The sequence below is a fragment of the Bacillus sp. FSL M7-0003 genome, from assembly GCF_038628485.1.
Taxonomy (GTDB): Bacteria; Bacillota; Bacilli; order Bacillales; family Bacillaceae; genus Bacillus; species Bacillus safensis.
This window is the reverse complement of sequence record NZ_CP152024.1, coordinates 2,301,331-2,532,016: the sequence shown is the minus strand read 5'-3', so window position 1 is coordinate 2,532,016 and position 230,686 is coordinate 2,301,331. Positions and strand designations below refer to the sequence as shown.

243 protein-coding genes, 1 tRNA gene, 1 other RNA gene, 1 pseudogene, 2 riboswitches and 6 other annotated features (2 of these 254 running past the window's edge) are annotated in these 230,686 nt (G+C 41.8%); of the genes and pseudogenes, 205 read left to right on the top strand and 41 right to left on the bottom strand.

Features of this window, described 5'->3' with window-relative positions; genetic code table 11:
* Both uvrC and MHI23_RS13000 read left to right on the top strand, forming a co-directional pair.
* Positions 1-758: the 3' portion of an excinuclease ABC subunit UvrC gene (gene uvrC, locus MHI23_RS13005; RefSeq protein WP_025092459.1), read on the top strand. 1,015 nt of this gene lie to the left of the window's left edge; 758 of the gene's 1,773 nt are visible here — the last part of the coding sequence; its start codon lies beyond the left edge, outside the window; the stop codon is at positions 756-758.
* Positions 759-819: 61 nt separating this feature from the next.
* A riboswitch (Lysine riboswitch) is annotated at positions 820-997 on the top strand.
* A gap of 132 nt (positions 998-1,129) precedes the next feature.
* Positions 1,130-2,365: an aspartate kinase gene (locus tag MHI23_RS13000; RefSeq protein ID WP_125587585.1), complete on the top strand. Its 1,236-nt coding sequence runs from the start codon at positions 1,130-1,132 to the stop codon at positions 2,363-2,365.
* Between the two features lie 154 nt (positions 2,366-2,519).
* Here MHI23_RS13000 and MHI23_RS12995 read toward each other — a convergent pair whose 3' ends face one another.
* Positions 2,520-2,963 (bottom strand): YslB family protein, encoded by a 444-nt coding sequence (locus MHI23_RS12995; protein WP_024423214.1) that lies wholly within the window; start codon positions 2,961-2,963, stop codon positions 2,520-2,522.
* Between the two features lie 283 nt (positions 2,964-3,246).
* Between MHI23_RS12995 and MHI23_RS12990 the strand changes: the two genes are divergently transcribed.
* From MHI23_RS12990 to MHI23_RS12970, 5 genes are all read left to right on the top strand, one after another.
* A complete protein-coding gene (locus MHI23_RS12990) occupies positions 3,247-3,855 on the top strand; it encodes a succinate dehydrogenase cytochrome b558 subunit (protein WP_024423213.1) in 609 nt (202 codons plus the stop codon).
* Positions 3,856-3,892: 37 nt separating this feature from the next.
* Positions 3,893-5,653, top strand: coding sequence for a succinate dehydrogenase flavoprotein subunit (gene sdhA / locus MHI23_RS12985; protein ID WP_024423212.1), 1,761 nt, complete (start codon positions 3,893-3,895; stop codon positions 5,651-5,653).
* 1 nt (position 5,654) lies between these two features.
* Positions 5,655-6,419 carry a succinate dehydrogenase iron-sulfur subunit gene (sdhB, locus tag MHI23_RS12980; protein ID WP_111292405.1) on the top strand — a complete coding sequence of 255 codons (765 nt, stop codon included), beginning with the start codon at positions 5,655-5,657 and terminating at the stop codon, positions 6,417-6,419.
* A gap of 121 nt (positions 6,420-6,540) precedes the next feature.
* Positions 6,541-7,002, top strand: coding sequence for a thioesterase family protein (locus MHI23_RS12975; protein ID WP_024423210.1), 462 nt, complete (start codon positions 6,541-6,543; stop codon positions 7,000-7,002).
* 77 nt (positions 7,003-7,079) lie between these two features.
* Positions 7,080-7,799: a biotin--[acetyl-CoA-carboxylase] ligase gene (locus MHI23_RS12970; RefSeq protein WP_024427167.1), complete on the top strand. Its 720-nt coding sequence runs from the start codon at positions 7,080-7,082 to the stop codon at positions 7,797-7,799.
* 223 nt (positions 7,800-8,022) lie between these two features.
* Here the strand turns inward: MHI23_RS12970 and MHI23_RS12965 are convergent, their stop codons facing one another.
* Positions 8,023-9,153 carry a PrpF domain-containing protein gene (locus tag MHI23_RS12965; protein WP_025092461.1) on the bottom strand — a complete coding sequence of 377 codons (1,131 nt, stop codon included), beginning with the start codon at positions 9,151-9,153 and terminating at the stop codon, positions 8,023-8,025.
* Between the two features lie 135 nt (positions 9,154-9,288).
* On the opposite strand from MHI23_RS12965, the gene MHI23_RS12960 reads away from it, so the two are divergent.
* The 10 genes from MHI23_RS12960 (at position 9,289) to MHI23_RS12915 (ending at position 16,855) form a co-directional block, all read left to right on the top strand.
* Entirely contained in the window at positions 9,289-10,149 is an 861-nt protein-coding gene (locus tag MHI23_RS12960) for a LysR family transcriptional regulator (RefSeq protein WP_024423208.1), read from the top strand.
* Between the two features lie 153 nt (positions 10,150-10,302).
* Positions 10,303-11,619, top strand: a complete 1,317-nt coding sequence (locus tag MHI23_RS12955; protein ID WP_024423207.1) for a citrate:proton symporter — start codon at positions 10,303-10,305, stop codon at positions 11,617-11,619.
* Positions 11,620-11,824: 205 nt separating this feature from the next.
* Positions 11,825-12,049 (top strand): spore germination transcription factor GerE, encoded by a 225-nt coding sequence (gene gerE / locus MHI23_RS12950; protein ID WP_003184172.1) that lies wholly within the window; start codon positions 11,825-11,827, stop codon positions 12,047-12,049.
* A 149-nt stretch (positions 12,050-12,198) separates the two neighbouring features.
* Positions 12,199-12,639 (top strand): MarR family transcriptional regulator, encoded by a 441-nt coding sequence (locus MHI23_RS12945; protein WP_034279763.1) that lies wholly within the window; start codon positions 12,199-12,201, stop codon positions 12,637-12,639.
* A gap of 10 nt (positions 12,640-12,649) precedes the next feature.
* Positions 12,650-13,465: a glutamate racemase gene (gene racE, locus MHI23_RS12940; RefSeq protein ID WP_326349529.1), complete on the top strand. Its 816-nt coding sequence runs from the start codon at positions 12,650-12,652 to the stop codon at positions 13,463-13,465.
* A gap of 102 nt (positions 13,466-13,567) precedes the next feature.
* Positions 13,568-14,629 (top strand): GerMN domain-containing protein, encoded by a 1,062-nt coding sequence (locus MHI23_RS12935; protein ID WP_041107157.1) that lies wholly within the window; start codon positions 13,568-13,570, stop codon positions 14,627-14,629.
* Between the two features lie 151 nt (positions 14,630-14,780).
* A complete protein-coding gene (gene rph, locus MHI23_RS12930; RefSeq protein WP_076840328.1) occupies positions 14,781-15,509 on the top strand; it encodes a ribonuclease PH in 729 nt (242 codons plus the stop codon).
* Positions 15,510-15,519: 10 nt separating this feature from the next.
* A complete protein-coding gene (locus tag MHI23_RS12925; protein WP_162860205.1) occupies positions 15,520-16,122 on the top strand; it encodes an XTP/dITP diphosphatase in 603 nt (200 codons plus the stop codon).
* Between the two features lie 14 nt (positions 16,123-16,136).
* On the top strand, positions 16,137-16,661 hold the full coding sequence (locus MHI23_RS12920) for a metallophosphoesterase (protein ID WP_076840329.1): 525 nt from the start codon (positions 16,137-16,139) through the stop codon (positions 16,659-16,661).
* A 120-nt stretch (positions 16,662-16,781) separates the two neighbouring features.
* Positions 16,782-16,855 (top strand) — tRNA-Arg (locus MHI23_RS12915).
* A gap of 204 nt (positions 16,856-17,059) precedes the next feature.
* Here the strand turns inward: MHI23_RS12915 and MHI23_RS12910 are convergent.
* The 5 genes from MHI23_RS12910 to MHI23_RS12890 all read right to left on the bottom strand — a co-directional run bounded on the left by MHI23_RS12910 (position 17,060) and on the right by MHI23_RS12890 (position 21,027).
* Complete coding sequence (locus tag MHI23_RS12910) at positions 17,060-17,224, bottom strand: hypothetical protein (RefSeq protein WP_196769440.1); 165 nt, start codon at positions 17,222-17,224, stop codon at positions 17,060-17,062.
* A gap of 18 nt (positions 17,225-17,242) precedes the next feature.
* Positions 17,243-18,223 (bottom strand): SDR family oxidoreductase, encoded by a 981-nt coding sequence (locus MHI23_RS12905; RefSeq protein ID WP_342492001.1) that lies wholly within the window; start codon positions 18,221-18,223, stop codon positions 17,243-17,245.
* A gap of 610 nt (positions 18,224-18,833) precedes the next feature.
* Entirely contained in the window at positions 18,834-19,172 is a 339-nt protein-coding gene (locus tag MHI23_RS12900) for a hypothetical protein (protein ID WP_056768056.1), read from the bottom strand.
* Between the two features lie 21 nt (positions 19,173-19,193).
* The gene (locus tag MHI23_RS12895; RefSeq protein WP_327831393.1) at positions 19,194-20,744 is read right to left on the bottom strand and encodes a T7SS effector LXG polymorphic toxin; all 1,551 of its coding nucleotides are present in this window, start codon (positions 20,742-20,744) and stop codon (positions 19,194-19,196) included.
* Positions 20,745-20,838: 94 nt separating this feature from the next.
* Positions 20,839-21,027 carry a hypothetical protein gene (locus MHI23_RS12890; protein ID WP_024423197.1) on the bottom strand — a complete coding sequence of 63 codons (189 nt, stop codon included), beginning with the start codon at positions 21,025-21,027 and terminating at the stop codon, positions 20,839-20,841.
* Between the two features lie 198 nt (positions 21,028-21,225).
* Here MHI23_RS12890 and MHI23_RS12885 point away from each other — a divergent pair, with 198 nt between their 5' ends.
* Positions 21,226-21,387 (top strand): hypothetical protein, encoded by a 162-nt coding sequence (locus tag MHI23_RS12885; protein WP_176364997.1) that lies wholly within the window; start codon positions 21,226-21,228, stop codon positions 21,385-21,387.
* 229 nt (positions 21,388-21,616) lie between these two features.
* Here MHI23_RS12885 and MHI23_RS12880 read toward each other — a convergent pair whose 3' ends face one another.
* Positions 21,617-22,012, bottom strand: a complete 396-nt coding sequence (locus MHI23_RS12880) for a VOC family protein (protein ID WP_342492000.1) — start codon at positions 22,010-22,012, stop codon at positions 21,617-21,619.
* A 332-nt stretch (positions 22,013-22,344) separates the two neighbouring features.
* Between MHI23_RS12880 and MHI23_RS12875 the strand changes: the two genes are divergently transcribed.
* The 6 genes from MHI23_RS12875 to MHI23_RS12850 all read left to right on the top strand — a co-directional run bounded on the left by MHI23_RS12875 (position 22,345) and on the right by MHI23_RS12850 (position 27,134).
* Positions 22,345-22,494, top strand: coding sequence for a teichoic acid D-Ala incorporation-associated protein DltX (locus MHI23_RS12875; RefSeq protein WP_024427820.1), 150 nt, complete (start codon positions 22,345-22,347; stop codon positions 22,492-22,494).
* A gap of 14 nt (positions 22,495-22,508) precedes the next feature.
* Positions 22,509-24,014, top strand: coding sequence for a D-alanine--poly(phosphoribitol) ligase subunit DltA (gene dltA, locus MHI23_RS12870; protein ID WP_342491999.1), 1,506 nt, complete (start codon positions 22,509-22,511; stop codon positions 24,012-24,014).
* Positions 24,011-25,195: a D-alanyl-lipoteichoic acid biosynthesis protein DltB gene (dltB, locus tag MHI23_RS12865; protein WP_326349532.1), complete on the top strand. Its 1,185-nt coding sequence runs from the start codon at positions 24,011-24,013 to the stop codon at positions 25,193-25,195. Before dltA ends, dltB begins: the two co-directional genes overlap by 4 nt.
* Positions 25,196-25,216: 21 nt before the next feature.
* Positions 25,217-25,453: a D-alanine--poly(phosphoribitol) ligase subunit 2 gene (dltC, locus tag MHI23_RS12860; protein ID WP_024423191.1), complete on the top strand. Its 237-nt coding sequence runs from the start codon at positions 25,217-25,219 to the stop codon at positions 25,451-25,453.
* Positions 25,453-26,619 (top strand): D-alanyl-lipoteichoic acid biosynthesis protein DltD, encoded by a 1,167-nt coding sequence (gene dltD / locus MHI23_RS12855; RefSeq protein ID WP_025092477.1) that lies wholly within the window; start codon positions 25,453-25,455, stop codon positions 26,617-26,619. Before dltC ends, dltD begins: the two co-directional genes overlap by 1 nt.
* A 95-nt stretch (positions 26,620-26,714) precedes the next feature.
* Positions 26,715-27,134: a YkvA family protein gene (locus MHI23_RS12850; RefSeq protein WP_342491998.1), complete on the top strand. Its 420-nt coding sequence runs from the start codon at positions 26,715-26,717 to the stop codon at positions 27,132-27,134.
* Between the two features lie 32 nt (positions 27,135-27,166).
* Here MHI23_RS12850 and MHI23_RS12845 read toward each other — a convergent pair whose 3' ends face one another.
* Positions 27,167-28,210 (bottom strand): lactonase family protein, encoded by a 1,044-nt coding sequence (locus MHI23_RS12845; RefSeq protein WP_034621158.1) that lies wholly within the window; start codon positions 28,208-28,210, stop codon positions 27,167-27,169.
* Between the two features lie 433 nt (positions 28,211-28,643).
* On the opposite strand from MHI23_RS12845, the gene ilvE reads away from it, so the two are divergent.
* The 14 genes from ilvE to yihA all read left to right on the top strand — a co-directional run bounded on the left by ilvE (position 28,644) and on the right by yihA (position 46,990).
* Positions 28,644-29,558, top strand: a complete 915-nt coding sequence (gene ilvE, locus MHI23_RS12840; protein WP_039180440.1) for a branched-chain-amino-acid transaminase — start codon at positions 28,644-28,646, stop codon at positions 29,556-29,558.
* A gap of 8 nt (positions 29,559-29,566) precedes the next feature.
* Positions 29,567-29,814: a binding site (T-box leader), on the top strand.
* A gap of 122 nt (positions 29,815-29,936) precedes the next feature.
* Positions 29,937-31,661 carry an acetolactate synthase large subunit gene (gene ilvB, locus MHI23_RS12835; RefSeq protein WP_041107118.1) on the top strand — a complete coding sequence of 575 codons (1,725 nt, stop codon included), beginning with the start codon at positions 29,937-29,939 and terminating at the stop codon, positions 31,659-31,661.
* Positions 31,658-32,176 carry an acetolactate synthase small subunit gene (gene ilvN / locus MHI23_RS12830; RefSeq protein ID WP_041107116.1) on the top strand — a complete coding sequence of 173 codons (519 nt, stop codon included), beginning with the start codon at positions 31,658-31,660 and terminating at the stop codon, positions 32,174-32,176. The genes ilvB and ilvN overlap by 4 nt, the downstream gene beginning before the upstream one ends.
* An 18-nt stretch (positions 32,177-32,194) precedes the next feature.
* Positions 32,195-33,223, top strand: a complete 1,029-nt coding sequence (gene ilvC / locus MHI23_RS12825) for a ketol-acid reductoisomerase (protein WP_024423187.1) — start codon at positions 32,195-32,197, stop codon at positions 33,221-33,223.
* A complete protein-coding gene (locus tag MHI23_RS12820; protein WP_024423186.1) occupies positions 33,210-34,763 on the top strand; it encodes a 2-isopropylmalate synthase in 1,554 nt (517 codons plus the stop codon). Before ilvC ends, MHI23_RS12820 begins: the two co-directional genes overlap by 14 nt.
* Positions 34,764-34,781: 18 nt before the next feature.
* Positions 34,782-35,882 (top strand): 3-isopropylmalate dehydrogenase, encoded by a 1,101-nt coding sequence (gene leuB / locus MHI23_RS12815; protein ID WP_041107114.1) that lies wholly within the window; start codon positions 34,782-34,784, stop codon positions 35,880-35,882.
* 36 nt (positions 35,883-35,918) lie between these two features.
* Positions 35,919-37,334 (top strand): 3-isopropylmalate dehydratase large subunit, encoded by a 1,416-nt coding sequence (leuC, locus tag MHI23_RS12810; protein WP_041107112.1) that lies wholly within the window; start codon positions 35,919-35,921, stop codon positions 37,332-37,334.
* Between the two features lie 13 nt (positions 37,335-37,347).
* The gene (gene leuD / locus MHI23_RS12805; RefSeq protein ID WP_024423183.1) at positions 37,348-37,947 is read left to right on the top strand and encodes a 3-isopropylmalate dehydratase small subunit; all 600 of its coding nucleotides are present in this window, start codon (positions 37,348-37,350) and stop codon (positions 37,945-37,947) included.
* A gap of 125 nt (positions 37,948-38,072) precedes the next feature.
* Entirely contained in the window at positions 38,073-39,080 is a 1,008-nt protein-coding gene (gene ddcA / locus MHI23_RS12800; protein ID WP_342491997.1) for a DNA damage checkpoint antagonist DdcA, read from the top strand.
* Between the two features lie 240 nt (positions 39,081-39,320).
* Entirely contained in the window at positions 39,321-40,595 is a 1,275-nt protein-coding gene (gene tig, locus MHI23_RS12795) for a trigger factor (protein ID WP_202738764.1), read from the top strand.
* Positions 40,596-40,846: 251 nt separating this feature from the next.
* Entirely contained in the window at positions 40,847-42,112 is a 1,266-nt protein-coding gene (gene clpX / locus MHI23_RS12790; protein ID WP_024423180.1) for an ATP-dependent protease ATP-binding subunit ClpX, read from the top strand.
* Between the two features lie 136 nt (positions 42,113-42,248).
* The gene (gene lonB, locus MHI23_RS12785) at positions 42,249-43,910 is read left to right on the top strand and encodes an ATP-dependent protease LonB (protein WP_041107108.1); all 1,662 of its coding nucleotides are present in this window, start codon (positions 42,249-42,251) and stop codon (positions 43,908-43,910) included.
* A 171-nt stretch (positions 43,911-44,081) separates the two neighbouring features.
* Positions 44,082-46,406, top strand: coding sequence for an endopeptidase La (gene lon, locus MHI23_RS12780; protein WP_024423178.1), 2,325 nt, complete (start codon positions 44,082-44,084; stop codon positions 46,404-46,406).
* Positions 46,403-46,990 (top strand): ribosome biogenesis GTP-binding protein YihA/YsxC, encoded by a 588-nt coding sequence (gene yihA, locus MHI23_RS12775; RefSeq protein WP_285709152.1) that lies wholly within the window; start codon positions 46,403-46,405, stop codon positions 46,988-46,990. Before lon ends, yihA begins: the two co-directional genes overlap by 4 nt.
* A 210-nt stretch (positions 46,991-47,200) precedes the next feature.
* Here yihA and MHI23_RS12770 read toward each other — a convergent pair whose 3' ends face one another.
* Entirely contained in the window at positions 47,201-47,686 is a 486-nt protein-coding gene (locus MHI23_RS12770) for a hypothetical protein (protein WP_034279808.1), read from the bottom strand.
* A gap of 242 nt (positions 47,687-47,928) precedes the next feature.
* Here MHI23_RS12770 and hemA point away from each other — a divergent pair, with 242 nt between their 5' ends.
* The 8 genes from hemA to ysxE all read left to right on the top strand — a co-directional run bounded on the left by hemA (position 47,929) and on the right by ysxE (position 56,717).
* Positions 47,929-49,296, top strand: coding sequence for a glutamyl-tRNA reductase (gene hemA / locus MHI23_RS12765; protein ID WP_135032660.1), 1,368 nt, complete (start codon positions 47,929-47,931; stop codon positions 49,294-49,296).
* Between the two features lie 7 nt (positions 49,297-49,303).
* Positions 49,304-50,134: a cytochrome c biogenesis protein gene (locus MHI23_RS12760; protein ID WP_025092450.1), complete on the top strand. Its 831-nt coding sequence runs from the start codon at positions 49,304-49,306 to the stop codon at positions 50,132-50,134.
* Between the two features lie 37 nt (positions 50,135-50,171).
* Positions 50,172-51,104, top strand: a complete 933-nt coding sequence (gene hemC / locus MHI23_RS12755) for a hydroxymethylbilane synthase (protein WP_025092449.1) — start codon at positions 50,172-50,174, stop codon at positions 51,102-51,104.
* A complete protein-coding gene (locus MHI23_RS12750) occupies positions 51,101-51,892 on the top strand; it encodes a uroporphyrinogen-III synthase (RefSeq protein WP_133744262.1) in 792 nt (263 codons plus the stop codon). The genes hemC and MHI23_RS12750 overlap by 4 nt, the downstream gene beginning before the upstream one ends.
* On the top strand, positions 51,892-52,860 hold the full coding sequence (gene hemB, locus MHI23_RS12745) for a porphobilinogen synthase (protein WP_029706177.1): 969 nt from the start codon (positions 51,892-51,894) through the stop codon (positions 52,858-52,860). The genes MHI23_RS12750 and hemB overlap by 1 nt, the downstream gene beginning before the upstream one ends.
* A 27-nt stretch (positions 52,861-52,887) precedes the next feature.
* The gene (gene hemL, locus MHI23_RS12740) at positions 52,888-54,180 is read left to right on the top strand and encodes a glutamate-1-semialdehyde 2,1-aminomutase (protein WP_262090029.1); all 1,293 of its coding nucleotides are present in this window, start codon (positions 52,888-52,890) and stop codon (positions 54,178-54,180) included.
* Positions 54,181-54,316: 136 nt separating this feature from the next.
* Positions 54,317-55,648, top strand: coding sequence for a LysM peptidoglycan-binding domain-containing protein (locus MHI23_RS12735; protein WP_342491996.1), 1,332 nt, complete (start codon positions 54,317-54,319; stop codon positions 55,646-55,648).
* 37 nt (positions 55,649-55,685) lie between these two features.
* On the top strand, positions 55,686-56,717 hold the full coding sequence (gene ysxE, locus MHI23_RS12730) for a spore coat protein YsxE (RefSeq protein WP_034621137.1): 1,032 nt from the start codon (positions 55,686-55,688) through the stop codon (positions 56,715-56,717).
* Between the two features lie 51 nt (positions 56,718-56,768).
* Here the strand turns inward: ysxE and MHI23_RS12725 are convergent, their stop codons facing one another.
* A complete protein-coding gene (locus MHI23_RS12725; RefSeq protein WP_003216497.1) occupies positions 56,769-56,957 on the bottom strand; it encodes a hypothetical protein in 189 nt (62 codons plus the stop codon).
* A 168-nt stretch (positions 56,958-57,125) separates the two neighbouring features.
* Positions 57,126-57,355: a binding site (T-box leader), on the top strand.
* 58 nt (positions 57,356-57,413) lie between these two features.
* Between MHI23_RS12725 and MHI23_RS12720 the strand changes: the two genes are divergently transcribed.
* From MHI23_RS12720 to pheA, 20 genes are all read left to right on the top strand, one after another.
* Complete coding sequence (locus MHI23_RS12720) at positions 57,414-60,056, top strand: valine--tRNA ligase (protein WP_073206700.1); 2,643 nt, start codon at positions 57,414-57,416, stop codon at positions 60,054-60,056.
* Between the two features lie 66 nt (positions 60,057-60,122).
* Positions 60,123-61,427, top strand: coding sequence for a folylpolyglutamate synthase/dihydrofolate synthase family protein (locus MHI23_RS12715; protein ID WP_342491995.1), 1,305 nt, complete (start codon positions 60,123-60,125; stop codon positions 61,425-61,427).
* Positions 61,428-61,574: 147 nt separating this feature from the next.
* Positions 61,575-62,306, top strand: coding sequence for a prepilin peptidase (locus MHI23_RS12710; RefSeq protein WP_342491994.1), 732 nt, complete (start codon positions 61,575-61,577; stop codon positions 62,304-62,306).
* 157 nt (positions 62,307-62,463) lie between these two features.
* The gene (locus MHI23_RS12705; protein WP_241218561.1) at positions 62,464-63,480 is read left to right on the top strand and encodes an SPOR domain-containing protein; all 1,017 of its coding nucleotides are present in this window, start codon (positions 62,464-62,466) and stop codon (positions 63,478-63,480) included.
* A gap of 177 nt (positions 63,481-63,657) precedes the next feature.
* Entirely contained in the window at positions 63,658-64,227 is a 570-nt protein-coding gene (locus MHI23_RS12700) for a Maf family protein (RefSeq protein WP_024423165.1), read from the top strand.
* Between the two features lie 47 nt (positions 64,228-64,274).
* Positions 64,275-64,949 carry a DNA repair protein RadC gene (gene radC, locus MHI23_RS12695; RefSeq protein ID WP_029706175.1) on the top strand — a complete coding sequence of 225 codons (675 nt, stop codon included), beginning with the start codon at positions 64,275-64,277 and terminating at the stop codon, positions 64,947-64,949.
* A gap of 89 nt (positions 64,950-65,038) precedes the next feature.
* Positions 65,039-66,058 carry a rod shape-determining protein gene (locus tag MHI23_RS12690; protein WP_007501538.1) on the top strand — a complete coding sequence of 340 codons (1,020 nt, stop codon included), beginning with the start codon at positions 65,039-65,041 and terminating at the stop codon, positions 66,056-66,058.
* Between the two features lie 27 nt (positions 66,059-66,085).
* Complete coding sequence (gene mreC / locus MHI23_RS12685; protein ID WP_024423163.1) at positions 66,086-66,985, top strand: rod shape-determining protein MreC; 900 nt, start codon at positions 66,086-66,088, stop codon at positions 66,983-66,985.
* Complete coding sequence (gene mreD / locus MHI23_RS12680; protein WP_280149394.1) at positions 66,982-67,500, top strand: rod shape-determining protein MreD; 519 nt, start codon at positions 66,982-66,984, stop codon at positions 67,498-67,500. The genes mreC and mreD overlap by 4 nt, the downstream gene beginning before the upstream one ends.
* Before the next feature lie 54 nt (positions 67,501-67,554).
* Positions 67,555-68,238 (top strand): septum site-determining protein MinC, encoded by a 684-nt coding sequence (minC, locus tag MHI23_RS12675; protein WP_024423161.1) that lies wholly within the window; start codon positions 67,555-67,557, stop codon positions 68,236-68,238.
* Between the two features lie 2 nt (positions 68,239-68,240).
* Positions 68,241-69,044: a septum site-determining protein MinD gene (gene minD / locus MHI23_RS12670; protein WP_017358134.1), complete on the top strand. Its 804-nt coding sequence runs from the start codon at positions 68,241-68,243 to the stop codon at positions 69,042-69,044.
* Between the two features lie 219 nt (positions 69,045-69,263).
* On the top strand, positions 69,264-70,055 hold the full coding sequence (locus tag MHI23_RS12665; protein ID WP_034621125.1) for a M23 family metallopeptidase: 792 nt from the start codon (positions 69,264-69,266) through the stop codon (positions 70,053-70,055).
* Positions 70,048-70,917, top strand: a complete 870-nt coding sequence (locus MHI23_RS12660; protein WP_120208301.1) for a M50 family metallopeptidase — start codon at positions 70,048-70,050, stop codon at positions 70,915-70,917. The genes MHI23_RS12665 and MHI23_RS12660 overlap by 8 nt, the downstream gene beginning before the upstream one ends.
* 66 nt (positions 70,918-70,983) lie before the next feature.
* Positions 70,984-71,056: a sequence feature (ribosomal protein L21 leader region), on the top strand.
* 12 nt (positions 71,057-71,068) lie between these two features.
* Positions 71,069-71,377, top strand: a complete 309-nt coding sequence (rplU, locus tag MHI23_RS12655; protein ID WP_003216781.1) for a 50S ribosomal protein L21 — start codon at positions 71,069-71,071, stop codon at positions 71,375-71,377.
* Between the two features lie 14 nt (positions 71,378-71,391).
* On the top strand, positions 71,392-71,730 hold the full coding sequence (locus tag MHI23_RS12650) for a ribosomal-processing cysteine protease Prp (protein ID WP_034621123.1): 339 nt from the start codon (positions 71,392-71,394) through the stop codon (positions 71,728-71,730).
* Positions 71,731-71,742: 12 nt separating this feature from the next.
* The gene (gene rpmA, locus MHI23_RS12645; protein WP_003216586.1) at positions 71,743-72,027 is read left to right on the top strand and encodes a 50S ribosomal protein L27; all 285 of its coding nucleotides are present in this window, start codon (positions 71,743-71,745) and stop codon (positions 72,025-72,027) included.
* A 256-nt stretch (positions 72,028-72,283) separates the two neighbouring features.
* Complete coding sequence (locus tag MHI23_RS12640) at positions 72,284-72,877, top strand: sporulation initiation phosphotransferase B (RefSeq protein ID WP_120208300.1); 594 nt, start codon at positions 72,284-72,286, stop codon at positions 72,875-72,877.
* A 21-nt stretch (positions 72,878-72,898) separates the two neighbouring features.
* Positions 72,899-74,185, top strand: coding sequence for a GTPase ObgE (gene obgE, locus MHI23_RS12635; protein WP_024423156.1), 1,287 nt, complete (start codon positions 72,899-72,901; stop codon positions 74,183-74,185).
* A 55-nt stretch (positions 74,186-74,240) separates the two neighbouring features.
* The gene (locus tag MHI23_RS12630; protein WP_008342790.1) at positions 74,241-74,684 is read left to right on the top strand and encodes an ACT domain-containing protein; all 444 of its coding nucleotides are present in this window, start codon (positions 74,241-74,243) and stop codon (positions 74,682-74,684) included.
* 18 nt (positions 74,685-74,702) lie between these two features.
* Positions 74,703-75,581 carry a prephenate dehydratase gene (gene pheA, locus MHI23_RS12625; protein ID WP_024423155.1) on the top strand — a complete coding sequence of 293 codons (879 nt, stop codon included), beginning with the start codon at positions 74,703-74,705 and terminating at the stop codon, positions 75,579-75,581.
* A 23-nt stretch (positions 75,582-75,604) separates the two neighbouring features.
* Here the strand turns inward: pheA and MHI23_RS12620 are convergent, their stop codons facing one another.
* Together MHI23_RS12620 and MHI23_RS12615 are read right to left on the bottom strand one after the other, a co-directional pair.
* On the bottom strand, positions 75,605-76,147 hold the full coding sequence (locus MHI23_RS12620; protein WP_024423154.1) for a transcription repressor NadR: 543 nt from the start codon (positions 76,145-76,147) through the stop codon (positions 75,605-75,607).
* A gap of 3 nt (positions 76,148-76,150) precedes the next feature.
* The gene (locus tag MHI23_RS12615; protein WP_342491993.1) at positions 76,151-77,302 is read right to left on the bottom strand and encodes an IscS subfamily cysteine desulfurase; all 1,152 of its coding nucleotides are present in this window, start codon (positions 77,300-77,302) and stop codon (positions 76,151-76,153) included.
* Positions 77,303-77,387: 85 nt separating this feature from the next.
* Between MHI23_RS12615 and nadB the strand changes: the two genes are divergently transcribed.
* From nadB to MHI23_RS12590, 5 genes are all read left to right on the top strand, one after another.
* A complete protein-coding gene (gene nadB, locus MHI23_RS12610; protein ID WP_342491992.1) occupies positions 77,388-78,962 on the top strand; it encodes an L-aspartate oxidase in 1,575 nt (524 codons plus the stop codon).
* Entirely contained in the window at positions 78,944-79,807 is an 864-nt protein-coding gene (gene nadC / locus MHI23_RS12605; RefSeq protein ID WP_034621107.1) for a carboxylating nicotinate-nucleotide diphosphorylase, read from the top strand. The genes nadB and nadC overlap by 19 nt, the downstream gene beginning before the upstream one ends.
* Positions 79,794-80,903 (top strand): quinolinate synthase NadA, encoded by a 1,110-nt coding sequence (gene nadA, locus MHI23_RS12600; RefSeq protein WP_135032973.1) that lies wholly within the window; start codon positions 79,794-79,796, stop codon positions 80,901-80,903. Before nadC ends, nadA begins: the two co-directional genes overlap by 14 nt.
* A gap of 131 nt (positions 80,904-81,034) precedes the next feature.
* Positions 81,035-82,306, top strand: a complete 1,272-nt coding sequence (safA, locus tag MHI23_RS12595) for a SafA/ExsA family spore coat assembly protein (RefSeq protein ID WP_342491991.1) — start codon at positions 81,035-81,037, stop codon at positions 82,304-82,306.
* Between the two features lie 330 nt (positions 82,307-82,636).
* Positions 82,637-83,254, top strand: coding sequence for a YhcN/YlaJ family sporulation lipoprotein (locus MHI23_RS12590; RefSeq protein ID WP_024423149.1), 618 nt, complete (start codon positions 82,637-82,639; stop codon positions 83,252-83,254).
* Positions 83,255-83,299: 45 nt separating this feature from the next.
* Here the strand turns inward: MHI23_RS12590 and MHI23_RS12585 are convergent, their stop codons facing one another.
* Positions 83,300-83,932 carry a LysE family transporter gene (locus tag MHI23_RS12585; RefSeq protein ID WP_024423148.1) on the bottom strand — a complete coding sequence of 211 codons (633 nt, stop codon included), beginning with the start codon at positions 83,930-83,932 and terminating at the stop codon, positions 83,300-83,302.
* Positions 83,933-84,167: 235 nt separating this feature from the next.
* Positions 84,168-84,276, top strand: a riboswitch (TPP riboswitch).
* Between the two features lie 125 nt (positions 84,277-84,401).
* Here MHI23_RS12585 and thiC point away from each other — a divergent pair.
* Positions 84,402-86,162 carry a phosphomethylpyrimidine synthase ThiC gene (gene thiC, locus MHI23_RS12580; RefSeq protein ID WP_034622399.1) on the top strand — a complete coding sequence of 587 codons (1,761 nt, stop codon included), beginning with the start codon at positions 84,402-84,404 and terminating at the stop codon, positions 86,160-86,162.
* A gap of 35 nt (positions 86,163-86,197) precedes the next feature.
* On the opposite strand, the gene MHI23_RS12575 is transcribed toward thiC, so the two are convergent.
* The gene (locus MHI23_RS12575; protein WP_164512168.1) at positions 86,198-86,344 is read right to left on the bottom strand and encodes a hypothetical protein; all 147 of its coding nucleotides are present in this window, start codon (positions 86,342-86,344) and stop codon (positions 86,198-86,200) included.
* 190 nt (positions 86,345-86,534) lie between these two features.
* Here MHI23_RS12575 and MHI23_RS12570 point away from each other — a divergent pair, with 190 nt between their 5' ends.
* A complete protein-coding gene (locus tag MHI23_RS12570; RefSeq protein ID WP_008342761.1) occupies positions 86,535-86,717 on the top strand; it encodes a hypothetical protein in 183 nt (60 codons plus the stop codon).
* A 32-nt stretch (positions 86,718-86,749) separates the two neighbouring features.
* On the opposite strand, the gene MHI23_RS12565 is transcribed toward MHI23_RS12570, so the two are convergent.
* Positions 86,750-87,394 carry a serine/threonine protein kinase gene (locus tag MHI23_RS12565; RefSeq protein ID WP_024427853.1) on the bottom strand — a complete coding sequence of 215 codons (645 nt, stop codon included), beginning with the start codon at positions 87,392-87,394 and terminating at the stop codon, positions 86,750-86,752.
* Between the two features lie 239 nt (positions 87,395-87,633).
* Here MHI23_RS12565 and MHI23_RS12560 point away from each other — a divergent pair, with 239 nt between their 5' ends.
* The 7 genes from MHI23_RS12560 (at position 87,634) to yajC (ending at position 92,651) form a co-directional block, all read left to right on the top strand.
* Positions 87,634-88,134: an intercompartmental signaling factor BofC gene (locus tag MHI23_RS12560; RefSeq protein WP_073979823.1), complete on the top strand. Its 501-nt coding sequence runs from the start codon at positions 87,634-87,636 to the stop codon at positions 88,132-88,134.
* Between the two features lie 148 nt (positions 88,135-88,282).
* Positions 88,283-88,888, top strand: coding sequence for a Holliday junction branch migration protein RuvA (gene ruvA, locus MHI23_RS12555; RefSeq protein WP_024423144.1), 606 nt, complete (start codon positions 88,283-88,285; stop codon positions 88,886-88,888).
* An 11-nt stretch (positions 88,889-88,899) separates the two neighbouring features.
* Positions 88,900-89,904: a Holliday junction branch migration DNA helicase RuvB gene (gene ruvB / locus MHI23_RS12550; protein WP_024423143.1), complete on the top strand. Its 1,005-nt coding sequence runs from the start codon at positions 88,900-88,902 to the stop codon at positions 89,902-89,904.
* Positions 89,897-90,097 (top strand): DUF2905 domain-containing protein, encoded by a 201-nt coding sequence (locus MHI23_RS12545; RefSeq protein WP_012010741.1) that lies wholly within the window; start codon positions 89,897-89,899, stop codon positions 90,095-90,097. Before ruvB ends, MHI23_RS12545 begins: the two co-directional genes overlap by 8 nt.
* 34 nt (positions 90,098-90,131) lie before the next feature.
* On the top strand, positions 90,132-91,160 hold the full coding sequence (gene queA, locus MHI23_RS12540; RefSeq protein WP_024423142.1) for a tRNA preQ1(34) S-adenosylmethionine ribosyltransferase-isomerase QueA: 1,029 nt from the start codon (positions 90,132-90,134) through the stop codon (positions 91,158-91,160).
* Positions 91,161-91,191: 31 nt separating this feature from the next.
* Entirely contained in the window at positions 91,192-92,337 is a 1,146-nt protein-coding gene (gene tgt / locus MHI23_RS12535) for a tRNA guanosine(34) transglycosylase Tgt (RefSeq protein WP_024423141.1), read from the top strand.
* 47 nt (positions 92,338-92,384) lie between these two features.
* Positions 92,385-92,651 carry a preprotein translocase subunit YajC gene (gene yajC / locus MHI23_RS12530; RefSeq protein WP_008360993.1) on the top strand — a complete coding sequence of 89 codons (267 nt, stop codon included), beginning with the start codon at positions 92,385-92,387 and terminating at the stop codon, positions 92,649-92,651.
* 48 nt (positions 92,652-92,699) lie between these two features.
* Here the strand turns inward: yajC and MHI23_RS12525 are convergent, their stop codons facing one another.
* Entirely contained in the window at positions 92,700-93,077 is a 378-nt protein-coding gene (locus tag MHI23_RS12525) for a TIGR04086 family membrane protein (protein WP_075622125.1), read from the bottom strand.
* Between the two features lie 152 nt (positions 93,078-93,229).
* Between MHI23_RS12525 and MHI23_RS12520 the strand changes: the two genes are divergently transcribed.
* On the top strand, positions 93,230-93,892 hold the full coding sequence (locus MHI23_RS12520) for a DUF421 domain-containing protein (protein WP_076840397.1): 663 nt from the start codon (positions 93,230-93,232) through the stop codon (positions 93,890-93,892).
* A gap of 1 nt (position 93,893) precedes the next feature.
* On the opposite strand, the gene spoVB is transcribed toward MHI23_RS12520, so the two are convergent.
* Positions 93,894-95,444: a stage V sporulation protein B gene (gene spoVB / locus MHI23_RS12515; RefSeq protein WP_056767987.1), complete on the bottom strand. Its 1,551-nt coding sequence runs from the start codon at positions 95,442-95,444 to the stop codon at positions 93,894-93,896.
* Between the two features lie 116 nt (positions 95,445-95,560).
* Here spoVB and MHI23_RS12510 point away from each other — a divergent pair, with 116 nt between their 5' ends.
* The 8 genes from MHI23_RS12510 (at position 95,561) to dtd (ending at position 105,207) form a co-directional block, all read left to right on the top strand.
* A complete protein-coding gene (locus MHI23_RS12510; protein ID WP_003216788.1) occupies positions 95,561-95,857 on the top strand; it encodes a post-transcriptional regulator in 297 nt (98 codons plus the stop codon).
* 41 nt (positions 95,858-95,898) lie between these two features.
* On the top strand, positions 95,899-98,127 hold the full coding sequence (gene secDF / locus MHI23_RS12505) for a protein translocase subunit SecDF (RefSeq protein ID WP_024423137.1): 2,229 nt from the start codon (positions 95,899-95,901) through the stop codon (positions 98,125-98,127).
* A 382-nt stretch (positions 98,128-98,509) separates the two neighbouring features.
* The gene (locus MHI23_RS12500) at positions 98,510-98,998 is read left to right on the top strand and encodes a cation:proton antiporter regulatory subunit (protein WP_024423136.1); all 489 of its coding nucleotides are present in this window, start codon (positions 98,510-98,512) and stop codon (positions 98,996-98,998) included.
* A gap of 101 nt (positions 98,999-99,099) precedes the next feature.
* On the top strand, positions 99,100-99,450 hold the full coding sequence (locus MHI23_RS12495; RefSeq protein ID WP_024423135.1) for a lipopolysaccharide assembly protein LapA domain-containing protein: 351 nt from the start codon (positions 99,100-99,102) through the stop codon (positions 99,448-99,450).
* Positions 99,451-99,531: 81 nt separating this feature from the next.
* Positions 99,532-101,856 carry a single-stranded-DNA-specific exonuclease RecJ gene (recJ, locus tag MHI23_RS12490; protein ID WP_342491990.1) on the top strand — a complete coding sequence of 775 codons (2,325 nt, stop codon included), beginning with the start codon at positions 99,532-99,534 and terminating at the stop codon, positions 101,854-101,856.
* Positions 101,857-101,879: 23 nt separating this feature from the next.
* Positions 101,880-102,392 (top strand): adenine phosphoribosyltransferase, encoded by a 513-nt coding sequence (locus tag MHI23_RS12485; protein ID WP_024423133.1) that lies wholly within the window; start codon positions 101,880-101,882, stop codon positions 102,390-102,392.
* A gap of 142 nt (positions 102,393-102,534) precedes the next feature.
* On the top strand, positions 102,535-104,745 hold the full coding sequence (locus MHI23_RS12480; protein WP_024427858.1) for a bifunctional (p)ppGpp synthetase/guanosine-3',5'-bis(diphosphate) 3'-pyrophosphohydrolase: 2,211 nt from the start codon (positions 102,535-102,537) through the stop codon (positions 104,743-104,745).
* 18 nt (positions 104,746-104,763) lie between these two features.
* Complete coding sequence (dtd, locus tag MHI23_RS12475) at positions 104,764-105,207, top strand: D-aminoacyl-tRNA deacylase (RefSeq protein ID WP_024427859.1); 444 nt, start codon at positions 104,764-104,766, stop codon at positions 105,205-105,207.
* A 97-nt stretch (positions 105,208-105,304) separates the two neighbouring features.
* On the opposite strand, the gene MHI23_RS12470 is transcribed toward dtd, so the two are convergent.
* Positions 105,305-106,885, bottom strand: a complete 1,581-nt coding sequence (locus MHI23_RS12470; protein ID WP_342491989.1) for an SH3 domain-containing protein — start codon at positions 106,883-106,885, stop codon at positions 105,305-105,307.
* A gap of 137 nt (positions 106,886-107,022) precedes the next feature.
* Here MHI23_RS12470 and MHI23_RS12465 point away from each other — a divergent pair, with 137 nt between their 5' ends.
* The 5 genes from MHI23_RS12465 (at position 107,023) to MHI23_RS12445 (ending at position 111,750) form a co-directional block, all read left to right on the top strand.
* Positions 107,023-107,193 (top strand): YrzK family protein, encoded by a 171-nt coding sequence (locus tag MHI23_RS12465; protein ID WP_003216250.1) that lies wholly within the window; start codon positions 107,023-107,025, stop codon positions 107,191-107,193.
* Positions 107,194-107,251: 58 nt separating this feature from the next.
* Positions 107,252-107,490, top strand: a binding site (T-box leader).
* Positions 107,491-107,563: 73 nt separating this feature from the next.
* The gene (gene hisS, locus MHI23_RS12460) at positions 107,564-108,838 is read left to right on the top strand and encodes a histidine--tRNA ligase (RefSeq protein WP_125586666.1); all 1,275 of its coding nucleotides are present in this window, start codon (positions 107,564-107,566) and stop codon (positions 108,836-108,838) included.
* Positions 108,839-108,856: 18 nt separating this feature from the next.
* A complete protein-coding gene (gene aspS, locus MHI23_RS12455) occupies positions 108,857-110,635 on the top strand; it encodes an aspartate--tRNA ligase (RefSeq protein WP_125586664.1) in 1,779 nt (592 codons plus the stop codon).
* 77 nt (positions 110,636-110,712) lie between these two features.
* Positions 110,713-110,893: non-coding RNA, 6S RNA (gene ssrS, locus MHI23_RS12450), on the top strand.
* A 92-nt stretch (positions 110,894-110,985) separates the two neighbouring features.
* Complete coding sequence (locus MHI23_RS12445; protein WP_024423127.1) at positions 110,986-111,750, top strand: tRNA threonylcarbamoyladenosine dehydratase; 765 nt, start codon at positions 110,986-110,988, stop codon at positions 111,748-111,750.
* Positions 111,751-111,783: 33 nt separating this feature from the next.
* On the opposite strand, the gene MHI23_RS12440 is transcribed toward MHI23_RS12445, so the two are convergent.
* Positions 111,784-113,049, bottom strand: coding sequence for a replication-associated recombination protein A (locus tag MHI23_RS12440; RefSeq protein ID WP_025092426.1), 1,266 nt, complete (start codon positions 113,047-113,049; stop codon positions 111,784-111,786).
* A gap of 208 nt (positions 113,050-113,257) precedes the next feature.
* Between MHI23_RS12440 and MHI23_RS12435 the strand changes: the two genes are divergently transcribed.
* The 8 genes from MHI23_RS12435 to MHI23_RS12400 all read left to right on the top strand — a co-directional run bounded on the left by MHI23_RS12435 (position 113,258) and on the right by MHI23_RS12400 (position 120,154).
* Positions 113,258-113,677, top strand: coding sequence for an Rrf2 family transcriptional regulator (locus MHI23_RS12435; RefSeq protein ID WP_024423125.1), 420 nt, complete (start codon positions 113,258-113,260; stop codon positions 113,675-113,677).
* An 18-nt stretch (positions 113,678-113,695) separates the two neighbouring features.
* A complete protein-coding gene (locus MHI23_RS12430; RefSeq protein ID WP_041086402.1) occupies positions 113,696-114,838 on the top strand; it encodes a cysteine desulfurase family protein in 1,143 nt (380 codons plus the stop codon).
* 94 nt (positions 114,839-114,932) lie between these two features.
* Positions 114,933-116,051 (top strand): tRNA 2-thiouridine(34) synthase MnmA, encoded by a 1,119-nt coding sequence (gene mnmA / locus MHI23_RS12425; protein ID WP_024423123.1) that lies wholly within the window; start codon positions 114,933-114,935, stop codon positions 116,049-116,051.
* A gap of 59 nt (positions 116,052-116,110) precedes the next feature.
* A complete protein-coding gene (locus tag MHI23_RS12420) occupies positions 116,111-116,764 on the top strand; it encodes a tetratricopeptide repeat protein (RefSeq protein ID WP_342491988.1) in 654 nt (217 codons plus the stop codon).
* Positions 116,765-116,783: 19 nt separating this feature from the next.
* Positions 116,784-119,168: an ATP-dependent RecD-like DNA helicase gene (locus tag MHI23_RS12415; RefSeq protein WP_024423121.1), complete on the top strand. Its 2,385-nt coding sequence runs from the start codon at positions 116,784-116,786 to the stop codon at positions 119,166-119,168.
* 110 nt (positions 119,169-119,278) lie between these two features.
* Positions 119,279-119,797 carry a PRC-barrel domain-containing protein gene (locus MHI23_RS12410; protein ID WP_051582016.1) on the top strand — a complete coding sequence of 173 codons (519 nt, stop codon included), beginning with the start codon at positions 119,279-119,281 and terminating at the stop codon, positions 119,795-119,797.
* Between the two features lie 13 nt (positions 119,798-119,810).
* A complete protein-coding gene (locus MHI23_RS12405) occupies positions 119,811-120,002 on the top strand; it encodes a hypothetical protein (protein ID WP_003216308.1) in 192 nt (63 codons plus the stop codon).
* A 20-nt stretch (positions 120,003-120,022) separates the two neighbouring features.
* A complete protein-coding gene (locus tag MHI23_RS12400) occupies positions 120,023-120,154 on the top strand; it encodes a YrzQ family protein (RefSeq protein ID WP_003216198.1) in 132 nt (43 codons plus the stop codon).
* A gap of 96 nt (positions 120,155-120,250) precedes the next feature.
* Here MHI23_RS12400 and MHI23_RS12395 read toward each other — a convergent pair whose 3' ends face one another.
* From MHI23_RS12395 to MHI23_RS12380, 4 genes are all read right to left on the bottom strand, one after another.
* Positions 120,251-120,901 (bottom strand): amino acid ABC transporter permease, encoded by a 651-nt coding sequence (locus MHI23_RS12395; RefSeq protein WP_024427867.1) that lies wholly within the window; start codon positions 120,899-120,901, stop codon positions 120,251-120,253.
* Between the two features lie 15 nt (positions 120,902-120,916).
* Positions 120,917-121,570: an amino acid ABC transporter permease gene (locus tag MHI23_RS12390; RefSeq protein ID WP_024427868.1), complete on the bottom strand. Its 654-nt coding sequence runs from the start codon at positions 121,568-121,570 to the stop codon at positions 120,917-120,919.
* Positions 121,571-121,647: 77 nt separating this feature from the next.
* A complete protein-coding gene (locus tag MHI23_RS12385; protein ID WP_025092422.1) occupies positions 121,648-122,457 on the bottom strand; it encodes a transporter substrate-binding domain-containing protein in 810 nt (269 codons plus the stop codon).
* Positions 122,458-122,470: 13 nt separating this feature from the next.
* Complete coding sequence (locus tag MHI23_RS12380) at positions 122,471-123,199, bottom strand: amino acid ABC transporter ATP-binding protein (RefSeq protein WP_024423116.1); 729 nt, start codon at positions 123,197-123,199, stop codon at positions 122,471-122,473.
* 230 nt (positions 123,200-123,429) lie between these two features.
* Between MHI23_RS12380 and MHI23_RS12375 the strand changes: the two genes are divergently transcribed.
* The 13 genes from MHI23_RS12375 (at position 123,430) to udk (ending at position 136,681) form a co-directional block, all read left to right on the top strand.
* Positions 123,430-124,494, top strand: coding sequence for an AI-2E family transporter (locus tag MHI23_RS12375; protein ID WP_024423115.1), 1,065 nt, complete (start codon positions 123,430-123,432; stop codon positions 124,492-124,494).
* Between the two features lie 44 nt (positions 124,495-124,538).
* Positions 124,539-124,746, top strand: a binding site (T-box leader).
* Between the two features lie 80 nt (positions 124,747-124,826).
* The gene (gene alaS / locus MHI23_RS12370) at positions 124,827-127,463 is read left to right on the top strand and encodes an alanine--tRNA ligase (RefSeq protein WP_125586662.1); all 2,637 of its coding nucleotides are present in this window, start codon (positions 124,827-124,829) and stop codon (positions 127,461-127,463) included.
* Between the two features lie 89 nt (positions 127,464-127,552).
* Positions 127,553-127,819, top strand: a complete 267-nt coding sequence (locus MHI23_RS12365; RefSeq protein WP_008358522.1) for an IreB family regulatory phosphoprotein — start codon at positions 127,553-127,555, stop codon at positions 127,817-127,819.
* Between the two features lie 3 nt (positions 127,820-127,822).
* The gene (gene ruvX / locus MHI23_RS12360) at positions 127,823-128,239 is read left to right on the top strand and encodes a Holliday junction resolvase RuvX (RefSeq protein ID WP_025092420.1); all 417 of its coding nucleotides are present in this window, start codon (positions 127,823-127,825) and stop codon (positions 128,237-128,239) included.
* Positions 128,240-128,254: 15 nt separating this feature from the next.
* Positions 128,255-128,536 carry a DUF1292 domain-containing protein gene (locus tag MHI23_RS12355; RefSeq protein ID WP_024423112.1) on the top strand — a complete coding sequence of 94 codons (282 nt, stop codon included), beginning with the start codon at positions 128,255-128,257 and terminating at the stop codon, positions 128,534-128,536.
* A 154-nt stretch (positions 128,537-128,690) separates the two neighbouring features.
* Positions 128,691-129,257 carry a biotin transporter BioY gene (locus tag MHI23_RS12350; protein ID WP_041107025.1) on the top strand — a complete coding sequence of 189 codons (567 nt, stop codon included), beginning with the start codon at positions 128,691-128,693 and terminating at the stop codon, positions 129,255-129,257.
* The gene (locus MHI23_RS12345; RefSeq protein WP_342492475.1) at positions 129,257-130,717 is read left to right on the top strand and encodes an acyl-CoA synthetase; all 1,461 of its coding nucleotides are present in this window, start codon (positions 129,257-129,259) and stop codon (positions 130,715-130,717) included. The genes MHI23_RS12350 and MHI23_RS12345 overlap by 1 nt, the downstream gene beginning before the upstream one ends.
* Positions 130,705-131,793, top strand: coding sequence for an acetyl-CoA C-acyltransferase (locus MHI23_RS12340; RefSeq protein WP_125586656.1), 1,089 nt, complete (start codon positions 130,705-130,707; stop codon positions 131,791-131,793). The genes MHI23_RS12345 and MHI23_RS12340 overlap by 13 nt, the downstream gene beginning before the upstream one ends.
* Positions 131,794-131,866: 73 nt before the next feature.
* Entirely contained in the window at positions 131,867-132,949 is a 1,083-nt protein-coding gene (mltG, locus tag MHI23_RS12335) for an endolytic transglycosylase MltG (protein WP_125586654.1), read from the top strand.
* 211 nt (positions 132,950-133,160) lie between these two features.
* Complete coding sequence (locus MHI23_RS12330; protein ID WP_342491987.1) at positions 133,161-133,826, top strand: O-methyltransferase; 666 nt, start codon at positions 133,161-133,163, stop codon at positions 133,824-133,826.
* The gene (locus MHI23_RS12325; RefSeq protein WP_342491986.1) at positions 133,823-134,752 is read left to right on the top strand and encodes a peptidase U32 family protein; all 930 of its coding nucleotides are present in this window, start codon (positions 133,823-133,825) and stop codon (positions 134,750-134,752) included. Before MHI23_RS12330 ends, MHI23_RS12325 begins: the two co-directional genes overlap by 4 nt.
* Positions 134,753-134,772: 20 nt before the next feature.
* The gene (locus tag MHI23_RS12320) at positions 134,773-136,041 is read left to right on the top strand and encodes a U32 family peptidase (RefSeq protein ID WP_024427877.1); all 1,269 of its coding nucleotides are present in this window, start codon (positions 134,773-134,775) and stop codon (positions 136,039-136,041) included.
* A gap of 7 nt (positions 136,042-136,048) precedes the next feature.
* A complete protein-coding gene (udk, locus tag MHI23_RS12315) occupies positions 136,049-136,681 on the top strand; it encodes a uridine kinase (protein ID WP_024423106.1) in 633 nt (210 codons plus the stop codon).
* A 52-nt stretch (positions 136,682-136,733) separates the two neighbouring features.
* On the opposite strand, the gene MHI23_RS12310 is transcribed toward udk, so the two are convergent.
* Entirely contained in the window at positions 136,734-137,090 is a 357-nt protein-coding gene (locus MHI23_RS12310) for an Ig-like domain-containing protein (protein WP_056767947.1), read from the bottom strand.
* 623 nt (positions 137,091-137,713) lie between these two features.
* Here MHI23_RS12310 and greA point away from each other — a divergent pair.
* The 3 genes from greA (at position 137,714) to MHI23_RS12295 (ending at position 140,713) form a co-directional block, all read left to right on the top strand.
* A complete protein-coding gene (gene greA, locus MHI23_RS12305; protein WP_008358505.1) occupies positions 137,714-138,187 on the top strand; it encodes a transcription elongation factor GreA in 474 nt (157 codons plus the stop codon).
* A gap of 50 nt (positions 138,188-138,237) precedes the next feature.
* Positions 138,238-139,980, top strand: coding sequence for a penicillin-binding protein 2 (locus MHI23_RS12300; RefSeq protein WP_342491985.1), 1,743 nt, complete (start codon positions 138,238-138,240; stop codon positions 139,978-139,980).
* A 67-nt stretch (positions 139,981-140,047) separates the two neighbouring features.
* Positions 140,048-140,713 (top strand): YrrS family protein, encoded by a 666-nt coding sequence (locus MHI23_RS12295; protein WP_025092411.1) that lies wholly within the window; start codon positions 140,048-140,050, stop codon positions 140,711-140,713.
* Positions 140,714-140,931: 218 nt separating this feature from the next.
* On the opposite strand, the gene MHI23_RS12290 is transcribed toward MHI23_RS12295, so the two are convergent.
* Positions 140,932-141,135: a YrzA family protein gene (locus MHI23_RS12290; RefSeq protein ID WP_024423103.1), complete on the bottom strand. Its 204-nt coding sequence runs from the start codon at positions 141,133-141,135 to the stop codon at positions 140,932-140,934.
* A gap of 186 nt (positions 141,136-141,321) precedes the next feature.
* Between MHI23_RS12290 and MHI23_RS12285 the strand changes: the two genes are divergently transcribed.
* The 7 genes from MHI23_RS12285 to MHI23_RS12255 all read left to right on the top strand — a co-directional run bounded on the left by MHI23_RS12285 (position 141,322) and on the right by MHI23_RS12255 (position 146,000).
* Positions 141,322-141,963, top strand: a complete 642-nt coding sequence (locus tag MHI23_RS12285) for a class I SAM-dependent methyltransferase (protein ID WP_025092834.1) — start codon at positions 141,322-141,324, stop codon at positions 141,961-141,963.
* 15 nt (positions 141,964-141,978) lie between these two features.
* The gene (gene mtnN / locus MHI23_RS12280) at positions 141,979-142,674 is read left to right on the top strand and encodes a 5'-methylthioadenosine/S-adenosylhomocysteine nucleosidase (protein WP_024423101.1); all 696 of its coding nucleotides are present in this window, start codon (positions 141,979-141,981) and stop codon (positions 142,672-142,674) included.
* A 45-nt stretch (positions 142,675-142,719) separates the two neighbouring features.
* Positions 142,720-143,643 (top strand): cysteine synthase family protein, encoded by a 924-nt coding sequence (locus MHI23_RS12275; protein WP_025092835.1) that lies wholly within the window; start codon positions 142,720-142,722, stop codon positions 143,641-143,643.
* A 1-nt stretch (position 143,644) separates the two neighbouring features.
* A complete protein-coding gene (locus MHI23_RS12270; RefSeq protein WP_024423100.1) occupies positions 143,645-144,793 on the top strand; it encodes a bifunctional cystathionine gamma-lyase/homocysteine desulfhydrase in 1,149 nt (382 codons plus the stop codon).
* A 72-nt stretch (positions 144,794-144,865) separates the two neighbouring features.
* Positions 144,866-145,096: a YrhC family protein gene (locus MHI23_RS12265; protein ID WP_034279976.1), complete on the top strand. Its 231-nt coding sequence runs from the start codon at positions 144,866-144,868 to the stop codon at positions 145,094-145,096.
* Between the two features lie 448 nt (positions 145,097-145,544).
* Positions 145,545-145,679 carry a YrzI family small protein gene (locus MHI23_RS12260; protein WP_065214597.1) on the top strand — a complete coding sequence of 45 codons (135 nt, stop codon included), beginning with the start codon at positions 145,545-145,547 and terminating at the stop codon, positions 145,677-145,679.
* Positions 145,680-145,844: 165 nt separating this feature from the next.
* On the top strand, positions 145,845-146,000 hold the full coding sequence (locus tag MHI23_RS12255) for a hypothetical protein (protein ID WP_223251019.1): 156 nt from the start codon (positions 145,845-145,847) through the stop codon (positions 145,998-146,000).
* Positions 146,001-146,043: 43 nt separating this feature from the next.
* Here the strand turns inward: MHI23_RS12255 and MHI23_RS12250 are convergent.
* Positions 146,044-146,118, bottom strand: a pseudogene (locus MHI23_RS12250) (YjcZ family sporulation protein); the annotation flags it as partial.
* Positions 146,119-146,437: 319 nt separating this feature from the next.
* Between MHI23_RS12250 and MHI23_RS12245 the strand changes: the two are divergent.
* From MHI23_RS12245 to MHI23_RS12200, 10 genes are all read left to right on the top strand, one after another.
* Positions 146,438-147,040 carry a methyltransferase domain-containing protein gene (locus MHI23_RS12245; protein WP_024427897.1) on the top strand — a complete coding sequence of 201 codons (603 nt, stop codon included), beginning with the start codon at positions 146,438-146,440 and terminating at the stop codon, positions 147,038-147,040.
* Positions 147,041-147,441: 401 nt separating this feature from the next.
* Positions 147,442-148,656 carry a formaldehyde dehydrogenase, glutathione-independent gene (gene fdhA, locus MHI23_RS12240; RefSeq protein WP_024423097.1) on the top strand — a complete coding sequence of 405 codons (1,215 nt, stop codon included), beginning with the start codon at positions 147,442-147,444 and terminating at the stop codon, positions 148,654-148,656.
* A 98-nt stretch (positions 148,657-148,754) separates the two neighbouring features.
* The gene (locus MHI23_RS12235; RefSeq protein ID WP_056767935.1) at positions 148,755-149,528 is read left to right on the top strand and encodes a class I SAM-dependent methyltransferase; all 774 of its coding nucleotides are present in this window, start codon (positions 148,755-148,757) and stop codon (positions 149,526-149,528) included.
* 330 nt (positions 149,529-149,858) lie between these two features.
* Positions 149,859-150,803 (top strand): ABC transporter ATP-binding protein, encoded by a 945-nt coding sequence (locus MHI23_RS12230; protein WP_342491984.1) that lies wholly within the window; start codon positions 149,859-149,861, stop codon positions 150,801-150,803.
* 19 nt (positions 150,804-150,822) lie between these two features.
* Positions 150,823-151,989: an ABC transporter permease gene (locus tag MHI23_RS12225; RefSeq protein WP_056767931.1), complete on the top strand. Its 1,167-nt coding sequence runs from the start codon at positions 150,823-150,825 to the stop codon at positions 151,987-151,989.
* Positions 151,982-153,103: an ABC transporter permease gene (locus MHI23_RS12220; protein WP_056767927.1), complete on the top strand. Its 1,122-nt coding sequence runs from the start codon at positions 151,982-151,984 to the stop codon at positions 153,101-153,103. The genes MHI23_RS12225 and MHI23_RS12220 overlap by 8 nt, the downstream gene beginning before the upstream one ends.
* Positions 153,104-153,244: 141 nt before the next feature.
* Positions 153,245-153,994, top strand: a complete 750-nt coding sequence (locus MHI23_RS12215; RefSeq protein WP_056768094.1) for an SDR family oxidoreductase — start codon at positions 153,245-153,247, stop codon at positions 153,992-153,994.
* 78 nt (positions 153,995-154,072) lie between these two features.
* Positions 154,073-154,313 (top strand) — a binding site (T-box leader).
* 52 nt (positions 154,314-154,365) lie between these two features.
* Positions 154,366-155,586, top strand: a complete 1,221-nt coding sequence (locus tag MHI23_RS12210; protein WP_056767924.1) for an MFS transporter — start codon at positions 154,366-154,368, stop codon at positions 155,584-155,586.
* 70 nt (positions 155,587-155,656) lie between these two features.
* Positions 155,657-156,697 carry a 2,3-butanediol dehydrogenase gene (locus tag MHI23_RS12205; RefSeq protein WP_017358082.1) on the top strand — a complete coding sequence of 347 codons (1,041 nt, stop codon included), beginning with the start codon at positions 155,657-155,659 and terminating at the stop codon, positions 156,695-156,697.
* A 125-nt stretch (positions 156,698-156,822) separates the two neighbouring features.
* Positions 156,823-157,653: a manganese catalase family protein gene (locus MHI23_RS12200; protein ID WP_025092842.1), complete on the top strand. Its 831-nt coding sequence runs from the start codon at positions 156,823-156,825 to the stop codon at positions 157,651-157,653.
* A 35-nt stretch (positions 157,654-157,688) separates the two neighbouring features.
* Here MHI23_RS12200 and MHI23_RS12195 read toward each other — a convergent pair whose 3' ends face one another.
* The 4 genes from MHI23_RS12195 to MHI23_RS12180 are packed head-to-tail and all read right to left on the bottom strand — an operon-like array spanning position 157,689 to position 160,731.
* Positions 157,689-158,402 carry an amino acid ABC transporter permease gene (locus MHI23_RS12195; protein ID WP_342491983.1) on the bottom strand — a complete coding sequence of 238 codons (714 nt, stop codon included), beginning with the start codon at positions 158,400-158,402 and terminating at the stop codon, positions 157,689-157,691.
* 12 nt (positions 158,403-158,414) lie between these two features.
* The gene (locus tag MHI23_RS12190; RefSeq protein WP_056767918.1) at positions 158,415-159,113 is read right to left on the bottom strand and encodes an amino acid ABC transporter permease; all 699 of its coding nucleotides are present in this window, start codon (positions 159,111-159,113) and stop codon (positions 158,415-158,417) included.
* Entirely contained in the window at positions 159,110-159,970 is an 861-nt protein-coding gene (locus MHI23_RS12185) for an amino acid ABC transporter substrate-binding protein (RefSeq protein WP_056767915.1), read from the bottom strand. The genes MHI23_RS12190 and MHI23_RS12185 overlap by 4 nt, the downstream gene beginning before the upstream one ends.
* Positions 159,967-160,731 carry an amino acid ABC transporter ATP-binding protein gene (locus MHI23_RS12180; RefSeq protein WP_024423086.1) on the bottom strand — a complete coding sequence of 255 codons (765 nt, stop codon included), beginning with the start codon at positions 160,729-160,731 and terminating at the stop codon, positions 159,967-159,969. Before MHI23_RS12180 ends, MHI23_RS12185 begins: the two co-directional genes overlap by 4 nt.
* Positions 160,732-160,875: 144 nt before the next feature.
* On the opposite strand from MHI23_RS12180, the gene MHI23_RS12175 reads away from it, so the two are divergent.
* Together MHI23_RS12175 and blaBPU are read left to right on the top strand one after the other, a co-directional pair.
* A complete protein-coding gene (locus MHI23_RS12175; RefSeq protein WP_234107249.1) occupies positions 160,876-162,039 on the top strand; it encodes an acyl-CoA dehydrogenase family protein in 1,164 nt (387 codons plus the stop codon).
* A 125-nt stretch (positions 162,040-162,164) separates the two neighbouring features.
* Complete coding sequence (gene blaBPU / locus MHI23_RS12170) at positions 162,165-162,953, top strand: BPU family class D beta-lactamase (protein ID WP_073208370.1); 789 nt, start codon at positions 162,165-162,167, stop codon at positions 162,951-162,953.
* 20 nt (positions 162,954-162,973) lie between these two features.
* Here blaBPU and cyoE read toward each other — a convergent pair whose 3' ends face one another.
* A complete protein-coding gene (cyoE, locus tag MHI23_RS12165; protein ID WP_103131916.1) occupies positions 162,974-163,879 on the bottom strand; it encodes a heme o synthase in 906 nt (301 codons plus the stop codon).
* 129 nt (positions 163,880-164,008) lie between these two features.
* On the opposite strand from cyoE, the gene MHI23_RS12160 reads away from it, so the two are divergent.
* From MHI23_RS12160 to MHI23_RS12120, 9 genes are all read left to right on the top strand, one after another.
* The gene (locus MHI23_RS12160; RefSeq protein ID WP_185853707.1) at positions 164,009-164,611 is read left to right on the top strand and encodes a TetR/AcrR family transcriptional regulator; all 603 of its coding nucleotides are present in this window, start codon (positions 164,009-164,011) and stop codon (positions 164,609-164,611) included.
* Positions 164,612-164,675: 64 nt separating this feature from the next.
* The gene (locus MHI23_RS12155) at positions 164,676-165,020 is read left to right on the top strand and encodes a hypothetical protein (RefSeq protein WP_241258034.1); all 345 of its coding nucleotides are present in this window, start codon (positions 164,676-164,678) and stop codon (positions 165,018-165,020) included.
* A 20-nt stretch (positions 165,021-165,040) separates the two neighbouring features.
* Positions 165,041-165,328 (top strand): hypothetical protein, encoded by a 288-nt coding sequence (locus MHI23_RS12150; RefSeq protein WP_240503393.1) that lies wholly within the window; start codon positions 165,041-165,043, stop codon positions 165,326-165,328.
* A gap of 527 nt (positions 165,329-165,855) precedes the next feature.
* Positions 165,856-166,218 carry a YxiJ family protein gene (locus MHI23_RS12145; protein ID WP_339240014.1) on the top strand — a complete coding sequence of 121 codons (363 nt, stop codon included), beginning with the start codon at positions 165,856-165,858 and terminating at the stop codon, positions 166,216-166,218.
* 214 nt (positions 166,219-166,432) lie between these two features.
* Complete coding sequence (locus MHI23_RS12140; RefSeq protein ID WP_061109391.1) at positions 166,433-167,302, top strand: alpha/beta hydrolase; 870 nt, start codon at positions 166,433-166,435, stop codon at positions 167,300-167,302.
* Positions 167,303-167,374: 72 nt separating this feature from the next.
* Positions 167,375-167,731, top strand: coding sequence for a winged helix-turn-helix transcriptional regulator (locus MHI23_RS12135; protein ID WP_029708013.1), 357 nt, complete (start codon positions 167,375-167,377; stop codon positions 167,729-167,731).
* A 239-nt stretch (positions 167,732-167,970) separates the two neighbouring features.
* Positions 167,971-168,603 (top strand): 3-hexulose-6-phosphate synthase, encoded by a 633-nt coding sequence (hxlA, locus tag MHI23_RS12130; protein WP_024423080.1) that lies wholly within the window; start codon positions 167,971-167,973, stop codon positions 168,601-168,603.
* Positions 168,600-169,157, top strand: a complete 558-nt coding sequence (hxlB, locus tag MHI23_RS12125; protein ID WP_024423079.1) for a 6-phospho-3-hexuloisomerase — start codon at positions 168,600-168,602, stop codon at positions 169,155-169,157. The genes hxlA and hxlB overlap by 4 nt, the downstream gene beginning before the upstream one ends.
* A 137-nt stretch (positions 169,158-169,294) precedes the next feature.
* The gene (locus MHI23_RS12120) at positions 169,295-170,020 is read left to right on the top strand and encodes a DsbA family oxidoreductase (RefSeq protein WP_073206406.1); all 726 of its coding nucleotides are present in this window, start codon (positions 169,295-169,297) and stop codon (positions 170,018-170,020) included.
* A 146-nt stretch (positions 170,021-170,166) separates the two neighbouring features.
* Here the strand turns inward: MHI23_RS12120 and MHI23_RS12115 are convergent, their stop codons facing one another.
* On the bottom strand, positions 170,167-171,255 hold the full coding sequence (locus tag MHI23_RS12115) for a GntR family transcriptional regulator (RefSeq protein WP_024423077.1): 1,089 nt from the start codon (positions 171,253-171,255) through the stop codon (positions 170,167-170,169).
* Positions 171,256-171,529: 274 nt separating this feature from the next.
* Here MHI23_RS12115 and MHI23_RS12110 point away from each other — a divergent pair, with 274 nt between their 5' ends.
* From MHI23_RS12110 to MHI23_RS12095, 4 genes are all read left to right on the top strand, one after another.
* The gene (locus tag MHI23_RS12110) at positions 171,530-173,155 is read left to right on the top strand and encodes an FGGY-family carbohydrate kinase (RefSeq protein WP_257802651.1); all 1,626 of its coding nucleotides are present in this window, start codon (positions 171,530-171,532) and stop codon (positions 173,153-173,155) included.
* Positions 173,149-173,853, top strand: coding sequence for an L-ribulose-5-phosphate 4-epimerase (locus MHI23_RS12105; RefSeq protein WP_122631122.1), 705 nt, complete (start codon positions 173,149-173,151; stop codon positions 173,851-173,853). The genes MHI23_RS12110 and MHI23_RS12105 overlap by 7 nt, the downstream gene beginning before the upstream one ends.
* A 17-nt stretch (positions 173,854-173,870) precedes the next feature.
* On the top strand, positions 173,871-175,292 hold the full coding sequence (araA, locus tag MHI23_RS12100; protein WP_339240006.1) for an L-arabinose isomerase: 1,422 nt from the start codon (positions 173,871-173,873) through the stop codon (positions 175,290-175,292).
* 84 nt (positions 175,293-175,376) lie between these two features.
* Complete coding sequence (locus MHI23_RS12095) at positions 175,377-176,717, top strand: sugar porter family MFS transporter (protein ID WP_024423073.1); 1,341 nt, start codon at positions 175,377-175,379, stop codon at positions 176,715-176,717.
* Between the two features lie 39 nt (positions 176,718-176,756).
* Here MHI23_RS12095 and MHI23_RS12090 read toward each other — a convergent pair whose 3' ends face one another.
* On the bottom strand, positions 176,757-176,969 hold the full coding sequence (locus MHI23_RS12090; RefSeq protein WP_024423072.1) for a hypothetical protein: 213 nt from the start codon (positions 176,967-176,969) through the stop codon (positions 176,757-176,759).
* A gap of 251 nt (positions 176,970-177,220) precedes the next feature.
* Here MHI23_RS12090 and MHI23_RS12085 point away from each other — a divergent pair, with 251 nt between their 5' ends.
* The 8 genes from MHI23_RS12085 to MHI23_RS12050 all read left to right on the top strand — a co-directional run bounded on the left by MHI23_RS12085 (position 177,221) and on the right by MHI23_RS12050 (position 181,984).
* Entirely contained in the window at positions 177,221-177,514 is a 294-nt protein-coding gene (locus tag MHI23_RS12085; RefSeq protein WP_024423071.1) for a spore coat protein, read from the top strand.
* A 51-nt stretch (positions 177,515-177,565) separates the two neighbouring features.
* The gene (locus MHI23_RS12080) at positions 177,566-178,132 is read left to right on the top strand and encodes a GNAT family N-acetyltransferase (RefSeq protein WP_311164191.1); all 567 of its coding nucleotides are present in this window, start codon (positions 177,566-177,568) and stop codon (positions 178,130-178,132) included.
* Positions 178,133-178,148: 16 nt separating this feature from the next.
* Entirely contained in the window at positions 178,149-178,703 is a 555-nt protein-coding gene (locus MHI23_RS12075) for a hypothetical protein (protein WP_024427928.1), read from the top strand.
* 159 nt (positions 178,704-178,862) lie between these two features.
* On the top strand, positions 178,863-180,266 hold the full coding sequence (locus MHI23_RS12070; RefSeq protein ID WP_149126461.1) for a polysaccharide deacetylase family protein: 1,404 nt from the start codon (positions 178,863-178,865) through the stop codon (positions 180,264-180,266).
* A 107-nt stretch (positions 180,267-180,373) separates the two neighbouring features.
* Positions 180,374-180,559, top strand: a complete 186-nt coding sequence (locus tag MHI23_RS12065) for a hypothetical protein (RefSeq protein ID WP_044332168.1) — start codon at positions 180,374-180,376, stop codon at positions 180,557-180,559.
* A 242-nt stretch (positions 180,560-180,801) separates the two neighbouring features.
* On the top strand, positions 180,802-181,227 hold the full coding sequence (locus tag MHI23_RS12060) for an NUDIX hydrolase (protein WP_149126462.1): 426 nt from the start codon (positions 180,802-180,804) through the stop codon (positions 181,225-181,227).
* 35 nt (positions 181,228-181,262) lie between these two features.
* Entirely contained in the window at positions 181,263-181,679 is a 417-nt protein-coding gene (locus tag MHI23_RS12055) for a hypothetical protein (protein WP_149126463.1), read from the top strand.
* A gap of 14 nt (positions 181,680-181,693) precedes the next feature.
* On the top strand, positions 181,694-181,984 hold the full coding sequence (locus MHI23_RS12050) for a DUF3986 family protein (RefSeq protein WP_244948481.1): 291 nt from the start codon (positions 181,694-181,696) through the stop codon (positions 181,982-181,984).
* Between the two features lie 22 nt (positions 181,985-182,006).
* Here MHI23_RS12050 and MHI23_RS12045 read toward each other — a convergent pair whose 3' ends face one another.
* Both MHI23_RS12045 and sigK read right to left on the bottom strand, forming a co-directional pair.
* The gene (locus tag MHI23_RS12045; protein ID WP_034622771.1) at positions 182,007-182,489 is read right to left on the bottom strand and encodes a DinB family protein; all 483 of its coding nucleotides are present in this window, start codon (positions 182,487-182,489) and stop codon (positions 182,007-182,009) included.
* A 577-nt stretch (positions 182,490-183,066) separates the two neighbouring features.
* A complete protein-coding gene (gene sigK / locus MHI23_RS12040) occupies positions 183,067-183,795 on the bottom strand; it encodes an RNA polymerase sporulation sigma factor SigK (RefSeq protein WP_034738387.1) in 729 nt (242 codons plus the stop codon).
* A gap of 218 nt (positions 183,796-184,013) precedes the next feature.
* Between sigK and MHI23_RS12035 the strand changes: the two genes are divergently transcribed.
* The 4 genes from MHI23_RS12035 to MHI23_RS12020 all read left to right on the top strand — a co-directional run bounded on the left by MHI23_RS12035 (position 184,014) and on the right by MHI23_RS12020 (position 187,085).
* Positions 184,014-185,135, top strand: a complete 1,122-nt coding sequence (locus MHI23_RS12035) for a tetratricopeptide repeat protein (protein WP_024427938.1) — start codon at positions 184,014-184,016, stop codon at positions 185,133-185,135.
* A 168-nt stretch (positions 185,136-185,303) separates the two neighbouring features.
* A complete protein-coding gene (locus tag MHI23_RS12030) occupies positions 185,304-186,044 on the top strand; it encodes a polysaccharide deacetylase family protein (RefSeq protein WP_342491982.1) in 741 nt (246 codons plus the stop codon).
* Positions 186,045-186,128: 84 nt separating this feature from the next.
* A complete protein-coding gene (locus tag MHI23_RS12025) occupies positions 186,129-186,857 on the top strand; it encodes a GDSL-type esterase/lipase family protein (RefSeq protein WP_024423053.1) in 729 nt (242 codons plus the stop codon).
* Between the two features lie 78 nt (positions 186,858-186,935).
* Positions 186,936-187,085: a hypothetical protein gene (locus MHI23_RS12020; protein WP_342491981.1), complete on the top strand. Its 150-nt coding sequence runs from the start codon at positions 186,936-186,938 to the stop codon at positions 187,083-187,085.
* A 135-nt stretch (positions 187,086-187,220) separates the two neighbouring features.
* Here MHI23_RS12020 and MHI23_RS12015 read toward each other — a convergent pair whose 3' ends face one another.
* Positions 187,221-187,361 carry a sporulation histidine kinase inhibitor Sda gene (locus tag MHI23_RS12015; RefSeq protein ID WP_003217327.1) on the bottom strand — a complete coding sequence of 47 codons (141 nt, stop codon included), beginning with the start codon at positions 187,359-187,361 and terminating at the stop codon, positions 187,221-187,223.
* A 361-nt stretch (positions 187,362-187,722) separates the two neighbouring features.
* Between MHI23_RS12015 and MHI23_RS12010 the strand changes: the two genes are divergently transcribed.
* The 8 genes from MHI23_RS12010 to MHI23_RS11975 are packed head-to-tail and all read left to right on the top strand — an operon-like array spanning position 187,723 to position 192,741.
* Positions 187,723-188,244, top strand: a complete 522-nt coding sequence (locus MHI23_RS12010) for a YqeG family HAD IIIA-type phosphatase (protein ID WP_008356191.1) — start codon at positions 187,723-187,725, stop codon at positions 188,242-188,244.
* Positions 188,245-188,246: 2 nt separating this feature from the next.
* Positions 188,247-189,347, top strand: coding sequence for a ribosome biogenesis GTPase YqeH (gene yqeH / locus MHI23_RS12005; protein WP_025092936.1), 1,101 nt, complete (start codon positions 188,247-188,249; stop codon positions 189,345-189,347).
* A 21-nt stretch (positions 189,348-189,368) separates the two neighbouring features.
* On the top strand, positions 189,369-190,211 hold the full coding sequence (aroE, locus tag MHI23_RS12000) for a shikimate dehydrogenase (protein WP_025092937.1): 843 nt from the start codon (positions 189,369-189,371) through the stop codon (positions 190,209-190,211).
* Positions 190,205-190,495, top strand: coding sequence for a ribosome assembly RNA-binding protein YhbY (yhbY, locus tag MHI23_RS11995; RefSeq protein WP_008342507.1), 291 nt, complete (start codon positions 190,205-190,207; stop codon positions 190,493-190,495). Before aroE ends, yhbY begins: the two co-directional genes overlap by 7 nt.
* Before the next feature lie 13 nt (positions 190,496-190,508).
* Positions 190,509-191,078: a nicotinate-nucleotide adenylyltransferase gene (locus MHI23_RS11990; RefSeq protein ID WP_342491980.1), complete on the top strand. Its 570-nt coding sequence runs from the start codon at positions 190,509-190,511 to the stop codon at positions 191,076-191,078.
* Positions 191,068-191,631: a bis(5'-nucleosyl)-tetraphosphatase (symmetrical) YqeK gene (gene yqeK, locus MHI23_RS11985; RefSeq protein WP_024427944.1), complete on the top strand. Its 564-nt coding sequence runs from the start codon at positions 191,068-191,070 to the stop codon at positions 191,629-191,631. Before MHI23_RS11990 ends, yqeK begins: the two co-directional genes overlap by 11 nt.
* Positions 191,632-191,644: 13 nt before the next feature.
* On the top strand, positions 191,645-192,001 hold the full coding sequence (rsfS, locus tag MHI23_RS11980; protein WP_003217467.1) for a ribosome silencing factor: 357 nt from the start codon (positions 191,645-191,647) through the stop codon (positions 191,999-192,001).
* On the top strand, positions 191,998-192,741 hold the full coding sequence (locus MHI23_RS11975; RefSeq protein ID WP_342491979.1) for a class I SAM-dependent methyltransferase: 744 nt from the start codon (positions 191,998-192,000) through the stop codon (positions 192,739-192,741). The genes rsfS and MHI23_RS11975 overlap by 4 nt, the downstream gene beginning before the upstream one ends.
* 48 nt (positions 192,742-192,789) lie before the next feature.
* Here MHI23_RS11975 and comER read toward each other — a convergent pair whose 3' ends face one another.
* Positions 192,790-193,638, bottom strand: a complete 849-nt coding sequence (gene comER, locus MHI23_RS11970) for a late competence protein ComER (RefSeq protein WP_024423047.1) — start codon at positions 193,636-193,638, stop codon at positions 192,790-192,792.
* A gap of 90 nt (positions 193,639-193,728) precedes the next feature.
* Between comER and MHI23_RS11965 the strand changes: the two genes are divergently transcribed.
* The 3 genes from MHI23_RS11965 to MHI23_RS11955 all read left to right on the top strand — a co-directional run bounded on the left by MHI23_RS11965 (position 193,729) and on the right by MHI23_RS11955 (position 197,313).
* A complete protein-coding gene (locus tag MHI23_RS11965) occupies positions 193,729-194,358 on the top strand; it encodes a helix-hairpin-helix domain-containing protein (RefSeq protein ID WP_342491978.1) in 630 nt (209 codons plus the stop codon).
* Positions 194,359-194,423: 65 nt separating this feature from the next.
* Entirely contained in the window at positions 194,424-194,993 is a 570-nt protein-coding gene (locus MHI23_RS11960) for a ComE operon protein 2 (protein WP_024423045.1), read from the top strand.
* A complete protein-coding gene (locus MHI23_RS11955; protein WP_342492474.1) occupies positions 194,986-197,313 on the top strand; it encodes a DNA internalization-related competence protein ComEC/Rec2 in 2,328 nt (775 codons plus the stop codon). The genes MHI23_RS11960 and MHI23_RS11955 overlap by 8 nt, the downstream gene beginning before the upstream one ends.
* Positions 197,314-197,352: 39 nt before the next feature.
* On the opposite strand, the gene MHI23_RS11950 is transcribed toward MHI23_RS11955, so the two are convergent.
* Positions 197,353-197,487, bottom strand: coding sequence for a YqzM family protein (locus MHI23_RS11950; RefSeq protein ID WP_012010638.1), 135 nt, complete (start codon positions 197,485-197,487; stop codon positions 197,353-197,355).
* Between the two features lie 236 nt (positions 197,488-197,723).
* Here MHI23_RS11950 and holA point away from each other — a divergent pair, with 236 nt between their 5' ends.
* A complete protein-coding gene (gene holA / locus MHI23_RS11945; protein WP_046311824.1) occupies positions 197,724-198,743 on the top strand; it encodes a DNA polymerase III subunit delta in 1,020 nt (339 codons plus the stop codon).
* Positions 198,744-198,877: 134 nt separating this feature from the next.
* On the opposite strand, the gene rpsT is transcribed toward holA, so the two are convergent.
* Positions 198,878-199,144 carry a 30S ribosomal protein S20 gene (rpsT, locus tag MHI23_RS11940; RefSeq protein ID WP_024423042.1) on the bottom strand — a complete coding sequence of 89 codons (267 nt, stop codon included), beginning with the start codon at positions 199,142-199,144 and terminating at the stop codon, positions 198,878-198,880.
* A 198-nt stretch (positions 199,145-199,342) separates the two neighbouring features.
* Here rpsT and gpr point away from each other — a divergent pair, with 198 nt between their 5' ends.
* From gpr to mtaB, 12 genes are all read left to right on the top strand, one after another.
* A complete protein-coding gene (gpr, locus tag MHI23_RS11935; protein WP_125586606.1) occupies positions 199,343-200,458 on the top strand; it encodes a GPR endopeptidase in 1,116 nt (371 codons plus the stop codon).
* 66 nt (positions 200,459-200,524) lie between these two features.
* Positions 200,525-201,733, top strand: a complete 1,209-nt coding sequence (locus MHI23_RS11930; protein ID WP_326483974.1) for a stage II sporulation protein P — start codon at positions 200,525-200,527, stop codon at positions 201,731-201,733.
* Positions 201,734-201,746: 13 nt separating this feature from the next.
* Positions 201,747-202,079, top strand: a complete 333-nt coding sequence (locus MHI23_RS11925; protein WP_034622832.1) for a YqxA family protein — start codon at positions 201,747-201,749, stop codon at positions 202,077-202,079.
* A 141-nt stretch (positions 202,080-202,220) separates the two neighbouring features.
* Positions 202,221-204,059: a translation elongation factor 4 gene (lepA, locus tag MHI23_RS11920; RefSeq protein WP_024423038.1), complete on the top strand. Its 1,839-nt coding sequence runs from the start codon at positions 202,221-202,223 to the stop codon at positions 204,057-204,059.
* A gap of 114 nt (positions 204,060-204,173) precedes the next feature.
* Positions 204,174-205,313, top strand: coding sequence for a radical SAM family heme chaperone HemW (gene hemW / locus MHI23_RS11915; RefSeq protein WP_024423037.1), 1,140 nt, complete (start codon positions 204,174-204,176; stop codon positions 205,311-205,313).
* Between the two features lie 81 nt (positions 205,314-205,394).
* Entirely contained in the window at positions 205,395-206,426 is a 1,032-nt protein-coding gene (gene hrcA / locus MHI23_RS11910) for a heat-inducible transcriptional repressor HrcA (protein WP_003217350.1), read from the top strand.
* A gap of 63 nt (positions 206,427-206,489) precedes the next feature.
* Positions 206,490-207,047, top strand: coding sequence for a nucleotide exchange factor GrpE (gene grpE, locus MHI23_RS11905; RefSeq protein ID WP_024423035.1), 558 nt, complete (start codon positions 206,490-206,492; stop codon positions 207,045-207,047).
* Positions 207,048-207,071: 24 nt separating this feature from the next.
* Positions 207,072-208,910 (top strand): molecular chaperone DnaK, encoded by a 1,839-nt coding sequence (gene dnaK, locus MHI23_RS11900; protein ID WP_024423034.1) that lies wholly within the window; start codon positions 207,072-207,074, stop codon positions 208,908-208,910.
* Positions 208,911-209,075: 165 nt separating this feature from the next.
* Entirely contained in the window at positions 209,076-210,209 is a 1,134-nt protein-coding gene (gene dnaJ / locus MHI23_RS11895; protein ID WP_024423033.1) for a molecular chaperone DnaJ, read from the top strand.
* A gap of 22 nt (positions 210,210-210,231) precedes the next feature.
* Positions 210,232-211,167, top strand: coding sequence for a 50S ribosomal protein L11 methyltransferase (gene prmA, locus MHI23_RS11890; protein WP_191097531.1), 936 nt, complete (start codon positions 210,232-210,234; stop codon positions 211,165-211,167).
* A 23-nt stretch (positions 211,168-211,190) separates the two neighbouring features.
* Positions 211,191-211,961 (top strand): 16S rRNA (uracil(1498)-N(3))-methyltransferase, encoded by a 771-nt coding sequence (locus tag MHI23_RS11885; protein WP_224426893.1) that lies wholly within the window; start codon positions 211,191-211,193, stop codon positions 211,959-211,961.
* Complete coding sequence (gene mtaB / locus MHI23_RS11880) at positions 211,961-213,319, top strand: tRNA (N(6)-L-threonylcarbamoyladenosine(37)-C(2))-methylthiotransferase MtaB (protein ID WP_024423030.1); 1,359 nt, start codon at positions 211,961-211,963, stop codon at positions 213,317-213,319. Before MHI23_RS11885 ends, mtaB begins: the two co-directional genes overlap by 1 nt.
* 41 nt (positions 213,320-213,360) lie before the next feature.
* Here mtaB and MHI23_RS11875 read toward each other — a convergent pair whose 3' ends face one another.
* Positions 213,361-214,290, bottom strand: a complete 930-nt coding sequence (locus tag MHI23_RS11875) for a Na/Pi symporter (protein ID WP_024423029.1) — start codon at positions 214,288-214,290, stop codon at positions 213,361-213,363.
* 182 nt (positions 214,291-214,472) lie between these two features.
* Between MHI23_RS11875 and rpsU the strand changes: the two genes are divergently transcribed.
* From rpsU to MHI23_RS11780, 19 genes are all read left to right on the top strand, one after another.
* Positions 214,473-214,646 (top strand): 30S ribosomal protein S21, encoded by a 174-nt coding sequence (gene rpsU / locus MHI23_RS11870; protein WP_003152957.1) that lies wholly within the window; start codon positions 214,473-214,475, stop codon positions 214,644-214,646.
* Between the two features lie 14 nt (positions 214,647-214,660).
* Positions 214,661-215,110, top strand: a complete 450-nt coding sequence (locus tag MHI23_RS11865) for a GatB/YqeY domain-containing protein (RefSeq protein ID WP_024423028.1) — start codon at positions 214,661-214,663, stop codon at positions 215,108-215,110.
* Positions 215,111-215,251: 141 nt separating this feature from the next.
* On the top strand, positions 215,252-216,565 hold the full coding sequence (locus MHI23_RS11860) for a nodulation protein NfeD (RefSeq protein WP_039180060.1): 1,314 nt from the start codon (positions 215,252-215,254) through the stop codon (positions 216,563-216,565).
* 27 nt (positions 216,566-216,592) lie between these two features.
* Positions 216,593-217,585 carry a flotillin-like protein FloA gene (floA, locus tag MHI23_RS11855; protein ID WP_024423026.1) on the top strand — a complete coding sequence of 331 codons (993 nt, stop codon included), beginning with the start codon at positions 216,593-216,595 and terminating at the stop codon, positions 217,583-217,585.
* 31 nt (positions 217,586-217,616) lie between these two features.
* A complete protein-coding gene (locus MHI23_RS11850; RefSeq protein ID WP_342491977.1) occupies positions 217,617-218,114 on the top strand; it encodes a hypothetical protein in 498 nt (165 codons plus the stop codon).
* A gap of 205 nt (positions 218,115-218,319) precedes the next feature.
* Positions 218,320-218,601: a sporulation protein YqfC gene (gene yqfC / locus MHI23_RS11845; RefSeq protein WP_012010618.1), complete on the top strand. Its 282-nt coding sequence runs from the start codon at positions 218,320-218,322 to the stop codon at positions 218,599-218,601.
* A gap of 18 nt (positions 218,602-218,619) precedes the next feature.
* Positions 218,620-219,810 carry a sporulation protein YqfD gene (gene yqfD, locus MHI23_RS11840; protein WP_024427959.1) on the top strand — a complete coding sequence of 397 codons (1,191 nt, stop codon included), beginning with the start codon at positions 218,620-218,622 and terminating at the stop codon, positions 219,808-219,810.
* A 3-nt stretch (positions 219,811-219,813) separates the two neighbouring features.
* Entirely contained in the window at positions 219,814-220,773 is a 960-nt protein-coding gene (locus MHI23_RS11835) for a PhoH family protein (RefSeq protein WP_024423023.1), read from the top strand.
* Between the two features lie 111 nt (positions 220,774-220,884).
* Positions 220,885-222,999 (top strand): HD family phosphohydrolase, encoded by a 2,115-nt coding sequence (locus MHI23_RS11830; protein ID WP_342492473.1) that lies wholly within the window; start codon positions 220,885-220,887, stop codon positions 222,997-222,999.
* The gene (ybeY, locus tag MHI23_RS11825) at positions 223,000-223,479 is read left to right on the top strand and encodes an rRNA maturation RNase YbeY (RefSeq protein ID WP_342491976.1); all 480 of its coding nucleotides are present in this window, start codon (positions 223,000-223,002) and stop codon (positions 223,477-223,479) included.
* Positions 223,457-223,843: a diacylglycerol kinase family protein gene (locus tag MHI23_RS11820; RefSeq protein ID WP_024423020.1), complete on the top strand. Its 387-nt coding sequence runs from the start codon at positions 223,457-223,459 to the stop codon at positions 223,841-223,843. Before ybeY ends, MHI23_RS11820 begins: the two co-directional genes overlap by 23 nt.
* A gap of 113 nt (positions 223,844-223,956) precedes the next feature.
* The gene (locus MHI23_RS11815) at positions 223,957-224,355 is read left to right on the top strand and encodes a cytidine deaminase (RefSeq protein ID WP_008356263.1); all 399 of its coding nucleotides are present in this window, start codon (positions 223,957-223,959) and stop codon (positions 224,353-224,355) included.
* On the top strand, positions 224,348-225,253 hold the full coding sequence (gene era, locus MHI23_RS11810; protein WP_007501305.1) for a GTPase Era: 906 nt from the start codon (positions 224,348-224,350) through the stop codon (positions 225,251-225,253). Before MHI23_RS11815 ends, era begins: the two co-directional genes overlap by 8 nt.
* Before the next feature lie 148 nt (positions 225,254-225,401).
* Positions 225,402-225,545: a YqzL family protein gene (locus MHI23_RS11805; RefSeq protein ID WP_003217288.1), complete on the top strand. Its 144-nt coding sequence runs from the start codon at positions 225,402-225,404 to the stop codon at positions 225,543-225,545.
* Between the two features lie 35 nt (positions 225,546-225,580).
* Entirely contained in the window at positions 225,581-226,351 is a 771-nt protein-coding gene (gene recO, locus MHI23_RS11800) for a DNA repair protein RecO (RefSeq protein ID WP_024423019.1), read from the top strand.
* A 329-nt stretch (positions 226,352-226,680) separates the two neighbouring features.
* Complete coding sequence (glyQ, locus tag MHI23_RS11795; RefSeq protein WP_012010611.1) at positions 226,681-227,568, top strand: glycine--tRNA ligase subunit alpha; 888 nt, start codon at positions 226,681-226,683, stop codon at positions 227,566-227,568.
* Positions 227,561-229,606, top strand: a complete 2,046-nt coding sequence (gene glyS, locus MHI23_RS11790; protein WP_342491975.1) for a glycine--tRNA ligase subunit beta — start codon at positions 227,561-227,563, stop codon at positions 229,604-229,606. Before glyQ ends, glyS begins: the two co-directional genes overlap by 8 nt.
* A gap of 167 nt (positions 229,607-229,773) precedes the next feature.
* Entirely contained in the window at positions 229,774-230,412 is a 639-nt protein-coding gene (locus tag MHI23_RS11785) for a helix-turn-helix transcriptional regulator (RefSeq protein ID WP_024423017.1), read from the top strand.
* Positions 230,413-230,437: 25 nt separating this feature from the next.
* Positions 230,438-230,686, top strand: partial view of a pyruvate, water dikinase regulatory protein gene (locus MHI23_RS11780; RefSeq protein ID WP_008342399.1) — the 5' portion only. The gene runs 573 nt beyond the window's last position; only the first 249 of its 822 coding nucleotides appear in the window; the start codon lies at positions 230,438-230,440; its stop codon lies off the right edge, out of view.

Sequence of the window (230,686 nt, the reverse complement as noted above, 5' to 3'; positions counted from 1 at the left end):
TTGCGCATCAAAATGCCAAAATCGCCTTAAAAGAAAAATTTTCGCTCATTGAGCGTGATGAAGAGCGGACAATTGGTGCGGTGAAGCAGCTCGGGGATGCGCTTAATATTTATATGCCATACAGAATCGAGGCATTTGATAACTCAAATATTCAAGGAGCAGACCCGGTTTCTGCCATGGTCGTCTTTCAGGACGGGAAGCCCTATAAAAAGGAATACCGAAAATACAAAATAAAAACCGTCTCAGGGCCAGATGATTATGCATCCATGCGTGAAGTCATTAGAAGACGATATACCCGTGTGTTAAAGGATGAACTGCCGCTGCCAGATTTAATTTTAATTGACGGAGGAAAAGGACAGATCAACGCAGCCATCGATGTGCTTGAAAATGAATTGAATCTGTCTGTCCCAGTCGCAGGTCTTGTAAAAGATGAAAAACACCGGACATCGAATCTCATGATAGGAGATACACTTGAAATTGTTGCGCTGGAGCGGAATAGCCAGGCCTTTTACTTATTGCAGCGCATTCAAGATGAAGTGCACCGCTTCGCTATTAGCTTTCACAGGCAGCTCCGCGGAAAAAATGCATTCCAGTCTATTTTAGACGATGTACCAGGTATCGGAGAAAAGCGTAAAAAGCAGCTCCTCAAACATTTTGGCTCTGTGAAAAAAATGAAAGAAGCCTCTATCCAAGACTTTCAGGAGGCTGGCATTCCGAAACAGACGGCTGAACTTTTAATGGAAGCATTAAAAAAATAGATTGTACTTTTATTAAAAGTCTGTTAAGATGTGACTAATTTAATAAATGAACGTGTTGTTTGTTGAAGATAGAGGTGCGAACTTCAAGAGTAAGCCTTCGGAGATCGATGGGATCTAAGAAGAGGGCTGAAAGGGGAGCGTCGCCGAAGTGAATAAAATCCACTCATTTTATTCGCTGGCTGTACATTGAAGAAATGTAGGGCTGTCAAGAATTCATTTCTTGGAGGGCTATCTCATTGTTTGCATCGTTTAATGATGATTTTAAAGCAATGGGAGATTTGTTCTCTCATTGCTTTTTTATTTGCAGTGAGCGGACAGTCTCCAAGCTGCCTCTTCTCTCACACGTGAACTTTTGAAAAAGGGTGGTAGACATGGGACTAATTGTACAAAAATTTGGCGGAACTTCCGTTGGGTCGACAGAAAAAATTCGCAATGCCGCAGAGAGAGTGATCGCTGAACGCGAGGCAGGACATGATGTGGTTGTGGTTGTATCAGCGATGGGCAAATCAACGGATGTTCTAGTAGACCTAGCGAAAGAACTCACAGACGATCCAAGCAAAAGAGAAATGGATATGCTGCTCGCAACTGGTGAGCAGGTGACCATTTCATTATTATCGATGGCGCTACAAGCAAGAGGTTATGATGCCATTTCCTTTACAGGCTGGCAGGCTGGTATGAAAACAGAGCATGTACACGGAAATGCAAGAATCGTGGACATTGATGAATCAAGAATAAAAGAGGAATTAAGTGCGGGGAAAGTCGTTGTTGTGGCAGGCTTCCAAGGAATTGCAGATAACTTACATATCACAACTCTTGGCCGCGGCGGATCAGATACAACAGCTGTGGCACTGGCTGCCGCACTAAAAGCTGATAAATGTGATATATACACAGATGTACCAGGAGTGTTTACGACAGATCCGCGTTATGTATCATCTGCGCGGAAACTTGCAGGCATTTCATACGATGAGATGCTTGAGCTGGCTAATTTAGGAGCTGGGGTTCTGCATCCAAGAGCTGTTGAATTTGCGAAAAATTATCAAGTCCCACTAGAAGTCCGTTCTAGTATTGAAAATGAATCGGGTACGTTAATTGAGGAGGAATCATCCATGGAACAAAACTTAGTCGTCAGAGGCATTGCATTTGAAGATCAGATTACACGTGTGACAGTGTGCGGGCTTTCAAGTGGTTTAACAACATTATCGACCATTTTTACGACGCTTGCGAAACAGAATATCAATGTCGATATCATCATTCAGTCTGTCACAAGCACCAATCAGACGTCGATTTCTTTCTCTGTCAAAACGGATGATTTGTCCAAAACAGTTGAAGTATTAGAAGAATATAAAGGGGCGCTTGGCTACGAACAGATTGAGACAGAAAGCAAATTAGCGAAAGTATCCATCGTGGGATCTGGAATGGTCTCAAATCCAGGGGTAGCTGCTGAAATGTTTGCTGTGTTAGCGCAAAAAGACATTCAAGTGAAAATGGTCAGTACGTCTGAAATCAAAGTCTCAACGGTCGTTGGCCGTGATGATATGGTCAAAGCGGTTGAAGCGCTGCATGACGCGTTTGATTTATCAAAGGTGAGCGCCGCTGCTCACTCTTAAAAAGGTAAAGAGGTGATCTCACGAAAGAGGGTCGCCTCTTTTTTCTATATGGAAACGGCTGAAACGGGCGTAAACCCATTCATTAAGTATGCTATGATAGATGTAGACATATAAAAAAGGCGTGACCTGAAGTCCGCGCCTTTTATCAAGAGTATTAGCTAGGGTCTCTTAAATCCCATTTAACAGTTAAAATGACTTTCTCAGCACGCTTTTTCACTTGTTCGTAGGATTCAGCCACGTGCTCATTCAGAAGCTGAATTTGTTCAGCAATAAAACCCGCTTCCATCTGAAAGCATGGCTCCTTTTGATAGGTGAGACGATTGGATACTAGTGGACCTTCGAGCTCAAACTCAATTTCCTGTTTTTTCGAATGGACCATCGTGAGAGTCCCCCATCCGGCATCATGGAAAAATTCGGGGATCTTTTCCCATGACTCTTGAGGAAATTTACGAGCAAGCAGTTTACCCGCAAAATACATCATAGATGAATGGTCCTGACCAAGAATATCAGGCAGCAGAACTTCGCGTATCAGCTCGTAGGCAAATCCATTGACTTCAATTTCTTTTAGCTGTTCTAAGTTAGATTCGAATTTATTCATTGTACGGCTCCCCTCTTTCAACAATTTATTATAGCTTATGTGGGCATATGATGACAGAGTTTTCCCTGAAGTCTAAGAAATTCTTATTGTAGTAAAACGAATTTTGATTTAAAACTTTTAAATTTCGGAAAATTTTAATTTATGTACGCGGTTTCTTGACGCTTTTTTGACATAGGAGTAAAATGAAATTGTCAATAAATTTGAATAAAGTGCTTACAATTGAAAGAAGCGGGGGTAAGACAATTTTCAAGCAATTGCACTTTTTTTACTAGGGGGTAAAGTAATGTCGGGGAACAAAGAATTTTTTTATCGGAGATTGCATTCTTTGCTTGGCGTCATTCCGGTCGGTCTATTTTTAATACAGCACTTAGTGGTTAACCACTTTGCGACAAATGGACCAGAGGCGTTTAACAAAGCTGCACACTTTATGGAACAGCTTCCTTTCAGATATGCACTTGAGCTGTTCGTGATTTTCTTACCACTGATCTATCATGCTGTTTATGGGGTGTACATAGCCTTTACGGCACAAAACAACACGTCTCGCTTCAGTTACTTAAGAAACTGGCTGTTCAGATTGCAAAGGATTTCAGGTATTATCACATTGATTTTTGTCTCTTGGCACGTATGGGAAACACGAATTCAAGCTCAGCTTGGAGCTGAAGTCAACTATGACATGATGGCGAATATTTTAAGCTCTCCATTTATGCTAGGCTTCTATATTGTCGGCGTTTTATCTACTATTTTCCACTTTGCTAATGGCTTGTGGTCATTTGCTGTCAGCTGGGGAATTACCGTTTCACCACGCTCACAACGAATCTCCACATATGTGACATTAGGTATATTTATAGCGCTTTCATATGTAGGGCTAAGAGCAATTTTCGCTTTTGTTTAAGAGGAAATAGATTAGTAGAAGAGGGAGAGGGGCTACAATGAGTAATTCTAGCATCATCGTTGTCGGAGGCGGCTTAGCTGGTCTCATGGCAACTATTAAAGCAGCAGAAGCGGGAACAGCTGTTCAACTATTTTCAATCGTACCTGTGAAACGTTCGCATTCTGTATGTGCACAGGGCGGAATCAACGGAGCGGTTAATACAAAAGGTGAAGGGGATTCACCTTATGAGCATTTTGATGACACGGTATACGGCGGAGATTTCTTAGCCAACCAGCCGCCAGTAAAGGCAATGTGTGAAGCAGCGCCGTCCATTATCCACTTACTTGATCGTATGGGTGTTATGTTTAATAGAACACCAGAGGGATTATTGGACTTCCGCCGCTTCGGGGGAACACAGCACCACCGTACAGCGTTTGCTGGAGCTACAACAGGCCAGCAGCTATTATACGCACTGGATGAGCAGGTTCGCCGCTATGAAGTAGCAGGACTTGTCACGAAATATGAAGGCTGGGAATTCCTTGGCGCTGTTTTAGATGACGAGGAAGTATGCCGCGGGATTGTCGCGCAAAACTTGACGACAATGGAAATTGAATCCTTCCGATCAGATGCAGTTATCATGGCAACAGGCGGTCCTGGAATCGTGTTCGGTAAATCAACAAACTCTATGATTAACACTGGATCTGCAGCATCTATCGTCTATCAGCAAGGTGCGCATTATGCAAATGGAGAATTCATTCAAATTCACCCGACAGCGATCCCAGGAGATGACAAGCTTCGTCTTATGAGTGAATCAGCTCGTGGTGAGGGCGGACGTGTTTGGACATATAAAGACGGGAAGCCTTGGTACTTCCTTGAAGAAAAATACCCAGCATACGGGAACCTTGTACCACGTGACATTGCAACGCGTGAAATCTTTGACGTATGTGTCGAGCAAAAGCTTGGCATCAACGGAGAGAACATGGTATATCTTGATCTTTCTCACAAAGATCCAAAAGAGCTTGATATTAAGCTTGGCGGAATCATTGAAATCTATGAAAAATTCATGGGTGACGACCCGCGTAAGCTGCCGATGAAAATCTTCCCGGCTGTTCATTACTCTATGGGCGGATTATGGGTCGATTATGATCAAATGACGAATATCAAAGGTCTATTCGCTGCCGGAGAATGTGATTACTCAATGCACGGCGGAAACAGACTTGGTGCAAACTCACTTCTTTCTGCGATTTACGGCGGAATGGTCGCTGGACCAAATGCGGTGAAGTACATTAACGGTCTTGAAAAATCTGCGGAAGACCTTTCTTCTGCACTATTTGACAGCGCCGTGAAGAAAGAGCAGGAGAAATGGGACAACATCCTCAGCATGGATGGTACTGAAAATGCGTACGTGCTTCATAAAGAGCTTGGAGAATGGATGACGGATAACGTTACAGTGGTTCGTTACAATGACAAACTCTTAAAAACAGATCAGAAGATCGAAGAACTAATGGAGCGCTACAAGAAGATCAACATCAATGATACCGCATCATGGAGCAACCAAGGCGCTGCCTTCACACGTCAGCTTGACAACATGCTTCAACTGGCAAGAGTCATTACGATTGGGGCATATAACCGGAATGAAAGCCGAGGCGCACACTATAAACCGGAATTCCCAGAAAGAAACGATGAAGAATTCCTTAAAACAACGATGGCTACGTTCAAAGGGAAAAATCAAAAGCCTGCATTCCACTATGAGGACGTCGATGTATCGTTAATTGCACCTCGTAAACGAGATTACTCGAAGAAAAAGGTGGAGAAATAAGATGAGTGAAAAAAACACAATTCATTTCATAATCACACGTCAAGATACAGCAGATGGAAAGTCTTATGATGAGGAATTTGAAATCCCTTACCGTCCGAATATGAACGTCATTTCTGCACTCATGGAAATTAGACGTAACCCGGTCAATAAACAAGGTGAAAAAACAACAGCGATCAACTGGGACATGAACTGTCTTGAAGAGGTGTGCGGAGCTTGTTCCATGGTTATTAATGGAACACCGCGCCAGTCATGTACAGCACTAATTGATCAGTTAGATCAGCCGATTCGTCTCCAGCCGATGAAGACATTCCCGGTCGTGAGAGACTTGCAGGTTGATAGAAGCCGCATGTTCAACTCCTTGAAAAAAGTAAAAGCATGGGTGCCGATCGATGGCACATATGATCTTGGACCTGGACCAAGAATGCCTGAGAAAAAACGTCAATGGGCGTATGAGCTTTCTAAATGTATGACATGTGGTGTCTGCCTTGAAGCTTGTCCAAACGTAAATGATAAGTCTTCCTTTATGGGCCCTGCTCCGCTTTCGCAAGTTCGTCTATTTAACGCACATCCGACAGGTGCGATGAATAAGTCTGACCGTCTAGAAGAAATTATGGGAGACGGCGGTCTTGCGAACTGCGGGAACTCTCAAAACTGTGTGCAGGCTTGTCCGAAAGGAATCCCGCTGACAACGTCAATTGCAGCACTTAACCGAGATACAACATTACAAGCTTTCCGTAACTTCTTCGGAAGCGATCACGCAGAATAACATCACATTCAGTCCTCTTTGCCAATCATGATGAGTGTTTACAAGAGGCTGGATGGAACACAAAATAAACGCCTCTTCCAATATGGGAGAGGCGTTTATTGATGAATAAGGAGATGATGAAGTGAGACTTCCATCATATATTGAGGAACCATTTGAAGAATGGAGAGCATCCTTTCGATTTTATGTCGAAACGACTGTCCGTTTTTCAGAAACGGATATGTTCGGCCATATGAACAATGTCACCCCTTTTGTGTATTTTGAAGAAGCACGGATTGCCTTTTTTCAAAAAACAGGAATTGTGGATAAACGAATGAAACGTGTGAAAGAGACGATTACAGTCGTGGCAAACCTGCAATGTGATTACATCAAACAGGTGGAGATTGGGGAGCGGCTTCGTGTGTATGTAAAGCCGGAAAAAGTCGGATCAAGCTCACTTATCCTTCATTATTTAGGAGAAAACGAGCAGCAGGAACCATGCTTTACAGGCTCAGTCACCATGGTGCAAATTAATAAAGAAACAGGCGCATCTGTCCCATTTACAGAGGAAGAAAAAGAGACATTTCAAGCTCAGCGAAATGGGTAGCATGCAGCCTCAGCAACGTGTAAGCTTCATTTTGTTATAATAAAAAGACCATATTAAGAAGAACAAAAGGAGAACACATGAAGATTTTTCAATATGACACCATTGATAGTACAAATAATGAAGCGAAAAGGCTCATTCAGCAAGGAGAAAAACCTTCATTTGCTGTCTATGCACATCAGCAGACTGAAGGAAGAGGCAGGCTAGGCAGGCCGTGGGAAACGCCTGCAGGGAATGTCGCTTTGACCATGACGGTTTTGCCGCCAGAAGAACTCTCCACCCAGTCAACGATTGCTCCGCTGACGGCACTAGCGATCTACGATGTACTCAAACCTCTCATAAGGGCTGAGGATCAGCTGGCGATCAAATGGCCAAATGATATTCTCATCAATGAAGCAAAGGTATCAGGCACATTGATTGAAGCGGACCGTACCGCCATTTATATCGGGGTTGGCATCAATGTGAAGACAAAGCCGGAGCACGTTCCGTACAAAACCATTTGCCTATCAGAGCTTACAGAGGTAAAAGCTGATCAGCTTGTGAAGGAACTTGCCGCCGCTTTTGAAAAATATCATACACGCTGGAAGAATGAAGGGTTTGAAGCACTCACTTCCCTCTATAACAAACGGTTATATCGTCTTCATAAACCGCTGCGGATCTCGTTAGACCGTGAAAAACAAACATGGGAAGAGGGCATTTGCTGCGGAGTCAACCGCTACGGTCATCTCCAGCTCAAAGATGAGAAAGGGCAAATAAAAGCTCATTCTGCCGGAGATATCGATGCACCGCTTCAGCATTAAAAAAAGCAGACGATATTCTCGTCTGCTCAGCGTGTAGACAAACCCTCGCATTCGTTGTCAGGTCTGCGCTCCGGTGCTCACGAATGTCACATTCGCTCCGCTCCTGTGCTCGTCCTTCCTAGACTTCAAAGGTTTTCTATCACGCTGAATAGAAGACAAAGGGCTAAAAGAAAACCCTTTTAGCCCTTTGTCAACAATCTGAGCAGACGATATTCTCGTCTGCTTAAGCTTCTCTTTTAATATGAGGCTGAATCACATAGTCTTGTTTTGTGAAAACAACTCCGTCTAGAATTTCTCTTGCAGTTCGAATGACTTTGACTCTGTTTTGAGAGATGTCAATTTCCGTTTGCATAATCCCGGCAGGATGCCCAATACGAAGGGTGTCATCTTGACCTTGGAACAGCTGAGAAGGAAGCGTTTCATCCAAGAAACAGCTGGCCGTCACACAGACAGAACCGGTAATGGCAAGTGCTTGGTGTGGCCTTTGCATCGATAGCATACGAACGATGATGTCCATATCTTCTGCTCGTCTCAAGATTCCATTTGTATCTACATAATCAGCAGGCTCGCTGATGAGCGCAAGCTTTGGAACAGCTGGAGACTGTAATGTGGCCATTTCTTTTGGTGCAAAGTGACACATTTCAGCAGCGAGGGAACGAATTTCTTCTAAATCATCCAGTAATTCGTCTGTAAACTCTTCAGGTAATTCAGTTCCTTTTAATTGAATATCTTTCGCGCGAATAAAGGCAATTGGATTTGCAATGTCAACGATCGAGATTGGAATCTCCCCAAACTTTGTTTGAATCGTATCAATTTTGTTTCCAGTCGGATAGGTTTTACCTGTGACAGCTCCTTCAGGTTTCTCAAAGGATAAATAAATGGGAGAACCAGTTCCTTTTACGCCTGGAATTTCTGCCTGTCCTTCAAATTTTACTTCCCCATTTTCAACTTCGACCTCTGCCGTAATGACTTTATTTGTATTGGTATTGAGGATACGTACAGTCGTAATGGGCTCAACTGCTTCAACAAGTCCTTTAATGATCGCATATGGTCCAACGGCTGATGAGATGTTCCCGCAGTTTCCTTTAAAGTCGACATATCTCTCATTAATACTGACCTGTGCAAATGTATAGTTCACATCCACATCCGGGCGTGTGGCTTTATCGATAATGGCCACTTTACTTGTTAAAGAATTACCGCCGCCGATCCCATCGACCTGCAGCCGGTCAGGACTGCCCATAATGTCTAATAGAAATGCCTCGAGCTCATCGTGTTCATATGGTGCATTGTCAGCGTGAATGAATACTCCTTTGCTTGTACCGCCTCGCATGATTGTGATTGGAACTTTTCTCATGACTCTCACCCTCAATTTTTAATTAACTGTTTATCTAACCAAAATGGTAAAGTATAATAAGAAATAAGTTAAATACATTATTTTAAGAGAAATCAATAAAAATATTTTATAATTAGTAAAAAAGGAGGGCATACAATGGATGAAAAAGATTGGCGGTTTTTAAAGGTACTTTATGAAGAAAAGAACATCACAAAAGCGGCAGAAAAATTATTTGTCTCTCAGCCTGCCTTAAGCTATCGATTGAAACAGCTTGAAGAGGAGTTTGATATGAAACTTTTCTTTAAAAGAAAACGAGGAATTGAATTTACATCAGAGGGCGAATACTTGGCTAAATACGCAAATGACATGCTCAAACAGCTGCAGCAAACGAAAGATGGCATGCTCAATATGCAAAAAAAGGTCAAAGGAACGATCCGGTTAGGGGTCTCAAGTAACTTTGCCCAGTATAAACTGCCAGAAATATTAAAAGAATTTTCTAAGCAGTATCCACATGTTCAATTTATGGTCAACACAGGCTGGAGCACAAAGGTAATGGATTTATTAGGAACATCAAGTGTGCATTTAGGGATTTTAAGAGGCGATTATGACTGGAATGGAGAGCGTTTTTTGCTTGATAAAGAGCGTCTTTGCATTATTTCAAAATCAGAAATTCAGCTAAAGGATCTCCCGAATCTGCCGCTCATTGACTATCATACAGACAGTTCATTAAAACGGCTGATTAACAGATGGTGGCAGGAAACATTCACAATGCCTCCGCTTGTCACGATGGAGACAGACCGTCAGGATACATCAAAAGAGATGGTGAAGCATGGTTTAGGCTATGCCATTGTCCCAGAAATTTGCCTCAGACCAAGTGATGAGTTATTTGTAAAAGGACTTTCGTATAAAGATGGACAGCCTGTTTTAAGAGATACATGGCTCATGTACCAGCCAGACTCACTTCATTTGTCTGTGGTGAAAGCGTTCATTGAGTTTTTAAGAAATCAGCAAGGTTGATTATAAAAGAAATTTATTGAATATACGAAAAAATCGATATTTTCATTATAAAAAAAGCTATTATATCCTTGAAATAGAAAGCGCTAACATATAGATCGCAAGTGCAAGGGGGCGCTTGCAGATCATGTAAAGAAGAGGATGGAGGGATATAAAGTGCTAGCTATTTTAGGGATCTTGATGGTCTTGACATTTACATTTCTCATTATGACAAAACGTATGCATCCGGTGGTGGCTCTAACCGTTGTACCTATCATATTTGCATTGATCGGCGGCTTTAACAAAGGGTTAGGGGACATGATGCTTGATGGACTGAAAACTGTTGCACCATCAGCTGCTTTATTGTTATTTGCGATTTTATTCTTCGGTGTCATGCTGGATGCTGGATTGTTTGATCCTCTGATTAAACTCATTCTACGTATTGTAAAAGGTGATCCTGTCAAAATTGCTTTTGGGGTAGCGATTTTGTCTATGCTTGTTGCATTAGATGGTGATGGAACAACAACGTACATGATTACCGTATCAGCTATGCTGCCACTTTTCTTAAGAATTGGGATGAACCCATTAATTTTAGGAACAATTTCATTATTATCATTAGGAATTATGAGCGGAATGACGCCATGGGGCGGTCCAGCTACTCGTGCAATCGCGGCGCTTGGATTAGATGCAGGCGAATTTTTCATTCCATTACTCCCAACGATGGTTGGAGGCGGTCTTTTTATACTTTTTACTGCTTATGTACTTGGGAAAAAAGAAAGAAAACGGATTGGGATTGCAGAGATTCAGTACAAAGAAGAGCCGTCCATCTCTCCTGAATTGGCTGCGTCAATTGAAGATGGAGTAGCCGATATCAAGAGACCGAATCTGATTTGGATTAACTTCTTCCTTACAGTTGCTGTCATGGTCACACTCGTCATGGATATCATACCAATTCCTGTACTCTTCTTAATTGGATTTGTCATCGCTCTGATGATCAACTATCCAAAGGTTGAAGATCAGCGCGAGCGAATTTTATCTCATGCAGGAAACGCATTAACGGTTATCACACTTGTATTTGCAGCAGGGATTTTCACAGGGATTTTTTCTGGAACAAAAATGGTTGAGTCCATTGCCAATTTGGTCATTTACATGATTCCGGATTCCTACAGCTCATTTTTCCCGCTGATTGTTGCTTTGACGAGTATGCCATTTACATTTGTGCTCTCAAACGATGCTTACTATTTCGGAGTACTGCCAATCCTGGCTGAAGCCGGCGCAGCTTACGGGATTGATCCGGTGGAAATTGCACGTGCCTCTATCATAGGGCAGCCTGTTCACTTACTGAGTCCGCTTGTAGCTTCAACATTGCTGCTTGTCAGTATGCTGAACAAAGATATTGGTGATTTGCAAAAATATGCACTGCTATGGACCGTGTTAACTGCCCTTTTTACAACACTTATTGCATTGTTAACAGGCGCCATTTCAATCTTTTAAATACCACGCAAAAAAGGACGATGTCTCGGGGAAGAGACTCGTCCTTTTTTGCGTGGAGGAAAGCGCATAAATTGGACGCTGATATGCGGGATTTCTTGATTTTAACGTCACCTACCTCAGGCACCCGGCATATGATATCTCGACTATACAGAATCCCATTCTATAGAGACTAGAGCTCTCACCTTAGCAAGGAGGGTTACAATACTTGAAGGAGAAAGAGTTTCAATCCAAGCCGCTATTAACCAAAAGAGAAAGAGAAGTATTCGAATTGCTCGTCCAAGATAAAACAACAAAAGAAATTGCAAGCGAGCTTTTTATTAGCGAAAAGACTGTTCGAAATCATATTTCGAATGCCATGCAAAAGCTAGGAGTCAAAGGCCGTTCACAGGCCGTAGTCGAGCTTCTGCGTATGGGTGAGCTAGAGCTCTAAAGTCAGCCGGTTTTCCTTCCATATTGGGGAGGAACCGGTTATTTCTATATGGTTTCCATGAGTCTCTTCTTGCATTTTCTTTAAAAAACGAGGAAAATAGACATATACGTTTTAATCAAAGTGAGATGCTATAGTGAGGTATCAATAAAATGGAAACGAATGAATCAGGCCATGTTGCAGAGATTGAAAAATCATTACGCCACATTGCCGCAATTATTAAGCAAAAAGGCAGAGAAATCCTCAATCAATATACGATTACACCTCCACAATTCATTGGGCTTCAGTGGCTTTATGAATTTGGAGATATGACCATAGGCGAGCTGTCACAAAAGATGTACTTGGCTTGCAGTACAACCACTGATTTAATTGATAGAATGGAAAAAAGTGAACTTGTCGAACGGGTGAAAGATCCATCTGACCGCCGCGTGGTTCGCATTCATTTATTGCCTGAAGGCGAGAGGATCATTCAAGAAGTGATTGCTAAACGCCAAGAATACGTCAGTGAACTTCTAGAGGCTTTCTCAGAAGAAGAAGCCATCGTTTTCAACCAATCCTTAACGAAACTACAGCAGCAAATGAAAAGAAAATGAGGCGATTTTGTTGGATCAACCAATCGGCGTCATTGATTCCGGCGTCGGCGGTTTAACCGTTGCAAAGGAAATCATGAGACAACTGCCAAAAGAAAAAATCATTTATGTAGGCGATACAAAACGATGTCCATATGGCCCGCGGAAAGAAGAAGAAGTTCTTCAATATACGTGGGAAATGGCGCACTACTTATTAAAACACCACCATATTAAAATGCTCGTCATTGCATGCAACACAGCAACGGCGATCGCACTGGATGAAATTAAAGCAACGCTTGATATTCCGGTTATTGGCGTCATTCAGCCTGGCGCCCGTACAGCGATCAAGGTGACAAACAATCAGCATATCGGCGTTATTGGCACAGTCAATACGATCAAAAGCGAGGCATACAAAGAAGCGCTGCTGTCATTAAAAGCAGGTCTAACAGTTCAAAGTCTGGCGTGTCCACTCCTTGTCCCATTTGTGGAAAGCGGTACGTTTTTAGATCAGACAGCAGAGGCAGTGGTGAAAGACTCCCTTGAACCGATGAAAGAAACAGGAATTGACACACTTATTCTTGGCTGCACACACTATCCAATTTTAAAAGAGCCGATTCAGCGCTTTATGGGCAGTGATGTCAGCATCATTTCATCAGGGGATGAGACAGCGAGAGAAGCGAGTACGATTCTTTCATATAAAGGGCTGTTAAATACCTCTAAAGAAGCACCTGTCCATACATTTTACACAACAGGGCAGCAGCAAAATTTTCAAAACATCGCTCGTGACTGGTTTGGCTACCTGCCAGGGAAGGTCGAAACCGTGTCACTTGAACACATCTTTCAGCAATAACCCCCTTCTATTTTGAAGTGGGTTATTTTTTTATGAAAAGGGTCTAATCCTCTGGGGGAGCTCGTATACATAGTAGTACAAACTACTAGAGGAGGGTGAAGTATGCTGAAAAAAGGATCTACAGCAGCTGTTACGTGTATCGCGTCAGCCATGCTTTTGTCAGGATGCGGATTGTTTCAAACAGACCAAGCGAAAACAGAGATTGATCCACCACAAAACGTCACATATGTGAAAGAAAATAAAGAAGATAAACAAACAGCCAAAGAAGGAAAAGAAGAGAAGCAGGCAGATACGGTGATGAGAGAATTATATTTAATTGATAAAAACGGGTATGTCGTATCTCAATCTATTCCGCTGCCGAAAAATGAAGGAAGTGCCAAACAAACCCTTGAATATCTCGTGGATGGGGGACCCATTTCTAACTTAATGCCGAATGGCTTCAGAGCAGTGCTGCCAGCGGACACGAGGGTATCTGTTGATATTAAAGACGGAACGGCGGTTGTCGATTTTTCAAATGAATTTAAAAACTATAAAAAAGAAGACGAGCAGCGCATTTTGCAATCTGTCACTTGGACGTTAACTCAGTTTGATTCCATAGCCAAAGTCAAATTGAAGATGAATGGACATGAACTAAAAGAAATGCCAGTGAACGGTACACCTATCTCAGATGATTTAAGCAGAGAAGACGGTATTAATATCCAGCACGAGGCTGCTGCTGATATGACAGCGACAAAGCCAGTGACGGTTTACTATTTAGCTGAATCTGATGAACAGACGTACTACGTTCCGGTGACCACAAGAGCGCCAAAAGACGAGGATGATCCGATTACAGCAGCGATTGATGAGCTCGTCTCTGGACCAAGCAAAAAAAGCCATCTGCTTACAGACTTCGATCAAGATGTGAAGCTGAATGATGTACCAAAAGTAAAAGATGGCCATGTGACACTTGATTTCAACGAATCTATTTTTGGCAGTGCGGATGAAAAGAAAAAGGTCATTTCACAAAAAGTTCTTGATAGCATTGTGCTCACATTAACCGAGCTGCCGGACGTCAAAAGCGTATCTGTCAAGGTGAACGGCAAGGCTGAGCTTGTGAACGAAAAAGGAGCAGAGCTCACAAAGCCGGTTTCACGACCAGAACAAGTGAATACAGGTAGTTTTTAACGTCACACATTGATATAATGGAGAAAAAGAGGCATGCATATTCGCTGCCTCTTTTTTATTCCAAGCGATTAGAACGAGCTGAGGTTGTCAAAGTTAGTAGGAGAACCCCGCTGGCACTCGCGAGGAATGTATATCGTAACGGAGGTAAAACATGAGATTAGATGAAAGACAATATGACGAATTGAGAAAAATTGAAATAGAGGCAGGCTACATCACGCATCCAGAAGGCTCTGTCTTAATCTCAGCGGGAAATACGAAGGTGATTTGTAACGCATCGATCGAAGACCGCGTACCTCCTTTTTTAAGAGGAGAAGGAAAAGGCTGGATCACAGCAGAATATAGCATGCTTCCAAGAGCAACTGCACAAAGAACGATAAGAGAATCATCTAAAGGAAAAGTCACAGGACGTACAATGGAGATTCAGCGTTTAATTGGACGAGCACTCCGAGCAGTCGTTGACTTAGAAAAGCTTGGCGAACGCACCATTTGGATTGATTGTGATGTCATTCAAGCAGACGGCGGCACACGCACAGCATCCATCACAGGTGCTTTTGTTGCCATGACACTTGCGATTCAAAAGCTAAGAGCTGAAGGAGTCATCAAAGAAAACCCGATTACTGATTATTTAGCGGCGATATCCGTCGGAATTGATTCTCAGCAAGGACTTCTGTTAGATTTAAACTATGAAGAAGATTCTTCTGCTGAAGTAGATATGAATGTCATTATGACAGGCGCTGGTCGCTTTGTTGAACTTCAAGGCACAGGCGAAGAAGCGACATTCTCAAGAGAACAGCTAAACGGACTGCTTGATTTAGCCGAAAAGGGCATCAAAGAATTAATTGAAAAGCAAAAAGCAGTAACAGGAAAAGTGATCGAATAAAGAGAAGGGTTTGATCAGGATGAAAACAGCCATCATTGCAACGCACAATGCGGGCAAAGCGAAAGAATTCAAAGCCATTCTTGAGCCAAAAGGATTCACGGTCAAAACACTAGCAGACATTGGCTTTACTGAAGAAATTGAAGAAACAGGACAAACCTTCGAAGAAAATGCCATCATCAAAGCCGAGGCCATTCAAGCCAAAGCAGGTGAAATGGTCATTGCAGACGATTCCGGTCTGTCCATTGATTATCTGGGCGGAAAACCTGGCGTGTATTCAGCGAGATACGCTGGTGAGCATAAAGACGATGCGGAGAATGTGGAAAAAGTGCTGAGCGAACTTCAAGGCATTGAAAAAGAAGACCGCACAGCCAGATTTAGATGTGCCCTTGCTGTCAGCATACCGGGAAAAGAAACAAAGACGGTAGAAGGATCAGTAGAAGGCTTCATCGCAGAAAAACCAATCGGCGAAAACGGCTTCGGATACGACCCAATTTTCATCGTCAAAGACAAAGACCAGACGATGGCCGAGTTATCACCAGAGGAGAAAAACAAGATCAGCCATCGAGCGGTCGCGCTTCAAAAGCTTTCATCACTGCTAGACGCAAATGAATAAGGGGGAATGAAGCCATGAAGATACTCATCATTAGTGACAGTCATGGACTCACAGACGAACTTCAAACCATTGCCAACCGGCATGCGGCTGAAGTTGACATGATGATTCACTGCGGAGATTCAGAACTCGAAACGAACCACCCAGCACTCGAAGGATACAAAGTCGTCAAAGGAAATTGTGACTTTATGGGCGATTTTGAAGAAGAGCTCCTGCTCCCACTTGATGGAGGCGGAAAACTATTTCTCACTCACGGACATCTGCATGGCATCAAACAATCCTTACTTCAAGTCTACTACCGTGCAGAAGAGCTGGGCGCAGACATTATCTGCTTTGGCCACTCGCACATTCCAGGCAGTGAACTGCTCAGAGGAAAACTGCTCATTAATCCAGGCAGCGTGCACTTGCCAAGAGTGCGAAAAGAGCGCAGCTATGCTATACTGACACTAGATGGAAGCGAAGCAAACGTACAGTTTTTCACGGACGAAGGTCTTGCCATACAAGACCTCGAAAACACTGTCACATTGGAAGGTATTTCATAAGGGTGCAGCATTTGCCCCTTATGAAAAAACTTTCGAAAAACCGTTGACTTTAAAGAACAATAGTAATATAATAAATCTTGTCGCTGAGGTAATACACCACAGCACACTACATAACAACATGTCCCAGTAGCTCAGCAGGATAGAGCAACGGCCTTCTAAGCCGTCGGTCGGGAGTTCGAATCTCTCCTGGGACGTACTAAATTAAAAGCCTGAAACCCTTTGTTATCAAGGATTTCAGGCTTTTTTGTTCTTTAGAACTTAAATTCGTAACTCGCTTCAAAACAGGGTTTTGAGAGCGGGATTATTTTTAAGTATTTCCGTTCCCTGTTTTTGTATCAAAGAAGCGTAAATTGACATAGTTGTATCCATTTTTGTATGCCTGCATAACTGCGATTTATTTAAATGATTGGATCATTCAGTTCGTAATTTGGGTAGCAATAATAAGGCGGTCTACGTCCAATTTCAGGCATTAGCCATGAATGCTCCATATAAACCATAGTGACTTTTTCCATTGAATGATTCACAAGTAATAACTCTACTTCTGGATTAAATTCATATCTCAATCCAATGACCTCCTTATATTAGGAATGTGTGGATTCCCCGCCGTCAACATGCAGCACTTGACCTGTAACAAAACGTGAATCATCAGAAGCTAGATAAACAAATGTTGGTGCGAGTTCAAATGGATGCGCAACTCGTTCCATTGGATTAAATGCTCCATATACAGCCACTTGGTCTGACGAGAAGCTTGCTGCAATGAGCGGCGTCCAGATTCGACCTGGGGCAACGGCGTTTACACGAATTCCTTGTTTTACAACATTTTTAGCCAAAGCACGTGTCCAACCAACAATTGCACCTTTTGTGGCTGTATAATCAATCATTTGTTGCTCCCCTACATACGTTACGACTGAAGAAGTACCGATAATAGAACTGCCTGGTTTTAAGTATGGAAGCGCTGCTCTGGTTGTGTAAAAATGTGAGTATATGTTGACTTTAAAGGTGTCATCGAATTGTTCGTCTGTAATGTCAAGAAGGCTTGGTTGTTGAAATTGGATACCAACGTGGTTACATAGAACATCTAGACGTCCGAAGGTTTTTACTGTTTTCTCTACAATGGTGATACATTGCCTTTTATCTCGCAAGTCTCCTGGCATCAATAAGCAACGGTGCCCGAGTTCTTCGATTCTTGCTTTTGTTCTATTAGCATCTTCGTGTTCATCTAAGTATGCAATCGCAACGTCAGCACTTTCCTTTGCGAAGGCAATGGCTACGGCTGCACCAATACCGCTATCTCCTCCTGTAATAAGAGCAACTTTTCTCGCTAACTTACCACTCCCTTTGTAATTTGTATTTTCAATAATTGGAAGTGGGGCCATTAAACCTTCTACACCAGGATGACGAAGTTGACGTTGTTCAGGTAAATTAATTGGGATTTCTTCATAGCGTGTGATTTTTCCGTAATTAGGGTACATGGGATAAGGTTGAGTTTTCATTTTCTCTAAAAACATCTGTTGCATTTGTTTTATTTGTTGCAACTTACGCTCATCAGAATCTTGTGCCATTTAATTCCCTCCAAACGTACTTATTCCCTTTTAATATCTATGTTGTTTACTGCTAATCCAAGTATTAATAATGAATAAACTTGTGAGGGAGTTATTTGAAGGGTTGCAGTAAGCTTTTATGAGTAGGTTGGAATTTATAGGTGTTTAAACACGCGTCAGCAATCTGAACGTAATAACAAAAAAGCCTGAAACCCTTTACTATAAAGGATTTCAGGCTTTTTTGTTTGTTGGAACTTAAGTGGCTGAACTATCGTAGTAGAAATTCCGTCTCATTCCAATCTATATAAGCTTGTACAATGAGACGGTAATAAGTTTAATTTATTACGTAGCAGCAATCTTGGTACATAACTTCACATTTATATGGACATCGGCATTCCTCTAATTGAAATGTTTCCTAATAAAGATAAATATCAGCTGTTTAAATAATGCCTTTAAAGAAATGGGTTGAATGTATTATTTTGTCGAATTGGAAAAAGTCTACTAGTTAGACATATTTCAAGCATAAGTCCAAGACGCAGAGCAGAAATAAAGGCGCCAGATGACAAGTGAAAGCTTACCAAAAGACTTATATTGAAGTAAAGCCCTTCCGACATGGAGGGGCTTTTCTTAGTTATTCATCACTGGCCAATTCCCATATTTTTTGACCGTCTGCCATATAAACTGCACTTGGTGTATCTTCATAAAGAGAGATCTCAAACAAAGTGTTTCCCTCAATTAACCAAGTATATAAACTGTCTTTTTCATTATTAAGGGGAGGCGATAAAATTTTATTTACTTGAAAGACTGTAGCGTAATATTCTTTATAATTGATGTCATCATCTTCTAGACCGTTATCAGTTTCAAAAAATGTATCAGTTCTACCGATTAGCCTTAATCCATTTTCATATTCCAATGTAAGGTCTCTATTTTTGTATTTTGATAATGTTTTAAATAAAGAATCAGGTTCCATGTCAATCCTCTTTTCTCATATTTATGATGGTTGTGAAGGCACGATGTGAGCGCCGTTTTTACTATAATGTATAATGCCTCTTGTAGTCTCTTCATACTTATTGGTCTCTGTATTGTAATGTTTTCCTATGACTTGACCAAAATCCACTCTTTCTTTATTTTTTGTTTTTAACATATCACCAGTACCTGCATGTTTATCAAGCAATTTTTGTGCTTTTTTATTATCTCCAAAGAAGATACTCTTTGTTTTACCATTAGCTATCTCCTGTTTATAGTTAGGTGCATCAGGAATATGTTTTTCTTGAGCGCCTGGTTTTACTTTTGCAGGGAAACCATTTACTTCACGATATGGACCTTTTGGTACGGAGTGTTTGCCGAAGGAAGGTGTTTTGACAATCTTCTTGGCTACTTTCTCTCCTTTCATTATTTTAAATACGTATTTTCCAACTTTAGCGATTTTAGCTCCGGGTATCATGTACAAGCTTGATACTAGTCGGTCCATGTCAGCGACTTTGTCACCTGTTACAGGGTCTCTTCCTGTGATGACTCGAATGGCATCATTTATTCCTGTAAACTCAACCGCTGTATTTAAGATGTTTGAGGTTTGTTCCCCCGTTTTCAAGTCGGAAATCTTTGTGATGCTTTCAATATTCACTTTGTTTTGCTCCGATATTCGTAACCGATATAGCATTCCGTCTCGAATAACTTCAACTGTTTTGGCATTTGCAAAGTCAATCTTTTCATTTGTATTATATACTTTTCCATTTACGAACACGGCGTTTTGATTGATTTTATTAGACGGTTTCTTCTTCACAAGAGTATCCACATTCGATTGCTCTTTATCATTCAGCTTGTTCAGCATGATCATCATTGGGTTTTCTTTAGGGTTGTCTATTTTTTCATTCAATCCGCTGATGTTGCTGCTGATTTTTTCTTCTTTTCCACCTTTGAAAATAGAGCCCTTTTGATAACTGGTAATCTCAATTTTCGGGCTAGTGAACATCGTGCTTAAGGTGTCCAAATATTGTTTCATTGTATGAAGCGAACTTTTTGTTTCATTTAGAGCACTTGTTTGTTCTCTGTCAAATGCATGAAGTAGTCCAATGGTTTTGGACGTCTCAAGCCAGGCTTTTTGATAGCTTTGTTGAAAAGCAGATTCATCTACATGAGGCAAATGAGCAATATGGCTGACCCTGCTGAGGGCTTGATTCACATCGGATACAATATCAGAAATAGTCCGTTCGGCTTTTTTTAACCCTTGGTCAAGCTCGTGTTCAATGAATGATTGAGAGATAAAACCATTCGGGTTTGATTCAAAAGCATGAAGTGCCTGTTTTGTCTTTTTTAGTGCACCACTGTATTCTTCAATGACGATCTGGTGCAAGAAAGGAATGTGACACTCGATATAAAAATCTTTTATCGCTTGTCCAGCGTCTCCCTTTAATGCGCCGTCTAAGGAGATGATTTGATTGATTTGTTTTTCTAGGGACTTCACATTCTGTGTTTGCTGCTTCAACTTGTTCAGCGTTTGGTCAATTCCATTTTTCAACTCAAAGACATCAAGGGTTTTCATTCTGTTCTCCTTTACTTTCTGTTAGTACTCGTAGCAATTAAGCGTCCACATAAAGAAAGGGAGCTGCATAAACGACAGCTCCCAAGTTGAGGAGTTAATTTTTCTTTTTTCTGTAGTCTTTTACTAAGCTTGAAACAACTAAACCCATCACACTAAAAGCCACAAGATAAAATAAAACATTTGTAACAGGTGTATCAATTTTCCCTAAGATCATCACAAGGGCAATCATAGCGCTGGGTAAAGTAATTAATAACATTTTGGATGGCGTGCTTTGCTGTGACACTTAATGACCTCCTGATTGATCCATTAAATAGATATTTTAGTTGATTTTAACATATGGAGATTATGCGAACAACATAAGGGGGATAGCAATCTACTTTAAGAGCGGACAAATGAAACTTACTGATTTTATGGAAATCATTTCAATTAAACCTTTTGTGTAATAAAATGTATATGATTTATACAAAGGGGTGAGTTGGCGGTGAAGCATCTTTTAACGGCAATCGTAGTGGGGATCATTGTATATGTTGCAGATAATCGTTTAAGCATGTTTCCGTTGATGCTGATTTTAGCGGTTGCGATCTATATCGTAAGCAGGATTAGCGAATCATTGATTAAGAAATACTTAAAAGAAAATAGTTAATAGCACCGCCCTCCATTGGAAGGGCATTTTTAAATTAACCTCCCTAATGAAAAAGGCATTGTAAAGCGGTAAATATGCAAAAGAGAGAATATTCTTTCTCCAACTAAAAAAAGTAAGGTGTATAAAATCAAAACGGAGAACCCGCTTGCCTTGTGACGGATTTTCTTATCATGCAATGACGAGAAACCCATGAAATTATGGGTTCTTTTATTTCTCTAGTCAAACTAAATTAAGGTGCCACCAATTCAACTTTCATTCTATCAGGATCTTCGAAATAAACTGCGTAATGTTTATCGCCGCCTGCGAAGGGGTGTGTATTGGCATAAAGAATTTTAACCCCCATGCTTTTTAATTTTTCAGTCATATCATCTACTTGCTGCCGGGAACTGGCATGAAAAGCCAGGTGGTTTAGACCTGCCCTGCGTCTATGATAGGGTATGTCCATAAATCGTTCCTCCGTTTGTACGAAAACGATATAAGTTTCTCCCAATTTCCAACTTCGACCGCTTTCCCAGGTTTGATAAGGCTCGTAGCCTAACTCCTCTAAAAACCACCCCCAAAAAATAATCGAATTCTTTAAATTCGAAACATTTAGTTCAATATGATGAATAAGTCCTTTTGACAATAGAAGAACCCCCATTTAGAAGATTAATTATTATATGACTTAATGTAACTTAATTCAGATGAATATGGAACTCTATTTAATGGTTTAACTGTTAATGAATAAATCTAAAGAAGAATATGCTGCTTCTCGACAGCTTTCAGCAATTTTAAGGCAAATTTAAGATCGGATTTCATTTCAAATGTATTAAATCTTTGTTACAATAAGACAGCTTTGCTCAAATGAGACGTTCCAAGGTTCGACATTTTTTTAGTATTTCTTAAAAATTTTATGGTTTGATATGAAACTCTTTGATTGAGTCATGCGTCTCTATAAGTGTCAAAAGAAAAGAGGTTATCAATATGCTATTCAAAAAGCTATCAGAAAATAAGTCTGTAAAATGGATAGGATATACAAGCTTTTACTTACTTATTTTGCTATTATTGTTCTTTATTTACGGATTCCACACAGCAAATACGGGATCATTCATTTACAACGATTTTTAATTGGAGATTAAATTATGAAACTATTACAAACGATTCATGAATACCAGCAAACGAAACCAACACAGCCAGCATTTGTTTCTCAACATGCGTCGATCACATATGATGAGCTTTGGCATTTATCAGACCAAATGGCTGGTGCGATCGATGCAGTCGCAGCTGGCAGTGAACCTGTCATTGTATACGGTCATATGGAGCCAGAGATGCTGATTTCTTTCTTAGGCAGTGTGAAATCAGGCAGACCGTATATTCCGGTCGATATCTCAATACCTGTCGAGCGCATCGTCTCAATTATTGAAAGCTCAAAAGCCAGTCTATTGATTTGTGCAAATGAGCAGAATGTATTAGATGTAGAAGAGCACATTGAAGTGAAGAGTGCGGCATCGCTTTTAGCACTTGAAAAAGAAGCACCGCCATCCACGCAGTGGGTTCAACAAGATGATGTTTTTTACATCATTTATACGTCTGGCAGTACCGGAAAACCGAAAGGCGTTCAGGTAACAGCCAATAATTTAGAAAGCTTTACAGAGTGGATGTGCCGCGACTTCCCAATTGGTGAGGGACGTACTTTCTTAAATCAAGCACCATTTTCTTTTGACTTATCAGTGATGGATCTCTATCCAGCGCTTCAATCAGGCGGCACGCTTTACTGTTTAGTGAAAAATCTTGTGAATAAGCCAAAGGATATGTTTGCAGCACTTGGTCAATCTGACGTTGAAGTGTGGACATCAACACCTTCTTTTGTGCAAATGTGCTTAATGGATCCTTCCTTTACAGGGGAGCTTTTACCTGAGCTGAAAGTTTTCTTGTTCTGCGGTGAGGCGCTTCCTGTAGCTGTAGCAAGTGCACTTCTGGAGCGTTTTCCAAAGGCGCAGGTCTTTAATACGTATGGTCCGACTGAAGCAACTGTTGCGATCACATCAATTGAAGTCACGCAGGCGATTCTTGATCAGCACGATTCTTTACCAGTCGGCTATGCCAAACCTGATACAGACATCGTCATTTTAGATGAAGAAGGCAAGAGTCTTCCTGATGGTGAAAAAGGGGAAATTGTCATCGTGGGGCCAAGCGTCAGCAATGGCTACTTAGGTGAACAAGCCTTGACAGATAAAGTGTTCTTTGAATACGAAGGACGTCCTGCTTACCGTACAGGTGACGCAGGTGTGGCGCAGGATGGATTAATTACGTGCCATGGTCGTCTCGACTATCAAATTAAGCTTCATGGATACCGGATGGAGCTTGAAGAAATTGAATATCATGTAAGCGAGACAACCTATGTCAATGCTTGTGTGATTGTGCCATTCCAGCCAAACGGTCATGTCGAGTACTTGATTGCAGCGATTGTTCCAGCAGCTCATTCATTTGAAAAAGAGTATCAGCTGACAAGTGCGATTAAGAAAGAAATGGCGGATTCACTGCCAGCGTACATGATTCCAAGAAAGTTTGTGTATCTTGAGCAGCTGTACATGACGCCAAACGGGAAGGTTGACCGTAAGAGAATCGCGAAAGAGGTTCTTCTATGATTCCGTTTAGTTCATTCTTTTTCTTCATTCTAATTGGTATTCTTCTTTTGCCGACGATCATCCTTGGTCTTCGCGGCAAAAGAATGCAGGGCTACAACATGTTTGCAACGGTTGTGGCGCTGGCGCTTATTTTCTCAAAGGATGCCCATGGCGCGCTGCTGCTCTTCTTGTTCACGGTGTGGCAAGTCATCATCATCCGCCTGTACCTTGCATACCGGTTAAAGGCGAATCAGGCATCCGTTTTCTATACAGCAGTGGTGGCATCTATTTTACCGCTTGTGCTGTCAAAGATTTTACCGTTCTTTTTAACTCATCAGCCGCACCAGCCGCCGCCAATGAACTGGCTGAGCTTTTTGGGGATCTCGTACTTAACATTTAAAGGTGTTCAGTTAATTATCGAGACAAGAGACGGCTTGATTAAGAAGAAAATTCCGGTTCACCGTTTGGTCTATTTCATTGTCTTTTTCCCGACGATTTCATCAGGTCCGATTGACCGTTACCGCCGATTTGAAAAGGATATGGATACGCCGCCTGAAAAGGAAGCATACAGTGATCTTCTATATGCCGGTATTCATAAAATTTTTATTGGCTTCTTATATAAGTTCATTATTGGGTATCTAATTCACACATATATTCTGATGAATATCCATCATATTAGCAGCAGTCACTTTGTTCAGCAGTTAACGTATATGTATGCTTACAGCATGTATTTGTTCTTTGACTTTGCTGGATATACAATGTTTGCTGTAGGTGTGAGTTATATTATGGGTATTAAATCGCCAGAGAACTTTAATAAACCGTTTATCAGCCGAAATATTAAAGACTTCTGGAATCGCTGGCACATGTCCCTGTCCTTCTGGTTCAGAGACTACGTGTTTATGAGATTTGTGTTCTTTATGACCAAAAAGAAGTGGATTAAGAACCGTATGGCTGTATCAAATATCGGGTACTTTGTCCTCTTTCTATTGATGGGTGCTTGGCATGGTCTTGCCCTTCAATATATTATTTACGGACTATATCATGCAGTTGTCATGTCCGGTTACAATTTATTTGAGAAATGGAATAAAAAGCACAAGTGGTGGCCGGATAATAAGGTCACAATGGTTGTGTCAATCATTATTACATTCCATGTGATTTGTTTCGGATTTTATATTTTTTCAGGAAAACCATTTCATCATTAATGATTAAGGGAGTAGAAAATTATGGAATTTAAAAATCAAGTATACGGTATTATTGCAGAGGTTTGTCAGGATGACGTTGTGAAAGAAAATCCAGAGATTGCGATTTTTGAAGAAGGTCTTCTTGATTCATTTGGTACAGTAGAACTGCTTATGGCAATTGAAAGTCAACTCGGAATCACTGTTCCGATTACAGAATTCGATCGTGATGTGTGGGATACGCCGAATCATATTGCTGAGCAGCTGGCAGAGATGAAGTAATGAAAAAGCGTTTTTTTGGGCCGCTTATTTTAGCGGCTGTTCTATTCATTGGTGTTCTTCTTGTACCAAATGCATGGCTCTCACACCTGATCCCAAAAGACAAATTACAAAAGTCAGCTACAGAATTAGATCCAGGGATGTTTCAAGGGCTTTATTTACAAGATGAAATGCTAAAAGATCCAACTTATTTGCCGATCTATGGATCTTCTGAACTATCACGTTTTGATCCATATCACCCTTCGAATTTCTTTCATGAGAATCCTCAAGGGTTTACACCTTATCTTATTGGAAAAGGTGGATCGCAATCATTAATTCATGCGATGAACTTCGCAGCGCATATGGATGAATTAAAAGGGAAGAAGCTTGTATTTATCGTGTCCCCGCAGTGGTTTGTGAAATGGGGATCTGACGAGAATCACTTTGCACCTAACTATTCAGCGCTTCAAGCACTTAATCTCGCCTATAATAAAGAAATTGATCCAACTGTGAAAAAAGAGCTCATCAAAAGAATCATGAAGTTTAAAGCAGTCAAAAATGACATGGTGATTACAGAGCTTTTTAAAGCAGAGCTATCTGGGAACAAGTTCGCTTATGGCGCGATTTCTCCTATTGCGAAAATGTACTATGGCATGCTTCAAAAGAAAGACATGTACTATACGATTGGATCGGGGCATGAGCGCAAGCTTCAACCGTCTCCTTCAGTCAAAGGAAAAACATGGGCTGAGCTTGAAAAAGAAGCGAGCATTTTTGGTGCGAAAAGAGCAGGGGACAACCCGTTTTATATTAACCAAAAACTGTTTGACCACAAGCTGAAACCGATCATGAAAAAGATGAAGGATTCCCGTGAAGGTCATTCTTATGCGGAATCACCAGAATACAAAGATTTTCAAATCATGCTGGATATTTTAAAACAGGCAGGGGCGAAGCCTTTGTTTGTGACGATTCCTGTCAACGGAAAGTGGTATGATTACACAGGTTTTCCGAAAGAAGGCCGTACAGGTTATTATGAAAAAATCAATCGTCAAATTCGAGATAATGGGTATGAAGTCGCGGATTTGACTAAGCATGAGTATGATCCATATTTCTTTAAAGATACGATTCATGTGTCTTATAAAGGATGGGTGTACATCGATAAGGCAATTGAAAAGTTTTACAAAGAGCAGTAGAATGCAGCAGCTTTCTGCTGCTTTTTGTTTGTCGAATCAGCGGATATCTTGTATAACTAAGGGAAAAGGGCTATGCTGTAGATGGAGGCGATATGATGAATCGTTCTGAGAAAAAAGAACTATTAAAGCGTTCGAAGAAGCATTTTAATGATCATGCCTTTTGGGAAAAGCTAAAAAAGACGGCCCAAAAAGCTGGTGTCTCTCTTGTCTATGCTGTGCTATTACTTTACTATACATTGCAAAAAACCGAAGTGCCGGTTAAAGCAAAGACCCTGATTATTGGAGCACTCGGCTATTTTATCCTTCCACTTGATCTCATTCCGGATACATTGGTTGGTGTCGGCTATACAGATGATTTAGGAGCCATTACATTTGCTTTGCTTCAAGTAGCAATGTACATTGATGATAATGTGAAAGGGAAAGCAAAAGACAGGCTGTCAAAATGGTTCGGCGAAAAAACCGATACGTCTTTGATTGATCAAAAGCTTGAGGATGGCGGTATGCCGTCTGTATAAAGAAAAGCCTCCGTTATTGGAGGCTTTTTTCTTTACCCTAAAAATTTCACGCAAACTGGATGAGGGACGGTAATGTCTGATTGTAAGACAGTGAGTCGTCCTGTTTCTTTGTCGCGTTTGTATAACACGAGATTGCTAGATTCTTGGTTTGAACCGACGAGGAATTCTTCTGTTGGATCAAGCACAAAATCTCTAGGCCAGTTACCTTCAGAAGAAGCAATCTCGACAAGACTTAATTGACCGTCAGCGTCTGTTTTAAAAATCGCAATGCTGTCATGACCGCGATTTCCTGCATAAACAAATTGTCCGTCTGAAGAGACATGAATGGCACTGCCTTGATTGTTCTCTGTAAAATCGCTTGGAATGGTCGCGATTGTTTGGATCTCTTCAAAATGACCATCTTCAAAGTAACGAAGCACAATGACCTCGGAGCTTAGTTCTGTCATTACATATGCCACAGGTTTCGTTGGGTGGAATGTGATATGACGAGGTCCGCTGCCTGGCTTTGTTTCAAATGTATGAGCAAGCTCAAGTTTGCCGTCTTCTTTCTTATACGTATAAATTCCATCTGTTCCAAGGTCAACAGCCACTGCAAATTGTTCATCTGGCGTGAGACCCATAAAGTGAGTGTGCGGTTTTTCCTGACGATCTTCGTTAGGGCCAGTTCCTTCATGCTGCGCCTGTGAGAGCGTGCGGATCACTGAGCCATTTTCAGCATCGATTTCATACATCTCTGCTGTCCCTTTATGATAATTCGCTGTATACGCTGTTTTCGTTTGACTGTCCACGCTGACGTGGCAAGGAGAAGCTCCATCGGCAAGCTCTTGGTTGATGAAGTGAAGTCTGCCTGTTGTCGAATCAATTTGATACGCAGCAAGGCCGCCCTGTGATCCTTTTTTCACAACAGCATAAACAAACTTTTGATCCTCTGACACGGTTAAATATGTAGGATTTTCAAGTTCAGCAGCGACTTCTACTTGCTCAATCTGCTGCTTGTCCGTATTTAATGTAAACGTATAAACGCCTTTACTGTCTCCCTTAGTATACGTACCGATATAACCTCTGATGTTAGCCATGTATTGCCCTCCTTCTATTAGATGCTCTCATTCTATCATAAATTCATAGGAAAACGCTTTAGAAAGGCATGCCAAAAGAAAAAACAAAGTCAATGAAATCTCACAATATTCATCAAAAATGTTGTGAAAAAATATCACAAAAGTTTTCTCAAAAGAAAACCGTTCATGTAAAGTAAATAAATTGAAGAAAAAATACAAAAAATTTTAAGTTTTTTCATTCCTTGTCTAGCAAAGGTGTAAGCGTATACATTTAATTTTGATTAGTCTAAATTGTCTAATAATTTTAAAAATGCTGTTGACACTGTATGGAAAGCGGCGTAAGATGGGTTCAACAAAAGCTAAACAAACACGCAGTGCAAGCGAGAGACACTTCAATATAAAGTGTCTGAAAATTCAACTACTTTTTGTTTGAAAGAGAGGGTGCTCACTGAAAATGGAAGACCAAAAGGAACAGTGGATCTTTTTAAACGATGAACTCGTGAAAAAAGAGGATGCGAAAATTTCAGTTTACGATCATGGCTTCTTATATGGCGACGGTGTTTTCGAAGGGATTCGCGTGTATAACGGAAATATCTTTCGAATGAAAGAACATTTAGACCGCCTGTATGATTCCGCTAGATCCATTATGCTGAACATTCCATATTCACTTGAGGAACTCACGGAAAAAATGATTCATACAGTTGAAAGGAACGGCTTAAAGGACGCCTATATCCGCCTTGTCGTCTCAAGAGGAGCAGGTGATCTTGGATTAGATCCTAACAACTGCGGGAGAGCCAATACAGTGATCATTGTAGAGCCGCTGGCCATTTTTCCAAAGCACCTATATGAAACGGGTATTGATATTGTGACGGTTCCAACAAGACGAAATCGTCCAGATGTCCTTAGCCCAAAAGTGAAATCATTAAACTATTTGAATAACATTCTTGTCCGAATCGAAGCCCATATGGCCGGTGTGAGTGAAGCGCTGATGCTGAACGATCAAGGGTACGTGGCGGAAGGTTCTGCAGACAACGTGTTTATTTATAAAAAAGGCAAGCTTTATACACCGCCAGGTTATATCGGCGCACTTGAAGGCATTACAAGAAATGCCATCATGGAGATTGCAGAAGACTTAGGCTACGAAGTGAAAGAAGAACCATTCACAAGACATGATGTGTATACAGCTGAAGAAGTATTTCTAACAGGAACCGCAGCCGAAGTCATCGCCGTTGTAAAAGTTGACGGCCGTACAATCGGTGAAGGAAAACCTGGGTTCCACACAAACAAACTTCTTGAACAATTCCGCAAGCGAGTAGTTGAAGAAGGAGAAAAAGTCGTTTTTACAGATGAAAACATTCATGCAAGTTAAATAGATATCGATAAACGTTGAAGAGGACTAGTAGCTTTAGAGTCAGTATCTACAGAGAGCCGGTGCTAGCTGGAAACCGGTGTTACTTTCTAAAGTGAACTCACCTCTGAGTGTCTGCTTGAAATGATAGTAGGGCAGACCGAGTGACATTGCTCACTCGTTACCAAAATGGACGAAAGATGTCCATGAGACGGCAGCAGGATATGCCGTGAACAAGGGTGGTACCGCGAAAAAACAAAGCTTTTTCGCCCCTTTGACCTAGTGAAAAGTAGTGTCATTGTGGGGTGAGAAGGCTTTTTTATATGGTCTCATATCTCTATCTTGAATAGAAAAGGGTGAAAGGACTTGACTGAAGCAAGACAAAGAGGAGGAAATCAAATGGGGACAAATGTACAAATGGAGACGGAAAAATCAAAAGCGCCACAAACGATGAACGGTGCACTCATGTTAATTGAAGCACTCAAAAGAGAAAAAGTAGAAGTCATTTTCGGCTATCCAGGCGGAGCAGTTTTACCAATCTACGATAAAATTTACGATTCTGGTTTATTTCATGTCCTGCCAAGACATGAGCAGGGAGCGATTCACGCAGCAGAAGGATACGCAAGAGTATCTGGTAAACCAGGTGTTGTCATTGCAACATCAGGGCCGGGAGCGACAAACCTTGTGACAGGGATTGCAGATGCAATGATTGATTCACTTCCCCTTGTTGTATTCACAGGGCAGGTGGCAACGTCAGTCATTGGATCGGATGCTTTCCAAGAAGCTGATGTACTCGGCATCACAATGCCAATTACAAAGCACAGCTACCAAGTAAGAAATCCAGAGGAATTACCGGGTGTCATTAAAGAGGCATTCCATATCGCAACAACAGGCAGACCTGGTCCAGTTTTGATTGATATTCCAAAAGATGTCGCAGGCATTGAAGGAACGTTTGAATATGATCAGCCAATTGATTTACCTGGTTATCAGCCAAAAGTAGAGCCGAACTATTTGCAAATTCGCAAATTGGTAGAAGCTGTCAGCAGAGCGAAAAAACCAGTCATTCTAGCAGGAGCCGGCGTACTTCATGGCAAAGCATCTGAAGAATTAAGACAGTATGTAGAGCAGCAGCAAATCCCAGTCGCTCATACACTGCTTGGACTTGGCGGATTCCCGGCAAAGCATCCTCTTTTCCTAGGGATGGCCGGTATGCATGGCACATATGCAGCGAACATGGCTCTTCATCAATGTGACCTGCTCATTTCAATCGGAGCAAGATTTGATGACAGGGTAACAGGCAACCTTAATCATTTTGCGAAACATGCGAAGGTGGCTCATATTGACATCGACCCAGCGGAAATCGGCAAGAACATTCATACCCATATCCCGGTTGTTGGAGACAGTAAGCTCGTTCTTAAAGAGCTGATCAAGCAGGACGGGAAGCAAGGGGAATCAGACGAATGGAAAAATCAATTAGATCAGTGGAAGGAAGAATATCCACTCTGGTACGTTGAAAACGAAGCAGAAGGCTTTAAGCCTCAAAAGCTGATTGAATACATTCATCAATTCACAAAAGGTGAAGCCATTGTCGCAACTGATGTCGGACAGCATCAAATGTGGGCGGCACAGTTCTATCCATTTGAAAATGCAGATAAGTGGGTCACATCTGGAGGTCTTGGCACAATGGGCTTTGGATTACCAGCAGCCATCGGCGCTCAGCTGGCTGATCAAGAGGCAACTGTTGTGGCAATTTTAGGAGACGGAGGTTTCCAAATGACCCTGCAAGAACTTGCCGTTATCCGTGAGCTGAACCTTCCAGTCAAAGTGATTGTACTCAATAATCACAGCCTTGGAATGGTAAGACAATGGCAAGAAATTTTCTACGAAGAACGCTACTCACATTCTAAATTTTCAGAGCAGCCAGACTTCGTCAAATTATCTGAAGCTTATGGCATTAAAGGAATCAGAATCTCATCAGACGAAGAGGCGAAAGAAAAGCTTGAAGAAGCCTTAACCTCTAGAGAGCCTGTTTTCATCGATGTCAATGTAGCGAGAGATGAAAAAGTATTCCCGATGGTAGCACCGGGGAAAGGACTTCATGAGATGGTGGGGGTGAAACCTTGAAAAGAATTATTGTGTTGACTGTATTAAATCGATCAGGCGTACTGAACAGAATCACAGGCCTCTTTACTAAAAGACACTACAACATTGAAAGCATTACGGTCGGCCATTCTGAGATTCAAGATGTATCACGCATCACGTTCGTCGTCCATGTAGACCAGGAGAAAGACATCGAGCAGCTGACAAAACAGCTGAACAAACAAATCGATGTTCTGAAGGTAACAGACATTACAAACCAATCAATCGTTCAGCGAGAGCTGGCTTTGATAAAAGTCGTATCTGCACCAGCATCTAGAATGGAGATCACGGGGGTCATTGAACCGTTTAGAGCTTCTATTGTAGATGTGAGCAGAGAGAGTGTCGTCATTCAGGTGACAGGTGAGTCTTCAAAAATTGAAGCACTCATTGAATTACTTAAGCCATACGGCATTAAAGAAGTCGCCAGAACTGGCACTACGGCCTTTGCGAGAGATAATCAGCAAAAGCTGCAAACAAATAAAACAATTTCAATTGTCTAAACAAAAGGAGAGAGTCAAATGGTAAAAGTATATTATAACGGTGATATTCAAGAAAACGTATTAAATGGTCAAAAGGTAGCAATCATTGGTTACGGTTCACAAGGTCATGCACATGCATTGAACTTAAAAGAAAGCGGCGTAGATGTGATCGTCGGCGTAAGAAAAGGTGGATCTTATACAAAAGCACAAGAAGACGGCCATCAAGTATTCACAGTAAAAGAAGCAGCAGCACAAGCAGACGTCGTGATGGTACTACTTCCAGATGAGCAGCAAAAGAAAGTATATGATGAAGAAATCAAAGATCAATTAGAAGCTGGCAACTCACTTGTATTCGCACACGGATTCAACGTTCACTTTCATCAAATTGTTCCTCCAAGTGACGTAGACGTGTATCTTGTAGCTCCAAAAGGTCCAGGACATCTTGTGAGAAGAACATATGAGCAAGGCGCTGGTGTACCTGCCCTATTTGCTATCTATCAAGACGTATCTGGCCAAGCAAAAGACAAAGCACTTGCTTATGCAAAAGCGATCGGCGGAGCAAGAGCGGGCGTTCTTGAAACAACATTTAAAGAAGAAACAGAAACGGATCTTTTTGGTGAGCAGGCAGTTCTTTGTGGAGGTCTTACTTCACTAGTAAAAGCAGGATTCGAAACGTTAACAGAAGCTGGTTATCAGCCAGAGCTCGCATACTTCGAGTGTCTGCATGAACTAAAATTGATCGTTGACCTTATGTATGAAGAAGGATTAGAAGGCATGAGATATTCAATCTCTGATACAGCACAATGGGGTGACTTCGTATCAGGACCACGTGTTGTGGATGCAAAAGTAAAAGAATCAATGAAAGCTGTTTTGACTGATATCCAAAACGGTACATTTGCAAAAGAATGGATTGTTGAAAACCAAGTGAATCGTCCACGTTTCAATGCGATCAATGCAAATGAAAATGAGCACCAAATTGAAATCGTTGGTAGAAAGCTTCGTGAAATGATGCCTTTCGTTAAACAAGGAAAGAAAAAGGAAGCGGTGAGCGTCGGTGCGGAAAATTAATTTTTTTGACACAACACTTCGAGATGGAGAGCAATCACCAGGAGTGAACTTAAATGCACAAGAAAAGCTAATCATTGCAAAGCAGCTTGAGCGCCTTGGGGTTAATATCATCGAAGCGGGTTTTCCCGCTTCATCCCGAGGGGATTTCTTAGGCGTACAAGAAATTGCAAGAACGATTAAAAACTGTTCTGTTGCTGGTCTTGCACGATGTGTGAAAGGTGACATTGATGCTGCATGGGAAGCATTAAAAGATGGAGTGGAGCCAAGGCTTCATGTCTTTATTGCCACTTCTGACATTCACCTGAAGCATAAACTAAAGAAAACACGTGAAGAAGTCGTAGAACAGGCAGTCGCAATGGTGAAATATGCGAAAGAACGTTTTCCAGTTGTCCAATGGTCAGCAGAAGATGCGTGCCGTACAGATCTTGCTTTCTTGGCAGAAATTGTAGAAAAGGTCATTGACGCTGGGGCGAGTGTCATTAACTTGCCAGATACAGTTGGATACCTAGCGCCAAAAGAGTACGGTAATATTTTTAAATATATGAAGGAACACGTTCCAAATATCGACCGCGTCAACTTGTCCGCTCACTGTCACGATGATCTAGGAATGGCTGTGGCAAACTCACTTGCTGCCATTGAAAATGGAGCAGATCAAATTGAAACGGCTGTCAACGGAATTGGCGAGCGCGCTGGAAATGCCGCGTTAGAAGAAATTGCAGTAGCTCTTCATATTCGAAAAGATTTTTACCAGGTGGAATCAACGATTCAATTGAATGAAATTAAGCGTACAAGTGATGTAGTGAGCAAATACTCAGGAATGATTGTGCCGCGTAATAAAGCAGTCGTTGGAAACAACGCATTTGCACATGAATCAGGTATTCACCAAGATGGTTTCCTCAAAGAAAAAACAACCTATGAAATTATTTCTCCAGAGCTTGTCGGCGTGACAACAGATGTGCTTGTCCTTGGAAAACACTCCGGAAGACACGCGTTTAAAGACCGCATGAAAACACTAGGCTTTAAACTAACGGAAGACGAAATCAATAAATTCTTTGAGACTTTCAAGAACTTGACAGAGAAGAAGAAAGAAATTACAGATGATGACTTGATCTCTATTATATTAGAAGAAAAAGTAGCAGATCGAAAAATCGGCTACGAATTTGAAAGTCTGCAAGTACACTATGGAACAGAACAAATGCCAACAGCAACAGTTTCTCTGAAAAATCAAGAAACACAGGAAGTCATTCAAGAAGCAGCTACAGGTGCAGGCAGTGTAGAGGCTGTGTACAACACGCTTGAGCGCTGTATGGAAGAAAGAATTCATTTGCTGGACTACCGCATTCAATCAAATGGAAAAGGCAGAGATGCACTAGCAGAAGTATATGTCACTGTTTCAATAGAAGGAAAAGAAACAGCAGGACGCGGTGTAGCGCAAGATGTGCTTGAAGCATCGGCGAAAGCTTACGTCAATGCGGTGAACAGGCATTTAATCTTCAAATCAAATCTGATTGAAATTGAGAAACATCACGCGATCTCATAGGAAAGGAGGAAGGTTCTCATGAAAAAGAAAATTGCACTTTTGCCCGGCGATGGAATCGGACCGGAAGTCGTGACATCTGCAGTCGCAGTCCTTCAAGAGACAGCGGCTCAATTTAGGCACGAATTCGAATTTGAAACTGCGCTTATTGGCGGTATCGCAATAGATGAAAAAAACAACCCGCTTCCAAAGGAAACAGTAGATGTATGCAAAAACGCTGATGCGATTTTATTAGGAGCAGTCGGCGGACCAAAGTGGGATCAAAACCCGCCAGAGCTCCGTCCAGAAAAAGGCCTGCTCGCCATTCGTAAACAGCTGGACTTATTTGCCAACATTCGCCCTGTAAAGGTGTTCGATAGCTTAAGCGAGGCATCTCCGTTAAAACAGGATCACATTAACGGAGTTGATTTCGTCATCGTTCGTGAATTAACAGGTGGTCTCTATTTTGGTGAACCAAGCGAACGCTATACGGATGATGAAGGAAAAGAAGCTGCCGTTGACACGCTCTTTTATACAAAGGAAGAAATTGTCCGCGTATTAAAAGAAGCGTTCGACATGGCCTTAACAAGACGGAAAAAAGTGACGTCTGTGGATAAAGCGAATGTTCTTGCTTCTAGTAAACTATGGCGGGATGCAGTAGAAGAAGTTGCTGCTCAATATCCAGAAGTTGAATTTGAGCATATGCTCGTCGACAATGCTGCCATGCAGCTGATTTACAAACCCGCTCAATTTGATGTCATTGTGACGGAGAATATGTTCGGTGATATTTTAAGTGACGAAGCTTCTATGATTACTGGATCACTCGGCATGCTGCCATCTGCTAGTTTATCAAGCACAGGCCTTCATTTATATGAGCCAATTCATGGTTCAGCACCCGATATTGCGGGGCAAAACGTTGCAAACCCTCTGGCAACCATTTTATCAGCAGCAAGCTTGCTTAGAACTTCCTTTGCATTAGAAGACGAAGCGGCTGCAATAGAAGAAGCTGTGGAAACTGTTCTTGCCTCTGGCAAACGAACAAAAGATTTAGCAGCAAAAGAGGGAACTTATCAAACGACTGAAGAAATCACTAATGCGGTTGTAGACGCACTCAAGCAGCGCGTGCAAACCATTGTAAAATAGAATCTTGTGGAATTAGATAGAGGGAGGAAAAGGGTTATGCCTCGAACAATCATCGAAAAAATATGGGATCAGCATGTAGTCAAAAGCGGCGAGGGGAAACCAGACCTTTTATATATTGATCTGCACTTGGTGCATGAAGTGACATCACCTCAAGCATTTGAAGGATTAAGACAAAAAGGGCGCAAGGTGAGAAGACCTCAAAACACGTTTGCGACGATGGATCACAACATCCCAACTGTGAATCGATTTGTGATCAAAGATGAGATTGCTAAAAAGCAAGTGAGTGCTTTAGAGCGCAACTGTGCGGAATTTGGCGTTCGTCTTGCTGACCTTCACAGTGTTGACCAAGGAATCGTCCATGTCGTTGGACCTGAGCTTGGATTGACACTTCCGGGGAAAACAATCGTTTGTGGAGATAGTCATACATCAACTCACGGCGCGTTTGGTGCACTTGCCTTTGGGATCGGTACAAGTGAGGTTGAACATGTACTTTCTACACAAACACTTTGGCAGCAGCGTCCGAAAACGCTAGAAATTAGAGTAGACGGAAAGCTTCAAAAAGGGGTAACCGCCAAAGATGTCATTTTAGCCGTCATTGGTGCGCACGGCGTGAAGTTCGGCTCAGGTTATGTCATTGAATACACTGGGGAAGTATTCAGAAACATGACAATGGATGAGCGGATGACCGTTTGTAATATGTCAATTGAAGCAGGCGCAAGAGCAGGATTGATTGCACCTGATGAAATCACCTTCGAATATTGCCGCGGCCGCAAATATGCACCGCAGGGCGAAGACTTCGAAGCAGCTATTAAAGAATGGGAAGAACTTAGAACAGATCCAGGTGCAACCTACGATAAAACCATTGTGTTAGATGGAAATAAGATTTCACCAATGGTTACGTGGGGAATTAATCCAGGAATGGTACTGCCTGTGGATGCATCGATCCCAGGACCTGAGGACTTTGCACAAGAAGATGATCAAAAAGAAGCGATTCGTGCTTATGAATACATGGGTGTCCATCCGCATCAGCGTATAGAAGATATTACGATTGAGCATGTCTTTATCGGCTCATGTACGAACTCAAGAATGACTGATTTACGCCAAGCCGCTTCTATGATTGAAGGACAAAAAGTAGCAGATCATGTCAGAGCGATTGTGGTGCCAGGCTCTCAAAGTGTCAAATTGCAAGCAGAAAAAGAAGGTCTTCATGAAATCTTCCTTGAAGCAGGATTTGAATGGAGAGAATCAGGCTGCAGTATGTGCCTTAGTATGAATAACGATGTGGTACCGGAGGGCGAACGCTGCGCGTCCACATCAAACCGTAACTTTGAAGGGCGTCAAGGGAAGGGTGCGAGAACGCATCTTGTCAGCCCGGCAATGGCTGCAATGGCTGCGATACATGGCCGATTTGTCGATGTCAGGAAGTTTAATCAAGAGAAAACAGTCGTGTAAGGAGTTGTCATAGATGGAGCCTTTAGTCACTCATAAAGGAAAAGCCGCTGTGCTTAACCGAATCAATGTAGATACAGATCAAATTATTCCGAAGCAATTTTTAAAAAGAATCGAACGAACAGGATATGGCCGCTTTGCCTTTTTCGACTGGCGTTATTTAGCCGATGGCAGCCCAAATCCAGATTTCGAACTGAATCAGCCAATCTATGAAGGAGCATCCATTTTGATCGCAGGGGAGAACTTTGGCTGCGGATCATCTAGGGAACATGCTCCTTGGGCGCTTGATGATTATGGCTTTAAAATTGTCATCGCACCATCATTCGCAGATATATTTCATCAAAACTGCTTTAAAAATGGGATGCTTCCGATTCGCCTTGATTATGATGTGTGGAAAACCTTCGCTGCGTCATATGAGAACAAAGGGTATGAGATGACGGTTGATCTTGAAAAACAGCAGATAGAAGATCACGAAGGGAATATCACCCCTTTTCAAGTCGACCCTCACTGGAGAGAAATGCTCCTAAATGGTTATGATGAGATTTCATTAACATTACTACTAGAAGATGACATTCAAGCATTTGAAGAAAAGCGCAGCAGCTGGCTGCGCGCTTAAGCAACGAGAAGCTGTCCGCCCGAGGTGTGACGGCTTCTTTTTTGCATGAAAACCTCTCGTTACTTGTGTTTACTAATCTTCGTTGGTAAACTGATAAAAAATATGCGCCCGAAAGGAACGTAAGCATGAAGCATGACAAGAAGAAAGATAATGTCATTTTGTTTCCTGGTCTGAAAGAAAGACTGATTGAAAAAGGAATGGCAGCATTAAAAGATAAACAGTATCAAGAGGCGCTTCACTTGTTTTCAGAAGCTAAATCGTACGATGACGATGAAGAATCCGATATTCACCTCGGAATGGCCATTTGTTTTCTGGAGCTGGGTGAGCTGCAGGATGCAAAGCGTGTTTGTGAAAAAATGCTGCATGAAGGATATGGCCACTATTTCACTGTGCTCCAAGTGTATATGACGATCCTCATTCAGCTGAAAGAATATGAAGAAGTCAAACAGACGATTGAGGCTGTGCTTGAGGAAAACCACCTTCCGGCAGAAAGTGCGGAGCATTTTTACAAGCTGCTCGAATTTAGCAGAAAAATGATTGAATCACCTGAAGAGATTTTAGATGAAGATGAGGACGCCGGAAGTGAGGTCAACATAGATGATATGCTGAAGCGGCCGGAAGAACAGGTCCAGTTCATCCATTCATTGAAAGACCGGAATATTACACCGCACATGGGTCTATTAAATACCATCTTACAAAACCCTGATGGGAACCCTTTGGTCAAATCAATGATCCTGCAGCTTCTGGCAGATCATGATGTGGCAAAGCCGGTTCATGTGACAAAATTCGGTGATTCATTAACACTTATTCCTTCTGAGGCAGTAAAGCCAGAGCAGATGCCACTTCTTCAGCAAGTCCTTCGTATGCTTGATCACACGCTTGGCAATGAGAATCCGACCCTTTACCAAGGCGTGGAAGAGTTATGGCGCCGGCACTTATTTGTGCTGTATCCATTTCTTCCTAAATACACAGATCCAAGTCTTTGGGCAGCGGCACTTCATAAAGTCGGCTATGAAATGCATGGGATTGAGATTGAACTCCAAGAATTGCATTTATTGTATGAATTTAACGAACGAGAGCTGAGAGAAGCTTGCACAATGCTGAAAGATATTGAAGAAATTTCTTATTTGTAATTTGTCGATTTAGTTGAAAGACGGACTTGTTATGTTATAATATAATGGTTGTATTTGTGCATATATAGTGCAGTTGTCAGATTCCAACGGTTGAAAGACGATATGTATAATCAAGTCAAATGTTGTATACATAATGCAAGCTTCTTAGCGGAGTGCGTGGTTTTTGATTGGACGAAGTCTTTATGATGCTTTAGAATGGAGCAACGCACAATCTGAATAGATTTTTGGAGGGAAACACACATGTCAGTAAAATGGGAAAAACAAGAAGGTAACGAAGGCGTACTAACTGTAGAAGTTGACGCTGAAACATTTAACAAAGCACTTGATGATGCATTTAAGAAAGTGGTTAAGCAAGTATCGATCCCTGGATTCCGTAAAGGGAAAGTACCACGTGGTCTTTTCGAGCAGCGTTTTGGTGTAGAATCTCTTTATCAAGATGCATTAGATATTCTTCTTCCGGTTGAATATCCAAAAGCAATCGACGAAGCTGGTATCGAGCCAGTTGACCGCCCTGAAATCGATGTTGAGAAAATCGAAAAAGGCGAAAACTTAATCTTCACTGCAAAAGTAACAGTGAAGCCTGAAGTAAAACTTGGTGACTACAAAGGTCTTAACGTAGAAAAAGACGACACAGCTGTCACTGATGAAGATGTACAAGAAGAGCTAAAAGGCATGCAAAACCGTCAAGCTGAGCTTGTTGTCAAAGAAGAAGGCGCAATCGAAAACGGCGATACAGTTGTTCTTGATTTCGAAGGATTCGTTGATGGAGAAGCATTCGAAGGCGGAAAAGCTGAGAACTACTCTCTTGAAGTAGGTTCTGGTTCATTCATCCCTGGTTTCGAAGAGCAATTAGTTGGTCTTGAAGCTGGCGCTGAAAAAGACGTAGAAGTTACATTCCCAGAAGAATACCATGCTGAAGACCTTGCAGGTAAACCAGCTGTATTCAAAGTGAAAATTCATGAAATCAAAGCAAAAGAACTTCCAGCACTTGACGATGAGTTCGCTAAAGATGTTGATGAAGAAGTAGAAACGCTTGCTGAGTTAACTGAAAAAACGAAGAAACGTCTTGAAGAAGCAAAAGAAAACGAAGCAGAAGGAAAACTTCGTGAAGAGCTAGTTGCGAAAGCTTCTGAAAATGCGGAAGTTGACATCCCACAAGCGATGGTTGACACTGAGCTAGACCGCATGATGAAAGAATTTGAACAACGTCTTCAAATGCAAGGAATGAACCTTGAGCTTTACTTCCAATTCTCTGGACAAGATGAAGATGCGCTGAAAGAACAAATGAAAGAAGATGCTGCTAAACGCGTAAAATCTAACCTAACACTTGAAGCAATTGCTGCTGCAGAAAACTTACAAGTGTCTGACGAAGAAGTGGAAGAAGAACTTTCAAAAATGGCTGAAGCATACAACATGCCACTTGAAAATATCAAACAAGCGATCGGATCTACTGAAGCAATGAAAGAAGATCTAAAAGTTCGTAAAGCAATTGATTTTCTTGTAGAAAACCGTTAATATGGTGCATAATAATAAAACAGGGCGCGAGTGACTCGTGCCTTGTTTTGTACAATTTTTGACTTATCATCGCTTCTTTTGGAAACGATAGTGTAAGTCGCATCTTTCTGTCATACATATCTCAATGTGCAGTGTTAGAAACACATCGTTACCGTCTTTTAGGAAAGTATGGTAAAATGCATACATACTGGACCCAGAAAGGTAGCTGACTGTTAGCTACAGGCAAGTGAAGAAGAATAAGGGGTGAAAGAATGTTTAAATTCAACGAGGAAAAAGGTCAATTAAAATGCTCGTTTTGCGGAAAAACGCAAGATCAAGTGCGTAAACTGGTCGCAGGACCTGGCGTATATATATGTGATGAATGTATCGAGCTTTGCACGGAAATAGTTGAAGAAGAGCTCGGCACAGAGGAAGAAGTTGAATTCAAGGATGTTCCGAAGCCTCATGAAATTCGGGAGATTCTTGATGAATATGTCATCGGACAAGACAATGCGAAAAAATCCTTAGCTGTAGCGGTGTATAACCACTACAAACGGATCAATTCCAACAGCAAGATTGATGATGTTGAGCTTTCGAAAAGTAATATTTCTATGATTGGACCAACAGGAAGCGGTAAAACATTACTTGCTCAAACACTTGCTCGTATTTTAAATGTTCCATTTGCGATCGCAGATGCAACATCATTAACTGAAGCAGGTTATGTTGGTGAAGACGTAGAGAATATTTTACTAAAGCTGATTCAGGCAGCGGATTATGATGTAGAAAAAGCGGAAAAAGGCATTATCTACATCGATGAGATCGATAAAGTAGCAAGAAAATCAGAAAACCCTTCTATCACTCGCGATGTATCTGGGGAAGGTGTCCAGCAAGCCCTTTTGAAAATTCTTGAAGGAACAGTCGCTAGTGTACCGCCTCAAGGTGGACGTAAGCATCCGCATCAAGAATTCATTCAAATTGATACGACGAACATCCTCTTCATTTGTGGAGGAGCCTTTGACGGGATTGAGCAAATCATCAAACGCCGCTTAGGTCAAAAAGTCATTGGATTCGGTGCGGAAAATAAAGTCGAAGATCTTGAAAAAGAAGTCCTTCTATCAAAAGTACTGCCAGAAGACTTGCTTCGCTTCGGTTTAATTCCAGAATTCATCGGCCGCCTGCCGGTTATTGCAAGCCTAGAGCCGTTAGATGAAAAAGCACTTGTAGAAATCTTGACGAAGCCTAAAAATGCGCTTGTTAAGCAATATACAAAAATGCTTGAGCTTGACGATGTAGAGCTTGAATTTGAAGAAGATGCTCTTAGCGAAATTGCGAAAAAGGCAATTGAGCGTAAAACAGGGGCTCGTGGTCTTCGCTCAATCATTGAAGGCATCATGCTTGATGTCATGTTTGACCTTCCATCTCGTGATGATATTGAAAAATGTGTCATCACTGGTGCAACGGTTGCTGACGGTGAGCCGCCGCGTCTTGTGTTAAAGGATGGCACAGTCGTCAATAAAGATACAAAAACATCTGCATAAGAGAAGTCTCACTCCTGAATCATTTTGATTCAGGAGTTTTTTATTTATCGCAGAAGACGTGTTTATTCCGTCCAGCTCTAGGAAATACTAGCAGACAGAAACCAATACATACGATAGATGAAGGAGGGAGCACCGATTGAGCTGGACAGGAATCGTATTATTTATACAGCTGTTCTTTGGTATCGTCATCGGGCTGTACTTTTGGAACTTACTGCGAAATCAGCGCACACAAAAGGTGACGATAGACAAAGAATCAAAGAAAGAAATGGAAGCACTCAGAAAGATGCGGTCAATCAAGCTGAGTGAGCCTTTATCAGAGAGAGTCCGGCCAAAGGGATTTCAAGATATTGTAGGGCAGGAAGACGGCATTCGTGCTCTAAAAGCAGCGCTGTGCGGACCGAATCCTCAGCATGTCATTGTCTACGGACCACCGGGGGTTGGAAAAACAGCCGCTGCCCGTCTTGTCATGGAAGAAGCGAAACGTCATGCTGATTCACCGTTTAAGAAAGATGCGGTATTTGTGGAGCTCGATGCAACAACCGCAAGATTCGATGAACGGGGCATCGCAGACCCGCTCATTGGTTCCGTGCATGACCCGATTTACCAAGGGGCGGGAGCGATGGGACAGGCAGGCATTCCGCAGCCAAAACAAGGAGCCGTTACGCATGCACATGGCGGGGTTCTGTTTATCGATGAAATTGGGGAACTGCATCCGATTCAAATGAACAAAATGCTGAAAGTCCTTGAAGATCGGAAAGTATTTTTAGATAGTGCCTACTACAGCGAGGAAAACACCCAAATTCCGAATCACATTCATGACATTTTTCAAAATGGGCTTCCGGCTGATTTTCGATTGATTGGTGCTACGACAAGAACACCTGAAGAAATTCCACCAGCGATTCGATCGAGGTGTTTGGAAATTTTCTTTAAGGACCTTGACCAGCATGAACTGAAAATTGTTGCTGCTAAGGCTGTCAAGAAAATCCAAAAGGAATTATGTGATGAAGGGCTGAACCTGTTAACCTCTTATGTGAAAAATGGCCGTGAAGCAGTCAATATGGTGCAGATTGCCGCTGGAATGGCCGTCACGGAAAACAGAAAAGACATCACGATCGCCGATGTCGAGTGGGTCATTCACTCAAGCCAGCTGACACCAAGATATGAACAAAAAGTACCGGAAAAGCCAAAAGTCGGTGTAGTGAATGGTCTGGCAGTCTACGGACCAAACAGCGGTGCCTTGCTCGAGATTGAAGTGAATATATGTAAGGCACTCGAAAAAGGAAGTATCAACATTACAGGCATTGCAGAAGAAGAAAGTATTGGCAGTCAGTCTAAATCTATTCGACGAAAAAGTATGGCAAAAGGATCTGTTGAAAATGTATTAACAGTGCTGAGAAACTTGGGCATACGGACAAATGAATATGACATCCATATTAATTTTCCAGGCGGTGCCCCTATTGATGGACCGTCTGCTGGGATTGCCATGGCGGCGGCGATTTTCTCTGCCATTCATCAAATCCCGATTGATCATCTGACAGCGATGACAGGTGAAATCGGGTTGCAGGGTCAGGTGAAGCCGATCGGCGGTGTGATACCGAAGATTAAGGCGGCGAAACAAGCTGGTGCCACAACCGTGATTATTCCTTATGACAACCAGCAGTCGATCTTAAAAGAGATTGAAGGCGTCACCATTGTGCCTGTGAAGCACTTCCAAGAGGTGCTGGATCAGTGTTTGGTCAACCCGCCAGACGAGAAGAAAGATGGACTAGAAGAGGAAATGAAAAGAAAATCTGTTTAATCCCCATCACATATGGGGATTTTTTAGTGAAATAGATCTTTTTTTCTTTTTCAAGATAAAAAGAAAGGGTATACTACGGTAAGATCATCATTTCTCAAGTCTTTTACATTGTACAAGACTGAAACAGGTATATTATAATGATTCATACTAGTGACGGAGGTGTCAATCAACATGGCAGATGAAATCAAAAAGAATGTTCCGCTCCTCCCATTGCGAGGCTTGCTTGTTTATCCAACAATGGTCTTGCATTTGGACGTTGGACGCGAGAAGTCTGTTCAAGCTTTAGAACAGGCGATGATGAACGATCATATGATTTTTCTAGCAACACAGCGGGAAATTTCAATAGATGAACCAGGTGAAGAGGAAATTTTCAAAGTCGGCACCTACACAAAAATCAAACAAATGCTGAAGCTGCCGAATGGAACGATTCGTGTACTCGTTGAAGGCTTAAATCGAGCGCAGATCGAGTCATATGTGGAGCTTGAGGACTATACGTCCGTCGATATTAAAGAATTGGCAGAAGAAGAGTTAAAGGACGCAGAAGCAGAAGCACTCATGCGCACTTTGTTAGATCATTTTGATCAGTACATAAAAATTTCAAAAAAAATCTCAGCTGAAACATATGCAACGGTGACGGATATTGAGGAACCGGGGAGAATGGCAGATATCGTTGCTTCTCACCTGCCGCTCAAATTAAAGGACAAACAAGAAGTACTGGAAACAGTGGATGTCAAAAAACGTCTGAATCGTGTCATCAGCTTAATCCACAATGAAAAAGAAGTGCTGGAAATTGAAAAGAAAATTGGCCAGCGCGTCAAACGTTCAATGGAACGAACGCAAAAAGAATATTATTTGCGTGAACAAATGAAAGCCATTCAAAAGGAGCTTGGAGACAAGGAAGGAAAAACAGGCGAAGTCAGTTCATTAATGTCTAAAATCGAAGAGTCCAGCATGCCTGAGTCTGTTCGTGAAACGGCGTTAAAAGAATTGAACCGTTATGAAAAAATTCCTTCAAGCTCTGCGGAGAGCTCTGTCATTCGAAATTATATTGATTGGCTGATCAATCTTCCATGGGGCATCTATACAGAAGATCGTCTAGATTTAAAGCTTGCAAGTGAAATTTTAGATGATGAGCATCATGGGCTGGAAAAAGTCAAGGAACGTGTGCTTGAATACCTTGCTGTACAGAAGCTGACCAATTCATTAAAAGGACCGATTCTTTGCTTAGCAGGACCTCCTGGGGTAGGGAAAACGTCACTTGCCAAATCGATTGCTAAATCACTTGATCGAAAGTTTATCCGTATCTCTCTTGGCGGGGTGCGTGATGAATCTGAAATTCGCGGACATAGAAGAACATATGTAGGGGCGATGCCAGGCCGTATCATTCGCGGGATGAGTAAGGCAGGCACAATGAATCCAGTGTTTCTTTTAGATGAAATCGATAAGATGTCCTCTGATTTTAGAGGTGATCCGTCTTCTGCGATGCTTGAAGTGCTGGATCCAGAGCAAAATCACAACTTTAGCGATCACTATATTGAAGAGACATTTGATTTATCGCAGGTGTTATTTATTGCCACTGCCAACAATTTAGCAACCATTCCAGGTCCACTTCGTGATAGAATGGAGATTATCACGATTGCAGGGTATACAGAGGTTGAAAAAGCAGAGATTGTGAAAGATCATCTTCTGCCGAAGCAGCTAAAGGAGCACGGATTAAAGAAAGGGAACTTGCAGCTTCGTGAAGCAGCGATTTATGATATGATTCGCTATTACACAAGAGAAGCAGGAGTTCGTGGATTAGAGCGTCAGCTTGCGGCCATTTGCCGAAAAGCGGCAAGAGCGATTGTGGCTGAAGACCGCAAGCGCATCACAGTGACGGAAAAGAACTTATCTGAATTTCTCGGAAAAAGACTTTACCGTTATGGTCAGGCTGAAACGACAGACCAAGTCGGGGTTGTCACAGGACTTGCGTATACGACTGTTGGCGGAGACACCTTATCAATTGAGGTATCGCTTTCTCCTGGTAAAGGCAAGCTCTTGTTAACAGGTAAGCTTGGTGATGTCATGAGAGAATCTGCACAGGCGGCATTCAGTTATATTCGATCCAAAGCAGATGAACTGAACATTGATCCTAATTTTAATGAAAAGCACGATATTCATATCCATGTTCCAGAGGGTGCGGTTCCAAAGGACGGGCCATCAGCTGGTATCACCATTGCGACGGCTCTTGTATCAGCACTCACAGGACGTCCTGTGTCAAAAGAGGTTGGTATGACAGGAGAGATAACGTTAAGAGGAAGAGTGCTTCCGATTGGCGGACTAAAAGAAAAAGCATTAGGCGCACATCGTGCAGGATTGAAAACCATTATTCTTCCAAAGGACAATGAGAAGGATATTGATGATATTCCTGAAAGTGTGAGAGAAGGACTAACCTTTATTCCGGTCTCACATTTAGATGAGGTGCTTGAGAAAGCGTTGGTAGGAGAGGGAAGATGAAAGTAACAAAATCAGATATCGTCATTAGTGCGGTGAAACCAGAGCAGTACCCGAGCGGCGGACTGCCTGAAATTGCGCTTGCTGGACGATCAAATGTTGGAAAGTCCTCGTTCATCAACTCATTGATTAATCGTAAAAATTTAGCGCGTACGTCTTCTAAACCAGGTAAGACCCAGACGCTTAATTTCTACATTATTAATGATATGCTCCATTTTGTGGACGTTCCGGGCTACGGTTTTGCCAAAGTATCAAAAACAGAGCGCGAAGCCTGGGGTAGAATGATCGAAACGTATATTACAATGCGTGAAGAATTAAAAGCAGTCGTCCAAATTGTGGATCTGCGCCATAAGCCATCAGTAGATGATGTGAACATGTATGAGTTCCTTAAATATTACGGAGTTCCAGTGATCGTCATCGCAACAAAAGCGGATAAAATTCCAAAAGGCAAATGGGAAAAACATGCGAAAGTCGTCAAAAAGACGCTCGACATTGACCCATCAGATGAACTCATCTTATTCTCTTCTGAAACAAAAAAGGGAAAAGATGAAGCCTGGAATGCGATCCTTGCGAAGGTAAACGGCTAAAAAAAGCATCTGCGATGAGCAGATGCTTTTTTATCTTTGTCTTCTTTTCAGTGTGATAAGAAAACTCTTGAAGTCTAGAAAGGACGAGTACTGGCGCGGAGCGAATTTGTTATTCGTGAGCACCAGCACGCAGGACTGACACCGAATGCGAGGGTTTGTCTTTACGCTGAAGGCATCTGCCATGAGCAGATGCCTTTTTTATTGTATAAGTTATTTCCTTTTTAAAAATAATAAGAGGAGACTGACAGCAATCAGTACATAAGGCCAGTACAATTCAAAGCCGGAAGTAGGGATCGAAAGGGAACTTAGCTGTTTTGTAATTTGCTGAAAGAAATAAAGGAACAAACCGAGTGCGATCAGCACAACACTTTCAATTCGATATTCTTTTTTCTGAGATGATTTCACAAAGAGTGCAAGTCCTACGATGAACACAATCATTGTAAATGTGTCAGGCCAGTGGTCCAATTTAGGCTGTAGAATAAAGTGTAGCGAAAGGCCTGTCATGAGCATACCGATAAACACATGAGCGCTTTCTTGCTCCTTTTTTCCTTGATATAAGAACGCGAGGCCAAAAAGCAGTACAAGTGTATACCATTTCTCTTGATCCTTCCAAATGTCAAATTGACCTCCTGAGAGAATGGCATATAGCGCTACAGCCAATAAAGTGAGCGGCAGCAAAATGGATTTCTTCTTCAAAGATGTCACCTTCTTTTAAGCAGATCATTTGTCCGCACGCGCCAAATCTGGTAAATTGCTTGAAGTGATGATATGGCATAATTGGTGTCGAACATTTTTCTACTATATCACAACATTTTTGAAATCTGTTCACAATTTTTATCCAGTTAAAAATGAATATATGTTATAATCATTATAAATAATAAATTCTATATTGTAATTATTATAAATTAGACAGGGCGTTGGGGGTGCAAGCTGAAGTTATGCATATTCTTGTTGTGGGTTTAGATTATAAAACAGCCCCTGTTGAGATACGGGAACAGCTGAGCTTTGAACCGAGTGAGCTCGGAACAGCGATGTCCAAGCTTAAAGAAGAAAAAAGCATTCTAGAGAATATCGTCATCTCAACATGTAATCGAACAGAGATCTACGCAGTAGTAGATCAGCTTCATACTGGACGGTTTTATATAAAAAGATTTTTAGCCGATTGGTTCGGTTTAGAAAAGGAAGATGTCTCTCCATATTTGAAGTTTTATGAAAACGATGGAGCGGTTGAGCATTTATTCCGTGTGGCTTGTGGACTTGATTCCATGGTCATTGGTGAAACGCAAATACTCGGTCAAGTACGTTCCAGCTTTAAAGTAGCTCAAGAGGAGAAGACCATTGGTACCGTTTTCAATTATTTATTTAAACAGGCGGTAACCGTTGCAAAGCGCTCTCATGCGGAAACGGATATTGCGTCTAATGCCGTATCTGTCAGCTATGCAGCTGTTGAGCTTGCCAAAAAAATCTTTGGACGTCTTTCTGATAAGCATGTCCTGATTCTTGGTGCGGGCAAAATGGGCGAACTGGCGGCTCAAAACCTTCAAGGTCAAGGAATTGGCCAAGTAACGGTCATCAACCGAACGTTTGAGAAGGCAAAGGAATTGGCCGGTCGTTTTTCAGGAGAGCCTAAGAGCTTAAACCAATTAGAAAAAACATTATCCGAAGCGGACATTTTAATCAGCTCAACAGGAGCGAAACAATTTGTCATTACAAAAGAAATGGTCGAAGGTGCGAATAAAAAGCGGAAGGGCAGACCTCTATTTATGGTGGATATTGCTGTACCCCGTGATTTAGATCCAGCTATTTCTGAAGTAGAAGGTGCTTTTTTGTATGACATTGATGACCTTGAAGGCATCGTGGCTGCCAACTTAAAAGAGCGCCGTGCAGTGGCTGAGCAGGTTGAGCTTCTGATTGAAGCAGAAATTGTGGAATTTAAGCAATGGCTGAATACGTTAGGTGTTGTTCCGGTCATTTCTGCACTTAGAGAAAAAGCACTCACGATTCAAGCCGATACGATGCAGAGTATTGAGCGGAAGCTTCCAAACCTCACAAACCGTGAAATGAAGCTGTTAAATAAACATACGAAAAGCATCATCAACCAAATGCTGAAAGATCCTATCTTAAAGGCAAAAGAAATTGCCGCGGAGCCGAATGCAGAGGAAAAGCTTTTACTCTTTAAAGAAATCTTTGATTTACAGGTTGAAGATGAAGAGCAAAAGGTCGAGCCGATGCAGGTGGAGCAAGGATCATTTCAGCTGTTCAAACCAAATATGGCGCAAGGCTTTGCTACAGTTGCCAGTGAGTGATTAAGCGATGATGGAATCCATTGTAGCGAGACTCAATGAAGCAACGATCTTAATCTATGCACTAAGTGTCTTGTTCTATTTCATAGATTTTCTTCAACACAACCGGAAGGCTGGAAAAATGGCTTTCTGGTTGCTTTCTATTGTCTGGCTGCTGCAAACAGTCTACATGTTCTATATTATGATGGAAACAGACCGATTCCCTGTGTTGAATGTAGCAGAGGGGTTATATTTTTATACGTGGGTGCTTGTGACACTGTCTCTTGTGCTCACAAAGGTATTGCGCGTTGAATTTATTGTCTTTTTTACAAATGTGATCGGTTTTTCCATGATGGCGATTCACACCTTTACACCATCTGATCTCCATTCAGCAGAACTAACGGGGAAGCTGACGAGTGAACTGCTCGTGATTCATATTACGATGGCGATTTTATCCTACGGTGCCTTTTCACTTTCATTTGCGTTTTCACTGCTTTATCTCTTTCAATATCGTTTGCTGAAAAAGAAAAAATGGGGAAAATGGCTTCTGAGAATTGAAGACTTATCAAAGCTGGATCATATGGCGTACGTATTAAACATTATTGGTGTGCCTATGCTCTTGCTTAGTTTAATTCTTGGCATCATATGGGCATATATTTCGTATGATACGTTGTACTGGACAGATGCAAAGGTGCTTGGTTCGTTTATTATGCTGTTTTTATATGGCTTTTACTTATATATCAGATTGGTGAGAAATATGCAGGGCAAAATCGTGGCATTTTGGAATGTCGCTTCATTTCTTGTGCTGATGATCAATTATTTTCTGCTTGGTAGCTTATCAACCTTTCATTGGTTTCAATAATGATGAGTCTTAAAGGCATTGTCGGGAGGAAGACGTATTGCGTACAATTAAAGTAGGTTCTAGACGAAGTAAGCTGGCAATTACACAAACAAAATGGGTCATTCAAAAGCTGTCTGAACTAAACCCTTCTTATTCTTTTGAAATAAAAGAAATTGTGACAAAGGGTGATCAAATTTTAGATGTGACTTTATCTAAGGTTGGCGGAAAAGGACTGTTTGTTAAAGAGATCGAGCAGGCGATGCTGAATCATGATATCGATATGGCGGTGCACAGCATGAAGGATATGCCGGCTGCTCTTCCAGAAGGTTTAGTTATTGGCTGTATTCCTGAGCGTGAAGATGTGCGGGATGCACTTATTTCGAAGGATCATCTAAGTCTCAGCGAACTGCCTAAGGGCGCAATTGTAGGAACAAGCAGCTTACGGCGCAGCGCCCAGCTTCTTCAGGAAAGACCAGATCTTGAGATTAAATGGATTCGAGGAAACATTGATACGAGATTGGAAAAGCTGAAAAATGAAGAGTATGATGCCATTATTCTAGCGGCTGCCGGTCTGTCCAGAATGGGATGGAGCAAAGAGGTCGTGTCGGAATTTTTATCTCCTGAGACTTGCCTTCCTGCCGTTGGACAAGGCGCGCTATCGATTGAGTGCCGCGGGGATGATGAAGAACTGCTTAAGCTTCTTGCTCAATTTACGAATGAATATACGAAGAAAACGGTCCTTGCAGAAAGAGCTTTCCTCAAACAAATGGATGGAAGCTGTCAGGTGCCGATCGCTGGCTATGCAACGATGAATGAGCATCATGAAATTGAACTAACAGGTCTTGTTGCATCTGCTGATGGCCACACGATTATTCGAGAAACCGTCACAGGTACTGACCCTGAAGCCATTGGAACAGCGTGTGCGAAGCAGATGGCCGATAAGGGAGCAAAGGATTTGATCGACAAGGTGAAAAAGGATCTGTCTCAATGAGCATAGGCAAATCGCTTCACGGACAGACGGTGCTTGTCACTCGAAATGAACGTCAAGCGGGCGTGTTTCAGCAAAAGATCGAAGCGCTGAACGGTCATGCGGTTTTAACCTCTCTTATTCGGTTTGAGCCTACGCTCACAAAAGAAAAAGCGCAGGCCTTTTTAAAGGACTTACAAAATAGCCACTGGCTTGTTTTCACGAGTGTGAATGGTGCGTCTTTTTTTCTGAATTACATAAAAGACCATCATTTACATAAGAGCTTAACCCATTTGAAAGTGGCTGCTGTAGGAGAGAAAACCTCTGCCTATCTTGAGCAGCACGGCTTGAAGGTGGATGTGGTGCCAGAACGATTTATAGCGGAGGAACTGGCAGATGCATTACTTGACCATGTACGCCCAGGAGAGCGTGTGTTTGTAGCAAAAGGGCATCTGTCACGAGATGTGGTGAAAGAGACCCTCATTCCGCTCGGCATAGAGGTAAAAGAATGGATTTTATATGAAACAGTCAAGGATGAGGAAGGAATTGCTGCTCTTAAATCGGCAATGACGAAGCAATCATTTGATTTTATTACATTTACGAGCTCTTCCACTGTTCATTCTTTTATGCATGTGATGGAACAAGACGCAGCAAAGCTTGCTGCATCTGACACCTGTTTTGTGACGATCGGTCCTCTGACAAAAGAGGCACTGCTTCAATACGGGATTTCTTCTGAAACCCCAGATACTTATACGATAGACGGAATGCTTGATTTAATGTGCCGTTTATCTGAAAGGAAGTTGAACCATTGATGAAATTTAATAGACACCGCAGATTGCGGACAAGCGCAGGAATGAGAGAATTAGTCAGAGAAACCTTTTTAAGACCATCTGATTTCATTTACCCGATCTTTTTTGTAGAGGGAGAAAATGTCCGAAAAGAAGTCTCTTCAATGCCTGGTGTATATCACATTTCTGTAGACCTCGTGAAAGAAGAAGTCCAAGAGCTTGTTGATCTTGGCATTAAATCGATCATTGTATTTGGTGTGCCGGATCATAAAGATCATGTAGGCAGTGAGGCGTATCACGATCATGGCATTGTTCAAAGAGCAACGCTTGAAATCAAAAAGCATTTCCCAGAGCTCGTGGTCATTGCAGACACTTGCTTATGCCAATATACAGATCACGGACATTGCGGAATCGTTGAAGATGGAGAAATTTTAAATGATGAATCTCTTCAGCTATTAGCGAAAACGGCTGTCAGCCAAGCGCGTGCAGGTGCAGATATCATCGCGCCTTCAAATATGATGGACGGATTTGTTGTTGCCATTCGTGAGGCACTTGATGAAGCAGGCTTTATTCATGTACCTGTCATGTCATATGCGGTGAAATATGCAAGTGCTTTTTACGGTCCGTTTCGTGATGCGGCACATAGTACACCGCAGTTTGGAGATCGTAAAACATATCAAATGGACCCTGCAAACCGTTTAGAGGCACTAAGAGAAGCGCAATCTGATGTAGAAGAGGGAGCTGACTTCTTGATTGTCAAACCATCTCTTTCTTACTTAGACATTATGCGTGATGTGAAAAATGAATTTACACTCCCTGTTGTTGCTTATAATGTGAGCGGAGAGTATGCGATGGTGAAAGCCGCCGCTCAAAATGGCTGGATTTCTGAAAAAGAGCTTGTTCTTGAAATGCTGACAAGTATGAAACGTGCAGGAGCAGAACTCATCATTACGTATCATGCAAAAGATGCAGCAAAATGGCTCTCAGAATAAAGAACGGATAGACAGGAGGACGTTGAAATGGGACGTAGCTATGAAAAATCAAAGCAAGCATTTGAAGAAGCACAGCATTTAATGCCTGGTGGTGTCAACAGCCCTGTGCGTGCATTTAAATCAGTCAACACAGACCCGATTTTTATGGAACGGGGCAAAGGCGCCAAGATCTATGATATTGATGGAAATGAATACATCGATTATGTCTTATCATGGGGACCGCTTATTTTAGGACATACGAATGACCGTGTCGTTGAAAGCATTCAGCGAGTAGCGGAAAATGGGACAAGCTTCGGTGCTTCTACGTTAGTTGAAAATGAATTAGCTAAACTTGTATCAGAACGGGTTCCTTCCATCGAAGTTATTCGCATGGTCAGCTCTGGTACAGAGGCGACGATGAGTGCACTTCGTCTAGCTCGTGGTTTTACAGGCAGAAATAAAATTGTGAAATTTGAAGGCTGCTATCATGGCCACGGTGATTCTTTGCTCATTAAAGCGGGTTCTGGAGTAGCAACGCTTGGACTGCCGGATAGTCCTGGTGTTCCTGAAGGGACTGCAAGTAACACAATCACAGTACCGTACAATGATTTAGAAAGTATTCAAGTTGCTTTTCAAGAATTTGGAGATGATATCGCTGGTGTTATTGTAGAGCCGGTTGCAGGAAATATGGGGGTTGTCCCTCCGCAAGAAGGTTTCTTGCAAGGACTAAGAGACATCACGGAGCAATATGGATCATTGCTTATTTTTGATGAGGTCATGACAGGCTTCCGTGTGGATTATCACTGCGCGCAAGGCTATTTTGGCATCACACCTGATCTGACGTGCCTTGGTAAAGTGATTGGAGGCGGTCTTCCGGTCGGTGCTTATGGCGGAAGAGCGGATATTATGAGACAAATTGCGCCAAGTGGTCCAATATACCAAGCAGGAACGTTATCTGGTAACCCTCTTGCGATGACAGCAGGCTTAGAAACCCTAAAACAGCTGACACCTGAGTCTTATGAAGAATTTAAACGAAAAGGTGACCGTTTAGAAGAAGGCATTTCGAAAGCGGCAAAAGTATACGGAATTCCATTAACGTTTAACCGGGCGGGTTCCATGATCGGATTCTTCTTTACAAATGAAGAAGTGATCAATTATGACAAAGCGAAAACAGCTGATCTTGCTTTATTCGCTGAATTTTACAAGGAAATGGCCGATCACGGCATCTTCCTTCCGCCTTCTCAATTTGAAGGACTATTCCTGTCAACAGCTCATACAGATGAAGACATCGAATATACGATTGAGACAGTGGAAAAGGTTTTTCAAAAACTACGTCGATAAAACAAAAGGCCGATATGGAGACATATCGGCTTTTTTGCATTAGAGAAAACCAATCATATTTTCACTACCTCCTTCATACAACTGTATTGACATCTAATTTTATTTTTTAAGGATTAGATGAAAGGAGGACACCGACTTGTCTCAAAACAATCGATTACAGTTTTCGGTAGAAGAATCCATTTATTTCAAAAGCGGACAGGAAGTCAGTGAGCTGCTGTCAATTTCTCTCGACCCTGACATTCTCGTTCAAGAAGTGAATGATTATGTTTCTATTAGAGGTTCACTCGAGCTAACAGGAGAATACAACATAAATCAAGAGGAGCTATTGGGTGAATTGAGTTCCTTTCCAACATACAGGGAAGCAGATGAGGTAAAGGTCAGAGAAGACGGAACGGCGGAGCTTCTGCATCAATTTCCAGTCGATATCACCATTCCGAAGAACAAAATTAGTCATTTAAATGATGTGTTTGTGTTTATTGATGCGTTTGATTACCAGCTGACAGAGAATCGTTTGCTCACCATTCAGGCTGATTTAGCCATTGAGGGCTTGTTAGACGAGGAAACGGCTCAAGCGCCTGTAGAGGAGCCGTATGAATTTGTTCATCGTCCTGAAGTGGATTTTGGCGATATGGCCTACGATTATCAATTGCAGCCGGAACAAGAAGAACAAGAAGAGCTGCAAGACGAAGAACGTGAGCATGATGAGAATCAGCCTGTATTCCAACATGACACGCGCGCGGAGCAAGAGGAACAGGAAGTGCAGGAAGTACAAGAAGAAGAGGAAGAAGAAATTAAGATAGAATTGGTGAACAGGGAAGTAGAGGAAGCGTCCGACGAACCTGAAGAATTAGAAGAACCTGAAGAGCCAGAACAGCCAGAACAGCCAGAACAGCCGAATAATCAAGAAGAAGCTGTGGCGCTTGGTTATCGATCCATCCCTGAAGCTCAGGTGCAGGAACCGCCATTTTTTGAACCGCCAAAGCTATTAGAAGAAGAGGAGCGGGAAGAGCCGTTCTTTGAAGTGGAAGTAAGAAAGGATCCGGAAGCTGCTGAAGAGCAGGAAGAAACGGTACAGTCGTATCCGGCTTTTGAATCACCTGCTGATCAAGTGGAGCCTGAGCTTGAGGCGCACGATGATGAATATCAGCTCGGGCGGTTATATGAACGGGAAGCACCTAAAATATATGAGTCAGCTCAAGAAGAAGAGGAGCTTGAAGAAGACGTGAGAGAAACGTCTGGCAGTGAGAATTCTCTTTATTTAACAAAGCTGTTCGCTAAGCAGGAGGAGGAAGATTTTTCCCGCATGAAAATATGTATAGTTCAGCAAGAAGATACGGTCGATCGTATTTGTGAGAGATATCAGTTGAATGTGCAGCAGCTTCTTCGCACAAACTCATTATCGATTGATGCGGAGCTTGAGGAAGGGCAGATTCTTTATATTCCTGAATATCAAAAAAGCAATGCATAGCAAGCGATGACTGACCGAGAAAATGTGGTGAGTGAACGTGGATGAAATCCAATCTGTCTTATACGAATACGGACTTGAGGCTGAATATATTGAACCTGTCAGTCCTGCTGTCATCAAGGTATATACAAAGCAGGGTGTATTTGCTCTAAAGCGAGTAAAAGCCAGCCGGCATATGCAATTTACAGAACAAATGCTTGAACTGGAATCAAAGGGCTATCGCTCCTTTGTGCCGATTTATCGGACGACGAGCGGTTCCTTTTTCTCAAGTCATCGGGAAAGCCAGTATGCATACTATCTGATGCCGTGGCTGACGAATGAAAAGAGAGAAGAGCAGGACGATAAGCACGAATATTTATTTCAAGAGATTGCAAGACTTCATAAGCGGACTGAAGTCATGATGGATATCACAGAGCAAGAGATAGAAGCACATTACACACAAATCAAGACCAAATGGGAAACAGAGAAAGACATGTATGAACGATTCATAGAGCGGGCAGAACAAACGTGGTATATGTCGCCATTTGAGCTGGCCGCTGCTATGTATTTTTCAGAGGCGATGTCTGCCAGTGAATTTGCGCTTGAACGTTTAGAAGATTGGCATGAAGAAATGAAAGACAAAGAGACAACGCGTGTTGTGCTAAATCATGGGCAGCTATCGATCCATCACTTTTTGTATAATGATGTAGGGACAGGACATTTCACCAATTTCGAGCGGTCTAAAAAAGCCTCCCCCATTTATGATCTTCTGACCTTTTACTTTCGGACTTTCAAAACCTATCCTACGTCTTGTCCTGAATGTACTTCTTTGTTTTATACGTATCAAAAAGGAAACCCTCTTCGGGAGGAAGAACTGCATTTGTTCCTAAGCTACCTCGCTTATCCGCAAGGGCTGTTTGATACAGTAAAAGCCTATGAAGCAGGCGGGCAGGATGAAATGGAAAGCTGCCAGCAGCTGTTAAGAGCGTATTGGCAGATGAAAAATTCTGAGCCGACCGTCATGAAAATTCACGAAATTGAGCAGGCTAGACGGCTTGAAGAAGAACAAAGTGCCTCGTCATCGGCGGAATGACGAGGTTATACTGCGTTGGCTTTATATGGGCAGGTACATAATGATGAGTTTTTAAAACCAATCAAGATGAAAGGCACAGGCGAGAAAAATAAGAATACCTAGAATGAGGACGTCAAATGTCGTAGGGAAAATGATCGTACGAAATCCTTGAAATATAGCAATCGGGAGAACGACTTGGGAAGCAACTGCCCGAATTTGTCTCAGCCAGGGGGGAAGTGTGTAAGGATTGATCTTCTTCAAATCAAACGCCCTCCTTCTTCATTTTGTTATTATCATATGGGCAAAAGGGCGAAGGGTGCCTGCCCAATTTGTATAAAGAAGAAGAAAAGCGGAAAAGATGATTGACGAAAACAAAAGGCATTTAGTAATATTAATAAAAGATGAGTATGTGCTGATGAACGTGATATATCGTAAGCGTGGATCAGGAAGAGTACGAGCAAGACCCTAAAGAGAGGGAAGCCAAGAGCTGAAAGGTTTCCTAGGATGTACTTGTTTGGAAGGTCGCCTGTGAGCTTAATTTCTTGAATGAACAAGTAGAGAAATTCGGGAGAACCCCGTTATCCTTTAGAGTGTATGGGACACGTGTATGTGTCTCGTGAAAAAAGGTGGTACCGCGAAAAAGCTTTTTCGTCCTTTTATAAGGATGGAAAGGCTTTTTTATGTTTCATCAGCCGAAAAAATGTGGAGGTTACACAAATGGGAACAAATAATCAAGAAATGCCAACAAAGTACGATCCAAATGCGATTGAAAAAGACCGCTATACGTACTGGCTTGAAGGGAAATTCTTCGAAGCACAAAATGACAAAACGAAAGATCCATATACAGTCGTCATTCCTCCACCAAACGTGACAGGAAAACTGCACCTTGGGCATGCATGGGATTCTACACTCCAAGACATCGTGACACGTATGAAACGGATGCAGGGCTATGACGTTCTTTGGCTTCCAGGTATGGACCATGCCGGTATTGCGACTCAAGCAAAAGTCGAGGCAAAGCTTCGCGAAGAAGGTGTAAGCCGATATGACCTTGGCAGGGAGAAATTTGTGGAAGAAACGTGGAAGTGGAAAGAAGAATATGCAGATTTTATTCGCAGCCAGTGGGCGAAAATGGGACTTGGCCTCGATTACTCCCGTGAACGTTTTACTTTAGATGAAGGTCTGAATAAAGCCGTTCGCCAAGTGTTTGTTCAATTGTATGAAAAAGGGCTTATTTATCGCGGAGAGTACATCATTAACTGGGATCCAGCAACGAAAACGGCACTTTCTGATATTGAAGTGATTTATAAGGATGTTCAAGGTGCATTTTATCACTTGAGATATCCGCTTTCAGATGGAACAGGTTCAATTGAAATTGCGACAACAAGACCTGAAACTATGCTGGGAGATACAGCCGTAGCCGTACACCCTGATGACGAACGCTATCAGCATTTGATTGGAAAAACAGTGGTTTTACCAATCACAGGCCGTGAAATCCCAATCGTCGGTGATGATTATGTCGATATGGAGTTTGGCTCAGGTGCTGTGAAAATTACACCTGCTCATGACCCGAATGACTTTGAGCTTGGAAACCGCCACGGGCTAGAGCGTATTCTTGTCATGAATGAAGATGGCACAATGAATGCGAATGCCCTGAAATACAAAGGAATGGACCGTTTCGAATGCCGCAAACAGCTTGTGAAGGATTTACAAGAGGAAGGCATTTTGTTCAAAATTGAAGACCACATGCATTCAGTTGGTCATAGTGAGCGAAGTGGAGCTGTCGTTGAACCGTATTTATCGACACAATGGTTTGTGAAAATGCAGCCGCTGGCAGACGAAGCCATTCATCTGCAAAAAGGAGACGACCAAGTTCAATTTGTTCCAGACCGATTTGAAAAGACATATTTACATTGGATGGAAAATATCCGTGACTGGTGTATTTCTCGTCAGCTATGGTGGGGACACCGCATTCCGGCTTGGTATCATAAAGAAACGAAAGAAGTATACGTTGGACTTGAAGCGCCAGAAGATATTGAGAACTGGGAACAGGATAACGATGTACTTGATACATGGTTTAGTTCAGCGCTGTGGCCGTTTTCTACAATGGGCTGGCCAGATGCAGACAGTGAAGACTTCAAGCGCTACTACCCAACCAATCTGCTTGTAACAGGCTATGACATCATTTTCTTCTGGGTATCCCGCATGATCTTCCAAGGTCTTGAATTCACAGGAGAAAAACCGTTTAAAGATGTCCTCATTCATGGGCTCATCCGCGACGAACAAGGACGTAAAATGAGTAAGTCGCTTGGCAACGGAATTGATCCAATGGAGGTCATCGACAAATACGGTGCGGATTCATTAAGATATTTCTTAGCGACTGGAAGCTCACCAGGTCAGGATCTTCGTTTTAGCTTTGAAAAGGTTGAATCCACTTGGAACTTTGCGAACAAAATTTGGAACGCATCCCGTTTTGCTTTAATGAATATGGATGGTTTAACGTATGATGAGCTTGATTTATCAGGAGAAAAATCAGTTGCTGATCAATGGATTTTAACACGCTTAAATGAAACAATTGAAAGTGTCACACAGCTTGCTGACAAGTATGAATTCGGTGAAGTGGGCAGACATTTATACAACTTCATTTGGGATGATTTCTGTGATTGGTACATTGAAATGGCGAAGCTTCCGCTTTATGGTGAAGACGAAGCAGCAAAGAAAACGACTCGTTCGATCCTTGCGTATGTATTAGATCAAACAATGAGACTTTTACATCCGTTTATGCCGTTCTTAACAGAAGAAATCTGGCAGCATCTACCGCATGAAGGTGAGTCTATTACTGTAGCGGCATGGCCTGAAGTGAAGCCGGAGCTTTCCAACGAACAAGCTTCTGCTGATATGAAGCTGCTTGTTGAACTCATTCGTTCTGTTCGTAACATTCGCAGTGAAGTGAACACGCCAATGAGCAAACAAGTTGAGCTTTACATTAAAGCATCTACGTCTGATGTTCAGGAACGTTTAGAGAAAAATCGTTCATATATTGAGCGATTCACGAACCCAAGTGTTCTTGAAATTGGCACAGATGTCCCAGCTAGTGATAAAGCGATGACGGCTGTCATTTCTGGAGCAGAACTCATTCTGCCGCTTGAAGGCTTAATCAACTTAGATGAAGAAATTGCTCGTCTGCAAAAAGAGCTTGATAAACTGACAAAAGAAGTGGAACGAGTTCAGAAAAAGCTTGGCAATGAAGGCTTTATGAAAAAAGCGCCTGAAAGTGTCGTAGAAGAAGAGCGTGCGAAAGAACGTGATTATGTCGCAAAACGCGAAGCTGTTCAAAAGCGTATTGAAGAGCTGAAAGCATAAGAGTGAAAAAGACGGCTCCTAATGAAATGGAGTCGTCTTTTTTGAAAATTTCGTATGAAATGAGAGATGACATTGTTTACAAACTACCATGAAGCAATTGAGTGGATTCACAGCAGACTGGCCTTTGGCGTAAAACCGGGTCTTGAACGAATGAAATGGCTGATGAACAGACTAGGAAATCCGGAACAAAGCATAAAAGCAGTACATGTTGCAGGTACAAATGGCAAAGGATCAACCATTGCGTTTACACGTTCTGTTTTACAGGAAGCCGGCTATTCAGTCGGAACCTTCACCTCTCCGTTTATACTAACGTTCAATGAAAGAATCAGCGTGAACGGAGCGCCTATAGAGGATGAAGAATGGCTGAGTTTGGTGAATGAAATCAAGCCTCTTGTTGATGAATTAGATCAAACAGAGCTTGGCGCAGCAACAGAATTTGAAATCATTACAGCATGTGCATTTGCTTATTTTGCTCATGTGCATCAAGTAGACTTTGTCCTCTTGGAAACAGGGCTTGGCGGAAGGCTTGATTCTACAAATATTGCTGTGCCAATCTTAACAGCGATTACGTCGATTGGTCATGATCATATGGCCATTTTAGGTGACACACTTGAACAGATTGCAGCTGAAAAAGCGGGTATTATCAAAGAGGGTATTCCAATGATTACGGCAGTCCACCAGCCAGAAGCTCTTGCTGTCATTCAAAACACAGCAAAAGAAAAGAATGCCGAATGTATTTCCTTGCATGATACTTGCAGCTTTGATGAGCAGCAGCCGACAGAAACAGGTGAACGTTTCACGTTACGCACATCAAAAAGGCAGTATCCTCAGCTTGAAACAGGATTAATTGGAACGCATCAAAGGCAAAATGCTTCCCTTGCTGTTTTACTCATTGAATGGCTGGAGCAAGAAGACTATATTAGCGTGACAGAAGAGCAAATATATGAAGGCATTCGGCAGGCAGTTTGGGCTGGGAGGTTTGAAAAGGTCAAAGATCATCCTCCAGTGTATTTAGACGGCGCACATAATGAAGAAGGGATCGACCGTTTAATTGAAACCGTACAAGCTCATTTTTCTAGTAAACAGGTGCATATTTGTTTTAGTGCTTTAAAAGATAAGCCGTACAAGAAAATGATTCAAAAGCTTGAAGCTGTAAGTTCTTCTATCCATTTTGTTTCATTTGATTTTCCAAGAGCCGAATCAGCTGAAAAGCTTTATGTATGCAGTCATTTAGACGCAAAGTCGTATGATGATGACCCTCGTACAGTGCTTGAGTTCATTCAGAAAAAAAGTGATGATCCTTCAGCGGTGATTCTTGTGACTGGCTCTCTTTATTTTATTTCAGATATAAGAAATCGTATGATCGGATAACAAAAAAACGCAAATGGCTTCAATGCCTCTTGCGTTTTTTTATTTTGATACGCAGAAGAGAAGTAAAATCATATTCTTGCTATGTGCACAATGAATACGGTCATGGTAAAATCCGGTCTATCTTATTCTCGGAAGGGGTCACGATATATGATAGGCATTTTTGTGTTTCTTGCGGGCGTCACCATGGGGTCATTCTTTCATCTAGTCGGTGAAAGGCTGCCACTGAAGCGGTCTATTCTTTTTCCTCGTTCTCACTGCACAGACTGTAAACAGCCGCTTTCCTTGCGCGAGATGATTCCGCTAGTTTCGTATGCATTATTGAGGGGGACTTGTAAACATTGCGGCACTCGGCTGCCAATGCTATATCCACTGATTGAGCTGCTGTCAGGCAGTCTTTTTTTGCTCATGTATAGAATCGCTGGTATTTCGTTTGAAGGTCTTTTTCTTGTAATTCTTTGTAGTTTATTTGTGATTGCTGTCGTGAGCGATCTCCTTTATATGAGGGTGCCAAACGAGCTGTTTCTCTTCTTTTTCCCTCTTTTCGTCATATACCGCACGCTTGAACCTCTTCTTATTTGGTGGGAAGGAGCGGCTTCGCTTCTTTTTTGCTTTCTCTTGTTTTATAGTTTAGATCGTTTCAAGCCAAATAGCATGGGTGGAGCTGATATGAAGCTGTTCGGTGTGCTTGCATTTTGCTTAGGATTCAAGCCATTCCTTCTCATTCTTTTCCTCTCGTGTATCGCTGGAATCGTCTATGCGAAGGTTTTTTCTTTTCGATTAGATGAGCCATTTCCCTTTGTTCCTGCGATCTCTTTTTCTTTTTGGCTGTATCTCTATGGAGCTCATGTCATGCTCCCGTTCGCCGGGTCGATCGGTTGAAAAAATTGGCGAACACTTTTTTTCCGTGCCGACAAAAGTCTTGTTCTTTTTTTTATCCGCTATGTTAAAGTGTGAAACAGAAAGAAGGACGGGTTACATTCGCGCTGATTCATTGGACAAAAAGGTCTTTCTTACAAACAATGTCAGAAAGCGGGGAATGACAGTGAAAAAAAGGCAGGCAAAAAAACAAGGGTTAAAAGTCAATATTAATGGCAAAGAAGAAATGCTTCATGAAGATGACCACCAGCCGCCAAAACAGCAAGAGGATGATCAAGTGACGTTTTCGAATTGGGAGGAAAAAAGGCAGTCAGAACAGGAGACAGCTGCTTCCGAGGAAGAACCGGCTAAACCGAAAGAAGAAGACTTCCAGTGGGATGACGCAGCTGATCATATTTATCATTCTGACCCAAAGGTCGTCACACCTTATCAAAAGAAAAAAGGCTCCTTTGACCAGAAGTTCGGTAAAAACCGCGGCCCGTTTAAGAGAGTGATGACAACGATTGTGTTTGCAGTGGTTCTTGGGACAGGCCTTGGTGTGTTTGCACTTAGCTTAAGTCAAGATGGTTCTCAGAATCCATCAGGTGGAGATATCAGCGTTTCAGCGTCCGGAAATCAATCATCAATGAAAGCGGGCGGGGATGCGCCGCCAGCAGATACTGCTGATGAATCAAAAGAGAATAAGGATGAAAAAAGCGCCTCTGGCAGCTTTTCAACCTATGTCGTACAGGCTGGAAAGTTTTCCTCTGAAAAAGGAGCAGATGAATTAGTTGGCAGTTTAAAAGAAGCAGGATATGCGGGGAAAAAGGTCTCGATGGATGATGGCTATTATGTCATTGCCGGGCTTGCGACAGAACAGGGCATGACAAGTGCTGTTGGGAAGAAGCTGATTGATCAGCACTTTGAGGCGTGGGGAGGCAAGGAGCTCTCATTTCAAGTACCGGAGGAACTGACTAGTTTAATAGAAAAGGCATCTGTTTTATCCTCTAAGGTCATTGCAGGGGATGATGTGGATCAAAAGGACGTTGCGCAGCTAATCTCTGAGCTTGAAAGTGCCAAAACAACGGATGCACCAGCTAAAAGCAGTTTGCTGAAAGCGGTGCAGCTGTTAAATGAACCTACTGCTGAAAACGGGTGGAAATCTCAGCAGGCACTGCTTGATCAATTAAATACGTAAAATCATATTTTAAGAAACCAAACTAGTCAAAAAATGACTAGTTTTTTTCTTTTGCATCCAACATAATGATGAAGGAACATGAAAAATGAATTTTCGTAAATTGTCGGTAAGATGTACATTTGATAGGATGAATGGGTATCTTACTTCTTAGGCTAAACCCTGAAAGGATGAACAAACATGAACCAATTGATTCTCGCATCTCAATCCCCTAGAAGAAAAGAATTGCTTGATCTAGCAGGGTTTTCTTATGACATTCAAGCAAGTCAATTAAAAGAAGAAATAAATCGAAACTTTTCTCCTGCAGAGAACGTCCAATGGTTGGCAGAACAAAAAGCAAGTGATATTCAAAGATTATATCCCGAAGCTGTGATTATTGGTGCAGATACGATTGTTGCAATTGACGGCAAATGTCTTGGGAAACCAAAAGACAAGGAAGAAGCGGCCTCAATGCTTCAATTATTGTCAGGAAAGACACATCAAGTCTTGACGGGTGTCACGATTCAGTCAGAGAATAGAAAAGAAACATTTTATGAACAGACAGAAGTGACGTTTTGGACACTTACGCAAAATGAAATAGACCGCTATATCGAAACGGGAGAACCGCTTGATAAAGCGGGAAGCTATGGCATTCAAGGAAAAGGCGCACTGTTTGTTCAAAAAATAGATGGTGATTATTTTTCCGTTGTAGGTCTCCCTATTGCCAAAACAGTTAGAGTGCTCGAAACATTTGGAATCACCCCTTTTTGATGACAGGAAGGAATCTAAAAGGAGTGGGCATCATGAACGATTTCCCTATGTTGCTAAAGCATTTTCCTCAAGATGAAAAGCCGAGAGAACGATTGATCAAATATGGTCCCGGCAGTCTGTCAAACCATGAACTTGTTGCGATTCTTTTAAGGACAGGCACAAAAAAGGAATCAGTTCTTCAAATTTCTGCAAGACTTCTGCAAACATTTGGCGGTCTTCGCACGATAAGAGAAGCCTCAATTGAAGAAATGTCGAAGATTCGAGGAGTTGGAAAGGCGAAGGCGGTCTCTCTTTTAGCTGCTTTAGAACTCGGCACTAGATTACACCATCAAACGACGGACAACCGCTATGTGATCCGCACACCAGAGGATGGGGCAAACTTTGTGATGGAAGATATGAGGTTTTTACAACAGGAAAATTTCGTTTGTCTTTATCTCAATACTAAAAATCAAGTCCTTCATAAACATACCGTGTTTATTGGAAGTTTGAACTCATCCATCGTTCACCCGCGTGAAATTTTCAAAGAGGCCTTTAAACGGTCCGCTGCTTCATTTATATGTGTGCACAACCATCCATCTGGAGATCCGACGCCGAGCAGGGAAGATATTGAAGTCACACAGCGACTTTTTGAATGTGGAAAGCTGATTGGAATACAGCTGCTTGATCATCTTGTCATAGGTGATCAAAAATTTGTGAGTTTGAAGGAAAAAGGGTATTTGTAACACTTTTTTTTTCAATGTTTTACGATATAATAGAGTTTATGAGTTTTTCCCTAAGGGAATTTTGGTTTAAGAAAGGAAGATACATACATATGTTTGGAATTGGTACAAAAGACCTTGGAATAGATCTTGGCACAGCGAATACGCTTGTTTTTATTAAAGGAAAAGGCATTGTTGTAAGAGAACCTTCGGTCGTAGCCTTGGAAACTGATACGAAGTCTATAGTGGCAGTCGGAAATGATGCTAGAAACATGATTGGCCGTACACCTGGTAATGTTGTGGCACTACGCCCAATGAAAGACGGTGTCATTGCAGATTACGAGACGACAGCAACAATGATGAAATATTACATTAATCAAGCATTAAAAGGCAAAGGGCTTTTTGCTCGTAAACCTTACGTCATGGTATGTGTACCATCTGGTATTACAGCTGTAGAAGAGCGTGCAGTCATTGATGCAACAAGACAAGCTGGTGCACGTGACGCATACCCTATTGAAGAACCATTTGCTGCGGCAATCGGTGCTAACCTTCCTGTATGGGAACCAACAGGAAGTATGGTTGTGGATATTGGCGGCGGTACAACAGAAGTAGCGATTATTTCTCTTGGCGGCATTGTGACATCACAATCAATCCGTGTGGCAGGAGATGAAATGGATGATGCGATCAGCAGCTACATCCGTAAAACGTATAATCTAATGATCGGTGATCGTACATCAGAAGCGATTAAAATGGAAATCGGTTCTGCGCAGCCTGACGTACATGATGAGATGGACATTCGCGGACGTGACCTTTTAACAGGTCTGCCAAAAACAATCTCTATTACGGCAGAAGAGATTGCAAAAGCGCTTCGCGATACGGTGGAAACAATTGTCGATGCAGTGAAAATGACTCTTGAAAAAACCCCGCCTGAGCTCGCAGCAGATATTATGGACCGCGGAATTGTTTTAACAGGAGGCGGTGCATTACTGCGTAATCTTGACAAAGTCATTAGCGATGAAACGAAAATGCCAGTCATTATTGCAGAAGACCCGCTTGACTGTGTGGCAATCGGGACAGGGAAAGCACTAGAACATATTCATTTGTTCAAAGGAAAATCAAAAGATAATCGATAATCGGGCGTAATTAAAGAGGTGTAAGACATGCCGCAGTTTTTTATGAATAAAAGATTAATGTTGCTCCTTGTCTGTGTCATCGTACTGGTGGCCATGATTGGTTTTTCAGTGAAAAGCGGCAGAGGTGCTTCATGGCCGGAAAAATTAGTGGGGGATACGACAGGCTTTTTTCAAGGTGTCTTTCATAAACCATCACAATTTATTGCCGGTATTTATGGGAACGTACAAGATTTAAAGAACACATATGATGAAAACGAGCGTCTTCGAAAAAAACTTGATGGCCAAACTCAATATGAGGCGAAACTTCAAGAACTAGAAGATGAGAACAAAAAGCTTCGCAAACAGCTTGGCTATGTGAACTCTATTCGTGACTACACGCCAATTCTATCAACTGTTATCGCAAGAAACCCTTCTCTTTGGGATAGCTTTGTGATGATTGATAAAGGGAAAAAACAAGGCGTGGAAAAAGATATGGCAGTCACTAATGAGAGTGGCGCATTAATTGGGAAGATTGAAAGTGATAAGCTTAACAATTTTACTTCGACTGTAAGATTGCTAAGCTCTACTGACCAAAATAATAGAATTTCAACGAAAATTTTTGCGAAAAAGGGCAAAGAAGAACTCAATGGAATCATTAACGGTTATGACAGCAAGAAAAAAATGCTGACTATGAATATTCTGAAATCCGATGCAGATGGGGATGTCAAAAAAGGAGATCTTGTTGAAACATCTGGAGCAGGGGGCGTATTCCCGCAAGGCTTAACGATTGGTAAGGTAAGTGAAATCGAGCCAGACCATTACGGCCTGACAAAGATCATTTACGTAGAACCAGCGGCTGAACTCAACAATTTAGACCGTGTGATTGTGGTGAATCGCAGCACAAGTACAGCAGATGCATCTGAATTGACGAAGGAGGAAGGCTCGTGAAACGTGTCCTTCTTGCTTTCGTCATGTTGTTTATCTTCGTATTTGACAGCATTTTTGTTGATTTAGTGAAGCTCCCATTTGTTTCAGAGAATCAAATTTTAGCTCCTCATTTCATTTTACTCGCACTTGCATTTATGACTGCTTTTGTGAATCAAAAATATGGTGTGATTTACGGATTTATCTTTGGACTTTTATATGATATTTCATATACAGGCATACTTGGTGTTCATATGTTTGGCTTTGGGGCGCTTTGCTATTTGTTAGCAAAAGCCTTTAAAGTTCTGCAAACGAATATGTTAGTCGTTGTCTTTCTGTCGATTATTGCTGTTTCCGTGATGGAGTTTTATGTATACGGCGTTCAAGCGACAATTCAACCAGGGATTATGCCGTTTAATACGTATGTCATCGAACGCTTTATTCCAACGATTCTTTTAAATACTGCTGCGTCTCTCATACTTGTTGTGCCGTTTAGGCTCTTTTTCACCCACGTGAAACAAGGACTGATCGACGAATAAAAGCAGGAGTTTGTCCAATTACGGCGAAATGAGTATGTTGTTGAGGTGAGCATCTTGAAAACTCAAAAACAGCAATATGTGACGATAAAAGGTACAAAAAACGGATTAACATTACAGTTAAATGATGACTGTTCGTTTGATGACCTTCTTTCCGGCTTGCGAGAGGTTCTATTACTTGAGCAATATACAGATGGAAGAGAAGGACATAAGGTCAATGTGCATATTAAGCTTGGTTTTCGGTATTTAACAGAGGATCAGGAGACGCGTTTGACTGAAGCGGTGTCTGAAAATGAACATCTCGTCATCCACTCCATTGAAAGTGAAGTCATGTCAACTGAAGAGGCGAGACGATTAAAAGCAGAGGCTGAAATTACTTCTGTAGCAAAAATTGTGCGCTCTGGACAGGTGCTGCATGTCGAAGGAGATCTTTTATTAATAGGAGATGTCAATCCTGGCGGAACGATTCGCGCAGGAGGAAATATTTTTGTGCTTGGCGCTTTAAAAGGTGTGGCGCATGCTGGATGTAATGGCAACAAACAGGCTGTTATTGCGGCATCTCATATGATTCCAACACAGCTTCGCATCGCACAAGTTTTTAACCGCGCGCCAGACCAAAAAGAAGATGGAAATGAAATGGAATGTGCTTATTTAGATATAGATGGCAATATGATCATTGAACGCCTGCAGCAATTGGCTCATATAAGACCTAATCTGACAAGGCTTGAGGGAGGAATGTGAAATTGGGCGAGGCTATTGTGATTACCTCAGGAAAAGGCGGCGTTGGCAAAACAACAACATCTGCAAACTTAGGCACAGCACTAGCAATTCAAGGGAAAAAAGTGTGTCTAGTTGATACCGATATCGGCCTTCGGAATCTGGATGTCGTGATGGGGCTAGAAAACCGCATTATTTATGATCTAGTCGATGTAGTAGAAGGAAGATGCAAAATTCATCAAGCGCTTGTAAAAGATAAGCGTTTCGAGGATCTTTTGTATCTTTTACCTGCTGCTCAAACAAGTGATAAAACGGCTGTAGAGCCGGAACAGATCAAAGAATTAATTCAATCATTGAAACAAGACTTTGATTATGTTGTTATTGACTGCCCTGCTGGAATTGAGCAAGGCTTTAAAAATGCTGTATCCGGTGCAGACAAGGCCATTGTCGTGACGACGCCTGAAATCTCAGCTGTGAGAGATGCGGACCGAATCATCGGTTTGTTAGAACAAGAAGATATCGAACCGCCTCGTTTGATTGTCAATCGTATTCGTACACACATGGCGAAAAATGGCGATTCAATGGATGTAGATGAAGTGGTACATCACTTATCGATTGATCTACTTGGCATTGTAGCAGATGATGATGATGTGATTAAGGCTTCAAACAATGGTGAACCAATTGTTATGGATGCTAAAAACAAAGTATCGATTGCCTATCGCAATATTGCCCGCCGGGTACTAGGCGAATCTGTTCCGCTTCAATCTTTTGAAGAAGAAAACAAGGGAATGTTTGCAAAGCTCAAAGCATTTTTTGGTGTAAGAGCATAATCACTGAACCGTGATAGAAAACCTTTGCAGTCTAGGAAAGACGGCTACCTTTGCGAAGCGAATTTGACATTCGTGAGTACCGGAGCGCAGACCTGACACCGAATGCGAGGGTTTGTCTGCACGCAGAGGCCGATTCGATGAGAATCGGTCTTTTTGTTGCATATCAGATGGGGTTGTCACATAAAATGTACAAACTGTTTGTATGTAAAGGGTGATCTCATGAAAAGAGTGGACGAGTACCGAAAGAAAATCGCACAGCGCCGCAAAATGATGCAGCCAGCTGCTCCCCCTAAGAAGACGGCTTTCAAGAAAAAAGAAGATATCCCGCCATGGGTTATGCTGACAGAGGAAGAAAAGCATTCTGGCTCGACCTCCTATGAATCGGCGTCCCATCAGCCAAAGAAATATCGTCATCCCTTATTTAACCCGAATACCTTTGTGCTTAAATGCTTATTATCAGCGTCCCTTGTTTTGATTGCAGCCATTTCATTTAAAGGTCAGACAGGTCCGTTTCAGCAGCTGAAGCCGATGATTACTCAGACTTTTGAGCAAGATTTTCAATTTGCTGCTGCTAACCGCTGGTTTGAAAAAACAGTTGGACATCCGCTGGCCTTTTTAACAGAGAAAAAAGATGGCCAAAAGGACGTACAAGCGAATCAAGAACTAGCTGTTCCTGCCTCTGGTAAAGTGCAGGAATCCTTTACGCAAAATGGAGCAGGTGTCAAAGTGGAGACATCCGCTGAAGCCATTGATAGTATGAAGGAAGGCTACGTGGTCGAGGTGAAAAAGCAAAGCGATACAGGGCTTACTGTTGTAGTGCAGCATGCAGATAACAGCTATAGCTGGTACGGTCAATTAAAGAAAGCCGATGTGGCCTTATACGATTTTGTCGATAAGGGTGAAAAAATTGGCCAGATTTCACTTGATGATCAAGGGAAGGGCACGTATTACTTTGCCATTAAGCAAAATGAACAATTTATCGATCCTATTCAGGTGATGACCTTTGAATAGATGGCTGCTCATGCTGACGAAAATTCACATCCATCCGCTGCTGTGGATTGTGATGGCGTTTGCGATTCTGTCAGGTCAAATCAAGCCGCTGCTTTGTCTGCTCGTGATTGTCTGTGTCCATGAACTTGGACATGCAGCGGCTGCCTGCTATTATCATTGGCGCATTCGGCGGATTTTTTTACTGCCATTTGGCGGAACGGTGGAAGTAGAGGAACATGGGAACCGTCCGTTAAAAGAAGAGCTGGCGGTCATTTTGTGCGGGCCGCTTCAGCATATACCGCTCCAGCTCATGGCATGGCTTTTCATGGAGGCTTCTCTTATCTCGCACGATGTCTTTACCATGTTTACCTTTTATAATATAGCGATTTTCCTTGTGAATCTTTTGCCCGTTTGGCCGCTTGATGGCGGAAAATTATTCTTTTTGCTCTTATCTGTTTTTTACCCTTTCCAACGTGCACATGCCCTAGCAATAAAAGGCTCACTTGTCTTTTTCGGTCTATTGACAGGAGGGTTACTTTTATTTGCACCGCTGCAATTCAATGGCTGGGTGCTGCTTACTTTTTTAGCTTATTCACTCGTGATGGAACACAGGCAGCGGCATTACGTCAGGGTTCGCTTCTTACTAGAACGGTATTACGGTAAAAAAGAGCAGAAGGTAGAAAAACTGATTCCGCTGAGAGCAAGTGCAGAGGAAAAAGTATACGAAGTGATGGCACGATTTCAAAGGGGCTGCAAGCATCCGATTATTATTGAAAGAGATGGCGTGAAGATGAGCCAGCTTGATGAAAATGAACTGCTCCATGCGTATTTTTCAGATCGCAGAACCACCTCCTCAATGGAAGAGCTTCTTTTACCGTACTAATAGTGAAAATACATTGACATTCTGCGTCTAGTTTGATATATTTTTTAATGTTATGGATATGTAGCACCCGTGCTACAACCGCGCGGAGCAGGTGTAAAGTGCCTATGGCCCCCTGTATTCGGCGAGTCTGAGTTTATTAGGAGGTGCAGAGATGTACGCAATTATCGAAACTGGTGGTAAACAAGTAAAAGTTGAAGAAGGTCAAACTGTTTATGTTGAAAAACTAGCTGCTGAAGCAGGTGAAACAGTAACTTTCGAAAACGTATTGTTTGTCGGCGGAGACACTGTCAAAGTGGGTAACCCTTCAGTTGCTGGAGCAACAGTAACGGCTAAAGTTGAAAAACAAGGTCGCGGTAAGAAAATTACTGTGTTCAAGTACAAACCGAAGAAAAACAACCACAAGAAACAAGGTCATCGTCAACCTTACACTAAAGTTGTTATCGAAAAAATCAACGCTTAAGGCGTGTGAGTGATATGATCAAAGCAACCATTACTCGGTCTTCAGCAGATGAAAGCATTACGTCTTTTCAGATGACTGGACATGCCGAGTTTGCTGAAAAAGGTCAGGATCTCGTTTGTGCAGGTGTATCTGCTGTTGTTTTTGGCTCAGTCAATTCAATTATTGCACTGACAGGATTGGACCCACTGCTTGATATTGGTGAAGATGGCGGCTACTTCTCTTTTGAACTGCCGGCTGATACAGATCCAGTATCCTTTGAAAAAGCCCAGCTGCTTTTAGAAGGCATGGTCGTTTCCTTAGAGACAATTGAACGAGATTATCACGATTATGTGAGAATATCAACAAAAAAATAGGAGGTGAACTTCATGCTTAGATTAGATCTTCAATTTTTCGCATCTAAAAAAGGGGTAGGTTCTACAAAGAACGGACGTGACTCTGAGTCTAAACGTTTAGGCGCTAAACGTGCTGATGGTCAATTCGTAACTGGTGGTTCTATCCTTTATCGTCAACGTGGAACGAAAATCTATCCAGGTGAAAACGTTGGACGCGGAGGCGACGACACTCTTTTCGCTAAAATCGACGGAACAGTTAAATTCGAACGTTTCGGTCGTGACCGTAAAAAAGTGAGCGTATATCCTGCGGCACAATAATTGCTAAAAACTCCGGTCATTGACTGGAGTTTTTTCACTTTTTACAAGCAGTACCGAAGATGATAAAAGAAGATGCACTCCATAAATATCAAAGAACGTTTGCTGACTTTGCCTCATTTTCTCCTATACGATCAGAAAAAACAACCTTTCCTCACATAACTAGTGTTTTTCTATGCTGTCTTCTCTGTTATAATTCAGGGAGACATATTGATGATAAGACTCCTAAAAGAGAGACCAAACGATTGGGAGTGCGATAATGGAAGAGATACCAAGTAAAGAAAATGAAAAATTAACTCACGTTGCATTAACAAATGAATTGATCTATCTGCTCAGTCGTTCAAGACACGACTGGATGAATAAATTACAGCTGATCAAAGGCAACTTGACATTAGAAAAATATGACCGCGTGTTTGAAATTATAGAAGAAATGGTCATTGAAGCACAGCATGAATCCAAACTCTCAAATTTAAAAATTCCCCAATTGGCCTATTACTTTCTAACATTTAATTGGGAGTCGCATTTTATCACCTTAGAATATGAAGTGCTTGGTGAAACCCGAGACTTATCAGCATATGAATCGCAGCTGCTAACGGTATCACAGGAGTTGTTTTCGATATTCGATCAATCAGTTTGCCAAAAAACTGAAAATCATTTAACGGTCACTTTCCAAACAGATCATGAAGAAAATGATGTGATCTTATATTTTGATTTCAAAGGAAAATTAACAAGTTTGGATGCGTTAAATGCGTTTCATGACGCAAACTATTCATGTATGAGTATAACGCAATTTCATGTGACGCCTCATGAGTCCATGATTGAGCTTTGTTTGAGGCAAGAACGAGATATGTGATGCAGAGAAACGGAGGAAGTTATGTTTGTAGATCAGGTTAAAGTGTATGTTAAAGGCGGTGACGGCGGAAACGGTATGGTGGCGTTCCGTCGTGAAAAATATGTACCAAAGGGCGGCCCAGCAGGCGGCGACGGCGGAAATGGTGCAGATGTTGTATTTGAAGTAGACGAAGGACTTAGAACGTTAATGGACTTTCGTTATAAGCGCCATTTCAAGGCTGACCGCGGCGAGCACGGAATGAGTAAAAACCAGCATGGCCGAAATGCGGAAGAAATGATTGTCAAAGTTCCGCCGGGTACGGTTGTGACAGATGCAGAGACGGAACAAGTACTAGCTGACTTGACAGAGCATGGGCAGCGGGCTGTAATTGCCAAAGGCGGACGTGGCGGACGTGGGAATTCACGCTTCGCAACACCAGCAAACCCTGCACCACAGCTGTCTGAAAACGGTGAGCCAGGTAAAGAACGTGACGTCATCTTAGAATTAAAAGTACTTGCAGATGTTGGACTTGTTGGTTTCCCAAGTGTCGGGAAGTCAACGCTGCTCTCGATTGTCTCTTCTGCGAAACCAAAAATTGCGGATTATCATTTTACAACGCTTGTACCGAACCTCGGGGTTGTTGAAACAGACGATAACCGAAGCTTTGTTATGGCGGATCTGCCAGGACTGATCGAAGGAGCGCACGAAGGCGTTGGCTTAGGTCATCAATTTTTACGTCATATTGAGCGTACACGTGTCATTGTCCATGTCATTGATATGTCTGGACTTGAAGGGCGTGACCCATACGAAGACTACGTGACGATTAATGAAGAGCTTGAGCAGTACAATATGAGATTGACAGAGCGTCCGCAAATCATTGTTGCGAACAAAATGGACATGCCAGATGCAGCTGACAATCTAGAGGCATTTAAAGAAAAATTAACGGATGACTATAAAGTGTTCCCGATTAGTGCGATCACAAGAGAAGGGCTTCGTGAGCTCTTATTTGAAATCGCCAATCAGCTTGAAACAACACCGGAATTCCCGCTCTATAATGAAGAGGAGCTGTCGGATAACCGCGTGATGTACAGGTTTGATGAAGGCGATGCACCATTTGAGATCTCTAGAGATCCTGATGGCACATTTGTCTTAACGGGTAAAGCACTTGAGCGTCTGTTTAAGATGACAGACTTCTCAAGAGATGAATCTGTTAAACGATTCTCTAGACAGCTGCGCGGAATGGGTGTCGATGATGCCTTGCGTGAGCGTGGAGCAAAAGATGGCGACATCATTCGTCTGCTTGAATTTGAATTCGAATTTATTGATTGATCAAAAGGAGGGTCCAGACCATGGGCTCTCCCGTTTTTAAAAGGGGAGAAAACAGGTGAAAGAAGAAACGTTCTATTTAGTAAGAGAGGATGTACTTCCAGATGCGATGCGAAAAACGCTTGAAGTCAAAAAGCTTCTCGATCGCAAAAAAGCGGATTCAGTTGCCGATGCTGTTCAAAAAGCGGATTTAAGCCGCAGTGCTTTTTATAAATACCGAGATGCTGTTTTTCCATTTTATACAATGGTGAAAGAGCAGATCATCACATTGTTTTTCCACCTTGAGGATCGGTCTGGGGCTTTATCAAGACTGCTTCAAATTGTGGCTGACTCTGGCTGTAATGTGTTATCCATTCACCAAACGATTCCGCTGCAAGGAAGAGCGAATGTCACCTTATCAATTAGTACAGCTGGTATGGCAGATGATATCAACACCGTCATGAATCAATTAAGAAAGCTTGAATTTGTCGAAAAAGTCGAAATTCTCGGTTCTGGGGCGTAAAAGGAGAGATCATAGCAGATGAAGCAATTAACTGTAGGTTATTTTGGACCAGAAGCAACATTTACTCATTTGGCCGTATGCTCTTGTTTTCCAAAAGATGCGGTGCAGCGTGCCTATGCAACGATTCCGCAATGTATGGATGCTGTGTCAAAAGGCGAAGTCGATTTGGCGGTCGTTCCACTTGAAAATGCACTCGAAGGCTCTGTGAACTTAACGATTGATTATTTAATTCATGAAGAAGCGCTGTCCATTGTGGGGGAGATGACAGCACCAATTCGGCAGCATTTGCTTGTCCACCCATCAAGAGCGGAGAGCTGGGAGACGTTAGATGTCATTCAATCGCATCCTCACGCGATTGCCCAGTGTCATCAATTTCTGAAAAAGCAGTACCCTCATATTCCTCATCGGCCAGTGGAATCAACAGGCTATGCAGCAAAATACATCAGTGAGCATCCAGATGAAGCTGTCGGGGCTATTGCCAATGAAATTGCCGCAAAAACGTATGGTTTGACGATTGCAAAAAAAGACATTCATGATTATCCGCACAACCATACACGCTTTGTGATTTTACATAAAGATCCTAACGCATCGTTCCCAATGAATTCTGGTTTCTCATCAAAGCCAAAAACGACCATTGTGGTCAGTCTGCCTAAGGATGACCAATCAGGCGCATTGCACCGCGTGCTGTCTGCTTTTTCTTGGCGGAATCTCAACTTGTCAAAAATTGAATCTCGTCCGACAAAAACAGGTCTTGGACATTATTTATTTATTATTGACATTGAAAAAGAAATGGATGATGTCCTCGTCCCCGGTGCGATTCAAGAATTAGAAGCGATTGGCTGTGAGGTCAAGCTGCTTGGCAGCTATCAAACATATGAATTAACGAATGAAAAATAGTGTCCCGTGAGGACACTATTTTTTTAGTCTTTTATTAAAAACCCAGCATCATCCAGCGCTTGAATGGCTTGGTCAAGCTGCTTTTGGCTGTAAGAAGTGAGAGTATGCAGATGCACGCCGTCTGTTAGTTCTGACAAGTAGGACGCGCCGGTGTTAGAAATATGATGGACAAAATCAGCGACTTGTTTCCGTGTGCTGACGCGAATAGAGGCCGTCAGTTCACCATAAACAGGGTGCTCAATGATCACATCTTTCACCGTCACTCCAAAGTCTACAATCAATGTCAGTTCCTCTTCTGTACGAGCAGGATCATGTTTGCAGGCGATGATTTGTTCAATTTCTCTTTCTGGCGCATGCTGCGCTGCCATATACACATAGCCTTGGCTTGTGGCAATAATGGGTTCGTTTTTTGCTTTTAATAATGAAATATCTTGTACAATGACTTGCCGAGAGACAGCCGCCTTTTTAGCTAAAAAGCTTCCAGTAAGCGGTGTGTCTGTTTCTTTCAGCCACTCTAAAATGGCGTTTCTTCTTTCTTCGCCAATGAGTTTCCTCTCTTGCTCCACGTCCTAAGCTCCCTTCTTCTCCTTTTGCAAATGCTCAAATGTATGCAAAAGCTGATCGATGTCATCTTTTGATGACTGATATCCAAATGATAGTCGAATAAATTGTAGGGCATCACGATCTGATACACGCAATGCCTTCACAGCAGGGGAAGGATGGTGATAACCGGAAGCACATGCGCTTCCAGTAGATAGACAAATCCCATGCCGGTTACATGCTAACATTACATATTGTCCTTCAAACCCTTCAAAAAAACAACCAATAATATGAGGAAGCGTGCGGCGATTGTCATTGTCCTGAAATGTATGAACTGGCAGCTGTCTTATTTTTAACTGCTGAAGAAAATAATCACGCAGCTGCTTATCTAATTTTTGCTGTTCATCCAGCCTAAGCATCGCTTGTTCACTTGCGGCAGCAAAAGCACCGATACATGGAACGTTTACTGTCCCTGGACGTAAGCCATTTTCCTGAACTGCTCCTGTATATAAAGGTTTCCAAGGAACATGAGCGCCCATATAAACGGCACCAGCGCCTTTAGGAGCATACACTTTATGACTTGAGATGGACACAGCATCGACTCCAAGTTCTTTGATGGACACACGAATCTTTCCAAATGTTTGCACAGCATCTGTATGAAAAAGAATGTTCCTTTCTTTTAAAAGAGGCGCTAATTCAGCAAGCGGCTGGATAATTCCTGTTTCTGAATTAGCATGCTGAATAGATACTAGTCCTGTTTCAGGCAATAATGCTTTTTTGAGAATGTCCTTTGTTATGATTCCATCCTGATTCGGTTCAATGATCGTGACTTTTACGCCAAGACGCTCTAAGCTGCTAACTGCATAATGAACAGAAGGATGCTCAACTGAAGTTGTGATGACATGCTGTTGATGTGCTGGCAGTCCATTGATGATCGATTGAATCGCAAGGAGATTGGATTCAGTTCCACCGCTTGTAAAATAGATCCCATCCGGTTCACCCTCGATCATGGCAGCGAGTGATTGTCTGCTGTAAGTCAATATGTCATTTGCTTTTCCCCCAGCATCATGAAGGCTGCTTGCATTTCCGTAGAAATTTTTGCTTAGCTGCTCAAAAACATGCAGCGCTTCCTCTGAAACAGGTGTAGAAGCTGCGTAATCTAAATAAACCAACCCATCCATCTCCCGTGTGAAAATTTTTTCTTGTATTTATTTTAGTGTTGTGTAATGATATGTGTCAAGACATGTGTAAATGACAGGAGGGGCGATGGTGTCATCAATCAAAAAAGTTATTGTGGTGGGGTCAGGCATTGCAGCGCTTTCCTTTGCAAAAACCATTTCGAAAAGCTGCCAGGTCATCATGATGACAAAAAAACAATGTTCATCTAGTAATTCCATGCTGGCACAAGGAGGAATCGCTGCTGCCTTTTCAGCACATGATTCAGCTGAGCAGCATGTGCAAGATACACTAGCTGCCGGCTGTGATCACAATGATGAAAGAACGGTACAAGAAATCGTGAGACTTGGAAAACACCTTGTGGAGCAGCTCGTAGCAGAAGGCTGTCCATTTGATCAAGATGAGGCAGGAGAGCCGCAATTAGGCAAAGAGGGAGCACATACCACTCATCGCATCTTGCATGCAGGAGGAGATCAATCAGGTAAAACTCTTGTACAGTTTCTGAAAAGTCAGCTCGGCTCACATATTCATTTATACGAATATCATCATGTCATTGATCTATTGATTCATGAAGGGACATGTACGGGTGTTGTATGGAAAGACGAGACAGGACACGTACATACGATGACCGCAGATGCCGTTGTTTTATCAACTGGCGGCTGCGGCTCCCTATATGAGACAAACACAAATGATCCTTCTATAACAGGAGACGGACTGATGATGGCCTATCGAGCCGGGGCACAATTAGTGGATCTCGAATTTGTTCAATTCCATCCAACTCTTTTAACAATCGCTGGAAAAGCAGTTGGCCTCATTTCAGAGGCAGTACGGGGAGAGGGAGCTTATTTAGAAGATGAAACAGGCAGGCGGATCATGAAAGGTATTCACCCACAAGCTGATTTAGCACCTAGAGATGTGGTCGCTAGAGCTATTTTTCATGAGCAGCAATTAGGTCATCAATTGTATCTTAACATCCATGATATCCCGCATTTTTCAGCTCGTTTTCCAGCCATAGCTCAGATGTGCCAGCGTGCAGGCGTCGATATGGAAAGCGGCAGACTGCCAATTTCCCCCGGTATGCACTTTTTAATGGGCGGCATCAGCGTCAATGAATATGGAGAAACGACTGTTCCAGCGCTATTTGCCATTGGAGAAGCGGCCTGTACTGGCTTACACGGTGCGAATCGATTGGCGAGTAATTCTCTTCTGGAAGGTCTCGTGTTAGGCAGCAAAGCGGCACAGAGAATTGAACAACTGCCTAAACAGAAAGAAACAAGTCCACCTTTTTCAATTCAAGAAATATGGATGGTCCCAATGATTTCAACATCTCAACTGAGACAATGGATGACTACATATGCAGCCATTGTGAGAGATGAAAAAGGTTTACAGACTTTGCTTCATTCGTTGCAGCGTGTCAATTTTCAGCAAATTAATGTGAAGGATATCACAAATGAACAGATCGAATTAAGCAATCAATGGGCATTAGCGGTTTGCCTTGCCAAATCTGCATTACTCCGTACAGAAAGCAGAGGCGGCCATTATCGAATGGATTATCCAGAGCGGAGCGATGCGTTGTGGCGGGGCAGGCAGATTGTTCATGAAAAAGGTCACATTCATATTATGAAAAATGAAAGGATCGGTGCCAAATGGAACGTTTACAGTTAAAACAAATGCTCACTCATTTTTTCACAGAAGATATTGGCTTTGGAGATGTATCAGCAGATGCCATCTTTGGAGACAAGAAGGGAACAGCTTTTATCATTGCGAAACAATCTGGTGTATTGGCAGGATCACAAGTGATTGATCTAGGGTACCGCCTGTTGAATGAACAGATTCAAACGGAGCTGTATTTTCAAGAAGGTGATTGGATTCATTCAGGCGCTGTACTGGCGAAAATAAAGGGCCCAGTCAACGACTTATTAAAGGGAGAGAGAGTCATTTTAAATCTTTTGCAGCGAATGACAGGTATCGCCACCTTAACACATGAGGCGGTCCGCAGATTAGCTGACCCGTCTATTACGATTTGTGATACGAGAAAAACGACACCCGGCCTGCGTATGTTAGAAAAATACGCAGTAAAGACAGGCGGTGGAAAGAATCATCGCTTTGGCTTATCGGATGGGGTGATGATTAAAGATAATCATATCGCGGCATGCGGTTCTATCCGTGAAGCTGTAGAGAAAGCAAGAGCATATGCCGGTCATATGGTGAAAATTGAAGTGGAAATTGAATCAGAAACGCAGCTTATAGAAGCCATTGATGCAAAAGCGGATGTCATTATGTTTGATAACTGCTCTCCAGACGAAGTAAAACGTTTTAAACAAATGACGCCAGAGTCCATTCTGACAGAGGCTTCAGGAGGCATCACGCTAGAGACATTGCCAAGCTACAGGGGGACAGGAGTCGACCTTATTTCACTTGGCTTTCTGACACATTCTGCTCCAGCATTTGATTTTAGTATGAATATGGAATTCAGTCATAAAGGGGGAACAACTCATGTCCATGCTTAATGTATTAGCCAATCAACATGCAGTCATGATGCCAGATGAATATAAACACCGCTCTGATGATGAGATGAAGCAGCGAGTGTTAGACATTAAGCGGGCTTTTGGTTCAAAGCTTTTTATACCAGGCCACCATTATCAAAAGGATGAGGTCATTGAATTTGCAGATGCAACAGGAGATTCATTGCAGCTGGCACAAATAGCGGCTGACAATCATGAGGCTGAATACATTGTATTCTGCGGTGTTCATTTTATGGCAGAAACGGCAGATATGCTGTCAAACAAGAATCAGAGCGTTGTATTGCCAGATATGAGGGCAGGCTGTTCAATGGCAGATATGGCAAATATGAAACAAACAGACAGAGCATGGGAGCAGCTCACTGATTTGTTTGGGGATACAATACTTCCGCTTACGTATGTCAATTCAACAGCAGACATTAAAGCATTTGTTGGCAAACATGGCGGGGCAACAGTGACTTCATCAAATGCTAAAAAAGTACTCGAGTGGGCGCTGACACAAAAAGAGCGGATTCTATTTCTCCCTGATCAGCACCTAGGGCGTAATACGGCTTTTGATTTAGGTATTCCGCTAGAAGAAATGGCTGTGTGGGATCAGATAGAAGAAAAGCTTATCACCGATCAGCCGCTTTCCCGGATCAAGATGATTTTATGGAAAGGCCATTGCTCCGTACATGAGAAGTTTACCGTTCGGAATATAGAAGAAATGAGAAAAAAAGACCGTGACATTCAAATTCTTGTCCATCCTGAATGCACGCATGAGGTCGTAAGGGCTTCTGACCTAGCAGGTTCAACGAAATTTATTATTGATACGATCAAACAGGCGCCAGCAGGAAGCAAATGGGCGATTGGAACAGAGATGAATTTAGTCAAACGGATCATAGCGCAGCACCCAGATAAACAAATTGAATCTCTTAACCCAGATATGTGTCCATGTTTGACTATGAACCGGATTGATCTGCCTCATTTGCTATGGTCACTGGAAAGCATTGAGAAGGGTCAGCCGGCCGGGTTGATACAGGTCAATGAAGACATCACGAAAGACGCTTTGCTTGCACTCGAGAAAATGCTCGCCATTAAATAATGAATCAGCCCCTCCTATCAGAAAACAAGTTTTTATCATATCGGCTTGTAAATAGGCATAAATTTATGTTGAAACATATTGTACTTCTGACATAACCGTTACGTTCACGTTTTGCATAGGAGGGGAAAACGTTGAAAATTCATATTGTGCAAAAAGGAGACTCCCTTTGGAAAATTTCAAAGAAATACGGAGTCGACTTTCAAGAATTGAAAAAACTAAATTCACAGCTCAGTAATCCTGATTTAATCATGCCGGGTATGAAGATTAAAATTCCATCTAGTGGTGTTCCTGTAAAAACAGATCATCACAAAGCAAAAGAAATGCCAAAAACGAAAGAACATCCGTATGTGAAAGAAAAGCCAAAAGATGTCGTGCAAGTGCAAGATACGAAACCGAAGGAAAAGCCAAATGAACCGGTACCATATGTACCGCCAGTGCCAAAAATCGAGCAGCCAGTTTTTCCGCAAGTGGATGTGAACTATTATCAGACCAATCTCTACCAGCCATTCACACCTCCTCCCAAAAAAGATCATCACGAGAAAAAAGATCACGTTCATGAGAAGAAAGATCATGTTCATGACAAAAAGGATCACAAGGATCATTTTCATCATGAAAATAAAGACCACAAAGATAACAAGGGTCATGTCCATCATGAAAATAAGGAACATAAAGATCACAAGGACCATTTTCATCATGAAAATAAAGGTCATCTAAAAGATGAAGTGGCAAAGGGATATGAGCCGTTTATTCATATTCCGCATCAAAAAGAGGAGGGAAAAGACATGGAGCATGGCAATTATCCGAACCTTCCTAACTTCCCGCAAATGCCAAATGTGGGAGGGGCAGCGGTAGGGGGAGTGGCTGAAAATAACGAGCATCATCACCAGCATCATCATCATGAACCATATGATCCTTATTTTGGTTATGGTCATGGTCATTACATGCCGGCGATGTATCCATATCCGCAGCAAATGGTGCCGGCATCGCCAATTTTACCGGGATCAGGCTTATGTTATCCTATCCATCCATTTTATCACCATCATATGATGCCATATCCATACCCGGCTCATCCGTATTATCCTGCGTATCAAGCGCCTGCTTACTACGGAGAAAATCATGAGCACCATGCAAACGACGGACATCACTGGCATCACCATACGCATCCAAACGCCAATGCAAATGCCAACGCAAATCAAGGCTTTTATCCAAACGTTTCAAATGCAGCATATGGCAAGGAAGATTGCGGATGCGATGATGGCATGAAGCATCATCAGCCTTGGCCAGGACATTATCCGAATCCTGTTCCTTATGGCCAAATGGGGGCTTATCCAGCTCAGCCTTACATGCAGCCATATCCAGGTCAATCCGTTTTTGCAAGGCCGGAGGAAGAAGAAGAAGATTAATGACAGAAGGAACGATCTCAATCGTTCCTTTCAGCGTGTAGACAAACCCTCGCATTCGGTGTCAGGTCTGCGCGCCGGTACTCACGAATGTCAAATTCGCTCCGTTCCGGTGCTCGCCTCCTAGATTGCAAAGGTTTTCTATTACGCTGAAAAGAAGACAAATGGCTAAAATCAAGAACATTTTAGCATTTGTCACCAGTCGGAAGGAACGATCTCAATCGTTCCTTTTTTTGTTTATAACTGACAGCTTGATTTTTTTCCTAACTGTACATGCTAAAACAGAGCCTGTTTCGCGCTCATGAGATTGAATTTGTACAGGGGGTTTTTCGTTTGAGACAAAAATGGCAAAAAACAATCGCATTAGTGCTTCTTCCTATTGGTTTAACGGCATGTGGTGCAAATAATAACGCAGGTGTCGATACACGTCATAATCAATCAGGCCAGCCGGTTGGTTATCATTCGAATCAACGAGCGGAAGACAACAACCAAGATCATCAAGGACCAGTTTCTGAACTCATGGAGGGAATGAACGGGAGAAATACAACAAATGTTGATTACCGTACACGTCCTCAAGCTGATGATCGAATGCCTCTCACAGGTGGAGATGGACGCTACAGTCATGGAGATATGAACTATCATAACCAAATGTCGTTCTCAGGCTACGATAAACAAGAGAACATCCAGCGTTCAAGAAAAATTGCCAACCGCATCAATAAAATGAATCACGTGGCAGACTCTCAAGTCATGGTGACGGATGAGAATGTGTATATTGCCATTAAATCAGATGGCCGCCTGACGTCAGAAGGCGTATCACAAGTAGAAGAAGCAGCGACTCGTTATGCGGATGGAAGAGCAGTCCAAGTCATAAAAGATGAAGGTGCATTCACACGCTTTAGAGACATGAGAAGAACGCAATTTGAAACAGGCCAAACAGGCATGACCCGATAGTTTGACACAAAAAGGCTAAAGTTCATTACGAACTTTAGCCTTTTCTTAAAAATAAACCTTGATGCCTATATAAAATTCGTAAAAGAAATAACAGCCAAACCCTAGTAATAAAATACCAGCAATAATGGATGTCCACTTGATCATCGTTCGATTCATCACTTTTCTTGTTAAGGATACAAGTGTGAGAAGACCGATGTCATGAAGGAGAATCCCTGCCAAAATACCGCCGGCAGCCAGCATAAATTCAGATGAATCTGTTTTTGTATACGCATCCGCAAGTACAGCACCAAAAACAGAAACCCAGAACACAAGATTTCCAGGAGATACCGCCACGAGCAAGCCGTTTCGATATGTTTTTGCGAATGATTTATTGACCTTTTCTCCTGCTAAATGGATATCTTGATCCGCATTTTTAATGGAATCGTATGCGAGAATCATTAAAAATACAGCTCCGATCAGCCAGAGCGGGATTTGAACAAACGGCAAAGATAAAAACTGAGCAAATCCAGCATATAAAGCCAAAATAAGTAATAAGTCTATGGTCATACCGCCTGCTCCGACAGTTAAACCATGAAAGAATCCGTTTTTGAGTCCCTGTTTTGTCATTTCAACCGTGATTGCTCCAACAGGCAGAGCAATTGAGAATCCTACGACGATAAATGTGAGAAATGTTTGCAATCGACTAGAACTTCCTTTGATTAAATTGTATAAAAATTCTCCGTTTAGATTAATTATACATAATAGGAGGAAAGGATCAATGTTTATTTCAGATTTGATTGAAATGATAGAGATAGATGATGTATAGAAGACTGTATATCAACATGATCCATAACGCTTGTAGGGGAAAGGAACTATTTTCCTGAATCTTCTTTTCTTCATGATGTCTCTATGCTACACTGATGTGGAAATCAATAAAAGTGACTAGGGGTGCCCGTAAATGGGCTGAGAGAGAAGCATAAACTTCTTAACCCTTTGGACCTGATCTGGCTCGTACCAGCGTGGGGAAGTTGAAGATGATGCATGTATCCTATCAATGATATGCATGTTTATTTCTGACGACGAAACCAGGTTCTTTAAATAGAGCCTGGTTTTTTGCTGGTGCTGATTCCATCCTGTCCGTGACAAGAAGAAAAGGAGAGAACAGCAAATGAAGGAAAAGAAAAGTGTCCCATCCAACCAATCATTATTATCCAGCTTTGACGGAAGCCGAAAGGTGTATGAGAAAGGATCAAGGCCCGATATCTTAGTGCCGAAAAGAGAGATTGCGCTCTCACATACTGTGACAGAGGCGGGCGACATAAAAAATGAACCAGTCCGTGTATACGATACGAGTGGACCGTACACTGATGAGAACGTTCATATTGACGTCACAAAAGGATTAAAGCGTCTTAGGGCAGCATGGATTGAAGAAAGAGGAGATACAGAAAGCTATGAAGGGCGTCATGTAAAACCGGAAGATAACGGATATCGTTCAAGGGAGAAGGAGTCCTTCCATTCTGTCCAAACTGATTTTCATCATAAGCCGCTCCGCGCGAAACAAGGAGCGCGCGTGACGCAAATGCATTATGCCAAAAAAGGCATCATTACGCCTGAAATGGAGTTTATCGCAATAAGAGAAGAGCTAAGCCCTGAGTTTGTTAGAGAGGAAGTAGCGAGCGGAAGAGCCGTTATTCCTTCGAATATTAACCATCCAGAAAGTGAACCAATGATTATCGGAAGGAATTTTCATGTCAAAATCAATGCGAATATTGGCAATTCAGCTGTCACGTCATCCATTAATGAAGAGGTAGAAAAGATGACATGGGCGATCAGATGGGGGGCAGACACAATGATGGATCTGTCTACTGGAAAGGATATTCATACAACGAGAGAATGGATCATTCGGAATTGCCCAGTTCCAGTAGGAACCGTTCCTATTTATCAGGCCCTTGAAAAAGTGAATGGAGTCGCAGAAGATTTGACGTGGGACGTGTACAGAGACACATTAATTGAACAAGCAGAACAAGGTGTAGATTATTTTACAATTCATGCGGGCGTGCTGTTAAGATATATTCCGCTCACAGTTGATCGGGTGACCGGAATTGTTTCAAGAGGCGGGGCAATTATGGCAAGATGGTGTCTTGCTCATCATCAAGAGAATTTCCTCTACACGCACTTCGAAGACATTTGTGAAATTATGAAAACGTATGATATTGCCTTTTCACTTGGAGATGGACTTAGACCAGGTTCGATTGCTGATGCCAATGATAAGGCGCAGTTTGCAGAGCTGGAAACGTTAGGTGAGTTAACAGAGATCGCTTGGAAACATGATGTGCAGGTGATGATTGAAGGACCCGGCCATGTCCCAATGGATAAAATTAAAGAGAATGTGGACAAGCAAATGGACATTTGCAAGGAAGCCCCATTTTATACGTTAGGGCCTCTTACAACAGATATTGCGCCGGGGTATGATCACATTACATCCGCCATCGGTGCGGCCATGATCGGCTGGTACGGCACAGCCATGCTATGTTATGTAACGCCAAAAGAGCATTTAGGTCTGCCGAATAAAGAAGATGTGAGAGAAGGCGTGATCGCCTATAAAATTGCCGCACATGCCGCTGATCTAGCAAAAGGACATCCTGCGGCTCAAAAGCGCGATGATGCATTATCAAAAGCGAGATTTGAATTTAGGTGGCGGGACCAATTTAACCTGTCACTTGATCCAGAAAGAGCCTTGGCGTTCCATGATGAAACATTGCCTGCCGAAGGTGCTAAGACCGCTCACTTTTGCTCGATGTGCGGACCGAAGTTTTGCAGTATGAAAATTTCTCATGATATCCGCAATCAATCTGAAGAAGTGAAAAGAGAGATGGAAAAGAAGGCGAAGGAGTTTGTCAGCCAGGGAAGTCAAATTTATCAGCCCTAAAAAAAGAACCTCGCACGATGCTGTGCGGGGTTTTATCAAACGGCTGAGAAGGCTTTTCTTAAAAGGTGAAAAAATGCCTTTACTGCATATGCCATCATGTCCACACTCGGAATGAGGGCATCTGTTAAATGAAAAAAGACTGTTTTTCTTTCTGGAGATGTTCGTTTCTTTTTCTGCTTCATCAAGGGCAGCCTCCTTTTTAACTAATATACTTCTTTGTAGATTTGAGAGATAGATGTTTGTGTGAATTTAAACAAAATTTAAACTTCTTGGGTTTGAATGGAAACAAGGAGGGGAAACGAGTTCAATAGAGAATGAATGAAAAGAGCTGATCTATTTGACCAGCGAACAAGAAGAGTGGAAGGTGATCTTATGATGAAAGTATTTAAGGTAACATTTCATATGAACAATGGGGAAGTGCTTGATTTCGAGCTCAAACGTCCAGCTACCTATGATGTGTATAAAAAAATTGAAGAAGCCAATCATTGGTTTAAGCTGAATAATGAAATCATTAACCTATTAAACGTCAATAGTATCCATGTAGAAACAGAATAACGCAGAAAGCCGCTCAGATAGAGCGGCTTTCATTATGCAGAAAAATCATTTCGATTATTAAGCTGCCCGCGGGACAGCCAGTTCTTTTTATACAAATAAGCAATAACTTCAAGCCACAGACGCGGTGCTTTTTTAGGGAAAAAAGGTTTTTGGTAATAGGCATAAGCGGCTTTTAAATCATCCCATTGATGACATGCTTTCGTTTGCGTGAACCTGGCAACGTCAATGACCCTGATCCGCCCTTCTTTTGTTAAGATCAGATTGCGCAGATGAATATCAGAAGGATTCAATCCTTTCTCGCGCGCTTCCTCCAGCGCATCATCGACTTGTTCAATCATTTGTTTTTTAATAGGAATTCCTTTTGTAAGGCATTCATAGAATGTGTAGCCTTTAATATATTCCATTAAAATATACTGATCCCCAGACTCATAAATCTCAGGGTAGTAAGACGAACCAGAAAGTTTTTCGTAAATGGCAGCCTCTTTGCGGGCAATATGCTGATAAGAAGGGAAAAAGACTTTTAGTGCCATTTTCTTGCCGTCTTTTTTGTATAAAAAGACATAGGCACTTCTTCCTTTGCCGCACAGTTCAAGCTCTGCCGGTTTATAGGCAAGCTTATGAAAACGTTTCTCTTCATGATACTGAATCGATTCGGCTAATCTTTTGACCTCTGACATTGACTTCACCTTCTTTGGTTTCAGTTTATGCGGCTGAAAAACGAATGATGAAAAAACCGTGTCATTCGATAAAGCAATGGATTGTATAAAACATAACATTTACGAATGAAGGATACAACGAAAGACTCTTAACATACATTTGAATCATCGATTTGGTTAATGTTTAGAAAAATGGGTCAAACTACATATGTCATGCATCGATCTCATGTTCTAAAGAGGTGTAAATAGTGAAAGTGAAGATGAAATGTTTCGTTACAGGACTTATCATGACAAGTGTGCTTTTTTTCGCTGCGGATATGGAAGGAAAAGAACACTTGCAAAAGCAGTCAAACTCTATTACCGTCCAGCTTGAAAAAGTCTATCTAGACGGCGATGTGAGTATTGAAAGACACCGGGCATCATTAGAAGACAAAGACACATTCTGGGCGCAGTATAAAGGCTGGACGCTGGTAGAACAAAAAGAGGATTTTGCCCTTTTTAGAAAGCAAATTGATGATATCTCTCCATTAAGTAAAGCAAATGGATATATCGGATTATCAGAGGACGGTGTGATTTCTACGTTTCATGGAAGGCCTGACGGCTGGGCGGAGCCTATTCATCTCTTTTTTCAAATTGATACGTCCCGTTTAGAAAGCCATGTGGAAAAGCAGCTTGAGCAAGGCATTCCTTTTCGAACAAAGGATGAATTTGAGCATGTGCTTGAAGTCATGAAGCCTTATCGAAATGAAATATCGTTTTAAAGCGTGTAACAGCTTGCTGGTGTGAAGACCGCAAGCTGTTTTTCGTGATTTCATCATAAAAATGTACTGAGCGAACGTATGTTAACTTTTATTGCGGTTTTCTCTTCGATTTATGTTACAATGAAGAACAGTCAAAGAGGTGAAAACGGTGATAGAGTTTGTAAAAGGGACCATTGATTATGTGTGCCCGCAATATGTTGTCATTGAAAACGGCGGAGTGGGATATCAAGTCTATACCCCAAACCCGTTTATCTATCGAGTAAATAAACAAGAAACGATTTATACGTATCATTACATAAAGGAAGACGCCTTTTCGTTATACGGTTTTCAAACACGAGAAGAAAAAGCGCTGTTCACAAAACTGTTAAATGTCACAGGGATTGGGCCAAAGGGTGCACTCGCGATTCTTGCTTCCGGTGATCCTGGCGCTGTCATTTCAGCGATAGAACGTGAAGATGAAGCCTTCCTGATTAAATTCCCTGGTGTGGGCAAAAAAACAGCACGTCAAATCATTCTGGATCTAAAAGGAAAACTGGCAGATGTGGTGCCAGAAATGATTGGCAACTTATTTAATCACGAGGACCACATTCAGGTCGAAACGCAGCAAACTGCATTAGATGAAGCACTTGAAGCCTTAAGTGTCCTTGGATACGGTGATCGTGAAATCAAAAAGGTTCTTCCATTATTAAAAGAAGAAAAGAATCTCACAACCGATCAATATGTGAAAAAAGCTTTACAAAAAATGTTGAAATAGGGTGATGTCTCATGGATGAACGGCTCGTCTCAACTGAAGCAGACAACCATGAATCAGCCATTGAGCAAAGTCTGCGGCCACAGACACTTAGCCAATATATCGGTCAGCAAAAAGTAAAGGATAACCTCAGCGTATTTATTGAAGCTGCCCGCATGCGGCAGGAAACGCTTGATCACGTCCTTTTATATGGACCTCCTGGACTTGGGAAAACAACGCTTGCATCGATCATTGCCAATGAAATGAATGTTCAGCTGCGTACAACGTCAGGACCAGCGATTGAGCGTCCTGGTGATTTGGCGGCCATCTTAACATCTCTTGAGCCAGGTGATGTATTGTTTATTGATGAAATTCACCGCTTGCAGCGCTCAATTGAAGAAGTGCTGTACCCAGCAATGGAGGATTTTTGTTTAGATATTGTTATTGGAAAAGGAGATACAGCACGCTCTGTACGGCTTGATTTACCGCCATTTACGCTTGTAGGTGCAACGACTCGTGTCGGGCTGTTAACAGCGCCGCTTCGTGATAGGTTTGGGGTACATGCAAGATTGGAATACTATGAGCAAAGAGATTTGGCTCACATTGTGGCAAGAACAGCCGAGCTGTTTGAGATTGGGATCGATATTCGCTCTGCCGAAGAGATTGCGAGACGTTCCCGGGGAACACCGAGGGTTGCCAATCGTTTGCTCAGAAGAGTAAGAGATTTTGCGCAGGTGCTTGGGAATCATGCCATTACGCAGGACATTGCGGAAGATGCCCTTGAGCGTCTTCAAGTCGACAGGTTAGGCCTCGATCATATAGACCATAAGCTCCTTTTAAGTATGATCGAAAAATTTAGAGGCGGTCCTGTTGGGCTTGATACGATCTCAGCGACAATAGGAGAAGAATCACATACGATTGAAGATGTGTACGAACCGTACTTACTGCAAATTGGTTTCCTGCAAAGAACGCCAAGAGGACGTGTCGTCACAAGAGAAGCGTATGAACATTTTCAAATGGAGGTTCCGATTCGTGACTGAATTCCCTAAAATATTAATGATTTTAGGTGGTGTCCTTTTTGCCGCAGGATTAGTGTTTCAATTGGTTGGTAAGCTTCCAGGTGATATTTTTGTGAAAAAAGGGAATGTAACGTTCTTTTTTCCTGTCATTACCTGCATCGTCATTAGTATCGTACTGACCATATTACTGAATATCTTTGGACGGATGAAATAACGTTAACTAGTTAACTACAGAATAGGTGAAGGAAATGAAGCTAGAACTATTTGATTTTGATTTACCAGAAAGATTAATTGCACAAGTGCCGCTTGAAAAAAGAGATGCATCAAGACTGATGGTCTTAAACAAACAAACGGGTGCGATTACACATGATACATTCTCACAAATCATCGATTATTTTCAAAAGGGTGATTGTCTCGTTCTAAACAACACGCGCGTTCTGCCTGCACGTCTGTTTGGGATGAAAGAGGATACAGGTGCCAAAGTTGAACTTCTTCTATTGAAACAAGAAGAAGGAGACAACTGGGAAACACTTGTCAAACCAGCCAAACGGGTGAAAAAAGGGACGGTTATCACGTTTGGTGATGGACGGCTCCAAGCTGTATGTACAGAGGAAATGGAACATGGCGGAAGAAAAGTCGAGTTTCAATATACAGGCATTTTTTATGAAGTGCTTGAATCCCTTGGTGAAATGCCGCTGCCTCCATATATTAAAGAGCAGCTTGACGACCGTGAACGCTATCAAACCGTTTATTCAAAAGAGGTTGGCTCCGCTGCTGCGCCAACTGCCGGTCTCCACTTTACAACCGAGCTGCTGGATGCGCTGAAAGCGAAAGGTGTACACATTGCTTTCATTACGCTGCACGTAGGGCTTGGTACGTTTCGTCCGGTAAGTGCAGAACGTATTGAAGAACACGAAATGCACGCAGAGTTTTATGAAATGAATGAAGAAACAGCTGATGAGCTTAATCGCGTTCGCAAGGAAGGCGGACGGATTATTTCAGTCGGTACAACGTCGACAAGAACGCTTGAAACCATTGCAAGTGCACATGATGGTGAGTTCAAAGCCTCAAGCGGCTGGACGTCGATCTTTATTTACCCTGGCTACACATTCAAGGCAATTGATGGCATGATCACGAATTTCCATCTGCCAAAATCCTCGTTAATTATGCTTGTCAGCGCATTAGCTGGACGAGAGCACGTACTAAAAGCGTACAATGAGGCTGTGAAAGAGGAATACCGATTCTTCAGCTTTGGCGATGCCATGCTGATTCAATAACATTATACAACGAAGACAGGAGGGCTCATTTTTGTCGCAATTACCGATACGTTATGAGTTCATTAAATCATGCAAACAAACAGGTGCACGTCTTGGCCGCGTTCATACACCGCACGGCTCTTTTGAAACACCTGTATTTATGCCAGTAGGTACACTGGCTACAGTCAAGACAATGGCGCCTGAAGAATTAAAGGCAATGGATGCAGGCATCATCTTAAGCAATACGTACCACTTATGGCTCCGTCCAGGTCACGATATCGTAAAAGAAGCAGGCGGTCTGCACAAATTTATGAACTGGGATCGAGCAATTCTAACTGATTCAGGCGGATTCCAAGTTTTTTCATTGAGTGAATTTAGAAAAATTGAAGAAGAAGGCGTTCACTTCCGTAATCATTTAAACGGAGACAAGCTGTTCCTATCTCCTGAAAAAGCGATGGACATTCAAAATGCACTTGGCTCTGATATTATGATGGCATTTGATGAATGCCCGCCGTATCCTGCAGAGTACGATTACATGAAACGTTCTGTGGAGCGGACAAGCAGGTGGGCAGAGCGCTGTCTAACAGCGCACCAGCGTCCTGAAGATCAAGGGCTGTTTGGAATTGTCCAAGGCGGAGAATACGAAGAGCTTCGAAAACAAAGTGCAAAAGACCTTGTTTCACTTGATTTCCCAGGCTACGCCATCGGAGGCTTATCTGTAGGGGAACCAAAAGATGTGATGAATCGTGTACTTGAATTTACAACACCATTCTTACCAGCAGACAAACCGAGATACTTAATGGGTGTCGGCTCACCAGATTCCTTAATTGACGGCGCCATTCGCGGTGTAGATATGTTTGATTGCGTACTGCCGACGCGAATTGCAAGAAACGGTACCTTAATGACAAGTGAAGGCCGTCTTGTTGTGAAAAATGCAAAATATGAGCGTGACTTTAGACCAATCGATGAAAACTGCGACTGCTATACATGTAAAAACTATACACGCGCCTATATTAGACATTTAATTCGAACAAATGAAACGTTCGGAATTCGATTAACAACTTATCATAATCTTCATTTTCTGTTAAAATTAATGGAGCAAGTGAGAGAAGCTATCCGTGAGGATCGTTTAGGTGATTTTAAAGAAGAGTTTTTTGAGCGTTACGGCTTTAACAAACCGAATGCGAAAAACTTTTAACGCATAAACGAAAGGCTTTACAATGCTTTAGAAAGGGGTGAAATAGAATGGATGGTGGTATGGGTTCAATCATTATGATTGTTGTCATGTTTGCTGTGCTTTACTTCTTGTTAATCCGTCCACAGCAAAAGCAACAGAAAGCTGTGCGTCAGATGCAGCAATCTTTATCAAAAGGCGATAAAATCGTCACAATCGGTGGTTTACACGGTGAAATCGACTCAATTGATGAATCAAAAGTGGTCATCAAAACAAGCGAAAACAACCGTTTAACTTTCGATCGTCGTGCTATTAGAGAATTAGCTGACAAAGGCTAATCCTCTGATACATAGCCATAAAAAAAGAGCGATATGACCGCTCTTTTTTTATTTGCCTCGAAGATTGACGCCAATCATTCCCCCCAGCATACAAATGCCTAAAAATGCTCCATGATAGATAAACTGCTCTGGTGAAAACGTTTTTCCAAACCCTAAATATTGAAATAAAAATACAGTGAGAGAAAAAATGATAGATGTGACCGCACCAATCAGCCAGCCGCGCTCCTTTGCTTTCCCGCCAGAAATGATGCCTCCTAATAAAAGGGCAGCAAAGGACAAAATCATAATCATCCATTTAAATGATGATTCCTGCATACTTGTGAATGTAAGCATGAGCGACACAAGTAAACTTGTGACAACCATCACGACAAAAATGGCAATTAAGCCGGATAAAATGCCTTTTCCAATTTGTTTCGTTTCCTGCATGTAGATTCGTCTCCTCTCCAATTGAACGAAGCTTGTCTTTTACTAAAATGTATTCACAGTGAAGAAAAAATAGACATGTTTCAGACGTTTCTTTTCTACATAAATAAAGTGTTTTGACACAAGCTATGTTGGAGAAGGAGGGTTTACATCACATGCAGGACATCTTGATCATTTCCATGAGAACCATCATCTTATATTTTCTTATTTGGTTTATATTTCGCTTAATGGGCAAAAGGGAGATTGGCGAGCTGAGCATTTTAGATCTAGTCATTTTTATGATGATCGCAGAAATTGCAGTTCTCGCCATAGAAGAAGTAGAGGATCACATGTTACATACGGTATGGCCAATCCTGCTGTTAACCTTCATTCAAATCACACTTGCCTACCTCTCATTAAAATTTCAAGGTGTCCGGCGCTTTCTTGACGGAAAACCGGCCCTGCTTATCATCAATGGGAAAATAGACGAAGGTGCAATGAGAAAACAGCGATACAATTTTGATGATCTGCTCATTCAATTAAGAGAAAATAACATCGACAGCATTCAGGATGTCTCTTACGCCATTTTAGAGCCGTCTGGAAAGCTCGCCGTCGTTGAAAAAGAAAACAAGCGCAAACATGCAGCGCTTGAGCTTCCACTTGTTGCGGATGGTGTGGTGCAGCATGACCACCTAAAGCAAATCAATCAAAATGAACAGTGGCTGAAAGATGAGCTTGCTAAAAGAGGCTATCATGATATCGAACAAATCTCTTACTGCAGCTTTAATCAAAAAACATTTTATATTGATTTGAAAGATGAAGTGATCAAAAAGAGATGAGCTAAAACAGCTTCCCAATGAACGGGATGCGGCGCAGCTCTTCTCGTTTCACTAGACCTAGGCAGATTAATAGAATGACATACAGCGTGCACGTAACAAAAATGAGCGTCACAAGTTCAATAGGAGCAGAAAAGAGTCCATTTACTTGAGATTTCAGCCAAAGGCTGACAGCCCCCGTACCGATAATCACAAGGACGCATAGTCCATATTCCTTTAATGGTAAATGAATAGGCAGCACCTTTCCAACAGTTGCCGCATGGAGCAGTGTGACAAGGATGATACCGATTAATATCGCCAGTGCAGCGCCCATAATGCCAAAGCCTGGCTGTGAAGCAAGAACAAAAATCATCCCTGTTTTTACAATAGCGCCAATCAGGCTGTTGGTCATCGCCGCACCAGCTAAATTGAGTGCTTGAAGCACGGCTTGAAGGGGCCCCTGAAAATAATATAGAAGGAAAAATGGCGCCATGAATTTCACATAAATGGCCGCGTGCGATGAACCATACATAAAGAGCGTTAAATCTTCGGCGTAAACGAAAAGAATAATACATGAAATGCCTCCGCTGAGTAAACATAGGCGCATCGCCTGCTTCAGGCGGTATTCGACCGTTTTACGTTTGTTCTGCTCCATTCCTTCACTGATCGCCGGAACTAATGCAGTGGAGAGTGAATACGTAATAAAACTAGGCAGTGTCAAAAGGGTCAGAGCAAGTCCGGTCAACTCCCCGTACTGTCTTGTCGCCTCTACAGCCGCATAACCAGCAATAGCAAGACTTTGCGCGACAACAATCGGCTCTAAAAACCACGAAATATTCCCGATAAAACGGCTGCCTGTTGTTGGCAGGGCAATGCTCATCAGCTGTTTAAATGTGTCCTTCCCGTCATGAATCGCTTTAAAAAATCGTTTTCGAATACGAATGGTCTTTTTATAGCGAAATGCGATCAGTAAGTAAGCAAGGGAAATCATCTCTCCAATCACAGATGACACCATCGCACCTGCTGCCGCAAATTCAATCCCGTAAGGAAGGAAAGCCGTTGTACATACCGCCACTAGCGAAATTCTTGCGACCTGCTCCAGAACTTGAGACATCGCAAGCGGACTCATTTGCTGTCTGCCCTGGAAATAGCCTCTTAACACACTGGAAATGGCGATGACTGGTACGACAGGTGTAATAGCCAGCAGTGGATAGACCGTTCTAGGGTCTGTCAGCATATTTTCTGCCATGATGGGCGCAAACCATAAAAAGAGCGGCGTGAAAATCAGACTGAGTGTTCCTGTTATCGCAAGGGACATGACCAGAATACGTTTTGTTTTCTGTTTGTCACCCCGGGCTTCTGCTTCTGCGACAAGCTTACTAATGGCGACAGGCAGTCCGAATTGTGTGAGCGTCACGGCGAGAAAAAAGGTTGGTGCAGCCATCATATAAAGCCCGACCCCTTCTTCGCCAATGAACCTCGCAATGACAATTCGATTGACAAAACCCAATATTCTCGTGATAAAACCTGCTAAAATTAAAATAATGGTCCCCTTTAAAAACGTTTGCTTCGTCAAATCACAGATCACCTGCCTTCTCAAACGACATAGAATCATATACAATAAGATATGCGTGTATATCGTCCAAGCATGACAAGTCTCTCGATAAAAAACTGAAAAGGGGGAGCTACGCAATGACACAACACCCAGCTGCTATTTACAAAGACCATTTAAAGCCTTTTCTGTTCAGTAAGCTTGAAGAATTCATCGTTTTGGGCTATAAAGATGTAGATTTAGAGGAATTATGGTCATACTTAGAGAATAAGAAGTGGAAGAAAAAACAAGAGTATCCGATTCATGAAATGGTTGCAGATATTTTATCTGTGAAAATAGGCGAATTTATGAACTATGCAACCGTTCAGTCGTTTAAAACGTCTGCTTTTTTGGACAGTGAAGATGGCAAGAATATGCTTGATGAACTGTTGAAATAAGCCATCTTAATGGATTTAGGTGTTTAAGGAGGAAATACATAATGAAAAAAGGGCGCATTCTTGCGTTTTTCTTAGTGGTTCTGTTAATCGGAACTGGCGTGGGCTTACTGACAAAGCCTGTTGCGAAAGATATGACGCTAGGGCTGGATTTACAGGGTGGATTTGAAGTCCTGTATGAAGTACATCCAGTGAAAAAAGAGGACAAGATCACAAATAGTGTTCTCGTTAGTACAGTGGAGGCTCTTAACCGAAGAGCGAACGTGCTTGGTGTAAGTGAGCCGAACATCTCGATTGAAGGCAACAACCGTATCCGCGTGCAGCTTGCGGGGGTAAAAGATCAAAACAGAGCAAGGGAAATTCTTTCCACTGAAGCGCAGCTATCCTTCAGAGATACGAATGATAAAGAACTCCTTAACGGGGCTGACCTAGTCGAAAACAGTGCAAAACAAACATTCAGTCAAACGAATGAGCCAATTGTGACGGTTAAACTAAAAGATGCGAAAAAATTTGGTGACGTCACAAGAAAAGTAGCAGCGATGGCACCAAATAATCAGCTTGTCATTTGGCTTGATTACGACAAAGGAGATTCCTTCAAAAAAGAAGTCTCAAAATCAAACCACAAGTATGTATCTGCACCAAATGTGAATCAAGAGATTAACAGCAGTGACGTACAAATTGAAGGGAAATTTACTGTCCAAGAGGCAAAAGACCTTGCAAGTATTTTAAATGCTGGTGCATTGCCAGTAAAATTAACAGAAAAATATTCCACATCTGTAAGTGCACAGTTTGGTGAACAAGCACTGAACGAAACAGTGTTCGCAGGAATAGTAGGAATCGCATTTATCTTCTTATTCATGCTGTTTTATTACCGATTACCTGGTCTTATTGCAGTCATCACACTCTCAGCTTATATCTACATTACGCTGCAAGTGTTTGACTGGATGGGTGCGGTCATGACACTGCCTGGAATTGCTGCACTGATTCTAGGGGTAGCGATGGCTGTCGATGCCAACATTATTACTTATGAGCGGATCAAAGAAGAGCTGAAACTCGGCAAATCTGTCCGGTCTGCTTTTAGATCAGGGAACCGCAGATCATTTGCGACCATCTTTGATGCCAACTTAACAAGTATTATTGCCGGCGGAGTGCTGTTCTTCTTCGGGACAAGCTCTGTAAAAGGATTTGCAACAATGCTCATCCTCTCAATTTTAACAAGCTTTATCACAGCTGTTTTCCTATCAAGATTCCTTCTTGGACTGCTTGTAGAGAGCCGCGCGCTCGACCGCAAAAAAGGCTGGTTTGGTGTCCGCAAAAAAGACATCATGAATATCCACGAAACAACAGAAAATACCGAACCGAAAACGCCATTTGATAAATGGGATTTCGTCAGCAAACGTAAAGGCTTTATGATTTTCTCAATAGCTGTTACCATTGCGGGAATCATCGTCCTTTCGATCTTCAAGCTTAATGCTGGTATTGACTTTGCTAGTGGAACGAGAATTGATGTTCAAAGCGATCACAAGCTGACAACTGCACAAGTAGAGCAAGACTTTAAAAAGCTTGACCTTGAAGCAGACAGTGTTGTGCTATCGGGGCAAAATGAAAATCAGGCAGCGGTTCGATTTGTCGGTGTGCCGAATAAAGAAAAAATTGCTGAAGTAAAAGATTACTTCAAAGATAAATACGGCACTGAACCGAACGTAAGTACAGTATCACCGACTGTCGGAAAAGAGCTTGCCCGTAATGCGCTATATGCCGTCATCATTGCTTCAATTGGGATCATTATATATGTATCCATCCGCTTTGAATATAAAATGGCGATTGCGGCGATTGCCTCATTGCTGTATGATGCATTCTTTATTGTCGCCTTCTTTAGTATTACGCGCTTAGAGGTGGATGTCACCTTCATTGCCGCGATCCTCACAGTCATTGGATACTCGATCAACGACACGATCGTTACCTTCGACAGGGTTCGTGAACAAATGAAGAAACGTAAACCGAAAACCATTGAAGATCTATCGTACATTGTGAACTTAAGCTTACAGCAAACCTTTACGCGATCTGTCAACACGGTGCTGACTGTAGTTGTCGTTGTTATCGCACTGCTTATCTTCGGATCAGCGTCGATTACAAACTTCTCCATCGCCTTACTTGTCGGCTTATTAACAGGGGTATACTCATCCCTTTACATCGCGGCACAAATTTGGCTGATGTGGAAAGGCCGTGAGCTGAAAAAACCAGCTAAGATAGATACAGATCAAGATATTTAATCTAGAAAGACTGCCTTCTCGGCAGTCTCAGCGTGTAGACAAACCCTCGCATTCTTTGTCAGTCCTGCGCGCTGGTGCTCACGAATGTTCAATTCGCTCCGCGCCAGTGCTCGTCCTTCCTAGACTGCAAAGGTTTTCTATCACGCTGAAAAGAAGACAAAGGGCTAAAATAAAAATCATTTTAGCCCTTTTTCAACAATCTGAGACTGCCTTCTCGGCAGTCTTTTTCTATTGGTTTTTCCGAAAAGTAGACGCTTTGAAAAAACATTTTGGGTTTCATTGATCTTGAAATGGTCTTTTGCTATAATGACTTACGTTTAGACCAGTATAGAAAGCAAGTGTCTGTTTAGGGCATTTGGCTTTATTCATTGGAGGGGCTGTTATGAAGGTTCGGGAAACTGAACTGCCAGGTATCGGTCATAAAGCCGAAATGATCACAAGAAATAATGAGAAGCTTGCCATCATTACACATGATGACGGCAGAAGAGAAATGTATCATTTTCAGGAGGACGACCACGAAGAAACGATTTCTGGCATCCTGCTAAACGATGAAGAAGCAAGACAAATCGCGGCTATTTTAGGCGGCATGGTCTATAAGCCGAAAGCGCTTGAAACCGTAGAGGTAGCCATTGATGAACTGGTGATTGAATGGTTTAAAATTGAAAAGAATGCACCAGCTGTTCAGAAAAGCATCGGTGACCTCAATGTTCGCCAAAACTATCAAGTAACAGTCATCGCCATTGTGAGAAAATCACATGAGAAGATTTTAAATCCAGGACCAGATACCATCATCGAAGAAGGGGATACCCTTGTCATTTCTGGAGAAAGAAAAGAATTAAAGAATCTGATTAAAGAAAAACTCAGCAGCTGATCATGCCCATGCTGATAGGTTTTCTTCCACTGCTTTCTTTCGGTGTTTAAAAAAGGCAGTGAAAAGGGAAGAATAAAAGAAAAAGCTTGGGGGATTTGTAGATGAACAAACAACAATGGACCATCATACTCGCATTTATTTTCGTATTAATTGTCTCAGTATTTGCCGTGATTAATGTACGGCCTGTCGAGGTACACTACTTATTTGGAACGGCTGAATGGCCGCTGATCCTTGTCATTATCGGTTCAGTTTTAATGGGCGGACTGATTGTGGCATTTGCAGGGATCTTCCAAATTGTGAAACTGAAACGTGAATTAAAGGCATTAAAAGCTGAGCGTGCAGCCGCTGCACCTGCTGCTTCGACGAAAAAGGCAGACAAAGATCTTCAAAAAAAATCTCATGTCACGCCTTTAAAAGAACAGCCAGCATCATTTGACCGGAAGGAAAAATAATCTTCCAGCACAATTTCATAAAATAAAAATTGAAACCCCTCAGGCCACTCTAGTATAATAGTGTGGTTGAGGGGTGAATTTATGTTATTATCCAAAATGCGCTGGGAATATGAACATCCAAGCGAAGAAAAAGTGAAATCACTCTCTGAAAATCTAAATATTTCAGCGCTGACTGCATCGCTTCTCGTAAAAAGAGGATTTGAAGAAGTAGAAGAGGCGAGGTCTTTTTTATTTGATCAAAAAGCCGAATTTCATGATCCATTCCTATTAAAAGGAATGAAAGAAGCAGTAGAGCGCATCAACAAAGCGATCGAAGAGCAGGAATCGATTGTGATCTTCGGAGACTATGATGCAGATGGTGTGACAAGTACGTCTGTACTTTTACATACATTAAAAGAGCGGTCTGCGATAGTAGACTTTTATATTCCAGATCGATTTAAAGAAGGCTATGGACCTAATGAACAGGCTTTTCGATATATCAAGGAGCAAGGAGCATCGCTTGTCATCACGGTCGATACAGGCATTGCTGCTGTAAATGAAGCACGTATTGCAAAAGAAATAGGGTTAGACCTGATCATTACAGATCACCATGAACCAAGTGAGGAGCTGCCTGAGGCACTGGCCATTGTCCATCCTAAGCAGCCTGGCTGTGAATATCCCTTTAAAGAACTTGCTGGTGTAGGTGTCGCGTTTAAAGTGGCGCATGCACTTCTTGGAGAGCTGCCAGTTCAGCTGTTAGATCTTGCAGCAATCGGGACAATCGCGGATCTTGTACCGCTTCACGATGAGAATAGATGGCTCGCCAAAAAAGGCCTTATGCAGCTTCGGCAGTCGAATAGACCGGGGCTGAAAGCGTTATTGAAAGAAGCTGGAGCCACTCTAGAAGAAGCGAGCGAGGAAACGGTCGGCTTTCAAATTGCGCCAAGGCTGAATGCTGTTGGGCGAATTGAACAGGCAGATCCAGCCGTTCATCTTCTAATGACTGAGGATAAGGATGAAGCGGAAGAGCTCGCTCGTTTTGTACAGGAACTGAATAAAGAACGACAAAAGATTGTCAGTACGATCACAGAAGAAGCCATTCAAATGGTGGAAGAGGCAGGTGATGACCAGTCTGCGATTGTTGTAGCGAAAGCTGGCTGGAATCCGGGCGTTGTCGGAATTGTTGCCTCTAAATTGACGGATACTTTTTCTCGTCCGGCGATTGTGCTTGGAATAGATGAAGAGACGCAAATGGCAAAAGGATCAGCCCGGAGTATTCCTGGCTTCGATCTATTTTTCCATCTAAGCAAATGTCGCGACATCCTGCCGCATTTCGGCGGGCATCCGATGGCAGCAGGGATGACACTTCGAGCGGATGATGTATCTTTACTAAGGGAAAGATTAAATCAATATGCAAATGAAACATTGACGGAAGAAGATTTTATTCCAATTCAGCGGGTCGATGCCGTGTGCAAGGTAGACGAATTGACGGTTCAAGCGATTGAAGAAGCGGGGATGCTGTCACCATTTGGTATGTCAAACCCAAAACCGTTTATTATGATTGAAGATGCGAAGCTTGAAGATATCCGAACGATTGGGGCAAATCACAACCATATTAAAATGTCTCTGAAAGACGAAGACACACTGCTTGACTGTGTTGGCTTTCACCAAGGGAAATTAAAAGAGGAAATTGTTCCAGGAAGCCGCATTTCTGTGATTGGAGAAATGTCTGTCAATGAATGGAATAACCGGAAGAAGCCCCAGCTGATGTTAAAAGATGCACGAGTTGATGAATGGCAGCTGTTTGATCTGCGCGGGAAAAAGGATTGGGAGAAGAAAGTTTCGACACTTGATTCAGAAAATTCATTGGTTGTCTGTTTTGATGAAACAACAAAACAGGACGTCGATCTCCCCATTCATCATGTTCATGCAGAAAATGTATCAACATTTGATGTACAAGGAAAGTATGTGGTCTTTGCGGATGTTCCCGCAGATGAGCAATTGCTGAAGCAGCTTTTAGAAAATCAAAAGCCTGCGAGAATTTATACGGTTTTTCAAAGAAAAGAAGATCATTTTATGTCCTCTTTCCCAAGCCGTGACCAATTCAAATGGTTTTATGGGTTCTTGTTTAAACGGGGAAGTTTTCCTATTAAAGAACAAGGAATGGAGCTTGCCAAACATAGAGGCTGGACAAAAGATACAATCATTTTTATGACAAAGGTGTTTTTTGAACTCGGTTTTGTTAAAATAGAGAATGGTGTGCTGTCAATAGTACTTGATGCCCCTAAAAAAGATTTAACGGCGTCAGCGTCCTATACAGCAAAACAACGATTGATGGAACTCGATCAAACACTAACATATTCCTCAGCTAAAGAGCTGAAGGAATGGCTGAATAGCATGATGAGCGAAGTCTCACCTGTGCTTTGACGTACGAGGAGGAAAAGGAAAAGATGGATTTAAAACAATATGTGACAGTTGTACCTGACTACCCAAAGGAAGGTGTACAATTTAAAGATATTACAACGTTAATGGATAAAGGCGAAGTGTACCGTTATGCAACGGATCAAATCGTTGAATACGCGAAGGAAAGAGACATTGATCTCATTGTTGGACCTGAAGCGCGTGGATTCATTATTGGCTGCCCTGTAGCATACGCACTTGGTGTAGGTTTTGCACCGGTTCGTAAAGAAGGAAAGCTTCCTCGTGAAGTCATTAAAGTCGATTACGGCTTGGAATATGGTAAAGATGTATTAACGATTCATAAAGATGCGATTCGTCCTGGTCAGCGTGTCCTAATTACAGATGACTTACTGGCAACTGGTGGAACAATTGAAGCGTCCATCAAGCTTGTAGAGGAATTAGGCGGCGTTGTGGCAGGGATTGCATTTTTGATTGAGCTGACGTATCTGGACGGCAGAAAGAAGCTTGACGGCTACGACATCATGACGTTAATGCAATACTAATGGAGTTTTTCGTAAAAAGCACTCAGTAAGAAGGGTGCTTTTTTCCTATCAAAAATCTTTTAGCGGACTTCTTCTCTTTACATCTATCGAATTTTTCTTGATAATAAACTACAATACAGTTTTCATTTAAAAAGGTGATTCCATGGCGAACGAACAAGTTTTAACGGCGCAGCAGGTCATTGACAAGGCAAGAGAATACCTGTCCGCTGAACATATTCAATTTATAGAGCGAGCATATGAATATGCTGAAAATGCACACAAGGAGCAATACCGGAAATCTGGTGAGCCCTATATTATCCATCCAATTCAAGTGGCGGGTATTCTTGTTGATCTTGAAATGGACCCATCAACCATTGCAGGCGGTTTCCTGCACGATGTAGTTGAGGATACAGATGTGACATTACAGGATTTAAAAGAGCATTTTAACGAAGAAGTAGCAATGCTTGTTGATGGTGTCACAAAGCTCGGGAAGATTAAATATAAATCACAAGAAGAACAGCAGGCCGAAAACCATCGAAAAATGTTTGTTGCAATGGCGCAGGATATTCGCGTGATCTTGATTAAGCTGGCAGACCGTCTTCATAATATGAGAACGCTCAAACACCTTCCGCAGGAAAAGCAGCGGAGAATTTCAAATGAAACACTTGAAATCTTTGCACCGCTTGCGCACAGATTAGGGATTTCAAAGATTAAGTGGGAGCTTGAAGATACAGCACTCCGCTATTTAAATCCGCAGCAATATTACCGGATTGTGAATCTGATGAAGCGCAAACGAGCGGAACGTGAGGAATACTTGGACGAGGTCGTCAATGAAGTGAAAGACCGCGTGTCTGAGGTGAACATCAAGGCTGAATTTTCCGGCAGACCAAAACATATTTATAGTATTTATCGCAAAATGGTCTTGCAAAATAAGCAGTTTAATGAAATTTATGATCTGCTTGCCGTTCGTATTTTGGTTGACAGCATTAAAGACTGTTATGCTGTGCTCGGGATTATCCATACGTGCTGGAAGCCGATGCCAGGCAGGTTTAAGGATTATATTGCGATGCCAAAGCCGAACATGTACCAGTCTCTTCATACAACGGTGATTGGGCCAAAAGGCGATCCGCTTGAAGTTCAGATCCGTACAGTGGAAATGCATGAAATTGCAGAATACGGGATTGCGGCACACTGGGCATACAAAGAAGGCAAAGAGTCAGCAGAATCAACGGAAGAAGCGGTCTTCCAGAAGAAGCTCTCTTGGTTTAGAGAAATTCTTGAATTCCAAAATGAGTCCACAGATGCAGAAGAATTTATGGAGTCGTTAAAGATTGATCTTTTCTCTGATATGGTGTTTGTGTTTACACCAAAAGGAGACGTCATTGAACTGCCGTCGGGCTCAGTTCCGATTGATTTCTCTTACCGGATTCACTCGGAAATTGGGAATAAAACGATCGGTGCCAAGGTCAATGGCAAGATGGTCACACTCGATCACAAACTAAAAACAGGTGACATTATTGAAATTCTGACATCAAAGCACAGCTACGGGCCAAGTCAGGATTGGGTCAAGCTTGCCCAAACCTCCCAAGCGAAGCACAAGATCAGACAGTTTTTCAAAAAACAGCGCCGTGAAGAAAATGTCGAAAAAGGCCGAGAGCTCGTGGAAAAAGAAATCAAAAACCTTGAGTTTGACGTCAAAGACATTCTGACCGCTGAAAACCTGCAAAAAGTGGCTGACAAATTTAATTTTTCAAACGAAGAGGACATGTATGCAGCTGTTGGATATAACGGCATTACTGCACTGCAGGTCGCCAATCGTTTAACGGAAAAAGAAAGAAAACAAAGAGACCAAGAAGAGCAAGAGAAAACCGTTCAAGAAGTGACGGTGGAACCAAAGACGTATCACGGGAAAAAACGAGAAGCTGGCGTAAGGGTCAAAGGGATTGATAACCTGCTTGTCCGCTTATCTAAGTGCTGTAATCCTGTTCCTGGTGATAGCATTGTCGGTTTTATTACGAAGGGCCGAGGTGTATCTGTTCACCGCGAGGACTGTCCGAACGTAAAGACAGGAGAAGCACAGGAGCGGTTAATTCCGGTCGAGTGGGAGCATGAGCAGCCTGCTCAAAACCGTAAAGAATACAATGTGGAAATTGAAATATTAGGATATGATAGACGCGGCTTACTCAATGAGGTGCTTCAAGCAGTCAACGAAACCAAAACGAACATCTCCTCTGTTTCTGGGAAGTCTGACCGTAACAAAGTGGCGACGATCCATATGGCGATCTTTATCCAAAATATTAACCATTTGCACAAAGTGGTCGAACGCATTAAGCAAATCAAAGACATTTACTCTGTTCGCCGATTCATGAATTAGAAAGGAAGTATATCGTCTATGAGGCTTGTTGTGCAGCGTGTGACAAATGCATCTGTTAAGGTAGAAGAAGAGATCACAGGTGCCATCAACGAAGGTTATATGGTGCTTGTTGGTGTCACACACGAAGATACAGAAGAAGATGTGCTCTACTTAGCTGAAAAGCTTGCACATTTACGTATTTTTGAAGATGAAAACGGGAAAATGAATCGTTCATTATTGGACATAAAAGGAAGCGTTCTGTCTGTATCTCAATTTACCCTTTATGGTGATACGAGAAAGGGCAGACGGCCGAATTTTATGAAAGCCGCCAAGCCGGATGCAGCCAATTCGCTTTACGAATGTTTCAATAAAACCCTTAGAGAAAAAGGCATCCATGTCGAAACTGGCCGTTTTGGTGCGATGATGGACGTGTCATTGACCAATTCAGGACCGGTCACGATCTTGATGGACAGCAAAGAATAGATTCTCTTTAGACTGTAGATGAACTCATGCGGGAGTTTGTTTAGAGTCTTTTTCTTTTGCAATCAAACAAAAAAGAGGCGCAGAGGCCTCTTTCTTTTTAACGGAAATATTGTTTTAATCCTTCAGTCATTCCTTCTGTGACTCGTTCTTGGTAAGAGGCGCTATAAATGATCGCTTCCTCCTGTGGATTGCTTAAGTACCCGAGTTCATATAAAAGGGAAGGGCGTTTGTTTTCTCTTAAAACAAAGTAATCTCCGAATTTGACACCCTTATCAGGGATTTGAGAGCGTTTTGCGACTTCGGAATGAACGCTTGACGCTAACTGCTGATCTTTTGCTGCATGATAATAATACGCAGTACTTCCTCTAACACTTTGGTCCATAAAACTATCATAATGAAGACTAATAAATGCATCTGCATTTCGATAATGAGAGGTTGCCACCCTTGATTGAAGGCTGATAAAGGTATCATCACTTCTTGTTAAATATACATTTGCACCTGAAGCCCTTAATTTGCCTGCCAGTAAATTGGCGGTTTTGATGGTGATGTTCTTTTCAAAAGCACCGTCTGCGCCAATCGTGCCGCTGTCTTTTCCGCCATGACCAGGATCAAGAACAATCGTTTTTCCTTTTAAAGAACCAGTTCCAGACGATGAATCCTGCTGAGGTCTTGGCGCTTCGCTGCTATTTTTCTTCGTTTGAACGACCCAGCTCGCCACGTAGCCAGTTCCGCTGTTTGATAGTGTCACCTCGTACCAGTCACCTTGCGTCCGAACAATTTGATAGGCAGCTCCTTTTGTTGCTCTTTCTGCAATCCCAGCAGAGGTAGAAGCGCTTTTTCGAATGTTGGTGCCGTCATAGACAATGTATGCTTTTTGCTCAGAAGCCGAAGAGGATGAACTCTTTTCAGGTGCAGAGCCTGCTCCTTTGCCTGTGACAATGTAATAGCTTGCAACCCAGCCTTTTACGCCTTTCCCCTCAATTTCATACCAGCCGTTCTGCTCTCGCAAAATGGTGATCTGTGTGTTGCGGGCAAGAGAAGTGATGACTTGTGCATTTGGTGCGGCCGATTGTCGTACATTCAAGCTCGATACGCCAACTGTGCCTGTCTCGTTAGAGCGAGAGGACTCGCCGGAGCTTGATTGAGAAGTTTTCTGCCCCCCTGAAACATAATCAGAGTGAACCCAGCCTTCTGCTTGTTTATACGAAATTTTCGTCCATTCGCCGCTTGTCTCGAGCTTTTTAGCGGTAGCGCCTTGCGGGAAAGTACCAATCACTTGATAGGAAGTCCCAGGGCCTGTCCGGATGCGAAGATCGGAAGCTGTCGATGTAATTGTACTGCCTCCAGCCGTGCTTTGACCTTGCGCCTTTGGCTTCGCGGATTTTTGAGCGCCGGATGATGTGGTAATCAGCCATGAGACGACCCAGCCTTTTTGTCCGTTTGATAATTGGATCTGCACCCATTCTCCTTGTTCAGTGAGAATAGGATAACTTTCGCCGCGTTTCACAACAGCTGCAATTCCGTAGCTTAAACCAGGGCCCGTTCTCACATTGATTTCATCTGTTGCGACAACAGCTTGATCTGTTTGTGCTGTAGCATGTGTCATAGGCAAAGAACTCGCGATGAGAACAAAACAAGTAAGCAGCATCATCATTTGATTGTGTTTTTTCAGATTCAAAACGGTGTTTTCCCCTCCCTTGTAAAACCGATGAATGTTAATTCGTTATGTAGTGGATGAATTCCTTGCAGTTTCCCTAATAAAAATGAATCAATCTGTTTATACTAAATAAAAATGTGATAAAAGGATGTACAAACATGAGATTAAGCAGAAAATTAGGACGAGTGCAATATAATGGACATCGTGATATCGACCGCTGGCAGCACGACGAAATGGATCAGCCAGGCTTCCTTGAAGAGACCGCATCTGAATACGGATGTACGTCAAAAGAAGAGCTGGAAAAGAAAAAGAGGCACGGCAAGGGTTGACAGAGTGGCAGCACCGACCTTATTATAATATAAATCAACACACTTGAAAATTTAAAATGTGGAACTGATGATAGAGAATAGTAGGGTAAATTGCGTGAGCAGAGAGGACTCGCCTTAGGCTGAAAGCGAATCCGCATGGCATTTATCACGAAAGAACACTCTGTAGGTTTCCTGCTGAACGCTCTGAAAATGAGTCAATAGGCGGAGAACGTGAATCTGCGTTAAGGATTTGAGCGGGAACATGCTTATTCATGTTCCAACTAGGGTGGCACCACGGGTATAACTCTCGTCCCTACTATACACATAGTAGAGGCGGGGGTTTTTTATATGTCCACATAAAAAATGAATGATGGTCGTAGGAGGACGAAAAATGAGTTTTAATATTCCAAGAGGCACACAGGATATTTTACCTGGAGAGTCAGAACGCTGGCAGTATGTTGAACAAATTGCGAGAGATACATGTGCAGCCTTTCAATACAAAGAAATCCGCACACCGATTTTTGAGCATACAGAGCTGTTTGCACGGGGAGTAGGCGAATCAACTGATATCGTTCAAAAAGAAATGTACACATTTGAAGACAAAAAAGGACGCAGCATCACACTTCGTCCAGAGGGAACAGCTTCAACTGTACGCTCTTATGTTGAAAATAAATTGTTCGCACAGCCGGCTCAGCCAACAAAGCTTTATTACATCGGACCAATGTTCCGCTATGAACGTCCGCAAACCGGAAGATATCGTCAATTTTATCAATTTGGAATCGAAGCGATTGGTTCCAAGGATCCTGCTATTGATGCAGAGGTCATTTCGCTTGCGATGAGTGTGTATGAGAAAGCAGGCCTTTCTAACTTAAAGCTCGTCATTAACAGCCTTGGTGACAAAGAGAGCCGTGCAGACTACCGCACAGCACTGGTCAAGCACTTTGAACCAAGAATTGAGGAATTCTGTCACGACTGTCAAACGCGTTTACATCAAAATCCGCTGCGCATTCTTGATTGTAAAAAGGATCGTGACCATGAACTGATGGCAACAGCCCCATCCATTCAAGATTACTTAAATGAAGAATCTCGGACGTATTTTGAAAAGGTCAAACAATACTTATCAGATATAGGCATTGAGTATGTCGTCGATCCAAATTTAGTACGCGGTCTTGATTACTACAATCACACAGCATTTGAGATCATGAGTAATGCAGAAGGCTTTGGTGCGATTACAACATTAGCCGGCGGCGGCCGTTATGATGGACTCGTTGAAGGAATTGGCGGTCCTGAATCACCAGGGATTGGATTTGCGATGAGTATTGAGCGTTTTTTATCTGCGATCGATGCTGAAGGAATTGAGCTTCCTCTCCAGGATGGTATTGATCTATACATTGCTGCTCTCGGAGATGAAGCGAAGGATTATTCTGTTTCATTATTAAACCGTCTGAGAAAAGAAGGTATCTCAAGTGAAATGGACTATACAGGGAAGAAACTAAAAGGACAATTTAAAGCGGCTGATCGATTAAAAGCCAAATTTATTGCAGTTCTTGGTGAAGATGAGCTAGCGCAGCAAATTGTGAATGTGAAAGATACAACAACGGGTGAACAAATTGAAGTGAAGCTTGATGAGCTGATTCAAATGTTGAAGGCCCACCAGAAAGCGTAAAGAAGGAGTGGAATGTTTGTGTTTGGTAGAACTTTTTATTGTGGAGAAGTAACAGAAGACCAAATTGGTCAGTCAGTTGTATTAAAAGGATGGGTTCAAAAAAGGCGTGACCTAGGCGGATTAATCTTTATTGATTTGCGCGATCGTACAGGGATTGTACAAGTTGTCTTCAATCCAGACTTATCAAGAGAGGCGCTTGAGACAGCAGAATCAATTCGTAATGAATATGTCCTTGATATTAAAGGAACGGTTGTCGCAAGAGAAGAAGCAACGATCAATCCAAATTTAAAAACGGGCAAAATTGAAATTCAAGTCGAAACGGTTACCGTTTTAAATGAAGCGAAGACTCCTCCATTTGTGATTTCAGATCAAGCAGACGAGGTATCAGAAGATGTTCGTTTAAAATATCGTTACCTGGATCTTCGCCGCCCTGCAATGTTTGAAACAATGAAAATGCGACATGAAGTCACAAAAGCATTCCGCCATTTCTTAGACGACAACGGCTTTCTAGACATTGAAACGCCCATTTTAACAAAAAGTACGCCAGAAGGTGCGCGTGACTATCTTGTTCCAAGCCGTGTACACGAGGGAGAATTTTATGCACTGCCTCAGTCTCCGCAGTTATTTAAACAATTGCTGATGGTTTCTGGGATGGACCGTTATTATCAAATTGCCCGCTGCTTTAGAGATGAAGATTTGCGTGCTGACCGTCAGCCGGAATTTACACAAGTCGATATTGAAATGTCCTTCATGAGTCAAGAGGACATCATGACGCTTGCTGAAGAGATGATGGCGAAGGTGATGAAAGATGTCAAAGGTGTAGACCTTACATTGCCATTACCTCGTATGACATATGATGAAGCGATGAATTCCTATGGATCCGATAAGCCGGATACTCGCTTTGAGATGAAGCTGGTGAACATTTCAGACACGGTAAAAGACTCCGATTTCAAAGTGTTTAGCGGAGCTGTGAAAAATGGTGGAGCTGTGAAAGCCATCAATGTCAAAGGGGCTGCAGCGAACTACTCAAGAAAAGACATTGATGCACTTGGTGCATTTGCAGCGAACTACGGTGCAAAAGGTCTAGCTTGGCTAAAAGCAGAAGGGACTGAATTAAAAGGTCCGATCGCTAAATTCTTTGATGAAGCAAAGCAAGCTGAATTAAAAGAACAGCTGCAAGTTGAAGAAGGCGACCTTTTACTCTTTGTTGCAGATAAGACGTCTGTTGTCCATGATGCGCTTGGTGCACTTCGCTTAAAACTTGGTAAAGAGCTTGAACTGATTGATGAGTCTGTATTTAATTTCTTATGGGTTGTCGATTGGCCGCTGCTTGAAAAGGATGAAGAAGAAGGCCGCTTCTATGCTGCCCATCATCCATTCACAATGCCGGTTCGCGATGATCTTGAATTAATTGAAACAAGCCCAGAAGACATGAAGGCCCAGGCTTACGATCTTGTGCTGAATGGCTACGAGCTTGGCGGAGGTTCTATTCGTATTTTCGAAAAGGACATTCAAGAAAAGATGTTTGGCTTACTTGGTTTTTCAAAAGAAGAGGCTTACGAACAATTTGGCTTCCTGCTGGATGCGTTTGAGCATGGTGTTCCTCCGCATGGCGGAATCGCGCTTGGGCTTGACCGTTTAGTGATGCTGCTTGCAGGCCGCTCTAACTTAAGAGATACGATTGCATTCCCTAAAACGGCAAGTGCGAGCTGCGTTCTTACAGATGCCCCTGGCCATGTAAGCGAGGCGCAGCTTGATGAGCTGAGTTTAGCGATTAAAACAAAAGTAAAACAGTAAAATAGGCGCATGTTTATAGGTATGTAAACGCTTGAAAAAGAAATATGCCTATGATATGCTTTCATCAATCAATAAATAAAGTCCTGATACGTACGGTGGTTACCTAGTTTTGACCGAACATTTTTTTATACGGGAGCTTGCCTTTCCTTTCTGCATAAATGCCTCTTTAGAGGACTTATAAAGTCAGGAAGAAAGCACCCACCTGCATGGTGCGGGGTTCAAAACGAAGGAAATGCTGGCGGCGTCATCGGGACTTTTTTGTGTTTTTTTCTTTTAGAGAAGGATGACGGAGAAGTCTGAATATGATATGATTCTTTCGATTCATTTTAAATAAAGGTGGAGTGAGGCACTTGTTACATCAGTTTTCAAGAAACGAGCTTGCCATTGGCAAGGAAGGCTTAAATATACTAAAAAACAGTACAGTTGCAGTGCTTGGTGTGGGCGGCGTTGGTTCATTCGCAGTAGAGGCACTCGCGCGTTCAGGCGTTGGCCGTATTGTTCTTGTTGATAAAGATGATATTGATATTACAAATGTAAACCGTCAGCTTCCAGCATTGCTATCAACAGTTGGCCAGCCAAAGGTTGACTTAATGCAGGCGAGAATCGCTGATATTAATCCAGAATGTGAAGTTGTTGCGCTGAAGATGTTTTATACAGAGGAAACATACGAGCAATTTTTTGAGTATCCGCTTGATTATGTCATTGATGCCTCAGATACCATTCACTATAAAATTCATTTAATGAAAGAGTGTCTGAAACGAGGTGTGAACATCATTTCAAGTATGGGAGCTGCGAACAAAACAGATCCGACACGCTTCAAAATTGATGATATTTCAAAAACACATACCGATCCTATTGCAAAAGTTGTGAGAACACGTTTGCGTAAGGAAGGGATTCGTAAAGGAATTGAAGTCATTTTCTCTGATGAAAGTCCAATTGTCATTCGCGAAGATGTCAGAAAAGAAGTTGGAAATGATGAAGCGAAGATTCGCAAGGCGCAAATGCCGCCATCATCTAATGCATTCGTTCCGTCTGTTGCCGGACTGATCATGGGTGGTCATGTCATTATGAAGCTTTTAAAAGATATTCCGATTACACGTGTGAAGGATAAATAAACAGCCCGCCTGCTAACATGCAGGGGGCTTTTTTTATTTCTGGCGTTTTAAATTTTCATAGACCTGTTTCAATGCACCTTCAAATTTTCCGGTTTGTTTCGGTACATAGTATTGCTTGTTTTTCAGCGGATCAGGTAAATATTGCTGCTTCACCCAGCCGTTTTCGTAATCATGTGGGTATAAGTAATCGACGCCTCTTCCGAGTGCTGTGGCGCCTTTGTAGTGAGCATCCTTTAAATGAACTGGAACTTCTCCAATTTTCCCTGTACGAATGTCACCAAGTGCCGCATCAATCGCCTTATATGCCGAATTAGACTTAGGAGAAAGACACAGCTCAATCACTGCGTTCGCCAGCGGAATCCGTGCTTCTGGGAAACCGATTCTTTCTGCTGTTTGTACTGCGCTTAACACGCGGGGGCCTGCCTGCGGACTGGCTAAGCCAATGTCCTCGTAAGCCATCACGAGTAATCTCCTTGTAATGCTTTCAAGGTCTCCTGCTTCGATCAGTCTGGCAAGGTAATGCAGCGCCGCATCTGTATCAGATCCTCTAATGGATTTTTGAAAAGCCGAGAGGACATCATAATGAGCATCACCATTCTTGTCATGTGAGAAGCTCTTTTTTTGTAAGCATTCTTCTGCTGCGGCAAGAGTGATTGTGATATGCCCTGTCTCATCAGCTTTTGTCGATAAGACAGCGAGCTCGAGTGCATTTAAAGCAGAACGCACATCTCCTCCGCATCCATTGGCAAAATGATTCATCGCTTCATCGTCCACTGTCACCTCATAGCCGCCAAGCCCGCGATGCTCATCCTGTAAGGCTCTTGTTAACGCAGCTTTGATTTGCTCTGTTTCAAGCGGCTTCAGCTCGAATATTTGTGTCCGGCTTCGAATGGCAGGATTGATCGCATGATAGGGATTAGCCGTTGTTGCCCCAATTAAAATGATCATGCCATTTTCTAAATAAGGAAGAAGAAAATCCTGCTTTCCTTTATCAAGCCGGTGGACTTCGTCTAAAATAAGGATCACCTGGCCGCTCATTTTCGCTTCAGCGGCAACAGCTTCCATATCCTTTTTGTTATGAATGACCGCATTCAGCGTTCGAAAAGCAATGCTTGTACTGCCAGCAATCGCGGTTGCAATCGATGTTTTGCCGATGCCCGGCGGTCCATATAAAATCATCGAGGATAAATGTTTTGCCTCGACCATTCGCCTAATAATTTGACCTTCTCCAACAAGATGCTCCTGCCCAATAATGTCTTCAATATGACTTGGGCGCATCCGGTACGCTAAAGGTTTCATAATTATCTCTCCTATAGCAATGTCTTGTTTGTATAGAGTACCGAAATTTCTTCAAATAGAAAAGGGATTCGTCCTTCTATCATGCTCAGAACCCGTAAATGAAAGTTGGCTGAAAGTATGATATAATTGCTTTTGGTCTATATATCAGCGTATATGAAATCAGAAAAATAATTGATGACATAGAATAGAAAACGCAGAGGTGTTTAACTTGAAAATATCAACTAAAGGCAGATACGGTCTGACGATCATGATCGAATTAGCCAAAAAACATGGCGAAGGCCCTACATCATTAAAATCAATCGCTCAAAACAATGATTTGTCTGAGCATTATTTAGAGCAGCTTGTATCACCACTCCGCAATGCCCGTCTTGTAAAAAGTATCCGCGGAGCGTATGGCGGCTATGTTCTTGCACATGAACCAAACGAGATCACAGCAGGTGATATTATTCGTGTATTAGAAGGACCCATTAGTCCTGTTGAAGTCATCGAAAACGAAGAACCAGCAAAGCGTGAACTATGGATTCGTATTCGTGATGCAGTAAAAGACGTACTAGACAATACAACTCTTGAAGACTTGGCAAGCTACACAGATGACGGGGATCAAGACTCGTATATGTTCTATATTTAGATCAGAGGTGTACCGGAAATGGAACGAATCTATTTAGATCATGCGGCCACTACGCCGATGGATCAGCGTATTGTGGACAAGATGATGCCGTACTTTACAGAGATATTTGGCAATCCCTCTAGTATTCATTCATATGGGCGCGAGGCAAGAAAGTGGCTCGATGAAGCAAGAGAAGTCATTGCAGGAGAATTACACTGTAAACCGCAGGAGATCATCCTCACAAGCGGTGGAACCGAGGCGGACAACCTGGCAATTACAGGTGTTGCCATGGCAAGACAGCATGAAGGAAAACATATCATCACAGTGAAAACAGAGCATCATGCGGTGCTGCATACATGTGAACGCCTAGAAAAACTAGGATTTGAAGTGACATATTTAGATGTGGACGAAACAGGATTGATTCATCTTGATCAATTAAAACAAGCATTGAGAGATGATACAATTCTTGTGACCGTCATGTACGGCAATAATGAAACAGGTGTGATTCAGCCAATCAAAGCCATTGGCGAACTTCTGCGTGATCACACGGCTCATTTTCATACAGACGCAGTGCAGGCGTTTGGCACAGTGCCTATTGATGCAGCAGATCTCCATATTGATCTTTTATCTGCTTCTGGCCATAAGCTGAATGGTCCGATGGGAACAGGTTTTTTATATGTAAACGAAGGCGTGAAGCTTTCTCCGCAAATATTCGGAGGCGAACAAGAAAGAAAGCGCCGTGCTGGCACTGAAAATGTGGCAGGAATTGTTGGGCTTGCAGAAGCTGTTCAATTAACGAAGCAAAATAGAAGAGAAAAAGCGATGCATTATGGTAAGCTCAAAGAAACCATGCTGCAAGTATTCGAAGAGGAATCTCTCAATTTCTCTATCAATGGACATCCGAAAGAGACATTGCCGCACATTTTAAATGTTCATTTCCCGGGCGTCTCCATTGAATCGCTGCTTGTGAATTTAGATATGGAAGGAATTGCTGTTTCAAGCGGATCGGCATGTACGGCTGGATCTGTCCTTCCTTCGCACGTGTTAAGCGCCATGTATGGCGAAGAAGCAAAAGAGCTGACGTCCTCAGTCAGAATAAGCTTCGGTCTTGGGAATGAAGAGGATCATGTGAAGCAGGCGGCACGTAAGATAGCGGCTGTTGTCAAACGCCTAGCCAAATAAATACTTCCTTTTGTTCGTGTGTGAAAAATGAAACAGCGAAGCACCTGAAGAACGAAACGCGCATGTTGTTTCATTGAAATTGGAGTTGATGAAGATGACAAAAAGACCAGAAGATACAAGAGTTGTGGTCGGTATGTCCGGAGGAGTCGATTCATCAGTTGCCGCTCTTATGTTAAAGGAGCAAGGCTATGATGTCATCGGCATATTTATGAAAAACTGGGATGACACTGATGAAAATGGTGTTTGCACAGCAACGGAAGACTATGAGGATGTCATCCGCGTATGTAACCAAATTGGAATCCCTTATTATGCAGTGAATTTCGAGAAGCAATATTGGGACAAAGTGTTTCAATATTTTCTTGATGAATATAAAGCCGGCAGAACGCCAAACCCAGATGTCATGTGTAACAAAGAAATTAAGTTCAAGGCTTTCCTTGAGCATGCATTGTCACTTGGTGCGGATTACTTGGCAACAGGACACTATGCCCGTGTTGACAGAACAGGCGATGAAGTCAAAATGCTGCGAGGTCTTGATGCAAACAAAGACCAAACGTATTTCTTAAATCAGCTGACTCAGGAACAACTTGATAAAGTCATGTTCCCAATCGGTGATTTAGAGAAAAAAAGGGTTCGTGAATTAGCTAAAGAAGCAGAGCTCGCAACAGCAGCGAAAAAAGATTCAACTGGTATCTGCTTTATCGGAGAAAGAAACTTTAAAACGTTCCTTAGTCAATATTTGCCTGCACAGCCTGGTGTGATGCAGACAATGGACGGAGAAGTAAAAGGGGAGCACGATGGACTGATGTATTACACGATCGGTCAGCGCCAAGGACTTGGCATTGGCGGCAGCGGTGATCCTTGGTTTGTCGTTGGAAAAGACTTGGAGAAAAACATCTTGTTTGTTGAACAAGGCTTCCACAATCCACTTTTATACTCTGAAAGCATTTCAGCCGTTAATATCAGCTGGACTCGTCCTCATATTGTCGGAGAAAACGGTGAATTAACCTGCACAGCAAAATTCAGATACCGTCAAGAAGATCACCATGTGAAGGTCAAAATGACAGGTGAGCAAGAAGCGATGGTTATTTTTGATGAACCTGTTCGTGCTGTTACCCCGGGACAAGCGGTTGTTTTTTATGATGGCGACGAATGTCTTGGCGGCGGTACAATTGACGATGTCTTCAAAGATGGTCAAAAGCTGTCGTATGTGTAGCATGTTTCAAAACCTCAACGTCGCTGTTGAGGTTTTTTAATGAAAGGATGAGAGAGCGAATGAATCATAACGAAATCGGCATAGAAGCCTTGAATCAATGGAATATCGAAAAAGCAGCTGAAGCTTTTACAAAAGCGATCGAAGAAAGCCCGAAGGATCCGGTTCCATATATTAACTTTGCGAACTTACTTTCAAGTATCAATGAATTTGAACGTGCTTTAAACTTTTTTCAAAAAGCAATTGAACTTGATCATACCGCAGCTGCAGCCTATTATGGAGCAGGAAATGTATATACATTAAAAGAAGACTTTATGAAAGCGAAAGACTATTTTGAACAAGCACTAAAAGCCGGCATGGAAAATAGTGATTTGTTTTATATGCTCGGGCAGACGCTCATCAAATTAGAGCAGCCAAAGCTTGCGATGCCATATCTTCAGCGTGCCGTTGAACTAAACGAAGAGGATAATGAAGCAAGATTCCAATTTGGCATGTGTTTAGCCAATGAACACATGCTGGAAGAAGCGGTGACAACTTTTACTGAAGTCATTACGCGTGATCCGCAGCATGCAGATGCCTTTTATAATTTAGGGGTTGCGTATGCGTACTTAGAGAAAAAAGACGAAGCACTTGAGATGCTGGGTAAAGCCATTGACGTGCAGCCTGACCATATGCTGGCACTACATGCACAAAAGCTGATTCAAGAGGCAGAATAGATGGAAGGAGGGAAGACCTGTGCAGGAACATCCAGATCAAATGAAGCTTGAGGACGAACCGTTTTTAAAGGGGACCATTCAAGCCGTTATTTTCCATAATGAAAGTAATTTATACTCGGTGTTAAAGGTAAAAGTCATTGAAACATCGGAAAACTTAGAGGAAAAAACTGCATCTGTCACAGGCTACTTCCCCGCACTTCATGAGGAGGAAACCTACACCTTTTATGGCAAAGTGACAAGCCATCCGAAATTTGGTGAACAGTTTCAGGCCACTCATTTTCAAAAGGAAGTGCCGACAACGAAGCAAGGCATCATACATTATCTCTCAAGTGATTTATTTGAGGGGATAGGAAAAAAGACGGCGGAAGAAATTGTGGGACAGCTTGGCAATCAGACGCTTCATAAGATTATGCGTGACCCAGCTGTTTTGTATGATGTACCGCGCTTATCAAAAAAGAAGGCGGATAAGCTTGCCGCAGCGCTTCAGGAGCATCAAGGGCTGGAACAAATCATGATCAGCCTGAATCAGTATGGCTTTGGTCCGCAGCTCAGCATGAAGATTTACCAAGTATACGAGAGTGAAACACTGCAGAAAATCGAGGAAAATCCCTATCAGCTCGTTAAGGATGTTGAGGGAATCGGGTTTATTAAGGCGGATGAGCTTGGCGCTAGAACAGGCATCTCAGGAAATGACCCAGAACGGATTCGCGCCGCCTTGCTATATACAGTGGAGACAGCCAGTCTACAAGACGGTCATACGTACATACAAACGAAAGATTTGATCGTCGAAACCCGCAAGCTGCTCAACCAAACCGGCAATGATTACAAAGTGACTGAAATGGATGTTGCCAATCAGATCATTGCACTTGGCGAAGGAAAAGAAATGATCATTGAAGATGACCGCTGCTATCATCCATCCTTATTTTATGCGGAGCAAAGTGTCGCCAAACGCATTCAAAAAATCGTCTCCCAAACAGAATATGCAGATCAATTTCCTGAATCAGAATTCCTGCTAGCACTTGGCGAGCTGGAGGAGCGGTTAGGCGTCCAATATGCACCGACACAAAAGGAAGCGATTCAAAAGGCACTCATGTCCCCGATGCTGCTTTTAACAGGCGGGCCTGGAACAGGGAAGACGACGGTCATTAAAGGAATTGTCGAGCTTTACAGTGATCTTCACGGTGTTTCTCTTGATCCGAGTGATTATAAAAAAGATGAATCCTTCCCATTTGTGCTTGCGGCACCAACTGGACGGGCGGCTAAACGGATGACAGAATCAACAGGGCTTCCAGCTGTCACCATTCACCGGCTGCTAGGCTGGAACGGTTCGGAGGGCTTCTCTCATGATGAGGAACAGCCGATTGAAGGAAAGCTTGTCATCATTGATGAATCAAGTATGCTGGATATTTGGCTGGCGAATCATTTGTTTAAAGCGATTCCTGATCATATCCAAGTGATTATGGTAGGGGATGAACATCAGCTGCCATCTGTCGGACCAGGCCAAGTTTTACGGGATTTGCTTGCCTCAAAAGCCGTGCCGGCTGTTACCCTGACAGATATTTACCGGCAGGCAGACGGCTCAACCATTGTTGAACTTGCACATGATATGAAAAATGGTGTGCTGCCAAAGGATATCACTGCACGCTCAAAGGATCGGTCCTTCATTCAGTGTTCAGCTGATCAAATGAAAGAAGTTATTGAGAAAGTTGTCAGCAATGCTGCTCAAAAAGGGTTTTCAGCAAAGGATATTCAAGTGCTGGCACCGATGTATAAAGGAAAAGCAGGCATCAATGAGCTCAACAAAATGCTGCAGCACATTTTGAATCCTAAAAAACCAAAGGGCAGAGAAATCCCGTTTGGTGATGTGGTGTACCGGACAGGTGATAAGGTGCTTCAGCTTGTGAATCAGCCGGAGAACAACATTTTTAACGGCGATATCGGTGAAATTGTCTCGATTTTTTATGCAAAAGAAAATACAGAAAAAGAAGACATGGCTGTGATCTCCTTTGATGGAAATGAAATCACCTTTACAAAAAAAGATTTTCATCAATTTACACATGCTTATTGCTGCTCTATTCACAAATCACAAGGAAGTGAATTCCCGATTGTTGTGCTGCCAGTCGTCAGGAGCTACTACCGAATGCTTCGGCGGAATCTGCTGTACACAGCCATTACACGCAGTAAAAAGTTTTTAATACTGTGCGGCGAGGAATCAGCGCTGGAGTGGGGCGTGAAAAACAATGAGGATTCCCTCAGACAAACGTCCTTAACGATGCGGCTAGTACAAACCGAACAAATCATGGATGCAGAACTTGAAGCGCTCCAAAAAGAGCTTCCGTTTAGCGTACATGACGCAAATATTGGCATGGAGGGAATCACTCCATTTGATTTTATGCATGAGTAGAAGGTTCAGATTGTTGACAAAGGGCTAAAATGATTTTTATTTTAGCCCTTTGTCTTCTTTTAGCGTGAAAAGAACTTCACCCATTCCGTTCATGGAAGCCATTTCTTCGTATGAGTCATGAAGCAAACGCACACGATAAGACTGTTCCGCAAAAGGTGGTTGAGCACATTTTGAGAACATGCCGAGAACTTGAAGGAATGACGATCTATACAGATGAGCTGTCCCAATCGCTTGGTTCCATAAAAGATATTTGCTTTTTAGCCGGAGGCAGCTGCGGAGGATATGTGTTAGAGGGGAAAAAGAAAGACTGTGCACTCGTTCCATTTTCTGCTTTTGATCAGCTGACAGACAAAGGTTTGTATGTGAGCTGCCAGGAGGGAGTGGGCATGGATTCCTCTGCTCCATTCTTGTTATTTTCGAAATTAAAGAAGAAAATGATGCAGTCGCCTGATGGTGAAAATTTAGGTATTTTGGAAGATGTATACTTTTGCTCAAATTCGGGCACAATCGTAGCATATGAACTCTCGGATGGCTTCTTTACAGAGCTATCAGGGATTCGGAAACAGCTGCAGGCTGCCGGAACCTTGATGAACGTTCAAAAGGAAGCACTGGTTCTAAACCGAACGTAAAGAGGTGCTGATTATGCTCATTTGCCCAAATTGCAAATGTAAAGACATCGGAAAAATTGGGGTCAATCAATATTATTGCTGGGGCTGTTTTATTGAATTGACGCTGTCAAAAGGCAAAATATCTACACACCAAGTGGAGGAAGACGGGACACTAAGCAGCTTAGATGATCTGTTTAGTGACGATGAACGTTCAATTCAACTATAAGTGTTAAGGGGGAATTTCGAATGGGCAAAATGACTTCTTCACTATTAACGCTTGGTGCAGGTGCACTCGCATATCACTTTGCAAGCCGATATGATATGCCATCAAAGCGGGATATGAAAAAGCTAAGAAAACGTGTTATGAGAATGATGTAAACAAAAAGGGCTAAAATGATCTTCATTTTAGCCCTTTGTTTTGCGTGATAGCCAACCGGTCTATACGCTGGCATTCGCCAAGAGCGGATGTTCTTTTTATGCCTGCCTGTATTCTAATCGTCTTGCAAGAATGGATAAGCTGAAATTGACGACAAAATACATCATAGCTGCCAATAAGAAAATCGGCAGTAAATAGGATTGGCTTTGACCGTTTAATATTTGAGCGTGATGTAATAATTCTGGAAGCGCAATGACAACGGCAAGCGACGTATCTTTCAAAAGAGATATGAACTGACTGACAATTGGCGGCACCATTCGGCGCAGAGCCTGCGGCATAATAATCATTTTTAATGTTTGAATATAGGTTAAACCAGAAGACCTGGCTGCTTCGATCTGCCCCTTATCAATTGATTTAAGACCGCTCCGAATAATTTCTGACAGCATCGCGGATTCAAACACGGTTAAAGCCGCAATAGCAGAGGCTGTGATACTCAGCTTGATGCCGATCTCAGGCAATGCAAAATACGTGAAAAAGATGATCAGCAAAAGCGGCAGGTTCCGAATGGTTTCTACAACAACCGCAAGCACCTTTGATAAAACCGGAATTTGAGCGAACCGTAATGTGCCAACGACTAATCCAATGATAAAGCTCAAAATGATGGAGATAAAAGCCACTTTTAAGGTGACAGCAAATCCTTCAAGTAAAAAGGCGAGATGATCAGGCTGGTAGGCACCTATAAAATCCATGATGTTTCCTCCTTTCTAGTGGCTTCTTGCTAATCTTCTTTCTAAATAACCAACACCTAGACTGAGCGGAATGGTTAATAGCAGATAGAACATCGCAACAAAGATGTAGACATCAAACGTCACAAATGTTCTAGATGCAATAAGGTCTCCTTGATACATGAGATCAAACCCTGCAATGACACCTAAAATAGAGGAGTTTTTAACAAGGTTTATAAATTGATTCCCAAGAGGAGGAATGACGATTTTAATTGCCTGCGGCAAAATGATATACCGCATCGTCCCACCATATGACAGACCTGAGGCGCGGGCTGCTTCCATTTGTCCAAGGGGCACAGCTTGTATCCCTGCACGAATGGCTTCAGCAATAAAGGCAGAGGTATAAATGGCAAGAGCAATCGTACCAGCAGTAAAGCCATCTGCTACAATACCTAACACGGGTAAACCAAAGAAGAAAACAAAGGTGATCAATAATAACGGAATATTCCGAATAAATTCCACGTAAGCCGTCCCTAACCAGTTAAGCGGCCTGAGTGGCGCAATTCTCATAATGGCAATGAGTGTACCGATCAAAAAGCTTCCAATCAGAGCAATCACACTTGCACCAATGGTATATTTAAAGCCTTCTAAATAAAGATGAACATTTTCAGTGAGAATGGAAAACCGCAGCAATCAGTTCACTTCCTTCCTGATCAACAGGGGAGCCATGGAGCGGCTCACCTGAGGCATCGATCTTGACGAAACAAACGTTATTCTTTGATCCATTTTTTAAGAATCTTGTCATACTCTCCATTGTCTTTTAACGTTTTTAAGGCTTTATTGATCGCATCTGTTAATTCTTGATCGCCTTTTTTCACAGCAATGCCATAAGGCTCATCTGTAAAGGTGCCGCCGACCACTTCGTAATTTGAATCCTCATCTGCCATACCAAATAAGATCGCATTATCAGTTGTCAGCACTTGCCCTTGATTTGATTTTAATGCTGTAAAAGCCTCCTGATAGTTCTCAAATTCTAATACGGATGCTTCAGGTGCTTTCTCGCGGATATTTTGAGAAGAAGTAGATCCTTTCACGGCCAGCACCTTCGTTCCTTTTTTAAGATCATCAATGGATTGAATGTCGCTTCCTTTTTTCACAAGCAGTGATTGTCCTGCTTCAAAGTAAACATCTGAGAAATTGACTTCTTTTTTACGCTCTTCTGTAATTGTCATGGTCGCAACAATCGCATGGATATCCCCTTTTTGAAGCAAAGGAATTCTTGTTTTAGATGTCACTTCCTTAAATTCTGCTTTTCCTTCATCGCCGAGTATTTCTTTTGTAATGGCTTTTGCAATGTCAATATCAAATCCTTCAATATCACCGCTGCTCGGATTTTTTAAACCGAATAAACGTGTGTCATTTTTTACACCGAAAATGATTTTTTTGTCTTTCTTAATGGCTTCTAAAGAACTTCCTTGTTTTGCATCAGTTGACCCTTTTTCAGTAGATCCACAAGCAGCCAAAGCGGCGATGCAGCAAGTCATAAAGAGCAGCAGGCCAAAGCGTTTCATTTTTTTCATCAAACCATTCCCCCTAGTGATTTAATATACGGCTTAAAAATAATTGAGCACGTTTCTCTTGCGGTTTTTCATAAAATGCAGCCGGTGTTGATTCTTCAAGAATTCTGCCTTCATCAATAAAGACAATACGGTCAGCCACTTCGCGGGCAAAGCCCATCTCATGTGTGACGACAACCATGGTCATGCCTTCACGAGCCAGCTGCTTCATCACATCTAATACCTCGCCGATCATCTCTGGATCAAGTGCAGATGTCGGTTCGTCGAAAAGCATCACCTCCGGCTTCATCGCAAGCCCTCTTGCAATGGCAACGCGCTGCTGCTGTCCGCCCGAGAGTCGTGAAGGGTAGGTGTCTGCCTTTTCAGGAATGCCGACTTTATTTAAATAAAATTCAGCTGTTTCCTTTGCTTCTTCCTTGCTCACTTTTTTGACCTTCATCGGCGCAAGCATAATGTTTTCAAGCACCGTCTTATGCGGATAGAGGTGAAAATGCTGAAAGACCATTCCGATATTTTGCCTGACAAGATTGATGTTGGTCTTCGGATGCTGAACAGACACTTGGTTGACGAGAACTTTTCCCGCATCAATGCTTTCAAGACGATTGATACACCTGAGCATCGTGCTTTTACCAGACCCTGAAGGACCGATGATCACAACAACCTCCCCTTTTTGAATATGTAGGTTAATGTCCTTAAGTACATGGAACTGGCCATAATGCTTGTTGACTTCTTCGAATGTGATCATGAAGAACCTCCTCTTGTGTTTCATTGGCTAAAGCTAAAGTGGATTCTAGCACAACTTGTGTAAAAAGAAGTAAATAATGGAATATTTTCTGACGAGATTTTACAGCAAACAGTGACTTTGGATGGAGCTGTATGTTTCATGTGTATTCATTTTTAACAAAGTTAGGACAAATTTTATTTACGTGGATAATTGCAGAAGATGGTTAAACAATAAGAAAAGAGGTGAAAAAGGTGAAGAAACGTCCGATCCAATTTCTAATATATGCTGCAGGGGTCCTGCTTGTCCTTGCATCCTTGCTCATTTTACTGCAGCTCGACGAGTTATGGATGCCTGTTTTTTTATTGCTGAAGGCGGTTCTCATTCCGCTTCTCATCGCTATTTTTATTTCTTATCTGCTTTATCCGATTGTGGAAAGACTGCATGCACGAGGGCTGCCGAGAACAGTCAGTCTCTTACTCATCTATGTCCTGTTTTTTGGCGGGATTGGTTTTGCGGTATATAAAGGAGCGCCTGTTATGATCGCACAGTTAAATGAGCTGTCAGAACAAATTCCTGTCATCGCTGAAACGTATAATGGCGCATTATCACATATTCATCATCATACGAGCCACTGGCCTGACGGACTTCATGACCGCTTGGACCGCTTCATTGTTCAATCGGAGACATATGCAGCCAATAGCGCTGAGCGGATGATTCTTAGCTGTAAAGTTTTATTTGATTACGCTTTAGTTGCAGCACTCATCCCTTTTCTTGTTTTTTATATGGTAAAAGACATGAACACGATGAAGCGGGCGGCATGGTATTTAACGCCGCCGTCATTTAGGAAGAGGGGGCATGCCTTTGTGAAAGCAGTGGATGAATCGCTTGGTGATTATATTCGAGGGCAGCTGCTTGTCTGTTCTTTAATCGGGGGTGCAGCAGCCATTGTGCTTTGGCTTTTTCATATCCCGTATCCGCTCGTTCTTGGCATGCTGATAGGAGCAACGAACGTGATTCCGTATTTTGGACCGATAATTGGCGCAGTTCCTGCCATCTTTATTGCGTTTACTATTTCGGTGAAATCGGTCATCATTGTATTGATCACAGTAGCAGTGCTGCAATTTTTAGAGAGCAATGTTCTCAGCCCGATCATTGTAGGACGAAGTCTTCATATGCATCCTGTCGTTATTATGCTTGTCTTGCTTGCAGGAGGGGAGCTGTTTGGCTTAATTGGGATGATTTTAGCTGTACCAGCAGCTGCGATTATCAGGGTGATCATTGTGCAATATATCCTGATGAGACGAAGCGTTCATTGACAAGACGAGCCGAGTTGTCTATAATAATTTCGATTCATACATATTGAAATTCAATGACGGACCCGAGTACGTTAAAAAGCTGTTGCAGAGAGAGGCTTTATTTGCTGAGAAAAGCCTTATCAGACCTTTAACGGAAGCTAGTCCCGAGTGCAGATAAACACTGCCGCTCTCTTCCGGCGTTATCGGATGTGAAGGTGATAGACGAATGTGTCTATAATCAGGGTGGTACCGCGAGAACATCTCGTCCCTGTGTAAGTCGTTTTGTGCTTGCATAGGGCGGGATGTTTTTTCGTTTGTGTGGAGATTGATGAATGATAAGGGAGGATTTTTGAATGAAAACTTTAACTTCAGCTCAAGTACGTCAAATGTTTTTAGACTTTTTTAAAGAAAAAGGACATGCTGTAGAACCGAGTGCGTCACTTGTACCGCATGACGATCCAACACTTTTATGGATCAACAGTGGGGTGGCAACATTAAAAAAATACTTTGATGGCCGCGTCGTACCTGACAATCCGCGTATTTGCAACGCGCAAAAATCGATTCGTACGAATGATATTGAAAATGTAGGGAAGACAGCACGTCATCACACGTTCTTTGAAATGCTTGGCAACTTCTCTATTGGTGATTATTTTAAAGAAGAGGCCATTGAATGGGCGTGGGAATTCCTCACAAGTGAAGAGTGGATTGGCTTTGATCCGAATTTGTTATCTGTGACAGTCCACCCAGAGGACGAAGAAGCATATATCCTTTGGAGAGATAAAATTGGTGTGCCTGAAGAACGTATTATTCGTCTTGAAGGCAACTTCTGGGATATTGGCGAGGGCCCAAGCGGACCGAATACAGAAATTTTCTATGACCGCGGTGAATCATACGGTGACGACATGAACGATCCAGAATTATATCCAGGCGGAGAAAACGAGCGTTATCTAGAAGTATGGAATCTCGTGTTCTCTGAATTCAACCATAATCCAGATGGATCATACACTCCACTGCCGAAGAAAAACATTGATACAGGGATGGGCCTTGAACGAATGGTATCTGTCATTCAAAATGTGCCAACGAACTTCGATACAGACCTTTTCATGCCGATTATTCGTGCAGTCGAAACCATTTCTGGAGAAAGCTATGGTTTGGCGAAGGAAAAAGATACAGCATTTAAAGTCATTGCTGACCACATCCGGACAGTTGCCTTTGCTGTAAGTGACGGAGCACTTCCTTCCAATGAAGGCCGCGGATATGTATTAAGACGTTTGCTGCGCCGCGCTGTGCGTTATGCAAAAACGATCCATATCCACCGTCCGTTTATGTATGATCTAGTGCCAGTTGTTGCTGAGATCATGAAGGATTTCTACCCAGATGTACAAGCAAAAGAAGAATTTATTGCGAAAGTCATCAAAAACGAAGAGGAACGTTTCCACGAAACACTGAACGAAGGGTTAGCTATTTTGTCAGAAGTGATTAAAAAAGAAAGAGACAAAGGAAGCTCACAGATTTCAGGTGAAGATGTATTTAAGCTGTATGACACGTATGGATTCCCTGTCGAGCTGACAGAAGAATATGCAGAAGATGAGAACATGACAGTTGATCGAGAAGGCTTTCAAGCGGAAATGGAGAAGCAGCGTGAACGGGCAAGAAATGCGAGACAAGATGTCGGCAGTATGCAGGTTCAAGGCGGCGCATTAGGCGATATTAAAGTGGAAAGTACCTTTGTTGGCTACGAAAATTTAACTGCGGATACTCGCATTATCGAATTGCTTCAAAATGGTGAAATTGTCTCGGAAGCACATGAAGGAGACACGGTGCAAATCTTGTTAGATGAAACACCTTTCTATGCGGAAAGCGGCGGACAAGTAGCGGATAAAGGAACACTAAAAAGTGCAGAAGCCATCATTGAGATCAAAGATGTGAAAAAAGCGCCAAACGGTCAGCATGTCCATGAAGGAGTCGTTGTAAGCGGTACGGCTCAAAAAGGTCTCGAGGTCACTGCTGAAGTGGAATCAGCTCTTCGAAAAGGGATTGTCAAAAACCATACAGCGACACACCTTCTGCATCAGGCGCTCAAAGATGTATTAGGAAGCCACGTAAACCAAGCAGGTTCATTGGTAAATGAAAACAGACTTCGCTTTGATTTCTCTCACTTTGGACAAGTGACGAAAGAAGAATTGTCTCAAATTGAAAAAATCGTCAACGAAAAAATTTGGGAAGGCATCTCTGTTGCCATTGACCTGAAACCAATTGCTGAAGCAAAAGAAATGGGTGCAATGGCGCTCTTTGGCGAGAAGTATGGCGATATTGTCCGTGTTGTCCAAGTGGGCGATTACAGCATCGAGCTATGCGGCGGCTGTCACGTGCAAAACACTGCGGAAATCGGTTTGTTTAAAATTGCATCTGAGTCGGGTATTGGTGCTGGAACACGCCGTATTGAAGCTGTGACTGGTAAAGGCGCTTATGAAGAATTAAATGACCAGCTGGCGATTTTAGAACAGGCAGCAAATGAGCTGAAGTCAAATACGAAGGATGTACCAAAACGGATTGCTTCATTACAGGCAGATTTAAAAGAGGCTCAAAGAGAAAACGAATCTCTCCTTGCGAAATTAAGCCAAGCAGAAGCTGGCTCTATTTTAGAGAAAGTGACAGAAGTTGGCGGAGTGAAAGTATTAACTGAAAAAGTAAATGCTAAAGACATGAACCATTTAAGAACAATGGTTGATGACTTAAAAGCTAAATTAGGATCAGCTGTCATCGTCCTGGGAGCCGTTCAAAACGGAAAAGTAAACATTTCAGCAGGAGTAACAAAAGACGTGATCGAAAAAGGTCTGCATGCAGGGAAGCTTGTGAAGCAAGCAGCTGAAATCTGCGGCGGAGGCGGAGGCGGACGTCCAGACATGGCACAAGCAGGCGGAAAACAACCAGAAAAGCTTGAAGAAGCACTGGCAACTGTCGAAGAATCTGTCAAATCCGTTTTATAATCAGGCAATGTAGTGTAGAATAATGGTATTAGATGAGCGGTTAGAAAAAAGCTTGCTAGTAGAATGTTGGAAGAGAGGTGCAAGAAGCAGTGAGTTCATTTGATAAGACAATGAAGTTTAACTTCTCTGATGATTCAGCTGAAACCAATGTGAATGAAGTGCTCATTACAGTTCATGACGCACTCCAAGAAAAAGGATACAACCCGATCAATCAAATTGTCGGATACTTGCTGTCAGGCGACCCTGCTTATATTCCAAGACATCAGGATGCACGCAACCTAATTCGTAAACTAGAACGAGACGAATTAATTGAGGAATTGGTTAAATCGTACTTAGAGACACATAAAGAGGCGTAAAACATGAGAATTTTGGGCTTAGATTTAGGCACGAAAACCCTTGGTGTTGCGATCAGTGATGAAATGGGATGGACAGCGCAAGGGGTTGAAACAATTAAAATTGATGAAGCAGGCGGAGACTTTGGTCTCAGCCGCCTGTCTGAGATCATAGCGGAATACGGAGCGGATAAAATTGTACTTGGCTTTCCAAAAAATATGAACGGTACGGTCGGTCCTAGAGGCGAAGCCAGCCAATCATTTGCGAAAGTGCTAGAAAACACGTACAATGTTCCTGTTGTGCTTTGGGACGAGCGTCTGTCAACAATGGCAGCGGAAAAAATGCTCATCTCTGCAGATGTGAGCAGACAAAAGCGTAAAAAAGTCATTGATAAAATGGCGGCTGTCATGATCCTGCAAGGATATTTAGACAGCTTAAATTAAAATGAGGTGAATCAAATGGAACACGGAGAAAAGCAAATTACAATCGTTGATGATAATGGAAATGAACAGCTTTGCGAAGTACTATTTACTTTTGAAAGCGACCATTTTAACAAATCGTATGTCCTTTACTACCCAATTTCTGAACAAGACAATGAGGAAATTGAAATTCATGCATCAAGCTTTACACCGAATGAAGACGGTGAAGATGGCGAGCTAGAGCCGATTGAAACAGATGAAGAATGGGACATGATTGAAGAAACGTTAAATACGTTCTTAGATCAAGAAGACGAAGAATAGAACAAATAAAAGGCCTGTGAACAGATCTTCTTGATCTTTCTTCACAGGTCTTTTTTTACGATCAATATGTTAACTTAATTTTATTTTATGTTGACATAATGAATTGTACCTTTTACTCTGTTTTTAACAATAAATTGAGTGAGGGGCATGGAGATTGAAAATACAAGATATGATGCAAATAGCGTTAATGACAGCGGTCATCGGGATGTTAGGCTTGATCCCGCCGATTTTACTTACATTTACACCTGTACCGATTACATTGCAAACCGCAGGTCTTTTGCTTGCTGGGGGGCTGTTAAAGCCAAAACAAGCACTGATCAGTTTATGTCTTTTTCTTTTGGTTGTGGCAGCAGGCGCACCTCTTTTGTCAGGCGGGAGAGGCGGGATAGGGGTCTTCTTTGGTCCAAGCGGTGGTTTTCTTCTTGCTTATCCTGTTGCTGCCTTCATGATCAGCTTATGGGTGAACCGGCTGAAAAAAGTAACCGCACTGCGTCTTTTTGTGATCTATGCGGTTTGCAGTATTGTGATTTTGTATATGTGCGGCATCCCCTTTCAAGCCATGATGATGCATATTAAGGTGTCGCAGGCCGCTTTCCTTAGTTTGATTTATCTTCCAGGTGATCTCATCAAAGCGGGAATGTGTGCTGTCTTTACGGTTAAAATCATACAGGCCATGTCATATCGAAAAAGGGATCTGCATAAAGGGAGGCGTGCGGTTTGATCAGAATAACGGAAAGCTATGCAGTACATGCAGAAATGAAACCAGATCAGATTGCCATCATAGATGAGCAAGAAAGCATTACATATCAAGATTGGTACGAACGTGTACAGAGATCAGCGCAGTGGTTACAAGGAACGGCTCATCAGCAAAAAAGAATCGCTTTTTTATTATCAAATGGTGCTTCTTTTTTGCAACTATTTGCGGGCGCTGCTTGTGCAGGGTGGACAGCCGTTCCGCTTGATCCGAGATGGAGTCATGAAGAATGTGTTGAAAAGCTCTTGTTAAGTGAGGCGGATCTCGCCATTATAGAGGATCGATTGATGAAAAGATTTGAACAAAGCAGCGTAGACATACCGATTATTTCTTTATCTGAATGGAAGGAAAGAATGAGCCTTCTCACAGACAGTCCAGATAACAGCTGCGATACCGAGAAGGATCCTGTCTTTTATATGGGATTTACGTCAGGATCAACAGGCTCACCGAAAGCCTTTATTAGGCGTCAGCAGTCTTGGATCGAGAGCTTTCGAATGACCACCGCTTCATTTGGAATCACTCATCAAGATCATGCTCTTATATTAGGTACACTTTTATCCTCTCACTTTTTATATGGTGCCATCAGTACATTATACTTTGGCGGCACAGTGACGCTTTTAGAAAAATTTGTGCCAGTAAAAGCGAAGAAAGCCTTAGAGACAGGTGATATCACCGTGATGTATACTGTCCCAACAATGACAGAAACGTTACTACAAATCGAAGCTTTTAGAGAAGACAATCCGCTTCTTGTCATGTCATCGGGAGCAGATTGGAGCATCTCTTCAAAAGAACAGCTCGTCACCAATTATCCACATGTCACTTTTTTTGATTTTTATGGCACATCAGAGTTAAGTTTTGTCTCTTATTTGTCTTCAAATGACTTTATGCAAAAACCTTCTTCTGTTGGACGGCCTTTCTCCTCCATTCAAGTAGAAGTAAGGCGGCCTGATCAATCTGTCTGTCAGCCAAATGAAACAGGAAGAATTTATGTAAAGAGCCCAATGACTTTTTCAGGTTACTTGCATGAGCAGAAACCGCCGGAGGAGTGGCTGACAGTTTACGATATGGGATGGTTGGATGAAGACGGTTATCTGTATATGAGCGGTCGTGAAAATGGCATGATTGTCTATGGAGGACTAAATATTTTCCCAGAGGAAATTGAGCGTGTGCTAAATGAACAGCCAGAGGTAAAACGGTCGATTGTGGTTGGCGTTCCTGACCCATATTGGGGTGAAATCCCTGTTGCCATACTGGAGCAAGTGCCGCAAATAAAGGCGGTTCGACTAGCTGTTAAAGAAAAGCTGGCGGCCTACAAGGTACCAAAAAAATGGCTTGTGATTGATCAAATGATTGAAACATCCGGCGGAAAAATAGCCCGCGCGAGCATGAAAAAGTGGGCGGAGGAGCAATTGTCATGCAAGCAGTGATCGTAGAAGCAAAACGAACACCCTTCGGTGACAAAAATGGGATGCTGAAAAATTATCGCCCAGAGCAATTAGCCGCTCCCCTTATTCGGCATTTGTCTCAGATCATGACACCGGATGACGTCATATTAGGCAATGTCGTCGGAGGCGGTGGAAATATGGCCCGTCTGTCCTCATTAGAAGCAGGTCTTCCTTTACACGTTCCTGGTATGACAATTGACAGGCAGTGTGCCTCTGGTCTTGAAGCGATCCGAACAGCTTGCGTCATGGTTCAATCGGGGGAGGGCACGATGTATATCGCTGGCGGGACTGAGAGCATTTCCAGCTCACCAATGAAAGAGAGAGCACGCTTTTCACCGGAGCGGATAGGAGATCCGCATATGGGAGAAGCAGCAGAGCTGACCGCGTCGGCATTTTCTGTTACGAGAAAAGAACAAGATGACTATGCCCTTTTGAGCTGGGAAAGAAGTTTAGCGGCATTCACACATGGTACATATTCAGAAGAAATCGTTTCGATTGACGGGATGAACATAGATGAAGCGGCTGCTAAAATAAGACCGATGGCAAAGCTGATCAAGCGGGCAAAGTCTGTATTTTTACCGGGAAAAGGAACTGTGACTGCCGCCAATAGCTGTAAGGAAGCAGACGGAGCAGCCGCCGTCGCTGTGATGGAAAGATCGCTAGCGGAAGCAAGTGGATATAAGGTGATGCTACGGTATGCCGGAAGTGCTGTGACAGCGATACATCCTCATTTTCCAGCTGCTTCACCAATTGATGCGATCAAGAAGCTTTTACATCAAGAGAACATCAAGGCAGAGGAAGTGGCGCTATTTGAAATCAATGAAGCGTTTGCGCTGAAAGCTGCACTTATTGCCCGGACGCTAGGGATACCATATGACCGAATCAATAGAAGAGGCGGTGCACTTTGCCTTGGGCATCCTTACAGCGCGTCAGGAGCTGCTATGATGGTGAGATTATTTTATGAAGGGCGCGCCTTACCGAATGGAAGCTATGTCATGGCTGCTATTGGAAGTGGTGGCGGCATTGGTTTAGCCGTGTTATGTCAAGTTCTGTCATGACATGCATAAGCAAGGAATTGCCGAACTCCGTCGAATCATGTACTATAAAAGCTAGATGTGAGGAGGGCCATGCATGTTTTCAGAACAAAAGAAACGACCATTCTTCAAGAGAAAAATGGGGATCGTCCTGTTATCTGTCCTTGCTGTCATCATCATTGCAGCATTATCAGGCTTTTTATATGTTAAATCAGCACTCGGACCGGTCGATCAAAAAAGCAAACAAACCATTAATATTCATATTCCAAATGGGACATCTGTCCGCGAAATTGCAGGCATTTTAAAAGAAAATGGGCTCATTTCGAATGACACGATTTTCACTTATTATGCAAAATACAAAAAGGCGTCCGGCTTTAAAGCGGGATATTTCCATTTAAAACAAACAATGGACGCAGACACGCTGATCAAAAAGCTGACATCTGGCGGGACAGATTACGCCTTTCAGCTTGTGATTCCAGAGGGAAGACAGCTGTCTGATATTGCAGTCATTATTGCAAATCAGACGAATTTTTCAGCGAAGGAAGTTGAAGCGAAGCTGGATGATCCTGCTTTTATTCAAACGTTAATGAAAAAATATCCGAAAACCGTGACATCACAAGTGAATGGAAAACAGGTGAAACATCCGTTGGAAGGTTATTTATTCCCTGCTACGTATCCATTTTATCGTGAGGATGAATCGCTCGAAACGATCATTGAAACGATGATTAAACAAACAGATCAATACGTGAAAACGTATGAAAAAGACATGAAAAAGAGAAACATGTCCATACATGATGTGTTAACGATGGCTTCACTGATTGAAATGGAAGCAACAGAAAAGACAGATCGGGCAAAAATCTCAAGTGTATTCTATAACCGGTTGAAAAAAGATATGCCGCTTCAAACTGATCCAACCGTTCTTTATGCACTTGGTGAGCATAAAACCCGCGTGTATTACAAAGACCTAAAAGTGAAATCTCCTTATAACACGTATAACAACAAAGGGCTGCCGCCTGGACCTATTGCAAATGCGGGTGAATCCTCTTGGAAAGCCGCACTGCTTCCAGAGAAAACGGATTACGTTTACTTCCTTGCGAAGAAAAATGGAGAAGTCGTATTTACGAAAACGTTAAATGAGCATAATAAAGCAAAAGCGAAATACATCACAGGCAGCAATTAATGGACAAGTGAATCGAAAAAGACTGTAGACAATATGAGATTGCCTGCAGTTTTTTTCGTTGGAATCTCCATTTTATAGGTTCGCAATTGCCACTTCTTTGTGGTAAAATATATCGGGTTGTTTTTACTTAGATGAACGAAAGATTGACGAGAAAGAGAGCTGCAATAGGCAGGACTCTTCTTTTTCAGGTCATGAAGGAGCTAGACAGATAATGACTATCGAAGATGATCGAATAAATGATTATATTGAACATTTAATTCACCCAAGTCCTGATGCAATCGCTCAATTAGAGATCTATGCAAAAGAGCATCATGTACCAATTATGGAAAAGGTGAGCATCGAGCTTTTATTGCAGCTGCTTTCGATGAAACAGCCGAAGAAAATTCTTGAGGTCGGGACAGCGATTGGCTATTCAGCAATTCGAATGGCAACAGCTCTTCCAGATGCTGAGATTTATACGATTGAGCGAAATGCAAAGCGCTATGAAGAAGCAACACGGAACATTGAGGAATTAAAGTTAAAAGAAAGAATACACGTGTTTTTTGGTGATGCGATGGAATCGGCTAAAACGGTCCAAACGATGGCGCCCTATGATGTGATCTTTATTGATGCCGCAAAAGGGCAGTACAAGCGTTTCTTTGAATTGTTTGAACCGATGCTCGCTCACGACGGAATGATTATCACAGACAATGTCTTATTCAAAGGCTTAGTGGCAACGAATTATGAAGAAGAAATTGAAGATAAACGAAAAAAACAATTAATTGGAAAAATTGATCGATACAATCAATGGCTCGTGTCAAACCCTGATTTCCAAACGTGCATTATTCCAGTTGGAGACGGGATCGCCATTAGTACAAAAAGAGGTGACCAATCATGAAGAAACCAGAATTGCTTGTGACGCCAAGCAGCGTGTCAGACGTACTGCCATTAATTGAGGCAGGAGCTGATGCATTCTTAATAGGCGAACAAACATACGGTATTCGTCTTGCAGGTGAGTTTTCAAGAGAAGATGTGAAACAAACGGCTCTGCTTGCACATGCCCATCACAAAAAAGTGTATGTAGCGATGAATGCGATTTTTCATAATGACCGCGTGCAGCTGCTTGGAGATTATTTAACCTTTCTCGATTCATTAAACGTGGACGGCGTCGTCTTTGGAGACCCAGCCGTGATCATGGCCGCAAAGGAAACAGGAGTGAACCTGAATCTTCACTGGAGTACAGAAACGACTGGGACAAACTATTACACTTGTAACTACTGGGGCAGAAAAGGCGCATCGCGTGCTGTTCTTGCAAAAGAGCTGAATATGGACAGTGTGATCGACATCAAAGAAAATGCTGAGGTGGAGATTGAAATTCAAGTCCATGGCATGACATGTATGTTTCAATCGAAACGTACGCTCATCGGCAACTACTTTGAATACCAGGGCAAACAAATGGACGTCGAAGGCAGAAATATGGAGGAAGGGCTATTCCTGCATGACCAAGAGCGTCAAAACAAATATCCTATTTTCGAGGATGCAAACGGAACACATATTATGAGTCCAAATGATGTGTGTATGATTGACGAATTAGAAGAGTTTGTTGACGCAGGCATTGACTCATTTAAAATTGACGGAATTTTAAAGTCACTTTCTTATATGACAGAGGTGACATCACTTTATAGAAAAGCAATTGATTTACTAACGACTGACAAAGACGCGTATGAAGATCAGAAAGAGGACTGGGTGAAGCGGATTGAAGAGATTCAGCCAGTGAATCGTTCGATTGATACAGGGTTCTTCTTTAAAGAAACGGTTTATTAAGATAAGAGGAGGCAGAGGAAATGGCATTATTGAAAGATGGTATTTCTGAAATGATTGATGGGAAACGTGTCATTACAAAAAAACCAGAACTGCTTGCACCCGCAGGAAACTTGGAAAAACTGAAAATTGCTGTACATTACGGAGCTGACGCTGTTTTTATTGGCGGGAAAGAATTTGGACTTCGCTCAAATGCAGATAACTTTTCAATTGAAGAAATGGCAGAAGGTGTCGCATTTGCAAACAAATATGGCGCACGCATTTATGTGACAACAAATATCTTCGCCCACAATGAAAACATGGACGGGCTGGAGGAATACCTTCAAGGGATCGAAGGCGCTGGAGTAGCAGGCATTATCGTAGCTGATCCACTGATCATTGAAACATGTAAACGTGTTGCACCGAAACTTGAAGTCCATTTAAGCACACAGCAGTCTCTTTCAAATTGGAAAGCTGTTCAGTTTTGGAAGGAAGAAGGGCTTGAGCGTGTGGTGCTCGCACGTGAAACTAGTGCGCTAGAAATTAGAGAAATGAAAGAAAAGGTCGATATTGAAATCGAAACATTCATTCACGGTGCGATGTGTATCGCATACTCTGGCCGCTGCGTGCTCAGTAACCATATGACGGCAAGAGATTCTAACCGCGGAGGCTGCTGCCAGTCCTGCCGCTGGGATTATGATCTTTATAAACTAGAAGGTTCTGAGGAAGCGCCTTTATTTGGTGAGGAAGATGCGCCATTTGCAATGAGTCCAAAAGATTTGAAGCTTGTTGAATCCATTCCTCAAATGATTGAAATGGGAATTGACAGCTTAAAAATCGAAGGACGGATGAAATCCATTCATTATGTTGCCACTGTTGTAAGTGTGTATCGTAAAGTCATCGATGCGTATTGTGCTGATCCAGACAATTTTGTCATTCAGCAGGAATGGTTAGATGAATTAGATAAATGCGCAAACCGTGACACAGCACCAGCCTTTTTCGAAGGCATACCAGGAACGGATGAACAAATGTTTGGCATCCATGGGAAGAAAACGACATTTGATTTCGCAGGTCTTGTTCTTCATTATGATGAAAAAGAACAAATCGTGACATTGCAGCAGCGTAACTTCTTTAAGCAAGGCGACGAAGTCGAATTCTTCGGACCAGAAATTGAGAATTTCACATGCAAAATTGAGACGATTTGGGATGAAAAAGGAAATGAACTAGATGCCGCTCGTCATCCGCTGCAAATCGTCAAATTCAAGCTTGATCAAAAAGTATACCCTAGCAACATGATGAGAAAGGGGAAATAACAGCCACATGAGGAGTAAACCAGTTGTCATTGGTATTGCTGGCGGCTCGGGTTCGGGTAAAACGAGCGTCACCAATTCAATCTATGAAAAATTTAAAGGACATTCCATCCTCATGCTTCAGCAAGATCTATATTACAAAAATCAAAGTCATATGCCATTTGAAGAGCGCCTGCTCACGAACTATGATCATCCGCTTGCATTCGACAATGACCTGATGTTTGAGCATTTGGAACAGCTCCTAAGATACGAATCCATTGAAAAACCAATATACGATTTTAAACTAAATACACGTTCAGAAGAGACGGTTCATGTTGAGCCGAAGGATGTCATTATCGTTGAAGGTATCTTTGCGCTCGAAGACGAACGTTTGAGAGACTTAATGGATATTAAACTGTATGTTGATACAGATGCAGACCTTCGCATCATCCGCCGCATTTTACGCGATACGAAGGAAAGAGGCCGGTCGATCGATTCTGTGATTGAACAATATGTATCTGTTGTCAGACCGATGCATAATCAATTTATTGAACCGACGAAACGATACGCCGATATCATCATCCCAGAAGGCGGCCAAAACCATGTGGCGATAGACTTAATGGTGACAAAAATTCAAACGATTCTTCAAAACCGAGCAGAGTAAATGGTGGAGAAGAAAAAGACCTTTACAGTGTAAAGGTCTTTTCAGCATCATCTTACCAAACTCTCACAAAAACTTGTCCTAAGACAGACGTCCCTTTATAAAGAGTGATAGTGGCATCGCCACGTGAATGAGCGGTCACTATTCCAAAAGAGTTAACAGATGCAACTCTCTGGTTGTCTGTCCAATAACGTGTTGCTGCAGCATTATAGACTGAGCACTCCTGACCAACTTTCATAGGTAAATCGTAATTTTGAATTGAAATCACATCTAATGTTTTCAATCCAGAAGTGCATATATTATTGTTATTGACTGTGAAATCCGCTGTTTCTTTGGCCGAAGCCATGCCCATTAGTGAAAAAGATAAGGTAGAGATGGATAGAACAGAAACAATTGTTTTCTTCATGTTCATTTAAAACACTCCCTAGCATGTATTTGGTCTTGCATTGATAGAATTCAACAAAAACCAAATATTACCTTGTAAATATTTGTTAATAATATGTGAACATTTATAAAAGCAGCATTCTCGGAAAAAATCTTAAGGGTTTGATATGATAAGAAAACAATGAAGAAAAGAAGAGATGGAGAAATCACTACCACATAGCGAAAGAATGAAGTTGAAAAAGTATATTAAAAAAACGACAAACAAATCATCACAAATTTTCAAACAATTCTTGATCAAAATGCAATTTTGTAATAATATAGCATAGACATATCGTACACTGACCATATTATGTATTGGAAGATGGAGAATGGATAAGCTATTCTTCTACATATGATCGAAATGGCCGAACGAGGTACAGGAGCTTCCTGTGCCTTTCCACAGTTTGTGCGATTTTAGACCGCTGCGAGTGGTCCTGTCTAATAAAAGGCATAATAGTTGCATCTAAAAGGGACGCCATGTAAGATGGACTTTTACGAATATGGTACAGAAGGAATGAGGGCCTGAACATGTCCTCATTCTTGTATATTTCAGTCGTCACTCACGTGCAGAAAGTTTGTATGGTGAGGATTAATAGAAGGAGTGAATGATTCATGGCACAAGAGAAAGTATTTCCAATGACAGAAGAAGGAAAACGTAAATTAGAAGAAGAGCTTGAATATTTGAAAACGGTTAAACGTAAAGAGGTTGTAGAGCGTATTAAAATCGCTAGAAGTTTTGGAGACCTCTCTGAAAACTCGGAGTATGATTCTGCTAAAGAAGAGCAGGCGTTTGTAGAAGGCCGTATTACAACGCTTGATAATATGATTCGTAATGCTAAAATTATCGAAGATGAAGGAAACTCAAATGTGGTTTCACTTGGTAAAACGGTGACATTCGTTGAATTACCAGACGGGGAAGAAGAGTCTTACACAATTGTTGGAAGTGCAGAAGCTGACCCGTTCGAAGGCAAGATTTCAAACGATTCACCTATTGCAAAAAGCCTTTTAGGTAAACAAGTAGACGACAAAGTAACCGTTCAAACACCTGGCGGAGAAATGTTCGTCCAAATTGTAAAAATTTCTTAATCACGTTTATCAGGTAAACACCTCGTCCACAATAGGGACGAGGTGTTTTTATGCGCAAAAAAAGAAGAATTCAATGGACAGGTGCGATTATTTTTATACTATTGCTCGGTCTTCTGATGAGACTGGCAGAAATTCAGCTGTTCTTTACAGAATCGTTTTCAAAGCTTGATATCAATTTAATACAAGAAAGTGTCAAACAGCGAACAGAAGAAGTCGTTATTTCAGACGGGCGCGGTGAGTTTTTAGATCGAAACGGCCAAGCACTTCTTACAAAAGAACAGCCTGCGGTTATCTTATTTCCTTTCCTGCAATATGATCTTCCACGCTTACAGCAAACCGCCTCTATTCTTGAGATGGAAGAGGATGAACTCAAAAAACAGTTAACAGAAACGAAAAAACCTCTCATTTTAAAAGATGACATCACGAAAAAAAAGCTGAAAGACATCAATGATATGAAATATTCAGGTGTGTACGGCGTATATATGAAAGAGAAGGACAAAAAAAGACTTGCCCTCCACACACTAGGCTTCACAAGCGAAAATCCAGAACTATTGAGAAAGCGTTATCCTGACAAAAAAGAGCTTTCCATACGTACTGAAATCGGCACATTTGGGCTGGAAAGCACCTTTGACGAATTTCTATTACCCGAGCAAGACACAAAATTGTTATATCATGTGGATGGAAGGGGAAACCCTTTGTTCGGTATGGACGTCAAATATACAGCAGAAGCTCATTCCTTTTATCCACTTCAGGTACAGACAACAATAGATGAAGACATGCAGGCTGAAATGGAGAAGGTGCTCAAAGAACAAGGCGTTGAAAAAGGCGGTGCCGTTCTGCTCGACATTGAAAGCAGCAGTGTACTCGCGATGGCGAGTACCCCAAATGTCACAAGTAAAAACCGGCATGAGGCAAGAAATTACATGCTGACAGCGATTGCACCAGGCTCTGTCTTTAAAACGGCTGTACTTGCCGCAGCAATCGAAAAAAATCTTGACCAGCCACAAACCATGTATGACTGTCGAAAGAATTTATATGGAGAGCCTGAAGGAAAACAAGAAGTGCTGAATCTGACTGATAGTTTCTCGCAGAGCTGCAATTATACCTTTGCGACACTTGCTGAAAGGCTCATTCAAACAGATGATCAAATCATCGAAAAGACGGCTGCAAAGCTTGGACTCATAGATCGAGCTGGCTGGGAAGGGGATGTCTATCATAAGCAGCACTTCAAACAGTTTGATCGTGAAGAAACAGGCAGTGTGTGGGGAGATAAAAGAGACAAGCATGTCAAAAAAGCCATTGCACAAACCGCAATAGGACAAAAAAATGTGAAAACGACGCCTCTGCAAATCGCGAATATGATGGCTACGATCGCAAGAGGAGGAGAACGAAAAGAAGTGAAAATCGCAGAAAAAGTGCTGTATCAAAACGGAACAACGATGCTGTCCTTTCAAAACAAACGGCCTGAAGGGGGCAGCATAGACCGCTATACAGCTCAAAAGCTGCAAAAATTCTTAAGGCAGGTGGTGACCTCTGACAAGGGAACCGGAAGAAGGTTTCAAGATTTGCCATACGATGTAGCGGGAAAATCAGGTACTGCCCAAACCGGCAGTCAAGACAAAAAGGGGAATCCGCTTTATCATAAGTGGTTTGCTGGATACTTTCCGGTAGAAAAACCAAAATACGCCCTTGTTGTTGTTCACCTTGATGAGACAAGTGGCCGGGCTAAGACAAATGATGCGTTTTATGATATTGTAAAAAAGGTCAATGAAATTGAAAAGAAACAGACATAGAACATCCCTTCATGACATGTTAGAATAGTAACGACTTAGGGAACAGAGGCAAAGGAGTGCAGAGATTTTGAGTAGAAATTCTCGATTTGAACATCGTGATAAGCGCAGAAAGGCAAATATGGTGCTTAACATATTAATTGGTATCGTTGTGGTGCTTATTTTGGTTGTCGCATCGAGTTTGTTAATTTTTAATAAGCCGAAAGATCCTGATGTAGCGGATGCGCCATCAAAAACGGCACCTGCAACAAGTGAAAATAAACAAAACTCACAAGAAGATGTGAAAGATCCAAAGAAAGACACATCCGATGATTCAGATGCAAAAAAAGATGATTCATCTGATCAAGACGACGAAACGAAGAAGACAGATGATGAAGAAAAACCTAATAAAGATGCGTTAAAAGACGCCAAAGAAACAGATGGCGGCAAAACGAGTGATGTAGACAAAACATACGAAAATGATGACTGGGAGCCTGTAGGAACAGAGCAATCCGGTTCACATACAGCAACCTATGATTCCAGCTCAAAAGACTGGAAAGAAATGATCAAAGCCATGTCCTATGCGACAGGAATTTCAGAAGATCAAATGACCGTTCTTTGGTTAGGAAATAACGGAGGTCCTCAAGATGCAAAAGGAACCATCCGTGATAAATCAACAGGTGAACGCTACCGCGTGGAAATTACGTGGGTAGATGAAAAAGGCTGGAAACCTGTGAAGGTTGAAAAATTAAGATAAACACGAAAAAAGATAGCAGATTGTTGACAAAGGGCTAAAATGATGTTTATTTTAGCCCTTTGTCTTCTTTTCAGCGTGATAGAAAACCTTTGCAGTCTAGGAAGGACGAGTACTGGAGCGGAGCGAATTTGACATTCGTGAGCACCGGCACGCAGAACTGACAACGAATGCGAGGGTTTGTCTATACGCTGAGATAGCAGATCTGCTATCTTTTTTGTTTAAACATTTGCTTTAAAATGAACAACTGCTGTATACAAAATCCGCTCATCGATCACAGTCGTTTGATGACTGACAGAATGAACAGTCAGCAGAATCGCCTGATTATGTTCAATTTGTTTTTGGATCTTTTGTTCAAGTTCTTTTAAAGATGTTGCTTCAAAAAATTCTATTTTATCCTTTAAAAAATCCAGCTGAAAATCCATTTGATTCACCTCTCTATACTCTTCATTCATCTTAATCTCTCTCCCTCAGAAGGGCAAATGTTTTTCTGTCTCTCCCAGTATTTTTTAGTAGGAAAGAAACAGAAGTTGTGGTAGGATAGGAACTGTTCGACGGAATAAAACATACTATACGCATAGGAATAAATAGATAAAGTGGAGGGAAAGAAAATGGGACGTGAATTTCTTTCTTTATTTGATCATTGGGCTGACTCTTATGACGACACGGTAAGTGGTCATGACGAGCAGTATAAAGAAGTGTTTCGCCGGTATCCGGCTATTTTAAAAGAGATTGTCCGCCTTTCAGGCCAAAATGTTCTTGAGTTTGGAAGCGGTACGGGGAATCTAACAGCGCTGCTCCTTGCAGCTGATAAAAACGTGTTTGGTGTTGAACCATCAGATGCCATGAAGAAAGCGGCTCTTCAAAAAGGACTGCCAGATCTATTTCATGATGGGGATTTTTTATCATTTCCAGCGCCGCCTTTTGAGCCAGATACGATCGTCAGCTCATATGCATTCCACCATTTAACGGATGAAGAAAAAAAACAAGCCATTCACACCTATAGCAACATCCTTCACTCAGATGGTAAAATAGTTTTTGCTGATACAATGTTTCAAAATCAAGCAGCACATCAAGCTCAGATCGACAACGCGAGAGCCGCAGGGTTCGATCAGCTTGCAGAGGATTTAGAAACGGAATATTATCCATCCATTGATGTGCTAAAGCAAATCTTTGAAGAAGAAGGTTTTAGCACGTCCTTTCATCAAATGAATGATTTTGTTTGGATCGTAGAAGCGAAGAAAAGGGAATGAAAGGATGTTTTTGATTTGAAAATCGCAGTTATAGGTGCAATGGAAGAAGAAGTGACGATTTTAAGAGATCAACTAAAAAATGCTACACAAGAAAACATCGCTGGGTGTGAATTTACAACAGGTGTTTATGAAGATAAAGAAGTGATTTTATTAAAATCAGGAATTGGAAAAGTAAATGCAGCGGTCAGCACAACATTACTGCTTGACCGCTTTCAGCCAGATTATGTGATCAATACAGGATCTGCTGGCGGTTTTCACCACTCATTAAATGTAGGTGATATTGTCATCTCTACTGATGTGAGACATCATGATGTAGATGTGACCATCTTTGATTACGAATATGGACAAGTGCCGGGACTTCCAGCTGCTTTCATTGCAGATGAAAAGCTTGTGAAGCTGGCAGAAGAATCTGCTTTAGAAATTGATCATATTCAAGTGGCAAAAGGAACGATTGCAACAGGAGATTCGTTTATGAATGATCCGGATCGTGTAGCGTTTGTGAGAGAGAAGTTTCCAGAGCTATATGCGGTGGAAATGGAAGCCGCAGCCGTTGCACAGGTCTGCCAGCTCTTTGGTACGCCATTTGTTGTCGTTCGTGCGCTATCGGATATTGCAGGGAAAGAATCCAACATCTCCTTTGATCAATTCCTTGAGCAAGCAGCGATTCACTCAACCGACCTTGTCTTGCGTATGATAAAGCAAACACAATAAAAGAAGGGGGTTCCCCTTCTTTTCCATGCAAAGGAAGGGAATCATATGGCTGTCATAAAGGATATTACTGAATTAATTGGCCGCACACCGCTTTTAAAGCTATCAGGGATTGGCGTCCCAGAAGGCGTTGAGGTGTATGCAAAGCTTGAGATGATGAATCCAGGTGGAAGTATTAAGGATCGTTTAGGTGACATGCTCATCAGAGAAGCATTAGCAACTGGCAAACTGCGTCCAGGCGGAACTATTATTGAAGCAACTGCTGGAAACACAGGAATTGGGCTTGCCCTAAGTGCAAGAAAGCATCAATTGCAAACCATTTTTTGTGTACCAGAACATTTTAGTCAAGAAAAACAACAACTGATGAAGGCGCTCGGTGCAGAGATTATTCATACGCCCAGAAAAGAAGGCATGAAGGGTGCGATTGATCGAGCCCTTGAATTAGAGGCAAGCCTTGACAATGCCTATTGTGTTTTACAATTCAAAAACCAAGTAAATCCATTGACTTACTACAGAACGCTCGGTCCCGAATTATGGTCCGACTTAAAAGGGAATATCGATGTATTCGTGGCGGGAGCAGGATCTGGCGGAACTTTTCAAGGTTGTGCCGCCTATTTAAAAGAGCAGAATCAGGCGTTAAAAACAGTGGTTGTGGAGCCTGAAGGATCAATTTTAAATGGAGGGGACCCGGGGCCGCATAGAACGGAAGGAATTGGCCTTGAATTTATCCCAGATTATATGGAGCAGGCTTTATTTGATGAGATTTACACTGTCAGTGATGATGATGCGTTTCGAATGGTGAAAGAAGCAGCTGAAAAAGAAGGTGTTCTCATCGGCAGCTCTTCTGGTTCCGCTTTATTTGCCGCTTTAGAGGAAGCAAAGAAAGCAGCACCTGGGACAGTCATTGTCACCATTTTTCCTGACAGCAGTGAGCGATATTTAAGTAAAGGAATTTATGAGGGAGGAAAATAGAATGAAACCAAAAACAATGATGATTCACAGTGGAACAACGGGTGATGAGAGAACAGGCGCCGTGTCTGTGCCGATTTACCAAGTGAGTACTTATAAGCAGCCGAAAGCAGGCGAACATACGGGGTATGAATACTCCAGAACAGCAAATCCAACAAGAACTGCCCTGGAAACAGTCATTCGTGATCTTGAAGGAGGAGCCAGCGGCTACGCATTTGGTTCAGGGATGGCAGCCATTACGGCTGTGATGATGCTGTTTAACAGCGGAGATCATATTGTGCTGACAGATGACGTGTACGGCGGAACCTACCGCGTCATCACAAAGGTGCTAAACCGCATTGGCATTACTGCAACCTTTGTTGACACAAGTGATCCTGAAGCAGTGAAAAAAGCCATTTTACCTGAAACAAAAGCCGTTTACATTGAATCGCCAACCAATCCTTTACTCAAAATGACGGATCTAAAAGCCATCGGCGAATTGACAAAGGAAGCCAACATCTTGATGATTGTCGACAATACATTTTTCACACCGTATTTCCAAAAGCCGATTGAATATGGCGCAGACATTGTCTTGCACAGTGCGACTAAGTATTTAGGCGGCCATAGTGATGTTGTAGGCGGGCTTGTCGTCACAGCGACGAAAGAGCTTGGAGAAGAACTGCACTTTGTTCAAAACTCGACAGGCGGAATTCTTGGACCGCAGGATTCATGGCTTCTCATGAGAGGGATGAAAACGCTTGGACTACGAATGGAAGCACATCAACAAAATGCACAGAAAATCGCTGAGTTTTTAAAGCAACATGCAGCCGTCACACGTGTTTATTATCCAGGTCTCGATACTCACCCTGGACATGAACTTGCGAAAACACAAGCATCCGGCTTCGGCGGCATGATCTCTTTTGATATTGGAAAAGAAGAACATGTCGATGTATTTTTGAGCCAACTTAAGCTGTTTACAATCGCAGAAAGCCTTGGAGCGGTTGAAAGCTTAATTTCTGTCCCTGCCCGGATGACCCATGCGTCCATTCCAAAAGACCGCCGGGAAGAGCTTGGCATCACAGATGGTTTAATTCGTATTTCCGTCGGAATTGAAGATGTGGATGATTTACTACATGATATCAAGCAAGGACTAAGCGCACTGGCGAATGGATAGATTTACATGCTCCTCGCTTTCTCTCACTATGTTAAGCTATGAATAGACATTGATAACTGGAAGGTGAAACAAGTGAAGAAAAAGTGGAGTGATTTAGTGACAGATTACAAGCAGTACGCTTTTATTTTGCTTGCTGTCAGCACCTTTTTATATATTGGTACGATCTTACCGAACCAGCACATCGAAGCATCTCCAAAAATGCTGATGATGGGAATAGATTGTGTTTTCTTATTAGCAGCTTTTGTTTGTGTTAAACGCGCGATTTTCTTTCAAAAGAAACTGCAAGAATTAGATGAAGATTAATTCGAAAGCCTCCTCATTTGCCTGAGGAGGCTTTTTTTATTGTATTGGACAATCGGACAAGAATAACTGTAGAAATTTAGTCAAAAACACAAAATTCATCTATATTACTAAAAACAGGTTTACAAAATGGTGCTTGCTGGATATACTTACAAAGTAATTAAAAAAACGTAAAGGAGGCTGAAGAATATGTTATTCGTATCTACTTGTGATCAATTCAACCAACAATTTCATCATGTCATCAGCCTGTGGAAGAGTTCGTGTCCTTCCTTTGCCTTATACGGTGCACGCTTCAAAACTGTTTAAGTAAACGAGGATTTCACACGTATCATCCATTGCAGGTTGGAAGACACTGTCTTTTGATCTGCATTTTTGTGTGCCCGCAGGTCAACTGATAAAGAAGATCTGCGGGCTATTTCGCGTGCTGCGAACTGAAGGGAGGTGAGCGTATATGACAATCCATTTATTTTTTATTACTTTGACGATTAAGCGGAAATACAAGGACATTGAGACCGTTCTTTACGAACAAGAAGTCGAAACAATTTATGAAGAAATGAAACAGAAACAACTAAAGTATATGAACTAAAACAGGAAATGAAAAATGTGAAAAGGAGGAGATTGACATGTTTATGATGCTTGCAATGCTTGATTGTTATACGATGGAGAAGGACCAGGTTTAGACACGCTCCACATTGATCACCTGCACATATGATACCGTAAAAGGTGATTGTGAGGTGATCAATGAATGTCGATGTCACCATATATGAGATTTCCGTCTGTGGGGCACGGGTATGCATCTATTCCGCATTCCTTAAAGCACGGATACGGCAATCCATACCGCATGCAAAGAGAGCAAGAGGAAATGCTCAGACGTTATATGTATCAGTACCGGACTTATTGGTATTAAAGAAAAGGAGCAGGAAACCATGACGTTTCCTGCTCCTTTTACGTTAGCAAATCCAGCTTGCACCAATGATGATCAACAAAATGAACAGTACAACAAGCAATGCGAATCCGCCTGCAAAACCGCCACCGTAGCCACCGCAGTAGCCTCCAGAATAACCGCCAAAGCCCATAATCTAGCACCACCTTTATCTAATCAAGATACATTTATAAATTATGCAGCTCATGCAGAAAACGAAATCAATCTGAGCACAAATAATGAAAACGCCTATTCAGGTTAAAAAAATTTTCACTTTCTGCGAAACATTTTCTGAAAAGGAGCGTCTTATAAGAGACAAATAAATTAGGACTAGGTCTTAATTTTTGTAAGGTGAGAGCCGATATGAAAAGTAAGGAAATTTGTAAATAGTTTTATTTACTGGTGAAAAGCAGGTGTTAACATTGATTCAAAGCTGGATTGGAAAACAAATGAGGGAACCAAAAGGCTTGTTCTCAAAATGGGTTGCCCGCTATATGGAAAAAAATCATCATAATATCAATGAATGGACGATTCAACTCTTAAATATACAAGAAAATGACCGAATTTTAGAAATTGGGACTGGAAGAGGCATCACCTTATCAAAGGTAGCTGAAAAACTTGACCGCGGAAAAGTATATGGAGTGGATGCCTCTCGCCATATGATTAAATATGCAAAAAGAAAACATAAGAAGCTTGCGGAACAGGACAAAGCCGTCATTACGCTTGGTAAGGCTGAGCAATTACCTTTTGAAGACAGATCATTCAATAAATTATTTACGGTGCAGACGATCTATTACTTGAAGGATATTGAGCAAGTCATGAAGGAAGTGTACCGCGTCCTTCAAGTGGATGGAGAAGTATTTTTATCTTTCCAAAAGCAGGAGCTGATCAACGAACAAAAACGGTCAACATCTTTTTCATCGTACAGTGAAGAAGAGATCAGCCGTCTGTTTTCAGCATATCACTTTAGAGAAGTCTCGGTTTATCACTATGATACATACATCTGTATCAAAGCCTTAAAATGATGAAAATATTTCCCAGGTAATGAACAAGCACTCAAAAAAGAGGCTCTTCGTCAGAGGAGCCTCTTTGCCTGCAATAAAAAAAGGTTCTTCATCAGAAGAGCCTTTTGTATGTGATATAGGCGCCAGCCAGGTGTGTAAGGAATGATAGTATATATAAGGAATTTGTTTGTCGATTAAGGATACCTGTCTGGCTTATTTCTTATATCGACACCGTTCTGCAAAAGTTTAGCTTTTTTTTCAATATTTTCTTTTTTATTTCGCTGAAAGACACATTTTTCTTTCTCACATAGACATGTGACTCCCTCTTTTTCACATAATGTGCTGTTTGAAGAAGGAAATTGCTTAAGAAATAGAGAAAATTGTAGAGACTTCATTTTTAAACAAAAGGGAGGAATGAAATCATGTCGGGAAACAAAGGTGTCGTTTATAAAGGAGCAGGAAAAGTAGCAGTTGAGGATATTGGATACCCTGATTTGGTCTTAAAAGACGGCCCGGGTGTACCTAAAGCCAATGTGGGGCGCAAATGTGAGCATGGCGTCATTTTAAAAGTAGTGACGACGAATATTTGCGGAAGTGATCAGCACATGGTGAGAGGGCGTACGACTGCACCTGAAGGACTTGTCCTTGGTCATGAAATTACAGGTGAAGTCGTGGAAGTTGGGCGAGATGTAGAGTTTATTCAAAAAGGAGATCTCGTGTCCGTTCCGTTTAATATTGCATGCGGACGCTGCGTCATGTGTAAGGAACAAAAAACCCATGTGTGCTTAAATGTAAACCCGGACCGCCCTGGCTCTGCCTATGGATATGTAGATATGGGCGGATGGGTTGGCGGCCAATCCGAGTATGTCATGGTTCCATATGCAGATTTTCAACTGCTCAAATTTCCAGACAAAGATCAAGCGATGGAAAAAATACTTGATCTCACGATGCTTTCCGATATTTTCCCGACAGGTTTTCATGGTGCTTATACGGCTGGAGTAAAGCCTGGTTCGACCGTATATATTGCAGGTGCTGGGCCAGTAGGTCTTGCAGCAGCACATTCGGCTCAGCTTCTTGGCGCATCTGCTGTGATTGTTGGAGATCTGAATGAGCAAAGACTGGAACAGGCAAGAAGCTTCGGCTGTGAGACGATCAATCTACGAAAACATGATCGAATCGGCGAACAAATTACGAATATTTTAGGGGAGCCAGAAGTTGATTGTGCCGTCGATTGTGTCGGCTTTGAAGCTTCGGGTCATGGAGACCAGGGAGAAGCACCAGCAACTGTTTTAAATACGATTATGGATATTACTAAAGTTGGCGGCAAGCTTGGAATTCCAGGGCTTTATGTCACAGAAGATCCAGGAGCAGTGGATGCCGATGCAAAAGTCGGTTCTCTGAAAGTGCGAATTGGACTTGGCTGGGCGAAAGCTCATACCTTTGTGACAGGTCAAACCCCTGTTATGCAATATCATCGCAGTCTAATGAAATCCATTTTAAGCGGCAGAGCACAGATCGCTAAAGCCGTCAATGCGACCGTCATTGACCTTGATCAAGCCCCTAAAGGATATAGTGACTTTGATTCGGGTGTGGCGAAGAAATTTGTCATTGACCCGCACGGGATGCTTTCTCGATAATTTTTAACATGAAAGGAGCCGCTCAATAAAATGGGACGGCTCTTTATTGTGGAAAATCACATAGAATATACAAATCCATTTCAAGGGGGAGGAATTAGATGAATTCAGATCAAGCCAAAAGAAGGGTTGTAGAACAATTTGGGAGAAATGCAGAAAAGTATGTGACGAGTCAAACTCATGCAAAGGGAGCAGACCTGGATCTAATCGTTGAATGGACAGCTCCAAAAGAAAGCTGGATCGTCCTCGATATAGCAACTGGTGGCGGGCATACCGCAAAAGCATTGGCTCCATATGTGAATCAAGTATTTGCGACGGATTTAACGAAAGAGATGCTTTCTCATACATCACTTCATTTAAAAGCGTATCCACAAATTTTTTATGTAGTAGCGGATGCAGAAAGCCTTCCTTTTTTAGATGGCACATTTGATATGGTCACATGCCGAATTGCAGCACACCATTTCCCGCACCCTGAACAGTTTGCCAAAGAGGCATCTCGCGTATTAAAGTCAAATGGTCTGTTTTTCTTTATTGATAATGTTTCGCCAAATGATGAAGAGCTTGCACTATTTATCAATGAGCTGGAAAGATTGAGAGACCCAAGTCATGTGTCCTGTCTATCTACAGAACAATGGCGGGAATTGTTTTATAAAGAGGGAATAAAAGAAGTAAGATCAATGGAACGAAAAAAACGTTACCCTTTTCAAGAATGGGTCAAGCGAACAACGAAAACTTTAAAGGAAGAAGAGATCGTTACAAAATACATGCTAGATGCTAACGAGAAAATAAAGCAATATTATAGATTGAACATGACAGAGGATCAAATAGAATCAATAGAGGTGGATGACTGGATTGCTCTTTTCAGGAAAGAATAAAAATGTCGATTAAACTTTGTGGAAAAAGCAGGGTCAAACATTTGTGAGTGGTGATCCCCCTTCTGTGATGTAATATGACTGAAATTAGTATTTGATCCGCATATATTGATTAAAAAACTTACAAGAACCTCTTGTAAGTTTTTTTGTGTTTTCAACATTTATAAAAGTCTGTACTATTCTCCTGCATTCCGTAACATGTTAAAATGAACGGATTGGAAATATTGATATTTAGTAGAATTTTATACCATATATTATAATTTGATTGGATGGTAAATATTTTTAGGTTTTTTATGTAAGAGAACGATATGCCGAATAGAGGAGAGAGATAGGTTGCTAAAAGTACATGACATTAAGAAAAATTATGAGAATAAGCAGGTATTAAAAGGGGTAACCTTTCACTTAAAAAAAGGAGAATCATTTGGTCTATTGGGACCGAATGGTGCTGGGAAATCCACATTAATTGGCATCTTGACAGGGCTTATCCGAGCAACTAGCGGCTCTGTAACGATTGAAGGTTTAGATTTAAACAAAGAAACAAATAGAGCACAGCAAATGATTGGTATTGTCCCGCAAGAGATCGCGTTATATTTACATTTGACAGCAAAAGAAAATTTAATATTTTGGGGGAGAATGTACGGACTCAAAGGAAAGGAGTTAAAAAGCAGAGTACAAGAAACACTTCAGTTAATTGGTCTTGAAGATAGAGCAAATGACAAAGTGAAAGTATTCTCTGGAGGAATGAAAAGAAGAGTGAATATCGGATGCTCGATTTTGCATCAACCGAAACTATTAATCATGGATGAACCGACTGTAGGTATAGATCCACAATCAAGAAATCACATACTAGAAACAGTAAAAATGTTAAATAATGAAGGGATGACAATTATATATACTAGTCATTACATGGAAGAAGTCGAATATTTATGTGAAAGAATGGCTATTTTGGACCACGGATCCATCATTGCAATGGGGGATCAACATGAATTAAGTGAGCTTGTCGGCAATCAAAGGGAAATTATTTTTACTATTAAACGTGAACATGGACAGAGCGAAATAGATCGTGTTTGCCAATACATAAATGATGAAGATCCGTTAAAGGAAATCGTGATTCATGGAAATCAAATTAAAATATTTGATCAACATCCTCAGCAGCTATTAAGTCGTCTCATTCAAGGTGTGACTGCATTAAATGTTCAAATTATTTCAGCAGAAATCGTAGAACCAAACTTAGAAAATGTTTTTTTATATTTAACTAGTAAAAAATTGAGGGATTAGGCTGTCTGGAGGTGAGCATATGAGCATTTGGGTTGTACTGAAAGATCTATTATTGTTTTTTAGGGATAAGAAAAGCTTTTTTACACTTTTTTTTATGCCTATCATATTAATTGCTATTTTAGGTGCAGCATTTGGAGATAACATGCAGAAAGATAGTGAAATCAGGATCAATTCATTTCGAGTAGGAATAACAGATCAAGATAAGTCCGCTACAAGTAAAATGTTTCTTTCAACAGTGTCTAAGAGTGAACTAAGTGACATATTTGATGTGAAGGTCACCTCGAAAAATCAGCTAGAGAAAGATTTAAATAGTAGAGACATTACAATGGGGATAATCATCAAGCCGAATTTTGAAAAAAGCCTATTGAATCATGATCATGTGCAATTGAATATTTTGAAAGGACCTAATTCAAACTTACAGGAAATGGTTCTGGAAAATGTGGTTTTGCAATTCTTTCAAAATTATCATATGAATCGTATTCTGGTGCCGCTGAATCAAGGTAAAGAAGTGGAGATCGTGTCTGATCAACTGAAAAAAGACCTGGTGAACGAGAGAAATATTCATATCAACAGCCAGCCGATTACATCCTTCCAATACTACGCAGGCGGGATGGGTGTGCTTTTTTTATTAATGACTGTTGTTTTTCTAGTTGGAAGTATGATAGAGGAAAAAGAGGAAGATGTTTATAAAAGGCTGATTGTATCAAAATTAAGCAATACTAGTTACATCGTTGGAAAGTTATTAGGTATTGTTTTGATGAGTATGATTCAACTTGCGGTCATTATTTTATTTACTAGTTTTGTCTTTAAGGTGAACTGGGGAGAGCCTTTTACTGTTGTTATGATCGGATGTAGTTTTATATTAAATGCTGCGGGTTTCGGGGTACTGATTGGTTCTTTTATCAATAGAGAAAAAACGTTTAACAGTGTGGGGATTTTAGGAACTCAAGTGTTAGCTGCTTTAGGTGGGAGTATGGTGCCCTTATACTTATTCCCGCAATGGGTAATTGATATCAGCTATTTTTTACCTAATTCTCTTGCACTTCAAATGTTTTTGAAAAGTATGGCAGGTGCTGATTTTAGTGAAATTCAAAGCGGATTATTACTTAGCTGTGGGATGGGACTAGCTTTCTTCATCATTGCTTTATTAAGAATGTCTTTTGAAAGGAAGCATCGTTATGCATAAAATATTAGCCATTATAACGTTAAAGTTAAAAGAAACATTAAAGTCCCCATTGACCCTCATTTTTTTATTTGTTATGCCAATCGTATTTAGTTTTATCTTTGGCAGTACCGCATCTGATTCAAAGAAACCTACAGTTGCTTTTATTCTAGAGCCTAGTCAAGGGAAACTGGATCAAGAAATTTTTCGAATTCTCGAAAAAAACACCAAATTTCTCTGGGTAAAGGCGACTGAAAGAGACGCAAAAGATTTAGTATCTGAAGAAAAGGTAGTGGCGTCTGTAAAAGTCGCAAACCAATTAAAGTCCCATCTAAAAGAAAATAAAGAAATTTTTGATGTGACAGTTTATAAGAAAACTGAAGAATATGCAGTCTTATCTCCTTATTTAAAAGAGACAGCTACCATCATTTATCAAATCAATCAGGGTGTGAAAGAGCAGAAAAGTGTTTCTCTCACTAATGCATTGAACAAGTTAAATGAATCTGGCACCATTTCATTTATTGAAAAAAATCAAGATGATCAAGCAAGCCAGCAGCCAAACTTAATACCGCTTGGCTTTACCATTATGTTTATGATGTTTGCGATTTCAAGCTCTGTGTCATCTATTCATTTGGAATATAAAGATTATACATGGCAAAGATTGCTTTCGAGTCCAATTCATAAAATATATGTGCTTCTGGGCTATTTAGTGGCTTATTTCCTCCTTGGATGGATACAACTGGGTGTTCTTTTGACTGTCTTATCTGTGTTCTTTCATGTGTACTTAGGCAACGTAATTCATATTCTAGTGTTTGGATCATTTGTTATAGGGCTAGTCGTGAGTTTAGGTTTTATGATTGCCACCTTATCTCATACAAAAAAGCAAGCTGAAGTATTTAGTGCAATTGTCATTGTAGGATCGTGTATGCTGGGTGGTATTTATTGGCCTTTAGATATCGTTCCAGACATTATGAAGAAGATCTCTTTGGCTATACCGCAAACGTGGATGATGTCTGGTTTTGGTGAGATCATGAGTGGTACGGTCAACCAATCAATCTTATTATTAGACATAACAGTTTTAGCAGCTTTTACGATTGTTTTTATGGTGATTGGTTTGAAAAATATTAGATCCTATTAATCATTTTTCTTCGTTCCATTTGAGTTTTTAAAAAATCCCTCTATTACTCTCAATTGCGATAAAGGGGTTTTTTATTCATGCGTACTCCTCAAAATGATATGATAGACGACAACATCTCATGGAGAAAGGATTGGATGAATGATGAATTTTCAACATAAAACCGTCATCATCACAGGTGCAGCCAATGGTATTGGTGAAGCGGTCGCCTGCGGTTATGCAAAAGAAGGGGCGCGTGTGGTGCTTGCGGATATAGATGAAGAGAAGGGGAAGCGTTTGGAGGAGCAGCTGAGAAAAGAGTCCTTTGAAGTTTATTTCATTAAAACAGATGTGAAACAGGAGAAGGATATTCAGCGCTTAATGTCGTTTGCGGTGGAGCACTGCAAAACAATTGATATTCTTATTAATAATGCCGGCGTCATGTGCACAGCATCGCCTTATGAGTTAACGGTCGATGAGTGGGATCATGTGCTGCATACAAATGTAAGAGGGACTTTTTTATGCGCTAGAGAAGCAGCACGTTATATCAAAGAGAATCCAAACGGCGGTTCCATTGTGAACATTTCATCTACCCGTGCGACCATGTCAGAGCCCTATACAGAAGCATATGCTGCATCAAAAGGCGGCATTTCCGCGCTTACTCATGCCTTGGCAGTTTCTTTTAGTCAGGATCACATTACGGTCAATAGCATTTCCCCTGGATGGATTGAAACGAAAGATGAGAAAAGTCTTCGAGAAATTGACCATCAGCAGCATCTTTCCAATCGAGTCGGCACGCCAAAGGATATTGTGAAAGCCTGTTTTTATTTAACAGATGAAGACAATCAATTTGTGACCGGCACAGATTTGGTTGTTGATGGCGGCATGACTAGGAAAATGATTTATGCGGATTAACATGAAAAAAACATTGACGCTTTGATCGAGGCGCAGTACAATATGTAACAATTCAGCTGAAGATCGTGATGAAAAAAAGACAAAGCGCAAATAGAGAAGAGTACATCATAGCTACCCCACACAGAGAACTCCGTGAAGCTGAGAAGGAGCTGGGAAGCATGATGGAACCAAGCCTCTTAGCTCTGCACCGGATTCCCTCGGATGGTGGTGCAGCGAACTTCTCCCGTTACAGAGAAGGGTGAATGATCACCCGCTAAGGTTCATCTGGCAACAGATGAATGAACTGAGGTGGCAACGCGGAGTAAATCCCGTCCTCAAGACAGACATGTCTTGGGGGCGGGATTTTTTTATGACAAATAGGGGGGACAATGATGAAAAAACATTGGCGGGATATGAGTATTTTACTTGGAGCCATCGGGATCGCGAACATAGGAGAATGGATTTATATGATTGTCCTCCATCTGCTTATTTTTCAAGAAACGGGCTCTGTACTTGCTGTAACAGCAGTTTATTTGCTAAGACCGGCTGCTGCTCTTTTGACCAATAGCTGGTCCGGCAGTTTGATTGACAGGCTGAATCAGCGGAAAGTGATGATCAGTTTAGATATTACCCGTGCTCTGCTCATTGCATGCATCCCTTTTGCCTTATTTTCAGGACATCTGCTCATTCTGTATGTCATGGTGTTTTTCATACAGATGGCACAAGCGATGTTTCATCCAGCGTCGATGGTGTATATGACAGGACTCATCCCGGCGGATAACCGAAAACGGTTTAATGCCATTCGCTCTTTATTACAATCCGGTGGATTTTTACTTGGGCCCGCAGCAGCAGGTCTGCTCTTTCTCATCGGGACGCCTGTTCTTTCAATTTATGTAAATGCCATCTGCCTGTTGATATCTGCACTGTTAACGATGTGTTTACCGAATTTGCTCAAAACAGATGCTGCCCAAAAGCGGTTTTCCCTTTCAATGTTAAAAGAGGATGCAAAGCTTGTTCTGCGATTTAGTCTGACGTCACGCCAGATCATGACGGTATATTTATTATTTAGTGCGGCGATAACGGTCCTTCCTACGGCCATAGACTCACTTGAAACAGCCTTTGCAAAAGAAGTATTAATGCTGACTGATACACAATATGGCCTTCTTGTCAGTATAGCTGGAGCGGGTATCATTGCAGGGGCAAGTCTTAATTCGGTCATTGTTGAAAGGCTGTCAGTTTCGCTGATGCTTGGAATCGGCAGTTTGTTTGTGGCGTTTGGCTATCTTATTTATGCATTTTCCAGCAGCCTAGTTGCAGCTGCCGGTGGATTTTTTATATTAGCCTTCTTTTTAGCATTTGCGAACACAGGATTTATGACGTACTATCAAACGAATATTCCTGTGGAGGTGATGGGGAGGGTAGCCAGTTTTTATGCTTTGGTTGAAGCTATTCTAACGATGACCATGACAGGAATATTTGGCGGACTCGCTCATATTTTATCGATCAGAATCTCCGTCATCATTGGGTGTATATGTATGCTTCTTATCTGTCTATTGTTATGTTTTGTCATCTTTCGTCCATTGACTGTCAAAAAAATAGTGCATCCTACTTAGAAAATTAAAAAAATTATGTTATCATTATTTAAGTAAGTTAATTAAATTGATGAGAAAAGGAGTCTTACAAATGAAAGCACTACGCTGGCACGATCAAAAGGACATTCGACTAGAGGAAATTGATGAACCAACAGTTGCTCCAGGAAAAGTGAAACTGAAAGTAAAATGGTGCGGCATTTGCGGTAGTGATTTACATGAATATTTAGGCGGACCGATCTTCATTCCTGTGAATGAACCTCATCCACTTACAAAAGAAAAAGCACCAATTACACTGGGACACGAGTTCTCTGGTGAAGTTGTTGAAGTAGGAGAAGGCGTGAGCAATTATAAAGTAGGCGACCGAGTGGTTGTTGAACCTATTTTTGCAACTCACGGACATCAAGGTGCTTATAACTTAGATGAAAACATGGGCTTTTTAGGACTTGCCGGAGGCGGCGGTGGATTCTCTGAATATGTATCAGTCGATGAAGAATTACTTCATTTATTACCAGACGAAATCTCATATGAGCAAGGCGCGCTTGTCGAGCCTTCTGCGGTTGCTTTATATGCGGTTCGTTCTAGTAAAGTACAAGCTGGGGATACAGCGGCTGTGTTTGGCTGCGGACCAATTGGTTTACTTGTCATTGAAGCATTAAAAGCAGCTGGTGCTACTGATATTTATGCAGTTGAATTATCAAAAGAACGTCAAGAGAAAGCAAAAGAGCTTGGAGCGATCATTGTTGATCCTTCTCAGTATGAAGATGTTGTTCAAGAAATTGCACGCCGCACAAACGGTGGCGTCGATGTTTCTTTTGAAGTGACAGGTGTACCTGTTGTATTGAAGCAAGCAATCCAATCAACTAGAATTTCAGGCGAAACAGTCATTGTAAGCATTTGGGAAAAAGGCGCTGAAATTATGCCGAATGACATTGTCATTAAAGAACGTACAGTAAAAGGAATTATCGGCTACAGAGACGTATTCCCATCTGTATTAAACTTAATGAGAAAAGGCTATTTCTCTGCAGACACACTCGTCACGAAAAAAATCAAGCTGGACGATGTGATCGAGGATGGCTTCCATGCATTAATCAATGAAAAAGATCAAGTGAAAATTTTAGTCAGTGCTGAATAAGTAAGATAACAAAGAGGATGGCATAAGCCGTTCTCTTTTTTTATGTATTCAGATCTTTTTCATAAAGGGAGCTGCGGTCGAATAGTGATAAGTGAAAAGATGTTTTTGATAAGGGAGATGACATCATGTTTTATCACATCAAAGAATTGCAATATGAAGCAAAGCCCTCAAAGCCTGATCCGGTGTATGCAAAGAAATTACAAGAAGTATTAGGCGGTCAATATGGTGAAATCAGTGTAATGATGCAATATTTATTTCAAGGCTTTAATTGCCGGGCAGACCAAAAATATAGAGATCTGTTATTTGATGTTGGAACCGAGGAAATTGGTCATGTCGAAATGCTGGCAACGATGATCGCACGTTTATTAGATAATGCACCCGTCAAAGACCAAGAACAGGCGTATCAAAGTGATCCAGCACTTGCGGCTGTTATGGGCGGAATGAACCCGCAGCATGCAATTGTTGCCGGTTTAGGGGCAATGGCAGCGGATAGTCAAGGATACCCGTGGAATGCCAAATACATCATTTCAAGCGGAAATTTAATGGCGGATTTCAGAGCAAATTTAAATGCAGAATCACAAGGGAGACTCCAGGTCACAAGACTCTACGAAATGACAGATGACCGCGGCGTCAAAGATATGCTCTCCTTCCTCATTGCTCGTGATACATACCATCAAAATATGTGGCTTGCTGCAATTAAAGAATTAGAAGAGCGAGAAGGGGATGTCGTCGTACCAACCACCTTCCCTCGTTCATTAGAGAAACAGCAAGTATCCTATGACTTGTTTAACTTCTCAAGAGGGGAAGAAAGTAAGCAAGGCAGATGGGCACATGGCCGCAGCATGGATGGGAAAGGAGAGTTCAGATATATTTCTGCACCTGTCGTGTTCGGCTCTGCACCAAAGCTCAAACCCGCACCAAAAGAACTGTTTAACACACCAAAAAAGGGTGAATAAAAAAGTCGATCAGGTTTTTGTGCCTGATCGACTTTTTAACGTCCGAGAGTTCTTCCGTATACGCTGACACGTTTCTCTAATAATGCAAAGGCTAATTCAAAGACAATGCTCAGCAGCCAATAGATCAAAGCAGAGACGAGATAAGTTTCTAAAAACTGATAGCCGTCATTTGCAATGATCCGGGAAATACCCATGATTTCGAGTACCCCAATTGTAAACGCAAGAGATGTCGCTTTTAATAACTGAACGAGCTGATTGCCTAGGTTTGGTAAGGCCACAACAAATGCCTGCGGCAAAATAATGCGTATCATCGCCTGACGTGTGGTCATGCCTACAATTTTTGCCGCTTCAAGCTGCCCTTTGTCTACTGCCAGAAGTGCACTTCGGACCACCTCTGTTAAATGAGCGGCTGAATGCAGGCTGAAGGTAATAAGAGCCACAGCTAAAGGGGAGACCATATCCGGATGAAAGGTCAGTCCGAATGTGCCGTTCATACTGGTTAGAAGAAAAGGGAGTCCATAAAAGAAAGCGAACAGTTGAACAATAAGCGGCGTTCCTCTAAAAAAGGAGACGTATAGCGTAACGAGCTGTCTGAGTACAGGGATGCGAAAGAGGCGAATGAAAGCAAAAAAAGATCCGATCACAAGACTCACAGCCATAGAAACTAGTGCAATGAATAAGGTGAAAGGAACACCTTTTAGAATATGTGGAACTTGGTCAATCGCAAATGGAATATCAATGGTTTGCATCAAATCGCCTCCTTAACGTGACAGACTGGTACGGCCTTTTACAAATTTCTTTTCAAGCAGCATGGTGACTAGTTCAATGCTCATACAAATGAGCCAGTACACAAGCGCGATGATCACATACACTTCAAACATGCCGATTCCATAGTTATTTCCTAAGATGATCTTCACCTGTCCCATAATATCGATGAGTCCGATCGTAAAGGCAATCGCCGTGTCTTTCACAAGATCAATGGTGTAATTTCCGAGGTTTGGCAGGGCTATGAGAAAGGCCTGCGGGATAATGATCCTGATCAAGGCCTGTGTATCTGTCATCCCAACAATGTAGGCGGCTTCCAGCTGATCCTTCCCAACAGACGAATACGCACTGCGAAAAACTTCAGATAAATAAGCCCCCGTATGTAAAGAGAACGTCATCATCACAAATAACACACGATCCCAATGATTGATTTGAATTCCTGCCACAAGTAAAAGCTGAGGAAGTCCAAAATAAATTAAGAATAACTGAACAATTAATGGCGTACTTCGTGTAAAAGATAAATAGATAACAGCCAATTGCTTCAGCACTGGGATTTGTTTTATACGAATGCATGCAAATAAGAGCCCTATTATGATGGCGAAAAACAATGACACCACAATAATGAGAAAAGTGAGTGGCAGGCGTTCAAGCACCTGTAAAAAAATTCGCAGCCAATCTCCAGCTGTAAACGTCATGACGCTTCCTTCCTTTCTTCATATTGATAGCCTTGCTCTGAGATGTAGTCAATATTTTGAAAGAAATCAACCCCAAACCACTTTTTCGCAAGCTTAGGCAGTGTTCCATCATCAATCATCTCTTGTGTGACCTGGTCCAAGTCTGCTGCAAGCTGCTTCTCACTTGGCTGTAAGACAAGATAGATCGGCTCTTTTGACACGATCCCGCCCACTTTGACCTTCAGATTCAGATGCTTTTGAATGGTATCGAAGGTCGAAATATTCATAAAGGCCGCATCGGACCGTCCGCTTTCAACACGCTTTAAGTTGAGTTCATTTGAAGGGCTTTCAATGGTTGTCAGCGGAATATCTGGATCATGTTCTTCATTATATTGATTTAATATGGAACGCAATCCGCCGCTAGGACTGACAGGAGCGAGCTTTTTTGATGTCATATCGTCAAGCGATTGAATATCCCGGTTTGATTCTTTCACAATTAATCCTGTCATCGAATAGCCGTACGGAACTTGAGGGTAAAGAAACCGTTTTTCACGTTCAGGGTTACTGAAAAACCAATTAGCTGCCATTTCAAACTTCCCCGCGCCAACACCAATTAAATTGGATTCTTCCTCGCCAAATATGTAATCAAAATGTATGTGTGGAAGTCTTTTTTCCACTTCATTTAAATAATCAATGTTATAGCCAATCGGTTCGTTTTGGTCATTTGTGGCTAAAAAGGGTGGATTGACCTCTGCACTCAGAGCGACTTTCACAATTTGTTTTCCATCATCTGTTGTTGTTTTCACACTGCTGCAGCCAATCAGAGAGAGGAGAATCAGAAGGACACCAGCTGTCATGAATGCTGCCTTTTGCTTCATATGTCTTCCTCCGATCCTTGCCACATTCCGCGATGAATCCTGGATAAAAATTGTTTTGTTCGTTCATGCTGAGGCTTCATGAGGACGTCTTCTGGTGAGCCTTTTTCAACGATTTCTCCATCTGCCATAAAGATCACCGTATCCGCTACGTCTTTTGCAAACGAAATTTCATGCGTCACAATGACCATCGTCATTCCTTGGCTCGCAATATCTTTGATCATTTCAAGGATTTCTCCGACCATCTCTGGGTCCAATGCGGACGTTGGTTCATCAAACAAAAGCACCGCAGGATTCATCGCAAGAGCGCGGGCAATTCCAATCCGCTGCTGCTGACCGCCAGATAATTCACTTGGAAATGCATCCTTTTTATGAAGCAGTCCAATCCGCTCTAAAAATTGCTCTCCAACCTTTTCTGCTTCTTTTTTAGACATGTTTTGGGACACAATCAATCCCTCTGTAATATTTTCAAGTGCGCGTTTATTTTGAAACAAGTGATAATGCTGAAATACCATGGAAGATTGCTGCCTTAGTTTTAAAAGATCTTTTTTATGATATCGTTCAAATTGAATCGTGGCTTCTCCAACAGTCAGCTCTCCTTTGTCTGGAATATCGAGGCTGTTTAAACTGCGGAGAAGTGTTGTTTTTCCTGATCCGCTCGGTCCAATAATTGCGACCACTTCACCTTCTTGTACGGTGAAATCAATGCCTTTTAACACATGGGTCTGCCCATAAGATTTATGTAGATTAGTAGCTGAGATCATAAAAGCATCACGTTCCTTTGACAGATGTACTTAATATTGATAAAATTTAACACATTAAATCCTATAAGTAAAGTGTGTTTTATTCATTCCGATTGGAAAAATGAGATATCATAGATTGTGAGAAACAGAGGAGTTGGATACGTTTTGTCTAAAGCATTATTTGTCGATACCGATTTTCAAAAAACATGGCTCAATCAGCTGGAATCTCTTCGTGAAACGATCGAACAAAACGCAAAAAAACATGATGAAGGCGCTTATTTTCCTAAACAGAATATCGAATCATTAGTAAACATGGGATATACAGCCCTGTCTCTTCCCGCTGAATATGGAGGCGGGGGTCAATCTGTAACGGATATGGTTCTATTTCAAGAAACGCTTGGCAGCATGGACGGAGCGACTGCCTTATCGATTGGCTGGCACCAAGGAGTTGTTGGTGAAATTTATGAAAAGAAACTATGGAATGAGAAGCAGCTGCAATTCTTTGCGGAAGAAGTGAAGAAGGGCGCCCTTGTCAACCGCGCTGTAAGTGAGGCGCAGACAGGCAGTCCAACAAGAGGCGGCAAGCCTGGGACAACAGCGATGAAATCAGGTGATCGCTGGGTGATCAACGGACGTAAAATTTTCACTACGATGTCACCAGCTCTCACATACTTTTTAGTCGGCGTATGGATCGAAGAAAAAGAAGCCATGGGATTTTTCTTAATTCACCGTGATACAGAAGGTGTTTCTATAGAAGAAACATGGGATGTTGTCGGTATGAGAGGAACAGAAAGCCATGATTTAATCTTAGATCAGGTTGTGGTTTCAGATGACATGCTTGTTGAAGTGCAAAAAGGACCTCGGGGCGGTACGTTAAACCCTTGGATCGCACATATTCCTTCCTGTTATTTGGGGATTGCGCAAGCGGCAAGAGATTATGCAGTTCAGTATGCCATCACACATTCACCGAACAGTATCAGCGGAACGATTAGCGAACTGCCAAATGTCCAAACACTGATTGGCGAAATTGATTTACTATTAAAGCAAGCACGCCACGTCATGTATTCAACGACAACATTGTATGAAAAGCCTGAGAAAAGAGCACTGTTAATCAATGAATTCGGTGCTGTGAAGCATACAGTCGTTAATCATAGTCTGCAAGTGGTTGATAAAGCCATGCGTTTAGTCGGTGCAAAAAGCTTGAGCCTTGGCTGTCCGCTTCAGCGTTACTATCGAGATATTCGTGCTGGGCTCCATAACCCGCCAATGGATGATATGACGATTTCAAAAATCGCGAGGCAGGCCATAGAAGAGAAAAAAGAAAGCTAATCTGATCAGAAAGCCGGATGAAACCGGCTTTTTTTATTTGGCAGAAAAGAGGACAAGCGTACCTTATGTCTCATCACTCAGGCATGCTACAATCGATACAAATCATAGGAAAAGGAGCGGTTTCTTTGAAGAAAAAGCATATAAAATGGCTGTTTTCAGGCTTCATGTTGATGGCACTTTGTATCGGCCAACCTTCATCAAGTGAGGGAACATCACCAGCTTGGTCAGTAGATGAATTCATGAAAGACCGGGAAGGCACATTTGTCATCCAAGAAGTAAAAGAAAAATCGCCATGGGTGTATAACAAAAAAAGAGCGAACAAGCGCTTTGCCCCACAATCGACATTTAAAGTGGCAAATGCCCTCATCGGACTCCAAACAGGCGCAGTGAGAGATGAATATGACATCAAATATTGGGACGGAGTAAATAGAGAAATTGATAACTGGAATAAGGATCATACACTGGGCTCTGGTATGAGAGATTCAGTCGTCTGGTACTATCAAGCCATGGCGCGTGACATCGGAGAAGAACGCATGAATCATTGGGTGAAAGCCATTCATTATGGGAATGAAGACATATCTGGCGGAATCGATCAATTTTGGTTAAGTAGTTCATTGCGCATTTCTCCAGTAGAACAAGTCCATTTCCTTAAACGGTTATATGAAGAAAGTCTTCCATTTGACCTATCTGTCATGAGAAAGGTCAAACGAATGATGATCCAAGAAGAAGAGAAACATGCCACCCTATACGGAAAAACAGGCTCCGGCTCAGGCATCGGCTGGTACGCAGGCTTCATCAAACATGAAAACAAAACCTACATCTTCGCCACAAATATCGAAGGCACCGGTCTAGAAGCAAAAGAAATCACCTATCGTATTTTGAAAAAATATCATTTGATTGAAGCATCCGTTTAGGATGTTTTTGTTTTCATAAATCAAAAAATTTGACGAGTAAGAGTATAGATAATGATAGTTGAATAAAGAGTTGTCATATAAATTAGTGAATAGACAAACATAAATGATGCCCACTTCTCGGAATTCATTCGCTTGTAACCAATAATACTTAAACAAATCCATATAAGGCCTAAGAAAAAAGACAAAATCACAAGCCCTATGCTTAAAGAACGGAAAAGAAAACTGCTTAAGGTAATTGCTAAGATATAAAGATTCGTTTGCAAGTATGTTCTTTTCATTCCTTTTACAACAGGTAACATGGGAATGTTTGCTGCCTTGTATTCATTTTGCTTTCTAATAGCTATTGAGTAAAAATGCGGCATCTGCCAAATAATTGTAATGAAAAATAACCCCAGAATAGCTGGGTGTGAGATGTCTGGTGAAATAGCCGTCCAACCAATGAGAGGCGGCATTGCCCCAGAAATGCTACCAATTTCTGTGTTGTAAACGGTTTTTCTTTTACTCCACATTGTATAAGGGAAAATATAAAAAAGTAAACCAATCAATCCTATAATAGCTGCTACATAGGTTGTAAATGCTAAAAAAACCAATCCTAAAATAGACATTAAGATACTAAGCCATAGAACTTTTTTAAGATTGACTTCTTCTGTTACAGTAGGTCTGTTTTTTGTTCTATTCATCACGGAATCTATGTCCCTATCATACAAATTGTTTAAAGCTCCAGCAGCACCAATTAATAAAATTGAACCTGCAAATGCAAATAGTATCTCAATAGATTTATGAAGGATGTCAATTTGATAAGTGTATAATGCCAAGGTTAAGCCAGCACACATTGGGATTAAATTTGATTTAATGATTCCTGATTTAACTGTTTGAGCTATTATGTCCATTTTGGTTTTGTGAATTTTTTTCCCCATCTTTCGCATTGTTTTGCTCCTTTTTAATAGCGATTAATTATTTATGCTGTACAGCAAGATATATACCTTGTTGAACTTATATACTAATTGGTATATTAATTCTATATGGCGTGATTGTCAATATAAGGAGGTTAAGGAATGATTATACAAAGAAAAAGGCAAAGTGAAAGGAAAGATGAAACACGAAAATTACTCATAAATTCAGCAGTTGAGAATTTCGCCAAGTATGGTTTTCATGGGGTCTCCATTGATAAATTGGCAGAATGTGCGGGATTTAGCAAAGGGGCCTTTTATGCGCATTTTCATTCAAAGGAAGAGATCTTTTTGGCTCTATTGGAACAACAAATGCAATTACATGTAGAAAAAATCAATGCTTTATTAGCAGAACAGCCTTCTCTTTTGCACTTTCCTGAAAAAATGAATCAACAGTCTATTCAAAGACGTGAAGAAAATCGGACGTGGAGCCTGCTAAATATGGAATTTCTTTTGTATTCAATGAGAAATGAGGAAGCAAGGCGTCAGTGGTCAAATATGATCTTACAATCGGTAAAACAAATCTCTCAATCCATTGAGAATTTAATAAATAAAGAGAACCTTACATCTACTCTTTCATCTGAGGAAATGGCATGGACAATTCTTTCATTGGAAAATGGAATAGCAATATTTCACTTTATTAGTCAAGACCATATACCACATGATTTATTAGAAAAATCTTTAAAAAGAATAATTTCCTCTAAATAGAAATGAAGGTTCCTTAGTTTGAATGTGGTGGAGATAGTGATTCTAGAAAGGGGGATTTTAAGAAGTGTATTTGGAAAATTTACAATTAATGTCAGATGACGATCGTGGAATTTTAGCTAGCCAATCCCTTTGTATTACTGAAATGTTTTTATACGAATTAGAAAAGAAATTTCAAAAGAAAGATTGTGAGGCTATTGTTTTGATTTGTGGATCTTTTAAAGACTACAAATTAATTAGTACTTCAAAAGATGAACCTGACATCTTATTTTTAAAAAATACGTACGAGCTGGAAGTACCCTTTAGTTATAGTGAATTTGAAAATGCAACCAATAAGAAAAAAATCTTAGCTGATACTTTGGAAAAATCGTTGCTATATCTGTGTGAATTAAAAAATGGGATAGTCAGCTAGTCAAAGCTACATTTAAGAAAATGAAAGAGAAGGAATATAAATCGGAAATTAAAGGCAAAACAAAACTGAGTACCGATAAAAAAAAGAAAGCTTACCCACTTATTGAATTAGATTTAAAGCAGTTTACTCTTTATCTTGTAGTTGAAGACAATAAAAGAAATATCTTAGATAAAAAATTAATTGCTGAAACCGATACCTACTTAGAAGAAATTTCGTATCATATGCGAGAGTTTAAGTGGCTAACGGATAATGAAGTGGCACTTTTCAAACGTGCACATAAAACAGTTTATACAAGTATACGATTATAGGAAAGACCGTGTAGAAGTCGAGGGGAAAATTCAGGGTGTAATTGTGAAAAATACAAATAAGTATTATTGGAAATGTGCCTTATATTATGATATTCAATATAAGGCATATTTTTAGTTAATCAATTAAAGAAATAAATGATAACCAATGATGAATGTAATTCTAGGAGGTTACTGAGCATGTCTCTTTATGGTCTTAGAGGTTACTGATCCAAAAATGACTAAATTTTTTAACCTGATGGTAGATGTAGCAAATACACTATTGAAAGCATTTTTTCTTTATATTTTAAAGGTATGTTAATGGAGGAAATTATCAAATATAAATTCTATAGTTCGCTCAAATATTGGAGAAAATATAAGAAAAAGTTGATTTTTCGTCATTCTGTTTTAGAGAGAAGGTAATTAATGTAAATTAAAAAAGAACTGGAATCAACAATACATTTGAATGTAAACTAACGATATTCATACTTTATAAAAAAAATTGAAAGACTGATTATCTTAAAAGCATTGAGAGAAAGGTGTAAAGATCCATGAACATCAGCCAAGATAAAACAGCATTAATCAATGATTTGAAGCAGCGCTATCAATATTGTTTTCATTCAGATTACCCTGAAGAGATCCTATCTTTTGAGGAGGAAACTGGTCTGTGGTCCGATGATTTTTATGAATTTTTCACTCTTGTGACAGGCAGCTTAAGTTATGTGATCGATAATAAACGAATTCCAAAAAAACAGCTAAACGTGCTGCGTCAGTCATTTGAAGAGCAATATCCTCAAATCAAATCGTTTCAACACATCCTTGAATCGTATCCTTTATTACATTCCTATATCCAGTACCATGAAGAAACAAGAAAACGAATCATTGCATTTATAAGCTATGACATTGATTTTTAGATGGAAAAATCCAGAATCTAATTCCCGATTTCGATGTCAACCCTTTAGAGCAAATCAATGAATTTCACCACTTTAAGGAGTATAATAAATATTACGACTTGACCAATTGTTTTGCACGTGCACATCCCATATGAATCTAGTATCGAATTGAATCGTGCTAGTTTATCTACATATCTGCTACTCATGCTCCCCCATCCCAACACAGAAAGGTGCAATGACATTGAATCGAATCATGAAATGGCTCTTATTTGCGGCGGTCATCGCTGGTTTATTGGTATGCGCATTCTTTGTGTTCCGTTTCAACCAGCCTAAGCCGACAACCAATATCCATTATGCAGACACACAAAATAAACAGCAAACACTCGATATGTATATGCCAAAGGGCAAAGATGAAGACAAAAAGAAGAAGCATCCTGTGATGATCTATCTCCATGGCGGAGGCTGGACAGGCGGCGATAAGAATAGAGTCGCTTCAAAGGCTGATTATTTTACAGGTCAAGGGTATGTGTTTGTTTCGATGAATTACAGGCTTCACCCTGATGCTAATTACGAGCAGATGGCAGATGATACAGCAAACGCCATTAAATGGGTGAAGGATCATGCGGATGAATATCAAATTGATTCATCAAAAATCAATGTCATGGGTCACTCAGCGGGCGGTCATTTGACGGCGCTGGTTGCCACAGATTCGACCTACTTAAAACGTGTGGGGCTGTCGCCAAAAGCGATCAATTCCATCGTGATTTTAGATGGGCCGTTAAACCTCAATCAATTTATACAAGCCATCCCATCGTACAAAAAAGTCTTTGGCAAACAAGAGAAGAACTGGACAAAGGCATCACCTGTCACTTATATGAATCAAGCGAATGTACCGCCTGTCTATTTGGTGACGGGCTGGGAAAATCCTGAGGTGTACCGATTTGCAGAAAAACTAAATCATGACAAAGGCTCTCGGTTTGTTTTTCGGGTGCATACGCTGAGCCACAGTGACCTGAACAAATGGTTTGGATCAGACAGAGCGCCAAAAGAAGCACAAAAAATGACAGAGGCTGTGATGGCTTTTGTCAAAAAACAAAATCAATAATGAAGACCGTATGCTCGGGCAATTCTTTTTGCCGCAGTATAATGATAAAGTGGTTTGAAATTAAAGGAGTGTATGTTGTTGTCATCACGAATGGAAAATAAAGTGTTCAATTGCGAAAAAGAGCTGACGCTGAATATTATCGGCGGTAAGTGGAAAATGCTGATTTTATGGCACCTTGGCAGAGAAGGGACAAAACGTTTTGGTGAGTTAAAGTCGTTAATGCCTGGGATTACGCAAAGAATGCTTGTCAATCAGCTAAGAGAATTAGAGGAAGATCACATTGTGCACCGGGAGGTTTATCCTGTCGTTCCGCCAAAGGTTGAGTATTCTCTCACAGAATTAGGAGAAAGCTTAATGCCGATTTTAGAGGCTATGTATGATTGGGGAAAGCAATATCTCGACAGCAATTTCTTAAAAGATGATAAATAGAAAGATGACCGATTGTAGACAAAGGGCTAAAATAACTTTATTTTAGCCCTTTGTCTTTACCCTGAGATACTGGCCAAAAGACAGTATCTTTTTTGTAACCATATGCGGAAAAGTATAGTATGTAAAAAAAAAGTGCGTACTTACATTGCGTCATTCCTGTTGTTATACTCATTTCATCGTTCAAGATGCATCATCCGCGGAGCGCTTGAAGATGAGATGAAAAACGGGAGTGAAAGTTGATGAAATTACAATTAGCATTAGATTTAGTGAATATACCAGAGGCGATTGAGCTGATCAAAGAAGTAGAAGCATCCATTGATGTGGTCGAAATTGGGACACCTGTTGTGATTAACGAAGGGCTTCGTGCTGTAAAAGAAGTCAAGCAGGCTTTTCCGAATTTACGTGTACTCGCTGATCTGAAAATTATGGATGCTGCCGGCTATGAAGTGCAGCAGGCATCTGAAGCAGGAGCAGATATCGTCACCATTCTTGCAGCGGCAGAAGATATGTCCATTCAAGGAGCAGTGAAAGAAGCGAAAGCAAGAGGGAAACAAATATTAGTTGATATGATTGGCATCAAAGATATCGCAGGCCGTGCAAAAGAGCTGGATGCGCTTGGAGTCGATTATATTTGTGTGCATACAGGCTATGATCTGCAAGCGGTTGGTCAAAACTCATTTGCTGATCTTATGACGATTAAACAAGTTGTCAAGCAGGCGAAAACAGCGATTGCAGGTGGAATTAAGCTCGATACGTTACCTGAAGTCGTGAAATTAAACCCTGATTTAATCATTGTAGGCGGCGGTATCGCAAGCCAGGACAATAAAGCAGAAGTGGCTGCACAAATGAAGCAGCTGATCGCACAATCATGAAAACCAGCGACTATGTGAAAGCCATTTTAAATGAGCTTTCTGATCATTCGTCTGCCATTCAAGACGAACAAGCAGAGCGCCTGGTCACAAGTATTTTATCTGCACAAAAAGTCTTTGTGACAGGTGCAGGCAGATCTGGCTTGATGGGAAAATCGTTTGCGATGAGACTTACGCATATTGGCGTCAAGGCATATGTAATTGGAGAAACGAATACGCCTTCCTTTACAGAAGAGGATCTTTTGATTGTGGGGAGCGGCTCTGGCCGTACAGAGTCTTTACTGGTCCTTGCAAAAAAGGCAAAAGCAATTGGCGGAAAAGTGGCAGCGTTCACGCTTTCTGCTGAGTCACCTTTAGCTGATCTATCGGATGAAGTCATCTTATTGTCAGGTGCACCGAAGGATCAACAGGATGGAAACCATCATACCATTCAGCCAATGGGCTCACTATTTGAGCAGTCGCTTCTTCTGACATACGATGCGGTCATTTTAAGGTTAATGGAAATAAAAGAGCTCGACACACATACAATGTACGGTCACCATGCAAATTTAGAGTAGATATTTTCAAAGCCTTTCCTTTCATAAAAGGAAAGGTTTTTTCATTTATCAAGAACAGAATCTTGACATCATCTATTTGATGTAACTATAATTGTTACATCGTTAAAGAAAAAGTGCAGCACGGAAGGAAGATGAACATGAAAGTACAAATTTGGTCAGATATCGCCTGTCCTTTTTGTTATATAGGAAAAAAACAGCTGGAAACAGCGCTAGAACAATTCCCAGAGAAGGATCAGGTAGAGATAGAGTTTAAAAGCTTTGAGCTTGATCCCCACGCACCTGTTGATGTCGATCATGACGTTCATGATATGCTCGTCAAAAAATATGGCATGAGCCGCAGCCAGGCCATGGCGATGAATGAGCAGGTGAAGCAGGCCGGCAAAGAGAAAGGGATCGATTTTCAATTTGATCCGCTCGTGTTGACCAACACCTTTGATGCCCATCGATTGGCGCAATATGCTGGTCAAATGGGGAAAGGCGATTTCGTTATGGGAGAGCTGTTTCAAGCATATTTTACAGATGGAAAGCATGTTGGTGACCGTCAAACTCTTTTAGACATTGCAGAAAAAGCTGGTCTTGATGAGAAGGAAATACAGCAAGTTTTGGGCAGCGAAGCATTTGCCGATCATGTCCGAAAAGATGAACAAGAAGCGAGACAGCTTGGGATCAATGCTGTTCCGTTTTTCTTGATCAATGACAAGTATTCAGTTGCAGGTGCGCAGCCAGCCGATACGTTCCTGGGTGCACTTGAAACAGCTTGGAAAGAGGAAGCAGCTCAGGCAGAGAAAGCTGCTGACAATGCGTTTGAAGCGGCATGTGCAGATGGCGTATGTGCGGTGCCTTCCCCTAAAGAAGAGGCGTAATAGATATGTTCCCTATCTTTTTATAAGATGGGGATTTTTTATTGTTTAAGGATGAGGGGAAACCCATGTCTTTCATTTCAGGGATCCGACCTATTCACGCCTTATGCTGGAATTCTAAAATAAAATGAGCCACTTGGAGTAAGGGCTCATTTTATTCGTTTGATCGTTTCACCTGGAACCAATTCAGGCTCGTAAAACGTTTGATCAGGGAGATTCTTTTTTCCTTGTACTTTTTTAATCATCCAGTCTGCTGCATCACGGCCCATTTGCTCCTGAGGATGGGTCAGTGTTGTCAGCTTCACATGGGCATTTTTCTGGGCGATATACGAATTATCCTGTCCAATAATCGAGAGATCATCTGGAATGGACAGCCCGATTTCGCTGCATACATTGGCGACTTCTAAACCCACCTCATCGTTATAGCAAACAAGGGCAGTCAGCTCATGCTGGTGCGCCATCAGGAATGTGTGAATTTGCTCCCCCAAATGCTGCTTCGATTCTGTATCGAAAAAGAGCACATGCTCAGGCAGGAAATTAAGCTTAGCTTCACCTAACGCTTGAATATAGCCCTTCATCCGATATTTTCCCTGTAAATCATCTGTTTTTGAAATAAGTCCAATTTGTTGATGACCCGAGGTGATCAGCTCTTTTGTGGCTAAATAGCTGGATTTTACATCATCTAAACAGAGAAAAGGAACCTCTAGCTGCTCATAATAGGCATTGATCATAATGAGCGGTACATCCTGTTCTTTAAAGGATAAGTAGTACGAAATGTTTGGATTATATAAATTGCTTTTCGTCGGCTCGACAATAAGTCCGTCTACACCAAATGACAGCATCATTTCCAGCGCTTTTTTCTCCTGCTCAACATCGTTATTTGTACTTGCCAGTAACAAGGAATAGTTCTCTTCGTTTAATCGGCTTTCAATGCCTCGAATGATAGAAGGGAAAATGTAATCGGATATGTATGTTGTAATGACCCCAATCGTTTTCATATGTGCATGTCCCGCAGGTTTTGTTTGATATTGATTGGTTACAAATGTGCCTGAACCTTTTTCGCTGCGCAAAAATCCTTCGCTGGACAATTCCAAGATGGCTTTTCGAACTGTATGTCTGCTTACTTGATACATGTCTTGCAGGCTTGATTCGGTTGGAATACGCTCCCCGATCCGATAATCTCCTGTGAGTATTTTGCTTTTTATATCATCAATAATGATCTGGTACTTCTTTTTCATCGTTTCACTTCTTTCTCAGTTGATCATCTACTCGGATTGAGAAGAAATTGTATGGACATATTTTAACATGGTTGTCGGATCAAAAACAGGCGCTTCCCTTTTCTGTTATGACCCCCTTCAGAAAAAATGAAAGTTTTTGTCGCATTATGTATGTACAACTATATTTATTATTGACATATGTACGTACAAATATTATATTGTGATTGTACCAGAGAATCAATGAATCTCGAAAAAGAAAATTGAAACCGCTATCAAAAATGGGGGTGAACGTAGAGTGGATCACAAAGAGACGGCCAAAGCCTTGAAAGAAGGACGGACATCTTTAGGCATTGAATTTGGTTCAACACGAATTAAAGCGATTTTAATAGATGAGAAATTTCAGCCAATTGCACAAGGTGCATATGAATGGGAAAGTTTTCTCGAGGATGGAATATGGACGTACAACTTAATTGATATCATTACAGGTCTGCAAGTGTCGTATCGAGAGATGAAAGAGCAGGCCGAGCAAAAGTATGGTGTGACCATTCAAACCATTGGCTCAATCGGGGTATCAGCGATGATGCATGGCTATGTGGCATGTGATCATACAGGAGAGGTTCTCGTTCCGTTCCGAACATGGCGGAATGCAACGACCATCGAGGCGAGTCAAAAGCTGACAGACGTACTTCAATTTCATATTCCAGAAAGATGGAGCATTGCCCATTTGTATCAAGCGGTATTAGAAGATGAAAAACATCTATCCCGATTAGAATATATGACCACTTTGTCAGGATATATTCACTGGCTGTTAACCGGAAAGCAGGCCATTGGTATTGGCGATGCGTCAGGGATGTTTCCGATTGATGAACAAACGAAGGACTACAATGAAGAAATGCTCCAGCAATTTGAAGCATTGATTGCAGAAAAAGGCTATCCGTGGAAGCTTCGCCACCTTCTGCCGCGTGTCTATTTAGCAGGCGAAGAAGCTGGCGTGTTAACGGCAGCAGGGGCAGCCATTTTGGATCAAGGAAAACATTTGCAGCCAGGCATTCCATTTTGCCCGCCGGAAGGTGACGCTGGAACGGGCATGGTGGCGACAAACAGTGTAGAAAGACGGACGGGGAATATTTCTGTTGGGACGTCGGTTTTTGCCATGATTGTGCTGGATCAGGATCTAAAAGGTGTGTATCCAGAAGTAGACATGGTCACGACGCCGGATGGACTGCCAGTTGCCATGGTTCATGCAAATAACTGTACAAGTGACCTAAACGCTTGGATGAATATATTCAGAGAGGCATTTGAAGCACTTGGCCTGCAAGTGGAGTCAGAAAGGTTATACGAATCCTTATTGCAGCAAGCTTTAGAAGCAGATCGAGATGGCGGCGGACTCTTAAGCTATGGCTATTACTCTGGTGAAAATATTACGAGACTGCCAGAAGGAAGACCTCTTTTTGTCAGGTCTCCTGAAAGCCGCTTTAATCTTGCTAATTTCATGCGCACCCATTTGTTCTCTGCTTTTGGTGCTATGAAAATAGGCATGGACCGATTAAAGGAACAGGAACATGTATTGATTGACCGCTTACTAGGGCATGGGGGATTATTTAAAACACCGCTCGTTGGACAAAAAATGGTTGCCGCAGCGCTGAATACACCTGTATCAGTCGTTTCAACAGCTGGAGAAGGCGGTGCGTTTGGGATGGCTGTCCTTGCTTCATATATGGTCCATCATCAGCAGCAAACATTGGCTGAATTTCTCACCCATCGCGTATTTGCCCATACATCAGAAGAGCTCATGGAGCCCGATCCACTCGATGTCAAAGGCTTTGACGAATTTTTAAAGCGCTATCAAAATGGGCTTGCGATTGAAGAAGCGGCGGTAGCACATCTGATGCCAACGAAAGGAGTGACGACGGTATGCTAGATCGCTTAAAAGAAGAAGTGTATCAAGCAAATTTAGATTTGCCAAAATACGGACTTGTGAAATTTACATGGGGTAATGTCAGTGCATGTGATCGTGACAGTGGTTTGTTTGTGATTAAGCCGAGCGGCATAGCGTATGACCAACTATCAGCAAAAGATATGGTCGTGGTGAACTTTGATGGTGAAGTGGTGGAAGGAGAATTGAGTCCTTCGTCAGATACAGCTACACATGCAGTTCTTTACAAATACTTTGAGGAAATTGGCGGCATTTCACATAGCCATTCCATGTGGGCAACCGTTTGGGCGCAGGCAGGACTTGATTTACCAGCAATGGGCACAACACATGCCGATACATTTTACGGTGCCGTTCCGTGCGCTCGTTTTCTAACAGAAGAAGAAGTCAATCGGGGTTATGAGGTAGAAACGGGCAAGCTGATTATCGAAACGTTTGAGAAAAGAAACCTAGATGTGATGGCGGTGCCGGGTGTATTGCTTCAAGGGCATGGTCCATTTACATGGGGGAAGGATGCTAAAAGTGCGGTCACAAACAGTGTGATTTTAGATGAAGTCGCCAAAATGAATCTTTTTGCCAAGCAATTGAACGAATTTGCTGAGCCATTGCCGCAGCGAATTTTAGATAAACATTACTTAAGAAAACATGGAAAGCATGCGTACTATGGACAAAAACCTTCAACATAAAGAAACGAGGGATATCTATGTTAACAAGCCTGAAAAAAGAGTTTTGGTTTATCGTTGGGTCACAACATTTATATGGTGATGAAGCACTGAAAAAAGTAAAAGCAGATGCACAGAAGATGACGGATGCTTTAAATGAGAGCGGTTTACTTCCTTATCCAGTGATCTTGCAGGAACTGGCTGTCAGTGCCGATCAAATCACAAAGCTTATGAAAGAGGTCAATTATCGCGATGAAGTTGTCGGTGTGATGACGTGGATGCATACATTTTCTCCAGCAAAAATGTGGATACGCGGCACCAGTCTTTTGCAAAAGCCTCTTTTGCATCTTGTTACACAATATTATGAAAAGATTCCGTGGGACACGATCGACATGGACTATATGAATCTCCATCAATCCGCACATGGAGACAGAGAATATGGCTATATCAATGCACGTTTAAATAAACAAAACCAAATTGTGACCGGTCATTGGTCTAAGCCGGAAGTGCAGCAGCAAATTGCTGATTGGATGGACGTTGCGGCTGCCTATCATGAGAGCTTTTACATCAAAGTAGCCCGGTTTGGTGACAACATGCGGCATGTGGCTGTGACAGAAGGCGATAAAATCGAAGCGCAGATTCAATTAGGATGGACCGTTGACTACTTTGGAATAGGCGATCTCGTCGAATATGTAAATGCAGTAGAAGACGAAGAGGTAGATGCATTATTTGCTGAGTATTTAACGCAATATGATGTGAATTATGGAACGTATTCAGTTGAAGAGTGGGAAAAAAGTGTCAAGGTGCAGGCGCGATATGAGATCGCCATCAAACGTTTCTTAGATGAAGGCGGCTATCATGCCTTTACAACAAACTTTGAAGACTTACATGGGATGAAGCAGCTGCCTGGACTTGCGGTACAGCGGCTGATGGCAAAGGGATACGGCTTTGCTGGAGAAGGTGATTGGAAAACGGCCGCACTGGACCGCTTATTAAAGGTGATGAGTCATCATCAATCCACTGGATTTATGGAGGACTACACGTATGAAATGACGTCTGGAGAGGAAGCAGTGCTGCAATCTCATATGCTGGAAGTTGATCCAGCGCTCGCTCATACAAAACCTGTCATTGTCGTGTCTCCACTTGGGATCGGAAACCGGGAAGATCCAGCACGTCTTGTGTTTGATGGAAAAGCAGGCGAGGGTGTCGTTGTCTCTATAGCGGATTTTGGAACACATTTCAAATGGCTCATACAAGAAGTCGAAGCCTTTGAGCCAGAGGAAGCAGCACCTCATTTACCAGTTGCGCGTGTATTGTGGAAAATCAAACCGAATTTTCAGGATGGCGTCAAAGCATGGATTAAAGAAGGCGGAGGCCACCATACAGTCGTGTCTCTCAATTTAACGGTTGATCAAATTGTTCATTTTGCAAAGCTTGTCAATGCAGAATATGTGGTTTTATAGAATGGGGAAAGGTCTTCTGCTGGTTACAACAGTAGAAGCACTGGGTGAAATGAAAGCGGTTAATTAAGTGAGGGGGTCATCCACTTGGAGAAAAAAGTGTCAAGCAAATTTATCTTCTTTTTCGGGTCTTTTGCAGGCATCTTATTTGGATATGATATTGGTATTATTGCAGGGGCGGAAGGACATATTCAGGAAGAATTTCAGCTCAGCCCATTATGGCTTGGAATCGTTGTCTCTTCATTAATGGGCGGGGCCATTATTGGCTCCATCTTAAGCGGTCTGTTAGGGGATAAATTTGGCCGCAGAAAACTCATTTTGGTCTCATCCGTGATCTTTTTTGTCGGGGCGATCGGATCAGCTGTCGCACCAGAAGAGATTTCACTCACCATCGCTCGAATCTTTTTAGGGACAGCAGTAGGAACAGCTTCATCTTTGGTTCCGGCTTACATGTCTGAAATCGCTCCTGCTAAAATCCGCGGGAAATTATCTGGACTCAATCAGCTTATGATTGTAACTGGACTATTACTCAGCTATATTGTTGCATTTGTGTTTGAGCCCATCCCGGACAGCTGGCGCTGGATGCTGGGAAGTGCCGCTTTATTTGCGATCGTGCTTTATATTGGCATGCTGAAGCTTCCTGAATCTCCGAGATATTTGATTAAACACGGAATGGCTCATAAAGCACGGGAAGTATTAGGATCACTGCGTTCTTCCCGTGAAGAAATCGAATCAGAAATGCAGGAAATTTTAGAAGTCGCCAAAGAAGAACGCTCGGGGATTCGTCAATTGTTTCAAAAGAAATTCAGAATGGCTCTTTTCATTGGGGTTGGAATGGCAACCCTTCAGCAAATTCAAGGCGCGAACTCCATTGTCTATTATGCAACGAGTATCGCTCGGAATGTAGGGCTTGCACCTCAGGTTGCCGCAGGTTTTACAGTCATTGTCGGTGTCATTTTTGTCGTCACGACCGTGATCTTTTTACAATTTGTTGACCGCTTCGACCGCCGAACGATTCTCACCGTAGGAGGATCGGGCATGGCTCTTTCTTTCTTTGCTCCCGCCGCATTAGGGGCACTTGGCGTCAGTGAAGGAATTTTAAACTGGGTAACATTGATTTCGCTTTGCTGTTTTATTTTGTGCTATGCCTTCTCGTGGGCACCGATCACTTGGATCATCATCGGCGAAATCTTCCCGCTTTCTGTCAGAGGTATCGGAGCAGGTATCTCTTCTGCCTTTAACTGGACCGGATCGTTAGCAGTTGGACTCGTTTTCCCTATTTTGGCTGATCAATTCAGCTTTGGGGTCATTTTCTCCTCATTCGGAGTCATCTGCTTAATCGGGCTGTTATTCACCCGATTTGTGCTAGTCGAGACAAAGGGAAGAAGCTTAGAGCAAATCGAAACCGATATGGCAGCTCGTGTATAAATAAAGAAAACCATCTATCCCATGTGGGTAGATGGTTTTTTACTCAAGTGTCTGTTTAAGCTCATCTGGCAGTAAATCAATCAATTGATCATAGGAAGACAAATCCAGCACTTCAAGCAGCGCGTAATATTTCGCATAGATTTCACTCAGCTGATCAGGATGGTTTGTTTGATATTGATTCAGATGTAATTGAGTTAGTTCAAGTGCAATGTCTAGCTTGTTTCGTTCGAATGGCTGTGTCGTGTTGATCATATCGTTCACCTCTTATTTGATAATGAGTGGAAAAAATGCATTGAATAAAAAGAGCTGATGTTTTAATTTTCATGGATGACCTGTCTTCGTAAGATATCATTTGTATAATATGTTAAAATTGTCCTTTTGTAAAGAAAGAGAAAAATAGATAGAAAGTGGATTTTTTTTAAAATAGACATGCATCTAATCACGAAAGGTAACTCTGACATACGATAGAGTGTAAGTGAAAGACAACTTGAAGGGGTGTTAAGATGAGCCGAAATCGATTAGATGATTTCTTCTTTGGACCTCGCAGAGGAAACCAAGGAGGAGACGAAACGGTTGTTTTCCCCACACGTCAAATTGTCAACACAAGAACGAATGAACAAACGATCAGAAAAATTCACCCAACGCATATCACAAACGTCAATAAAAACATCAAAAGAATCGAAAACTACTATCCGGTCACTGAATCGACTCACAACGAGTACATTGTAGAAGAATACGATTGCGGCAGTGATATCAAAAACCCTTGCTGCCGTCCGGTGAAGCGCTGTAAGTGGTAATGAAGGGGGCATCCTTTTATAGGATGCCTTTTTATATTCAGAAATAAAATTTTGATCAAAATCTCCTTTCAAGATAAAATTAGAAGTATCCATCATTCTTTTGGAGGCGATTTTCTGAATATTCGATTGTTAACACCAGATGATGCTGAAGAATATGCAGCACTCAGACTAGAAGCACTGCAATTAAATCCAGAGGGCTTTGCGATGAGCTATGAGGAAGAGCCAATCAATATAGAGGATAAATATAAAGTGCGTTTTGCTTCGTCGAAATCTATGTGGACTTTTGGTGCTTTTCATCAAGGGCAGCTTGTGGGGGCAGTCACGCTCATCCAAGAAACCTTGCAGAAGTTAAAGCACCGAGCGAATCTGACTGCGATGTATGTAACACCTAGTGCACGCGGAAAAGGAGCAGGCCAGTCCTTGATGACAAAAGCTCTTTCCTTCGCGCGAGAACAGGAGGATATCGAGCAAATGTATTTATCAGTGGTGACAACTAATCACTCAGCCAAACGCCTCTATCGCTCCGTTGGATTTGAGTCGTACGCTGTCGAAGAAAAAGCGCTAAAATGGACTGATACATATGCAGATGAGGAAAAAATGGTTTTATTTTTATCATAGTCTGGAGGAGATAGAAGTGGATCAACAGGCCATGCGTATCATATTAGCAGCAGGACCCAATAGTGAGCTGGAATCTTTTGCCCTGCGTGCAGCACTTGAAAACTTCGGCGTGAAAGTCGATATGCATTGGATTGGAAGACCGAATGATCTGATTCATGTGTTATCTGGTAGAGTTAGAGGAGAAATAGATTACCTTCTTTTATCGTTTCACGGTGAAGAAGGAGCATTTATCATGCCTGAATTAGGGGAAGATGTTTACGAAGATGAGGAGCCTAGAGATACTGCCTTTGGAGCGGATGAAATCAAGCGGTATGCCTCCTTAGAAGGAGTTCATGTCATCTCTACAGGCTGCACACTAGGAGAGAAAAATTTAGCAGATGCTTTTTTAGAGGCAGGGGCTACATCTTATTCGGCGCCGGACGATTACATTGATGGGAATGCAGCATTTATCTTTGTGCTGACCATGCTGTACGAGCTTATTAACAATACAAAGACAGTCAGAGCGGCATTTGATCGAGCGCGTTCCATTGATGAAGAAACGAAATTATTTCAACTATATATGCAAAAGTAATCAAAGGACTGAGAAATCAAGTCCTTTTTTTATTCCTCTCTAAAAATGTGTCGAAAATGTGACAATTGTGTGATTTGCAAACTAAAAAGGGGGCATGCAAAGTCTATCCTACAAACACACGTCATTCAGGCATGACGGCATCACGAGAGGAGAATCATTGTGTCAATTAAATGGAAAGTCAGTCTCGTCCTATGCGGACTTGCGATGATCATCGGAATCGCTGCGTTTTATCATAATCAGCAGGCAAGCGGGACAGAGAAGAAGAAGGTAGAACCAGATGCGAGCTATAAAGAAGTTGAAATTGTGACCCTCGTGAATGACGGGAGATACTTGAGATATGCTGTGAACTATCCTGTGTTTCATCAAAAAAAGCTAGATCAAGAGATGAAAAGATTTGCAGAAACAGCGCTGGACAAATTCAAAACATCGTTTAGTGAAGCAAGTGATGTCGATGAAGATCATCGATACGAATTAAACATAGATTATGAGATTACTCATTATGCCAAACAAACTGCTGCGATCAAATTCAATACATATGAATGGAAAGGCGGAGTAAAAGGCGCACATGAAACGAAGATATTCAATTTTGATTTCAAGAAACAGCAGTTTTTATCAATAGATGATCTATTTTTATCAAAGAAAAAAAGTCTGCAAAAACTGTCTCAAATGACATTTGAGGAGTTGAAAAAAGATCGCTCTCTTGCGGAAAACGAGCATTTGCTTAAACAAGGAACATCTCCTGAGGCAGAGCATTATCAGTATTTTGCCATCAAAGATCGTTTTATTGAATTCTACTTTCCAGCAGGGCAAATTGCACCAGACAAAAAAGGTCCTCAAGTGCTGGCGATTAAGAAAACACTGCTTAAAGGAATGTTAAAGCCAGAATACATTAATAAAGAAAAGAACAAAAACGAGAAAAAAGAACCGATCGCAAAAAGAAAGATCGTAAAACTGCCAAAACAGGGAGGATTCAACCCAAATCAAAAAGCCATTGCCCTTACATTTGATGATGGACCAAATCCATCAACAACTTCAAAAATCTTAACAGCTTTAAAAGAAAACAAAGGACATGCAACATTTTTTGTGTTAGGAAGCAGGGTTCAATATTATCCCGATATGCTAGGTGAAATCAGAAAAGGTGGAAATGAAATCGGAAATCATTCCTATAACCACCCTTTACTCACAAGACTGCCATTAAAACAAGCCATCAAACAAGTAGAAGATACGCAGCAAATCATTGAAAAAGCAGGCGGGTTCACACCGACTCACTTTAGACCGCCATATGGTGGAACAAACGGACAGATCAACTCGGCTGTCAACATGAAAGTTACGCTTTGGGATGTAGATCCCGAAGATTGGAAATATCGCAACAGCCAATACGTTGCCAACTACATTCTTACACATGCGTCTAGCGGAGAAACCGTCTTAATGCACGACATCTATGACACCTCTGCCAACGCGGCTGTCACGATCATCAAGGAATTGACCAAACAAGGATATCAATTACTAACAGTCTCGGAGCTTGAGCAGTGGAAGGAAGCACGGGCGAAGAAGGTGAATTGAATACGTAAAAAAGATGCGAATCTTAATGGATTCGCATCTTTTTTAAAGCCAATTATGAGAATGAAGGGAAAATATGTTAAAGTGATTGTAGAAAGGGAGGGCTTCGTATGGTATTGATGAGGTTGATCAGCATATATATGCTGACAGCGTTTAGTTTGGGATTTGTCGTAAACTATGTACCTGGTTTGATGCTGCCCATCTATATTCTTGCGATGATTGGGCTCATTTTATGTCTCGCTCATATTGCGCTTCATTATATTCGGCGAATCAGAAATATGTTATTTGATGAGTAAGGGGAAGATTTCTCCTATGGCAAAAACCTCCTGCTAGATGCGAGAGGTTTTATTTTTTCGGTTTTTACTGTTCTAACAGTCGGATGATTTTCTCGTTGGACGCTTTGATTTGTCTCAAAAGAGAAACGATATTTTCTGTGAATCCCACGAGCACAACCAGTATAATAAGAATGTCTCAAATGAACAGTTCGTGTCATATATCCGGCAATTGATGTGAATGGAGAATGTTGAGGGGGATTTATTTGAAACGAGTAGACGTGGTTTCAGCTATTATTTATGACGAGGAAGCAAATCTTTTAACAGTCAAGAATGTAAAGGGATATTGGGAACTTCCAGGCGGTGCTGTGGAAAAAGGTGAACACCTGCAGCAGGCTGTCATCCGTGAAGTAAAAGAAGAGACAGGGTATGTTGTCAAAGTAAATGAACTTCATTCGGTTCGAGAAGCGTTCTTTCAAGATAAAAAACATCATGCGCTTATTTTTACGTTCTTTGCGGAAATGATCGGGGGAGAGATGAACATTCTAGATCCGGATCAGGATATTGAAGAAGTAAAATGGGTCAGCACTCAAACCTTTCAAAAGCTAAACCCAAAGCTATATCACATGCTAAAATTAAACCAACAAACACAAGCTTTTTATGATTTTGAGGGAAATAGAACAATTGGTTAAATCCAAATTGATATAGGCATGAAGGAGCGATATTGATGTTTTTATACTACGGGCCTACAGGAGCTCCAGTAGAAAATCCGGGAGAAGAATTCATGAAAAGGATCTTCTTTCAGGAGGGTGAAGAGTATTGGAAACAAGGAAACGGAGAATCTTCCATTGAGATAGAGGAAGAGTGGGAAAGTGAAAGTCTAGTTTTCTTTTATACTGAACCGTATGGATTCTTTATCATCAGATATCCAGATTTTTTAGTCCCTTTTCAAAAGGTAGAAAAGATTGAAACGATCGAGCATTTGATCGCTGGATCACCATTGTATGTGCCATCGTGCAGCTATGTCGACCGCAATCAGGCGTATGAAATCGTTCAACATTTTTTGACGACAAAAAAGGTATCTGATCTTGTTGAATGGGTCGAGTTGAGGAATATTGATTTTCAGCATGGTGTGAAAAGGTAGGGGAGTAAGGTGAAGTGTGTACAGATGAAAGGATACATAGTTTAGATGAGAGTATACATTTACATGTAGGATATTATGAGCAAGGTTTTGATTATGAAGGCGTGTTTTTTAAGAGTGTAGAAACAGGAAGATGGTTATTGTTTTTTGATGAGAAAAGTTACGGGTTGAATCTCTTAAAGAATTATGAGGAATATAATCATTTAGGCTTATTCATTGGGGAATATTCAATTGAAGATGCTCAAATCGAAGAGAAAGGTCAGCAATTATTTGAGCATTTTTTAAAAGAAAACAACATAGTGGGATAAATGAATGGATCTTTAACAGACCTTACTTTTCATAAGAATGTACTGATTTTAACTTTCTACCGATAAAATTAGCAGATACAGGTGTTAATTGTTTTTCTCTTGCCCAAACAGAAAGTTGACCGATATGGTGAATTTCGTGGGCAATTATATGATGTAATATTTCATTTTTAGTGTATTCATCTTCATCCCAAGGAACTATTACCATTCGATCTTGTTTTTCATCTAAATGAGATTTTAAAAATTCAACTATTTCATGTCGTAAAGTCATTGAGAGTGTTTTTACTTTCGCCAGAGTCTTGTAATCATCAAAATCTAATACCACGTCTTCTTTACCCTGAATACCACGAATCCAACTATATTCAACATCAATAATGTGAAAAAGAGTGTATAAAATACTCCCTACTCCACCTATGCGGTCTTGTAACAACTCTTCTGTCGTTAGTTGATTACACCAGTTAACCCATTCGTCTCTAACCTGCCAGTTGTACTCAAAAAACTTAATCATTATGATCACTCCAAAGTTAAATTGTTTGTTTAATTACTGCTATTTCTTAAAGATACTCTTGTAGAATTAAACGACACAATGTACATGATTTGGTGTCAGTTTAGAAACAATCATACTATCAACCTTGTTTTTATAACATGGCCCTTGGAAACTGAAACTGTTACGTTTATAGGGTCTCTTGCAGAAAGTTGTTCTTTTTGGTAAGTGGTAGTTTATCTACAATTACTAAACGTCTTGCTTCTAACGACCCGAATGTTTGTTCTTATATTGATTATACTAAGTTTTCTGACAGGTATCAAATAACAACATTTAAAATTGATTAGCAAGAATACACGAAGCATTATATTTTATTTTTTCGTATTTACTTTTTTTAAGCTGCAGCTCTCTATATAGTGGGGCATGATGAATTGATTTCCTTCATGTCTTAGTTCATGAACATGATCAAAATCTTGCCATTGTTCTTGAAGGCTAAGGCGGCAGCTATTATCAAAAGAAATGAAGCGAGACAGTAGCTTATTGCCGAAATAAAAACAGACCTAGTGAGGTCTGTTTTTGTTAGAAGTTAGGGTATTCATTTTCACTTCCCTTTCTCCCTTTTCCGTTTTTCCTTCTCCGCCCGGTAAAACTCATGAAACATCTTCATCAGCGCGCGCTTCTCAATACGTGACACATAGCTCCGCGATATCCCAAGCTCTTTGGCTATTTCCCGCTGCGTTTTTTCTTTCTTTAAATCAAGGCCGAACCGGCCGACGATCACTTCTTTTTCTCGGCCGTCGAGAATGTCGATATACTCCTTTACTTTTTCAAGCTCCATGTTGAGCTGAATGGTATCGATCACATCTTCATTTTCGGATTTTAAGACATCGATTAATGAAATTTCATTGCCTTCTTTATCCTGACCGATGGGGTCATGCAAGGAGACGTCCTTTTTTGTTTTTTTGAGCGCGCGTAAGTGCATGAGAATTTCATTTTCAATACACCGCGCCGCATACGTTGCCAGCTTTGTTCCTTTTCCAGAGGAATAGCTTTCGATGGCTTTAATGAGTCCGATCGTCCCGATGGAGATGAGGTCTTCAGCGTCTTCCCCGGTATTTTCAAATTTCTTTACAATATGGGCGACGAGCCGAAGGTTATGTTCAATCAGCATGTTTCTTGCGTGTTCATCCCCCTGTGCCATGAGGGCTAAGTATTTTTTTTCATCATCTCCCGAAAGGGGCTGTGGAAAGGCATTGTTTTTGACATAGGACACTAAAAACACCAATTCTTTGACCATCAATCCCATCGCTGTAAATACTCCTGCCACGATTTTCACCTCCACCATGTTTAGGCCGCTGCCTATATCCTCAAATGTATGTGAAGGAGGGATTGTCTGTGTCTGTACGATGAAAAAATCATCTTTTTCAAAAAAATCGTGCTTCAGTTCGTCTCTTTTTTATGTTTGCGGTTTCTTTGCGGTGCTTGGCGGTCAAGAAGCGTGCTAAAATATGTAATATTAGACCGAAAAGGAAGGGGTAATTTCGGAACATGGGGAAGGTTCTATCTTCACATGTAGGTATGAAAATTAATGAATGGTATCGAATGATACGGCAGTTCAGTGTTCCAGATGCGGAAATCTTGAAAGCGGAAGTTGAAGCGGAAATTGAACAAATGGAAGAGGACCAGCATTTACTGATTTATTATCAGCTCATGTGTTTTCGGCACCAAATCATGCTTGACTATATACACCCTTCAAAATATCAACCTTTCTCAGTATCTAATCTAGTCGATAAAATCGAAAACTCCAATCATGAGTTATCTGATATGCTGCATTATTACCATGCATTTTTTCGTGGCATGCATGAATTTAGTCAAAAAGAATATTTAGAAGCCGTCAAATATTATCGAGTCGCAGAAAAGCAGCTGTCCATGGTATTTGATGATATTGAGCAGGCAGAGTTTCATTTTAAAGTGGCAGAAGCCTACTATATAATGAAACAAACACATGTCTCCATGCACCATATTTTAAAGGCGCTGGAAATATACGATCAGCATGATGCGTATACGATTCGCATCATTCAATGTCTCTTTGTCATCTCAGGAAATTATCAAGATTTAAAACGAAAAGACCGGGCACTGCCTCATTTAAAAAAGGCAAAACAGCTCGCATCTCAAATTGATCACCCGCGCATTTACAGTTCAGCGCTCTATAATTTAGGAAAATGTTATGGCGAGCTTGGCTATAGAGAAGAAGCGGAACGATATTTAACGGAATCCGCTGATCTTGCCCGCAAAGAGCTGCTCCCAACGCTTCCGCATACGCTCTATACGCTGGCGAAGCTGCTTTTTAGACAGAATGAACAGGCGGATGCCCTGCGCATATTAGAAGATGGGAAATTGGCTGCAAAGAAGCATGAAGACCAGCTGTTCTGTCATATGTTTGAGTATCTGGATGCTTTATATGTTCAGGAAATCAATGAAGACCAACTGCAAAAAACCATTGATTATTTGGAAAAACTTAGCCTATACTCTTATATAGAGGATATCTCACTAGAAATTGCGACAGCCTTAGAAGCCTCTCAACAATACAAAAAGTCCAACCAGTATTATCAGAAATTATTATGGGCTCAAAATCAAATCCAAGAAGGAGAGTGTCTGTATGAATTCTAAGCAACGTTCGACAGTTGAAGAGAGAAACCAAACGTGAAACAAAGAGCGGGCCGATATGGCCGGCTTTTTTTATTTGAAAAAGAAGCAGATATCACCATGAAGCTTGCATGAATTGATGCGAAAGCGGGCAATTTATCGGTAATGATGTTCGGTGGAGGAGGCGGTCGAATGAGAGGGCTGCATATCTTGATGTGTATATGGCTGCTATGTGCTTTTGTTCCTAATGAAGTAGAGGCACATACATTAAAACGAGTCGATCTTGAAAAAACGGGACGTGCCTTTTGGGACATGAGAGCGGAACGGAAAAAGATTGCGATCACCTTTGATGATGGACCTCATCCAGTGTATACAAATCAAATATTAGATGTGCTGAAGGAGCATCAAGTGAATGCAAGCTTTTTTGTGATAGGGAGCAGAATCCATGCTTATCCAATGATCGCAGAACGGATTGTGGACGAAGGGAATGAACTCGGCAATCATACGATGAATCATACGTATTTTGACCTTTTGTCGTCAAAGGAGATCAAGCAGGAATTAAAAGAATCAGCGGCTCATATCGCTTCACTCCAGCCTGGCGGTCCCTTATTATTTCGCCCTCCTGGTGGACGCTTAACAATGAAATCATTCCGCATTCTGTCAAAGCAAGGGTACGATGTGGTCATGTGGTCCTTTACGCAAGATCCGAAGGACTGGTCAAGACCAGGCGCACGTAAAATTGCAAGCCGAATTATTGAGCATATTCAAGGCGGCGATATTATCCTTTTACATGATGGCGGGGGAAATCGCAAGCAAACGGTAGAAGCATTGAAACAAGTGATTCCTGAGTTGAAGAAGAGGGGCTATGAATTTGTAAAAGTAAGTGAACTGCTGCACCACGACAAAGCATATATGCCTGTTCAGATGCAATAGGCAGCATTCGTCAAAAACATTCATTCATTGAAACCAAAAGTCTTGTCGTTTACTATATGAAGAGGGCTTTTGGAGGTGAATGTTGTGAAGAAATATGTTTTCCTTTTCATCCTATTATGTGTTGCTGCTGGGTGCTCTAAGCCAGTACAAGAAAGCGTCATTGCATTTGGTGACAGCAATACAAGAGGATCAAACTGGGACTTTCGAGATTATCCAACATCTGAAAAATGGGTGAATCTCATGAAAAACGTCGAGCGCGGCCAAATTCAAGTGAAGAATGCAGGCATTGGCGGGCAGACGACTGAAGACGCGAAACTGCGCTTTGAGCAGGATATTTTAAAACAGAAACCAACTTACGTCCTCATCATGTTCGGTACGAATGATGCGGCGATTTTAGACGGGAAACATCCCCGAGTGACGAAAAAACGGTTTAAAGAAAATTTAACCTACTTCATTTCTGAAAGTAGAAAAGAAGGCATTACCCCGATTCTCATGACCTGTGTGCCTGTTGTAGAAGGCGGGAAAAAGGGCTTGTATTATTACTCCAGATATAAGTCATCTTATTTTGCCGGGAGAGGCGGGGCAAGAGCTTGGCAAAACTCTTATAATGACATCACAAGAGAAGTAGCGAAGGATGAGCAGGTACCGCTTGTCGACAACTGGAAAGCTTTCATCCGAGAAGCTGGAGAAGATAGTGATCATGCCCTGATTCAGTCAGGCTTGATCGACCCTTCTGGCAATCATATGACACCAAAAGGGGCGAGAATTATTTATAACGAAATCAAAGAGCGTGATGTCATCAAACATTTTTAAATGATGGCCATCTGCCTAAACAAGACCATCCATCCAGCATAGTCTAACAGTATATCTTCCTAGAAGGAGGTAACTGATATGTGGGGATGTCCTTATCCTTACCCTGCGTGTTCGCCTTATCTAGCACAAGGAGCAGGAATCGGTTACGCTTTTCTTGTTGTGTTCCTTGTGGTCATTTTAGTCCTAGGCGGAGGGTTATGGTTTTGGAATGAACAGCCTTGCAATTAAGACACCTCTTCTTTCATCAGAAGGGGTGTTTTTTACGGAAAATAGTAGTAAGCCTATAGCGCAAGTGATATAATATCAGTCACCTGAGTTTAAAAAAGGAGAGTGCTCGGGAGGCATGGTTCCTGTGATATGGAATTAAGAGGAAACAGAGAGCATATGCCCGAGCGAACGTCTTTTCATTTCTGTCTCAATTAATTCAATGAAGTCGCGATTTAAGTTCATTTCATTTGCTTTATAATACGATTCTATAAGTAAATCATCTGACAGCTTTTTCATACTAGAAACCCATATGATGGGAAAAACACCTCCCCTGAAAAAGTTGGCATAAAATTTGAGAAAAAGACATATCATCATAGGTTGATCGACTGTCTTTGAAGTACCTTTAATCTACCATGAATGGGAAACAAGAACAATCGTTCTGTTATCCACATGGTTAAGTGGATAACTTGTGGGTAGAGTGTTTATAATTGAATGAAAGCATGATGAAATATAGGTGGATAATGTGTGTAAAATTATCCACACCTGTTGAAGGTCCTCATCATATGTCGAAAACTTTTTCATTGTATTCGATAGACAGACAAATTGTGATTTGATTCGACACAATCGCTGAAAACCAATGGAAGAAAGGGTGCAAATTGTGCTAAAGAAGTATTTCTTACCGGATGAATTTGTGAAAAGTATTTTCCACATTTCGCCGCAAAAATTAAAAGAACGAAATGTAAAAGGAATTATTACCGATCTAGATAACACACTAGTAGAATGGGACCGTCCAAGTGCGACACCGCGCTTAATTGAATGGTTTCAAGAAATGAAAGATCACGGGATACAAGTGACGATTGTATCAAACAATAATGAAAAAAGGGTCAAGCTTTTTTCTGAACCGGTTCATATCCCGTTTATTTATAAAGCGCGAAAGCCTATGGGAAGAGCCTTTAATAAGGCAGTCGCTGATATGCAGTTGAAAAAAGAAGATGTGGTTGTCATTGGGGATCAGCTCATGACAGATGTTCTTGGCGGGAATCGTCATGGCTTCCATACGATTTTGGTCGTTCCTGTTGCTGCCTCGGACGGATTTTTCACAAAGTTTAACAGGCAGATTGAACGCAGAATTTTAGGAGCCTTAAAGCGTAAGGGCCACATTCAGTGGGAGGAAGAGTAATAATGGAAAAGGTTGTTTGTATTGGCTGCGGTGTAGCCATTCAGACGGAAGATAAAGATCAATTAGGATATGCGCCGGCAGCATCTCTATTGAAAGAAGATGTGATCTGTCAGCGCTGTTTTAGGTTAAAGAACTACAATGAGATTCAGGATGTTTCTTTAACAGAGGACGACTTTTTAAATATATTGCACAGCATTGGAGAGACAGATTCTCTCATTGTGAAGGTCGTTGATATTTTTGACTTTAACGGAAGCTGGATCAATGGGCTGAACCGTATTGTCGGCGGTAATCCGATTTTACTTGTCGGCAACAAAGTGGATATTTTACCGAAATCCGTGAAAAAAGATCGTCTGATTCATTGGATGAAACGGGAAGCAAAGGAAAACGGATTAAACCCTATCGATGTTTTCTTAATCAGTGCAAGCAGAGGCCAGGGTGTGCCTGAGGTGATGGAAGCGATCGATCATTACCGCGAGGGAAGAAATGTCTATGTCGTCGGTTGTACGAATGTTGGAAAATCAACATTTATCAATCGAATCATCAAAGAAGTATCTGGCGAAGAGAACGTCATTACTACATCCCAATATCCAGGTACTACACTTGATGCGATTGAAATCCCGCTTGATGACGGTTCTGCTTTATTCGATACGCCGGGCATCATCAACCGCCATCAAATGGCGCACTATGTCAGCAAAAATGACTTAAAGATTTTAACGCCGAAAAAAGAATTGAAACCGAGAACGTTCCAATTAAACGAAGCACAAACGCTTTATTTTGGCGGACTGGCTCGATTTGATTATGTAAAAGGCGGCAGAACATCATTTGTCTGCTATATGCCAAATGAGCTGAACATTCACCGGACAAAGCTGGAGAACGCAGATGATTTATATGAAAAACATGCAGGGGAACTGCTGTCACCGCCATCAAAAGAGGGAATGGAAGATTTCCCGCCGCTCGTTCCGCATACCTTTACCATTGATCAGCCAAAAATGGACATCGTCTTTTCAGGTTTAGGCTGGGTTACTGCAAATGATGCGGGCAAGCAAATCAAAGTTTATGCGCCAAAAGGCGTTCATGTGTTTATGAGACGTTCGTTAATTTAAATGTTCAAAGGGGGAGAGACCTTGAAACCTTTATACGGAGTAATCGGTAACCCTGTTGGCCACTCAATGTCTCCGGATATTCATAATGCAGCACTAAAGGACGCTGGAATTGATGGACATTATCATGGCTTTCAAGTAGAAAATGATGACCTGAAAGATGCGATTAGCGGCATGAAGGCGTTAGGAATCAGCGGCATTAACGTCACTGTTCCTCACAAGGTAGAAATCATGAAGTACCTTGACAAAATTGATGTGACAGCTGAACGCCTCGGTGCCGTCAATACGGTGCGGCTCGAAGGGGATCAGCTCGTTGGGTACAATACAGATGGAGAAGGCTTTCTTCATTCATTGCTTGAAGCCTTGGATCAGCCGTTATCAGAGCTGTCATTTCTCTTGATTGGTGCTGGCGGAGCCGCAAGAGCGATTTATACGACAATTGCTCAGTATGCACCGAAGAGCTTTGATATTACGAACCGCACCATTGAAAAAGCTGAAGCTTTAATTGAAACTGCAGAGGGAAAAATCACATCTCAAGCAATCACATTAAATGCAGCAGAAGAGCGGCTTGGGGAATATGATGTCATCATCCATACGACCTCGATCGGCATGTATCCGAATGTTGAAGAAACCCCGATTTCTTTAGCGAACGCAAAAAAAACAGCGGTCGTTTGTGATATTGTGTATAATCCAATAGAAACAAAACTGCTTAGGGAAGCAGCAGGTTTAGGCTTGAAAACAGTGGATGGGGTTGGCATGTTTGTCGGACAAGCAGTAAGAGCCTTTGAACTGTGGACAGGCATTACGCCTGACGCCGGAAAAATGAAGTCAATTGTCATAGAGAAATTAGGAGGAACACCATGTTAAAAGGTAAGCAAAAACGTTTTTTACGTGCGCAAGCACATCATTTATCACCTATTTTTCAAGTTGGAAAAGGCGGGGTAAATGACAATATGGTCAAGCAAATTTCCGAGGCGCTTGAAGCAAGAGAACTGTTAAAGGTCAGCGTATTGCAAAATTGTGACGAGGACAAAACAGAAGTTGCGAAAGCACTTGTAAAAGGTGCAAAGGCTGAGCTCGTTCAAACGATCGGAAATGTGATTGTCCTTTACAAAGAATCTAAGGAAAATAAACAAATTAAGCTGCCGTAAAGGTGGATGCGATATGAAAAAAATAGGGTTGTTCGGCGGTACGTTTGATCCTCCCCATAACGGGCATTTGCTGATGGCAAGTGAGGTGCGGATTCAAGTGGGGCTTGATGAAATTTGGTTTATCCCAAACCATATACCTCCTCATAAAACTGGACGGAAACGAGCAGATAGTCATCACCGCATAAAAATGGTGGAGTCAGCGATTCAATCAAATCCATATTTTCGGCTCGAGCTCATTGAAATGGAGCGGGAGGGTCCGTCTTATACGGTAGATACAGTCGATCTGTTAAAGAAGCGTCATCCAGAAGATCAGTTCTTTTTTATGATAGGAGCGGACATGGTCGAGTATTTGCCAAAATGGCATCGGATCAATGATTTGCTTCAAATGATCACCTTTATTGGGATGAAAAGGCCGGGTTACGTTGGAAGTACGGCATATCCTCTTTTATTTGCAGATGTTCCAGCTTTTGATGTATCATCGACATTGATTAGGCAGCGAATAGAGCAGGGGAACCCTGTCGATTATTTGATTCCGAAAGCTGTTGAGCGTTATATAAAGGAGCATCATTTATATGAATCGTGAAGAAGCATTGAACTGTGTCAAAGAGCAGTTAACAGAGCATAGATATACACATACACTCGGGGTCATGGAGACAGCCATTTCATTAGCGGAACGGTTCGGTGCAGATGTGAAAAAAGCAGAGATCGCCGCTATTTTTCATGATTATGCGAAATTTAGACCAAAAGAAGAAATGAAGGGGATTATCCAAAAAGAACAGATGAACCCTTTATTGCTTGAATATTCGCCCGAGCTTTGGCACGCCCCGGTTGGTGCCTATTTGGTCAAAACAGAAGCTGGAATTGACGATCAAGATGTGTTAACAGCTATTGAATTTCATACTTCCGGCAGACCAGACATGACCTTACTTGAAAAAGTCATTTATGTCGCAGATTATATTGAACCAGGACGTCATTTCCCTGGTGTCGAAGAAGTAAGGGAATTAGCAGAAAATGATCTAGATCGTGCACTGATCCAATCATTAAAAAACACCATCAGTTTTCTAATGAAAAAGAATCAGCCAGTCTTTCCAGATACGCTTGCTACTTACAATTCGCTTGTGCATAAGAACAACTAAGGAGGAATTTTGGATGGATTCATCATCAATTTTAAACGTCGCAGCAGGAGCATGCGATGATAAACGGGCTGAGGATATTATTGCCCTTAATATGCAAGGAATCTCACTTGTTGCGGATTATTTTCTCATTTGTCACGGGAATTCTGATAAACAAGTGCAAGCCATTGCAAGAGAAGTAAAACATCTTGCAGAGGAAAGCGGAATCGAAGTGAAGAAGATGGAAGGCTTTGATGAAGCAAGATGGGTATTGATTGACCTAGGTGATGTCATTGCCCATGTGTTCCACAAAGAAGAAAGAGGATACTACAATCTAGAAAAGCTATGGGGAGATGCGCCGAGAGAAACGCTTTCACTTGGCATTAACTCATGATTTATCAAGGGTTTGCAGGTGTGTATGACGAGCTCATGACACATGCACCTTATGATGAATGGGTTCAGTGGATCCAGCAGTATATGAAGCCGAATGCTGCCATCCTCGATGTAGGCTGTGGAACTGGAGAGATTTCTCTTCGGTTAGCTGAAAAGGGCCACAAGGTCACAGGAATTGACCTCAGTGAAGAAATGCTGGCCTTTGCGCAGCAAAAAGCGCAGGCGAAAAATCAGTCGATTCAATTTTTACATCAAGATATGAGAGAGGTTACGGGCTTTGAGCAAGCCTTCCAAGCAGCCGTTATTTGCTGTGATTCCTTGAATTACTTAAAAAACGAAAATGACGTCAAAAAAACCTTTAAAAACATGTTTCAGCTTTTAGAGGCAGGTGGGGTTTTACTTTTTGATGTTCATACGCCTTATAAAATGGAAGAGGTATTCCCAGGTTCGACTTATGCAGATCAAGATGAAGAGATCAGCTATATTTGGCAGAGTGATAAAGGGGATGACATGTATTCGGTCATACATGATTTAAGCTTTTTTGTAAAAGACGGAGACATGTATCAACGTTATGATGAGACACATGAACAGCGCACATTTCCATTTGAAACATATGCAGCGTTCCTTGAGTCCGCTGGCTTTGAACAAATAGAAGTGACTGCTGATTTTACAAATGAAGCCCCCGGTGAATTCGCCGAAAGATATTTCATCTCAGCTAAGAAACCAAAAACCATCGTTTAATAGAACGATGGTTTTTTAAAACCCTTTTTTCGCTTGTTGCAAAGATGATTAATTTCTGCGATCATCAGTGAACACACTTGGCGGATATTGATGCGCAACTGCTTCTAGATCTTCATCGAATTTTTCATGGGTATTTTGAAAGAGACGGTGAAACATATCTTGCACACCTGCTTCAAGTGCTTTAATGCCTTCGCCAGTGACGCCGCCTTTCACACATACTTTGTCTTGCAGTGTCGGAAGGGTATAGACTCTTTTTTCAATCAAACGGCCAAGACCAACAAGCATATCCTCTGATAAGGTGGTGGCTTCTTCTTTGGAAATATCCGTTTCTTCTACGGCTGCTTCAATCATTTTCTGAACGAGAAAACTGATAAAAGCAGGTCCGCAGCTGACAATATCGGAAGCCGCTCTAGTAATTGAATGATGGATCTCGATAGGTGTTGAAATACACGAAGCTAACTGTCTTAACGCAGTTTTCGTCGCGGCATTGCATGATGAACCAAAAGTTAAAAGTGATGCGCCTGATAAAGCGCGGTTTGTAATGCTTGGAATCAGCCTGGCTGTTTGACAAGGAACGATATCCTGAAGCTGTTCAGGATGAACCGGACTTGTAATGATGACAATGGTTTGCTGCTCCGTTAAAAGAGGGCTCAGCTCTTTTAAAAGTGGATAAATATCAAGTGGTTTGACACAAACAAAAATGAAATCTTTATTCGTGACAGCCCCTGAAAGCTGTTTCGTTACTTCAAGCTCTGGATGGTTCTTTTTTATATTGAACGCTTTTTCAATGGTTCGGTTTGTAATGGTAATCGATGAGGGATTGACTGCCTTTGATTCAATAAATGCCTCAGTAAGTATGGTACCCATGTTTCCTGTACCGATTAACCCTATATTCAAACGTTCTCCCTCCTTAGACGCATAGGATCTGTTATCTTCTAAACAGTATGTTGAGCAGTAGAAAAATATGATTGAAAGAAGCGTGAGTAAGTGAAACGACTCATTTCATTAAACAAATACAGTCTTTATATCGCCGCTGGACTCATAGTCGTGATCATCTTCAGTTTCTTCTTTTTCACTGGAAAAGGAGAGGGCAGCAGAGAGCCAAGTGTATTGAAGGAAAATAAAGACATACAAGTCACATTAGAAGACAAACAAGAAAAGACAGAAAAAGAGCCATCGACGATTTTTGTAGAGGTCAAAGGAGCTGTAAGGAAGCCAGGTGTTTATACGTTTCAATCTGATGCTCGGGTAGAGGAAGCGATTCAAAGGGCAGGAGGCTTTACCAGCAAAGCAGACTCGATTGAAATCAACCAAGCAGCTAAATTAGAGGATAGTATGATGATTTATGTTCGGAAGCAGGGAGAAGCGGAAAGAGAAACGCAAACAGCATCAGCTGACGCATCAGCGGGCGTTGAAAAGAGTGAAGGTGTGAATGTCAATCAGGCCGATGCAGCCGAATTGCAAACCATTAACGGCATAGGACCAGCTAAAGCCGAAGCTATCATTACGTATAGAGAGGAACACGGAGAATTTCAACAAATTGAAGACTTGCGGAACATTTCAGGTTTTGGGGAAAAGACGATTGAACGGCTGAAAAGTCAATTGACCGTGAAGTAGAATTGACGGTAGAGAAGAAAGGCATGTACACTTAATATCAACCATCATTCTGGAGGGATCAGCTCGTGGAAAGAATTTCATGGAATCAATATTTTATGGCACAAAGCCATTTGCTTGCTTTACGAAGCACCTGTGAGCGGTTAGCTGTTGGGGCGACCATCGTAAGGGACAAGCGCATCATTGCAGGGGGGTATAATGGCTCCATTGCCGGTGATGTTCATTGTGCGGATGTAGGGTGCTATGTCATTGATCATCACTGTGTTCGCACCATTCATGCGGAAATGAATGCTATTTTACAATGTGCCAAATTTGGTGCACCTACAGCTGATGCTGAAATATATGTCACACATTTTCCCTGTTTACAGTGCTGTAAAGCCATCATTCAAGCGGGCATACGAACAGTGTACTATGCAAAGGATTATAAAAATCATCCATATGCGATTGATTTATTCGAGCAGGCGGGTGTTCAAACAGAGCAAGTTGAATTAGATGAAATGATCATCGACTTAAAAAATCAAGAAAAATTGGCCTTTGTTGCAGATTTAATTGGGAAGCTGAGTGAATCAGGACTTAGCGAAACAGAAATCCGCGATATGCATGAGAAGGCGAATCAATTATTTACTTCCTATGTTTAAATATTTGCCGTTTGGGGCAATTTCAGCAGCTGTTGGAATTGCTCTGGCTGCATATCATCTTCATATGTATTTCCTTCTCTTTCTTCTCATCATATTACTTCTAAGCCTACTGAAAAAAATGCCTCAGCTCTTTTTAATGGTCAGCCTATGCGGTGCTGTCTATATACTCATTTTTATGATTCATGAGTCTCTTGAAACGGATCAACCCGTACTAGAAAAATTCCTATCTGGTTCCGTTGTGATTGAAAGTATTCCGAAAACAGATGGCAATCGTTTTTCAGCGACTGTTTCAACAGACCATGAACAACTAGCCACTTTTTATACAATCCAAACAGAGCGCGAAAGGGAGGCATTAAAAGAGGTAGAACCTGGTATGAGCTGTCACATGACAGGTGATGTTCGTCCAGCAAAGCACGCAACCATTCCTAACGGGTTTCAATACGATCAATTTTTAAAATCAAAAGGCATTGACGCCATTTTTCTGCCACAGTTGATCAAAAACTGTACAAAAAAAGACAGTTCTTCCTATTATCTTCAAGTGATAAGGCAAAAGGGGTTGAAATTTTTAGAAGATCATGTGCCTAAACACTCTGTTGGCATTGTACAGGCACTTATTTTTGGCGATCGTGAGTTGATAGACCCTGACACATTAAGAGATTATCAAATGCTTGGCATTATTCATTTACTAGCGATCTCAGGATTGCATGTACAAACGCTTCTTGCATGTTTATTTTGGTGTCTCCTTCGTGCGGGCGTGACAAGAGAGACAGCACGTATTCTTCTATTATGCTTTCTTCCTATTTATGCTTGTTTGACAGGTGCTGCACCATCTGTTTTAAGAGCTTGCCTTATGGCAGGAATCTATTTAGTGATGACTAGTCTGCCAAAAGAAATGAAACAGCCTTCTGCTGTGGTATTAAGTGCAACGTTTTTACTCTTATTAGCAATTCATCCTCTTTATTTATTTGATATCGGATTTCAGCTTTCATTCGCGGTCACGTTTTTTATTTTGTTATCGACTAGGATTTTATCAAAAGCAAAAAGTTCAGTCATGCAATTATTCCTGATTTCCTTTATTGCACAGCTTGCTTCACTTCCTGTTCTTTTATATCATTTTCACCAATTCTCTTTACTGAGCGTACCTTTGAACATGATATTTGTTCCTTTATATACGACGGTCGTTATGCCGCTATCCTTACTCTTTTTTATTCTCACTACCATTTATCTTCCGCTTGGACAAACATTGTTTCAGCTGCTTGATTCGGTGATTCAGCTTAGTCATCAATTATCAGCCTATATGGCTGTTTTTGATGAATTCAACTTGATTTTTATGAAGTCTGCTTGGTGGCATATTCTTCTTGAGGTGAGCGCGTTAATTGTTCTGTTATTTGTGATGGAGTGCAAAACTTCTGTGAAATCCTATGCACTGCCGATCCTTTTTCTTATTGGTGTCTTGAGTGCACACTATTTCACCCCGAATTTTTTCGAAAAAGGGGAAGTGACGATGCTGGATGTAGGACAGGGGGATAGTTTGTTTATTCAGCTGCCCTATCGAAAGGGGCACCTGCTTGTGGATACAGGAGGCAGACTTTCTTTTGAAGAAGAACCGTGGAAGAAAAGGCGTAAAGTGTCTTCGATCGGTGATCAAACGCTGATCCCGTTTCTGCATTCTAAAGGTATTGCAAAACTTGATGTTCTTATTCTTACACATGCGGATCAAGATCATATGGGAGAAGCAGCTCGTTTAATCAAACGAAATAAAGTAAGGCGGCTGGCTATTCCAAAAGGCTTTGCACGGAGTCCAGAGGATGCGGAGCTGTTAAAAGAAGCAGTTGATCAAGGGATCATGATTGATGAATTAGAGAGAGGAGATCAGCTTCAGATTGGAGAGCAAATATTTAAGGTCCTTCATCCATCGCGTGATCGGGTAACAACTAAGAATAATGATTCACTCGTTTTGACATTCACTCTAGGCGGGAAGCGGTTTATGCTCACTGGAGATCTTGAACAAGAAGGGGAGCGAGACATTATAGAAGCCTTTCCTCATCTGCGGGCAGATATCTTAAAGGTTGGTCATCACGGTAGTAAAGGGTCAACAAGCGAAGAATGGCTTCAGCATCTCAAGCCCTCACATGCACTCATTTCAGCAGGTGAACGCAATCGTTATCAGCATCCACATCAGGAAGTTTTGAAAAAATTAAAGGACCAGCAAATGAAGGTGTATCGAACAGATACCGACGGGAGCGTGACGTATGAATTTCTCGATGAGGAAGGAACGTTTTACACTCACCCTCCATATGATATCTTACAAACTCAATAAAAAAACTGCCAAAACGGCAGTCATGTAACCTTCATGAAGTTAAGATCCAACGAGGTGTATAATGGTTGCCAAAATAAACATTGAGGCGAAAAATCCGAATGTGACGATAAAACCAACGGCTGAGTCGGTCACATCATTCCGCTTGCTTTGAACATTTTTTTCAAATTCATTCATTTTCATCCCTCCTGGCTAATTTTAGTATACTTGAACTCATTTGGAATTGCTAGAAGGTAAAGTAACCGTTTTCCATTTTATGATCATTTTATGAATATCGTCTGACAGCAGGCTGACCCGGGAGCTTGCGCCGGACGTTTACTATAAATGAGGAGGCGGCACTTTCAGCTTCCTCTTTACTAATGTCTTCACACACTTTAGGATAGAGGAGGAAGTGAAAGAGAGGGATTCAATTGATGGTCTTTGATGTATGGAACAATTTAAAACGAGGGGATATCCATCCCGTTTATTGCTTATATGGGAAAGAAACATATTTACTGCAAGAAACCGCTGCTAAATTGAGACAAGCTGTAGTAGACGAAGAAACGAAGGATTTTAATTACTCCGTCTTCGATATGGAAGAAGTACCGCTTGAACAGGCTGTAACGGATGCAGAAACATTTCCGTTTATGGGAGAAAGACGTCTCGTCGTGATCAAGAATCCTTATTTTCTTACAGCTGAAAAGAAAAAGGAAAAGATTGAGCATGAGCTTTCTGTATTAGAAGCTTATTTAGAAAAGCCAGCGCCCTATACCATTCTCGTGTTATTGGCACCATATGAAAAGCTGGATGAGCGTAAAAAAATCACCAAATTGCTAAAAAAGAAAGCTGCTGTCGTTGAGGCGAAAGAGTTAAACCCAAAAGAAACAACTGATTTCACCATCACACTGGTGAAGACAGAAGGAAAGACGATTACATCTGAAGCGGCTGAGCAGCTTGTGATGCTATGCGGCGGGAGTCTCTCCTCTCTATTCCAAGAGGTTCGGAAGCTAAGTACATATATTGGAGAGCGGGAGGAAATTGAGTTAGCGGATGTCAATCAGCTCGTTGCAAGAAGCTTAGAGCAAAATATTTTCGAGCTGATTAATCAAATTGTAAACAGACGCCGCTCTGAGGCCATGCAGATGTTTTATGACCTGCTGAAGCAAAATGAGGAACCCATTAAAATATTAGCACTCATTTCAACTCAATTTCGATTGATTTTGCAGACGAAGTACTTCGCTCAGCAAGGCTATGGACAAAAACAAATTGCTTCAAATCTAAAAGTCCATCCATTCCGGGTCAAACTTGCGATGGATCAGGCAAGACTGTTTTCAGAAGAAGAGCTTAAGCAGATCGTCAAAGAGCTTTCAACGATTGATTACGAAATGAAAACGGGTAAAAAGGACAAGCAGCTGCTGTTAGAATTGTTCCTGCTTCGTTTGTTAGGCGCTTGAATATAAAAAAACGACCTTCTAAAAAGAGGGTCGTTTTTGTTTAGATGTATAATTGCCAGTCTGTCCTTAAGGCTCGGCCGGTCAGGACGGACGTACAGTTAAACAGGTGCCTCATCACTGAGGCGTTGCAAGCATTATGCAGAAAGTCCGTTTACTTGTTTAGCAAGTCTTGATTTGTAACGCGCAGCTGCGTTTTTGTGTACAAGACCAGTTTTAACGGCTTTGTCAATGCGTTTTGCAGCAGAAGCAAGAGCAGCTTTTGCTTGCTCAGCATCGTTGTTAGCTACAGAAACTTCAACTTGTTTAATCGCAGTACGCATCGCAGACTTGATTGTTACGTTATGTGCACGGCGTTCGTTATTCGTTTTTGTACGTTTGATCGCTGATTTAATATTTGGCATGTGTTTCACCTCCTAAGATACAACCTAAACACAATTGTCTTAAGGTTAAATCTTCACAATAGAACAAATTGTATTCTATCAAACACACCTTTAGAATGCAATATAAATGTAAAGTATTTTTCATTGATGACGTGCTCGAATGTTTCTTTCAAGAGATGGAAAGACTACTGTTAATTACTTGGTGGAAGGAGTCTTTTTATGGAGAAACAGAAACTCGATTTAAGCGTTTATCAAATCCGGACAGACCTCGCTGTTGAAACAAAAGAGATACTAGAACAAGAGAACGATCCGAAAGTCGTCAAAAAGGACGGGATCCAAGGGATTGTCGAAAAGGAAAAAGAAGAGCAAGGCATCCGCATACGTACTGTGGAAATCACGAAAGAAGGGGAGGAGCTGACCGGCAAAAAGGCAGGGACATACTTGACGTTTGAGGCACAAGGCATTCGGGAGAAAGACTCTGAGATGCAAGAAAAAGTCGTTGAAGTCTTTGCCCATCATTTTGCTCAGTTTCTAAAAGACAGAGGCATTCAGGCTGATGCAAGCTGCCTTGTAGTAGGGCTGGGAAACTGGAATGTTACGCCAGATGCATTAGGTCCTCTCACAGTTGAAAACCTGCTTGTAACCCGCCATCTCTTTGAATTGCAGCCGGAAAATGTTCAGGAAGGCTATCGCCCGGTTTCCTCTTTGTCTCCAGGGGTGATGGGACTGACCGGTATTGAAACAAGTGACATTATCCAAGGCGTGATCGAGCGGTCTAAGCCTGATTTTGTCATTGCGGTCGATGCCCTTGCTGCTCGAGCAGTAGAACGAGTGAATACAACCATTCAAATTTCTGATACAGGTATCCATCCCGGCTCTGGTGTAGGGAATAAGCGAAAAGAATTAAGCAAAGAAACATTAGGCATTCCAGTGATTGCGATTGGCGTTCCGACAGTGGTGGATGCAGTAACGATTGCTAGTGACACAATTGATTATGTCTTAAAGCATTTTGGTAGAGAACTAAAAGATGATAGACCATCCCGCTCTCTTGTGCCGGCTGGTTTGACATTCGGGAAGAAAAAAGTACTTAACGAAGAAGACTTGCCAGATGAAGAAACGCGTCAGTCATTCTTAGGCATCGTAGGAACCCTTCCTGAAGAAGAAAAAAGGCAGCTGATCCACGAAGTGCTTGCGCCCCTGGGGCAAAATTTAATGGTCACGCCTAAGGAAGTCGATACATTCATTGATGATATGGCAAACGTACTTGCCAACGGATTAAACACAGCGCTTCATCAAAAAATCACTCAAGATAATATGGGTTCATATAATCATTAATCGGTTCTACTTTCTCTAGCTCGCTCATAGTGTAATTACTAGAAAGCGTGCTGGAGGGAGTAAATCATGAAAAAAAGACCCCGCCGTCCTCGACAGTTGGTCGTTGCGATTAATGGAACGAAAGTAGTAAAAAGCATCTTCTTATTTATTGCCTCTCTTGTTGTGGTGTTTGTGATGTCAGGGGCTTTGACCTCTTTAAAACCCGAGCTGAGGCCGCAAGCCTCGTTATATGGTGTAGCTGATGAGCTCTCTGGCGCATTTTTTGCCACATTAATGGGCATGGAAAACCAATATTTCGCCTCAGCAGTTCCAGAAGATCAAAAAGGATTTCATTTCTCTGGGCTGTCATTGAAGCTTGCAACCAGTATTAATTTAGAAGACCCGCGCAGTTTCCTAGGAAGAGAGCTCCCAGGCTTTGAACATTTTGATACAAAAATCATCTTAGCGGGTGAAGGAACAGACTATACCAATATGCCGATGGAATCGCCGCCGCCTAGTGAAGTGATCCAAGATGAAAAAGAAGCAAATTTGGCTGAGCTGGACAAGCTCGATGATGATACGCCGAAAAAGCCTGCCAAAGAACCGGACCGGTCAACAGGAAAACGAAAAGCTGTGTACATTTACCACACACATAATACGGAATCATATTTACCATTTTTAAAAGGAGAAACGAATCCAAATAATGCACGGCACTCAAAAGTGAATGTCACCCTTGTCGGCGACATGTTTGGAAAGGCGCTTGATCAGCAAGGAATCGGCAATACAGTCGACAAAACGGAAATTGAAAAAAGACTGGTGAAAAAAGGATTAAAGTATCCGCAGTCTTATAATGAATCAAGATTGGTCGTGAAAGAAGCCTTAGCGAAAAATGATGACCTCGATTATTTAATTGATATTCACCGGGACTCAAGAAGAAAGAAAGATACGACTGTCGAAATCAAAGGGAAGAAATATGCGAGAATTGCGTTTGTTGTTGGGAAGAAGAATCAAAGCTATGAGAAAAACTTAAAGCTTGCGACAGAGTTCCACCATTTGATGGAGAAAAAATATAAAGGTCTTAGTGTCGGTGTGTTTGCCAAAGGAGAAATTGGCGATAATGGAATCTATAATCAAGATTTATCCGACAAAGCCCTTCTTTTAGAATTTGGTGGAGTAGATAATAATATGGAAGAATTAAGAAATGCATCCAATGCGGCAGCTGATGTATTCAGCGACATTTTCTGGGACGCGGAAAAGGTGGACGGCAATGCAAAGGATGAGAAAAAACGCTCTTAAGGTGGTGACGGGGATGGGCTCATTTATTGGAAAAACCATTATTTTAGGATTGGTCTTGCTGTTTGGTGTCTTTTTAGGAATGCAGCAAGCGAATAATGGCATGCTGCAAATGAAGGGCTACCATGATCCGCAATTAAAAGGAGCTTTCTCCATTCAAATAAACGACAATGAAGAGAAGGAAGCTTCTATCTTAGGAACGGCTGTTACAGAAAAGGATCTTGCCGAAAAACAAAAACAGCTGGAGGAAATAGAGGGCTTTAATGCCTTTTCCAAGGCAGGAAAAGCCCTGTCTGATGGCATGACACATGCAGCCCGTTCTCTTTATGATTGGGTGAATGGGAAATAAACGAATTTCATGAGATATCACCCTTTTGATCAAAGCCGCTGACCGATAAGCGGCTTTTCTTGATTTCGATTGAATCTTTACAGCCCTATTGATATAATCTAACCTAGCGCAACCCGCGTTTTATAGTAGGAGTGATAGATTGTGACAGATAAAGAAAAACGATTAGAACGGCAATCAAGAATTCGAAATTTCTCCATTATCGCCCATATTGACCATGGGAAATCCACATTGGCGGACCGTATTTTGGAAAAAACAGCGGCGATTACTCAACGGGAAATGAAAGAACAATTGCTTGATTCCATGGATTTAGAGCGTGAACGCGGCATAACGATTAAATTAAACTCTGTCCAGCTGAAGTATAAGGCGAAGGATGGGGAAGAATATATCATGCACCTGATTGATACACCAGGGCATGTCGACTTCACCTATGAGGTATCTCGAAGCCTAGCTGCCTGTGAGGGTGCGATTCTTGTAGTAGATGCAGCACAAGGAATTGAAGCACAGACACTTGCGAACGTTTATTTAGCTCTTGATAACAACTTAGAAATTCTTCCGATTATCAACAAAATCGATCTGCCAAGTGCAGAGCCTGAGCGTGTAAGAGAAGAAATTGAAGATGTCATCGGGTTGGATGCGTCTGAAGCTGTTCTTACCTCTGCTAAGGCGGGTATTGGAATCGAGGATATTTTAGAACAAATCGTTGAAAAGGTGCCGGCTCCCGCTGGAGATCCAGAAGCACCACTTCAAGCCCTTATTTTTGATTCTCTTTACGATGCGTATCGCGGCGTTATTGCTTACATACGAATTGTCGAAGGAACCGTCAGACCGGGTCAGAAAATTAAAATGATGGCGACGGGGAAAGAATTTGAAGTACTTGAAGTTGGCGTTTTCACACCAAAAGCCATGCCAACAGACGAACTCACCGTTGGAGATGTTGGCTACTTAACCGCTGCGATTAAAAATGTCGGTGATACACGTGTAGGGGATACGATTACAAGCGCGGAAAACCCTGCGAAAGAAGCACTGCCGGGATACAGAAAGCTAAACCCAATGGTATACTGTGGACTTTATCCAATTGATACAGCGAAATACAACGACTTACGTGAAGCGTTAGAAAAGCTTGAATTAAATGATTCTTCACTTCAATATGAGGCAGAGACATCCCAAGCACTTGGCTTCGGTTTCCGCTGCGGCTTCCTTGGAATGCTTCATATGGAAATCATCCAGGAACGGATTGAACGTGAATTTAAAATTGATCTGATTACGACAGCGCCAAGTGTTATTTATGATGTATATATGACAGATGGAGAAAAAATTGTCGTAGATAACCCGTCCAATCTGCCTGATCCGCAAAAGATTGAGCGAATTGAAGAACCGTATGTAAAAGCAACAATGATGGTGCCGAATGATTATGTAGGCTCTGTGATGGAGCTTTGCCAAGGAAAGCGCGGGAATTTCATTGATATGCAATATCTTGATGCGAACCGCGTGAGCATTGTGTACGAAATTCCTTTGGCAGAGATCGTATACGAATTCTTTGATCAGCTTAAGTCCAACACAAAAGGCTATGCGTCCTTTGATTATGAGCTGATTGGCTATCGTCCTTCGACGCTGGTGAAGATGGATATCATGCTGAATGGCGAAAAAATCGATGCCCTTTCCTTTATTGTTCACCGCGATTATGCATATGAACGAGGCAAGATCATCGTAGAAAAGCTAAAAGAACTGATTCCACGCCAGCACTTTGAAGTGCCGGTTCAAGCAGCGATCGGTCAAAAAATCGTTGCTCGTTCCACCATTAAAGCGATGCGTAAAAACGTACTTGCTAAATGTTATGGTGGAGACATTTCCCGGAAAAGAAAGCTTCTTGAGAAGCAAAAAGAAGGGAAAAAGCGCATGAAGCAAGTGGGCTCTGTTGAAGTCCCGCAAGAAGCATTTATGGCTGTGCTGAAGATGGACGACAGCACACCAAAAAAATAACATCCTCAAGGCTACCTGCTTTACAATGTCTGCCTTGACGTTTATAGTCGATAACAAACAAAGACGCCGCAGCGATAAACTGCGGCTCTTTACCTGTAAAGAAGGTGTCATCTAATGAAAGCAGCATACATTCACATTCCATTTTGTGAGCATATTTGCCACTATTGTGATTTCAATAAATTTTTCATCAAAACGCAGCCAGTCGACGAATACTTAGCGGCTCTTGAGAAAGAGATGCAGCACACGATCGAGCAAAAAGGCGAGCAGGAACTAAAGACAATTTTTATTGGCGGGGGAACTCCGACATCACTGACTGTCAGTCAGCTAGACAAGCTCATGAACAGCATTCACAGCGTATTAAAGCCGACAAAAAATCTGATTGAATTTGCAGTAGAAGCAAACCCAGATGAATTATCGCTTGAGAAACTGCATGTGCTTAAAGCAGCCGGCGTGAATCGGCTGAGCTTTGGCGTTCAAACTTTTGAAGACGATTTACTCAAGAAAATTGGACGAGTTCATCAAAAGAAGGATGTCCTTACATCCTTTGAGCGAGCTAGAGCGGTTGGATTTGACAATATTAGCCTCGATCTCATGTTTGGCTTGCCGCATCAAGAAAAGCATCATGTGATGAATTCACTTGAGACGGCTTTCTCGCTGGGGGCAGAGCATTATTCGGTTTACTCACTCATCGTCGAGCCGAAAACCGTTTTTTATAACTTAATGCAAAAAGGAAAACTTCATTTACCGCCGCAAGAACGTGAGGCTGAAATGTATGAGCTTGTGATGGATGAAATGGAGCGCCATGGATTAAAGCAGTACGAAATTAGCAACTACGCCAAACCTGGCTTTGAAAGCCAGCATAACCTGACCTATTGGAGCAATGAAGATTACTTCGGTTTTGGTGCAGGCGCACACGGGTATGTAGATGGCATCCGAAATGTGAACGCAGGGCCGGTGAAACATTATTTGGAGCTGATTGACCAAACAGGGTTTCCGTATAAGGAAACACATCAGGTCACAAAAGCAGAGCAAATAGAAGAGGAAATGTTTTTAGGTCTTCGAAAAATCGAAGGGGTGAAAAGCGCTGATTTCCAAGCAAAATATGGTGCTGCACCAGAAGCACTTTTTTCCACTGTTCTTGAAGATTTAGAAGAAAAAGGCCTCATTGTAAAAGATGACAAGGGGATACGTTTAACAAGAAAAGGAAAATTGTTAGGCAATGAAGTATTTCAAGCGTTTCTCGGTGAGTTATAATTGACATTTTAATTTGAGTTTGGTAATTTTGTTTATACAATTAGCACTCGTTGAAAGAGAGTGCTAACAGGGGTGATGATGATGTTAACAAATCGTCAGCTTTTGATTCTGCAAGTCATCATTAATGACTTTATTCGTTCGGCGCAGCCAGTTGGATCAAGGACTCTTTCTAAAAAAGAAGACATTACATTCAGCTCTGCGACGATTAGAAACGAAATGGCTGATTTGGAGGAACTTGGTTTTATTGAAAAGACCCATTCTTCATCAGGAAGAATTCCTTCCGAAAAAGGATATCGTTATTATGTAGATCATTTGCTCTCTCCGCGAAAACTGTCGTCTAAAGAGCTTGTGCTCATCCAGTCGGCCTTTCAGGAGAAAATTTTTGAGCTGGAAAAGACAGTTCAAAAATCGGCGGAAATTTTATCAGATCTCACAAACTATACATCGATTGTGCTTGGTCCAAAGCTAAGTGAAAATCGATTAAAGCAAATTCAGCTTGTCCCTGTTCAGCCAAACAAAGCAGTGGCGATCATGATTACAGACAGCGGACATGTTGAAAACAAAACCATTACCTTCTCTGAGCATCTCGATGTCTCCGATATTGAGAAGCTGATGAATATTTTAAACAGCCGCCTAGCCGGAGTGCCGATGGATCAGCTGAAGGACAGAATGTATAAAGAAGTTGTGATGCTTCTTCGTACGCATTTAAAAGATTATGATCATATTTTAGATGCACTCGGCAATACATTTACATCGACTCAAAATGAATCAAAACTTTTCTTTGGCGGGAAGATTAATATGTTGAATCAGCCGGAGTTTCATGACATTGACCGCATCCGTTCACTCATGATGCTTATTGAGCAAAAGAATGATGTCATGCAGCTGTTTCATCCAAATCAACAAGGAATCACCATTAAAATCGGTTCAGAAAACAATTTGGAAGCGATGGAGAACTGCAGCTTAATCACAGCTACTTATTCGATTGATCAAAAATCACTCGGCTCCATTGCCGTCATTGGTCCAACCCGTATGGATTATGGCAGGGTTGTCAGTCTCTTGCATCATGTATCAAAAGACTTGTCAAACGCACTTTCCAATTTGTATGATGAGTAGGGTGATAAAAGATAGGGGCACAGCCCCTTCGTATTTTTGAATCTTTTGAGGGAGGTGAACACAATGTCAGAAGAAAAACAGACACCTGAGCAAGAAGCAGAGGTTGAAGCACAAGAAGAAGCAGTTCAAGCAGATACTGAGGAAGTAACAAATGATGAACAGTCTGCCTTCCAAGAAAAAATCGATGAATTGCAGCAGCTTCTAGATGAAAAAGAAAACAAAATTCTGCGTGTTCAAGCAGATTTTGAAAACTATAAACGCCGTGCTCGAACTGAAGTGGAGACCGTGCAAAAATATCGTTCTCAACATGTTGTCAGTGATCTTCTCCCAGCTCTTGATAACTTTGAAAGAGCGCTTGGAATTGATCCAGACAATGAGCAGACGAAAAGTTTGTTAGAAGGAATGCAAATGGTTTACCGCCAGCTGGTAGAAGCGTTGAAAAATGAAGGCGTTGAACCAATTGAAGCTGTCGGCAAAGAGTTCGATCCAAACCTTCATCAAGCCGTCATGCAAGTTGAAGATGAAAACTACGATTCAAATATCGTTGTAGAAGAATTGCAAAAGGGCTATAAACTCAAAGACCGAGTTATTCGTCCATCAATGGTAAAAGTAAATCAATAACTACATAATGGGAGGTCATCGAATATGAGTAAAATCATTGGGATTGACTTAGGAACAACAAACTCATGTGTTGCAGTACTTGAAGGCGGCGAGCCAAAAGTCATTGCTAACGCTGAAGGAGCACGTACAACACCATCTGTTGTCGCTTTTAAAAACGGAGAGCGCCAAGTGGGTGAAGTAGCAAAACGTCAATCAATTACAAACCCGAACACGATCATGTCTGTTAAAAGACATATGGGTACTGATTATAAAGTAGAAGTTGAAGGCAAGAACTATACACCGCAGGAAATCTCTGCGATTATTCTTCAGCACCTTAAATCTTACGCTGAAGGCTATCTTGGCGAAGAAGTAACAAAAGCTGTTATCACAGTTCCTGCTTACTTCAACGATGCAGAACGTCAAGCAACGAAAGATGCTGGTAAAATTGCTGGTCTTGAAGTAGAACGTATCATCAACGAACCAACAGCAGCTGCACTTGCGTATGGTTTAGATAAAACAGAAGAAGATCAAACGATTCTTGTATACGACCTTGGCGGCGGTACATTTGACGTATCGATCCTTGAGCTTGGAGACGGCGTCTTTGAAGTGCGCTCAACTGCTGGGGACAACCGTCTAGGTGGAGACGATTTTGACCAAGTTATCATTGATCACCTAGTGGCTGAATTCAAAAAAGAAAATGGCATTGACCTTTCTAAAGATAAAATGGCGCTTCAGCGTTTAAAAGATGCTGCTGAAAAAGCGAAAAAAGATCTTTCTGGTGTATCTTCTACACAAATCTCACTGCCATTTATCACAGCTGGAGAAGCAGGACCTCTTCACCTTGAATTAACGTTAACACGTGCTAAATTCGAAGAGCTTTCTGCAGATCTTGTAGAGCGTACAATGACACCTGTACGTCAAGCACTGAAAGATGCTGGTTTATCTGCTAGCGAGATTGATAAAGTCATCCTTGTTGGTGGATCAACTCGTATTCCTGCAGTACAAGAAGCAATCAAAAAAGAAACAGGCAAAGAGCCTCATAAAGGTGTAAACCCTGATGAAGTAGTTGCACTTGGTGCAGCGATCCAAGGTGGAGTGATCACAGGGGATGTCAAAGACGTTGTTCTTCTTGACGTAACACCACTTTCTTTAGGAATTGAAACAATGGGCGGCGTATTCACGAAGCTGATTGAACGCAATACAACAATTCCAACAAGTAAATCTCAAGTATTCTCAACAGCTGCTGACAACCAAACAGCTGTAGATATCCATGTCCTGCAAGGTGAGCGCCCAATGGCTGCAGATAACAAAACATTAGGCCGCTTCCAATTGACTGATATCCCGCCAGCACCACGCGGCGTACCGCAAATCGAAGTATCTTTTGATATCGATAAAAACGGTATTGTCAACGTACGTGCGAAAGATATGGGTACAGGCAAAGAGCAAAACATCACAATCAAATCTTCTTCAGGTCTTTCTGATGATGAGATCGAAAAAATGGTAAAAGAAGCAGAAGAAAATGCTGAAGCAGATGCGAAGAAAAAAGAAGAAATCGAAGTGCGCAACGAAGCAGATCAATTAGTGTTTACAACTGAAAAAACATTAAAAGATCTAGAAGGCAAAATCGATGAAGAGCAAGTGAAAAAAGCAAATGACGCGAAAGATGCGCTAAAAGCTGCGATCGAAAAAGGCGAGTTTGAAGACATCAAAGCGAAAAAAGATGAGCTGCAAACAATCGTTCAAGAATTAACGACAAAGCTCTATGAAGAAGCTGCAAAACAAGCACAAGCTCAGCAAGAAGGCGCTGAAGGTGCTCAAAAAGCAGATGACAATGTAGTGGATGCAGAATACGAAGAAGTAAACGACGATCAAGAGAAAAAATAATCACCTTTACTTTTGAAAAAGACTGCTGAAACGTACTCGTCAGAAAGTCAAAGTCAGGATCTCTTGGCTTTGACTTTTTTTCTTTTCAACGATGAAAGGAATTGAAAAAGGTTAAATCAAAATGATACAATCGTATTTATGTGAGAAAATCGGGAGTGTGAAGAGATGAGTAAGCGTGATTACTATGAAGTGCTTGGCGTAAGTAAGAGCGCCTCAAAGGACGAAATCAAAAAGGCATACCGCAAGCTTTCAAAAAAGTATCACCCTGATATTAATAAAGAAGCTGGCTCAGATGAGAAATTCAAAGAAGTAAAAGAAGCCTATGAAACCCTTTCTGATGATCAAAAACGTTCGCATTATGACCAGTTCGGTCATACCGATCCTAACCAAGGCTTTGGCGGCGGCGGTTTTGGCGGGGGAGGAGACTTTGGCGGCTTCGGCGGCTTTGATGACATCTTCTCTAGTATTTTTGGCGGCGGAGCCAGAAGAAGAGATCCAAATGCACCGCGCCAAGGAGCGGATCTGCAATATACAATGACGCTTTCGTTTGAAGAAGCGGCATTTGGAAAAGAAGCAACCATTGAAATCCCTCGTGAAGAAACTTGTGAAACATGTCATGGATCAGGTGCAAAGCCTGGTACGCAGGCAAAAACCTGTTCACATTGCGGCGGCTCTGGTCAATTAAATGTTGAGCAATCCACTCCGTTTGGTAAAGTGGTCAACCGCAGAGTATGTAACTACTGCAGCGGAACAGGGAAACAAATTGACCATAAATGTTCAACATGCGGCGGATCTGGCAAAGTGCGTAAGCGTAAGAAAATTAACGTGACGATCCCTGCAGGTGTTGATGATGGCCAGCAGCTCAGAGTGTCTGGCCAAGGTGAACCAGGTGTAAATGGCGGACCTCCAGGCGATCTATTTGTTGTGTTCCATGTGCGTGCGCATGAATTCTTCGAACGTGATGGAGATGACATTTACTGCGAGATGCCGCTCACCTTTGCCCAAGCTGCACTAGGTGACGAAATTGAAGTGCCGACATTACACGGAAAAGTAAAATTAAAAGTTCCTGCTGGCACTCAAACTGGCACGAAGTTTAGACTCAAAGGAAAAGGTGTGAAAAATGTACGCGGCTACGGCCAAGGCGATCAGCATATCGTTGTACGTGTTGTCACACCGACAAATTTAACAGACAATCAAAAAGATATCATTAGAAAATTTGCTGAAGTGAGCGGAAATAAACCAGACGAACAAGAAATGAGCTTTTTCGATAAGGTAAAACGCGCATTTAAAGGCGAGTAAGACGGATAAGGAGTTGGTAGTATTGAAGTGGTCAGAAATTAGCGTCCATACAACAAATGAAGCGGTGGAACCGATCACCAATATTTTGCATGAAGCAGGTGCAAGTGGTGTCGTGATTGAGGACCCGCTTGATTTAGTCAAGGAACGTGAAAATGTATACGGTGAGATCTACCAGCTCGATCCGAATGACTATCCGGATGAAGGTGTCATTGTGAAAGCCTATCTTCCAATGAACAGCTTTTTGATGGAAACGGTAGATGAGATCAAAGAAGCCATCAACAATCTTCTTCTATACGATATTGACCTTGGACGCAATACACTGTCAATTTGTGAAGTAAATGAAGAAGAATGGGCCACCGCCTGGAAGAAATACTATCATCCTGTGAAAATCTCTGAAAAATTCACCATCGTTCCAACGTGGGAAGAATATACACCGGTTCATTCTGATGAACTGATTATTGAAATGGATCCTGGAATGGCATTTGGAACAGGTACGCATCCAACAACCGTCCTTTGCATTCAGGCGCTTGAGCGCTACGTGAAGGAAAACGATACGGTGATTGATGTTGGAACAGGCTCTGGAATTTTAAGTGTGGCAGCAGCGATGCTTGGTGCAAAGGACATTCAAGCCTTTGATCTCGACACCGTTGCGGTAGAAAGTGCGAAACAAAACATCGAATTAAATGGTGTAAGTGAACAAGTGACGGTCAAACAAAACAATTTGCTTGATGGGATTTCAGGTGAGCGTGATGTGATTGTCGCCAACATTCTGGCAGAAGTGATTTTGCGCTTTACAGATCAAGCCTATGACCTATTGAAGAAAGATGGCTATTTCATTACATCAGGCATCATTGGACAAAAGAAATTACAGGTCAAAACAGCATTAGAAGAAGCAGGTTTTGACATTGTTGAAGTGCTGTCAATGGAAGATTGGGTCAGCATTATAGCGAAAAAATAAAGCGAGTAGGTGTCAGGACACGTATGCAACGATATTTTATCGACCTCACGAAAGAAGAAGTGACGTTAAAGGGAGCCATCGTTATAAAAGGTGAAGATGTACATCATCTTTCCAATGTCATGCGGATGAAAGTAGGGCAGGAAATCCTTTGTTTAACGACAGACGGCTTTGAAGCGCTCAGTAAAATTGATACAATAACAAAGGAAGAAGTGATTTGCCACCTTGAAAGCTGGACAAATCAGAACAGAGAACTTCCGATTAGGGTGACGATTGCAAGCGGTCTTCCAAAAGGAGATAAGCTTGAGCTCATTATCCAAAAAGGCACAGAGCTTGGCGCAAGTGCTTTTATCCCGTTTCAAGCGGCTCGTTCTATTACAAAACTTGACCAAAAAAAGTCACATAAAAAACGAGAGCGCTGGGAGAAAATTGCGAAAGAAGCAGCCGAGCAGTCCTACCGGAATATCATTCCCCGTGTTTATTCAGTATCAACGTTTAAAGAGCTGACGCAATTAGCTGGTGAATTCGATAAATGTGTCGTTGCATACGAAGAATCATCGAAAGAAGGAGAGCAAAGCCGTTTTCAAACTGTGCTTCAACAGATGAAAGGCGGACAAACCTTGCTAGTGGTTTTTGGCCCTGAAGGCGGTTTGGCAGAAAAGGAGATTGAAGAGCTTGAAACGCTTGGTGCAGTCATTTGCGGGCTTGGACCACGCATTTTAAGAACAGAAACTGCTCCTTTATATGCGCTTTCTGCTATATCTTATCAAACAGAGTTATTAAGAGGTGAATCATGATGGGAACAGTAGCGTTCCATACACTTGGCTGTAAGGTCAACCACTATGAAACAGAGGCGATCTGGCAGCTGTTTAAAGAAGCTGGCTATGAAAGAAAAGAGTATGAATCAAAAGCAGACGTATATGTCATTAATACATGTACGGTCACGAATACAGGCGATAAGAAAAGCCGCCAAGTCATTAGAAGAGCCATTCGTCATAACCCGGATGGTGTCATTTGTGTAACAGGCTGCTATGCGCAAACATCACCAGCAGAAATCATGGCGATTCCTGGTGTTGATATTGTGGTTGGAACACAGGACCGACATAAATTACTAGGCTATATTGAAGAATACCGCAGAGAAAGACAGCCGATCAACGGGGTTGGCAATATCATGAAAGCACGTGTGTTTGAAGAACTTGATGTTCCTGCCTTCACAGACAGAACGCGCGCTTCATTAAAAATCCAAGAAGGCTGTAACAATTTCTGTACATTCTGCATTATTCCTTGGGCGCGCGGCCTTCTTCGTTCTCGTGATCCAGAAGAGGTCATCAATCAAGCGCAGCAGCTTGTTGATGCGGGCTATAAAGAAATTGTGCTTACAGGTATTCACACAGGCGGATACGGAGAAGACTTAAAGGATTATAACTTTGCAAAGCTTCTGAGAGAATTAGATGAACGTGTTATTGGCTTGAAACGAATCCGTATTTCATCTATTGAAGCAAGTCAAATTACAGATGAAGTGATTGAAGTGCTTGATCAGTCAGATAAAATTGTCAGACACTTACACATCCCGCTTCAATCTGGCTCAAATACTGTGCTGAAAAGAATGCGCCGTAAATATACGATGGAATTCTTTGCGGAGCGTTTAACAAAGCTGAAAAAAGCATTGCCAGGACTTGCTGTCACCTCTGATGTAATCGTTGGATTCCCTGGGGAAACAGAAGAAGAGTTCTTGGAAACGTACAATTTTGTCAAAGACCATCAATTCTCTGAGCTGCATGTATTCCCTTACAGCAAACGTACAGGTACCCCGGCTGCAAGAATGGAAGATCAAGTGGATGAGAATGTGAAAAACGAACGTGTCCACCGTTTGATCGCTCTTTCTGACCAGCTTGCGAAAGAGTATGCATCAGCATACGAAGGTGATGTGCTAGAGATTATTCCGGAAGAATCCTTCAAAGAACAAGAAGGAAACCACAATCTTTATGTTGGTTATACCGATAACTACATGAAAGTTGTTTTTGAAGGGACAGAGGACATGATCGGCCGTCTGGTCAAAGTGAAAATTACGAAAGCGGGCTATCCTTATAACGAAGGACAATTCGTTCGCATCAGCGATGATGTGCAGCCAGACAAAGTGAGAATGACCTCATAATAGATAAAAAACCGGCAGCCAAAAGGGCAAGCCGGTTTCTTTTATTTTGACTGATTCGGCATGAGACACAAGATCAATCCGTGAAAAGGTCGAATGAACGGAAAGAAGAGGAGAGAGCTTGCCACATTAAACAGCAGGCTGAAATGCGCAATCTGCTGGGCAGGAGAACTTGCGAGAAGGGCGACAACCTCTGTGATCAGGGCGAGAAACGGCAGGCATAAAAGAACCCCAAGCACATTAAACACGACGTGTGCATAAGCCGTTTGACGTGCTGCGTAGCCGCCGGATATCGCAGCCATCACAGCCGTAATACATGTCCCAATATTGGACCCCAACACAAAGCTGATACCTTCCTGAAGTGCCACAGTTCCCTCATTCATAAATCCCATTAAAATACCGATACAGACTGAGCTCGAATGAACTATTGCTGTGAAAATGGTACCCGAAAGCAGCGCTGTCCAGTCTGAATGCTGCATCATTTCAAGAAAACGCAATGTCTCAGGCTGGCTTGTCATCATCCCTGCAATTTTCGAAAAGCCTTGTATGCAAAAAAAGATCATCCCGAGCCCAAATAAACTTTTACCTGCATGTCTAAAAGATGTCCTGCCAAAAAGGATAAATACAAGACCGGCTATGATCAAAACCCACATGAACACGTCCATTTTAATGGCGATAAATTCTGTCGTAAACGTGGAGCCGATATTGGTTCCAAGAATCATTGGGATCGATTTTTTAAAAGAGAGAATGCCAGTACTGACAAAGCCAATGACGATAACCATAAACGCTGAACTGCTTTGTAGAACCCCTGTAAACACAATGCTGACCAAGAATGCTTTGACCGGGTGATCTGTAAAGAGAAGAAGTGATTTCTCAATACGAGACGAAGCAAGCGCCATTAATCCTTTTCTCAGCAAGCCCATTGACCATAAAAAAATGAAAATAAGTGCACAAAAATAAATGATCGCCATCATAGAAAAGTCCTCCTCTTACCAATGAATATATGGACTTGTCTACCTGCTCATGACGAAAATATATTTCCAAATCACTTAGTTGACCTCACACTGGGCTTATATTATAATGTCTAGGTACATGTTTTGCATGTATATCTTTTTTTAATGCAGTCGATTGGTGTATTCGGAGGGAGGGAAAGAGAATGTCAAAAACGGTCGTTAGAAAAAACGAATCGCTTGAAGATGCTCTTCGTCGCTTTAAACGCAGTGTATCCAAAACTGGAACATTGCAAGAAGCAAGAAAGCGTGAATTTTATGAAAAGCCTAGCGTAAAGCGCAAGAAAAAGTCTGAAGCTGCTAGAAAACGTAAATTCTAAAGAGGGTGGATTTTATGAGTCTTCTTGAGCAATTAAATTCTGATATGAAGCTTATGATGAAAAACCGTGAGAAAGACAAGCTTGTTGTCATTCGTATGGTAAAGGCTTCGCTGCAAAATGAAGCAATTAAGCTTAAGAAAGACAGTTTGACCGGCGATGAGGAACTAACCGTCCTTTCCCGCGAGATTAAGCAACGTAAAGACTCCCTCCATGAATTTTCGAAAGCTAATCGCTTAGATTTAGTAGATAAAGTTCAAAAAGAGATTGACATATTAGACGTTTATTTACCTGAACAGCTTTCTGAAGAAGAACTGCAAACGATCGTGAAAGAAACGATTACTGAAACAGGTGCTTCCTCGAAGGCTGATATGGGTAAAGTCATGAGCGCTATTATGCCAAAAGTAAAAGGTAAAGCTGATGGAGCTGTCATTAACAGACTTGTCAGCGAGCAGCTGTCTCAATAAAAAAGTATCCTTCTATTGTTAGAAGGGTACTTTTTTTATGCCCTCGTGATTCTGTCATATAAAAATGAAACCTATGATACATTTGTAACGTATGTAAAGGAACGGTAAAATGGAAGAAAGAGAGGAGGGATCACCAAATAGATGAAAAAAATAAAAATTTCTATTGCTCTCTTCAGTTGTTTTATAATATGCTTGTTATTAGGGGTTCAATTGACCGCGAAATCAGCAGATCAGAAAGTTCATGTTATCCCAATTGAAGATACAGTAGAAAAAGGACTTTCTAAATTCATTGAACGATCGTTTGAGCAGGCAAAGTCGGAGCGGGCGAAGCATATTATTCTCGACATCAATACACCGGGTGGTGCAGTCGATGCAGCGCTTGAGATCGCAGATACGATTCGTGCTTCCGATATCCCAGTGACAGCGTTTGTCAATCATAGAGCGCTTTCAGCCGGGGCCTTCATCGCGCTAAATGCCGATCAAATTTATATGACCCCGAATGGAAAGATGGGGGCTGCTGCGATCATCGATGGAGAAGGCAATGCTGCCGATCAAAAATCTGAATCTCTATGGCTTGCTGAAATGAGTGATGCTGCCGAAAAGCAGGGGCGTGATCCGAAGTATGCTCTTGCCATGGCGGATATAGATATAGACGCAAAAGAAGCCGGTGCACCAAAAGGAGAATTGCTCACCTTCAACACAGACCGGGCGCTTAAATTCGGTTATGCAGAAGGAGAAGCAAAAAATATGGATGACTTGCTTCAGAAGCTGAAATTAAAAGATGCTTCTGTTCAATACGATGAAGTGAGCTTTGCTGAAAAGGTTGCGCGTTTTCTTACGCACCCAATTGTCATTCCAATCCTTTTATCCATTGCAAGTTTAGGGTTAGTTGTTGAACTCTATTCTCCTGGCTTTGGGGTCCCGGGCACCATGGGAGTGACAGCGCTTCTTCTATTCTTTTATGGTCATCTCGTGGCAGGTTTTGCAGGATATGAGACGTTGTTCCTGTTTTTAGCAGGGATTGCACTCATCATTTTGGAATTGTTTTTGCCAGGGGGAATCGTAGGTGTCATTGGACTGATCTGTGTCGTTGTCAGCTTATTTTTAGCAGCTGGAAGCTTTACAGAAATGGCGATTTCCATCTTGATTGCCACTGCTGTTTCAATCATAGCAGTTATTTTATTGACAAAGGTGTTGGGGAAACGTATGAAATTCTTTAAAAAGTTCATTTTAACCGATTCAACCAATAAGGAAAGCGGTTATGTCTCAAATGAAACAAGAGAAGATCTTGTTGGGCAAATCGCAGTGACAGCCACTGCACTTCGTCCATCTGGTACGATCGTACTCGGAGATGAGCGCATTGATGTAGTGTCAGAAGGTGCATTTATCGATAAAGATGAACAAGTAAAAATTGTGAAAGCGGAAGGCTCACGCATTGTCGTGAGGAAAGTATAGATATACTGATTTTAGAGGAGGAATAAAATGGATCCATCTACTTTACTATTATTTGTGATTATCGCAGCAGGTTTGATTGTTCTATCGATCTTTTTCACCTTTGTACCGGTGATGCTGTGGATTTCTGCCCTAGCGGCTGGCGTAAAAGTGAGCATTTTTACACTTGTAGGAATGAGACTGCGCCGAGTGATTCCAAACCGAGTGGTCAACCCGCTCATCAAAGCACATAAAGCAGGTCTTGATGTGACGATTAACCAGCTGGAGAGCCACTATCTTGCAGGTGGTAACGTGGACCGAGTTGTGAACGCATTAATTGCAGCTCAACGCGCGAATATCGAATTGAACTTTGCCCGCTGTGCAGCCATCGACCTAGCAGGCCGTGATGTACTTGAAGCAGTTCAAATGAGTGTAAATCCTAAAGTCATTGAAACACCATTTATCTCTGGTGTTGCGATGGACGGGATTGAAGTCAAAGCAAAAGCACGTATTACAGTTCGTGCAAACATCGACCGACTTGTCGGTGGTGCAGGGGAAGAAACAATTATTGCCCGTGTAGGTGAAGGGATTGTCTCTACAATCGGTTCATCAGATAATCATAAAAAGGTTCTTGAGAATCCTGATATGATTTCTCAAACGGTTCTTGGGAAAGGATTAGATTCAGGTACTGCATTTGAAATTCTCTCGATTGATATCGCAGATGTTGATATCGGTAAGAACATCGGGGCAATTCTGCAAACAGACCAAGCAGAAGCAGACAAAAACATTGCACAGGCGAAAGCAGAAGAACGCCGCGCAATGGCTGTTGCACAAGAACAAGAGATGCGTGCGAAAGTTGAAGAAATGCGCGCGAAAGTCGTTGAAGCAGAGGCTGAAGTACCACTTGCAATGGCTGAAGCATTACGTGAAGGCAATATTGGTGTCATGGACTACATGAACATTAAGAATATCGATGCTGATACGGATATGAGAGATTCATTTGGCAAAATGACAAAAGGTCCATCTGATAATGAAAACAAATAAGCATCCTCTCACGCTTTAAGGAGGGAGCCCATTGGACATTTTATTTGAAAATCCGCTACTAATTGCGATTATCATCGGTATCATCTCTGCCGTCTTTGGGAAGATCGGCAAACAAGAGGAGAACGAAGGGCAGAATCAGCAAAAGAAGCCCGCTCCTCAGCGTAAGCAGGTGCCCCAAAAGCAAACAAAGCAAACAAGACCAGATCCAGTCGTGACCGATCAGCTGGACGATTTCGGCGATGTGCATGATCATGGCGGGATGAAGAAAAAAACTTCTCAGTCCTTACAAGATCGCTATACGGCTACACTTGCCGAAATGGAAGAAAGAAAAAACGAGCTGAACAAAGAGTTCCAATCGCTTGAAAGAGAGCTGACAAGGCCAAAGGCTGCATCTGCTGAAATGAGGCCAAAATTCATTGAGAAGCTGAACCAAGATACAATTGTTCAAGGAATGATCCTTGGAGAAGTATTTGGAGAGCCGCGCGCGAAAAAGCCGCACAGAACGATGAAACGGCCATATAAAAGATAAAGAAGAAAGCCCCCTTTTTCATAAAGGGGGCTTTTTTTGCCTGATGACGATTTTTCTTAAAGAAAATGCTGAAAAGGCTATTTTACGGGATTCATTAGCATGATATGAACCCCTGAGGAATAGGATGATATAGAGGCTTTCTCATCAGTCTCACCATCTTTCAGTTTGATCTCATACACATGAGGTGGGAAGGGGTTCTTATTGAATGGGAAAAAGAAAAAATCGACTTAAAGCATGGCTGACAAGAACACTTGAAATCCCTCCAGACGTGATGATGGATCTTCCCCGTATTACGATGGTTGGCAGACTCCACATTTACATAGAGAACCATAAAGGGCTTTTGCTTTTCAGTGATCAAGAGGTAAGGCTGATGCTCAAACAGGGACAATGCATTATTTCAGGGAAAGATTTTGTGATTAAAACGATTTTGCCAGAAGAGATTTTATTAGAAGGGAAAATCGATGAGGTCCGTTATATTGATTCTTAACTGACGGAGGGGAGAAGCGTGAAGAATAAATGGTTCGCCTATTTTATTGGCAGAGTGGAAGTGGAGATCAAAGGAAATGGCATTGAGCGGCTCATTAATGAGTGCACGAGGCAGGGGATCACAATGTTTCAAGTGAGCCGCCGTCAAGACAGCGTGCGCTTATTTATTCGCTTATCAGATGTACATGCCTTCAGAAAGGTACGCAGACATCATGACGTGACATGTTCATTTCATCAAAAAAAGGGCTTTCCATTTCTACTCCTATGGTCAAGGAAGAATATCGGATTTACCCTTGGGATTGTATGCTTTCTAGTGACGATATTGGCGCTTTCAAACATGGTATGGAAAATTGATATTAAAGGAGCCAATCCAGAAACTGAACATCAAATGAGAAAGCATTTAGATGACATCGGGGTGCAAAAAGGACGTTTTCAGTTTCTAATGGGAACACCTGAAAAAATTCAAAAATCCCTGACAACCAATATTCCAAGCATCACATGGGTTGGCGTTGAACTAAACGGCACAACCTTTCAAATGAAAGTTGTGGAAAAAAATGAACCTGAAAAAGAAAAATACACGAGTCCTCAGCATATCGTCGCCAAGAAAAAGGCTGTCATCACGAGAATGTATGTGGAAAAAGGAGAGCCGCTTGCCGCGGTTGATGAACATGTAAAGAAAGGACAGATGCTTGTCTCTGGACTCATTGGCAGCGAAGATCAGCAAAAAACGGTAGGAGCCAAAGCGAAAATCTATGGTGAAACGTGGTATCGTTCTGAAGTTTCTGTCCCTCTTCGAACATCTTTTGACGTCTTTACGGGTAAAATGAAGACAAAGCACAAGCTCTCCGCATTTGGAGGCTCACTGCCATTTTGGGGCTTTTCTTTTAAAAAGGATGATTTTAAGCAGCCAAAAACAGAAACAGAAGTTCATCCGCTTCATTTCTTAAACATGCAGCTCCCATTCTCTTATGAAAAGGAAATTACACGCGAAAGTGAGAAAATAAATCGAGAATACACAAATAAAGAAGCGGTTCAAGCAGGGATTAAAATGGGTAAAAAAGAATTAGAAGAGAAGCTAGGTCAAACAGGAGAGGTGAAAAGTGAAAAAGTTTTGCACGAGACAACAGGGAATGGTAAAGTTAAGTTAATCATCCTTTACCAAGTAATAGAAGATATTGTTCAACCAACACCTATTGTTCAGGGAGACTAGAGAATGACAGAACATTTACTTGAGATTCAACAAAAATTGGATAGCCCAAACGAAGCGATTGCTTTATTTGGCAATCAAGATGCTTATCTGAAACTAATGGAAAACGAGCTGAACGTCTCCATTATTACGCGTGGAGAAAAAGTGTATGTTTCTGGTGAGGAAGCATCAAGAGATACAGTAAGCCGTTTGATCACATCTCTTTTACATCTCATCCGTAAAGGAATTGAGATATCTGAACGGGATGTCGTTTATGCTATTAAAATGGCGCAAAAAAACAAGCTGAATTATTTTGAAAATATGTATGAAGATGAAATTACGAAAAATGCCAAAGGAAAATCGATCAGGGTGAAAACAATCGGCCAGCGGGAATATGCTGCGGCGATGAAAAAAGATGACCTGGTCTTTGGAATTGGACCCGCTGGTACAGGGAAGACGTATTTGGCAGTCGTCAATGCGGTCCATTCACTGAAAAATGGACATGTAAAACGGATTATCCTGACAAGACCAGCTGTTGAAGCAGGAGAGAGCCTTGGCTTTTTACCAGGTGATCTAAAGGAAAAAGTAGATCCTTATTTAAGACCACTATATGATGCCCTGCATGATGTGCTTGGCAGTGATCATACGGAACGTTTAATCGAGCGCGGCGTGATTGAAATAGCGCCCCTTGCCTATATGAGAGGCCGGACGCTTGATGATGCATTTGTGATTTTAGATGAAGCGCAGAATACAACACCTGCCCAAATGAAAATGTTTTTGACGAGACTTGGGTTTGGCTCTAAAATGGTCATTACAGGAGATATTACACAGATTGATCTGCCAAAGGGCATGCAGTCAGGTCTTGCGGCTGCAAAGGACATGCTTGCAGAGATCAAGGGCATCTCATTTATTGAATTAGATCAGACAGATGTGGTCAGACACCCGCTTGTGGCGAAGATCATTGGCGCATACGAAAAGCAAAAATGAACTGAGTGACCCGATCGTCTTCATCGGGTCATTTTGTTTCGATCGTGGTTTAAAGTAAAAAAGGAGGTACTTTCCTTGAGAAAGAATCAAAAAGGCAGTAAGCGCAAAAGAATGCTGTCTAAAAAAGAACCTCAGAAAATGGAGCGCTCACGTTATTTAAATGTTTTGCTGTACGCTGGTTTAGCAGCCATTTTATTCGTGGTACTCTTCTTCCATGTAAAGCCTGAATCGCTCGACTTAGATTTATTTTCAGTGAGCGAACAGACCATCTATTCTCCGTCAACCGTTGATGATCAAGAAGCGACAGAAGAAAAGAAACAAGAAGCAACAGATCATGTAGAAGATCAATATACGCTCAAAAAAGCGTATTCTGATAATCGCGTAGACCTCATCTCATCCCTCTTTGAAGCCATTAAAGAAGAGAAGAAAGCAGCTGATGATAAAGAGAACGCGCCATCAGATCAAGAAATGGTCAAGCGTGTCAAAGAAAAGCTCACAACAGATATGCAGGAGGCTGTTTCGGATCAATCCATCAAAGCACTGCTCCAGGCAAGTGATGAAAATCTCTCATTTACTAAGGATTCCATCATCACAGTGGTGAATTCACTGATGAGTAAAGAAATCACAGCAGCGAAATTACAAGATGAGAAAAAACAAGTCAAAACAGAGCTTAAAAACAATTCAATTCCATCAAAATACTTAAATGCAGCGACAGAAATCGGTGAATTTGCGATCATTCCAAACTATGTATTTGACCCAGTGGCAACAGAAAAGAAAAGACAGGAAGCGGCTGACAATATTCAGCCTGTGCAAATTAAGCAGGGGCAAATCTTAGTTGAAGAAGGAGAGCTCATCGACCGGGAAGTTTATCGCAAATTAGAACTGACGGGTCTGTTAAACAGCTCAAATTTATTTAAGCCTGTAAGTGGTCTTCTCATATTAATTGGACTTTTCTTAGCAGCGATTATTCATTCCCTTGAATCGAGGAAAAAATCGCTTGTCCATAAGAATAAGTCATTACTGCTTTACTCGCTTATTTTCACGATTATATTAATTATCATGGAAGTGTTCAGCCTCTTCCAGGAAACGAAGTATACGACGATAGGCTATGTCGTGCCAGTGGCACTTGGCACGATGCTGATCAAGCTGCTCATTAATGAGCGGTTAGCGATCTTCTCCGGTCTTGTATTTGCTCTTTGCGGCAGTATGATGTTTAATCAAGGAGTAACCGGCGTCTTTAACTATGTGATCTGCGCTTATTATCTTGTGAGCGGGATGGCTGGTATTTTATTTTTAAGAAAACATAATGCAAGATCAAAAATATTGCAGGCCGGGCTTTTGGTGGCTTTGGTGAATGTACTTGTGGTTTTATCTATTACACTGATCCAAAACTCTTCACCATCAGGGCTTGAAATCGGTGTGAACCTCATGATGGCGATTGTGTCAGGGTTTGCATCATCTATCTTGGTCATTGGGTTAATGCCTGTTTTTGAGAGCATGTTTGGTATTCTTTCCACAATGAAACTGATTGAATTATCCAATCCAAATCATCCGCTGCTCAAAAAGATTTTAACCGAGACACCAGGTACATATCATCATAGTGTCATGGTGGCGAATTTAGCGGATGCCGCATGTGAAGCAGTCGGCGCAAATGGTCTTTTAGCAAGGGTCGGCGCTTATTATCATGACATTGGGAAAACGAAAAGACCGCAATACTTTATCGAAAACCAAATGAACATTGATAATCCGCATGACAAGCTTTCTCCTCAGCTGAGTAAAAATATTATTATTGCCCATACGACAGATGGCGCTGATATGCTGAGAGAAAAGAAGTTTCCTGAAGAACTTGTCGACATTGCCGAACAGCATCACGGGAAGTCTCTTTTAAAGTTCTTTTACTATAAGGCGAAAGAGCGTGATGATCAGGTGACAGAAGAAGAATTCCGTTACCCTGGTCCAAAGCCGCAGTCAAAAGAAGCAGCGATTATTTCTGTGGCTGACAGCGTTGAAGCGGCGGTTCGTTCCATGCATAATCCAAATCCAGAGCGGATTGAAAAGCTTGTCAAAGGCATTATTTCAGATAAAATGCAGGACGGGCAATTTAGTGAATGTGACCTCACATTTAAAGAATTAAATATTATCAGCCAAACGATTTGTACAACATTAAAGGGGATTTTCCATTCTCGGATTGAATATCCAGATGCCCCGAAGCAGAAGGTGAAGTAAATGACATTGTTAATCGATTTAATAGATGAAACAGGACAAGTATCAAAAGAGCAGCTTGAAGAAGTGGAAAAGCTTCTTCAGTTTGCTGCAGACGAACTTGAGGTCAAGGAGCAAGCGGAAGTGTCAGTGACGATCGTTTCGAATGAAGAGATTCATCAAATCAATAAAGAATACCGCGGAAAAGACGCACCAACGGATGTGATCTCCTTTGCACTTGAGGAAGAAGGAGAAGGGGAGATTGAAATCATAGGAGCGGATGATATCCCGCCTGTACTTGGTGACATTATCATTAGTGTGGATCGAACGAAAGAGCAGGCAGAGGAATATGGACATTCCTTTATGAGAGAGCTTGGATTCTTAACGATTCATGGCTTCCTCCATTTGCTCGGGTACGATCATATGACAGAGGAAGATGAAAAAGAAATGTTCGCCAAACAGACAAAAATTTTGGATGATTATGGCCTTTCGAGATCATCGTAAGAAAAGAAGGCCGCTCGCCCGTTTTTTTCGGAGTTTTTACTATGCATTTAGAGGAATATGGCGAACTTTCTTGAATGAACGGAATTTTCGATTTCACACAGTCGCAGCCATCATCGTGGTGATCTGCGGCTTTTGGTTCCGCATTGACCCATTTGAATGGCTGATCGTTCTTCTTCTTTGCGGGGGGATGTTTGCGCTTGAACTTGTCAATACAGCCATTGAACATACAGTGGATCTGATGACAGAAGAAAGACACCCGCTTGCAGAGAGAGCGAAGGACGCTGCGGCAGGCGCTGTTTGCGTTTACGCCGCGATTTCGGTTATGATTGGGTTGATCATCTTCTTACCGAAGATCATGCAATAGAACAATATTACTATTTATTAACATTTTTAGAAATGGGCGTGAAAATGTCACGTGAATTATGTAAAATATAAATGTGACAGTGGTACCATTTCTTCTGAAAGTGGGAACTAGGAATGAACAAACAAGAATTGATTTCAGAAGCAATCAAAGCAAGAGATTTTGCATATGTACCCTATTCTAAATTCAAAGTCGGTGCAGCATTACTGTCGAATGATGGAAAAGTGTATGGCGGCTGCAACATTGAAAATGCAGCATATGGTATGTGTAATTGTGCGGAAAGAACAGCACTTTTTAAAGCCTATTCAGAAGGCATTACATCTTTTCAAATGTTAGCAGTGGTGGCTGATACAGACCGGCCTGTTTCGCCGTGCGGCGCATGCAGACAGGTCATTTCAGAGCTATGTGCACCTGATATGCCAGTGATTCTAACGAACTTAAAAGGCCATATATACGAAACAACAGTAAACGAACTATTGCCAGGCGCATTTTCACCGGAGGATTTAAATGACTAACGAAAGCTTCAAATCAGGATTTGTATCAATTATTGGAAGACCAAATGTAGGGAAATCAACTTTTCTTAATCGTGTCATTGGACAAAAGATCGCCATCATGAGCGATAAGCCCCAAACGACGCGAAACAAAGTGCAAGGTGTTCTGACAACAAACACATCACAAACGATCTTTATCGATACACCGGGGATTCATAAACCTAAGCATAAGCTTGGTGATTTTATGATGAGGGTGGCTCAAAATACACTGAAGGAAGTCGACCTGATCTTGTTTATGATCAACGCACAGGAAGGCTATGGCAAAGGTGATGAATTCATCATTGAACGACTAAAGCAAACATCTACACCGGTGTTCCTAGTCGTCAATAAAATTGACCAAATTCATCCAGATGAACTGTTCCTTTTAATTGATGAATACCGCACACGTTATCCATTCAAGGAAATTGTGCCCATTTCAGCTCTTGAAGGAAACAATATCGACACGCTTCTTCAGCAGATTGAAGGTTATCTTCCAGAGGGCCCTCAATTTTATCCGGCAGATCAAGTAACAGATCATCCAGAACGGTTTATTATTTCTGAATTAATTCGTGAAAAAGTGCTGCATTTAACGAGAGAAGAGATTCCGCACAGTATTGCGGTTGCGATTGAATCGATTAAGCCAGATGAAAATGGCAAGATCCATGTCGCGGCGACCATTGTCGTAGAACGTGATTCGCAAAAAGGGATCGTCATTGGTAAACGAGGCAGCTTGTTAAAAGAAGTGGGACAAAAAGCGCGCAGAGACATTGAAGCACTTCTAGGCTCAAAAGTGTATTTAGAGCTTTGGGTCAAAGTTCAGAAGGACTGGCGTAATAAATCCACTCACCTGCGTGACTTCGGATTTAGAGAAGACGAATATTAAAAAATCGCTGCATTTGTCAGCAAATATGACAATGGTGCGGTTCGATTAGTAAAAATTGTTTATCATGAAATGGAGGTAGCCTGGTCAAGATAAAATTAATATGTTGGATGTAGCGTTGCTGCTTCTAATAAAGAAAGGTGGGGTTTTTATGTTGAATTTTACATGGAACGTATTTTCACAAACAGGAAGCGTTGACACGTATCTGCTTTTCAAAGAGTTAGAAAAGGAGAACCTGGAAAGACCCGATGTACTTGAAGAAGAAATAGCACGATTTGATTTTCCAATCTTATAATTCTTGACCCCCTCCAGCGCTCGGAGTGTAGACAAATGCTCATTAAAAGTGAAGGAATCGTCCTTAGAACAACAGATTATGGCGAAACAAACAAAATTGTCACGCTGCTCACTAGAGAACATGGAAAAATTGGTGTGATGGCCAGAGGCGCTAAAAAATCAAACAGCCGCCTGTCAGCCATAAGCCAGCCGTTTTTATACGGCACCTTTCTCATCCAATCATCAACAGGACTTGGAACGCTCCAGCAAGGCGAAATGATTGAAAGTATGCGGGCCATTCGGGAAGACTTATTTCTCACCGCATATGCCGCATATATGACGGAATTGATGGATAAAGGGACAGAAGAAAAAAAGCCAAACCCTTATTTGTTTGAGCTTCTGCTTCAATCTCTGCGTCATCTCAACGAAGGCACAGATGCTGATATTATTTTATTTATCGTAGAGGTCAAAATGTTATCAGTGATGGGGATGAAGCCTGAACTTGATCAATGTGTCCACTGTGGTCAAAAAGAAGGGCAGTTCCATTTCTCGATAAGAGATAACGGCTTCATTTGCCAAAATTGTTTTTCGAAAGATCCATATAAACTGCCCTTATCCCCCGCAGCTGCAAGGCTGCTCCGTTTGTTTCATTATTTTGATTTATCAAGGCTTGGTCAGGTTGATGTGAAACAGCAGACGAAACAAGAAATTCGTCAAGTGCTTGATCACTACTATGACGAATATTCCGGCCTGTATTTAAAATCAAAAAAATTCATGAATCAGATGGAATCCATGAAAAAGCTAATGGGTGACGAAAACAAAAGTTGACATCTCCCATGACTTTTTGTAAGATCATCTAAGATAAAATATGTTGCATTGACAGAAAGAAGTACTTACGTAAAATCCATAAAAGCGACCTTAGGGCGGTGTGAGCTAAGGATGGAGGCGTAATGAAAGGCATTCTTGAGCAACGTAAAACAAAGCGGCTGGGTGCTACGACACCAGCAAATAGGGTGGAACCGCGGGAAAAAACTCTCGTCCCTATGTTTGCAAGAACCTTGCGAGCATAGAGACGGGAGTTTTTGTGTTCTCTTACAAGGTTCTAATCCCACCCGCCATACATAGCGGTTGGTCTAGAAAAGATGGAGGTGCGATCATTGAATATTCAAGACATGATTTTGACGCTGCAAAAGCATTGGTCAAATGAAGGCTGCGTATTAATGCAGGCGTATGACACAGAAAAAGGTGCCGGAACGATGAGTCCATACACGTTCCTCAGAAGCATTGGCCCAGAGCCGTGGAAGGTAGCATATGTAGAGCCTTCAAGACGCCCAGCTGATGGCAGATATGGAGAAAACCCAAATAGATTGTATCAGCATCACCAATTTCAAGTGATTATTAAGCCATCACCTGACAATATTCAAGAGCTATATCTTGAATCATTGAAGGCACTTGGCATTGACCCGCTGAAACATGATATTCGTTTTGTGGAAGACAACTGGGAAAATCCATCTCTTGGCTGTGCAGGACTGGGCTGGGAAGTATGGCTTGATGGGATGGAAATTACGCAGTTCACGTATTTCCAACAAGTCGGCGGCTTAGAATGTAAGCCCGTTTCTGTTGAAATCACATACGGTATTGAACGTCTTGCTTCTTACATCCAGGACAAAGAAAATGTCTTCGATCTTGAATGGACAGACGGATTTACGGTCAGAGATTTATTCTTAATGGCTGAATACGAGCACTCTGTTTATACATTTGAAACATCTAATACTGACATGCTGTTTGAGCTATTTACAACCTATGAGAAAGAAGCACATAGCCAAATGGACAAAGGGCTTGTTCACCCGGCATACGATTATGTCCTCAAATGCTCTCATACGTTTAACCTACTCGATGCAAAGGGTGCTATTTCTGTGACTGAGCGAACTGGTTATATCGGAAGAGTACGTCAGTTAGCAAGAAAAGTAGCCAAAACCTATTATGAAGAACGCGAAAAACTGGGATTCCCTATGCTAAAAGAGGAGGCGGCTTCTCATGAATAAACAAGATGTATTACTTGAAATCGGCTTAGAAGAGATGCCGGCTCGTTTCATGCCAGAGAGCACAAAGCAGCTAGGTGAAAAAGTAAAAGCATGGTTTGAAACGCAAAATATTTCATTTGAAGAGACTGCTTTATTTAACTCACCTAGACGTCTTGCTGTACTTGTGAAAGGTGTCGCAGAAAAACAAGAAGACATCAAAGAAGAAGCAAAAGGGCCGGCTAAAAAAATTGCCCAAGATACTGAAGGCAATTGGACAAAAGCAGCTGAAGGCTTTGCCAGAGGACAAGGTGCTTCAACAGATGATCTCTATTTCAAAGAGATCAAAGGAGTGGATTATGTCCATGTCCAAAAATTTCAAGAAGGAAAGCAAGTCAAAGACCTTCTGCCAGCGTTAGGTGAAATCGCTGCTTCATTAAGTTTTCCAAAGAACATGAGATGGGGAAGCGAGGATTTACGCTATATCCGTCCGATTAAATGGATTGTTTGTTTATTTGGAAAAGAGATTGTACCTGTTGAAATTGCTGGGGTGAAAAGCGGCCGTGAGACTAGAGGACACCGTTTCCTTGGAACGACAGCCAGCATTGACACACCTGCTTCCTATGAACAAACATTGCGCGATCAATTTGTGATTGCAGACTCAGAGAAAAGAAAACAATTCATTACTGAACAGCTAGATGCGCTATCTACAGAAAAAGGCTGGGTCATTCCTGTTGATCCTGAACTTTTAGAAGAAGTGAACGACCTTGTAGAATATCCAACTGTGCTGTCTGGTTCCTTTGAAGAAGAGTTTCTTGCATTGCCGGAAGAAGTATTGGTGACGACAATGAAAGAGCATCAGCGCTACTTCCCTGTGAAAAATGAGCAAGGGGAATTATTGCCGCACTTTATTACAGTCAGAAATGGAAACAGTGAGGCGCTGGAAAATGTCGCAAGAGGGAATGAAAAAGTACTTCGTGCGCGTTTATCAGATGCTGCATTCTTCTATAAAGAAGACGAAAAACTAGTGATTGAAGACAATATTAAAAAGCTTGATAAAGTGGTATTCCATGAGAAACTTGGAACAATCGGCGACAAGCTGAAAAGAGTGACAGACATTGCAACCCGTCTAGCGGCGCATGTCGGAGCAGATGACGAAACCACTAAACGTGTGGCGAGAGCAGCAAGTATTTCGAAGTTTGACCTTGTGACTCAAATGGTCTATGAATTCCCAGAATTACAAGGAATCATGGGTGAGAAATATGCAAGAGCTCTTGGTGAACATGAAGAAGTAGCAAGAAGCATCAACGAGCACTATATGCCGCGCTTTGCTGGTGACGAGGCGCCATCCACTTTGATTGGTGCGATTGTGGCAGTAGCAGATAAGCTTGATTCTATTTGTTCATTCTTCTCAATTGATGTGATCCCAACGGGTTCTCAAGACCCTTATGGACTTAGAAGACAAGCGAGCGGTATCGTTCAAATCCTGCTCGACCGTCATTGGAATATTTCATTTAAAGAGCTGTTAGCACTTGCTCAAGTAAAGGCAGAACATGAAGCTGCTCTGATTGAATTTTTAACGCATCGTTTAAAATATGTTCTTCAAGCAGAGCATATCCGCCATGATGTTGTTGATGCAGTGCTGGATGTGGAAAATATTGAGCCATATGCAGTCGTCAAAAAAGCAGCTGTTCTTGAAGAGAGTGTCAAACAAGAAAGCTTCAAAGAAACGGCTGAAGCATTGGGTCGCGTCATTTCAATCAGTAAAAAAGGGGAAGACGCAGAGATTCAGCCTGAACTGTTTGAAAATGAACATGAGCAAAAGCTGTTTGAGGCGTATCGGCAAGTAGAGAAAGCTGTAAAGGAACATGTAGCAGCAGGGCAATACAGCTTGGCACTTGAGGCACTTGATACGTTAAAAACACCGATTGTTCATTATTTCGATCATACAATGGTTCATGCGGATGATGAGAAACTGAAGCGAAATCGTTTGGCACAAATGGTCAAACTAGCCAAAGTCATTCAATCATTTGCGAATATGAACAATTTAATTGTAAAATAAATACCTAAGAACGGTTGCCTTTTCCGAAGGGCAATCGTTTTTTACTCATTTAATTCACGGTTTTTGAGTGGATTTTTGTTTCATTCGGACAAAGATGCGCTATAATATGATGAGTTATGAAAATGATATACATAAAATAAAGATTTCGCTCTCTCTATTTAAAGGTGGTGAGTACAATCGAGTTAAATAAACGGCAAGAGCAGATTTTACAGATTGTCAAAGAGAATGGTCCGATCACTGGAGAGCATATCGCCGATCGGCTGAACTTAACAAGGGCGACCCTCAGACCGGATTTAGCCATTTTAACAATGTCAGGCTTTTTAGAAGCAAGACCAAGGGTCGGCTACTTTTTCACAGGAAAAACAGGCACGCAGCTTCTCGCAGATAAGCTGAAAAAACTTCAAGTGAAAGACTTTCAATCCATTCCAGTGGTGATACATGAGAATGTTTCGGTTTATGATGCGATTTGTACGATGTTTTTAGAGGATGTGGGCACATTATTCGTTGTGGACGATCACTCTATTTTAACAGGTGTGTTATCAAGAAAAGACCTCCTTCGTGCAAGTATAGGGAAACAGGAGCTTCCATCTATCCCTGTCCATATTATTATGACAAGAATGCCGAACATCACCGTTTGCCGCAAGGAAGATTTCATTATGGATGTGGCGAAGCACTTGATTGAAAAGCAAATAGATGCACTTCCTGTGATAAAAGATACGGATAAAGGTTTTGAAGTGGTCGGAAGAATTACGAAAACAAACATGACGAAAATACTTGTCAGCTTATCGGAGAACGAAATAATCTAATGACAGAAGACTGCGAGGGGATGTTATGAGTAATCGCGTAATTTTTGTGGTATCAGATTCAGTTGGAGAAACGGCAGAGCTCGTGGTCAAAGCGGCACTTAGCCAATTTGATGGCGGCTCATCAGACCATTCAAATATCAGAAGAATCCCGTATGTAGAGGATGTTGGTACGATTAAAGAAGTCATTTCACTGGCGAAAGCAGATAATGGGATCGTCTGCTTTACTCTTGTTGTGCCAGAAATGCGCCAATTCTTAATCGAGGAAGCAGAAGCA

Coding starts and splice junctions, on each gene's coding strand:
- pheA (WP_024423155.1), top strand. CDS start 74,703: ATGAAGCAATTAACTGTAGGTTATTTTGGACCAGAAGCAACATTTACT.
- udk (WP_024423106.1), top strand. CDS start 136,049: ATGAGGAGTAAACCAGTTGTCATTGGTATTGCTGGCGGCTCGGGTTCG.
- rsfS (WP_003217467.1), top strand. CDS start 191,645: ATGGATTCATCATCAATTTTAAACGTCGCAGCAGGAGCATGCGATGAT.
- ilvB (WP_041107118.1), top strand. CDS start 29,937: ATGGGGACAAATGTACAAATGGAGACGGAAAAATCAAAAGCGCCACAA.
- MHI23_RS12300 (WP_342491985.1), top strand. CDS start 138,238: ATGCGCAAAAAAAGAAGAATTCAATGGACAGGTGCGATTATTTTTATA.
- fdhA (WP_024423097.1), top strand. CDS start 147,442: ATGTCGGGAAACAAAGGTGTCGTTTATAAAGGAGCAGGAAAAGTAGCA.
- MHI23_RS12255 (WP_223251019.1), top strand. CDS start 145,845: ATGTCACCATATATGAGATTTCCGTCTGTGGGGCACGGGTATGCATCT.
- MHI23_RS12115 (WP_024423077.1), bottom strand. CDS start 171,255: ATGAAAAAGAAGTACCAGATCATTATTGATGATATAAAAAGCAAAATA.
- era (WP_007501305.1), top strand. CDS start 224,348: ATGACTAACGAAAGCTTCAAATCAGGATTTGTATCAATTATTGGAAGA.
- MHI23_RS12750 (WP_133744262.1), top strand. CDS start 51,101: ATGAGCATAGGCAAATCGCTTCACGGACAGACGGTGCTTGTCACTCGA.
- hxlA (WP_024423080.1), top strand. CDS start 167,971: ATGAAATTACAATTAGCATTAGATTTAGTGAATATACCAGAGGCGATT.
- MHI23_RS12440 (WP_025092426.1), bottom strand. CDS start 113,049: ATGAAACCTTTAGCGTACCGGATGCGCCCAAGTCATATTGAAGACATT.
- MHI23_RS12525 (WP_075622125.1), bottom strand. CDS start 93,077: ATGCAGGAAACGAAACAAATTGGAAAAGGCATTTTATCCGGCTTAATT.
- greA (WP_008358505.1), top strand. CDS start 137,714: ATGGCACAAGAGAAAGTATTTCCAATGACAGAAGAAGGAAAACGTAAA.
- MHI23_RS12960 (WP_024423208.1), top strand. CDS start 9,289: ATGGATGAAAAAGATTGGCGGTTTTTAAAGGTACTTTATGAAGAAAAG.
- dltA (WP_342491999.1), top strand. CDS start 22,509: ATGAAACTATTACAAACGATTCATGAATACCAGCAAACGAAACCAACA.
- MHI23_RS12085 (WP_024423071.1), top strand. CDS start 177,221: ATGAGCCGAAATCGATTAGATGATTTCTTCTTTGGACCTCGCAGAGGA.
- MHI23_RS11975 (WP_342491979.1), top strand. CDS start 191,998: ATGATTTATCAAGGGTTTGCAGGTGTGTATGACGAGCTCATGACACAT.
- ruvB (WP_024423143.1), top strand. CDS start 88,900: ATGGATGAACGGCTCGTCTCAACTGAAGCAGACAACCATGAATCAGCC.
- MHI23_RS12920 (WP_076840329.1), top strand. CDS start 16,137: ATGAAGATACTCATCATTAGTGACAGTCATGGACTCACAGACGAACTT.
- recO (WP_024423019.1), top strand. CDS start 225,581: ATGCTCATTAAAAGTGAAGGAATCGTCCTTAGAACAACAGATTATGGC.
- glyS (WP_342491975.1), top strand. CDS start 227,561: ATGAATAAACAAGATGTATTACTTGAAATCGGCTTAGAAGAGATGCCG.
- dltC (WP_024423191.1), top strand. CDS start 25,217: ATGGAATTTAAAAATCAAGTATACGGTATTATTGCAGAGGTTTGTCAG.
- MHI23_RS11835 (WP_024423023.1), top strand. CDS start 219,814: ATGACAGAACATTTACTTGAGATTCAACAAAAATTGGATAGCCCAAAC.
- MHI23_RS12290 (WP_024423103.1), bottom strand. CDS start 141,135: ATGGATTTTCAGCTGGATTTTTTAAAGGATAAAATAGAATTTTTTGAA.
- MHI23_RS12210 (WP_056767924.1), top strand. CDS start 154,366: ATGAAAAAACATTGGCGGGATATGAGTATTTTACTTGGAGCCATCGGG.
- ybeY (WP_342491976.1), top strand. CDS start 223,000: ATGACATTGTTAATCGATTTAATAGATGAAACAGGACAAGTATCAAAA.
- mltG (WP_125586654.1), top strand. CDS start 131,867: ATGTTTTCAGAACAAAAGAAACGACCATTCTTCAAGAGAAAAATGGGG.
- MHI23_RS12235 (WP_056767935.1), top strand. CDS start 148,755: ATGAATTCAGATCAAGCCAAAAGAAGGGTTGTAGAACAATTTGGGAGA.
- lon (WP_024423178.1), top strand. CDS start 44,082: ATGGCAGATGAAATCAAAAAGAATGTTCCGCTCCTCCCATTGCGAGGC.
- nadA (WP_135032973.1), top strand. CDS start 79,794: ATGTCCATGCTTAATGTATTAGCCAATCAACATGCAGTCATGATGCCA.
- MHI23_RS12500 (WP_024423136.1), top strand. CDS start 98,510: ATGAAGGTTCGGGAAACTGAACTGCCAGGTATCGGTCATAAAGCCGAA.
- rpsU (WP_003152957.1), top strand. CDS start 214,473: ATGTCAAAAACGGTCGTTAGAAAAAACGAATCGCTTGAAGATGCTCTT.
- mnmA (WP_024423123.1), top strand. CDS start 114,933: ATGACAAAAAGACCAGAAGATACAAGAGTTGTGGTCGGTATGTCCGGA.
- MHI23_RS12705 (WP_241218561.1), top strand. CDS start 62,464: ATGACAGTGAAAAAAAGGCAGGCAAAAAAACAAGGGTTAAAAGTCAAT.
- obgE (WP_024423156.1), top strand. CDS start 72,899: ATGTTTGTAGATCAGGTTAAAGTGTATGTTAAAGGCGGTGACGGCGGA.
- MHI23_RS12900 (WP_056768056.1), bottom strand. CDS start 19,172: ATGGAACCTGATTCTTTATTTAAAACATTATCAAAATACAAAAATAGA.
- MHI23_RS11925 (WP_034622832.1), top strand. CDS start 201,747: ATGGGCTCATTTATTGGAAAAACCATTATTTTAGGATTGGTCTTGCTG.
- MHI23_RS12200 (WP_025092842.1), top strand. CDS start 156,823: ATGTTTTATCACATCAAAGAATTGCAATATGAAGCAAAGCCCTCAAAG.
- MHI23_RS11885 (WP_224426893.1), top strand. CDS start 211,191: ATGCAACGATATTTTATCGACCTCACGAAAGAAGAAGTGACGTTAAAG.
- MHI23_RS12120 (WP_073206406.1), top strand. CDS start 169,295: ATGAAAGTACAAATTTGGTCAGATATCGCCTGTCCTTTTTGTTATATA.
- MHI23_RS12140 (WP_061109391.1), top strand. CDS start 166,433: ATGACATTGAATCGAATCATGAAATGGCTCTTATTTGCGGCGGTCATC.
- MHI23_RS12145 (WP_339240014.1), top strand. CDS start 165,856: ATGAACATCAGCCAAGATAAAACAGCATTAATCAATGATTTGAAGCAG.
- MHI23_RS12400 (WP_003216198.1), top strand. CDS start 120,023: ATGGGCAAAATGACTTCTTCACTATTAACGCTTGGTGCAGGTGCACTC.
- recJ (WP_342491990.1), top strand. CDS start 99,532: ATGTTATTATCCAAAATGCGCTGGGAATATGAACATCCAAGCGAAGAA.
- MHI23_RS11865 (WP_024423028.1), top strand. CDS start 214,661: ATGAGTCTTCTTGAGCAATTAAATTCTGATATGAAGCTTATGATGAAA.
- MHI23_RS12090 (WP_024423072.1), bottom strand. CDS start 176,969: ATGATCAACACGACACAGCCATTCGAACGAAACAAGCTAGACATTGCA.
- MHI23_RS12720 (WP_073206700.1), top strand. CDS start 57,414: ATGGGAACAAATAATCAAGAAATGCCAACAAAGTACGATCCAAATGCG.
- MHI23_RS12035 (WP_024427938.1), top strand. CDS start 184,014: ATGGGGAAGGTTCTATCTTCACATGTAGGTATGAAAATTAATGAATGG.
- MHI23_RS12560 (WP_073979823.1), top strand. CDS start 87,634: ATGAAATGTTTCGTTACAGGACTTATCATGACAAGTGTGCTTTTTTTC.
- MHI23_RS11860 (WP_039180060.1), top strand. CDS start 215,252: ATGAAAAAAATAAAAATTTCTATTGCTCTCTTCAGTTGTTTTATAATA.
- MHI23_RS11875 (WP_024423029.1), bottom strand. CDS start 214,290: ATGATGGCGATCATTTATTTTTGTGCACTTATTTTCATTTTTTTATGG.
- leuB (WP_041107114.1), top strand. CDS start 34,782: ATGAAAAAGAAAATTGCACTTTTGCCCGGCGATGGAATCGGACCGGAA.
- hxlB (WP_024423079.1), top strand. CDS start 168,600: ATGAAAACCAGCGACTATGTGAAAGCCATTTTAAATGAGCTTTCTGAT.
- MHI23_RS12895 (WP_327831393.1), bottom strand. CDS start 20,744: ATGAAAACCCTTGATGTCTTTGAGTTGAAAAATGGAATTGACCAAACG.
- rpsT (WP_024423042.1), bottom strand. CDS start 199,144: ATGCCAAATATTAAATCAGCGATCAAACGTACAAAAACGAATAACGAA.
- MHI23_RS11815 (WP_008356263.1), top strand. CDS start 223,957: ATGAACAAACAAGAATTGATTTCAGAAGCAATCAAAGCAAGAGATTTT.
- MHI23_RS12495 (WP_024423135.1), top strand. CDS start 99,100: ATGAACAAACAACAATGGACCATCATACTCGCATTTATTTTCGTATTA.
- MHI23_RS11950 (WP_012010638.1), bottom strand. CDS start 197,487: ATGAATGAATTTGAAAAAAATGTTCAAAGCAAGCGGAATGATGTGACC.
- yqeK (WP_024427944.1), top strand. CDS start 191,068: ATGAATCGTGAAGAAGCATTGAACTGTGTCAAAGAGCAGTTAACAGAG.
- MHI23_RS12665 (WP_034621125.1), top strand. CDS start 69,264: ATGAAAAGAGTGGACGAGTACCGAAAGAAAATCGCACAGCGCCGCAAA.
- MHI23_RS12105 (WP_122631122.1), top strand. CDS start 173,149: ATGCTAGATCGCTTAAAAGAAGAAGTGTATCAAGCAAATTTAGATTTG.
- MHI23_RS12710 (WP_342491994.1), top strand. CDS start 61,575: ATGATAGGCATTTTTGTGTTTCTTGCGGGCGTCACCATGGGGTCATTC.
- MHI23_RS12330 (WP_342491987.1), top strand. CDS start 133,161: ATGACTATCGAAGATGATCGAATAAATGATTATATTGAACATTTAATT.
- hemA (WP_135032660.1), top strand. CDS start 47,929: ATGCATATTCTTGTTGTGGGTTTAGATTATAAAACAGCCCCTGTTGAG.
- secDF (WP_024423137.1), top strand. CDS start 95,899: ATGAAAAAAGGGCGCATTCTTGCGTTTTTCTTAGTGGTTCTGTTAATC.
- MHI23_RS12190 (WP_056767918.1), bottom strand. CDS start 159,113: ATGACGTTTACAGCTGGAGATTGGCTGCGAATTTTTTTACAGGTGCTT.
- ilvC (WP_024423187.1), top strand. CDS start 32,195: ATGGTAAAAGTATATTATAACGGTGATATTCAAGAAAACGTATTAAAT.
- hemB (WP_029706177.1), top strand. CDS start 51,892: ATGAAATTTAATAGACACCGCAGATTGCGGACAAGCGCAGGAATGAGA.
- MHI23_RS12160 (WP_185853707.1), top strand. CDS start 164,009: ATGATTATACAAAGAAAAAGGCAAAGTGAAAGGAAAGATGAAACACGA.
- MHI23_RS12385 (WP_025092422.1), bottom strand. CDS start 122,457: ATGAAAAAAATGAAACGCTTTGGCCTGCTGCTCTTTATGACTTGCTGC.
- MHI23_RS12430 (WP_041086402.1), top strand. CDS start 113,696: ATGGAACGAATCTATTTAGATCATGCGGCCACTACGCCGATGGATCAG.
- MHI23_RS12410 (WP_051582016.1), top strand. CDS start 119,279: ATGAGTCATGAAGCAAACGCACACGATAAGACTGTTCCGCAAAAGGTG.
- alaS (WP_125586662.1), top strand. CDS start 124,827: ATGAAAACTTTAACTTCAGCTCAAGTACGTCAAATGTTTTTAGACTTT.
- sdhB (WP_111292405.1), top strand. CDS start 5,655: ATGAGTGAAAAAAACACAATTCATTTCATAATCACACGTCAAGATACA.
- MHI23_RS12990 (WP_024423213.1), top strand. CDS start 3,247: ATGTCGGGGAACAAAGAATTTTTTTATCGGAGATTGCATTCTTTGCTT.
- MHI23_RS12395 (WP_024427867.1), bottom strand. CDS start 120,901: ATGGATTTTATAGGTGCCTACCAGCCTGATCATCTCGCCTTTTTACTT.
- MHI23_RS12575 (WP_164512168.1), bottom strand. CDS start 86,344: ATGAAGCAGAAAAAGAAACGAACATCTCCAGAAAGAAAAACAGTCTTT.
- yhbY (WP_008342507.1), top strand. CDS start 190,205: ATGTTAAAAGGTAAGCAAAAACGTTTTTTACGTGCGCAAGCACATCAT.
- MHI23_RS12420 (WP_342491988.1), top strand. CDS start 116,111: ATGAATCATAACGAAATCGGCATAGAAGCCTTGAATCAATGGAATATC.
- MHI23_RS12310 (WP_056767947.1), bottom strand. CDS start 137,090: ATGAACATGAAGAAAACAATTGTTTCTGTTCTATCCATCTCTACCTTA.
- MHI23_RS12015 (WP_003217327.1), bottom strand. CDS start 187,361: ATGAAAAAGCTGTCAGATGATTTACTTATAGAATCGTATTATAAAGCA.
- hemW (WP_024423037.1), top strand. CDS start 204,174: ATGAAAGCAGCATACATTCACATTCCATTTTGTGAGCATATTTGCCAC.
- sdhA (WP_024423212.1), top strand. CDS start 3,893: ATGAGTAATTCTAGCATCATCGTTGTCGGAGGCGGCTTAGCTGGTCTC.
- MHI23_RS12405 (WP_003216308.1), top strand. CDS start 119,811: ATGCTCATTTGCCCAAATTGCAAATGTAAAGACATCGGAAAAATTGGG.
- MHI23_RS12520 (WP_076840397.1), top strand. CDS start 93,230: ATGCAGGACATCTTGATCATTTCCATGAGAACCATCATCTTATATTTT.
- araA (WP_339240006.1), top strand. CDS start 173,871: ATGTTAACAAGCCTGAAAAAAGAGTTTTGGTTTATCGTTGGGTCACAA.
- MHI23_RS12325 (WP_342491986.1), top strand. CDS start 133,823: ATGAAGAAACCAGAATTGCTTGTGACGCCAAGCAGCGTGTCAGACGTA.
- rpmA (WP_003216586.1), top strand. CDS start 71,743: ATGCTTAGATTAGATCTTCAATTTTTCGCATCTAAAAAAGGGGTAGGT.
- MHI23_RS12995 (WP_024423214.1), bottom strand. CDS start 2,963: ATGAATAAATTCGAATCTAACTTAGAACAGCTAAAAGAAATTGAAGTC.
- hemL (WP_262090029.1), top strand. CDS start 52,888: ATGGGACGTAGCTATGAAAAATCAAAGCAAGCATTTGAAGAAGCACAG.
- holA (WP_046311824.1), top strand. CDS start 197,724: ATGGTCTTTGATGTATGGAACAATTTAAAACGAGGGGATATCCATCCC.
- dnaK (WP_024423034.1), top strand. CDS start 207,072: ATGAGTAAAATCATTGGGATTGACTTAGGAACAACAAACTCATGTGTT.
- floA (WP_024423026.1), top strand. CDS start 216,593: ATGGATCCATCTACTTTACTATTATTTGTGATTATCGCAGCAGGTTTG.
- ilvE (WP_039180440.1), top strand. CDS start 28,644: ATGGAAGACCAAAAGGAACAGTGGATCTTTTTAAACGATGAACTCGTG.
- MHI23_RS12845 (WP_034621158.1), bottom strand. CDS start 28,210: ATGGCTAACATCAGAGGTTATATCGGTACGTATACTAAGGGAGACAGT.
- MHI23_RS12260 (WP_065214597.1), top strand. CDS start 145,545: ATGACAATCCATTTATTTTTTATTACTTTGACGATTAAGCGGAAATAC.
- MHI23_RS12215 (WP_056768094.1), top strand. CDS start 153,245: ATGAATTTTCAACATAAAACCGTCATCATCACAGGTGCAGCCAATGGT.
- MHI23_RS12970 (WP_024427167.1), top strand. CDS start 7,080: ATGAAGATTTTTCAATATGACACCATTGATAGTACAAATAATGAAGCG.
- MHI23_RS12465 (WP_003216250.1), top strand. CDS start 107,023: ATGAGATTAAGCAGAAAATTAGGACGAGTGCAATATAATGGACATCGT.
- MHI23_RS11990 (WP_342491980.1), top strand. CDS start 190,509: ATGAAAAAAATAGGGTTGTTCGGCGGTACGTTTGATCCTCCCCATAAC.
- MHI23_RS12355 (WP_024423112.1), top strand. CDS start 128,255: ATGGAACACGGAGAAAAGCAAATTACAATCGTTGATGATAATGGAAAT.
- MHI23_RS12485 (WP_024423133.1), top strand. CDS start 101,880: ATGGATTTAAAACAATATGTGACAGTTGTACCTGACTACCCAAAGGAA.
- queA (WP_024423142.1), top strand. CDS start 90,132: ATGAAGCTAGAACTATTTGATTTTGATTTACCAGAAAGATTAATTGCA.
- dltD (WP_025092477.1), top strand. CDS start 25,453: ATGAAAAAGCGTTTTTTTGGGCCGCTTATTTTAGCGGCTGTTCTATTC.
- rplU (WP_003216781.1), top strand. CDS start 71,069: ATGTACGCAATTATCGAAACTGGTGGTAAACAAGTAAAAGTTGAAGAA.
- MHI23_RS12180 (WP_024423086.1), bottom strand. CDS start 160,731: ATGATCTCAGCTACTAATCTACATAAATCTTATGGGCAGACCCATGTG.
- hrcA (WP_003217350.1), top strand. CDS start 205,395: ATGTTAACAAATCGTCAGCTTTTGATTCTGCAAGTCATCATTAATGAC.
- MHI23_RS11805 (WP_003217288.1), top strand. CDS start 225,402: ATGTTGAATTTTACATGGAACGTATTTTCACAAACAGGAAGCGTTGAC.
- rph (WP_076840328.1), top strand. CDS start 14,781: ATGAGATTAGATGAAAGACAATATGACGAATTGAGAAAAATTGAAATA.
- MHI23_RS12650 (WP_034621123.1), top strand. CDS start 71,392: ATGATCAAAGCAACCATTACTCGGTCTTCAGCAGATGAAAGCATTACG.
- dnaJ (WP_024423033.1), top strand. CDS start 209,076: ATGAGTAAGCGTGATTACTATGAAGTGCTTGGCGTAAGTAAGAGCGCC.
- clpX (WP_024423180.1), top strand. CDS start 40,847: ATGTTTAAATTCAACGAGGAAAAAGGTCAATTAAAATGCTCGTTTTGC.
- yajC (WP_008360993.1), top strand. CDS start 92,385: ATGGATGGTGGTATGGGTTCAATCATTATGATTGTTGTCATGTTTGCT.
- MHI23_RS12020 (WP_342491981.1), top strand. CDS start 186,936: ATGTGGGGATGTCCTTATCCTTACCCTGCGTGTTCGCCTTATCTAGCA.
- MHI23_RS13000 (WP_125587585.1), top strand. CDS start 1,130: ATGGGACTAATTGTACAAAAATTTGGCGGAACTTCCGTTGGGTCGACA.
- MHI23_RS12690 (WP_007501538.1), top strand. CDS start 65,039: ATGTTTGGAATTGGTACAAAAGACCTTGGAATAGATCTTGGCACAGCG.
- nadB (WP_342491992.1), top strand. CDS start 77,388: ATGGTGTCATCAATCAAAAAAGTTATTGTGGTGGGGTCAGGCATTGCA.
- MHI23_RS12135 (WP_029708013.1), top strand. CDS start 167,375: ATGTTGTTGTCATCACGAATGGAAAATAAAGTGTTCAATTGCGAAAAA.
- MHI23_RS12285 (WP_025092834.1), top strand. CDS start 141,322: ATGGGACGTGAATTTCTTTCTTTATTTGATCATTGGGCTGACTCTTAT.
- MHI23_RS12905 (WP_342492001.1), bottom strand. CDS start 18,223: ATGGCACAAGATTCTGATGAGCGTAAGTTGCAACAAATAAAACAAATG.
- yihA (WP_285709152.1), top strand. CDS start 46,403: ATGAAAGTAACAAAATCAGATATCGTCATTAGTGCGGTGAAACCAGAG.
- MHI23_RS12055 (WP_149126463.1), top strand. CDS start 181,263: ATGTTTTTATACTACGGGCCTACAGGAGCTCCAGTAGAAAATCCGGGA.
- gpr (WP_125586606.1), top strand. CDS start 199,343: ATGGAGAAACAGAAACTCGATTTAAGCGTTTATCAAATCCGGACAGAC.
- hisS (WP_125586666.1), top strand. CDS start 107,564: ATGAGTTTTAATATTCCAAGAGGCACACAGGATATTTTACCTGGAGAG.
- grpE (WP_024423035.1), top strand. CDS start 206,490: ATGTCAGAAGAAAAACAGACACCTGAGCAAGAAGCAGAGGTTGAAGCA.
- yqeH (WP_025092936.1), top strand. CDS start 188,247: ATGGAAAAGGTTGTTTGTATTGGCTGCGGTGTAGCCATTCAGACGGAA.
- mtaB (WP_024423030.1), top strand. CDS start 211,961: ATGGGAACAGTAGCGTTCCATACACTTGGCTGTAAGGTCAACCACTAT.
- MHI23_RS12195 (WP_342491983.1), bottom strand. CDS start 158,402: ATGCAAACCATTGATATTCCATTTGCGATTGACCAAGTTCCACATATT.
- MHI23_RS12220 (WP_056767927.1), top strand. CDS start 151,982: ATGCATAAAATATTAGCCATTATAACGTTAAAGTTAAAAGAAACATTA.
- dltB (WP_326349532.1), top strand. CDS start 24,011: ATGATTCCGTTTAGTTCATTCTTTTTCTTCATTCTAATTGGTATTCTT.
- MHI23_RS12850 (WP_342491998.1), top strand. CDS start 26,715: ATGAATCGTTCTGAGAAAAAAGAACTATTAAAGCGTTCGAAGAAGCAT.
- MHI23_RS12320 (WP_024427877.1), top strand. CDS start 134,773: ATGGCATTATTGAAAGATGGTATTTCTGAAATGATTGATGGGAAACGT.
- leuD (WP_024423183.1), top strand. CDS start 37,348: ATGGAGCCTTTAGTCACTCATAAAGGAAAAGCCGCTGTGCTTAACCGA.
- MHI23_RS11830 (WP_342492473.1), top strand. CDS start 220,885: ATGCTGTCTAAAAAAGAACCTCAGAAAATGGAGCGCTCACGTTATTTA.
- MHI23_RS12275 (WP_025092835.1), top strand. CDS start 142,720: ATGGCTGTCATAAAGGATATTACTGAATTAATTGGCCGCACACCGCTT.
- MHI23_RS12205 (WP_017358082.1), top strand. CDS start 155,657: ATGAAAGCACTACGCTGGCACGATCAAAAGGACATTCGACTAGAGGAA.
- MHI23_RS12615 (WP_342491993.1), bottom strand. CDS start 77,302: ATGGATGGGTTGGTTTATTTAGATTACGCAGCTTCTACACCTGTTTCA.
- MHI23_RS12570 (WP_008342761.1), top strand. CDS start 86,535: ATGATGAAAGTATTTAAGGTAACATTTCATATGAACAATGGGGAAGTG.
- MHI23_RS12185 (WP_056767915.1), bottom strand. CDS start 159,970: ATGAAGCAAAAGGCAGCATTCATGACAGCTGGTGTCCTTCTGATTCTC.
- MHI23_RS12340 (WP_125586656.1), top strand. CDS start 130,705: ATGCAAGCAGTGATCGTAGAAGCAAAACGAACACCCTTCGGTGACAAA.
- thiC (WP_034622399.1), top strand. CDS start 84,402: ATGAAGGAAAAGAAAAGTGTCCCATCCAACCAATCATTATTATCCAGC.
- ddcA (WP_342491997.1), top strand. CDS start 38,073: ATGAAGCATGACAAGAAGAAAGATAATGTCATTTTGTTTCCTGGTCTG.
- MHI23_RS11955 (WP_342492474.1), top strand. CDS start 194,986: ATGTTTAAATATTTGCCGTTTGGGGCAATTTCAGCAGCTGTTGGAATT.
- mreC (WP_024423163.1), top strand. CDS start 66,086: ATGCCGCAGTTTTTTATGAATAAAAGATTAATGTTGCTCCTTGTCTGT.
- MHI23_RS12045 (WP_034622771.1), bottom strand. CDS start 182,489: ATGATTAAGTTTTTTGAGTACAACTGGCAGGTTAGAGACGAATGGGTT.
- cyoE (WP_103131916.1), bottom strand. CDS start 163,879: ATGCGAAAGATGGGGAAAAAAATTCACAAAACCAAAATGGACATAATA.
- radC (WP_029706175.1), top strand. CDS start 64,275: ATGTTGCTAAAGCATTTTCCTCAAGATGAAAAGCCGAGAGAACGATTG.
- tig (WP_202738764.1), top strand. CDS start 39,321: ATGTCAGTAAAATGGGAAAAACAAGAAGGTAACGAAGGCGTACTAACT.
- MHI23_RS11820 (WP_024423020.1), top strand. CDS start 223,457: ATGGCCTTTCGAGATCATCGTAAGAAAAGAAGGCCGCTCGCCCGTTTT.
- MHI23_RS12700 (WP_024423165.1), top strand. CDS start 63,658: ATGAACCAATTGATTCTCGCATCTCAATCCCCTAGAAGAAAAGAATTG.
- MHI23_RS12935 (WP_041107157.1), top strand. CDS start 13,568: ATGCTGAAAAAAGGATCTACAGCAGCTGTTACGTGTATCGCGTCAGCC.
- MHI23_RS12150 (WP_240503393.1), top strand. CDS start 165,041: ATGAAAGAGAAGGAATATAAATCGGAAATTAAAGGCAAAACAAAACTG.
- nadC (WP_034621107.1), top strand. CDS start 78,944: ATGGAACGTTTACAGTTAAAACAAATGCTCACTCATTTTTTCACAGAA.
- MHI23_RS12225 (WP_056767931.1), top strand. CDS start 150,823: ATGAGCATTTGGGTTGTACTGAAAGATCTATTATTGTTTTTTAGGGAT.
- MHI23_RS12565 (WP_024427853.1), bottom strand. CDS start 87,394: ATGTCAGAGGTCAAAAGATTAGCCGAATCGATTCAGTATCATGAAGAG.
- MHI23_RS12380 (WP_024423116.1), bottom strand. CDS start 123,199: ATGATCACATTCGAAGAAGTCAACAAGCATTATGGCCAGTTCCATGTA.
- MHI23_RS12640 (WP_120208300.1), top strand. CDS start 72,284: ATGGAAGAGATACCAAGTAAAGAAAATGAAAAATTAACTCACGTTGCA.
- MHI23_RS12030 (WP_342491982.1), top strand. CDS start 185,304: ATGAGAGGGCTGCATATCTTGATGTGTATATGGCTGCTATGTGCTTTT.
- MHI23_RS12065 (WP_044332168.1), top strand. CDS start 180,374: ATGGTATTGATGAGGTTGATCAGCATATATATGCTGACAGCGTTTAGT.
- MHI23_RS12270 (WP_024423100.1), top strand. CDS start 143,645: ATGAAACCAAAAACAATGATGATTCACAGTGGAACAACGGGTGATGAG.
- MHI23_RS12965 (WP_025092461.1), bottom strand. CDS start 9,153: ATGAGAAAAGTTCCAATCACAATCATGCGAGGCGGTACAAGCAAAGGA.
- MHI23_RS11930 (WP_326483974.1), top strand. CDS start 200,525: ATGAAAAAAAGACCCCGCCGTCCTCGACAGTTGGTCGTTGCGATTAAT.
- ruvX (WP_025092420.1), top strand. CDS start 127,823: ATGAGAATTTTGGGCTTAGATTTAGGCACGAAAACCCTTGGTGTTGCG.
- MHI23_RS12480 (WP_024427858.1), top strand. CDS start 102,535: ATGGCGAACGAACAAGTTTTAACGGCGCAGCAGGTCATTGACAAGGCA.
- MHI23_RS12510 (WP_003216788.1), top strand. CDS start 95,561: ATGACACAACACCCAGCTGCTATTTACAAAGACCATTTAAAGCCTTTT.
- dtd (WP_024427859.1), top strand. CDS start 104,764: ATGAGGCTTGTTGTGCAGCGTGTGACAAATGCATCTGTTAAGGTAGAA.
- MHI23_RS12715 (WP_342491995.1), top strand. CDS start 60,123: ATGACATTGTTTACAAACTACCATGAAGCAATTGAGTGGATTCACAGC.
- MHI23_RS12945 (WP_034279763.1), top strand. CDS start 12,199: ATGGAAACGAATGAATCAGGCCATGTTGCAGAGATTGAAAAATCATTA.
- MHI23_RS12760 (WP_025092450.1), top strand. CDS start 49,304: ATGATGGAATCCATTGTAGCGAGACTCAATGAAGCAACGATCTTAATC.
- leuC (WP_041107112.1), top strand. CDS start 35,919: ATGCCTCGAACAATCATCGAAAAAATATGGGATCAGCATGTAGTCAAA.
- yqfC (WP_012010618.1), top strand. CDS start 218,320: ATGGGAAAAAGAAAAAATCGACTTAAAGCATGGCTGACAAGAACACTT.